This is a genomic window from Pleomorphomonas diazotrophica (genome assembly GCF_002844595.1).
Lineage (GTDB): Bacteria > Pseudomonadota > Alphaproteobacteria > Rhizobiales > Pleomorphomonadaceae > Pleomorphomonas > Pleomorphomonas diazotrophica.
Genome location: NZ_PJNW01000001.1, coordinates 1 through 221,072, shown reverse-complemented (window position 1 = coordinate 221,072; position 221,072 = coordinate 1). Strand labels below are relative to the sequence as shown.

Below are 221,072 nucleotides of genomic sequence, written 5' to 3'. Positions count from 1 at the left end.
CGGCGCCAAGCGCGTGCTGGTGTCCGCTCCGGCCGACGGCGCCGACCTCACGGTCGTCTACGGCGTCAACCACGACAAGATCACCAAGGACCACATCGTCCTGTCGAACGCCTCGTGCACGACCAACTGCCTCAGCCCGGTCGCCAAGGTGCTCAACGATGTCATCGGCATCGAGAAGGGCTTCATGACGACGATCCACAGCTACACGGGCGATCAGCCGACGCTCGACACGCTGCACAAGGATCTCTACCGCGCCCGCGCCGCCGCTCTGTCGATGATCCCGACCTCCACCGGCGCCGCCAAGGCCGTCGGCCTGGTGCTGCCGGAACTCAAGGGCAAGCTCGACGGCGTCGCCATCCGCGTGCCGACCCCCAACGTGTCGGTCGTCGACCTGGTGTTCAACGCCAAGCGCGCCACCTCGGTCGCCGAGATCAACGAGGCCATCAAGGCCGCCGCCACCTCCGGCCCGCTCAAGGGCGTGCTCGGCTACACCGACCAGCCCAACGTGTCGTCCGACTTCAACCACGACCCGCACTCGTCGATCTTCCATCTCGACCAGACCAAGGTCATGGATGGCACCCTCGTCCGTATCCTCTCCTGGTACGACAACGAGTGGGGCTTCTCCAACCGCATGGCCGACACCGCCGTCGCCATCGCAAAGACCCTCTGAGACAATCGATACCTGCACCACAGGACCCCGCCCGCAACGGCGGGGTCTTTTTTCTGACATCAAAGCCTACGCAAGGCTGCGTTGCGGCCGAGCAGCCGAAGCGGCGCTTCCCCTCGCCGCGCCCTTGCGTGTATACGAGGGCAACGCTGGCGAGGGCTTTCCCTTAAGGGTCAAACCCGAAGGGCTTCCGGTCCAGACAACAACGGTCGACAGACGTCAAGGAGCAGACATGAGCGCGCCGGCATCCTCGCCAACGGGCAGCAATCCCAAGATCCGTCGACGTCAGACCAAGGTGGTCGCCACCCTCGGCCCCGCGTCCGGCACCATCGAGGTGATCCGCGATCTGGTGGCGGCCGGCGCCGACGTGTTTCGCCTCAACTTCAGCCACGGCAGCCATGAGGAGCATCGCGCCCGCTTCGACATGCTTCGTCAGGTCGAGACCGAAACCGGTCGGCCGATCGCCGTGATGGCCGATCTGCAGGGTCCGAAGCTGCGTATTTCGACCTTTGCCGAAGGGGCTATCGATCTCGTGGAAGGTCAGACCCTCCGCCTCGATCTCTCCAAGGAGCCGGGCGACACCACGCGCGTCGGCTTGCCCCATCCGGAGATTTTTGCCGCTCTGCAGCCCAATACCGATGTTCTGCTCGATGACGGTCGCGTGCGCTTGCATGTCGTGAGCTGCGCCAAGGATCATGCGGTTACCACCGTGGTGAGCGGCCGCGGCCTCTCCAATCGGAAAGGTGTCAATGTTCCCGACGTCGTGCTGCCCCTCTCGGCGCTGACCGCCAAGGACCGCAAGGACCTCGCCTTCGCACTCGATCTCGGTGTCGACTGGGTGGCGCTATCCTTCGTGCAGCGCCCCGAAGACCTCATCGAGGCGCGCGGGCTGATCGGCGACCGGGCCGGCCTGCTCGCCAAGATCGAGAAACCGCAGGCGATCGACTGCCTGAGCGCCATCATCGAACTTGCCGATGGCGTCATGGTGGCGCGCGGCGATCTCGGCGTCGAGATGCGCCCGGAGGACGTGCCGACGCTGCAGAAGCGCATCGTCCGCGAGGCGCGTCAGGCCGGTAAGCCGGTGATCGTCGCCACGCAGATGCTGGAATCGATGGTCACCAACCCCGCCCCGACCCGCGCCGAGGCTTCCGACGTCGCGACCGCCGTGTTCGATGGCGCCGACGCCGTGATGCTCTCCGCCGAAACGGCCGCTGGCGCCTATCCGGTCGCCGCCGTCGCCATCATGGACAGCATCGCCCAGCGCGTCGAGCACGATCCGCTCTATCGCCAGATCATCGAGGCGCAGCGCCTGCCCTTCGGGCCGGAAACCTCATCGGATGCCATCACCCATGCCGCCAAGCAGGTGGCCGGCGCGCTTGCCGCCAAGGCGATCATCACCTTTACCGCCACCGGATCGACGACGTTGCGCGTCACCCGCGAGCGGCCGGGCGTACCGGTCCTCTGCGTGACGCCGGATCTCATCAAGACGCGCAAGCTGATGCTCGCCTACGGTGTGCTGGTGATCCCAAGCCAGTTGTTCCGCCGCTTCCAGGACAAGGTGAACAGCGGCGTCGCGCTGGCCCGCGAACTTGGAATCGCCACCTTCGGCGACACGCTGGTGGTCACCGCCGGCGAAGGCGTGCCGGGCTCCACCAACCTCCTGCGCATCGTGACCGTCGGCGAGGCCTCCTTCTGAGCGGATCCCGCCGTATTAGGTCATCGCACATAGCCTAGGAACGTCGGCGCCAGGGACGCCGACGCTTGTCGTAGAGCGGCTCTGGACGCTTGCGCACTCGGCCAACCAGGCCGGCTGGCTGTCAGCCGGGCCCCGCCGATCCGGCGAAACCTGCGTAATTCCCTCCTCTTTACATTTGCACGCCAGCCGGTATCGCTGGCGTCGAATTAAGTTGAACCGGAGACACCCCAAATGGCGGACAATGCGCCCGGACAGGCCACCACCATCCTCGGCCTCGATGCCTACGCGCCGGCCGAAATCCAGGACAAGGTCGAGAAGCTCGGCGTCAAGAAGGCCCGGATGCCGGCGTTGGCCAGCGCGGCTTTGGCCGTGGTGGCCGGAGGATCGATCGGCCTCGGCGCGCTGTTCTTCGGCATCGTGCTGGCCGATCCGACGCTCGGCTTTGCCGCGCAGCGCCTCCTAGGCGGCCTCGTCTTCACCCTCGGCCTGGCGCTGGTGATGATCGGCGGGGCGGAACTTTTCACCGGCAACTGCCTGATCGTCATGGCCTGGGCCAACCGCCAGCTCAGCACCGGCGAGGTCCTGCGCAACTGGACGATCATCTGGCTGGGAAACCTTCTGGGCGCGCTCGGTCTGGTGTTTCTCGTCTACATGGCGCACACGGCGGCGCTGAACAACGACGGCTTCGGCAATGGCATGATCAAGCTGGCCGCCGGCAAGGTGGCGCCGGATGCCGTCACCATCTTCTTCAAGGGCGTGCTCTGCAACATCCTGGTCTGCCTCGCCGTCTGGCTCAGCTACGCCGGCCGATCGGTGACCGACAAGCTGTTCGGCATGGTGCTACCGGTCACCGCCTTCATCGCCGCCGGCTTCGAGCACTGCGTCGCCAACATGTTCATCCTCCCCTACGCCTGGGTCCTGGTTCAGACCGGCCATGTCCCCGAAGGGATCGACGTGTCGGTGCTGACCCTTGGCGCAATCGTCCACAACATCGTGCCCGCCACGCTTGGCAACATCGTTGGCGGAGCTGCCTTCGTCGGCGGCATTTACTGGCTGGTCTATCGCAAGGCCCTGGGCGGCCTCACGCCCTTGCCGACGGCAGAACCGCGTCGAGCGCAGGGCAGATCCGCCCGAAACGGATAACCATTTGGAATTATTCGGCGGCTCGGCGCTGCATGGCATGCAACGCAGCTCCGCAGGCCTGCATGGCTCGAAAAGATCGACCGGAACGAACGCGAAGGGCCCTGACGGGCCCTTCTCTTTTTGGTTGTCGTGATCCGTCCGATGAACTGCGCCTGAGAAGCACCGTAGATCCATTGCGAGGCATTCTCACCGACCTAAAATCGGCTGTTTTCCTTCATGTTTTCAAAAGTCGCACTATTTGGCGGTTTTCTAAAAGGGTTCAGTTTCTTGCGCTCTCGTGTCTCTGTCTAGTCACGACGGAAAGCACCAGAGTCTACATGCAATCAAAAAGTGTATGCGACGCATGTAGAGCTGATCTGTCGCCGCTGCAGGACGGCTCAAGAAGCTCGGCAATAGCGCATGATTACTTACTTAACCTTTGAACTCATATATTACATGAAGGATGCGAAGCGCTTGCAAATCACCGGGATTTCGCAGGACTACGTAAGGGATTTATGTTATACGTTCTCGGACGCATAACTTTCCGGCCATCGAGCTGGTGATATAAACTGGAGAGAAAGCCATGAACGTCTATGCGCGCGAACCGTTCGACACCGAAACGGAGCTCTCCACCCAGGCCCCCTGGCGCGGCTTTCTTCCCGGCACCTGGACCCGCGAAGTCGACGTCCGCAGCTTCATCATCGCCAACGTCACGCCTTATGAGGGCGACGCCCGCTTCCTTGCCGGCATCACGCCCCGCACCGCCGACCTCTGGGAGAGGCTGAAGGGTCATCTCAAGGCCGAGCGCGACAAGGGCGGCGTGCTCGACGTCGACGTCTCCACCCCCTCCTCCATCACCTCTCACAAGGCCGGCTACATCGCCGAGGACCTCGAGCAGATCGTCGGCCTGCAGACCGACGCCCCGCTGAAGCGCGCCATCATGCCGTTCGGCGGCTATCGCATGGTCAAGAACGGCCTCGAGGCCTACGGCTTCAAGGCCGACACCTCGCTCGACAAGGTGTTCCCCAAGCTCCGCAAGACCCATAACGACGCGGTCTTCGACGTCTACACCCCGGAAATGCTGGCCTGCCGCAAGTCCGGCGTCATCACCGGCCTGCCGGACGCCTACGGTCGCGGCCGCATCATCGGTGACTATCGCCGCGTCGCCCTCTACGGCGTCAACCGGCTGATCGAGGACAAGCAGACCCAGCTGAAGAGCTTCGAGCTCGCCACCATCGACGAGGAAGTTCTGCGCGCCCGCGAGGAGACCGCCGAGCAGATCAAGGCGCTGAAGGAACTCGTCAAGCTCGGCGAGATCTACGGCTTCGACCTCACCCGTCCGGCCGTCAATGGCCGCGAGGCGGTGCAGTGGACCTATCTTGCCTATCTGGCCGCGGTGAAGGAAGCCAACGGCGCCGCCATGTCGCTCGGCCGCGTCTCCAGCTTCCTCGACATCTACATCCAGCGCGACATCGCCGAGGGCGAACTCAACGAGGCGGAGGCGCAGGAGCTGTTCGACCACTTCGTCATGAAGCTCCGCATCATCCGCTTCCTCAGGACGCCGGAATACGACCAGCTGTTCTCGGGCGATCCGACCTGGGTGACCGAGTCCATCGGCGGCATGGCCATCGACGGCCGCCCGCTGGTCACCAAATCGTCCTTCCGCATGTTGAACACGCTGAACACCCTGGGGCCGGCTCCCGAACCGAACCTCACCGTGCTCTGGTCCGAACAGCTGCCCAAGGGCTTCCGCGACTTCTGTGCCGAGACCTCCATCAAGACCTCGTCGATCCAGTATGAGAACGACGACCTGATGCGTCCCTACTGGGGCGACGACTACGGCATCGCCTGCTGCGTCTCCGCCATGCGCATCGGCAAGCAGATGCAGTTCTTCGGTGCCCGCGCCAATCTCGCCAAGACGCTGCTCTATGCGATCAACGGCGGCCGCGACGAGAAGAGCGGCGCCCAGGTGGGTCCGGCTCTCGCTCCGGTGGTTGGCGACTATCTCGACTACGAGGACGTCAAGGCCAAGCTCCTGCCGATGATGGAGTGGCTGGCCCGCGTCTACGTCAACGCGCTGAACTCCATCCACTACATGCACGACAAGTACATGTACGAGCGGATCGAGATGGCGCTGCATGACCGCGACATCCTCCGGACCATGGCCTGCGGCATCGCCGGCCTGTCGGTCGCCGCCGACAGCCTCAGCGCCATCAAGCATGCCAAGGTGAAGATCGTCCGCGACGAGCGCGGCCTTGCCACCGACTTCGAGATCGAGGGCGACTATCCGGCCTTCGGCAACAACGACGACCGTGTCGACGACATCGCCGTCTGGCTGACCGAGACGTTCATGGGCTGCATCCGCAAGCACAAGACCTATCGCAACGCCATGCCGACGCAGTCGATCCTGACGATCACCTCCAACGTGGTCTACGGCAAGAAGACCGGCAACACCCCCGACGGCCGCAAGGCCGGCGTGCCCTTCGCGCCGGGCGCCAACCCGATGCATGGCCGCGACAAGAACGGTGCCGTCGCCTCCATGGCCTCGGTCGCCAAGCTCCCCTACGCCCATGCGCAGGACGGCATCAGCTACACCTTCTCCATCGTGCCGTCGGCTCTCGGTTCGACCGACGAGGACCGGGTGAACAACCTCGACAGCCTGCTCAGCGGCTACTTCCTGCAGGGCGGCCACCACATCAACGTCAACGTGTTCGACCGCGAGACGCTGGTCGACGCCATGGAGCATCCCGAGCTCTATCCGCAGCTGACCATCCGCGTGTCGGGCTACGCGGTGAACTTCATCAAGCTGACGCGCGAGCAGCAGCTCGATGTCATCAGCCGGACCTTCCATGGCGCATCAAACTAACCTTCTCGATGTCCGGGACGCCCATGGTGGCGCCCCGGGCGTCCACGCCCACGGCGGGCACGCTGCCCGCCGGCCGGTGGCCCATGGCTTCGTCCACTCCAAGGAAGCCGGCGGCGCCGTCGACGGCCCAGGCATCCGCTATGTGCTGTTCGTCTCCGGCTGCCCGCTCCGCTGCCTCTACTGCCACAACCCCGACACCTGGCACATGCGCAAGGGCAAGGAGACCTCGGTCAGCGAGATCGTTGCCGAGATGGCCAGCTATTCGAACTTCCTGAAGCGCGCCAAGGGCGGCATCACCATCACCGGCGGCGAACCGCTGACCCAGGTGGAGTTCACCGCAGAGATCTTCCACGCTGCCAAGAAGATGGGCCTGCACACGGCACTCGACACATCCGGATTCCTCGGCAAGCGCGTGACCGACGAGATGCTCGAAGACATCGACCTCGTCCTCCTCGACATCAAGGCCTTCACCGAAGAGACGTATTTCGAGGTGACCGGCGCCCAGTTGCAGCCGACGCTCGACTTTGCCCGCCGCCTGTCTGCCCTGGGCAAGAAGATCTGGCTGCGCTACGTGCTGGTGCCGGGGCTTACCGACAAGCTCGACGAGATCGAAGCTCTTGCCGCCTTTGCCGCCGACCTCGGCGTGGTCGAACGGGTCGACGTCCTGCCCTTTCACAAGCTCGGCGAGTTCAAGTGGAAGGAATGCGGCCGCGAGTACAAGCTGGCCGACACCGAGCCGCCGTCGCGCGAGCTGGTCGAGCAAGTGCGCTCGATCTTCCGCAGCCATGGCCTGAAGGCGGCTTGAGCTTCGTCTGAGATTGAACTGGGAAAAGATCGGGGGGCGCCGAAGCGCCCCCGTTTCGTTTTCGATGTCGTGTCTCTCTCACGCGGCGGCGAGCTCGCCCTTGCGCTTGTCGACCACCTTCTGGGCCACCGGACCGGTGATTTCCTGTAGGTGATCGAAGGCCGCCTCGAAGGTGCCGACGCCGGCGGTCGCCGACCGCAACTCGACAATCAGCATGCCCATTTCGGCCTGCGGGATCAGTGCCTCCGTCACGTCCCAGCCCTGCCAGCCTTCGCGCCCGTCGAAGCCGAGCAACTGGCCGCGCCGGCCGGTGACGATCTGGTTGATGCGGGCGGTGAACTCGCTCGGGCCGTAGAACTTCACCTTCAGGATCGGCTCCAGCAGCACTGGCGAGCATTGCGGCAGCCCCTCGCGCATGCCGATGCCGGCCGCCGTCTTGAAGGCCATGTCCGAGCTGTCGACCGGGTGGAAGGAACCGTCTGACAGCGTCACCTTGACGTCGACCAGCGGGAAGCCGAGGGCGCCGCGCTTCAGGCTGTCGACGACGCCTTCCTCGATGGCTGGGAAGAAATTCTTCGGCACGGCGCCGCCGGTCACCACCTCGGCGAAGGCAAAGCCCTTGCCGCGCTCCTGCGGCTCGATCGTCAGCACGCAATCGCCGAACTGGCCGTGACCGCCCGACTGCTTCTTGTGACGGCCGCGCACCGTGGTCGACGACTTGATGGTCTCCCGATAGGGAATGATGGGGTCGCGCGTCACCACCGCCACGCCGAACCGGTTCTGAAGCCGCTCAAGCTGGACGCGGAGGTGCATTTCCCCCTGCCCTTCGATGCGCGTCTCCGCCGTGTCGGCGTCCTGAACGACCACCAGCGACGGGTCTTCCTCGGCGAGGCGGCTCAGCGCCGTCGAGAGCTTGACGTCGTCCTTGGCTTCCTTCGGCGCCACGACCATGGAGATGACCGGCGACGGAGGTGCAAGCGGCGCCAGTTCCTTGGGCGGCGCCTTGCCGGAGGACAGCGTCGAGCCGGTCTCGGCCGGATCGACCTTGCCGATGCCGACCACCGCGCCGGCGCCCGCATCCGACATTTTCGCGGGCGTTCCGGTTCCGAGCGCGTAGAGGCCGGAGACGCGGCCGACGCGACCGTCGGCGGCCGTCAGAGCGAGGCCGTCGGTCAGCTTGCCCGAGAGCACGCGAACGATGGACAGCTTGCCGGCATGCGAGGTCTGCACCGTCTTGGCCACCTGGACGATGGTCTCGGCGCCGGCGGCGAGGCCAAGGCGGGCGCGCGTTTCCTCAATGCCGGCAGCGTCGTGCCGCAACGCCTTCAAAAGGCGGGTGATGCCGTTGCCGCGCTCGGCCGAGCCGATGAACACCGGCGTGATCTGACCGGAGCGCATCTCCTTGCGCAGATCCTGGAAGATCTGACTGCGGTCGGGGGCAACGTCGGACAGCAACTCTTCCATCAGCTCGTCGTCATAGTCGGCGAGGCGCTCCAGCATTTCGTAGCGAGCGGCCAGTTCGTCGGCCTGATGATCGGATGGGATGGGAACTTCCTGGCTCTCGGCGTGCTCGCGATAAACCAGCGCCCGCTCAAGGGCGAGCTCGATGGTGCCGATGGCGGCGCCTTCCTTCCAGATGGGGATCTGGCGCAGCACGAGCGGCATGGTCGAGGCCGACTGCATCAGTTTCAGCGTGTCGCGCAGCGTGGCGTCGGCCTTGTCGATCTTGTTGACGAACAGCATGTGTGGAACGCCGGCCACTTCGAGCTGCCGCAGCACGAGCTGCAATGCCGGAATCTTCTTCTCGTCCGCCTCGCAGACCACCACCGCCACGTCGGCGACGGCCAGCACCGGCTGCATCTCGAAGGCAAACTCGACGAAGCCGGGGCAATCGAGGAAGGTATAGCGGTCGCCCAGGAATTCGGCGTCGGCGGCGTTGAGATCGATGCCCATGCCATGGGCACGCGCCTCCTTGGAACGGTCGCCCACGCTGCTGCCTGCCGCCACGTTGCCGGCCTTTGGAATCGCCCCCGTCCGCTCCAGGATCGCCTCGAGAAGCGTCGTCTTGCCGCTGCCGTGTGGCCCCACGATGGCAACGCAACGGGGGCCGGCTGCTCTGCCGCTGGCGGATGTTCCGGTCTGTTCTGACATGGCTGACCTCCAGATATGTTTCCGTTATGTTCTCGCCTGTCCAATTCCGCAGCCCCCGATTCCCGGGACTGCGGACCGTTCATGCTCCGGTCGGATACCCCTCCTCCGGCACCCGACAAGGCGAGAATGTGCCTGTTTTCAAGGCTTGGCAATACGGGCAAACGGCGGCCGGCTCCGAACCCGACTAAGGGATGAAGGTCCTTTCGCCCGAACGACCACGCCGTTCGGGACAGATCAACACGTGCAAGGGCAACGGTGGAAAACCGGACGCGGGGCGGCGACCTGCGTTGTCGCCGCCCCGCGTCGCTGGAGCCGGCGTTCGCCTCGGGAGGATTGGAGCGAACGCCGGGAAGGTGTCCGGAGCGGGCAAGACTCGCGCCGGTTTGCAGAGGACGTCAGCCGAGACGGGCCCACGCCGGCAGCATGTCGCCATGGGCGCGGCAGAGGTCGTCGACCAGCGACCAGATCTGGTCGAGATCGAGCTCGGCCGCCGTGTGCGGATCCATCATCGCCGCGTGGTAGAGGTGTTCGCGGTTCTCCGTCATCAGCGCCGCGACGGTCAACTCCTGGACGTTGACGTTGGTGCGGATCAGCGCGGTGAGCTGCGGCGGCAGATCGCCAATATAGGTCGGCTGAATGCCAGAGGCGTCGACGAGACACGGTACCTCGGCGGCGCAGTAGTCCGGCAGGGAGGTGATGCAGCCGTTGTTGCGGACGTTGCCGTAGATCACCGAGGGCTCGCCGGTCCACACCGAGTTGATGATCTGGGAGGCGTACTCGTGGCTCTCCTTTACCTCGACCGTGTCGGAGGCCTTGAGCTCGGCGAGATCTCTGTCCCAGCGGGCGATCTGCTCGACGCAGCGCTTGGGATACTCATCGAGCGGGATGCCGAACTTCTCGATGAGGTCGTCGCGCCCCTCCTTGATGAACCATGGCGTATACTCGGCGAAATGCTCGGAACTCTCGGTGACGAAATAGCCGAGGCGCGTCAGCATCTCGTAGCGCACCTTGTTGGGGCAGCGCGGGTTCCAGCTCGACGGCTTGGGATAACGGCCTTCGCGGTAGCCGCGGACCAGATCGGGATAGAGGTTGCGGTAGCTGCCGTCGGCCTGCCGGTGCTCGAACTTCAGGTAGAAGGCCATGTGGTTGATGCCGGCCGCCCGATAGCGGATCTCCGAAATCGGGATCTCCAGATCGCGGGCCAGTTCCTCGGCCGTACCCTGCACGGAATGGCAAAGGCCGACCTGGCGGATCTTCGGATACTTGGCCGAGATCGCCCAGGTGTTGATCGCCATCGGGTTGACGTACTGGAGCAGAACCGCGTCCGGGCAGACGTCCATCATGTCGGCGCAGATGGCCCAGAGGTGCGGCACGGTGCGGACGCCGCGCATGATGCCGCCGACGCCCAGCGTGTCGGCGATGGTCTGGCGCAAGCCGTATTTCTTCGGCACCTCGAAATCGGTGACGGTTGCCGGCTTGTAGCCACCGATCTGGAAGGCGACGACGACGAAATCGGCACCCTCCAACGCCTTGCGGCGGTCGGTGTAGGTCTCGACCTTGGCGGGCGCATCGAGCAGCTTGACGAGGCGGCCGACGACCATTTCGCTCTCGGCCAGGCGCTTCTCGTTGATGTCCATCAGGGCGATGGTGGCGCCCTTCAGCGCCGGCCGATGCAGCACGTCGCCGAGGATGTTCTTCATGAACACCGTCGATCCGGCACCGATGAAGGTGATCTTGGGATTGGCCGCCATTTATTGTTTCCTCCGGGCAAACGGGTTTCCCGCACGAGCCGGCGCTGCCGGTCCGCTGTCGGGACAGGTTGGATGTTTTCTCGTTTCGGGAACCCGCCGCTCTCAAGCGTTCGGGCTCCTGTCGGGCACCGTCTTGCTTCCTTTGGAGAGCAAGGCGAGGTCCGGATTTCCGCCGCTTACGCGGCCACCTCGAAGGCCGCCTTCACCAGCTTCTCGGTATAGGCGGTCTTCGGATTGAACAGGACTTCCTCGACCGGGCCTTCCTCGACGATCCGGCCATGCTGCATGACGATGACGCGATGGCAGAGCGCCCGGACGACCTTGAGGTCGTGGGAAATGAAGAGATAGCTGAGGCCCCGCTCGTCCTGCAGCTTGCGCAGGAGATCGATGATCTGGGCTTGCACGGAGAGGTCGAGCGCCGACGTCGGCTCATCGAGCAGGATGAACTCCGGCTCGAGCGCGATGGCGCGGGCGATGGCGATGCGCTGCCTCTGGCCGCCCGAGAACTCGTGCGGGAAGCGCGAGAGGATGTTGGTCGGCAATCCGGCCGCCGTCAGCGCGTCGCGAACCCGGTCGAGCCGCTCGGCGCGGTTGGTGCCGATGCCGTTGACGATCAGCCCTTCCTCGATGATCTGGCAGACCGACATGCGCGGGTTGAGCGAAGAGAACGGGTCCTGGAACACCACCTGCATGCGCGACCTCAACGGCCTGAGCTCTTCCCGGCTCTTGCCGTGGATGGCCTTGCCGTCGAAGTAGATCTCGCCGCCGTCGGGGTCGGACAGGCGGATCAGCGCCTGGCCGAAGGTGGTCTTGCCGGAGCCGCTTTCGCCGACGATGCCCAGCGTCTCATGGCGGCGCAGCGTCAGGCTGAGGTTATCAACGGCGACCAGTTCGTGGAACTCGGCACTGAAGAAGCCGCCTTTCTTGAGCATGAAGGCGACGCGGACATCCTTGCCCTCCATGATCACCGGCGACTCCGCCGGCAGCGGGTTGGCGTGGCCGCGCGGCTCCGACCCCAGGAGGTGACGGGTGTAGGGATGCCGCGGGTTGCCGAACAGCGCCTCGGTGGTGTTGTGCTCCTTCACCTCGCCCTTCTGCATGACGTAGACGTAGTCGGAGAACTTCCGCACCACCGTGAGATCGTGGGTGATCAGGATCACCGCCATGCCATGGCGCTGCTGCAGATCGCGGATGAGTTGGAGGATCTGGGCCTGCACCGTCACGTCGAGCGCCGTCGTCGGCTCGTCGGCGATCAGAACGTCCGGATTGTTGGCGAGCGCCATGGCGATCATCACGCGCTGGCGCTGACCGCCGGACAGCTGATGCGGATACTGGTTGATGCGCGCCTCCGGCTCGGGAATGCGCACCTCGCGCAGAAGGTCGATCGCCTTCTCCCGCGCCTTGGCCTTCGACAGCTTCTGGTGGATGCGGATCGCCTCGATGATCTGGGCGCCGATCGAGTAGACCGGGTTCAGCGAGGAAAGCGGCTCCTGGAAGATCATCGACAGCCGATTGCCGCGCAGCATGCGGCGGCGGTGCGGCGACCATTTCAGGATGTCGTCGCCATCCAGGCGGATGCTGGCGCCAGGCGCCACGCGGGCGCGCTTCGACAACAGGCCCATGATGGTGCGTGCTGTGACCGACTTGCCGGAGCCGCTTTCGCCCACCACGGCGATGGTTTCGCCGCGATAAAGCTGCATCGACACGCCACGCACCGCCTCCACTTCGCCGTCTTCCACCTTGAAGCGGACGGCGACATCGCGGCAGTCGATGATGGGCTCTCCGGTGCGGCTGCCGTGATCGAGCCGCACGTCCGGAGCGAGGTTTTCGTCTCTGTCCATGGTCGGCTACCTCAATAGGGATCGATGGCGTCGCGCAGACCGTCGCCAAGAGCGTTGAAGGCGAAGACGGTCACGAAGACGAAGGCCACGGGCGCCAAAATCCAGGGATAGGAGCCAATGGCCGAATAGTTGGAGGTGTCCTGCAGCATCAAACCCCAGGAGATCAGCGGTGGCTTCACGGCAAAGCCCAGGAAGCCGAGGAAGCTCTCGAGCAGCACCACGTTGGGGATGGCCAGCGTCACGGCGACGATCACGTGGCTCATGACGTTGGGGAAGATGTGCTGGAAGATGATCCGCCGGTCGCGGGCGCCGATGGCAATCGCCGCCCGGACGTAGTCGATGCGGGCGAGTGCCAGCGTCTTGCCGCGCACCTCTCGGGAGAGCTGTGCCCAACCCAGCGCCGACATCACGAAGATGACGAAGGCAAGGAACACCGATGTCGGCGCGGTCACCGGGATCAGCGAGGTGAGCGCGAGGTAGAGCGGCAGTTGCGGGAAGGCCAGCACCAGCTCGACGAAGCGCTGCACCCAGATGTCGAAGCGGCCGCCGAAATAGCCGGAGACCATGCCCACCGTCGTGCCGACGACCGTGACGATGGACACCACCGTGAGGGCGATCATCAGCGAGATGCGCGAGCCGTAGAGGGCGCGCGACAGCACGTCGCGACCGAACTTGTCGGTCCCGAGGAAATGCACCGGCTTGCCGTCGACCGCCCCGAACAGGTGCCGGTCGGCCGGGATCAGCCACAGCAGCTTATAGGGCGAGCCCTTGACGAAGAAGCCGAGGTAGCGCGGGTTGTCATAGTCGGGCCCGATCAGCGGCTGGTAGGTGATCGGGTCGAGCTCCGTTCCTTCCACCATCGGGTAGATGCGAGGGATGAACGTCCAGCCGCCATCCTTGTCGGTAAAGGAGATAGGTTCGGGGCTCGAATAGCCGACATCGGTCAGCTTGGGGTCGACCGGCGACAGGAAGTCGGCAAACAGGGCGATGATGACGAGCAGGATAACCATCACCAGGCCGGCCATGCCGGTCCAGGAGCGCTTGAGGCGCCGCCAGACCAAGGCAATGTAGCTTTCGCTCCCGTGCTTTTCGACGATTTCGGTAGGACCGCTCAGGGTGGATTCGCCAGGAACAAGCATCAGTTGGCTCCTCCACCAAGGCGGATGCGGGGGTCGAGAAGGGCAAGCAGGATATCGGCGATGATGTTGCCGATGATCAGCGTTGCCGACAGGACCAGCATGAAGGTGGCGGTGACATAGACATCGCCGACGACCATCGAGCCGACGATGGCGGGACCGACGGTGGGCAGCGCGAAGATGATCGCCGTCTCGATCTCACCGGTCAGCATGTAGGGCAGCACGACGCCCTGGTACATGACGAGGGGATGCAGCGCGTTGGGCACCGCGTGGCGCAGGATCACCGCGCCCTCGGAGAGGCCCTTGGCGCGCGCCGTCTCGACATATTGCGCGTTGAGCGTGTCCAGGAGGTTGCCGCGCATCACGCGCATGTTGTAGGCGAGGCCGCCGAAGGTGGCGATGGCGACAACCGGCCAGACGTGCTGCACGAGATTGACGAACTTGGCCCAGGACCAGGGCGCGCCGCCGTATTTCGGCGAGAAGAAGCTGTTGATCTCGTTGACGTCGAAATGGAACACCAGGATGTAGACGATGACCAGCGCCATCAGGAAGCGCGGCACCGTCATGCCCAGGAAGGATATGAAGGACAGCAGGCTGTCGATCCAGGAATACTGCTTGGTGGCCGCTATGATGCCGAAGGATATGCCGATGACCGATGCCAGGAGATGGCAGGTCAGCGCCAGCAGCAGCGTTCTCGGCAGACGCTCGGCCACCACATCGGAAACAGGCCGATTGTAGAAGAAGCTGCGGCCGAAGTCGCCCTCGGTGACCATGCCGACCACCCAGTTGACGTACTGGACCGGGATCGGCTTATCGAGGCCGTGCTCATGGGCATAGGCCTTGGCCTGTGCGTCGGCCGCCTCGAAACTGGCGCCGCCCTGGTTGATCAACTGCGAGCGAATGAAGTCGCTGTAATCGCCTGGCGGTGCCTGGATGATGGCGAAGGTGACGACGCTTAGGATGAAGAGCACCGGAATCGCCGAGGCGATGCGGATGAGCAAGAAGCGAAACATCGATCTGAGACTTCCTGACTCTTGTCATGGATGTGAAGGACCCGCCTCTCGCGACACGGGCTGGCTTGGATCGCCGTCACCGACGGCTTGAGATCGTAGGCTCCCTCGGACTCCCGGACAATTCTGCGGAGGTCTCGGAAGAGAAGTCCCGGCGGCGGGGGGCACCGCCGGGACGCTACAGCACCCGCCGATCAGGCTGGAACAACCTGATCGAAAAGCGGCTGCTCAAGCAAAGGACTCCGGGGCATTCGCTTGCCGGCCAGATATGCCATCTGGCCGGCGAATGCTCTGGGCCATTCGAGTGGGAAGATTACTCGACGGGACCCTTTTCACCCGGCTTGCCGGGCAGCGAGTCCTTGGCCAGCTCGTAGTCGCCCTGCTTGTCGGCGGCGACATAGAGGCGTTCACGGAGAACCGAGTCTTCAGCCCAGTTGAACATGAAGATCGGGGTTCCCGGGGGAACGTTGGCGAAGCGCTTGTTGATGATCAGAGCACCGGGGTACTCGGTCAGGCCAACGCTGTTGACGTTGGTCGTCGCGACCTTGTTGTACTCTTTCATCAGGTTGGCGCGTTCGGCGACGTCCTGGGTGGCGATGAACTTGTTGACGATATCGACGAGCTGCTGCTCGAAGGGCATCAGATCAAGTTGTCCGCTCTCCGGGGCGCGGTGGAACCACGAGGTCTTCGGGCCGACAGGCGCGAGCTGCTCGGTGTTCTGCACGACGGCGGTCAGTTCCGGACCATGCCGGTTGATCGTCCAGTCGAACTTGCCGCCGTAGTTGGCGTTGTCGCGCTGCTTGCCGTCGAGGGCGTTCAGGACGACGCGCAGGCCGAGCTTCTCCATCTGACCGATCACGCCTTCGGCGAGGTTCTTGTCGGTGGAGTAGTCGGCGCTGACCAAGAGCGTGATCTCGACGTCCTTGCCCTTCATCGGGCCGTCCGCGTAGTTCACGACGCCGTTGCCGTCGGTGTCCTTGAGGCCGGCAGCTTCAAGCTCCTTCTTGGCACCCTCCAGATCGAAGGGATAGTACATGGTGCTTTCGCGGTCATAGAAGCTGGAACCGGAGGAGATGCCGCCCGGGTAGATGGCCGTGAACGGCCCCTTCACCAGCGCCTCACCGAGCTTCTGCCGGTCGAGACCCATGGTCACCGCCTTGCGGAAATGCTCGTTGCGGTTCAGTTCACGCACCGCCTGGCCGCGTGCATCGGGCTCACCCCAGCCATTGGCCGAGAAGTTCATGTAGAGATTGTAGCCGATGAGACGCGGACCGAACTCGAGGCGGGCCGGCGCGGTCGGCTGAGCAGCACGCTTCAGCGACTCGACGAAGTTTTCCGGCTGCTCCAAATTGGAGATGTCGCCGGAACCGGCCACGGCCTGCACGTCGCGATCGGCCCAGGTCGACAGCTTGAAGTGGACCTCATCGAGGTAAGGCAGCTGGTTGCCCTTCTCGTCGACTTTCCAGTAATAGGGATTGCGACGCAGGACGATGATGTCGTCCGGACGGTAGAGAACCGGCGACCAGGCGCCCATCACCGGCCAGTTCATGAAGTCCGGTGGGAAGAAGTTCTTGTACTGGTCGTAGGTGTTCTTGGAATACTTGGGATGCTGAGGCTTCAGCATGTGAGCCGGGCCGGGGCAGAAGGTGCCATAGGCCATGTTGTAGAGATATTGCTTCGGGAAGGCTTCCTTGAACGTCCACTCGATGGTGTAGTCGTCGATCGCCTTCAGCGTCGTGCCGGCGCCGAAGGTTTCGGCAGTGGCGCCGTTGGTCGGCGAAACGTTGGGATCGAGGACGTTGTCCTCCCAATAGAACATCACGTCTTCGGAGGTGAAGGGCACGCCATCCGACCACTTGGCACCTTCGATGAGATGCATGGTCAGCTTATGACCATCCTCGGACCACTCCCAGCTCTTGGCGAGGTTGGGAAGAGGCTCCATGTCCTCGGCCTTGATCTGGAACAGCTGCGCGGTACGCGTCAGGCATTCGTACATGCCGATGTCGATGCCGCCCCAGCCCTGGACCTGGCCGGCCTGGTAGTTCCAGCCCTCGGGACGACCGCCGATGACATGGCGGAGCGCATCGCCATAGACGCCGACGCCGTCGGGCATGTTACCGGTCTTGAAGACAAGCGGTTCCTTCGGCAGACGGTCCTTGACCGGCGGCAGGCGCCCCTTGTCGACGAAATTCTTGGTGATGTACTCGGGCTCGCTATAAGCGGGCAGCGCCTTGTACTCCCAAAGGTCGCTGCGCCCGACGTAGTTGACCTTGCCCTGCCCCTGGAACACCGGGGCCTCCGGCACGGCCGTCAGCTCAGACGCAAAAGCGGCCGTCGCAAAGAACGACGCGCCGAGCATAAGAGCCGACGTCAGTTTCATCCGATAAGTCATTCCGTCATGTCCTCCCTCGTAAAACCGGCCACCGGCCTTGAGCCGGCGGACGACCAATGCGATGGGCAGCGTCGGAACGCATCCCCCCGCGTCTCTTCCCAAGTCGACCGGTTTTCCTCAAACGCCCGGCCGGCTTCCCCATTTGCGGCAGCCCATGGCGCTTGCCGCGCCCGGCGCGAGAAGTCCGCGCCGGGAAACTCAATGGCGGTCTCGTCAAACCTTGGTGCGTGCCTTCTCTTCGCGAATCTCCTCGATGCCGCGTGCCTCGCGGCGGGCCGCCCCCTGCCAGTCGCGGGTCTTGACGGTCGATTTCGCGACCCTCTCCTTGGCGGCGTCGATGGCGTGGGCATATTGCGGCAGCCAGGGCGCCTGGGCGACCAGCATCTCGTCCACCATGGCCCAAACCTCCTCGGGGGTGCAGATGGCGCCGACCAAGGGGTCGTGCAGCATGGCGAGCTTCAGGAGGTCGACATCGCCGGTGACGGCCGCGTGGACCGACATGCGCTGGACGTTGATCGACGACAGACAGGTTGCCGCGCAGGCTTCCGGCAGCGTGATGCCGGCCACCATGTTGATGCCGAAGCGGTCGACGAAGCCCGGCGACTCGATGATGCAATCATCAGGTAGGTTGGTGATGGCGCCGCGATTCTTCTGGTTGAAGTGCCCGCGATAGACCCGGCCGGTCTCCAGCGCCTCGATGATGTGGCTGGCGTGCTCGCTCGACCGCCGCTTCGGATCGATCTTCTCTTCGGCTTCCTTCAGGAACTCAGGGAACTCCGTCTCGAACCAGTTGCGCTGTTCAGTGGTGAAGCGCAGATAGCCGCCGGTCTCGCCATGGATCCAGTCGGACATGTCGATCCAGTTCATGATCTCGCCCGGCCGCTTGCGGTACCACGGCAGGTATTCCGACAGGTGCCCGTTGCTCTCGGTGGAATAGACGCCGAAGCGCTTCAGGACGTCGATGCGAACCTTCTCCTGCTTGGAATAGACCGGGTGCGCCTCGAAGGCGGCGACGATCTCGTCCTTGCTTACCTTGCGGCCACGGACGCGGACGTCGACATACCAGGTCTGATGGTTGATGCCCGAGCAGATGTAATCCACCTCGTCGTGGCCGACCCCGAAGATGTCGGCGATCTGCTCGCCACCGTGCTGGACGCCGTGGCAGAGGCCGATGGTGTCGACCTTGCCGTATTCGATCGCCGCCCAGGTGTTCATCGCCATGGGATTGGCGTAGTTCATGAACCTGGCGCCGGGTTCGGCCACCTCGCGGATATCCTTGCAGAAATCGAGGATCACCGGGATATTGCGCTGGCCGTAGAGGATGCCGCCGGCGCAGATCGTGTCGCCGACGCACTGGTCGACGCCATATTTGAGGGGGATGCGGATGTCGTCCTGGTAGGCGTCGAGGCCGCCGACACGGACGCAGGAAATGACATAGCGTGCGCCTTCGAGCGCCTTGCGGCGATCGGTGGTGGCGGTGACCTTGGCAGGGAGCTTGTTGACTTCGACGATCTTTCTCAGGATCGTCGCGATCATCGTCAGATTGTGCTCGGAAATGTCGGTCAGAGCGAACTCGACATCGGCAAACTCCGGTACGCACAGAATGTCGGTAAAGAGCTTCTTGGTGAAGCCGACGCTTCCTGCGCCGATGATCGCAACTTTGAAGGCTGCCATGCTGTCCTCGTTCACTCGCCTAAATCAAACGGCAGAAGGATACTTCCAGACAATAAGAAGCTATTGCGCAGCCGACACTATCGGAATGCGCCTGAGATCTTGTCTTGGGAGGAGTCCCTCGTTGCGTCCGTTCCATTCTTCTTGTTGGCTGCATTAAGACGTAATATGGCTGCTGAGGCCAGACGAGGATTGTGCTTCGATGGGTAATTCTGTGCTCGACAAACTCCGGCAAAACGGTCCCGGAATGACCACCATGTCCTTGCCGCGGGGCAGAAATCTGCTGCACACGATGCCAACCAGCACAGGCTATGATATTCAAACTTCAAAGGAATATTCCTGGGACGGGCGGAAACGCGGCCAGACGCCATTCACCGTTCTTCAGCATACAATTTCCGGGCATGGAAATTTGCGCTACGAGGACAAGCATTATCGCATTGGTGAGGGCGAGGCGATGCTGGTGCTGGTTCCGCACAACCATCGTTACTGGCTGGAGGATGGCGGGCGTTGGGAGTTCTTCTGGATTTCCATGAATGGCGAGGAGGCCATCCGGCTGCATCGATCGGTGATGGCGGTGACCGGACCGGTGCTCCACTTGAAGCCGCGCACCGTGGAAACGCTCGCCGACTGCTGCCTGCGGATGATGGAAGGTGAAGGCGAGACGCCGGGTGCCGCCTCGGCTCTCGCCTATCGGGCCGCCATGGCGCTTTATGACGACGTCTTTGCCGGCACCTATTCGGACGCCACGCAGGCGAGCCCGATGGCGCCGGTGATCCGGCATATCCTCAACAACCTGCAAAGCGACCTGTCGGTCGACGAGTTGGCCGGCGTCGCCGGCTTGAGCCGCGCCCACTTCAGCCGCGTCTTCACCGCCACAGAGGGACGGCCGCCGTCGGAATATGTGCTGGCCGAGCGGATGCGCCGCGCCGCCAAGCTCTTGGCCGTCAATACGGAAATATCGGTGAAGGAGGTGGCGACGCTGACCGGCTTCTCCGATCCCAACTATTTCTCGAAGGTATTCCGCCGCTTCTTCGGCGCGAGCCCGACAGAGTTCCGCACCACCGGCATGTATGCCACCCAGAGCATCGGCACCGATCGTTAGCGGGTTGGCGGACTGAGATCAGCCGCCGTTCGCGGCGATCCAGGCGCCCAGTGCGTCGCGCTCCTCGCGCGTCATGCCCGTTTCGTTGCCGAGCGGCATGACCTCCGAATCGACCGCCTGCATCTTGATGAGCGGCGCATAGCGGCGAATGTGGTCGAGATCGGTGAAGACGAGGCCTTTCGGCGGCTCGGTGAAGCCCTCGTGCGTCGGCTTGACCGAATGGCACATGGCGCAGTGGGTCGCGGTGATCCGGAGCACATCGGCATCGGTGACGCCTGAAGCGTCCGCGACCGCCTGCGAGCGCGGCAGCGGCGCTGTGGCGATGATCGCCAGCGCGAGAGCAATGGCGCCGCCGGGCATCGCCCACCAGTATTTCCGGAAAGGATCACCCGCCTCGTGGCGATTGAGGAGGTGGCGCACCATGGCGCCGACCACCAGAATCAGCGCGACCAGCAGCCAGCCATGCGGATGGCCGGTGAGCAGCGGATAGTGATTGGACACCATCATCAGCAGCACCGGCAGCGTCAGATAGTTATTGTGGATGGACCGCTGTCGTCCCTGCAGACCCAAGGCAGGATCCGGCTTGTCGCCCGACATCAGCGCGGCGGCGATCTTCTTCTGGTTGGGGATGATCACCCTGAAGACGTTGGCAGCCATGATCGTGCCGACCAGCGCGCCGACGTGGATGAAGGCGCCGCGCCCGGAAAAGACATTGCTGAACAGTGCGGCGAAGCCGACGATCATCAGGAAGACGCAGAAGACCACGAGCCCGGGGTGGTCGTCGGTCGTATGGCGCATGAGCCCGTCATAGGCCAGCCAGCCGAGAAGTAGCGACAGCACGGAGATGGCGATCGCCTGCCAGGGTGCGAGGTCGGCAACCGAGGGATCGATGAGATAGGCGCGGGCGTTGAAATAATAGACCGTCGTCAAGAGCAGGAAGCCGGAGACAAAGGTGAGATAGGCCTCCCAGCGGTACCAGACGAGGTCTTCCGGCAGCTCTTCTGGCGCAACCGCATATTTCTCGACGTTGTAGAAGCCGCCGCCATGCACCAGCCACGCCGTGCCGTAGACGCCGGGGTTCATCCTGGCGCGCTGGCGGAGGCTGAGGTCGAGGGCGATGAAGAAGAAGCTGGTGCCGATCCAGCCGATGCCGACCACGAGATGGAACCAACGGATCAGGATGTGCAGCCACTCGATGGCGAAGTTCAGCATGTGCGGTCAGCTACCCGGGTGACGAATTACAGCCAGCCCAACAGCGGGGCATGGCGCATCCATACGCATTTAGCCGTAATCTAGACCCGGCGAGCCGATCAAGGCAAGTCGACTGGCGAGCTGAAATGCCAATATTTCCGGCGGGTTGGCGACCACCCCGCCAAAAGGACGGGGCCGCCCTGAGGCGACCCCGAACATACTTCACAACAACGATCGGCAGATGCTCACTGCGGCAGCTTGTCGTCGATGCCCTTGACGTACCAGTTCATGCCCAGGAGGTCGCCGTCCGGAGCGACGACACCGGCCGCATAGCGCTCCTTGCCATCCTGATCGACGATCGGGCCGGTGAAGGGGTTCCAGCCGCCGACGATCTTGGCCTCGGTCTCCTCGGCCAGCTTCTTGGTCTCGTCGGCCATGTTGGTGTAGTCGGCCATGTGGACGGTGCCGTCCTTGATGCCTTCCCACACGTCGCCGGCCTTCCAGGTGCCGTCGAGAACGGCCTTGACCGACTTGATGTAGTGCGGACCCCAATCGTCGACGATGGCGGTCATCTGCGCCTTTGGGGCGAACTTGATCATGTCGGAGGACTGACCGAAGCCCTTGAGGCCGCGCTCCTCGGCCACCTGAATCGCGGCGGTCGAGTCGGTGTGCTGGACGATGATGTCGGCGCCCTGGTCGAACAGCGCCTTGGCGGCGTCGGCTTCCTTGCCGGGGTCGAACCAGGAGTTCACCCAGACGATCTTGATCTTGAAGTCGGGGTTGATGGACTGGGCGCCGAGCATGAAGGCGTTGATGCCCATCACCACTTCCGGAATCGGGAAGGAGACGATGTAGCCGGCGAGGCCCTTCTTCGATTCCTTGGCGGCAATCTGGCCGAGGATGTAGCGGCCCTCATAGAAGCGAGCGTTGTAGAGCCCCATGTTGGGGGCGCTCTTGTAGCCGGTGGCGTGCTCGAATTTCACGTCGGGGAACTTCTTGGCCACCTTCAGTTCGGGATCCATGAAGCCGAAGGAGGTGCCGAAGACGATGCCGCAGCCTTCGCGGGCGAAGCGCTCGAAGACGCGCTCGGCGTCCGGCCCCTCGGCGACGTTCTCGACATAGGCGGTTTCGACCTTGTCGCCGAGTTCCTTCTCGACGGCGAGACGGCCCTGGTCGTGCTGGTAGGAATAGCCGAAGTCGCCGATCGGGCCGGTGTAGACCCAGCAGGCCTTCAGCTTGTCGGCGGCCGAGGCACCGGAAACGGCGCCGATGGCGAGCGCCAGGGCCGTACCGGCAAGAAGCGCGAGTTTCTTCATGTTCATTCTCCCCTGGTGTGGGTTTTCCCACGGTCTGTCACGGTCTTGAATGAGGCGCCGGCCGACCGTACTGCCGGCGCTTGTCGTTGACGTTCCCGGATCAGCGATCGGGCACGAAAGGCTTGCCCAGGCTGCTGGGCGTGTTGAACAGCGTCGCGCGCCGATTGCCGGAGATGGCGACCAGCACGATCACCGTGGCAAGATACGGCAGCATCGCCAGGAATTGCGACGGGAAGCCGATGCCAAGCGCCTGCGTATGCAGTTGCAGCACAGTAACCGCGCCGAACAAGTAGGCACCGATCACCGCCCGCCAAGGCAGCCACGAGGCGAACACCACCAGCGCCAGCGCGATCCAGCCGCGGCCGGCTGTCATGTTCTCCACCCAGAGCGGCGTATAGGCGACCGACAGATAAGCGCCGCCGAGGCCGGCCATGGCGCCGCCGAAGATCACGGCGAGATAGCGGACGCCGATCACCGAGTAACCGAGGGCGTGGGCCGAACTGTGATTGTCGCCGACCGCCCGCAGGATCAGGCCGGCGCGCGTCCGGTTGAGAAACCAGGAGACGGCGAACACCGCCGCAAAAGACAGGTATACGAGGATGTCCTGCCCGAACAGGATCTTTCCGACAAACGGCAGGCTGGTAACGCCGGGAATGTCGAGACTCTGAAGCTTGATGCCCGGCTGGCCCACGAAGCTCTCGCCCATCAGGCCTGAGAGGCCGAGGCCGAACAGCGTCAGCGCGAGACCGGAGGCCACCTGATTGGCGACGAGGGTCAGCGTCACGAAGGCGAAGATCAGGGAGACCAGCACGCCGGCGACGGCGCCTCCGACGATACCGAGCAACGGGCTGCCGGTGGAAACCGTGACGGCGAAGCCGGCGACGGCGCCCATCACCATCATGCCCTCGACGCCGAGGTTGAGAACGCCCGATTTCTCCACCACCAGCTCGCCGATGGCGGCAAGCAGCAGCGGCGTCGCCGCCGTGATGACGGTGAGGATGATGGCCTCAAGCATGGGCGCGCTCCCCCTCGCGACCGGGAACCAGACGCACCTTGTAAAGGATCAGCGTGTCGGCGGCGAGCACGAAGAACAGCAGGACACCCTGAATGACGGTGGCGAGCTTGGAGGACATCTGCAGCGAGGTCTGGATGGCCTCGCCGCCGAGATAGGACGAGGCGATGACGAGACCGGCGATCAGGATGCCCACCGGGTTCAGCCGGCCGAGGAAGGCGACGATGATGGCCGTAAAGCCGTAGCCGGGCGAGATCACCGGCTGCAGCTTGCCGATCTCGCTCATCACTACCATCATGCCGGCCAATCCGGCCAGCGCGCCCGACAGGGCGAAGGCAAAGGCGGTCATGCGGCGGTTGGAAAAGCCGGCGAAGGAACCGGCGCGCGGGCTTTGGCCGAGCACGCGGATCTCGAAGCCCTTCAGCGTCGAGCGCATCACCACCGCCAGGATCGCGACGAGGAGCAGTGCAATCGGCGCGGACAGGTTGAGATAGATGCCGCCGACGTCCACGGCGCTCAGCACCGCCCATTCATGAAAATCGATGGTGATCGGGAAATTGTAGCCCTGCGGGCTGCGCCAGGGGCCGCGCACCATCCAGTCGAGGAACAAGTTGGAGCAATAGACCAGCATCAGGCTGGTCAGAATCTCATTGGTGCCGAAGACGGTCTTGAGCTTGGCGGGGATGAGCGCGAACAGCGCCCCGCCGGCCATCGCCATCAAGAGCATCAGCGGCAGAACCACCGGGCTCACGAAATCCGGAAACAGGATCGGCAGGATCGAGCCGACGATGGCGCCGATGGTGAGCTGCCCCTCGGCGCCGATGTTCCAGTTGTTGGAGAGGTAGCAGACGGACAGGCCGAGGGCGATGATGACGAGCGGCGTCGCCTTGGTGATCAGTTGCTCGACGCCCCACAGCGACGTGATCGGCTCCAGGAAGAAATACCAGATGCCGGTGAAGGGGCTGTGCCCCTGCGCTGCGAAAACGATCCCGGCAAAGACCACCGTCAGCGCCACGGCGACGATCGGTGACAGCACGCTCATCAGCCGGCTTTTCTGGGGCCGCTTGACCAGTTCGAGGCGCATCATGCCGCCGCCGCTCCCTTTTTCTCGGCGCCGCCGGCCATCAGCAGCCCGACCTTTTCCGGCGTCAGCGTATCGGCGTCCTCGGCCTTGGACAGATGGCCGCGCGAAATGACCGCGATGCGGTCGGCGATCTCGAAGATCTCGTCGAGATCCTGCGAGATCACCAGGATGGCGGCGCCCTTGCGCGACAGGTCGATCAACGATTGCCGGATCACCGCCGCGGCGCCGGCATCGACACCCCAGGTCGGTTGGGCGACGATCAGGATCTTCGGCGTGCGCTCGACTTCGCGGCCGACCACGAATTTCTGGAGATTGCCGCCTGACAGCGAGCGCGCCTCGGGATCGACCACGCCCTTTCGGACATCGAACAGGCTGGTCACCGTCTCGACGATGCGACCGGCCTTGCCGAAACGGGTGAAGCCGCGCCGGGCGATGCCCTCGCCGGTGCCGTGACGGGTGAGCACGACGTTTTCCGACAGCTTCAGCGCCGGCACCGCGCCGTGGCCGAGGCGCTCCTCCGGCACGAAGGCGGCGCCGAGCAAACGGCGCTGGTTGATGTTCATCAGGCCCGCCGCCTCACCGGCCAGGATGACCATGTCTTCCTTGTCGAGCGGTTCTTCGCCGGAGAGCGCGTCGAACAGCTCCTTCTGGCCGTTGCCGGCGATGCCGGCAATGGCGACGATCTCGCCGGACCGGACGGAGAGATTGATATCGTGAAGCGACACGCCGAAGGCTTCCTGCGAGACCTGCGTCAAGCCCTTGAGAAGAATGGCTTCCGGCCCGAGCTTGCCCTTTTCGCGGGTGACACGGGTGATCTCGTTGCCGACCATCAACTGGGCAAGAGTGTTCACCGTCTCATTGGCGGGATCGGTTTCGGCCACCACCCTGGCACGACGCATGATGGTGGCGTGGTGGCACAGCGCCCTCACCTCCTCCAGGCGATGCGAGATGTAGAGGATGGCGCAGCCCTCCTCGGCGAGGCGCCGCAACGTCACGAACAACTGGTCGGCTTCCTGCGGTGTCAGCACCGAGGTCGGCTCGTCCATGATGATCAGTTCGGGGTTCTGCAGGAGGCAACGGACGATCTCGACGCGCTGCCGCTCGCCCACCGACAGGTCCGCGACATGGGCGTTCGGATCGAGCGGCAGGCCGTAGTTGGCCGAAACGCGTGCAATCGTCTCGCAAAGCTCGCGCGTCGCCCGGCAGTTCGGCAGGGCCAGCGCGATGTTCTCGGCCACCGTCATCGCCTCGAACAGCGAGAAATGCTGGAACACCATGCCGACGCCGATCGCCCGGGCTTCGGCCGGCGAAGCCACGGTCACCGCCTTGCCCTTCCAGAATATCTCGCCGCTGTTGGGTTGCAGGGACCCGTAGATGATCTTGACCAGCGTCGATTTGCCGGCGCCGTTCTCGCCGAGCAGCGCGTGGATCTCGCCCGGCATGATCTTGAGAGACACATTGTCGTTGGCGGTGAAGCTGCCGAAACGCTTGGTGACGTGACGGACCTCAAGAAGCGGCGTGTCGCCTCCCACCCGGCGGAGCATTTCTCCGGTGCTGTCCCCAGACCCTTCGCCCATCAGAGCCGTTGTCCTCGTTTTACCGCGCTTTGTCTATTTTCTGTGCAGCATACAAGCACGATTTCGCCAACCGGACGCGCCAAAAGATTCAGCCGGAATGTCCGAATAATTGGGCAGTCTGCCCAATTTCTGAGCTGCCGGCCGTTTGCCCGGCGGCGAACTCTCCGACCGGGGTCCTACGAATTTTCTCGTCGACAATCAACAGTTCCGCCACCACGGAAATGGCAATATGCGCCGGTTCCTTCGAGGTTATCCCCGGTACACCGATCGGGCAGGTGAAAGCCCTGATGCGGCTTTCTGAATGTCCCAGCTCGGCGAGCCGATGCTCGAAGCGGGCGCGCTTGGTGCGCGAGCCGATCAGCCCGACATAGGGGAACCGATCCTCCGACAGGGCAGCGTGCAGGATGTCGAGATCGAGGCCGTGATCATGGGTCATGATCAGCACGAAGGCGTCGGAGGGGGCCGTCTTCAGCTCGGACTGGGGCGCGGCAGCAACCACCTGCTCCAACCGAGCCAGAGGCAGATCCGGAAAAGCGCTTGGTCGACTGTCGATCCAACGAATGCGGAAGGGCAGCGGCGCGAGAGCCAGCACCAAAGCGCGGCCGACATGTCCTGCCCCGAACAGCAGCAGGTCTCGCAAGGGCTCACCGAAGCTTTCATCGAGCCGGCCGTTGGCGTCCAATGCGGCGGCCGGCCCCAACCGCTCGACTCCAACGATGCGGCGCTCGATGGGGGCGCCGTCGATAGACACGGCAGCGGTCTGAAACGGCCCCGCCCCCTCCGCCGCGGCAAGCTTCGCCACGGCGTCGAGTCGGGCTGATGTGAAGGTTTCCAGCATCACGCTGACGGCGCCGCCGCAGCACTGGCCGATGGAAGGCCCCAGCGCCAGGTCGAGACGCTCGCTGGCGTCTCGCCTCTCCCGCAGGGCAGCGATGGCGCGTTCCATGGCCTCGAGTTCCAGCCTGCCGCCGCCAATGGTGCCGGATATCGTGCCGCCCACTGACACCACCATGCGGGCGCCCGCCTCGCGCGGCGTCGATCCCTTCGCCCCGACGACCGTTACCAGTGCCGCGACGCCATCGCGGGCAAGGTAACGGTGAAGCGGGGCGAAGACCTCCCTCATGCCTCACTCCGTCGCATGAAGGCTACGGCTCGCATGATCGATTCGGGCGTTGCCGGTGCGTCGAGCGGCGGCACCACACCGGGCTTCAGGCTGGCGACGGCGTCGAAGATCGCCGAGAACACGGAGCAAGCCAGCATCAACGGCGGCTCGCCGACCGCCTTCGAGGAATGGATGGTCTCCTCGCGGTTGTCGCCGTCCCAGAGACGGGTGTTGAAGATGGCCGGAACGTCGCTGGCCGTGGGGATCTTGTAGGTGGACGGAGCATGGGTGGCGAGACGCCCCTTGTCGTCCCAAACCAGTTCCTCGGTGGTCAGCCAGCCCATGCCCTGAACGAAGGCGCCTTCGATCTGGCCGATGTCGATCGCCGGGTTGAGCGAGCGGCCACAGTCGTGGAGGATGTCCACCCGGTCGACCTTCATCTCGCCGGTCATGGTGTCGATGGTCACCTCGGCGCAGGCGGCGCCGTAGGCGAAATAGAGGAAGGGCCGCCCTTCCGCCTTCTGACGGTCCCAGTGGATCTTGGGCGTCGAATAGAAGCCGGCGGCGGACAGCTGCACGCGGCCCTCGTAGCAGGACTTGGCGAGATCGGCAAAGGACAGCGAGCCGCCGGTGTGGCTGACCCGACCATCGGCGAACACCACGCTTTCCGGCGCGGCATTGGTAGTCGAGACGAGATGGGCCACCATCCGCTCCTTGATCTCGTTGCAGGCGGCGAGCGCCGCCATGCCATTGAGATCGGAGCCGGAGGACGCGGCGGTCGCCGAGGTGTTGGGCACCTTGGACGTGTTGGTCGCGGTGATGCGTACCCGTTCGAGCGGCAGGCCGAAGGCGTCGGCCGCCACCTGCGCCACCTTGGTGTTCAGCCCCTGCCCCATCTCAGTGCCACCGTGGTTCAGGTGGACCGAACCGTCGGCATAGACGTGCACCAACGCGCCCGCCTGGTTGAGATGGGTCAGTGTGAAGGCGATGCCGAACTTGATGGGCGTCAGCGCGATGCCCTTGCGGAGAATGCGGTTCTTTGAGTTGAAGGCGCGGCATTCCTGCCGGCGCTTGGCATAGTCGCAGGAGCGTTCGAGGTCGGCGATCAGCTCCGGCAGGATGTTGTCCTCGACCTTCTGGCCGTAGGGCGTCACATCACGGCCCGGGCCGTAGAAGTTGCGTTTCCTGATCTCCAGCGGGTCGATGCCGGTGACGATGGCCAGCGTATCCATGATGCGCTCGGCCGCAAGAATGCCCTGCGGGCCGCCGAAGCCACGGAAGGCGGTGTTGGTCACCGTATTGGTCTTCAGCCGCTCCGACTTCAGGGCGACGTTGGGGTAGAAATAGGCATTGTCGGCATGGAACAGCGTGCGGTCGTTGACGCCGCCCGACAGGTCGGCCGAGTAGCCGCAGCGGGCCATGAAGTCGATGTCGGCAGCGAGAATCTTGCCGGAACTGTCATAGGCGACGGAAAAGGCCGTCGTCATGTCGTGCCGTTTGCCGGTCATCACCATGTCGTCGTCGCGGTCCAGTCGGAGCTTGCAGGGCCGGCCGGTGACGCGGGCGCCCAAGGCAGCGAGGCAGGCCCACTGGCTCGCCTGGCTCTCCTTGCCGCCGAAGCCACCGCCCATGCGTCGCACTTCCACAGTCACCATGGCGTTCGGCACGCCGAGCATATGGGCGACGCAGTGCTGCACCTCGGACGGATGCTGGGTCGACGAGTAGACGTGCATGTCGCCCGTCTCGCCGGGGATGGCCAGAGCGACTTGGCCTTCCAGATAGAAGTGTTCCTGCCCGCCATTGCGGATCACGCCGTCGAACCGGCGCTGGGCACTGGCAAAGGAGCGGGCGACGTCGCCCCGGCCGTAGCCATAGTCGTCGAGCACGCGCAAGCCCTTGGCCTTCGCCTCCTCGGCGGTGAGCACAGGCGGCTCCGCCTCGCCCTCGAAGAGCGCAAGCCGCGTCGCCCTGCGCGCGGCGTCGCGCGTCTCCGCCACGACGCAGAACAGGACTTCGCCCCAGAACTCCACCTCGTTCTCGGCAATGATCGGATCGCCGCCGATGGAGGTCGACCAGTCGTTGCGACCTGGAATATCGGCTGCCGTCAGTACGGCCACGACGCCGGGCGCCTGCCGAACGCGCGATAGGTCGATGTCGCGGATGCGGCCGCGCGCCATGTCGGGGCAGAAGCCCGGCGCAAGATGCAGCGTGCCGGTCGGCTCGACCATGTCGTCGATATAGACGGCGCGGCCGGTGACATGCAGCACGGCGCTGTCGTGTGGGGTGGAGCGATGGACGGCCCGTTCGACGGCGGCCTCGGAGGTTTCGGACTCGGGCGCGTTCATCAGGCCACCTCCGCTTCCGGCGCCTCGCGACGGCCAATGACGCGGGTGCGGCTCGTCGGCGCACCCGCGCATTCCACCAGGGCTTTGGCGAGCAGCGCCTTGGCCGTCTCCATCCGGTATGCCGCCGAAGCGCGCATGTCGGAGATCGGCGCGTAATCCTCGCCAAGCGCCTCGATTGCCGCGCCCCAGCTCGCCGCCCGCCCGGGCTGGGCGCCGACAAGGCGCGCCTCGGCGCTGAGCGCCCGCTTGGGCGTCGCCGCCATGCCGCCGAAGGCGATGCGCGCCTCGGTGATGACGCCGTCGTCGATGGTGAAGCGGAACGCCCCCATCACCGCCGAAATATCCTCGTCGAACCGCTTGGTGATCTTGTAGGCGCGGAACACCTGGTTCGACATGAGCTTGGGCACCAGGAGGCCCGCGACGAACTCACCCGGCTGCCGGTCCTGCTTGCCGTAGGCAATGAAATAGTCTTCAAGCGGCAGCGCCCGTCCGTCCTCGCCGTGAGCAAGCTCCAGCGTGGCGCCAAGTGCGATCAGCGCCGGTGGCATGTCACCGATCGGCGAGCCGTTGGCGATGTTGCCGCCGATGGTACCGACGGCACGCACCTGCCGCGAGCCGAGGCGGCGAATGAGTTCGCCGAGGTCGGGATCGAGATCGGCAAAGGCAGAAGCGGCATCCTCATAGGTGACGCCGGCGCCGAGGATCAAAGCGTCGCCGACATCCTCGATCTGCCGCAACGCCGCCACGCGGCCGACGTGGATCACCTGCGAGATCGGCCGCAGGCCTTTGGTCACCCTGAGACCCACGTCGGTGCCGCCGGCGAGCAGCGTCGCCTCGGGGTATTTCATGACCAGTTGCGCCAGCGCCGACAGGCTGGCCGGCGCGGCGAAGAAGGCGCTGTTGGAGCCGATGAACACATCCTGGCCGTCGGCCAGGAACTGCAGCAAGCCGGCCGTCTGAGGCATGGCCTCGACGAAGCGATCGGCCGGCGGCTCCGCCATGGCGGCGAGCGCGGCGTCGACGATCGGCCGGTATCCGGTGCAGCGGCAGAGGTTGCCGGCCAGCGCCGTGACGATCTCGTCGCGCGGCGGCGGGCCTTCGCGGCCCTCCTGATGATAGAGGGCGAAGAGGCTCATGACGATGCCCGGAGTGCAGAAGCCGCATTGCGCCCCGTGGGCATCGACGATCGCCTGCTGCACCGGATGCAGCCGGCCATCCGGCCAGGCAATATCCTCGACGGTGACGATTTCCTTGCCATCCATGGCGCCGAGGAACTGGATGCAGGAGTTGACCGGGCGATAGGCGACCCGACCGTCCTGCCACTCACCGATCACCACGGTGCAGGCGCCGCAGTCGCCCTCGTTGCAGCCCTCCTTGGTGCCGGTGGCGCGCTCGCGAAGGCGCAGATAGTCGAGCAGCGTCTCGGTCGGCTTGATGTCGTCGATTTCGACGATCCGCCCACGGCGGACGATGCGGATGGAGTCACGCATGGGCTCAGCTCCCGCGATAGGTTGAGTATCCGTAAGGCGAGATCAGCAGCGGCACATGGTAGTGGGCCGAGGCGTCGGCGATACCGAAACGGATGGGAACGATGTCGAGAAAGGCGGGATCGGCAAGGGCGTGGCCGGCCGCGCGCAGATAGTCGCCGGCATGGAACACCAGCTCGTAGGTACCGATGGAAAATGCCGCGCCGGAGAGAAGCGCGCCGTCGATGCGACCATCGTCGTTGGTTGTTGCCTCGCAGAGAAGGTCGCGCGCGCCATCCAGACGAATCGCCCAGAGCTCTATCCTCAGGCCAGCAGCCGGGCGGCCCGCCGCCGTGTCGAGAACATGGGTCGTCAAACGCCCCTCAGCCAACGCTCAGCCCTTCCCTGTTGGCGCCGGCAGAAAGCCGGCTTCTGTCGCAGACGTTTTGTCTGGCACGACTTGCCGCCTTTAGGAAGGCCCATTTCCGGAAACGGGCCGGGCGACCATCGCTTTTCCCGCCGTAACTCGCGTTCGGGTCGGCAGAGAAATAGTATGGAAAGCCAAACCGATCGTGCGGCTTTTGAAAGTAAGAGATCAAGATATGAAACGGGCGCCGAAGCCAAATAGCTGCCGGCGCCCGTCGAGAAAATCAGTGCAGAATCTGGCCGAGGAACAGCTTGGTGCGCTCGTGCTTCGGATTGGAGAAGAACTCCACCGGCTCGTTCTGTTCGACGATCTGGCCCTGGTCCATGAAGATGACGCGATTGGCCACCTGACGGGCGAAGCCCATTTCGTGCGTCACGCAGATCATGGTCATGCCTTCCTCGGCGAGGCCGACCATGGTGTCGAGCACCTCCTTGACCATCTCCGGATCGAGAGCCGAGGTCGGCTCGTCGAACAGCATGATCTTCGGCCGCATGCACAGCGAGCGGGCGATGGCGACGCGCTGCTGCTGGCCGCCGGAGAGCTGGCCTGGATACTTGTGCGCCTGCTCGGGGATCTTGACGCGGGTGAGGAAGTGCATCGCCACCTCCTCGGCTTCCTTCTTCGGCATCTTGCGCACCCAGATGGGCGCCAGCGTGCAGTTCTCCAGGATGGTCAGATGCGGGAACAGGTTGAAGTGCTGGAACACCATGCCCACCTCGCGCCGCACCTCGTCGATGCGCTTGAGATCGTTGGTGAGCTCGATGCCGTCGACGATGATCTTGCCCTTCTGGTGCTCTTCCAGGCGATTGATGCAGCGGATGGTCGTCGACTTGCCCGAACCGGAGGGGCCGCAGATGACGATGCGCTCGCCGCGCTTGACGGAGAGATTGACGTCGCGCAGCACGTGGAACTCGCCGAACCACTTGTTGACGCCGATCATTTCAACGGCGGTTTCGGTTTCGGGCGCGGTGGCTAGGGCAGTATCGGCCATGAATTGGGTCCCTTTGGCGGCAGGCGGGGCGGCGGTGGACGGCCGGTTATCGCTTGCGTCCGGTGTTGAGCTTTCTCTCCATGTACATGGAATAGCGTGACATCGAGAAACAGAAAACCCAGAAAACGGCGGCGGCGAAGATCAGGCCCGTCGGGGCGATGGACGGCGTCGACCAGTTGGCGTCGGAGAAGTTGCGCTGGATGGATCCGAGGAGGTCGTAGAGGCCGATGATCATCACCAGCGACGTATCCTTGAACAGCGAGATGAAGCTGTTGACGATGCCGGGGATGACGATCTTCAGGGCCTGCGGCAGGATGATCAGCCGCATCGACTGCCAGTAGCCGAGGCCGAGCGAGGCGGCCCCTTCAAACTGCCCCTTCGGAATGGCCTGCAGGCCGCCGCGGATGGTTTCGGCCATGTAGGCGCCGGTGAACAGGGCGACGCCGATCAGCGCGCGCAAGAGCTTGTCGAAGTTGACGCCGGTCGGCAGGAACAGCGGCAGCATCACCGAGGCCATGAACAGCACGGTGATGAGCGGAACGCCGCGCCACACCTCGATGAACACCACCGAAACGATCTTGATGAAAGGCAGCTTCGAGCGCCGGCCGAGCGCCAGGAGAATGCCGAGCGGCAAGGACGCGACGATGCCGGTGATCGCCACGACCAGCGTCACCAGCAGACCGCCCCAGTTGGACGTCTCGACGATCGGCAGTCCGAGACCGCCGTAGAGCAGCCAGAAGGTGGCCACCGGGAAGGCGGTCAGCATCAGCCAGACGGCCTGCCGCCGCCAAGGCATCCTGGGGATAGCCACCCAGGCGAGGCCCACGAAGAAGACGATCATCACCAGCGACGGCCGCCAGCGCTGATCGGCCGGATAGGAGCCGAAGGTAAACTGCGCCAGCTTGGCGTTGACGAAGGCCCAGCAGGCCCCCACCGTTTCGCCGTTCTTGGGCAGACAGGCCTCACGGTTGGTGCCGGTCCATACCGCGTCGATGAACAGCCAGCGGATGAGTGGCGGCAGCGCCCAGGCCAGCAGCAGCAGCATCGACAGGCTGATGGCGATGTTGAAGGGTGAGGAGAACAGGTTCTTTCGGACCCAGCCCGGAATGCCGCCCAGCGAGGGCGGCGGCGCCTCGGGCTCCAGGAAGTCACGGCGGACAAAGACGGTATCGGTTTCGATGCGGCTCATAACCGATCCTCAGCGTTCGACCAGCGCCACGCGGGCGTTGAACCAGTTCATCAGCGCAGCGGTGATGAGGCTCAGGGCGAGATAGACCGCCATGGTGATGGCGATGACCTCGATGGCGTGGCCGGTGATGTTGAGCGTGGAGCCGGCAAACACCGCCACCAGATCCGGATAGCCGATGGCCAGCGCCAGCGACGAGTTCTTGGTGAGGTTGAGATACTGGCTGGTGAGCGGCGGAATGATGACCCGCATCGCCTGCGGCACGACGATGAGGCGCATGGTCTGGCTCGGCCGCAGACCGAGCGAGAAGGCGGCCTCGCTCTGCCCAGAGGAAACCGCGAGGATGCCGGCTCGCACCGTTTCGGCAATGAATGTCGCCGTGTAGAGCGAGATACCGAGCAGCATGGCGGTCAGTTCGGGGTGGACGACCATGCCGCCGACGAAATTGAAGCCCTTGAGTTCCGGCAGCTCAAAGGTGAGCGGCGCGCCAAGGATGAGAAAAACCACCAGCGGCAGGCCGATGACGATGCCGAGCGAGGCGCGGATGACGGGGAACGACTGGCCGGTGGCGGCCTGCCGGCGTCTTGCCCAGCGGGCCAGAGCCCATGCGGCCACCACCGCGACCAGCAAAGCCCACATGACCAGGCCGAAGCCTTCGCCGACGATCGGCCGCGGCATGGTCAGGCCGCGATTGGAGAGATTGATCGAGAAAGGCAGCATCAGGCCCTGGCGCGGGCCGGGAAGCACCGACAGCACCGCCTTGTACCAGAACAGGAGTTGCAGCAGCAGCGGGATGTTGCGCAGCGTTTCGACATAGACCGTGGCAGCTCTCGCCAGCAGCCAGTTGCTGGACAGCCTGGATATGCCGACGATGAAACCGATGATCGTCGCCAGGATGATGCCGAGCACCGACACGATGATCGTGTTGAGAAGACCGACCTTGAAGGCCTGGGCGTGCGAGGAATCCAGCGTGTAGTCGATCGGCTTCTGCGAGATGTCGAAGCCGGCCCGCATGTTGAGGAAGTCGAATCCGAACGGGATGTTGGCAGCGCGCAGATTGGCGGCGGTGTTGTGGATGACCCAGAGGGCGAACAGGATAATGAAGAGCAGAACCAGGCCTTGGAATACCCAGCCGCGGATGGTGGCGTCATAGAGGACAGCGCGAAGCCAGGATCGAGGCGTCTCGTCAGCCGTCTTGTCTCGGAGCGTCATGTCAGGCCTCGAGAGAGGGCGCCAAGGGGCGCCGAAAGCACGTTCTGTCACAAGAAGGGAGCGCCGCCGGCGCGGCGCGCCGCACTTGCCGGGTACCGGACCGTTCGGGCATGTCACCATGGCCGGCCGGACGCTCGCCCAGGCCGGATGCGACTGGAGCCGACGCATCCCATCAGGTCCGAAAGACAGGAAGCGCCCGCTCAGAGCGCCTCCCTCGCCTGTTCGATCAGCGGATCGGCGGGGCGTATTGCAGACCGCCCTTCGACCACAGCGCATTGAGACCGCGAGCGATCTTGAGCGGCGAGCCCTCGCCGACGTTACGCTCGAAGGATTCGCCGTAGTTGCCGACGCCCTTGATGACGTTGTAGGCCCAGTCCTTGTTGAGACCGATCGGCGTACCGAAGTCGACGCCCTCGCCAACGCCGAGCAGGCGCTGCACTTCCGGATTCTCGGACTTCTTCATCTCATCGACGTTGGCCTGCGTCACCCCAAACTCCTCGGCGATCAGCATGGCATAGTGGGTCCAGCGGACGATCGACTCCCACTGGTCGTCGCCCTGGCGGACGGCCGGCCCGAGCGGCTCCTTGGAGATGATCTCCGGCAGCACGATGCTGTCATCCGGATTGGTCATCTTCAGGCGGATCGAATAGAGGCCCGAAGCGTCGGTGGTGTAGGCGTCGCAGCGGCCGGCGTCATAGGCGGCATCAGCCTCTTCCTGCTTCTCGAAGACCACGGCATTGAAGGTCATGCCATTGGACTTGAAGTAGTCGGCAAGGTTCAGCTCGGTGGTGGTGCCGGACTGCACGCAAACCGAAGCGCCATTGAGATCCTTGGCCGAGGAAACGCCCAGCGCCTTCTTCACCATGAAGCCCTGACCGTCGTAGTAATTGGTGCCGGTGAAGGTAATGCCGAGCTGCGTGTCGCGGCTCATCGTGTTGGTCGAGTTGCGGGCCAGCATGTCGATTTCCTTCGACTGCAGGGCCGTGAAGCGCTCCTTGGCGGAGAGGCCGGTGAACTTCACCTTGGACGGATCGCCGAAGACGGCAGCGGCGACGGCGCGGCAGGCATCGACATCGAGGCCCGTCCAGTTGCCGGCATCGTCCGGCGCGCCAAAGCCGGCAAGACCGGCGCCGTTGACGCCGCACTGCACGAAGCCCTTGGCCTTGACCTCGTCAAGGGTACCGGCCGAAGCGGCGACAGCGCCGGCTCCCACGAAAGCGGCACCGAGCAGCAAAGTCTTGAGTGTGTTGGAACGCATGAATGTCTCCCCTGATGACCAACGAAACCCGGCGCGTGGGTGCTCTTGTTTGTTGTCGACACCCGCTCCGATCGTCGGAGCGCCGAAGCACCCCAATCCGCCGAGCCTCGATTTTGAAGCAACTTCCACAGCCCAACCCATCGAAACGAGGCCGAAGGATAGAAACCAGTGACAGTCGCTCCACACCCGCCGAACCGGCGGGCTCCTCGGTCACTAGATTACAAATTATGCCGATGGTCAATCGCAAAGCGCCTTGAAATGACCACAAACTACACATGCGCAATTGATAATCGAAACAGCGCCTACGAAATAAGCAAACAGGTTATTTTTTGCTCAAGCCTCAGGTTACTTAAGAAGAACTGACGGACGTATTCGTCCGGGCGCGAAAATTTCGCTCGCGATTTCATGAAAAAGCCGCCCATGGCGCCACGTGTTTCCACGTAGACGCCGATGTTCTTTCATCGCAGTGAAATCATACGCGCCGCACTCTTGCACGACGGGCCGATGATCACCGACGCGGGAACGCCAACCGACCTCGGTGGCGAGCGCCACCGCTCATCACTTGGTCCAATCGGGCTCAGGCCTTGGGCTGGAAGGTGTGTTCAAGGCCGGGGAAGCTGCGCGCCTTGACCTCTTCCGCATAGGCGGCGGCGGCCTTCGAGACTTCGGCGCCGAGGTCGGCGAAGCGCTTTACGTGGCGCGGGATGAACTCGTTGTAAAGGCCGAGCATGTCCTCGCTCACCAGGATCTGGCCGTCGCAGTGAGGCGAGGCGCCGATGCCGATGACCGGAATGGGCGACTCGGCGGTGATCTCGCGGGCGAGCGGCTCCATGGTTCCCTCGAGCACGAAACCGAAGGCACCGGCTTCGGCCACGGCGCGGGCGTCCGCCTTGATCTTGGCAGCCTGGAACTGGTTGCGGCCTTGGGTCTTGTAGCCGCCGTAGACGTTGACCATTTGCGGCGTCAGGCCGATGTGACCGAGCACTGGCACGCCACGCTCGGTGAGGAAGCGGATGGTCTCGCCCATCTCCTCGCCCCCTTCGAGCTTCACCGCCTGGGCGCCGGTCTCCGCGAGGACGCGTGAGGCCGACCGGAAAGCCTGTTCGCGCCCTTCCTGATACGAGCCGAAGGGCATGTCAACGATCACCAGCGAGGTGGTCGACCCGCGTACCACCGCTGCGCCGTGGGCGATCATCAGGTCGAGCGTCACCGGCAGCGTGGTCTCGAACCCGTAGACCACCATGCCGAGCGAGTCTCCGATCAGCAGAAAATCGACATGCGGGTCGAGCAGCGCCGCCATCGGCGCGGTGTAGGCCGTGAGGCTGACGATGGGGCGCACGCCCTTCAGCGCCTTGATGTCGGCGACCGAGGTGCGACGGGAGCGGACGGGAGCACTCATCTCAAAACCTCCGGGACAGGGTCCGGGTTGCAGTCTTCAGGGAACGGCGACGACACGCTGATCAAGAAGGCGCGTGCGGCCGATGCGAACGGCGAGCATCAACGCGATCGACGGCGGCGGGGCCTTCGGGTCGATCGGCTCGAGCGTGTCGGCTGCGGCGACGGCGACGAGATCCGGCGCGGCGAGCGGTTCGTCAGCCAGGACGCCTCGAACGACCGCCTCGATGTCCTGGGGATCGACGGTTCCGCCACCGATCGCATCGGCTGCCGCTGCCAGCGACCGGCTGAGTACCGGCGCCGCGGCGCGCTCGACCGGCGACAGATAGACATTGCGCGAGGACAGTGCGACGCCGTCCACATCGCGCACGGTCGGCACGCCGACGATCTCCAGCGGAAAGGACAGATCCGCGACCATGCGACGGATCACCTGAAGCTGCTGATAGTCCTTCTCGCCGAAATAGGCGCGGTCCGGCAGAGCGATATTGAACAGCTTGCCAACCACCGTGGCAACGCCGCGGAAATGGCCCGGCCGGCGCTCGCCTTCCAGGCGGACCGACAGCTCCTCGACCTCGATATGGGTGGTGATCGGCCGCGGATACATCTCCTCGACCGACGGCGCAAAGACGATGTCGGCGCCGTGCTCGGCGAGCAGCTTGCGATCGGCATCGAGGTCACGCGGGTAACTGGCGAAGTCTTCCTTCGGACCGAACTGCAACGGATTGACGAAAACCGACACCACAACGACGTCGTTCTCGGCCCGAGCCCGATCGACCAGGGCGGCGTGGCCGCGATGCAGATACCCCATGGTCGGTACCAGACCGATGCTCTGCCCCGCCTGCCGCACCGGCCTCAGTCGCTCACGGAGTTCGGCAATCTTTGTCACGGTTTCGAGCGGCAATCTTCCCTCCGGCGGCCTTCGCTTGGTGCGCCCTTTTACTGCCGCAAAAAACGCTTTGTCACCCAAGAATTGGGCAGGCTGCCGAAAAGCCGGCCAGCGAGCCGCAGCCCCACCCGCGCAACGGAGCCGGACGCCACATATTTAGTCGTGATTGTGCAGTTTTTTCAGCTGCATGGCAGTGAATTATTCATCTCGTAACGTTCAAGGTTGCACAAACGGCTTGTCCGCGCGGGTTTAGCCCCGGGACATGCAACGATACTCGCGGGATCGCGACGCCAGAGCACCCGCCGATCAGGTTGACTCAACCTGATCGGCGGGTGCTCCGGCAAATGATCTGGAGCCTTCGCTGGACGACCAAGTGTTTCAATTTGGTCGGCGAAGGCTCTGGGCTTCGCCATCCGGAACGGTATGAGGTAGAATGATGTCTGGCCACCATACGTTCGGGCGCTCTGGTATGCTTCGCGATCTGCGAGGGTTCCTGGCGGATGTTCGCGGCTCGATCGGCGTCGTCATGGCGGTCGCTCTCGTCGCGCTGATTGTGGCCGTTGGTGCCGCCGTCGATCTCGCCCAGGTCTTGCGAGCCCGAGAGATACTTCAAGGGGCTCTCGACCAGGCCACCATCCGCGCGGCCCTGACAACCGGTTCGGGCTATGTCGAGACCGGCCGGGCCACCCTCGCGGCCAACCTCTCCGACACCGGCGTTGCCGAGGAAAACCTCAGCTCCAGCTTCATCCGCAACAGTGACGGCAGCACATCCGGTTCGGCGACCATCACCGTACCGCTGTCCTTCATGGGCATCATTGGCAAGAACGACATGTCCGTCGGCGTCACCGCCAAGGCAACGCCCAAGACCGCGTCCACCACCACGCCTGCCGGCAGCGTGTGCATCCTTCTCGTCTCGAAGAACTCCCAGGCGCTGCTCGTCAACTCGGGCGCCACCGTGAATGCACCGAACTGCGAGATTCACGTGCAGTCGAACGCCGGTAGCGCAGCCATCTTCAACGGCGGCACGACGATCAACTCGAAGAAGATCTGCATCAAGAGCAGTAGCATCATCGACAACGGCGGCACGCATCCCAATCTCGAAAAGGGGTGCTCGCCGGCAAGCGATCCCTACGCCGCGACGCTGCCAGCCGTCACGGCAGGCGCCTGTAACTACAACGGTCGCAACATCGATGCCGCCACCTACACCTTCGAGCCGGGCGTGCATTGCGGCGGCGTCAACTTCAACAGCTCCCAGACCGTCGCAACATTCAATCCGGGCCTCTACATCATCAAGGGGGGCGACTGGAACATCCAGGGGACGCTGAGGGGCACCGGCGTCACCTTCTATTTCGCCGACACCTCGAAGTTCCAGTTCAACTCGGGCGCCGGCACCTACCTCAAGGCACCGACCAGCGGCCCCTATGCCAACGTCCTGATCTACGAGACCACCGCCAACGCCAACGTCACGCAGTGGCCGTGGAACGACAGCCCAGGCCACGAGCTTACCGGGCTCATTCACCTGCCAAGCCGCCAGCTCACCATGAACTCCGGCATGACGGCGTCGCTCGACAAAGTCACCATCGTCGCCGACTCGCTGATCCTCAACCAGACCAGCTGGAACCTCGCCCCCGACGTGACGGCCATTTCCAACGGCTCGACGACGACCACGACCACCACCAGCGGCGTTTTCCTGTCGCACTGACGAAAAGAAGGCCCGGGGGCAGCGACCTGACCCGGGCCTCGTCATCTCAGGGCGCGGAACGCGCCGCCGTCAGGTGATAACGTCCGGCGCCTGCCGGCCGGTGCGCGCCTTGATCTCAGCCAGCGTATCGGCTGCCTCGATCACCTTGGCGAGCGCCACCTGCGCATCCTGGCCATGCTTGGCTACGTCCGGCTCGAAGCTTTCGAGATAGACTCGCAAAGTTGCGCCCTCGGTGCCGGTGCCCGACAGGCGGAACACCACGCGTTCGCCGCCCTTGAACAGAATGCGGATGCCCTGCTTCTTGGTCACCGAACCGTCGACCGGATCGTTGTAGGCAAAGTCGTCGGCGCTTGCGACTTCGAGGTCGGCCACCTTGGTGCCCGGCAGCGTTGGCATCATATCGCGCAGCCTGTTCACCAGCCCCTCGGCCGCCGCCGTGTCCACGGCCTCATAGTCGTGGCGCGTGTAGAAGGTGCGGCCATATTCGGCCCAATGCTTCTCCTGAATGTCCTTCAGGCTCTCGCCGCGCACGGCGAGGATGTTGAGCCAGAGGAGAACCGCCCAGAGGCCGTCTTTCTCGCGCACATGGTCGGAGCCCGTGCCGGCGCTTTCCTCGCCGCAGAGCGTCACCTTGCCGGCATCCAGGAGGTTGCCGAAGAACTTCCAGCCGGTCGGCGTCTCGTAGCAGTCGAGGCCCTTCTTGGCAGCGACGCGGTCAACGGCGCCGGAGGTCGGCATCGAGCGGGCAACGCCGGCAAGCCCCCTGGCGTAGCCCTTGGCGAGGTGGGCGTTGGCGGCAAGCAGCGCAAGACTGTCGGAGGGAGTCACCACGGCGCCGCGGCCGATGACGATGTTGCGGTCGCCGTCGCCGTCAGAGGCGGCGCCGAAATCCGCGCCCCCGGGCGACGCCATGAAGTCGTAGAGTTCCTTGGCGTAGATCGGGTTGGGGTCTGGATGGCCGCCGCCGAAATCGGGCAGCGGCACGGCATTGATGACGCTACCGGGAGCGGCGCCGAGCTTGCCTTCGAGGATCGCCTTGGCGTAAGGGCCGGTGGCGGCGTGCATGGCGTCGAAGCGCAGCGTGAAGCCAGACTTTATCAGCGCGGCGATCTTGTCGAAATCGAACAGCTTCTCCATCAGCTCGACATAGTCGGCGACCGGATCGACCACTTCGATCTCGGTCTCGCCGGCCTTGGAGGCGCCCAGGCGATCGAGGTCGATATCGGCGATGTCGGCGATCCGATACTCGGTGATGGTCTTGGTCGCCGCGAAGATGGCGTCGGTGACGTTCTCGGGCGCCGGCCCGCCATTGGAGCCGTTGAACTTGATGCCGAAATCGCCATCCTCGCCGCCGGGATTGTGGCTCGCCGACAGCACGACGCCACCGAAGGCGCCGAGCTTGCGGATGACGTTCGAGGCGGCAGGCGTCGAGAACAGGCCGCCCTTGCCGATCACCAGCTTCTTGGCGCCATGGGCAACCGCCATCTTGATGATGGTCTGGATGGCCTTGTCATTGAAGAAGCGGCCGTCGCCACCGATCACCAGCACCTTGCCGGTGACGCCGCCGACGCCGGCGAAGATCGCCTCGACGTAATTCTCGAGATAGCCCGGCTGCATGAAGACGCGGGTCTTCTTGCGGAGGCCGGAGGTGCCCGGCTTCTGGCCGTCGATCGGCTTGGTGGCGATTGTCTTGATCTGCATTCCCTGTCACTCCCCGAAAGGCAATCTCACTTTACTCAAGCTCTTACCTCGACGAAAGCGAGGAAGGTGCGGCCCGGCACCTCCACCGCCTGCCAGGCGCGGCGCGGCGTTGCGGCAGCCGGTCGGCCGGTCGGCATGTCGGAGCTTAGAATCGGCTTCCAGCTATGCCCTTCGCGCGTCGGCGGCAGGTGGAAACGGCGGTTCGCTCGGTGGGCGTTCAGCATGAGATAGACGGCGTCGCCGTCCGCCTCGGCATGCGGCAAAGCCGAGTCGCGCAACAGAACGCCGAAGGCCTTGCACTCATGGCTGTTCCAGTCGCTGCCGGTCATCGGCCGGCCGGATACGGCAATCCACTCGACGTCGGACAACTTGTCTTGCGGACGCGGCCTTCCATGCAGGAAACGCGTCTGTCGGAACACCGGGTGGCTTTGTCTCAGCCGAACGACATAGGCGACGAAGTCAGCCAGTTCGGCATCATCGCCCTGGTTCCATCCTACCCAGCCAACCGGATTGTCCTGGCAATAGGCATTGTTGTTGCCGGACTGGCTGTTGGCGAGCTCGTCGCCGGCCAGCAGCATCGGCGTCCCCTGCGCCAGAAGAAGCGTCGCCAGCATGTTGCGCATCTGCCGCTTGCGCGTGGCGATGACGGCCGGATCGGTCGAAGCCCCTTCGGCACCGTAGTTGGCCGAGTGATTGTCGGAGTGGCCGTCGCGGTTGTCCTCCAGATTGGCCTCGTTGTGCTTGGCCGCATAGGAGACGAGATCCTTCAAGGTGAATCCGTCGTGCGCCGTGACGAAGTTGATGGACGCCGAAGGGCGGCGGTTTGAGCGGTCGAAGCGATCGGGCGACCCCAGCAATCTTGCCGCCAGCTCCGGCGCCACCTGCTCGTCGCCGCGCCAGAAGGCACGCACCGTGTCGCGGAAGCGGTCGTTCCACTCAGAAAAGCCCGGAGGAAAGTTGCCGAGCTGGTAGCCACCGGGACCGATATCCCAGGGTTCGGCGATCAGCTTCACCGTCGACAAGAGCGGATCCTGCCGAAGCGCCGTCAGAAAGCGTCCCTCGGGGTCGAAGCCGTGCGGCTCGCGCCCCACCGAGGTCGCAAGGTCGAACCGGAAGCCGTCGACACCGATCGCCTCCACCCAGTAGCGGAGCGAATCGAGGATCATCTGCGTGACGCGCGGGTGGCCGGCGTTCAGTGTGTTGCCGGTGCCGGTGTCGTTGATGTACCAGCGGGGACGATCGGGGTTGAGCCGGTAATAGCTGGCATTGTCGATGCCGCGGAAGCTGAGGGTCGGCCCGAACTGGTCGACCTCGCCGGTGTGGTTGTAGACGACATCGAGCAGAACCTCGATACCCGCCTCGTGTAGCGCCCGCACCATATCGCGTACGCGATCGACCACCGAAACGTCGCGCGCGCCGTGGTCGTAACGCGGTTCGGGCGCGAAATAGCAGAGCGGCGAGTAGCCCCAGTAGTTGACCAACCCCTTGCGGGTGAGAAAGCCATCATCGAGGAAGGCCTGAATGGGCATCAGCTCGATCGCCGTGATGCCCAGCTTCACCAGATGCTCGATGGTCTCCGGCGCTCCGATCCCTTCGTAGGTGCCGGCCTTGGCGCGCGGCAATCGCGGCATCTGCATGGTGAGCCCGCGGACGTGGGCCTCATAGATGATGGTGTCCCGCCAAGGCCGCGCCGGCCGGAAGCTGACGCAGGGCGGCACCTTGGAATCGGTGACCAGAGCCTTCGGTACGACGCGGGCGCTGTCGCGCGTGTCGAAGCTGGCGTCGTCGAGCGTCACCGGCTGGTAGCCGGCCATCAAGTCGTTGGCGCGCAGCCGGCCGGTCAGCACCTTGGCGTAGGGGTCGATGACCAGCTTGTGCGGATTGAAGCGGTGCCCGTGCTCCGGATCGTAGGGACCATGAACGCGGAACCCGTAGGCGGTCCCGATGCCGATACCCGAGACGTAGCCGTGGAACACCTCGTCGGTGCACTCGGGCAGCGTCAGGCGGATATGCTCGAAGCCGGTGAGCGGCTCGAACAGGCAGACGTCGACGCGCGTCGCATTGGCCGAGAAGATGGCGAAATTGACGCCGTCCCCGTCAAACTGGGCACCTAGGGGATACGGCCGCCCGGACCGGATCGACACCGTCATGGAGCTTCAGACACCCTCGGTCGTCAGGTCGCGGTAAAGCGTGACATAATCAGGCGCGGAGTCCTCCCACCCGACCGGATGGGCCATCGCCCGCGCCTGCAACGCCCGCCAGACCTTCTTGTTGTGGAAGAGATCGAACAGGCGCTCGATGGCGAAGCCGAGACCGCCGGCGGAGACCGGAGCGAACTGAATGCCCGTCGCCGTTCCCGCCCGCACCGATGCGTCGTTGGCATCGATCACGGTGTCGGCAAGGCCGCCGGTCCGGGCCACCACGGGGATGGTGCCATAGCGCAATCCATAAAGCTGGGTGAGACCGCAGGGCTCGAAGCGCGAAGGAATGAGGATGGCGTCGGCGCCAGCCTGCATGGCATGGCTGAGCGGCTCGCTATAGCCGATGTGGACGGCGACGGAGCCAGGGTTGGCCGCGGCGGCATCGACGAAGGCCCGCTCCATGCCATGCTCGCCGGCGCCGAGGATGGCGAGCTGCCCGCCACGCTGCAGAATGCCCTCCAGGTTGGGCAGCAGCATGTCCAAGCCCTTCTGACCGGTGAGGCGGCTCACCACGATCATCAGCGGTGCGTCCGGATCGACCCTGAGACCCATGCGGTTTTGCAGCTCGGTCTTGCAGATCGCCTTGCCGGCCATCTTGCGCGCGCTGTAGTTGGACGTGATCAACGGATCGGTCGCCGGATCCCAGGCCCGCGTGTCGATGCCGTTGACGATGCCGCTCAGGACATTGGCGCGCTCGTTGAGCACGCCTTCCATGCCGAAGCCGAACTCCGGCGTGCGCAGCTCGCGCGCATAGGTCGGGCTGACCGTGGTCAGCCGGTCCGAGAAGACGAGCCCCCCCTTCAGGAAGGAGCAGTAGCCGTAATACTCGAGCCCCGCCGGTGTGTAGAAGCTCGACGGCAAACCGAATGTGTCGAAGTCGGCGCGGCCGCAAATGCCTTGGAAGGCGACGTTATGGATGGTGAAGACCGTCTTGGGCCTCCCCTCCGCCGGTCCGGCCAGAAGATAGGGCGCCACCAGGCCGGCCTGCCAGTCGTGGCCATGGACGATAGCCGGCTTCCAATCGCCGACGCCATAGCGGCCAACGGCGGCGCCGATCGCCGACAGTGCGGCGAAGCGGCGGGTGTTGTCCCACCAGTCGTTGCCGTCCGGCCCGAGATAAGGGTTGCCGGGTCGGTCGTAGAGATGACCGACGTCGAGCGCCAACACCTTGAGGCCATCCGCCGTCTCGCCCGCCAGGAGCCGGCCCGGCCCGCCGAACACGTCGGGATAGGCGGCAACCTCCTCAACGTTCTGAAGATGCCCAACCACGCCAGGATAAGCCGGCATCAGAACGCGAACATCGCAGTCGAGATTGGCGAGCGCCAGCGGCAACGCGCCCGCGACGTCGGCGAGACCGCCCGTCTTGATCAGCGGATAGCACTCGGAGGCAACGAATAGGACGCGCACTTGATCACCCCGACTGGTTATACCAACTCGCGAAGATGCTGACGCATCCGCTCGTTGAAGTCACCACGAATGTCTCGTCTCGGCCAAAGGCATGAGAAATTCGTGACCGAACACCAAACGCATCTTCAGCAGCGCTGGTACTGTCCGCGCAGGGCGGAGGAAACTGCGAACGATCCTCACACGGACGCGCCGCCTTCGGCGGTTTGCCGGCAGCGGCGCATGTTCCGGACCGTGTCGGGGCGCGGTATCTGCCACGCCCCGGGGCTATCTTCAATGCCAAAGTCAGAGCTTCAGCCGATCGATCATGTCCTGGGTGATCAGGCAGACGCCCCCCTCGCTGCGGCGGAAGCGGCTGGCGTCCAGCTCGGGATCCTCACCGACCACCAGATTGGCCGGAATCACCACGTCCTTGTCGATGACGCATTTTGTGAGGCGGGCGCCGCGGTTGATGTTGACGTATGGCAGCACCACGCAGTGCTCGACCTCCGAGTAGGAATGAGCGCGCACGCCGGTGAAAAACAGCGACTTGTCGACGCGGGCGCCGGAGATGATGCAGCCGCCAGATACCAGGGAGCTGGTCGCCGCGCCACGCCGGCCATCCTCGTCGTGGATGAACTTGGCGGGCGGCGTCAGCTCGGTGTAGGTCCAGATCGGCCACTTCTTGTCGTAAAGGTCGAGCGCCGGGACGAAGTCGGTGAGGTCGATGTTGGCTTCCCAGAAGGCATCGATCGTTCCCACGTCGCGCCAGTAGGGTTCGGCCTCCGACGAAGAACGGACGCAACTGTCCGAGAATTTGTGGGCGATCGCCTTGCCGCCCTTCACGATGGCCGGAATGATGTCCTTGCCAAAGTCGTGGCTGGAGTTCGGATCGTCCTGGTCCTGCCGCAGCAGATCGATCAGGAAACTGGTCTTGAAGACGTAGATGCCCATCGAGGCGAGCGCCAGATCCGGGCGGCCGGGCATGGCCGGCGGATCGGCAGGTTTCTCGACGAAGTCGATGATGCGGGCGCTTTCGTCGATCGCCATCACACCGAAGCCGGTGGCATCCATGCGCGGGACCTCGATGCAGCCGACGGTGACGTCGGCGCCGGAGGAGACATGCTGGTCGAGCATGATCTCGTAGTCCTGCTTGTAGATGTGATCGCCGGCCAGGATGATGATGTATTCGATGTTGTGGGCTTCGATGATGTCGATGTTCTGCGTCACCGCGTCGGCGGTTCCGACATACCACTTGTCCTCGGCAACGCGTTGCGAGGCGGGAAGGATGTCGAAGCTCTCGTTGCGCTCCTGCCGGAAGAAGTTCCAGCCATACTGCAGATGGCGGATCAGGCTGTGGGCCTTGTACTGGGTCGCCACGGATATGCGGCGGATGCCCGAGTTGAGAGCGTTGGAAAGAGCGAAGTCGATGATGCGGCTCTTGCCGCCGAAATAGACCGCCGGCTTGGCCCTGCGGTCGGTGAGCTCCTTGAGGCGGCTGCCTCGCCCTCCGGCCAGCACGAACGCCATCGCTTCGCGCGCCAACCGCCGGTTATTGTGAGAATTGTCAATCATGCTGTCCTCCCGACTTCTCCCGCCGTCGGCCCGGTTCCATCGATGGCGCAGCCGGCATTGCCAGCCCGGAACGGAACCAGAGACGAACCGGACGGCGCTTCTTCCCCGCCCGTCCGGCCGCCATGTTGGCTCGACGCGAAGGCACTATGGCGCGGCAAGGTTAATTTGTCTTCCCCCTATTTCGGCTGCGAAGGAATTCAAACTCTTGACGAAAACGGCGCGGCGAGGAGAGGCGGACGGCCGTCCCGCGCTCACGGCGGGACGGCGTCGAACTCAGACGGCGGGACCGGCCGGGCGCTCGATGACCTTGACGACGGTGCCGACCGGCACTCGCTCGTAGAGGTCGATCACGTCCTGATTGATCAGACGGATGCAGCCCGAGGAAACGTTGCTGCCGATCGTCCACGGCTCTACCGTGCCGTGAATGCGGTAGAGGGTGTCGACCTTGCCCTGATAGAGGTAATGCGCGCGGGCGCCCAGCGGATTGTCCGGACCACCGGGCATGCCGCGGGCCCACTTGCGAGCCTTGGGGTCGCGGGCCTGCATTTCCACCGGCGGGTGCCAGGACGGCCACTTCGCCTTGCGGCGGATCACCGCGCTGCCGGCCCAGGCAAAGCCCTCGCGTCCGACGCCGATGCCATAGCGCATGGCCCTGCCGTCGCCCAGCACCAGATAGAGATAGCGTGCCGGCGTGTCGACGATGATGGTGCCGGCCGGCTCTTCGGTGGCATAGTCGACTTCCCGGCGCAGGAAGGCCGGGTTGACCTGCGTCAGGTCGACGGCCGGAACGACGAACCCGCCATCGTGCATCTCGCCATACATCGCCACATACTCGGCGGACGGCCGGGGATAACGCTTCGGCTTGGTCGGGTCGATGAGCGGCGGCATCGCCGGCAGTCCGGGGCCGGAAACGCAGGCGGCCAAGGCGAGGGGGAGCGCGGCGAGAAAGGCTCGCCTGGACGGTAGGTTCATAGTCTCCACTTTCTGTCGAGTCGGCGGTGGCACTTCAGGCAACCCGGCAAGGACACCCGGCCGGGCACCAAACTTGTCTTCTGAATATCAGTTTTCCGCTAGCGGATGCTGAATGCGTTCGCCATAGCGCTGATGAAAGACCGTCATCGATTTCTCGGCGATCCGAACGGAGAGATGCAGCATGCCATTCTCACCATCGTGCCGCTCCAGAACCTCGCCATGGTCGTAAAGCCAGGCAAGCCCCGCACCGTCGGATGGATCGAGCGTCAGCTCATGGACCGGCCGGCTGCCGAGCAGCCGTGTCTCGATGGCGGCGAGCAGCTCCGGAAGGCCGTCGCCGGTCACCGCGGACACCACGCGCCGCTCCTGACCGCCGGGCGACTCGGTGGCGGCCTGGGCCAGAAGGGCATCGCGCCGCGTCCCGTCGACAAGATCGATCTTGTTCCAGACTTCGATGATGCGCTCGCGGTCCGCCGGGTCGAGGCCAAGCTGCTTCAGCACGTCGGCCACGTCGCTTGCCTGTGCCTCGGTATCCTTGTGCGAGATATCGCGGACATGCAGGATGATCGACGCCTCGATCACCTCTTCAAGCGTCGCCCGGAAGGCTGCGACGAGGTGGGTCGGCAGGTTGGAGATGAAGCCCACGGTGTCAGACAGGATGGCCTCGGTGCCATGCGGCAGCTTGATGCGGCGCAGCGTCGGATCGAGGGTCGCAAACAGCAAGTCCTTGGCGAAGACATCCGCTTCGGTCAGCCGATTGAACAACGTGGACTTGCCGGCGTTGGTGTAGCCGACCAGCGCCACCACCGGATGCGGCACCTTGCGCCGCTGGCGGCGATGCAGGTCACGGGTGCGCTTGACCTGCTCGAGATCGGCCTCGATGCGAGTGATCTTTTCCTGGAGCTGGCGACGGTCGGCTTCGATCTGGGTTTCACCGGGACCGCCGAGGAAGCCGAAGCCGCCGCGCTGACGCTCGAGGTGGGTCCAGGACCGCACGAGGCGCGACTTCTGATACTTGAGATGGGCGAGCTCCACCTGGAGCCGGCCCTCGCGCGTGCGGGCGCGTTCGCCAAAGATCTCGAGGATGAGGCCGGTCCGATCGATGACCTTGGTCTTCCAGGCCTTCTCGAGATTACGCTGCTGGATGGGGGTGAGGGCATGATCGACAATGGCGAGGTCGATGTCCTCTTCCTTCACCGTCTCGCCGATCTCCTCGACCTTGCCGGCGCCAAACAGGGTTGCCGGCTTGGGCTGGCTGACCGGTACGGGAACGGTGGCGCGCACGTCGAGGTCGATGGCCTGCGCGAGGCCGAAGGCCTCCTCAAGACGCGCGTCGAGATCGCGCTGGGTGGCGATTGCGGCTTCGTCCCTCATGCCCCGCTGACGCACGTCCGGCACGAGGACCAAAGCCCGTGCCGGCTCTTCGATGCGATCAACACCCTTCTTGCGAGGACGGCCGCCCTCTTCAAGATTCTGATCGTCGGTCACTTGGCCTCCCGAAAGCCGCGCCGCAGGCGGTCAACATGCGATGATTCCGGAGCGGTCCGCCCGGGAGAGCCCCTCCGCAGGCGGACAACAACGGAACAAACCGAACTCAGTTCGGTTCCTCGCTGCCCTCAAAAAGGGCCAGCGGCTGGGCCGGCATGATGGTGGAGATGGCGTGCTTGTAGACGAGCTGGGAGTGCCCGTCGCGACGCAGGAGAACGCAGAAATTATCAAACCAGGTAACCACGCCCTGCAGCTTGACGCCGTTAATCAGAAAAATCGTCAGCGAAATCTTGTTCTTACGGACGTGATTGAGGAAAGTGTCCTGAAGGTTCTGGGCTTTGTCCGCCATTTTTTTCGGCCTTTTCGACTTCGTTTTTTTGTGAGGGCAAACGCCACACCGACGCCACGCGCCGCCCGACTTATGGTTACGCCGGGCGCGTCGGGAATTACCAGTCCATTTCGAGCGCGTGTCGCAGTCGGCAGGCTCGTGCTATCCGTGTTTCGACAGGGATGTGACAATTTTGCCAAGCACAGCTTCCGCCGTCAAATCGGCGTCCGCTCGGCAATGTCGTGGAAGCGCCGTCTCAGCCGGGCGGCAATGCTGCCGGGGACGCCGTTCGCCACCGTCTCGCCGTCGATGCTGACCACCGGGCAGAGAATCGCCCCGGCCGAGGTCAGGAAAACCTCGCGCGCCGTCTTCATTTCGGTCACGGTGAAGCGCCGCTCTACAACCGCGACATCTTCGGCGGCCGCCACTTCCATCAGCACGGACCGAGTTATGCCCCGGAGAATGCCGCGATCGGCCGGACGGGTGACGAGCCGCCCTTCCCCGTCGACCAACCAGACATTGGCGGACGAGCCTTCGGTGACATAGCCCTCGGCGTCGACGAACACCGCCTCGAAGGCGCCGGCCTCGCGCGCCGCCTGCTTGGCCAGCGCGTTGGGCAACAGGCCGACGGTCTTGATATCCACGCGCTCCCAGCGGTTGTCGGGAAGCGTGATGATCGGCACGCCCTTCTCGTAGCGCAGCGCGGCGGCGGCAACGTCCAGCGACTTGGCGGTCGCCGTGAAGGTCGGCCTCACGCCGGCCGGAAAGGCATGATCGCGCGGCGCGGCGCCCCGCGAGATCTGCCAGTAGACATAGCCGTTCTCGACCTTGTTACGCCGGGCGACCTCGCGCAGAACGTGGGTCATCGCCGCCCGGCTCATCGGCGTCGCAATCCTCAGCTCGGCCAGCGATCGATCGAGGCGGTCGAGATGGCGGCGAAGGTCGATGATGGCGCCGTCCTTGATCTGGCAGGCCTCGTAGACCGCGTCGGCAAACTGGTTGCCGCGATCCTCGACGCTGACGACGGCCTCCCTGGACGGAACGTAGCGTCCGTTGACATAGGTGATGCGGGAGGTCATGGCCGGCGCTCCAGGATAACGGCGACAGGGCGAATGAGGTTACTCGAGCTCGACGATCCGCCCTTCGTCGAGGGTGATGCGCCGGTCCATACGCTCGGCCAGCGCCATGTTGTGCGTGGCGATGATGGCGGCGAGGCCGGTGGCCCTCACAAGCGCCGCCAAGGCGTCGAACACGTAATGGGAGGTTTTCGGGTCGAGATTGCCGGTCGGCTCGTCGGCCAGCAGCACCTTGGGCGCGTTGGCGACGGCGCGGGCGATGGCGACACGCTGCCGCTCACCGCCGGAGAGCTGCGATGGCAGGTGCGTCCCCCGCTTCTCAAGGCGCATGTAGGCGAGAAGATCGTTGCCCCGCTTGGCCGCTTCCCTCTTGTCGAGACCGGCGATCATCTGCGGGATCATCAGGTTCTCGAGCGCGGAGAACTCCGGCAGAAGATGATGAAACTGATAGACGAAGCCGATCTCGGTGCGGCGAAGGCGGGTGCGGTCGGCATCGTCGAGCTTGCCGCAAGCCTTGCCGCCGATGACGACGTCACCGGCATCGGGCTTTTCCAGGAGGCCGGTGATGTGCAAGAGCGTCGACTTGCCGGCGCCCGATGGCGCCACCAACGCCGTCAGTTCGCCGGAAAACAGGTTGAAGTCGCAGCCGCGCAGGATCGGCAGCGTACCCGAGCCTTCCTTGTAGGACTTCTCGATGCCGACCAGCTTCAGGACCGGATCTTCGACGCCGGTGATGAGGGTTTCGATAGCCGGCATCACTCGTACCTCAGCGCGTCGACGGGATCGAGACGGGCCGCCTTCCAGGCGGGATAGATGGTAGCGGCGAACGACAGCACCAGCGCCATGATCAACACGGTCACCGTCTCGTGCATCTGCATGTCGGCCGGCAACTGGCTGAGATAGTAGAGCTCCGGCGAGAACAGCTCGGTCGAGGTCAGCCAGGACACGAACTGCCGGATCTTCTCGACGTTGAGGCAGACGACGAGGCCGAGAGCGAAGCCGGCGATGGTGCCGGCGACGCCGATCGCCGAACCGGTGATCAGGAAGACGCGCAGGATGGCGCCGCGGCTCGCCCCCATGGTTCTGAGTATGGCGATATCATGGCTCTTGTCCTTCACCAGCATGGTCATGCCGGAGACGATGTTGAGCGCCGCCACCAGCACGATCAGCGTCAGGATCATGAACATGACGTTGCGCTCGACCTCGAGCGCCGAGAAGAAGGTGACGTTGCGCTGCCGCCAGTCGGTGATGAGCACCGGGCGTCCGGCATCGATCGTCAGCCGTTCCTTGATCGGGCCGATATCGTCGGGATTGTTGACGAAGACGTCGATGGCGGTGACCTTGTCCTCCATCATGAAATACTTCTGCGCCTCGGCGATCGGCATGAAGACGAAGGTGCCGTCGTATTCGCTCATGCCGATCTTGAAGATGGCGGCGACCGGGTAGGCCTTGACGCGCGGCGTCGTGCCGAGGGCGGTGACGTTGCCCTTGGGGCTGACCAGCGTGATCTTGTCGCCCACCGTCACGCCCAGGCTCTCGGCGAGGCGCTGACCGATGGCGACGCCGATGCCCTCGTCGAACTTGTCGAAGGATCCGATCTGCACGGTATCGTAGACGAGCGGCAGCTTCTGAAGATCGGCGCTGCGCACGCCGCGAACCAGAACGCCGAAAGCGCCGGACGGCCCGGACGCCAGCACCTGCCCTTCCACGAAGGGCATGGCCAGCCGGACGCCATCGACACCGGCAAGGCGATCGGCGACCGAGGCGTAATCGGTGAGTGGGCTATCGATCGGTTGAACCACGGCGTGGCCGTTGATGCCGAGGATCTTGTCCATCAACTGGCCGCGGAAGCCGTTCATCACCGCCATGACAATGATCAGCGTGGCGACGCCCAGCATGATGCCGACGAAGGAGAAGCCGGCGATCACCGAAATGAACGCCTCCTTGCGACGGGACCTCAGGTAACGGCCGGCCAGTTTCCACTCGAAGGGAGCGAAGGGACGCCCCGCTTTCGCCTCGCTCATCCAAAGACCTCCAAACGCCGGCCAAACCTCAGAGTCCCACGCGATCGCCGCGAAGATCGGTGGCCGACTCGGGCGTCACCGGACGGCAACGCGTGAGACTAGCAAATTCCCTCCGCCGGCAAGCTGCCCTTTCCGGGTTTTCCAGACGGAATCGGACGGTCTCGGGGCGGCACGCGGCCGCCCCTCTTCAGCGACAATCAGGCCTTTTCTGTGACGCGGGCGATGGCCGACTCCAGCGACACCAGCTCCTTGTCGCCGGTGGCGCGGCGCTTCAGCTCGACCACGCCGTCGGCCAGCCCCTTCGGACCGATGATGATCTGCCAGGGCAGACCGATCAGATCCATGGAGGCGAACTTGGCGCCCGGACGGGCGGCGGTGTCGTCGTAGAGCGGGTCCTTGCCGGCGGCGGAGAGCTTCGCGTAGGCGTCCTCGCAAGCGGCGGTGACAGCGGCGTCGTCGGGCCTGAGGCTGATCACGCCGGCGCCGAAGGGCGCGACGCTCTCCGGCCAGATGATGCCGGCGTCGTCATGGCTCGCCTCGATGATGGCGCCGATGAGGCGCGACACGCCGATGCCGTAGGAGCCCATGATCACCGGCTGCTCGCTGCCGTCGGGCATGGCCACCTTGGCACCCATCGGCTCGGAATACTTGGTGCCGAAGGAGAAGATGTGGCCGACCTCGATGCCGCGCGCCGACACGCGCCGCTCCTCGGGCAGCGCGGCGAAGGCGGCCTCGTCGTGCATCTCGTCGGTCGCGGCGTAGCGGCTGGTGAACATGTCGACGACCGGCGACAGATCGCCCTCGAAGTCGACATCCTCGCCCGGAACCGGCAAGTCGAGCAGGTCCTTGTCGCAGAACACCGCGCTCTCGCCCGTCGAGGCAAGAATGATGAACTCGTGGCTGAGCTTGCCGCCGATCGGGCCGGTGTCGGCGCGCATGGGAATGGCGGTGAGGCCCAGCCGCTTGTAGGTCCTGAGATAGGCGACAAACATCTTGTGGTAGGCGCGCAGCGCGCCGGCCTGATCGACGTCGAAGGAATAGGCGTCCTTCATCAGGAACTCGCGGCCGCGCATCACGCCGAAGCGCGGGCGCACCTCGTCGCGGAACTTCCATTGGATATTGTAGAGGTTGAGCGGCAGGTCGCGGTAGGAGCGTACATAAGTGCGGAAGATGTCGGTGACCACTTCCTCGGCCGTCGGACCATAGAGCATCTCGCGCTCGTGGCGGTCGACGATGCGCAGCATCTCCTTGCCATAGGCGTCGTAGCGGCCACTCTCACGCCAGAGGTCGGCCGGCTGGATGGACGGCATCAGAATTTCGACGGCGCCGGACCGATCCTGCTCCTCGCGCACGACGGCCTCGATCTTCTTCAGAACCTTGAGGCCGAGCGGCAGCCAGGAATAGATGCCGGCGTTCTGCTGGCGCATCATGCCGGCGCGCAGCATCAGGCGATGCGAGACGATCTCCGCCTCCTTGGGCGCCTCTTTGAGAATGGGCAGGAAATACCGGCTGAGACGCATGGAATCCTCTCGCGCGTTGGGATGAGCGGGCTACTCAAAGCGCATCGACCCTGAAAAAACAAGACCGATCAGTCCCCGACCGTCGAAAGCAAGGCCATGCCCCGCGAGAAGCTATGACTTTAGTCTATGAGTCAAACCACAGATGAGCCGGCAAATCGGAACGACTCCAGAGGTCCTGCGCAACTCATTGATATGGCGATATTTCCCGATCCCGATCGTAAGGCCGCCGAACAAACCGGCCCATGCTGAACAAGCATGCAGCCTATGCACAAATGGATGACAAACGAAAAATCGCAGTGTATGGTACCCGCCATAAATAAGGACGGCACGGCCAAAAGACGAAAAGCCTCAGTAAATGAGGCCGTCAAAATAGGCAAAAATAGAATGCCTTCCGGTTATCGCGGTCTGAGTCTTGGGAGGGAAAACCCATATAGGCGCGGAAAACGCTGCCGCCGGCGGATGGATTGGGAGGTCTTTCTATCTGTAGGCTTTATGGGCTGACACGCGGAACTAAAAGCAGGGCTTCGGCCCTGCTTTTTTATTTGATCTACTACGAACTCTTGCCTGCTCTCGCGAAACATCGCGTCCATCGCCATGAAAACACCGTTCAACAAACGGCGGCTACCGTTCATCGGGAGAAACACCTAATCTGCCCGACAACAGAAAGGACAGATCATGAGCATTCCCGGCAGGGGCGGCAACGACCGCATCGAGGAAATCATCCTTCCCAACGTTCGCGATCTCGGCGGCTTCAAGGTGCGCCGCGCCCTGCCCTCGGCGCAGCGCCGCATGGTGGGGCCCTTCATTTTCTTCGACCAGATGGGACCGGTGATGTTCGGGGCCGGCGAGGCGGAAGACGTACGGCCACATCCGCACATCGGCCTGTCGACGCTGACCTACCTGTTCGACGGCGAAATGATCCATCGCGACAGCGCCGGCCACAAGGAGACGATCCGCGCCGGCGAGGTCAACTGGATGACCGCCGGCAATGGCATCGTCCATTCCGAGCGCTTCCCGGCGGCCGTGCACACGGCCGGCGGCAGCCTGTTCGGCACGCAGATCTGGGTGGCGTTGCCCAAAGACAGCGAGGAGATCGCTCCGCTGTTCAGCCATCACGACAAGGCGGCCCTGCCCATCTTCTCCGATACCGGCGTGCGCATGACGCTGGTGGCCGGCGACGGCTTCGGCACCCGCTCACCGGTGCCGGTCTACTCCGACCTGATGTATGCCGACGTCCATCTCGAAGCCGGCACGCGCTTCAAGGTGCCGCCGGATCATGTCGAGCGAGCCGCCTATGTGATCAGCGGCGCTGTCGGCATCGAGGGACAAGATGGCGTCTTTCCGCCCAACCAGCTCGTCGTCTTCCGTCCGGGCACCGAGGTGATCCTGATTGCCGCGGAGGCGACGCGCCTCGTGCTGATCGGCGGCGAGCCGTTCCCCGAAAAGCGGCACATCTACTGGAACTTCGTCTCGTCTTCAAAGGAGCGCATAGAGGCGGCCAAGGCCGACTGGCGCGCCCGCCGCTTCCCGGAGATCGCTGGCGAGACGGAGTTCATCCCCCTGCCGCCCGATCCGGTGGGCCTGCGGATCAAGGACTGATGTCAGCAGCTTCCAAGCTGAAAACTCAAAAGGAAAAGGGCGGCGCCATCGGCACCGCCCTTTCCACATTCCAAATCCGAAATCCGGATCAGCGCTTCGAGAACTGGAAGCTCCGGCGCGCCTTGCGCTTGCCGTACTTCTTGCGCTCGACGACGCGGCTGTCGCGGGTCAGGAAGCCGAGCTTCTTGAGCACGCCGCGCAGGCCCGGCTCGTAGTAGGTCAGCGCCTTGGAAATGCCGTGACGCAGAGCGCCGGCCTGGCCCGAAAGACCGCCGCCGGCAACCGTGGCGATGATGTCGAACTGGCCGTCACGGGCAGCGGCGTAGATCGGCTGCTGGACGATCATCTGGAGCACCGGACGCCCGAAGTAGACGTTGAACTCCTTGCCGTTCACGACGATCTTGCCGGAACCCGGCTTGACCCAGACGCGAGCGATGGCGTTCTTGCGCTTGCCAGTGGCATAGGCGCGGCCGAACTTGTCGAGCTTCTGAACGTGCACCGGGGCCTCGGCCACCGGAGCGACGTCGGCAGCGCCGAGTTCAGCGAGGGAGGAGAGCTCAGCCATGGATCAAGGCCTCGTGTTCATCTTGTTCATCGACTTGACGTCGAGGACTTCCGGCTGCTGGGCGGCATGGGGATGCTCGGCACCGGCGTAGACGCGGAGGTTGGAAAGCTGGCGACGGCCGAGCGGACCCTCGGGGATCATGCGCTCAACGGCCTTCTCGAGCACGCGCTCGGGGAAGCGGCCTTCGAGGATCTGGCGCGCCTTGCGCTCCTTGATGCCGCCGATATAGCCGGTGTGCCAGTAATAGGTCTTGTCGGTGTACTTGCGGCCGGTCAGCACCACCTTGTCCGCGTTGATGACGATGACATTGTCGCCGTCGTCCATGTGCGGGGTGTAGGTGGCCTTGTGCTTGCCGCGGAGGCGCATCGCGATCACAGTCGCGAGGCGGCCGACCACGAGGCCTTCGGCGTCGATCAAGACCCACTTCTTCTCGATGTCCGCCGGCTTCGCCGTATAGGTCGTCATGGGCGTTACCGTCTTCCGATTTGGGCCGCCCGGAAAGGCGGCCGGTTCGTCTCATCTTTCGCAGCGTTGCCGATGCGAAATGGCGGCTCCCGTTGCCGGGCGCCGCCGTCGCGCCTTCCAATATGGAAATGCCGCTCGCTTGTCAAGCAGCGCGAGCGGCATCCTATCCATTGGAATCAAACACTTGGCTTATGCGGTATCATGATACCGCATAATTTTGTGCCTCAAGCGAGGCCGAGAAGCGCCTTGACGTCGGCAATATCGCTGGGCTTGCCGAAGTCGATCACGCCTTCAGCGGGCGCGATGCGGCGGATGAGGCCGGACAGCACCTTGCCGGCACCCACTTCCACGAACTTGTCGACGCCGGCGCCGGCCATGGCCGACACGCTCTCGCGCCAGCGGACGGTGCCGGTCACCTGGGCGACGAGCTGCTTGCGGATCGCCTCGGGATCGGAGGTTGGGGCTGCTGTGACGTTGGCGAAGATCGGCACGATCGGCGCGTTGATGGTCGCTGTGGCGAGCGCCTCGGCCATCGCCTCGGCTGCCGGCTGCATCAGCTTGCAGTGGAAGGGGGCGGAGACGTTGAGCAACATGGCACGCTTGGCGCCCTTGGCCTTGGCAATATCGACGGCGCGGATGACGGCGAGCTTGGCGCCGGACACCACCACCTGCCCGGGGGCGTTGTCGTTGGCCGCCTCGCAGACGTCGCCCTGGGCAGCTTCCTTGGCGACGGCTACCGCCGCCTCGAAGTCGAGGCCGAGCAGTGCAGCCATGGCGCCCTCACCCACCGGAACCGCCTTCTGCATGGCGTTGCCGCGCGTGCGCAGCAGACGGGCGGCGTCGGTCACCGACAGCGCGCCGGCGGCGGCCAGTGCCGAGTATTCGCCCAGCGAATGACCCGCCACGAAGGACGCATGCTGCTTGATGGTGATGCCTTCGGCTTCCAGGGCGCGCAGCGCGGCAAGGCTGACCGCCATCAGCGCCGGCTGGGTGTTGGCGGTCAGAGTCAGTTGATCCTCGGGACCGTTGAAGATGATGTCGGACAGCTTCTCGCCGAGGGCGTCGTCCACCTCCTCGAACACCGCCCGCGCGGCGGCATAATGGTCCGCAAGGGCCTGGCCCATACCGATGGCCTGACTGCCCTGACCGGGAAACACGAAGGCGTTGGTCATTGTTGGCTTTCCTCAATGGTTTTCGGGGCGGACACGACCATCTAGCCGCGCAAGAGTCAAGGCCGCGCCGCCGGATTCCGGGGAAAAGCAGCCCTATGGGCGACGTGGCAGCAACGATCCGATGGCCACCGTGAACCAACCGAGGATCAGCGCGATGCCACCCGACGGCGCCGCCATCGGAAACAGGGTCCGCGCCATGGCTGCCTTGAAGATCAGCTCGCCAGAGAACAGGAGGCAACCGGCGACGAACAGCAGGGCCGACAGACCGCGCAGCCGCTGACCATTGGCGTTGGCAAGCGCCAAGAGCGCCACCGCATGAAACAGAAGGATGTTTCCGGCCACGTCAAGATTGGCGCCGGTAACCGCGTGCGCCCCGACGGCGAGCGTCGCCACGCCGACCGCACCGGCAACACCCGCGGACAAACCGATCAGTCGATGTAGAGACATCTCGCAAATCCTTTGGGCATGACCCTCTGCCGTCCGCGCCTCCCAGCCAGGGCTTTTTGTCAAGACGCAACTCCGGACGCAAAACCGGTTCCCACTTTTGCTGGAGTTGCTCTAGTAACGGTGTCCCGTGCCCAGCCGTCAAGCAGCGGAAGACGACGCCATGCTCATTCCGGTCACCGATCCGAAGGATCCGCGCCTTGCGCCCTTCATGAACGTCCGCGACCGCGATCTCCAGCGAAGCCACGGCAACGCGTTCATCGCCGAGGGCGAAAGCGTACTTGCCGTGTTCCTGTCGGAGGGAGCGCGCTTTCGGCCGGAGGCGCTGCTGATCGCCGACAACCGCGTCGAAACCGCGCTGGCCTGGTCGCCTCCCGAGGACCTACCGATCTTCGTGGCCGAGCAGACGCTGATGGATGCCGTCGTCGGCTTTCCCATCCATCGCGGTCTTCTCGGCCTCGGCCGGCGTATGCCTTCCGCTCCCCTTGCCGACCTGCTGGCCGATCGTCCGCGTGTCGTGGTCGGCCTCGTCGGCATCGCCAATCACGACAACATGGGCGGCATCTTCCGCAACACGGCGGCCTTCGGCGCGGGAGCTGTCGTGCTCGATGCGACATCGTGCGATCCGCTTTACCGCAAGGCGATCCGAGTCTCGGTCGGCGGCGTGTTGAGAGTACCCTTCACACGGCTCGACGCGGATAAAGGCGTCACAAATGCCCTGACCGGCCTGGGGTATCGGGTGCTGGCGCTGTCGCCTCGCGGCGCCATGCGCCTTGACGAAGTGCCGACCGATCGGCCGGTGGCGTTGCTGCTCGGAACGGAAGGGCCTGGACTCCCCGACGCGGAAATGGCCGGTGCCGAGACGGTGCGCATCGACATGGCCGGCGGGTTCGACAGCCTCAATGTCGCAACCACCAGCGGCATCGCGCTTTACGAGCTGACGCGCCGGATGATCGCCGGCCACTGAAGGTGGGGTCCGGCTTCTTCGCCCTTCAGCTCGGAACGAGAGAAGCCGGATGCAGTTCAGCCTATTGCCCGCCAGATATGACCGTTGCCGTACTCCGCCAGGAGCGCGCCGCCGTCGGCTCACCCAGAGCCTTCTCGCGGGCGAACAGCGTCGCTTCCCGCTGCGCGATATAGTCGCGGGTGATCGGTACCACATCGTTCCGGTGGGTGAGCTGGAACTGGTAGACCACCACGTCGAGGAAGCGGAACGCCGCCTCGCACATGGCGAGATAGCATTCCCACATGCGACAGAAGCGCTCGTCGTAGAGAGCCAGTGCCTTGTCGCGCCGGGCCATGAAGCGAGCCCGCCATTCGCGCAAGGTGTCGGCATAGTGATGGCGCAGTATTTCCACGTCAGCCATCATCAGCCCGGCCTTCTCGACCGCGGTCGCCACCTCCGACAGGGCCGGCAGATAACCGCCAGGGAAGATATATTTGGTGATCCAGCCGTTGGTAGGCCCGGGCGTCGAGGTATGCCCGATTGTGTGCAGCATGAACACGCCGTCCTCGGCAAGAAGGTCGGCCGCCTTCTGGAAGTAGGTGTCGTAATTCTGACGCCCGACGTGCTCGAACATGCCGACGGATATGATCCGGTCAAAGGTGCCCCGGGTATTGCGGTAATCCTGAAGCTCGAACTTGACGTGATCGAAGCCCTTGTCGGCGGCGCGCCGCCGGGCGACGGCGAGTTGCTCGTCGGACAGGGTCACGCCCTTGACGCTGCGGGCCTCGCCCACTTCGGCAAGATAAAGACCGAGCCCACCCCAACCGGAACCGATGTCGAGAACGCTCATCCCCGGATCGATCAGGAGCTTGGCGGCAAGGTGCCGGCACTTGGCGCGCTGCGCCTCTTCAAGCGTCATCTCCGGTGCGGCGAAATAGGCGCAGGAGTACTGCCGGTCCGTGTCGAGGAACAGCTCGTAAAAGGCGGCGTTCAGATCGTAATGGTGAACGACGTTGCGCCGCGACCGCAACAACGTATTGCGGCCGAATAGCAAACTGCGAAACTTGCGCGCCATCAGAAACAGCTTGCGGCCGGTAAAGCTGCGCATCGCCGTGCCGTGCTGGAGAAGAAGCTCAAGCAGGTCGTACAAGGTACCTTCGACAACGTCGAGACGGCCATCCATGTACAGTTCGCCGAACCGCACTTCGGGATCCTTGATCAGCTCGCCTGCCACCTTGCGGTCAGCGACCCGGACCACGACGCGCTTGCCACTGCCGTCACCGAATACCCATCGCGCGCCATTATAAAGCTCGAGCTCGAGCGAACCGCGCGTCACCAGCTTGTTCAGCAGGCCGCGGAGAATATTTTCCGCCCAGACCATCGCATGGTTCCCCATATAAACGCGACGACATCGGTTTGCGGTGTTCAAATGGGCCAAACTGCCCAGGCCAGATCAGATAAGTCCGATGGCGCCAACCATAATTGCAACTGGGGCCGTAGAGGATCGTCGCAACGACAATAAAGTCCGGTCCGGGCTCGGGGTCCGCAAAGCGGACGGCGGCCCTGTCGGCGGCCCAGTCATAAATATGTCTGAAACGGAAAAAGGTTCCAGGAAAATCACAAGCATCCACGGCAACGGGCGATCACGACTGCGCGACCCATCGTCCGATCAGCCGAAGTCTGACCGGCACGACTTCCGTCCGGCAGGACCACATCAGCCCTCTTCTCGGGTCGCCCCCTTGAGGGCCAGTTGCTCAGGGACTGGAAGGCCGCGCTCCGCGAAGAGGCGGATCACACCGGCCGGCATGGCGCGACAGCCGCAGTGCGCCGCGTGACCGGCATGCCAAGCCATGCGCTGCTCAGGCTTGGGATTCTTCGGCATGGGGTTCGCCTCATGCCATTCGCGATTGAGCCTGCTCATAGTCGAACCTCCCCATCCTATCCTCGGACGTTTCTGCGCCCATTGAGGCGCCAGGACACGTCAGCAGGCGGGGGTTATCCGGGTTTGGGCGTATGGTATGAAAGCAGAACGGCCCCCGTCACCGGGGGCCGTCCGTCATGTCATCAGTGAAGCCGAAAGCTCACCGAAGATCGGTCAGTCCTTGAGGGTCCAGACAGCCGGCGAACGCTCGAGGCGGGCGACCAGCAGCTGACGCTCCAGCTCCATTTCCTTGGGCAGGCGGTCGCCGAACTTGGCGAAGTGCGACACCTGATCCTCGGCCTCGGCCAGACCCTTGTCCTTCTCGACCTTGACGATCTCGTCGTACTTGGCCTTCGGGAAGTCGACACCTTCCATGTTCAGGTCCGAGTAGCGCGGAACGAGACCATAGGGGCTCTCAACAGCGGCGGCCGTACCCTTGACGCGGCCGACGATCCACTCGAGGGCGCGCATGTTCTCGCCGTAGCCCGGCCACATGAACTTGCCGTTCTCGTCCTTGCGGAACCAGTTGACGCGGAAGATGCCCGGAGCTGCCGGCAGCTTGCGGCCGATGTTCAGCCAGTGCGCCCAGTAGTCGGCCATGTTGTAGCCGCAGAACGGCAGCATGGCGAACGGATCGCGGCGCATGGCGGCCTGACCGACGGCGGCGGCGGTCGCTTCCGAACCCATGGTGGCGGCAAGGTAGACACCATGCGACCAGGAGAAGGACTGCATGACCAGCGGGAAGGCCTTGGAGACGCGACCACCGACGATGAAGGCGGAGATCGGAACACCGGCGGGATCTTCCCAAGCGGCGTCGATCGACGGCACCTGCGAGGCGGGAGCGGTGAAGCGGCTGTTGGCGTGAGCGGCCGGACGACCGCAATCCGGGGTCCAGTCCTTGCCGGTCCAGTCGATCAGGTGCTTCGGGGTCTCGCCGTCGAGGCCTTCCCACCACACGTCACCGTCGTCGGTCAGAGCGACGTTGGTGAAGATGCAGTTGGCCTTGAGGGTGGCAAGCGCGTTCGGGTTCGACACTTCGTTGGTGCCGGGGGCAACGCCGAAGAGGCCGTTCTCGGGGTTGATGGCGCGCAGCTCGCCGTTGGCGTCCGGCTTGATCCAGGCGATATCGTCACCGATGGTGGTGACTTCCCAGCCCTTGTAGGCCTTCGGCGGGATCAGCATGGCGAAGTTGGTCTTGCCGCAAGCCGACGGGAAGGCGGCGGCGACATAGGCCTTCTCGCCCTTGGGGTTCTTGACGCCGAGGATGAGCATGTGCTCGGCCAGCCAGCCCTCGTCGCGGGCCATGACCGAAGCGATACGCAGGGCGAGACACTTCTTGCCGAGCAGGGCGTTGCCGCCGTAACCCGAACCGAAGGACATGATCTCGCGGGTTTCGGGGAAGTGGACGATGTACTTGGTGTCGTTGCAGGGCCAGGCGACGTCCTTCTGACCGGGCTCAAGCGGGGCGCCAACCGAGTGGATGCAAGGCACGAAATCGTCGTTACCGAGAACGTCGAGCACCTTCTGGCCCATGCGGGTCATGATGCGCATGTGGACGGCGACGTAGGCGCTGTCGGAGAGCTCAACGCCGATCTGGGCGATCTTCGAGCCGAGCGGGCCCATGGAGAAGGGGATCACGTACATCGTGCGGCCCTTCATGCAGCCCTTGAACAGGCCGTTCATGGTGGCGCGCATCTCGGCCGGATCGGCCCAGTTGTTGGTCGGACCGGCTTCTTCCTTGGTCTTGGAACAGATGTAGGTGCGGTCTTCGACGCGAGCGACGTCCGACGGATTGGAGCGGGCGAGGAAGCTGTTCGGGCGCTTCGCGGGGTTCAGACGGGTGAAGGTGCCGCCGTCGACCAGCTCCTGGCAGAGACGATCATATTCTTCCTGCGAACCATCGCACCAGTAGATGCGGTCCGGGGTCGTCAGCTTGGCGACTTCTTCGACCCAGGCAATCAGCTTGGCATTCTTGGTAGGAGCTTGTGACATCAGCTTTCTCCGATGGACATATCGCCGCCCGTTCCGGTCTCATTCGCGAGAGAGGACTTATGAGACGATGCGCCGACAGGGGTGGGTAAGGTTCGCAGCCTGAAGAAAAAGACGTCCGTCCTGGTGACTACACCATAAAAGAGCAGCGCCGGGAACCTCACGGCCCCCATCAGACAACCCCATGACGGTCAACTCTCCTGCCAGTCTCTCCAACGCTCGGCACCCATAACCGAGCGGCCCGGATTAGCGTTCCTGAAAAAGACAATACCGACTGAAGTATGAGGGATCAATCGTTGTAAGACCGTACAAGCCGAATAATACGGCAACCAAAATAAATGAACATAATAGGAACGAATGTCCCGAAAGCAGACGAGTCAACTGATCATTTCGGCTAATTTCTGGGCTTTTTCCTGCCTCAAACCATCCGGTTACCAGCTTCTCCCAAAGTTCTACGTGCCACTACGTACCGAATACGTAGTTTGTACTAAGAAATTTGAAAAATCGTACCCACTTCGCGAGTTCGACGACAACTTCGGTCCGAAAACGCGCGGATCAGAGGATTCAATCGATTATGATTCCCATACTGCGCCAGCTCGCGCGCCTTCAATCGAGGCGTGTCTCGTCGCTTGCCGAGGCAAGGCTGACGCGCCGCTCGATGCCGATGGCCTCCAGAAAGGCTTCGTCGTGGCTCACAACCAGAAGTGCGCCATCATAGGCGCGAAGCCCCGCCTCGACGGTCTCGATCGACTCGACATCAAGGTGGTTGGTCGGTTCATCGAGAATGAGAAGCTGCGGCGGACGGGCACGGCCCAGCACGCAGGCGAGTCCTGCCCTCAGCCGTTCGCCGCCCGACAGGCTGCCGACCAACCTCAGCGCGGCGTCGGCCCTGAACTTGAACCGGGCAAGGCTGGCCCGGCAGGCCTCCTCGCTGGCGCCGGGGTCGAGGCGTCGGCAGTTGTCGCGGATCGTCTCGGTCTCGTCGAGCAGCGAGACGCGCTGATCGAGAAAAGCGAAACCGACACGGCGGTCGACCGTGCCTGAAAGTTGCGGCAGCTCGCCGGTGATCGCTCGCAGAAGCGTCGTTTTGCCCGATCCGTTCGGCCCGGTGATGGCAACCCGCTCAGGTCCCCGCAACTCCAGCGACAAGTCGCGAACGAGCACCCGGTCGCCATGACCGACCGACATTCGATCAAGGCTGAGAACCAGACGGTCGGCAACGAGGCCGGACGGCGGCAGTTTGACCGAGAAGGGAATGAGAACTTCCAGCTTGCCGCGAGCCTCTTCGACAGCCGACGTTGCCGCGGCCAGGCGGCGTTCGGCCAGCCGGGCATCGGCGGCCCGGGTTTCCTCCGCCTTGCGTTCGAGACCACCGGCCACGATCTTCGGCATGTCGCCCCTCGCCGCCTTCCGTACCCCTGCCCCGGCTCGTCGTGCCTGCTTCTCCGCCTGGGCCTGCGCCGACTGTCGTTCGCCGGAGAGTCGCCGCTCGGCATCGTCGAGGTCGTGGCGGGCAGCGGCGAGTTCGATCGCCTTGCGCGACCGATAGGCGCTCCACCCGCCGCCGTAGCGACTGGCGCCGATCGACGTCAGTTCGACGATGGCGTCCATGGTCTCCAGCAGTTCCCGATCGTGGCTGACCACCACCGCCCCGCCGCGCCAACCGGCCAGGAGTTCGATCACCGCCCGCCGGCCATCGCGATCGAGATTATTGGTCGGCTCGTCGAGCAGCAGCATGTCCGGCTGGTCGAATGTCAGTGCAGCCAGAGCGGCCCTGGTCGTCTCGCCCCCCGACAGCGCGGCAAGCGACGTGTCCGGCCGGATGCCGAGCCCCAGCCTGGACAGTGCCGCCTCCAGGCGAGCCGGCAGGGTCCAGTCGGCCTCGGCCAGTTCGGCGAGGCTTGCCTCGCCCGTCTCGGCGCGGTCGATCAGGGCGAGCCGTTCCGTAACGCCAAAGAGGTCGGCGACGGTCATCTCCGGCGGCGGCGCCACGATCTGCCGCAGCGCGGCAAGGCGCCCGCCGACCGAAACCGTGCCCGAGCGCGGCGACAGGTCGCCGGCAATCAGCCGCAGGAGCGTCGACTTGCCCACGCCGTTGCGTCCGACGAGGCCGGTACGCTCGGCGCCGAAAGCGATACTGAGATTGTCGAGAAGGGGGCGGCCGTCAGGCGTAGAATAGCTGAGACCGGAAAGCGTGATGGAAGCGGGCATGAATGCGAGTCCTGATGGCAGGGAAAACGAGGTCTGCGATCAGGTTGTCAGTCATTGCCGTCATTCCGTCTGGTTCGGGCGCATCTGCCCCGAGCGGGCGCCATATAGGCCGGTCGCCCGCGACGCGCAAGAGGGAAGACCGCAGGGATCCGTTTCTTTTTTACACTTCATCAACCAGACTCGGGCTGTCCCCTACCCGACCCGAGGTGCGATTTCAGCGCCTCTACGAACAAGCGCACCTTGGGCGGGACCAGTCGCGCGCTTGGGTAGACGGCCCAGATCCCCAGGGTCTCCGGCTCTGCGTCCTCGAGCGGCAGCGGCACCAGTCGACCGGCAGTAACATCGTCGGCAGCGTTCCATTCGGCGAGCAGCGCCAGCCCCAGCCCGCGCAGGCACGCTTCGTGAAGGGCTTCGATGGAGTTGCTGGAGCAGCGGCCCGTCACGCGCAGCCGCCGTATCCGTTCGCCAGCGACAAAGGTCCAATGGGTGGCGCCGGAAAACAACAGGCATTGATGGGCGGCGAGGTCGGCAAGTCGGCGAGGAATTCCCGCCGACGCAAGGTAGTCAGGCGAGGCATAGAGCCGGCGGGGACTGTCGGCGAGACGCCGGGCGACCAGAGAACTATCGCGTAACGGCGCGATGCGAATGGCGACGTCGACCCCGGCTGCCACGATATCGACCAGCCCGTCGGTGAGCTGCAAGTCGACGCGAAGGTCGGGATTGGTGGCGAGAAAGCCGGGCAGCATGGCGCTTATCACCTTGCGGCCAAAGGGTTCGGAGGCGGTGACCCGCAGGAGGCCGGCAACCCCGGAAGCCGAGGGCCGAACGGCAGCGCGGGCATTGGCTGCATCTTCGATCATCGCCTCGGCATAAGGCAGAAAGGCTTCGCCTTCGGCGGTCAATGCCAGCGCCCTGGTCGTTCGGTGGACGAGACGGACATCCAGTTCGGCTTCGAGCGCGGCCAGTCGACGCGAGGCGCCCATCGGCACGAGGCCCAGCTTGCGGGCGGCGGCGGCGAGGCTACCCGCCCGCGTGGCCTCGACGAAAACCGCAACGCAGTCAATGTCCATTCCATCAGTTTCCGTTATACGGGCTTACCATTCAGGCACACTATACATGGTCACGATATGGTTTGTAGCATGGCCCCTCAAATGCACCTGATGGACCGCCCAGCGGCATGGAGCCCTTCATGACCTCCTCGACATCCGCGACGGATGCTGCGACATCCAGCTTGTCTCGCGGCCTGACGCTTGCCATGGCCGCGGCCGCCGGTCTGGCCGTCGCCAACATCTACTACAATCAGCCGCTGCTCGGCGTGATAGAAGGTGATCTCAAGAGTTCGCTCACGCCCTATGTTCCAACCGCCACCCAGCTCGGCTATGCGGCCGGCCTGTTCCTGCTGGTGCCGCTTGGTGACATTCTGGAACGGCGAGCATTGATCGTGGCGCAGTTCCTTCTGCTGGCGGCGACGGCGATGGCGCCCGGCGCGGCAACGATGCTCGCCGCGTCCTTTGCGGTCGGTCTGGCCGCCACCGTCGCCCAGCAAGTGGTGCCGCTCGCCGCCCACCTGTCGCCACCGGAGCGACGAGGCGCGACGGTGGGCACGGTGATGGCCGGCCTGTTCGCCGGCATCCTGCTCAGCCGCACGGTGGCCGGCTTCGTCGGCGAACACACCGGATGGCGCGCCATGTTCTGGCTCGGCGTTCCTGTTGCCCTCGGGGCCGCGCTCTGGATGGGACTTCGCCTGCCGAAGAGCCACCCGGACAACGGGCTTGGCTACGGACGGCTGATGGTATCGCTTGTCCAACTGTTCAGAGAGTTTGGCGAGTTACGCCTCGCAGCCGTGACGCAAGCGCTGCTGTTCGCCGCCTTCTCGGCCTTCTGGACCGTACTCGCCCTGCGCCTTCAGGAGCCGCGCTTCGGCCTTGGTGCCGATGTCGCCGGTCTGTTCGGCATCGTCGGGCTGGTCGGCATCCTGGCGGCTCCGCTTGCCGGCCATGTCGCCGATCGCCGCGGGCCGCACGGCGTCATCGCGCTGGGCGCTGCCTTGACACTGGCCGCCTGGGCCATCTTTGGGCTGTGGTCATCGCTTCCAGGCCTCGTGGTCGGCGTCATCGTGCTCGACTTTGCCGTCCAGAGTGCGCTGATTTCCAACCAGCACATCATCTACGCCTTGCGCCCCGAGGCGCGCGCCCGCATCAACACGCTGTTCATGGGGCTGATGTTCCTTGGCGGTGCGTCCGGTTCCGCCCTCGCCGGAGCGGTCTGGCCCGGTGGCGGCTGGCCGGCCGTGGCGGTGCTGGGAGCCACGTGCGCGCTTATCGCCACGCTGCTTCAAGTCGGCAGCCTCGTCCGGCGAAAGGCCGGATGAGGTGCGTCAAAGCCTGGCCACACCGCGCCGGCGCAGGAGATCGATGACCCGCTCGGGCGTCTTGAAGCAGGGAATGCCGATACGCTGCTGCTCGATGATCAGCTCGAGCAGCATGAAGCGGCCCGGCTTGTTCTCCGGTGGCGGCTGCAGGCGGAACGCCCGGACCGACGTCAGGCCGACATAGGTCTTGCGATAGGTGTAATGGGTGAAGAAGCGCCTACGCATCGGCGCATCGCGGTCGACGATGACCAGTTCGTTGCCCGACAGCAGGATCAGCAGACCGGTGGTGACGCGCCGGCGGTTCTGCATGTTGCGGCAAGGCTTGCCGGGCGGCTCGAAGTGGATCGGCAACATGAACTGCCCGCCGTGGCGCTCCTCGGACAGCATGGCGTTGAAGAAGAAGTCCTCGAACTCCTCGGCCTCGTTGGCGATGGCCGAGCCGAACTCGTCCCGCACCATGAGATGCTGCCGAACGAAGGCGGCAACGCGGGTCATGAGATCGAATGAGACGGAATTGTAGGTCACCGTCAGCGCATGCCCCTCTTTCAGGAGCAGCACGAACTCGGCATGCAGAAGGTTGACGACCGCCCGCACGGCGGCCACTTCATCCCAGGCCACGTGCCGGTTGACGAAGCCATCCCCTTTGTCGGTCGCCGTCAGCAACGTGAAACCGTCGGCGTCAAGGGCAAAGACCGTCGCGTAGAGATCGGCGCCAGGATAGGCATCGCGCCGATCTATGGACCGCGGGATCTTGACCAGATACTCGGCGCCCTTCAATCCGGCATAGGCCGATTGGAACCGGCGCGGCATCTCGGCAGCCGACTTGATCGGCAGGAGCCAGGGACCGAAGGCATCATACTCCCGAAGATCCTCGGGATTGGCACCGGTCCGGCTCCAGACCGGGCGTTGCGGCGAACGTCTTCTGAAAAGCCCGAACACCACCGCTCCCCTTTCCGTCAATCGCAAAGGCGCCGTTCGGCGCCACCCGGCCGGTTCGGCACCGTCCCGCCCGGAGCCGGCACTCCCCGGTCTCGAAGGCTCCCCTCGAGCCCCATTTATTACCCGCCGAGATATGGAGTCCAGTTAACGGCACGCGGAAGACGTTCGCTTTGCGATGCGCAGAATACCTGATGCCCTCGCCACAGGGGACGAGCGACATGTCTCGGATGGAGCGGCGTGGTGCCGCCACATCGAGACTATCGATATTTGCTAACGTTTCAAATTCACAAAATGCCGGTGGATGGACGGACAAGCGGCGACGCCGGCCCAAACCAGCGATTGGGCACCCTCGATCGTCTGGAAAAGCGCCTCATTCCAGGCCGCACCCAGCCGGAAAGATGACATTTTCTAAGTACAAACCCAAGGTGAGCTTGCATCCGACCCCGGATTGGGCCTAGACCTTTAGTCGTATCGTTTTCGTTGGCTCAGCCGAAGAACGCCGCGTTTTCAATGAACCGCTGTCCGGAGACCTTCATCCCTGGCGATCGCCCCCTTGGACATAAGTCGACGTTGCGTCTATTGCTCAACGAACTCTCTTGTGCTACCCCATGGAAACGCTTCCACAACATGTTCGCCCACATGCGCCCGACCATCAAGGACATAGCGGAGAGAGCTGGAGTTGGCCTCGGCACCGTATCGCGGGTGCTGAACGACAACCCTCGCGTATCCGAGATGACGCGCGCCAAGGTGATGGGCGCGGTGCGTGACCTCAACTACGTTCCCAATCTGGCAGCCCGTGGCCTGTCGATGGGCAAGACGCAAAGCATTGCGGTCATTGCGCCTTTCTTCACGAGATCGGTTTTCGTGGAGCGTTTGCACGGCATCGAGGAGACAACGTCGGCGAGCGGCTATGACGTCGTCATCTATAATGTCGACGCCGTCGAGAAGCGTGATCGCTACTTCCGCACCGTCCCGGATCCGCGTCGCGTGGATGGCGTCATTGTCATTTCCCTGCCGCCGACGGCGACGGATGTGGCCCGCTTCCAGCGCTCGTCCGTTCCGGTTGTCTTCGTTGATGTCGGCAACCCGCTTTGCCAACCCTTTGATCGTATCGTTATCAACGACGTCGAAGGCGGCCGCATGGCCACCCAACACCTTATCGATCTCGGTCACCGCCGGATCGGCTATATCGGCGACGTCCCGCAGGCCGGTTTCAACTTCACCGCCGGTGAGGATCGTTTCGCGGGATATCGCGAGGCATTGGCCGGGTCGGGGATCGAGATCCGTCCCGAGTATCACCTGGACGGCCGCTTCGGCCGCGAGGTGGCGCGGGAACTGGCCCACCGGATGCTGGGCCTGCCCGAGCGGCCGACGGCGATCTTCGCCTCCAACGACACCCAGGCCTTGGGCGTGCTCGAAGCGGCACGCGACCTGGGGCTCGACGTTCCCGGCGACCTGTCCGTCGTCGGCTACGACGACATCGAGATGACCGATTTCCTGGGGCTGACGACGGTTCGCCAGCTTCTTTTCGAATCCGGGCGCCGCAGCGTCGACGCCCTTCTCCGGCGAATAGAGGAGCCGGAGAGGGAGCCGCTCTGCGATTCATTGCCCGTCGAGCTCATCGTGCGTCGGACGACTGCTCCGCCACGCTGATGACGCCGCCGCTTTCCGTCGAGGGGGAGGCGTCAAGATCGCGCGTGGTGCGCGATTGTTCTTTAGGAAGACCCGATTTGGGAGGTTTGGATGAAACTGAAATCGCTTAATGCCTGCCTGATGGCGTCGGCTTTCGCCGCTTTCGCCGCCGTCACGGCCGCCGCTGCGGCGGACAACGCCCCGTCGGAACTGGCCGACGCCTTCGCCGGCAAGTTCAAGGGCGCCAAGGTCACGGCCTTCGGTCCCTTCACCGCCGGTGACGAAGTCCGCTTCAACGATACCGTCAAGGCCTTTGAGGAAGCCACCGGCATCGACATTCAGTACGAAGGCTCGAAGCAGTTCGAGGCGACGATCGCCACGCGTTCCGACGCCGGCAACCCGCCCGACATCGCCGACTTCCCGCAGCCCGGCCTGCTCGCCAACTTCGCCAAGGCCGGCAAGCTGGTCGACCTTTCGGGCCACAAGGACTTCTTCCTGCAGCAGTACATCCCGAGCTGGGTGGACATGGCGACCAAGGAAGGCAAGGACGGCAAGCCCGGCATCTACGGCGTGTGGGAGCGCGTGAACGTCAAGAGCCTGGTCTGGTACCCGAAGAAGGCATTCGATGACGCCGGCTACAAGGTGCCGACGACGTGGGCGGAGCTCGAAGCCCTGCAGGATCAGATCGTCGCCGACGGCGATACGCCGTGGTGCGTGGGCATCGAGTCCGGCGCGGCCACGGGCTGGCCGGCCACCGACTGGCTCGAGGAGTTCATGCTCCGCACGACCTCGCTCGAGAACTACGATGCCTGGACCGAAGGCAAGCTGCCGTTCTCTTCGCCCGAGGTGAAGAAGGCCGCCGAGACCCTCGGCAAGATCTGGCTCGACGAGAAGTATGTCTACGGCGGCCGCAAGGGCATCGTGTCGACCGGCTTCGGCGACTCGCCGGTCAACATGTTCTCCGACCCGCCGAAGTGCTGGCTGCACAAGCAGGGCAACTTCATCACCGCCTTCTTCCCCGAGAAGGCCAAGGCCGGTGTTGACTACTCGTTCTTCTACCTGCCGGGTATCGATGAAGCCTACGGCAAGCCGGTTCTCGTCGGCGGCGACATCTGGGGCGCCTTCAACGACCGTCCGGAAGTGCGCGCCGTCATGCAGTACTTCGCGAAGGCCGAGCATCTGAAGGCCTGGCTCGCCGTCGGCGGCGCCATCGCCCCGCAGAAGGACGCCGATCTCGCCTGGTACCAGAACGAAGTCGACAAGGGCGTTGCCGCCATTCTGGCCGGTGCGACCTCCGTCCGCTTCGACGGTTCGGACCTGATGCCGGGTGAAGTCGGCGCCGGTTCGTTCTGGAAGCAGATGACCGCCTGGGTGTCCGGCACCGCCGATCTCGACACCGCTCTCAAGGACATCGACGCCTCCTGGCCGAAGTAAGGCCTCGACTTAATCCGACTGGTCAACGAGGTTGACTTTCGGTTAAGACTTACGACAAGCGCGCCCCCGCTTCGGTGGAGTGGGGGCCGCGATCTGAGAAGGCGGGCCGGAACATGATGATGCTTGCAGCAAGCGTCTTCCTCCAGACCGACCTTTCACGCGGATCTTCCGGGGCGAAGCGATGCCTTCTGCCCGACCGGCCTCGACATGATGCTCGATGCCGAATGCGGATCCGCCAATCGGGTCGACACCGGACTGGGAAGGTTCGGTCGGAACACCCGGTTTTTTCAAACGCCGCTGTGCATATGGAAGAGCCGGCCGCCACGGGGTCGCGCTCCGGGGGACAGACATGACGCTTCTCAATCCCGACGCGGACGAGCACTCCGCCGAACTTGCGCGCGCCCGCCGACGGCGAAATCGCGCTATCTTCACCCTTTTGAGCGGCATTGTCGCGGCGCTCGTGCTGTTCGAGGGCTTCTTCGTGCTGCGCGACAGCCAGGCGCCAAAGCTGGTTACCGCCCTGTTCGCCATGATCTGGGGCGGCGGCGGCATGGCGATCCTCTACCTGATCGCCAACCAGCTGGTGGAGTTCACCCCTTCGCAATGGCAGCGGCGCCTGACGCCCGTCGTGTTCGTTCTCCCTGCCATCGCCTTCGTCGTCTATTTCCTGGCCCTGCCGGCAGCGCGCACCTTCATCGCCAGCCTGTTCGATCGCAACGGCACCAATTTCGTCGGTCTCGCCAACTACATCACGGTGTTCACCGAGCCGTTCATGCTGACGACCTTCCGCAACAACGTGCTGTGGATTGTGTTCGGCGCCACCTTCACCATCGCCTTTGGCCTGCTCGTCGCCGCGCTGGCGGACCGAAGCAAGTTCGAGAACCTCGCCAAGGCCATCATCTTCATGCCGATGGCCATCTCGCTCGTCGGTGCCGGCGTCATCTGGAGGTTCATCTACGCCGTGCGCGACCCCAGCGACGTGCAGATCGGCCTGCTCAACGCCATCGTCGTCGCCCTTGGCGGCGAGCCGCAGGCCTGGATCGCCATGCTGCAGCCATGGAACAACCTGTTCCTGATCGTCATCGTGGTCTGGATGCAGACCGGCTACGCCATGGTGCTGTTCTCAGCGGCCATCAAATCGGTGCCGACCGACATCATCGAGGCGGCCCGCGTCGACGGCGCCGGTGAGTTCAAGATCTTCTTCTCGATCATCATACCCTCGATCATGGGCACCATCGTCACGGTGTCGGCCACCGTCATCATCTTCACGCTGAAGATCTTCGACGTGGTCCTGGTGATGACCGGCGGCCAGTATGGCACGGACGTGATCGCCACCCAGTTCTACAACCAGTATTTCGTCAACCGCAATTTCGGCCTCGGCTCGGCGATCGCCATCGTCCTGTTGCTGACCGTCATTCCGGTGATGGTCTACAACCTGCGCCAGTTCAACAAGAGGGAGACCCTGTGATGGCCAAGTCAAAGGGCAACCCCTTCCCGCGCGTCTTCGTCAATGTCACGCTGGCCATCGTCTGCCTGTTGTGGCTGATCCCGACGCTCGGCTTGTTCGTCTCCTCCTTCCGCCCGCGCGACGAGATCATGTCGTCGGGCTGGTGGACAATCCTGCCGCACCGCGTCTGGGTGACCACCGAGCAGATCAAGCCCGACCCGTCCGTCGACCGCAATGGCGTCATGACCTTCGAGGGCGCCACCGGCACCTTCGAGCAGTTCCGCCAGGGCGTTGAGTCGCCCGACGGCAAGCGAGTCGTCTGGATCGGCAACAAGCGCGCCGGCACTGTGCAGGTGCAGGAGCAGCAGTGGAGCGGCCTGCCGGCCACCACGCTGCAAAACTATCACGACGTGCTGGCCGGCAAGAACGTCACCATCGCCGGCAATGCCGAGGAAGCCGCCCGCAAGGGCGAGGACATGTCCGACGCCTTCATCAACTCGATGGCCGTCACCTTCCCGGCCGTGGTCATTCCCATCCTGATGGCCGCCTTCGCTGCCTATGGCTTCGCCTGGATGCGCTTCCCCGGCCGCAAGCTGGTGTTCGCGCTGATGGTGGCGCTCTTGGTGGTGCCATTGCAGATCGCGCTGGTGCCGGTGCTCAGCGACTATGTTCACCTGAGACTCAACGGCACCTACATGTCGGTCTGGCTGGCCCATACCGGCTTCGGTCTGCCGCTCGCGGTATTCCTGCTCTACAACTACATCTCGACGCTGCCGCGCGAGATCATGGAGGCGGCGATCGTCGATGGTGCGTCGCACTTCAAGATCTTCTGGCGGCTGGTGCTGCCGCTGTCGACGCCGGCCCTCGCCTCCTTTGCCATCTTCCAGTTCCTCTGGGTCTGGAACGACTATCTGGTGGCGTTGATCTTCATCGGCAACGTGCCGGGCGTGCAGGTTCTGACCATGCGGCTTGCCGACATGGTGGGCTCGCGTGGCTCCGACTGGCATCTGCTCACCGCCGGCGGCTTCGTGTCGATGGCGCTGCCGCTGATCGTCTTCTTCTCGCTCCAGCGCTACTTCGTCCGCGGCCTGACGGCCGGCTCGGTGAAGTGATCGGCTGAACTCAGCATAGCTACCCGGCGCGCGGTTCCGGCAAGACGGAACCCGCCGGTGTCAAGGAAACAAGGGAGTACCGCATGGCCAGCCTCACGATGCGCGATGTGCGCAAGAGCTTCGGACGGGTGGATATCATCAAGGGCGTCGACATGGACATTGCCGATGGCGAGTTCGTCGTCTTCGTCGGCCCGTCCGGCTGCGGCAAGTCGACGCTGCTCAGAATGGTCGCCGGTCTCGAGGAGATCACCTCCGGCGAGATCCTGATCGACGACGTGGTGTGCAACGACATCGCCCCCAAGGACCGCGGCATCGCCATGGTGTTCCAGTCCTATGCGCTCTATCCGCACAAGTCGGTCTACGCCAACATGGCCTTCGCACTGGAGATCGCCGGCTTCTCCAAGGCCGAGATCGCCGAGAAGGTGGCCAAGGCCGCCAAGATCCTGCACATCGAGCACCTCCTGGACCGCAAGCCCGGCCAGCTCTCCGGCGGCCAGCGCCAGCGCGTCGCCATCGGCCGCGCCATCGTCCGCGAGCCGAAGATCTTCCTGTTCGACGAGCCGCTCTCCAACCTCGACGCCGCCCTGCGCGTCTCGACCCGCGCCGAGATCGCCAAGCTGCACGAGGACCTCGGCTCGACCATGATCTACGTGACGCATGACCAGGTGGAGGCCATGACGCTGGCCGACAAGATCGTCGTGCTGGAGGCCGGCAACGTCCGGCAGGTGGGCGCGCCGCTCGAACTCTACCACCGCCCCCAGAACCTGTTCGTCGCCGGCTTCATCGGCTCGCCGAAGATGAACTTCCTGAAGGTCAAGGCCAGCGCCGTCGACGCCGAGGGCATCACCGTCACCGGCGACGGCGTTCCGACCCTCAAGGTGGCGGTGAACTCCACCGGCGCCGTCGTTGGCGAGGAGCTGACCCTCGGCATCCGCCCCGAGCACATCAAGCTGGGCACCGACGGCGGCCTGCCGGTCACCGTGACCTTCGTCGAGCGCCTCGGACACCAGACCATCGTCCAGGCCCATCGCGGCGACGACGAGACGCCGCTGCTTGCCGTGCTGGACGGCGACGTGCCGGTCAAGGCCGGCGAGCAGCGCCAGTTCCTGTTCTCCGGCGATGACTGCCACCTGTTCAACACCGACGGTAACGCCTACGCCCGCGGCTTCGTGCCCGAGTGACCCTGGCCGGTCGCCATCAACGGCCGCCCTGCCCGCTCCATCACTTCCGGGCCTCCCGGAAGTGATTTTCTTTTCCCGACCAGCATCCGACGGCTGAGCCCATGGGCATCGCCGTTGCCGATGTTCCGCCACGACAACTCGGAGCGCCCGCCCGGTCTGCGATCAACCGGTTGATGGGCGACCGCTCCTCGGGAGACAGCATTGTGAAGAACCAGGTCCAGCTCATCACCTATGTCGACCGGCTGACCGCCGGCGGTTTCGCCGACCTCAAGGCATTGGTCGATGGCCCGCTCAAGGGCGTGATCGGCGGCGTCCACCCCCTGCCCTTCTTCGATCCGATCGACGGCGCCGACGCCGGCTTCGATCCCGCCGATCATACCCTGGTCGACCCGCGCCTCGGCGACTGGAACGACGTTCGGGCGCTGTCGGCCTCCGTCGAGATCATGGCCGACATGATCGTCAACCACGTCTCGGCCGATTCGCCTTCCTTCAAGGACTACCTCGAGAAGGGCGAGGCCTCCGAGTTCGCCGACATGTTCCTGACCTTCGGCAAGGTGTTCCCGAACGGCGCCACCGAGCAGGACCTTCTGGCCATCTACCGGCCACGCCCCGGCTTCCCCTTCAACAAGATGACCTTCGGCGACGGATCGAAGCGCCTCATCTGGACCACCTTCACGCCGAAGCAGATTGACATCGATGTCTTCTCTCGGCACGGCGCCGCCTATCTCGATGCCATTCTCGCCCGCTTCAAGGAAGGCGGCGTCACGGCCATCCGCCTCGACGCCGCCGGCTATGCCGTCAAGAAGCCGGGCACCAGCTCGTTCATGATTCCGGAGACCTATGCCTTCCTCGGCGAGCTCGCCGACAAGGCGCGGGCGCTCGGCATGGAGGTGCTGGTCGAGATCCACAGCTACTATCGCGACCAGATCGAGATCGCCAAGAAGGTCGACCGCGTCTACGACTTCGCGCTGCCGCCCCTGGTGCTGCATTCGCTGTTCACCGGCGAGGCGGGCCCCTTGGCCGAATGGCTGAAGATCTCCCCTCGCAACGCCATCACCGTGCTCGACACCCATGACGGCATCGGCGTCATCGACGTCGGCGCCGCCACCGATGGCCGGCCGGGCCTGCTCGCGCCCGCCGCGCTCGACGCGCTGGTGGAGACCATGCACGACCGCTCCGGCGGCGAGAGCCGGCAGGCAACGGGCGCCGCCGCGTCCAACCTCGACCTCTATCAGGTCAACTGCACCTACTATGATGCGCTCGGCAAACGCGACAACGAGTATCTGATCGCCCGCGCCTTGCAGTTCTTCGCGCCGGGCATTCCGCAGGTCTACTACATCGGCCTTCTGGGCGGCGTGAACGACATGGAGCTTCTCCATCGCACCAAGGTCGGCCGCGACATCAACCGCCATTATTACACGCCCCAGGAAGTGACGGCGGCGCTCGACAAGCCGGTGGTCGGCAAGCTGTTCGACCTCGCCCGCTTTCGCAACAGCCATCCGGCCTTCGAGGGTGACTTTGCCCTGGAACAACCGTCGGCCAGCCGCCTGGTGCTGAGCTGGACGAAGGGTGGCGAGCGCGCGAGCCTCGATGTCGACTTCAAGTCGATGACCGCCACCATCGCCCACCAGGGCACCGGCGGCGACGGGCAGTTCGCCGTCGGCTAAGGCAAATGTCTAGCGCGCAAGTCGGGATGGTCCTCCCGCGCGGGCCATCCCATGTTCGCGTCCTCAGGCCTCGCTCTCGCTCCCGCCGTTCATGCGGTTGAGATAGCGGTAGATCGTCGTCTGGGAACAGCCAAGCTTCTCGGCGACGTATTTGACGGCGCCCTTCATCATGAAGATGCCCTTGGCGTTGAGAATCTCGACAAGCGCCAGCTTGTCGCGATGGCTCAGCCGTTCGCCGTTCGCCTCACGCGTCCGCAACTCCTCATCGAGCAGGTGATCGGTCAGTTCGGTGAGCGAGTTGGGAAAGCTCTCGCTGACCTCGGCCGGCGACGGCGCCGCCCGCACGGCGGCTGCCTCCTCGTTATAGGCGAAGTTGGTCTCGACGAAGATGTCGGGATGGCGCAGCTTCAGAATGCGATCGGACAGCTCGCGATAGCGGCTGTCGTCGAAATTGATGCAGAGCATGCCGACCAGCCGGCCGTCCTCGTCCTTGACGAAGAAGGTGGACGAGCGCAGCAGCTTGGTGCCCGCGACGCCGACATAGTTGAGACGATAGTCCTGCGTCTCGTAGGAATGGTTGATGATCGACTGCAAGGCCACCGAGGTGAGCGGCGCACCGATGGTGCGACCACTGACATGACCGTTGGCGATGGCGATGATCGACTTGTCGGCGTCACCAAGGTCGTGCAGCACCACTTCATAGTCGGGTCCGAGCACGGAGCCCAGGAACTCCGTCAGTTTCATGTAGCGCTGAACCCAACCGCTCGGCATCGGCACGTCTCCCTGCCGGAGATCATCCGGCCTTGTCGCCCGAGTTGCGGCGGTCGCACCCGGTTTGTCAATCCGGGTTCTAGGCCGGGTTGTCGGCCGGGTCAGGGGAACCTGTCCCTCGTACATTTCCCTAGTGCCTCCCATTCACGGCGCAATTGTTGGAAAGGTTAAGAACCAAAAACGCAACAGTATTTCCATCACTCGCGCCAATTGCAAAAATATCCACACATTCGCGGCCCGAAATCCGAGGAAACCCTAGGATAGTGTAAATTTATTGACAGTTCTAAGGCGCGGTGCCACAAATATGAGCACATGAGCCACAGAATCCCTGCTCATGTGGAAAAATGTTTGCAGATTCCTAGAGACGCTGTCCGCCAGTCGCTCGCGACGACCGGGGTGCCCAATGGTCTGTAGGAGGTAACGGACAATGGCTATCAAGTATTTCCCCGAACCGTTCCGGATCAAGGCGGTGGAGCCGCTTCGGATGCTCACGGCGGAGGAGCGCGAGGCGAAGATCGCCGCGGCGCACTACAACGTCTTCTATCTCTCCGGCGAGGATTGCTACATCGATCTCCTGACCGACAGCGGCACCGGCGCCATGAGCCAGGAGCAGTGGGCCGGCGTGATGCGCGGCGATGAGGCCTATGCCGGCGCGTCGAGCTATTACAAGCTGCTCGAAGCGGGCAAGGACATCTTCAACTACGGCTATATCCAGCCGGTGCATCAGGGCCGCGCCGCCGAGAAGGTGCTGTTTCCGATCCTGCTCGGCAAGGGCAAGTTCGCCATCTCCAACATGTTCTTCGACACGACGCGCGCCCACGTCGAACTGACCGGCGCCCGCTGCATCGACTGTGTCGTCGCGGTTGCCAAGGACCCGTCGCATCGCGCGCCCTTCAAGGGCAACATGGACGTCGAGAAGCTGAAGAAGACCATCGCCGAGTTGGGCGCCGAGAACATCGGCCTGATCGTCATGACGATCACCAACAACTCGGCCGGCGGCCAGCCGGTGTCGATGCAGAACATCCGCGAGGTGGCGGAGGTTGCCAAGGCCAACGGCATCCCGTTCAACATCGACGCCGCCCGCTACGCCGAGAATGCCTATTTCGTGCAGCGCGACGAGCCCGGCTATCAGAACAAGTCGATCAAGGACATCATCCGCGAGATGTTCTCCTATGCCGACATGTTCACCATGTCCGCCAAGAAGGACGCCATCGTCAACATGGGCGGTCTCCTCGGCGTCAAGGATGCCAACTCGCCGCTGATCCTCAAGATCAAGGCGAACTGCATCTCCTACGAGGGCTTCTTCACCTATGGCGGCCTCTCCGGCCGCGATCTCGAGGCGCTGGCCATCGGCCTCTACGAAGGCATCGACAACGACTACCTGCGCTATCGCATCGGTCAGGTCGAGTATCTCGCCGCCCGTCTCGACGACGCCGGCATCGGCTACCAGACTCCGGTCGGCGGCCACGGCGTGTTCGTCGACGCCCGCGCGATGTTCCCGCACATCCCCTATAATGAGTATCCCGGCCAGGTGCTGGCCGTCGAGCTCTACAAGGAAGCGGGCATTCGCACCTGCGACATCGGTTCCTACATGCTCGGCAACCACCCGGACACGGGCGAGCAGCTCAAGGCCGATTTCGAGTTCACCCGTCTCGCCATTCCGCGCCGGGTCTACACGCAGGCACACATCGACATCATGGCCGAGGCCCTGATCGAGATCAAGAAGCGCGCCCACACCATCAAGCGCGGCTATCGCATCACCTGGGAGCCGCCGATCCTCAGGCACTTCCAGGCCCACCTCGAGCCGATCGCCAATGAGGCCGGCAAGGTGTTCAAAGAGGAATACACGGTCGCCGCCCAGTAAGGGCGAACCGACCGGACCAAGCAGGCGGGCGCCGTAAACCGAGGAGGGGAAGGCGCCCGCCCCGACGGGGGACCGACCGGATATCGGGCCACCCACACCCGCGTTATCCGGCACAACGGGAGGACATCATGTCTTCAGACACGCAATCGCATCTCGCGCGCGGCCTCAAAAACCGCCACATCCAGATGATCGCCCTCGGCGGGGCGATCGGAACGGGCCTGTTCTATGGCTCCGCCGCCTCGATCCAACTGGTGGGTCCGGGCATCATCGTCTCCTACATCATCGGCGGCTTCGTGATGTATCTCATCATGCGCATGCTCGGTGAGATGTCGACCGAAGAGCCGGTGGCCGGCGCCTTCAGCCACTTCGCCTACAAGTACTGGGGCGAGTTCGCGGGCTTCCTGGCCGGCTGGAACTACTGGTTCCTCTACATTCTCGTTTCCATGGCCGAACTGACGGTGGTGGGCATCTACGTCGCCTACTGGTTCCCGGACTTCCCGGCCTGGCTGACCTCGCTGATCGTTCTGGTGACGATCACCGCCGTCAACCTGATCAACGTCCGGCTCTATGGTGAAGCCGAGTTCTGGTTCGCCATCATCAAGGTGCTGGCGGTGATCGGCATGATCGTGCTCGGCCTGGTGCTGATCGTTTTCGGTCTCGGCGGCGAAGCGACCGGCCTCTCCAATCTCTGGGCACACGGCGGCTTCTTCCCTAACGGCATGTGGGGCCTGCTCCTGTCGCTGGTGGTCGTCATGTTCTCCTTCGGCGGCACCGAGCTGATCGGCATCACCGCCGGCGAAGCCGACGATCCCAAGAAGTCGATCCCGCAGGCCATCCGCCAGGTCATGTGGCGTATCCTGATCTTCTACATCGGCGCCCTCACGGTGATGATGATCATCTTCCCGTGGAACCAGGTCGGCATGGAAGGCAGCCCGTTCGTGACGATCTTCGGCAAGCTCGGCATCGGCTCAGCCGCCCATATCCTGAACTTCGTGGTGCTGACGGCGGCGATCTCGGTCTACAACTCCGGCATCTACTCCAACGGCCGCATGCTCTACAGCCTCGCCGAGCAAGGCAATGCGCCCAAGTTCTTCACCAAGCTCGGCGCCAACAAGGTTCCCTATGTGGCGATCCTGTTCTCGTCGGCCTGCACGCTGGTCGTCGTCGCCATCAACTACCTGATCCCCGAAGGCGCCTTCATGCAGGTGATGGCCGTTGCCACCACTGCCGCCACCATCACCTGGGTGATGATCGTGCTGGTCCACATGAAGTTCCGCAAGGCGCACGCCGCCGATGTCGGCAAGCTGACCTTCCCGGCACCCTTCTACCCGATCGCCAACTACTTCTGCGTTGCCTTCATGGCCGTGATCCTGGTCATGATGACGCAGATGCCGGACATGCGCCTCTCGGTGCTGGTGTTGCCGGTGTGGCTGATCGTCCTCTACGTCGGCTTCCTGTTCCGCGGCAACGCCCGGACGGCCCCTGCCGAGTAACAGACGGCGACCTGACGCGACAAGAAACGGCGCGGTCCTCACGGGCCGCGCCGCTCTGTTTTGGGAAGAGTACGATCAGGCGGCGGCGTTATCGTCGAACTTGATGGAGCGCAGCTTGTCCACGCCGATGATCTGCAAGGCCAGCTTCTCGTAGAAGGGCTCGGACTGGCCGGTCCGGATCTTTCTGAGGAAATACTTCTCGAAGCCGACCTTGGCGACGTGCACCCAATAGCCTGATGATGACCAGTTGACGTTGCGCGGCGGAATCTGCGGCTGGGCAACGAAGGCGACGCCGTTGTCGCCGAAGTCGGCAAGGCAGATGGCGTTCCACGATGCCTCGGCGTTGGGCGCCCTGCCCGCGATCATCCGCCCGATGTTATGGGCGGTTGCCGTCACCATGGACTCGATCATGAAGCCGGTCTTCGGCACGCCCACCGGCACCGCCGTCTTTCCCATTGGCGGTATGGCGACGCAAACGCCGATGGCAAAAATGTTCGGAAACGTCTGATTCTGCTGGTGCCGGTCGATGGTGACGAAGCCGCGCGGATTGACGAGGCCGGCGGCGGTCCGCACCGCGCCAACGCCCCGGAAGGCCGGCAGGATCATCGAGAAGGCGAACGGCAAATCGTGCCGGGCCTTGGGCGCTCCGTCCTCGGTCAGTTCCTCGACATGCATCACGCCGTCGTCGACCGCCTCGATGCGCGCATTGGTGATCCATTTGATGTGATGGCTGCGCAACTGACTTTCGAGCAGCCCCTTGGTGTCGCCGACGCCGTCGAGACCGAGATGGCCAATATAGGGCTCCGGTGTCACGAAGATCATCGGCACGCGATCGCGGACCCTGGCGTCGCGCAAGGCCTTGTCCAGCACGAAGGCAAACTCGTAAGCCGGGCCGAAGCACGAGGCTCCTTGCGCCGCGCCGATGATCACCGGACCCGGATTGGCGATCAGGCGACCGACTGCCGCCTTGGCCTCGACAGCGTGGCCAACCTGGCAGATCGATTGCGTGTGCCCCTCCGGGCCAAGGCCGGGTACCTCGTCAAACGCCAGCTCCGGACCGGTGGCCACGACGAGATAGTCGTAGGAGACGATCTCGCCACCAATCAGTTCGATTCGGCTTTCTTCCGGAATCAAACGCTCGGCGCCCTCCGAACGAAGGGCGATGCCGGCTTTCGTGAAAACCGGCGAGAGGTCCACTTCGACCGAGGCGGGGTCGCGCCAGCCGACCGCGACCCAGGGATTTGAGGGTACGAAGGAGTAGGTCGTCCCCTTGTTGACGACGGTTACCTGATGTTCGCGACCGAGAAGCTTGCGAAGCTCGTAGGCCATGATCGTCCCGCCGAGCCCTGCCCCCAGCACCACCACGTGCGACATGTTCGCTCTCCCATGGGCAAGCGCCCATTCTTTAATTTAGTACTTTCTTATATACCGCTTTGCGTCATGAACGCCGATGCAACTTTGGTCGAGGAACTGTCCCTCCAGACGTACCAAAGGGCCGCCACTCGCGTGACGGCCCTTCGAGATTTCTTGTAGGTCAGGCAGCTCAGATGAACAGGGTGGCCGCTGACTGCTGCGCTTCCCCGAGGAAGGTGGCGACGCCGCCAATCTCGACGCCGTCGATCAGTTCCTCGCGACGGATACCCATGACGTCCATCGACATCTGGCAGGCGACGAGCGTGGCGCCGCCATCGACCAGCGAGGCAAGCAGACTCGCCGGCGTATCCACGTGCTTGTCACCCATTACCTTGCGCATCAGTCGGCCGCCGAGGCCGCCGAAGTTCATATTGGACAAGCGATTGAGCCGGCCGGCGCCCTTCGGCAGCATGACGCCGAAAGCTGCATCGATGATCGGTTTCCGGGGGGCCGGCACATCAGGCTTCCGGAGCACGTTGAGCCCCCAGAAGGTGAAGAACAACGTCACCTTCGAGCCCATGGCGAGCGCACCGTTGGCGATGATCAGCGACGCCATCACCTTGTCGAGGTCGCCGGAGAACACCACCAGAGTCGTGCCGTCGCGGACCGGTATCGCCGTCTGTTCGGCGGGAACCGAAGCCGGCACCGCCTTGCGAATGCGGGCGGTGATCACACCTTTCTCGCTGCCGACGCCAAGCAACTGGTGACCGGTCTTGTCGGCCCAGGCGCGGATGTCGCGGCCAAAGGCCGGGTCCGAGGCCTTCACCTCAAGGAGTTCGCCTACATCCATCGCCTCGATGGCGCGGAATGTCTTGAGGATGGGGCCGGGACACTGCAAGCCCGTGACATCGAGCATCTGGACGTCGCCCGCCACAGCCACACGGCAGCCGCTCTTCTGCGCCTCCATCTCCGAGGGGTCGCGACGGCGGATGTCTTCATAATCGAAGAGATCGGGGCTGGCCTGCTTCTCCGTCGCCCAGGCATAGGTCTTAAAGCCGCCGGTCAGATTGCGCACATCCTTGAAGCCCGCCTGCTTCAGGATGCGATAGGCGAGATAGCCGCGAAGGCCGACCTGACAGAAAATGATCAAGGGTTTTTCCGGGTCGAGCTCGCCAAGCCGTTCGCGCAGGTGGTCGAGCTCGATGTTGCGGGCGCCCGGCAGCGTGCGGATCGAGAACTCCTCGGGCGTCCGCACGTCGACGAGCTGGACGGAGGCGGGATTCTCCGCGAGCAGATCGCGCAACTCGCGCCAGCCGATGATCTCATGGCTGCCGTTCAGCACGTTCTCGGCGACATAGCCGGCGATGTTGACCGGATCCTTGGCCGAGCCGAAGGGCGGAGCGTAGGCGAGTTCCAGTTCGGTGAGATCGGTTACCTTCAGGCCGGCGCGGATCGCCGTGGCGATGACGTCGATGCGCTTGTCGGCCCCATCGATACCCACGGCCTGGGCACCGAGGATGGTGCCGTCGAGACCATAGACCAGCTTCAGGCTGATCTGCTGGCTGCCGGGATAGTAGGAAGCATGCGAGCCGGAATGGGTGATGCTGGCCCGGTAGGGAATGCCCAGCGCCTTGACCGCCGTCTCGTTGAGGCCGGTGCAGGCGGCAGCGAGATCGAACACCTTGAGAATGGCGGTGCCGAGCGTGCCGCCGTAGCTCTTGTAGTCCTTTTGCGTGGCGGACAGCATGTTGTCGGCGACGATGCGCGCCTGCCGATTGGCCGGGCCGGCCAGCGGAATCAGCGCCATGCGGCCGGACACCTTGTTCATTACCTCGATGGCGTCGCCGACCGCGAAAATGTCGGGGTCGGAGGTCGTGAGATGCTCGTCGACCTTGATGCCGCCGATGGTACCGAGGTCCAGACCGGCGTCGCGCGCGAGCTTCACTTCCGGCCGCACGCCGATTGCCAGCACCACGATATCGGCCTGGATGCGCTTGCCGGACGCCAGGAAAACGATGGTGTGATCCGGTCGATCCTCGAAATGCTCGACCTTGTCGTCAAGGTGCAGTTCGATCTGCTTGTCGCGCATGTGGGCGTGGACGATGGCCGCCATCTCATCGTCAAAGGGAGCGAGAACATGCGGGGCGCCCTCGACGACGGTGGTGAACAGCCCGCGCTCGTGGAAATTCTCGGCCACTTCCAGCCCGATGTAGCCGCCGCCGATCACCACCGCCCGGCGTGGCTTGCTCTCGGCAAGCGAGGCCATGATGCGGTCGAGATCGGGGATGTTGCGCAGCGTGAAGATGCGCGGCGAAGTGATGCCGGGAATGGGCGGCTTCAGCACCTCGGCGCCGGGCGACAGCAGCAGGCGGTCATAGCGCTCGACCGTCTCCTCACCGCTGTCGAGGTTGCGAAGGATCACGGTCTTGGCCGCCCGGTCGATGGAGATCGCCTCGGTTCGCGAGCGAACGTCGACATGATAACGCGCCTCGAACCCCGCCTCGGAGGTGACCAGCAGCTTGTTGCGCTCGGGAATGGCGCCGGAAATGTGATAGGGCAGCCCGCAGTTGGCGAAGCTGATGTAGGGACCTCGTTCGACAAGGACGATGTCCGCGCTCTCGTCGAGGCGGCGCAGGCGGGCCGCCGCCGTGGCGCCGCCGGCAACGCCGCCGATGATGATGATCTTCATGTCCCGCTCCATTCCATGTAGCACGTATATACGCATTTACTGAAATAAATACGTCGCAACAAGACGGAGAAATAGCTAGGCAGTGATGAGGGGATGGCGGTTCCGCCGGGTCGCGTTGGTGGAGGCGGGGATCGGGCATGCCGGACGCGGGGAGAATCCCCTCCCCGCGTTCGTTCGTCGTAAAATCAGGCGCGGCTTACCGGGCCGATCGGCCAGACGGTACGGCCATAGACCTCGTTCAGCACCTGAGCCAGGCCGGCGTAAATGGCCGAGGCGCCGCAGAACAGGCCTTCCCAGCCGGCAAGGCGGGTGATGGCCTCGTTGCCGGTGGCATCCCCGATGGCGAGCAGCGCGAACAGCACGGTCAGCGAGCCGAACACCACCTGCAGGGCGCGGTTGAGGCGCAGCGTGCCGATGAACAGAATGGCGGTGAACACGCCCCACATGCCAAGGAAGGCCGGCATGGCGGCGTCGGGCGACGGACCGGCGATGCCGAGCGAGGTCTTCTGCAGAACGATGAGGCCGACCAGCGCCAGCCAGAACATGCCGTAGCTGGTGAAGGCCGTGGCGGCAAAGGTGTTGCCCTTCTTCCATTCCATGATGCCGGCGATCATCTGGGCGATGCCGCCGTAGAAGATGCCCATGGCGAGGATCATCGTATCCATCGGATAGAAGCCGGCATTGTGGAAGTTGAGAAGCATGGTGGTCATGCCGAAGCCCATCAACCCGAGCGGGGCGGGATTGGCGGTGGCGTCGGTCGGGTGAGCGGAACTCATGGCAAACATCCAGTCAGGAGAAGCAACGACCGGCGCGCCGAGGCGTATCAACGCCCGCGGCAAAGCTCCGGCGGCGCCATCCCTAGAGGAGATGCCTGGAAAAACGAGTTGGGAAAGACGCATACCGAGACAGGCCGGCGTCGGGCGCCGTCAGCCGTCGTCGCGCAGGAACATCACGGCGAAGCCCATCTGCACGCTGGAAAAGGTCAGCCCAACCGAGAAGGTCAGGATGGCCAGTGCCAGCACGGCCGAGGACGAGGCGAAGATCAGCGTGGCGATACCGCCGACATCGAAGGCCAGCATCATCCCGACGAACAGCACGGCAATGCCGAAGCCGATCGCCGCGTGGCGTATCAGGAAGCGAACCAGGAGCGGCAGGCTGGAGATGGTCATCGTCGCGCATCCTTCGTCCGGGGCCCCGGCGTCTCATCGGCAGGGGACGATGATAGCGCATATCAGGGGACGCGGGAAAGAAACCTGAAAGCCATCGCCATGTTCCAGCCGGCCCGGATCATATTTCCTCCGATGCCTCCGAACGGAAGCGCGAACGCTCGAACAGCATCACCACGACCAGCGCCATGATGAAGGGAAGAATGAGATAGAACAGGCGGAACACCAGAAGCGCGGCGATCACGTCGGCGTCAGCCATGTCCGGCAGCCCCATGACGAACACCAGTTCGAGCACGCCGAGCCCGCCCGGGACATGCGAGATCAGCGCCGCGGAGAAGGACATCAGGAAGATGCCCAAGACGATGAAATAGCCGGGGTTTCCGGCATCGGGCAGCGCGAAATAGATGATGCCCGCCGCCCCCAACAGCTCGCACACGCCCACGGCAAGCTGCGACAGCGTCACATGAAGCGACGGATAGTCGATGACCAGCGGCCCGAGACGCAGCGGCTTGAACCGCATGACGCTGCCCAGGATGTAGAGCGCTACCAGCAGCAGTAACAAGACGCCAGTCGCCCGCGACGCCGTGATGGGCAGGAGATCGCCGAAACGCAGCATGATGTCGGGATCGAGCACCAGCACCAAGCCAATCAGCGTTATCGTGCCAAGAATGAAGGTGAACGAGCAGAAGGCGACAAGCAGGCCGATTTCGGCCGGCGACAGCCCCTTGGTGGAATAGGCGCGGTAGCGAACCACACCGCCCGACACCACCGAGGCGCCGATGTTGTGCGACAGCGCGTAGGTGGTGAACGAGCAGATGGTGATGAACCACCAGCTGATTCGCTTGCCGAGATGGAGGAGAGCCACGCGGTCGTAGCCGGCGAGCGCCGCGTAGGCCAAGAGCGTGCTGCCGGCCGCGAGCGCCCAGTGCGGCGAAGGGATCGCGGCGAGGCTGTCGCCAACCTTTTCCAGGGAAAGCCCGCGAAGTTCCCGGAGAAGAAGCCAGACGGACAGCACGATCGTCGCCGTCGCCACCATCGGCCAGAAGTAACGCTTCAGCTTCATTCGCTCCGGCCGCTTTGAGGCACCTCATATCGACATGAGGCCCGAAGACCTCGGCGAAGTCGCCAGTCTATGGGGGGCGACGGGACCGGATCAATCCTCAAGATTGACCACCGCAGATGTGCCCCAAGGCTTCGGCTCTAAAGTTGAGTTTGCGGGAAAGCAAAGAAGGCCATACCGTCCCGTGGCAAATTGCGAGCAGTTTGCAACTGGGGCTGGAACGCGCCGTGAGCCGTTGGGTGGTAAAAGCAAGGAGGCTGGTGGCACTGGCGGCGGTTGTCGCCCTGGCGCTTCAGCTCGTCTTGCCGACGCCGCGGCCCGCGGCAGCGGCCGTCGCAAACAGCGGCCTCTGCCATTCCGAGCCGGCAGTTTCACACCATGGCGGCAAGCATGACGTTCCCTCCGGCAAGGCAGGCTGCGACTGGTGCGTGCTGTGCGGCAAGCTCGGTACGGCGGTCGGGCCGCTCGATCGGGTCGCCGGCCTACCGCAGCGAAGTGAAGCGCCGGTGGCGGTCATTGCCGCAATACTAGACCTTGGCCATGGTGCCATCCGCGCGCGGACAGGTCCCGTCGGAGCGAGGGCGCCGCCAGACATCGCGTGATCGGACCGAACCCATCATTCGATTCTGAAGGACCATCACTATGACCATGACCAGACTGGCAGCTCTCGGAGCCGCCGCACTGCTGCTCGCCCCTGTTGCCGCCCATGCCCATGTCACCATGGAGGTGCAGCAAGCCGCCGCAGGCTCCACCTACAAGGCAGTGCTGCGCGTGCCCCATGGCTGCGCCGGAGCCGCGACGCTGAAGGTGCGGGTGCAGATTCCCGAGGGCTTCATCGCCGTAAAACCGATGCCCAAGGCGGGCTGGACGCTCGACATCGTCAAAGGCAAGTACGAAGGCAACTACGACCTTCACGGCAGTAAGATCGCCGAGGGCGCGAAGGAGCTTTCGTGGACCGGCAACCTGCCCGACGACTATTACGACGAGTTCGTGTTCCGGGGCACGCTGACCAAGGCCTTTGCCGCCGGTTCCACCGTGTACTTCCCGGTGGTGCAGGAGTGCGAGGGCGGCACGGCCGAGCGCTGGATCGAGATACCGGCCAACGGCAAGAGCGCCGACGACTACGAAGCGCCGGCGCCCGGCGTCAAGATCATCGCGCCCGTCAAGTGATGGAACGGGCGGCGCGGGCGACTGCGCCGCCCTTTTTTCGGAAATGCCTCGATGCTGCGCTTCGTCACAAAACTCGCCTTGGTGATCATCGGCTGCACCGTGCTGGCCGGGCCGTGCCTGGCGCACGCCACCCTTGTCGGCAGCGAGCCCACCGAGGGCAGCATTACCGCCACCCCACCAGGAAAGATGAGGCTTTCCTTCAACGAGCCCGTCACCTTGCTGGCGCTGAAGTTGTTCACCCCGGACGGCCGGGGCGCCGAGATCACGGCGACAACTGAGGGCAGTGATCTCGTTGCGGAGCTTCCCGCCGCCGGCGATGGCACCTATGCCCTGAGCTGGCGCGTCGCTTCGGCCGATGGGCACCCGATTGGCGGAACAACGACCTTTTCCATCGGCCACGCCAGCCAACGCAGCGCCGCGATCAATCCGTCGCGGTCCCCGGCCGTTGCCTGTCTCATCTGGCTCGCGCGGGTCGGCATCTACATCGGTTGGATAGGTGGCATCGGCGGCGCGTTTTTCCTGACGGTGATCGCAAGGCAACGCCCTCTCCTCGCCGATCGCACAATCCTCGCGCTTATCGTCGTCGGTGCCGCCGCATCCGTTGTCTCCCTCGGCCTGCAGGGGCTCGATGAACTCGGCAGCGGGCTGGCCGGCCTTGCCGGCTCTGCCTCCTGGACGGCCGGTCTGCAATCCCGCTACGGGGGAACGCTCGGCCTTGGCGGTGCGGCGCTTGTTGTCGCGGTTTGCTCTCTCTACAGCCCAAAGCGTCTCATGGCGGCCGGGCTTGCAACGGCGGCGCTTCTCATGGTCGCTGTCGCATTGACGCTGAGTGGCCATACCGGCACCGCCGCACCCGCCTATGTGGCACGCCCTGCCCTCGCCTTGCACGGGATCGCCGCAGCGCTATGGGGCGGCTCGCTCCTGCCGCTGCTGATCATTGTCGCGACGCGCCAGGACAACGCGGGCCGGGTCGCTCTGCGCCTGTCGGCCCTGCTGCTGCCGACCGTCGCCGTGCTGGCGCTGTCCGGCATCACCTTGGCCTTCGTGCAAGGGGTCGGTACGGCCACCTTCATCGGGACAGACTACGGCCGCCTTCTGGCCAGCAAGCTGCTGCTGATACTCGTCATGCTGGGCCTTGGCGCGTTGAACCGCCGCATTCTGGTGCCGGAAGCGGCAACGGGCAGCAGTCTCCAGCTTCGTAATCTGGGCCGTGTGCTCGCGATGGATGTCTGCCTGCTGCTGGCGGTCCTCGCCGTGGTCGCCGGCTGGCGCTTCACGCCACCGCCGCGCAGCATCGCCGCCGCCGAAGCGGCACTCCATCATCGCCAGATGCTGCATATCCATACCGACCGGGGCATGGCGATGATCCAGCCGGTCGATCAGGGTGGCCTCGACATCCGATTGACCAGCGCTCAGGGCCGAGCGCTGGTCGCGCAGGATGTCCAGGTGAGTGTCGCCAATCCCGCCGCCGGCCTGGAGCCCATGCAGCGGCCGGCGACGCGCGTTGCGGACGGACACTGGCGCGTCCACGGTCTGACCTTCCCGGTCAGCGGCACCTGGACCCTAAAAATCGAGGTTCTTATCAGCGACTTCGACAGCCTGTTACTTGAGGGCGCGCTGACGGTCCCTTGATCGGCCGCAACGCGGGCGGAACCGTGCCCCTCCTCCGCTGGTTTCATCCAGCGACCGGAGGACCAGGGAATGGCGTCTCACACATTCTGGAAGGGCTATTTGAAGCTGTCGCTCGTCACCTGTCCGGTGACCATGCGGCCGGCCACCAGCGAGTCCGACAGGGTGCGCTTTCACGTGCTCAACGCCAAGACGGGCAACCGGGTGATCAGCCGCTATGTCGATGCGGACACCGGCAAGCCGGTCGACGAGGATGACGAGGTGAAAGGTTACCCCATCGACGAGGAGGGAAAGCACGTCCTTCTCGAAGACGAGGAGATCGAGGCGGTGGCTCTCGAAAGCACCCATACCCTCGATATCGACATGTTCGTTCCTTCCGACTCGGTGCCTTGGGTCTATTACGACAAGCCGCATTATCTCCTGCCGAGCGATCCGGTCGGCGAGGAGGCCTTCGCGGTGATCCGGGAGGCGATGGCGTCCACCGGGACGGTGGGCATTTCCCGTCTGGTGCTGTATCGCCGCGAACGGGCCGTGCTGCTGGAGCCGCGCGGCAAGGGCATTGTCGTCTGGACGCTCCGCTACGGGGACGAGGTTCGGCCCGAGAAGGACTATTTTCACAAGATCGACAGCGACAAGGTCGAGCCGGGGGCGATGAAGCTCGTCAAGGAGCTGATCGACAAGAAAACCGTGCCATGGGATCCGGACATGGTCTCCGATCCGGTGCAGGACAAGCTTCTGGACATCATCTCGGCCAAGAAGAAAAAGCGGAAAGCCCCGGCGAAAGCCAAGCCGAAGGCCGAGGAGAAGCCCAGCAACGTCATCAACATCATGGACGCGCTCAGAAAAAGCGTGGCGTCGGAGAAAAAGAGCAAATCCCGATAAGCTGCCGCTTCAGGTGCCCTTCCCTCGCCGCTTCTTTCCCTTGCCGAGCGGCACCGCTGCGGCGCGGAAATCCGCCCAGGGATCTGCCCGCATGGCCGCGAGGCGCGCCGGCAGGTTCGAGACCGTGAAATAGGCCGGACCGATGCCGGGCTCCAGTTCCTCCCAGGTGATAGGCGTCGAAACCGCTGCACCCGGCCGAGCCCGCGTCGAATAGGGCGCGACCGCCGTCTGACCCCGCTGATTCCTGAGATAGTCGACCAGGATCTTGCCGTGGCGCTTCGACTTGGTGATCGTCGCCACGAAGCGGTCCGGACTGTCGGCTGCCATCGCCTCGGCCAGCGACTTGGTGAAGGCCTTGATCTCCGGCCATTCTGAGGATGGCTTCAGCGGCGCGACGACATGCAGGCCCTTGCCACCGGACGTTTTCACGAAGGGGTTGAGGCCGGCATCGACAAGGCGCTGGCGCACCTCCTGCGCGGCGTCGATCACTGCCTGCCAGGGCACGTCCTCGCCCGGATCGAGATCCAGAATGATGATGTCGGGCCGCTCCCAATCCGCGACCGTCGAGCCCCAGGGATGGACTTCCAGCGCCGCCGACTGGACCAGCCCCATCATGCCGTCGAGGTCGTTGATGCTGACCCATGGTTCCTCCGACGGGTCTGCCGGGTCGGGGACGGTCACGATATTAGGGTTGAGACCCTTCCAGGCGTGCTTCTGGAAGAAGCGCTCTCCCTTGATGCCACTGGGGCAGCGAAGAAGGGCGAGAGGGCGGCCGACGACATAAGGGGCCATGAGCCGCCATACGTCGGCATAGAAGTCCGCGAGACCCTCCTTGGTGATGCCCTCATCGGGCCAGTAGAGCCGGTCGGGATGGGTGAGCTTGACGGTCCGGCGCTGTGGCTTCGGCGCCTTGGCGTCGGACTTGGGTGTCTCGCGGACAATTTCCTGCGGCGGCTTGTCCTCGCGCAGGCCTCGGAACGAGGCGTGGCGGAGATGGCCGTCGGCCGTCCACGCCCGGAACTCGACCTCCGCCACCAGTTCGGGGCGAACATATCTGACCCCTCGCCGCTCATCGGCCGTCATGGCGTTGTCGAACGGCTTCTCGTCGGTGCGCAGCCGCTCCAGCCGGGTTTGAAGATCCTCGGCCACCTCGACGCCAAAGCCGGTACCGACCCGACCGACGTGCTGGAGTTTGCCCTCCTCAAAGACGCCGAGCGCCAGCGAGCCGATGGCCTTGCGGGAGACCGTCGACGGCACGTAGCCGCCGATGACGAACTCCTGTCGCGCCGAGCATTTCGACTTCACCCAGGTCTTGCCGCGCCCCGGACGATAGGGTGCGTCGCGCCGCTTGCTGACGATGCCTTCAAGGCTGAGGCGGCAGGCGTGCTGCAGCACCATGGCGCCGCTTTCGTCGAGATGGCCGCTGAAACGGAGGATGCCCTCTCCCGGCGGGACGAGCTTTTCGAGAAGGCTTTTTCGTTCGATCAGCGGCAGGCTGCGCAGATCGAAGCCGTCGAGATAGAGAAGATCGAAGACGTAGAAGACGAAGCGGTCGGTTCGGTCGGCGCTCAAGTCAGCCTGAAGCGCCGAGAAATCGGTGGCTCCGGAGGCGGTCTCGACGACAAGTTCACCGTCGATGATGGCGGAACCCATCGGCAAGTCCTGAAGGGCCGCGAGAACGCCCTTTCCGAACTTCTTGGTCCAGTCGAGCCCGCTGCGGGTCAAGAGTTTGACCCGCCCGACCTCGATATGCGCCAGAAGGCGGTAGCCGTCGAACTTGATCTCGTGCAGCCATTTGTCCCCGGTCGGCGCCGAGGGCACCAGCGTTGCCAGCATAGGCTCGACGAAATCGGGCATGGGCGCCTTCTTCGCGCCCTTGATGCCCTGGGGATCCGGAACCTCGCCCTCGGGCGCAGAGGATTCCGCCTTTGAGGCAGAGACGGTCTTTCGGGGTTTGCGCGCCTTGATTTTCTTGGCGGTGGCATTTTCAGCCACCTCCTCAAGGCTCCTCCCGGTCTTCACCGACTCCGGACGTTCCTCCAGAATGTCGGCATCCGCCTCTCCACGGGCGAACTCGTCGCCGCCCTTGATCAGCAGCCAGTTCTCGCGCTTCTCGCCCGGTCTGCCGCGCATGCGCACGAGATGCCAGCGCCCCGTCAGCTTCTCGCCGGAGAGCTCGAATTCAAGATAGCCCTTGGCGTAACCCTTGTGCGCATCGCCGATCGGCGACCAGGTACCCCGATCCCAGAGGACGACCGTGCCGCCGCCATATTCCCCCTTGGGGATCGTGCCCTCGAAGTCGCCGTAATCAAGGGGGTGATCCTCGACATGGACGGCGAGGCGTTTCTCGTCGGGAACGAGGCTCGGGCCTCGCGTCACCGCCCAACTCTTCAGAACGCCGTCCATCTCCAGGCGAAAATCATAGTGCAGGCGGGTGGCGTCGTGCTTCTGGACAACGAAGGCCCTGCCCTTACCAGGGGCCACCTTTCCCTCAGGCTCGGGAGTCGACTTGAAGTTGCGCTTCTGGCGATAGGTTTCGAGGGCCATGGTCAGCCTGCCTTCCTGCGCGAGCCCGACCGCGATGCCGAACCGGCCTTGTCCTTGGACTTGCCGAGCCCGGCGCTCTCGCGGAGCGCCGCCATGAGGTCGATGACCTTCTCCTCCCTGGGCGCCTTGCGCGGCTTGATCTTCCTGCCCTCGATCTTCGCCTTCACCACGTCGGCCAGTGCGGCTTCGTAGCGGTCGTCGAACTTGGTGATGTCGAACTCGCCCATCTTGGTGTCGATGATGTGCTCGGCAAGTTCGAGCATCTCGTCCTTGATCTTGAGGTCGGGGATTTCGCGGAACTCGTCGGCCGCCGCGCGGACTTCGTAGTCAAAGTTGAGCGTCGTGGCGATCAGCCCGTCTTCATGCGGCCGGATCAGCAGGGTGCGGACACGGCGGAACAGCAGCGTGCGGGCGATGGCCGCGACCTTCTTCTCCCTGAGGCCATCGCGGATGATGGCATAGGCTTCCTCGGCCACGCGATCCGAGGGGGCAAGATAGTAGGGCTTGTCGAAATAGACGTCGTCGATGTCGCCGCAGCCGATGAAGGCCGACACCGCCAGCGTCTTGTCGCTTTCCGGCACGGCGGCCTTCACCTCGTCGGGCGTCAGCTCGATGTAGTTGCCCTCGCTCACCTCGTAGCCCTTGACCTGATCCTCGCGATCCACGGGCTTCTCGGTTTCGGCGTCGATATACTGCCGCTCGACGCGGTTTCCGGTCGCGCGGTTGAGGGTGTGGAAGACGATGCGCTCGGAGGTGGAGGCCGCCGTGTAGAGCGACACGGGGCATATGACCTCCGCGATCTTCAGAACGCCCTTCCAGTTCGCCCGTGGTACCATGGGTCTCGTCCCGCTTTCGAGGGACGGCGCTCATCGCCGTCATCCGTGAAAGCAGGAACTCATGGGCAGGAAGTGCGGTTCCGGACGGCAGGCTCGATCAACTGCGAGCCGGCGTTTTGGCGTCCGCCGCACGGGACTTTCGATCCTGCATTTGCGTTTCGACCTTCCCAGCCGATGGATTGCATGAACATGCTTGGTGGTCGACCGTTTCAAAGCCGTAGCCTGGGGATAGTTCATGCAGGAAGCATGGAGGGGACGCGTATTCCACGGCTTCCCATTGGTCTTCCGTTTCACCAGACATAGTAAACCCCTGTCTGTTGCCGCAGTATCGGACTATCAGGCCCCTGATCCTGCGCTGCATGGGGCCATAAAGCAAGAAGCCCCGGATTGGTTGATCCGGGGCCTCGCGCTTACAATCAGCAGATATACACTTCAGCTGCAGCCGCTCGTCGAGCCGCAGGTGTCGCACTTCAGGCAGGTGCCGTTGCGGACCATGGTGAAGTTGCCGCACTCCGAGCAGGATTCGCCTTCGTAGCCCTTCATGCGGGCCTGGGCGACGCGGGTCGCGTAGTCGGGCTGGGCCTGGGTGGAGCCAACCGACGACGGGGCCGGCGCCTCCTCGGCATCGCGGCGGAAGGCGGTGGCGGCCGAGCCGCCGACGCCAGTCACCGCCGCGCTGGCGCGGGCCGTTGCGAAGGCCGAGACGTTGGAGCCGGTCGCCCCGGCACCGGCCGAACCCTTCGGATCGGGGGTGGCGGAGACAAGCTTCAGCTGCTTGCCGCGCACGAGGCCCTTGGAGACCACTGCGTCGCCACCGCGACCGCTGGTGTCCCGACCCTCACCGCCCGACGGCTTCAGATCGTCCGGCACCACATGCGCCAGCTCGTAGCGGCCGAGATAGGACACGGCGAGCTCGCGGAACACGTAGTCGAGGATCGACGTGGCGTTCTTGATCATCTCGTTGCCCTGCACCATGCCCGCCGGCTCGAAGCGGGTGAAGGTGAAGGCATCGACATATTCCTCAAGCGGCACGCCCCACTGCAGGCCGAGCGACACCGAAATGGCGAAGTTGTTGAGGAGGGCCCGGAGCGCCGAACCTTCCTTGTTCATGTCGATGAAGATCTCGCCGAGGCGGCCGTCATCATATTCGCCGGTGCGCAGGAACAGCGTGTGACCGCCGATCTTGGCCTTCTGGGTATAGCCCTTGCGGCGGGTCGGCAGCTTCTCCTGCTCGCGGTCGCGCACGTGCTTCTCGACGATGCGCTCGACGATCTTCTCGGAGATCAGCGCGGCGCGCGCCGCCGCCGGCAGGGCGGCCAGCGCCTCGGCGGCATCCTCGGCCTCGTCGTCGTCATCGGCGAGCAGCTGCGAGTTCAGCGGCTGGCTGAGCTTGGAGCCGTCGCGATAGAGCGCGTTGGCCTTGAGCGCCAGGCGCCAGGACAGCATGTAGGCTTCCTTGCAGTCCTCGACGGTGGCGTCGTTGGGCATGTTGATGGTCTTGGAGATGGCGCCCGAGATGAACGGCTGGGCGGCCGCCATCATGCGGATGTGGCTCTCGACCGACAGGAAGCGCTTGCCGATGCGGCCGCAGGGGTTGGCGCAGTCGAACACCGGCAGGTGCTCGGCCTTCAGGTGCGGTGCGCCTTCCAGCGTCATGGCGCCGCAGACGTGGGTGTTGGCGGCCTCGATGTCGGCCTTGGAGAAGCCGAGGTGAGCGAGCAGCTCGAAGGCCGGATCGTTCATCTGGGCATCGCTGACGCCGAGCTTCTTCATCTCGTCGTCGCCGAGGGTCCAGCGATTGAACACGAACTTGATGTCGAAGGCGCTCTTGAGGCTGCCCTTCACCTTGTCGATGGCGGCGTCCGACATGCCCTTGGCGCGCAACGAGCCGGGGTTGACGGCCGGCGCCTGGTCGATGGAGGCGTGGCCAACGGCGTAGGCCTCGATCTCGGCGATCTGGCTCTCCGAATAGCCGAGCGTGCGCAGGGCCTCCGGCACGGCGCGGTTGATGATCTTGAAGTAGCCGCCGCCGGCCAGCTTCTTGAACTTCACCAGCGCGAAGTCGGGCTCGATGCCGGTGGTGTCGCAGTCCATGACGAGGCCGATGGTGCCCGTCGGGGCGATCACCGAGACCTGCGCATTGCGGTAGCCGTGCTTCTCGCCAAGAGCGAGCGCCGCATCCCAGGAGGCAGTGGCGGCGTCGAGCAGCGGCTTGTCCTTGATCGAGGCGTGGTCGAGCGGCACCGGCAGCGTGTTGAGCTTCTCGTAGCCGGTCGCCTTGCCGTGGGCGGCGAGGCGATGGTTGCGGATGACGCGCAGCATGTCCTGGGCGTTCTTCTTGTAGCCCGGGAATGGACCCAGCTCCTTGGCCATTTCGGCCGAGGTGGCATAGGCGACGCCGGTCATCACAGCGCTGATGGCGCCGCAGATGGCGCGGCCCTCGGCGCTGTCATAGGGAATGCCGGAGGACATCAGCAGGCCGCCGATGTTGGCGTAGCCGAGGCCGAGGGTGCGGAACTCGTAGGACAGCTGGGCGATCTGGCGCGAGGGGAACTGCGCCATGGTCACCGAGGTCTCGAGCACCACCGTCCACAGGCGGCAGACGTGCTTGAAGCCCTCGACGTCGAAGCTCTTGTCGGCATTGAGGAAGGGCAAGAGGTTGACAGAGGCGAGGTTGCAGGCCGTGTCGTCGAGGAACATGTATTCCGAGCACGGATTGGACGCGCGGATCTCGCCCGACTGCGGACAGGTGTGCCAGTCGTTGATGGTGGTGTGATACTGGATGCCCGGATCGGCCGACGCCCAGGCGGCATAGCCGACCTTCTCCCAGAGGTCCGACGCTTCGAGCGCCTTGACGGTGCGGCCATCCTTGCGGGCGGTCAGGTTCCAGTTGCCGCCGGTCTCGACGGCACGCAGGAAGGCATCGGTGACGCGCACCGAGTTGTTGGAGTTCTGGCCGGCGACCGTGAGATAGGCCTCGGAGTCCCAGTCGGTGTCGTAGACGGGGAACTCGATCGAGGTGTAGCCCTGCTTGGCGAACTGGATGACGCGGCGGATGTAGTTCTCTGGCACCAGCGCCTTCTTGGCGGCGCGCAGCTCGCGCTTGAGACCGAGGTTCTTCTGCGGGTCGAAGCGATCGTCGCCCGAGGTTTCCTCGCCGGTGATCGCCGCCATGATGGCGGTCAGGTGCTTGGAGCAGATCTTGGAGCCGGTGACCAGCGCCGCGACCTTCTGCTCTTCCTTGACCTTCCAGTTGATGTACTGCTCGATGTCGGGATGGTCGATGTCGACCACCACCATCTTGGCGGCGCGGCGCGTGGTGCCGCCCGACTTGATGGCGCCGGCGGCGCGATCGCCGATCTTCAGGAAGCTCATCAGGCCCGACGACTTGCCGCCGCCGGCCAGCTTTTCACCCTCGCCGCGCAGCTTGGAGAAGTTGGAGCCGGTGCCGGAACCGTACTTGAAGAGACGCGCCTCGCGAACCCAGAGGTCCATGATGCCGCTCTCGTTGACGAGGTCGTCCTCCACCGACTGGATGAAGCAGGCATGCGGCTGCGGATGCTCGTAGGCCGTCGCCGAGCGGACGAGCTTGCCGGTCTTGAAGTCGACGTAATAGTGGCCCTGGCTCGGGCCATCGATGCCATAGGCCCAGTGGAGGCCGGTGTTGAACCACTGCGGCGAGTTCGGGGCGACGCGCTGGGTGGCGAGCATGTAGCGAAGTTCGTCGTGGAAGGCGTGAGCGGCCTCCTCCGTCGAGAAATGACCGGCCTTCCAGCCCCAATAGGTCCAGGTGCCGGCCAGGCGGTCGAAGACCTGGCGCGCGTCGGTCTCGCCGATCATGCGCTCGCCTTCCGGCAGCTTGGCCAGCGCTTCCTCATCGGGCACCGAGCGCCACAGCCAGGACGGAACGGAGTTCTCCTCAACGCGCTTCAGCGCGGCCGGCACGCCAGCCTTGCGGAAATATTTCTGGGCGAGGATGTCGCTCGCCACCTGGCTCCAGGCGGCGGGCACATGGATGTCGGCGGCGCGGAAGACGACGGACCCGTCGGGATTGCGGATCTCGCTGACCGCCACGCGGAATTCGATCCCGTCGTATGGCGAGTGCCCTTCCTTGGTAAAGCGCCGCTCGAACAACATTGGTTAGCCCCTTGAAATTGCCGGGAACACACCGCTCAGGCGCGCTCCGTTGATCCTATTCGGTCCATTTTACGTCTGCGGACACCATTTGCCGAATGGCGCAGGATTCCGGTCATTCGCCGGCTCCGCACTTCATCTAGTGTCCGCATCCATCAACTGGCCCCTACATGTAGGGTTCCGCCGATTCCGTAAATTAAGTGTTAACGCGTTTTCCCCAAACTTCGGAAGCTTTCAACAGGCTTCGGCAACCAGTCCGGATTTCACGCAAGGATCACTGATTCCGTCTTGACGGAGCTTTGCCGGCCAACCGATTCGCGACCCGGCCGGAGGCTCCGCCTTCGATGCCCGCCACCCCGTGAGGAGACAGACCGTCGGCACTTCTGCCACCGTCAAAGGCAAGACAGACTCACCGTGACCTGAGAAAGATGTTAGGCCACTCACACCGACATGACAACATCATGTAGCGCAAAAGTGATACGCACATACTATATATAGAAAGCTCGGACTTTCCCTAGATTGCAAGCAGGGGTGTTAAGACCGCCGAAACCATATCGATTCAACGGTTCTTGAGGCTTTCGTGGTCTGCTCGGCGCAGTGCCAATCCGGCGCGTCCACGATGAGAACGCGCGCCGACAGTCATGAGTTCCGGAGCCGACGCGTCATGCCACATCATTCCACCTATGCCGTTCCCAACGAACAGCTGGATGTTGTGGTCATCGACGATTCCAAGACCATGCAGGGCATCATCCGCTCGATGCTCAACGCCATGAAGGTACGGCGCATCCGCCTGTTCGACAGCACCGAGGCGGCCCTGCACGCCATGCTGAACGAGCCGCCGAATCTCATCATCTGCGAGTGGAAGGCCGGATTGGTCAGCGGTCACCAGTTGCTGCACATGGTGCGGGCGCGCTTCATGGAGCCGCTCTGCTACGTCCCCGTCATCATCCTGACCGCAACCCCGACCCGCGCCATCATCGACAAGGCGATGGGGGCCGGCGCCAACCTCATCGTCGTCAAGCCGATCTCGCCGGCGGTGCTGCATGAGCGCATCAGCTGGCTGCAGCGCGACCAGCGTCAACTGGTTCTCGGACCGCGTGGATCCTTCGAGATCGAAGGGGTGCGCGAGTCCATGATGGCCCAGAAGGAGCGCGCCGCCGCCGTGCGCAAGGCGGCGACGACCAAGCCGATCCGGAAAACGGAGGATGCGCCGACACCTGCCGCACCGGAGACGGCCGACACCGGCAACCTGGCTGCCGATCAGTGGCAGGCGTTCCTGCGGACCAAGGAACAGCTCGAGCGCAAGGCCGGCCTCAGGCCCGAGGAGGATGCGAGCGGCAAGAAGCCGGCCGTAAAGCCGTCCTGGACCGCGCTCCGCCGCGGGTAATGCCGCCTGCCGTAAAAAGCCCGACCCGGCTCTGGACAAGACCCCAGCGCCTCGCCATAGTCCGCGCAACTACGTGGATGGCGAGACCGTCGGTCGCGCCGGTGCGATGGGTTTGATGATCATGACCTTCAAGGAACTGCTGACCGAGATCTTCACCTGGTGGAACGGGCAGACCCTCGGCACCCGCTTCTACACCTGGAGACTGGGCCAGCGCGTCGGCGAGGACGAGTTCGGCAACGTCTACTACCAGACCAAGGACGGCGCGCGCCGCTGGGTCATCTACAAGGGCGAGGCCGACGCCTCCAAGATCACTCCCGACTGGCATGGCTGGATGCATCACCGCGTCGACTCGCCGCCGACCGCCGAAACCTATCGGCCGCGCGACTGGCAGAAGCCGCATAAGCCCAACATGACCGGTACCGCGGCCGCCTATCGACCCAAGGGATCACTCGCCTCCGCCGAGGGACGTCCGGTGGTCACCGGCGACTACGACGCCTGGACGCCCGGTTCCTGACCCAGGGAACCATCAAAGGGATCGGTAACGGGACGGAACGCTCCGTCCCGTTTTTTCATTGGCGGGAAAAGCCCCCCCGTCATGGTCGGTGCCGTTGGACTCCCTCCGGCGAAGCGGATAGGGTTGCGATTCAAATAGGTTAGTACACCAGCCCGCCGCAGCGGGCGGTGAACGGAGGAGTTGTTCGGATGTCTCCACGCTCGATCATCATTGACACAGATCCCGGTCAGGACGACGCCGTCGCCTTCATGCTGGCGCTCGCCTTTCCGGAGGCGATCGACGTGCTGGGCATCACCACCGTTGCCGGCAACGTCGGCCTCACCAAAACGTCGACCAACGCGCTGAAGCTTCTGGAGCTCATCGGCCGCACCGACGTCCCTGTGTTCGCCGGTGCGTCGGCGCCGTTTGCCGTCAAGCTGGAGACGGCCGAGTATGTTCATGGCGAGACCGGCCTCAACGGCTGGACCTTTCCCGACCCGGTGACGCCACTCCGGCCGGAGTTTGCGCCGGACTTCATCGTCGAGACGGTGATGAGCCGGCCGGAAAAGTCGGTGACGCTAGTGCCCCTCGGCCCGCTCACCAACGTCGCCATGGCCATTGCCCGTGAGCCGCGCATCGCCAGCCGGCTCGACAAGATCGTGCTGATGGGCGGCGCCAACATCGAAGGCGGCAACTCGACGCCGGCCGCCGAGTTCAACATCTGGGTCGATCCGCACGCCGCCCAGCGGGTGTTCCGCTCGGGTGCGGAGATCGTGGTGATGTCGCTCGACGTCACCCACCAGGCGCTGATCCGCAAGTCCTGGCTTGCCGATCTCGGCGCGCTGAAGCGCAAGGCAGCGGAGGCCTTCGTCGGCCTTCTGTCGTTCTACGAGCGCTTCGATGAGCAGAAATATGGCTCCGACGGCGGTCCTCTGCATGACCCGACCACCATCGCCTATCTCCTGAAGCCGGACCTCTTCGAGGGCAAGTTCGTCAACGTCGAGATCGAGACGACGCCCGGCCTGTGCTTCGGCCAGACCGTGGTCGACCGCTGGTCGGTGACCGGACGGGACAAGAACGCCACCTGGATCACCAAAATCGATGCCGACGGCTTCTTCGAGCTGATTCTGGAAGCATTCCGCCGCCTGCCCTGATAAGGGGATGCCCAGAGCTCGCCGCATTTGGCGTGTTGGGTGCCGAAAGGTTCCCGCGCGACGGCGGCGAGCCCCAAGCCACGCAGCAGACGCCACCCATGACGATCAAGTTTCTTCTTCCGCTTGCCGCCCTCGGTCTGACGACCGCCCTCGCCGGCCCGGCCGCGGCCGAGAAGATCGCCAACAAGGTGGCCGTCTTCACCGGGCTCGACAAGATCACCGGCAAGACGATCGACTTCGACGTCTATGTCGACGAGACCGTGCGCTTCGGCACGCTGCGCGTGACGCCGAAGGTCTGCTACAGCCGTCCCACCACCGAAGCCGCCGAGACAGACGGTTTCGTGGAAGTGGAAGAGATTACCCTCGACAACGAGATCAAGCGGATCTTCTCGGGCTGGATGTTCGCCGCGAGCCCCGGCCTCAATGCCGTCGAGCACCCGGTCTACGACGTCTGGCTGATCGGCTGCCGCATGGACAGCGACGTTCCGCCGCCGGTGGCGAGCAATGGCGAGGTGCGTGTCGCGGTATCGAACCAGACCGCCGCCGGTGCCGGCAACGTCGACGATGGCGCGCCGGTGGTGCTGACCTTCGTCGATGGCATTCCCATTCCGCCCGACAAGCCCAGCATGCCCAGCATGATGATGGATGAGGCGCCGGTGGAAGCGCCCGCCGTAGAAGGAACGGACGGCCAGGTTCTCGATTGATTCAGAATCTTAGCCGAATCAATTTTCATTGATAATTTTCAACATGTTGTAGCATCTTTAGAAGATGCTGCGCGAAGTGCGCCGATCAGGCTTTGATCTGCCTTGGCGCCCCTAGGTTTCCTCGCCGGATCCCGCCGCCGGCAGCCAGCGAAGCGCCTCCTCACCCGAAAGGGGCGATGGTAGCGCCTGAAAGTCCCCGGGGGTGGCGAGGGCCGCCGTCAGACGTTGCCCATAGATTCGCTTCGGTATTTCGATCGTGCCGAAGCGGGCGAGATGGTCGGTAACGAACTGCGTGTCGAGCAGCCGATAGCCACCGGCCCTGAGGCGCGCCACGAGATGCACCAAGGCCACCTTCGAGGCATCGGTCACCGTCGAGAACATGCTTTCACCGAAGAATGCGCCACCGACCGACACGCCATAGAGACCGCCAACGAGCCGACCATCCTTCCAGCTTTCGACGGTGTGACAATGCCCACGCTGAAACAGCTCGCCATAGAGCTTGCGGATGGTGGCGTTGATCCAGGTCTTCTCGCGCCCCGGCGCCGGGGTGGCGCAGCCGTCAACCACACCGAAAAAATCGGTGTCGATGCGCACCTCGAACACGCCCTGCCGCACGGTGCGGGCCAAGCGGCGAGGGATCCTGAAACCATCAAGCGGGATGACCCCACGCCATTCCGGCTCGATCCAGAACAGGTTGGGATCGTCGGCGCTCTCGGCCATCGGAAACATGCCGACGGCATAGGCCTTGAGCAAAATATCCGCCGTGAGCGTTGGAACGCTCGAAGTCCGATCCGCCATGTCCGCGCGTTCCTCCATCGCCACAACCGGCAGCGCCTTCCGCGGGTTGTGCCTGACGCGTTTATAAACCCTTTAGTCAGTTGTATAACCTAGTATGTCGTCGATCGCATCGGGTGGCCCATGTCACCGATTGCTTCGGACGGCTTAGTGGGGTCGAGATGAGCGGCTTGTCAGGTTACGAGATCGCAGTGCTCTCCGATCCCGCCGTCATTCCCACCCTTCTCGCCACACCCGGCCTTGAACGGACCCCTTTCCAGTCACCCGCCTGGTTCGATACCTGGTTCGCCGTGCTCCAGCCGTCGGGCATGGACTGCTGCGTCGGCGTCATCCGCAAGGCGGAGGGCGGTCAGCCGCTGTTCCTTCTGCCGCTCGTCCGCGAGCGGTGCTATGGCGTCACCGTGCTGACGCTGCCCGATGGCGGCGTCAGCGACTACCACGCGGCGCTCGTCAGCCCGGAGTTCACGCCGGACAGAGAGACAATGGACCGTCTCTGGGGCGCTCTCGTGGCAATGCTGCCGTCCGCCGACATCCTTTCGATCGAGCGCGTGCTGCCCGAGAGCGCGGCGCGGATGCACCTCGATCATCTCATGCGCCCGTCGCGCTACTCGGCCCATGCGCTACCGATCGACGCAGACTTCCAGGCCGTTCGCGAGTGCCGGTTCGACCCCTCGACCGGCCGCCGACTTGTCAAGAACCGCCGCAAACTGGAACACAAAGGGTCGCTGGTTTTCGATTTCGTCACCGGCCCGGAGGCGCTCCCGGAGCTTGAAACCCTGCTCGATTGGCGGCGTCAACGTTTTCAGGATGTGAACGACGACAAAGACACCGACATCCAAAGCACTTTCTACCGGCGCCTCGTCGAAAAGGGCTCCCTGGCACGGATAGGCCGGTTGCGTCTTGACGGCGAGTTGCTGGGCGGGTGTCTTGGCCTCATCGAGGGCAACCGTATTCTGCTCCTCGCAGTTGCCTACAACAAGACTTTCGCCAACTGGGCGCCGGGCCTCCTGACACTTGAAAGCTGCCTCGCCGCCGCCGCGGAGATGGGTCTCGGCGTCTTCGATCTGACGATCGGCGATGAGACCTACAAGACGTTTTTTGGTGCCGACAGCTACACATTGCTAGAGCTCCGCCAGCCGCTTTCATTGCGGGGCCGTCTGGCGCTCGCCCTTCTCGCCCTCAAGCCGAGGATAAAGCTCATTCTCGAAAAGGCCGGTCTCTTTGACCGCGTCCAGCGCCTCAGGGGGAAGACGCAGGCGAAAAGCTGAGCGCATCAGGATACAAAGATGTCTCCGAAACAAAGGCTTGCGCGAAACGCCTGTCCAGTTGGGAGGTTTTTGGGTCTAGGATCGACCTGAAAGAGGCGAGTCGCGTCCTGCAAGGCGCGCAGCAGGATGCGGGGACATGGCGCCGAAACGGCCAAGAGTTGCCATCTATTTCGCTAGCCACGACGGGCAGACGCGCAAGATCGTCGACCGGCTTGCCGGACATCTCGGCGAACATGGCGTCGGCGCAACCATCGCCGACCTTTCGGTGGGGCCGCCGACGATCGACACGGACGCCGATATCGTGTTGCTTGCCGCCGCCATCCGCTACGGCTTCCACCTCTCGGCCGCGCGACGCTTTCTTGGCCGCCTGCGGACCGAGGTTCCCGATCAGCGCATTGCGGTCATCTCGGTCAACTTGACCGCCCGCAAGCCCGGCCGGCAGACGGCGGAAGGCAACGTCTACCTGCGCAACTGGCTGAAGCGGACCAAGCTTCGCCCTGCCCTGGCGGCCGCCATCGCCGGCCGGCTCGACTATCCTGCTTATCGCTGGTTCGACAGGATGATGATCCAGGCCATCATGACGATTTCCGGCGGCCCCACCGATCCTTCCACGGTGGCCGAGTATACCGACTGGGCGGCGGTCGAGAGGCTGGCCGACGCATTGGCGGCGCTCGCGACGACGAAGCCGTAAAGACTTTCCTTACCATAACTTGCGATCCTGAGCTCGGAACGGAGCTTTTCCGCGCACCGGCGCGCCTCTGACACAGGCAGCCGACCCATCGGATCTTCGTCAGAGTAAGCGTTGAGTGAGTTTTGGCATGGCGACGTTGGCAGCCTATTCAAGCGGTTACGAGCCGGTCCCCTTCAGAGTGTCGTTCCGTTTTGCAGGCCTCCCGGCCGTCGCCGCCTTCGTCGGCGTCACCGCTGCGGTCGCCATGTGGATCGGGCTCAGCCTTACCGCCGTCGGCACCGTGAGCGAGAACCTGTCCGCCGCCCGGCAGTCGATCTACGAGTCCGGCCTCTCGGTACGTCCGTTGCCGGCAACTCTAGCGCCGGCGAAAAAGCCGACCAAGTTCGAGAAGCTGCCGGCCCTCGCCGAGCCCGCATCCCCCGTCCTGTCGTCAGACGCCATCCTGCTGTCGCGCCAGAACAAGGCGACCGCCGCCGTTGCCACGCGCCTCGCCGAAGCGGCTGCCGGCTTGAGGCAGCGGCAGTTCGAGATGAGGTTCCTGTCGAACGCCTCGCCCGCCGCGCGCACCGCGCTGGCCATCCGGCACGACAGCCTTGCCGCCCCCGATGCCGGTGTGCGCCCGCCCCTGGCGATCGCCGAAGCGCCCTTGCCCGTGCCGCGTCCGGCCGTTCCGGCAAGGCCGGTGGAAGCCGTCCCTGAAGCCCCGAAGGTGGCCGCCCTGGCGCCCCCCGCGGCGGCCGCGCCTTCGGTGCCCGAGAAGCGGGAAAAGCCGGTCGTCGCGCTGGTCGAGCCGAAGCCGAGGACGGAGGTAGCCGTTGCCGCGCCGCTTCGGCGGCCGGGTATCGCCGTCTACGACATCACCGCCGGCATCGTGTACATGCCCAACGGCGAGAAGCTCGAGGCCCACTCCGGCCTCGGCGCCTACATGGACGACGTGCGTTACGTCCACGTCAAGATGCGCGGTCCCACGCCGCCGGGCACCTACAAGCTCACCATGCGCGAGAGCCTGTTCCACGGCGTCGAGGCGATCCGCCTCACCCCGATCGACGGCAAGAAGCCTTTCGGGCGCGACGGTCTGCTTGCTCACACCTACATGCTGCGCAAGCCCGGCGAATCCAACGGCTGCGTCTCGTTCCGCGACTATGCGCGCTTCCTCGCCGCCTTCAAGCGGGGCGAGGTCAAGCAGATGGTGGTGGTGCCGCGGCTCGCCAACAAGGCGGAACCCAAGGTGGCCTCGCTGTTCTCGTGGTTCGGCGGGTAAGCGGCGGAAGCTTGCCGGACTTCAGGGAACGAAGACGCGAACAGCGCCCGGCCGCACACTGAACACCGCCGGGGTCTGGGTGACGATCTCACCGTCGGCGTTGACCGGCCTTGCCCGGCGGGTACGGATCTCGAAGCGGGTGCCGCTCATGGTCCGCACCTCATCCCGGAGTCCGTGTCGCCCTTTCCTGAAGGCCAATGCCATGAAGGGCAGCTTCCAGACATCCCTGAACTCGAGGGAGTAAAGGTCGAGGCGACCGTCATCGATCTCGGCCGTCTCCTCGACGATCATACCGCCGCCGTAATGCCGGCCGTTGCCGACGGCGATCTGCAAGGAGCGAACGGTGATTTCCTCGCCATCGTCGGAGCGGATGGTGGCGCCGAAGCGGCGTGCCTCGATCAAAACTTCCGTCGCCGTCAGCGCATAGGCAAGCCGGCCCCAGCGACGCTTGGTCTCCCGGCTCAGGCGATCGGCAAGGCTGGCGCTCATGCCGAGGCTGGCCACGTTGAAGAATGGTTTGCCATTGACCTCACCGACATCGATCGCCTTGGTCCGTCCGGCAGCGATGACCTTCGCGGCGGCGGTCATGTCGAGCGGCAGGCCGAGCGTGCGGGCGAGATCGTTGGCGGTGCCGCCGGGCAGGATGCCGAGGGGCAGACCGCTTTCGATCAGGGCCGGCGCCGCTGCGTTCAGGCTGCCATCGCCACCGGCGATCACCACGAAATCGGCCTTGTCGCCGTGTCGTGCGATGGCCGCCGCAAGTGGCTCGCCTTCGCGCCAGGCTGGACGCAGCACGTCGATGCCGGACCGATGCAGCTCGGCTGCGGCGGCGTCGACACCGGCGCCGGCCGATCGGCTGTGAGGGTTGGCGAGGATGAGAGCGCGTCGATCCATGTGTTTCAAGCAAAGAAGCTGCCGAGATAGGCAGCGATATGGGCGCCGGCGAAGAGCAGAAGGCCCGTCCAGGCAAAGGTCGCCATCGCCAGACCAAGGCCGACCATCAAGGCGAGACCGTCGCGGGCGACCAGCGACAGTCCGATCACCAGAAGGCTGATCACCGGCCCGACATTGCCAAAGGGAATGGGCAACGCCAGTACTACGGCAAGCAGCAGCACCGGAACGCCGACCAGCACGCGGCTTTTCGGCCCCGTCAACGACCGCCAGCGTCCTTCGCTGACCACCGCCTCGAGCCGCTTCACCCAGGGCAGCGCCCGCATGATGATCGCCTTCACGCCATCGGCAGCGAGGTGCCGGTTGGCAACGAAGCGCGGCAGGGTGAGACGCTGCAAGCCGAGCAGCATCTGAAAGGCAATCAGCACCAGACAACTGCCGGTGATCATCCCGAACGGCCCTGGAATGGGGATCATCGCCGGCAGAGCCAAGGCGATCAGCGCGAGGCCGAATCCGCTTTGTCCGAGATGATGCAGGAGATCGCCGAGAGACACCTTCTCGCGCTCAGAAACATCGGCGGCTATGCGATGAAGCACCGAAGAAGCGTAACCGCGGGCTTCGCTGCCGGCCGTCATGGATCGGATCTCCTTCCTGAAAGCGTGTTCGGCTCCGACCGTGACGGACACCGTCCACGCATATTGGGATGCCGATAGGTATATTCAATTATCGATGACGCGATGACGAACCGGGGCGGCGCAGGCATTCGACGTCGGTCTCCCCTCCGGTGCCGAACGTTGGAAAAGCCGTCGGGTTCCAAATGAGACTTTGGGAGCGCCCTTCGAGAAATCTTGCGAAATTGAACCGGGCAAAACGCTTCTAGTTATTTCCCCGATCTTTCTTGACCGGCCGGTAAAGATAATAGCGAGGGCTCCTGGGCTCAGACCCACTTTCCCCGGCATCAGGCCGGAGGACAAGCAAGAACCAAATTTCTGGGGGCTGGATTGAACCTCACGAGAAAGAAAAGCGTCGCCGACGTGATGGCGCAGTCGGGCGGCAAGGCCCTGCCACGTAACCTCGGCGCCTTCGACCTGTTCCTGATGGGCATCGGCGTCATCATCGGCACCGGCATCTTCGTGATGACCGGCGTCGCCGCTGCCACCTACGCAGGCCCTGGCATCATCCTGTCCTTCGCCTTCTCGGCGGTGGCCTGCGCCTTCATCTGCCTGGCCTATTCGGAACTGGCTGCGGCGCTTCCGGCCGCCGGCAGCTCCTATGCCTACAGCTATGCCGCCGCCGGCGAGTTCATGGCCTGGCTGGTCGGATGGAACCTGATCCTCGAATACACGGTGGGCGCCTCGGCCGTGGCCGCCGGCTGGTCGGCCTATTTCGTCGGCATCCTGAAGGCCGGCGGCATCGAACTGCCGCACGCACTGACCGCGGTGCCGCATGACGGCGGCATCGTCAATCTGCCGGCCGTGCTGATCATCGCCTTCCTGACGTTCCTGCTGGTGCTCGGCGTGAGGGAGAGCATGCGTCTGTCGCGCATCCTCGTCTTCATCAAGCTCGGCGCCATCTTCCTGTTCCTCTTGCTGGCGACGCCTCACGTCACCCCGCGGAACTGGGTGCCGTTCCTGCCCTTCGGCATGCAGGGCATCACGGCCGGCGCGGCGATCATCTTCCTCGCCTATATCGGCTTCGACTCACTGGCGACGGCGGCCGAGGAGACCAAGAACCCGCAGCGCAACATGCCGATCGGCATCATCGGCTCGCTGGTTGCCTGCACGGTGCTCTACATGGCCGTGTCGGCCGTGCTCACCGGCGTCGCGCCCTATACCGAGCTCAACAATGCCGAGCCGGTGACCTACGTGCTGCGCAAGATCGGCTACAACTTCGGCTCGGCCGTCGTCGGCGTCGGCGCCATCGCCGGCCTGACCACCGTCTGCCTGGTGCTGATCTACGCCCAGACGCGCGCCTTCTTCGCCATGGCCCGCGACGGACTGATCCCCGAGGGCATCTGCAAGGTGCACCCGAAGTTCGGCACACCGCATGTCGCAACGATCTTCGTCGGCACGGTGATCGCGCTGATCTCCGGCTTCACGCCGATCGGCATCGTCGCCGAAATGTGCAACATCGGCACGCTGTTCGCGTTCATCATCACCTCGGCCTGCGTGCTGATCCTGCGCAAGACCCATCCGGATCTCAAGCGGCCCTTCCGCTGCCCGGCCGCCTGGGTGATCGCGCCGCTCGCCATCATCTGCAGTCTGATCATCATGTTCAGCCTGCCCGGCGCGACCTGGGTGCGCTTCGTGGTGTGGAGCGTGCTCGGTGCCGTCGTCTACCTCGTCTACGGCGCTCGTCACAGCAAGCTCGGGGCGGCTGACGCCGTCGCCGCTCCGGCCGAGTAACAGGCCCATCAGACCAGCCGTCGCCGATCTTCGCTCGCGCGATTGTCATCGGCGGCGGCGTTTCCATCCCTTGATGCGACTGCGAAGCGGCGGCACATAAGAGGTTCCTCGTGAGGAGACCTCCATGCCGCCGCTTTCCATTCTCGAGCTCGTCCGCGTCACCGAAGACACCGACGCGAAAGGCGCGCTCGACAACGCCCGCGACCTCGCCCGCCACGCCGAGCGGCTTGGTTATCGGCGCATATGGGTCGCCGAGCATCACAACATGCGCGGCATCGCCAGCGCCGCCACGTCGGTCGTGATCGCCCATATCGCCGGGGGAACGTCGACCATTCGCGTCGGCGCCGGCGGCATCATGCTGCCGAACCACGCCCCTTACATCATCGCCGAGCAGTTCGGCACGCTCGCCCGCCTCTATGGCGACCGCATCGACCTCGGGCTCGGCCGGGCGCCGGGCACCGACCAGATGACGCTGCGCGCCATCCGCCGCCCGCCGGAAGCGGCGGAGCACTTCCCCGAAGACGTCATCGAGCTGCAGGCTTATTTCGAGCCGGCCGCCGAGGGGCAAAGGCTGGAAGCCGTGCCTGCCACCGGCACGCGCGTGCCGCTCTGGATTCTGGGGTCCAGCCATTTCGGCGCCATGCTGGCCGCCGAGCTCGGCCTGCCCTACGCCTTCGCCTCGCATTTCGCGCCCGACCTGTTGCTGCCGGCGCTCGACATCTACCGCAGCCGCTTCAAGCCGTCGGCGGCGCTCGAACGCCCTTATGCCATGGTCGGCGCTAATGTCATCGCCGCCGACACCGATCAGGAAGCTCGACGGCTGTTCACCACCCAGCAGATGTCCTTCGCCGGCATCCGGCGCGGCGCGCGCTCCCTGGCGAAGCCGCCGATCGACGACATCGACACATTCTGGACGCCCGAGGAGAAGGCCGTGGTCGACCGCATGCTGGCGCGCTCGATCGTCGGTTCGGTCGAAACGGTGCGACGGGGCCTTGCCGACCTCGCCGGCGAGACGGGCGCCGACGAGATCATGCTGGTGTCCGACGTCTACGACCACGCGACGCGGCTGAAATCCATCGCCCTGATCGCCGAGGCGGCCGGCATGACCTCGGATGCGGCCTTGGCGGTCCTCTGACGGCTTAGCTGAATCCCGCCACGGCGTGCGGCACGTAGGGACCTTCGAGCGCCGCGATTTCCTCGGTCGTCAGGCGTATGTCGAGGGCGGCCACGGCGTCGGCGATCTGGTCCGGCTTCGATGCGCCGACGATCGGCGCCGACACCTCGGCCTTGTGAAGCACCCAGGCGAGCGCCACCTGGGCGCGCGGCAACCCGCGCGACGCAGCGATCGCCGCCACCGCTTCGACGACCTGCCGGTCGGAATCCTCGGTGCCGTTGTAGAGCGTCTTGCCGAAGGCGTCGAGCTCCTGGCGGCGGGAGACGCTGTCCCAGTCGCGGGTCAGGCGGCCACGCGCCAGCGGGCTCCAGGGGATGACGCCGATGCCCTCGTCGCGGCAGAGCGGCAGCATCTCCCGCTCCTCCTCGCGATAGAGGAGGTTCAGGTGGTTCTGCATGGTGACGAAGCGCGTCCAGCCGTTCTTCTCGGCGACATGCAGCGCCTTGGCGAACTGCCAGGCAAACATCGAGGACGCGCCGATATAGCGGGCCTTGCCGGCCTTCACCACGTCGTGCAGCGCCTCCATGGTCTCCTCGATCGGCGTGCCATAGTCCCAGCGATGAATCTGATAGAGGTCGACATAGTCGGTGCCGAGCCGCTTGAGGCTGGCGTCGATGCCGGCAAAGATCGCCTTGCGCGACAGGCCCGAGGCGTTCGGCACCTTGCGCGCCTCGTTGAAGGCCAGCGGGAAATAGATCTTGGTCGCCAGCACGATCTCGTCGCGGCGGGCGAAATCCTTGAGTGCCCGACCGACGATCTCTTCCGACGTGCCGTCGGAGTAGCTGTTGGCGGTATCGAAGAAGTTGATGCCCGCCTCGATCGCCTGCTTGATCAACGGACGGCTCTCATCTTCGGGCAGCGTCCAGGGATGGGCGCCGCGCTCGGGCACGCCATAGGTCATGCAGCCGAGACAGATGCGTGAGACGTCGAGACCGGTGCGGCCGAGTTTGGTGTAGTCCATCAGAATCCCCTCGATCCCAGCGATTTTGCCGAGAGCCTAGCAGGTTCGACGAGGGACGGAACAGAGTTCGCGGGCAGGCCAGCCGTGCACCTGAAGCTCATCGGCGGCACAGACCGAAGTCATCGGCAAAGCCGATTTGTCGGCCGGCCCGAGCCGCGATAAAACCGATGCGAAGATCGTTCGAGGGCGCCATGCAGAGCTTCACCTATTGGAACACCACCCGCATTCATTTCGGCAAGGGGCAGATCGCCCGCATCTCCGAGGAGGTGCCGCCTGGCGCTCGCGTGCTCATCGCCTACGGCGGCGGTTCGGTGCTGAAGAACGGCGTGATGGATCAGGTGCGCGCCGCGCTCGCCGGCCGAACGGTATTCGAGTTCGGCGGCATCGAGGCCAATCCGCATTTCGAGACGCTGGTGAAGGTGGCGGACCTGGCTCGTACCGAGAAGGTCGACTTCCTGCTGGCGGTCGGCGGCGGTTCGGTCGCCGACGGCACCAAGTTCGTGGCTGCCGCCGCGCTTTTCGAGGGCGACCCCTGGGATATCCTCCTGGAGCGCGGCACCAACGTCCAAGCGGCCCTGCCGGTCGGCTGCGTCATGACGCTGCCGGCCACCGGCTCGGAGATGAACCGCAACGCCGTCATCACCCGCGCCAGCACGCAGGACAAGCTGCCGATGAACTCGGTGCATGTGATGCCGCGCTTCTCGGTGCTCGACCCGGAGACCACCTATTCGCTGCCGCCGCGCCAGACGGCAAACGGCGTCGTCGACAGCTTCATGCACGTGCTGGAGCAGTATCTCACCTATCCGGTCGGGGCCAAGGTGCAGGACCGCTTCGCCGAGGGACTGCTGCTGACCATCCTGGAAGATGGCCCGGTGGCGCTGCGCGAACCGACCAACTACGCCGTCCGCGCCAACCTGATGTGGGCCTCGACCATGGCGCTCAACGATCTTCTGTCGCGCGGCGTGCCGGGCGACTGGGCGACGCATCGCATCGGCCACGAGCTGACCGGCCTCTATGGGCTTGACCATGCCGCGACGCTGGCGGTGGTGCTGCCGTCGCTCCTGAAAGTGAAGCGGGCGCAGAAGCGGGAGAAGCTGCTGCAATATGCCGAACGCGTCTTCGGCATCACTGCCGGCAGCGAGGACGAGCGCATAGACGCCGCCATCGAGCGGACGCGCGCCTTCTTCGAGGCGATGGGCGTCAAGACGCGGCTCGCCGACTACGGGCTCGACGCCCGCATCATCCCGGAAGTGGCCAACAAGTTGCGCCAGCACTGGCAGGTGCCGCTCGGCGAACACCGCGACGTCACGCCCGAGGTGGCCTCGAACATCCTGGAACTGGCACTCTGACGGGCGCTTTCCTGACGAAAAGCGCAACGAAACAGTGTCGGGCAGAACGGGCGGCCGCCGCGCCGCCCGTCCCTCCCCCGATCACTGCAGTGGACCGATCACCTCGACATGACCGGCGCCGGTGCGGGCCTGCCGTTCCGGCCGATACATGTCCTCGAGTGTCGCGGCCGGCAGGTTGAAGCTGCCGGGAGCGATGGCGCGGGCCATGTAGGCGAACTGGAACTCCGTGGTGTCCTTCAGGTCGAAGGCCACCGTGAAGCGGTCGGTCTGGTATTCGGTGTGGGCGGCGTTGTCGAGCGGCGCCAGCCAGTCGAGCGCCGCCACGTCGCCGGCCCGGACCAGCGACGGGTTGTCGATGGCAAAGCCGGCTGGCAGCGGATCGTTCAGCACGAGGCGCGCCCAACCCGACTGCGTCGAGGTGACGGCGAGCACCACCACCATGCGATCGCCAAGCTTCACCGCCGACGGGTCGATCTCGTTGCCGTCGAGATCATAATAGCTGCGGGTCAGCGCATAGCCGTTACCGCCGGCCGGTTCCGGCGTCTCCGGAGTGCCCATCACCGTCACCCTGGCATCGATCGTGGTCTTGCCGACATTCTTCACCGCGAGCCCTTTCTCGACGTCGTCGATCAAGTACTTCGCCGTGAAGACGCCATCATGCCGATCGCCACCCACGTCGAGTTCCGGCTTCATGCCGTCCTTCAGCATGGCGTGGGCGGCCAGCAGCATCCAGGCCTGCTCCTGCGTCGAGGTATAGGTGCTGGCCTTGTAGAGCTTGCCGACCTCGCGGCTGAGACCCTGATAGTCGAAGGTGGAGAGCTTCGATTCCGAGGCGAGCGCCAGCACGGCGGCGCCGTCGCGGAGGTCGGAGCCATAGTCGGCCCGCCACAGGCGCGCGCCGTCCCGGCCCTCTTCAAGCAGGTCGAGGGACGAGCGGAACGCGCCCGACGCCTTCTGGCTGTCGCCATAGAGGGCAAGCGCCGCGCCGAGCTGGGCCCGCGCCAGCGGCGTGCCGAAGGAGTCCAGCTTGGTTTCGGCGAAGAAGCGCAAGTCGCCGATCGATGCGCGACCATTGCGAGCCAGCACGTAGAGAGCGTAGGCGACATCCTCACCGCCGTCGGTGAAGTCGGAGGCGTAGGCGACGCGGTTCTTGAGGTTGCTCACCGCCATGTCATAGGCGAGCGGCGGCACCGTGTAGCCCTTTTCCTTGGCGCGGGTCAGGAAATCGGTGACATAGGCGTTGAGCCACAGATCCTCCGATCCGGGACCCCAGAGGCCGAAGGAGCCGTCCGAGCCCTGGTTGACCAGGAGCGCGTCGATCGCCTTCTGCACCCGCTCGCGCACCGGCGCCTCGCCGGCCAGACCGGCCGCCAGGATGACGTCGTCGAGATAGACCAGCGGCAACGCGCGGCTGGTGATCTGCTCCGAGCAGCCATAGGGGTACTTGTCGAGCGCATGGACGAGGCCCGGCAGGTCGATGCCGGCCACGGTGCCGACGGTCACCGTCGCAACTCCGGTGACAGGCTTGAGGCCCGAGAACAGGTCGGCGGTGAGCTTCAGCTCGCCGCTTCCCGGTTTCAGCGAGATGTCGCTGACCCGTGTGACCGTCGGCTCGTTGTCGCGCACGCCCAGCGTCAGCGTCTTGGTGAACACCGTGCCATCGGGCGCCGTCAATGCGGCGGTGATCGTTTCATCGCCGACGGCCTTGCCGGTGATGGGGATCAGCACGCGCGCCTTGCCCTTCTCGGGCAGGGAGACCTTGGCCTTGGCGAGCGTCTCGTCGACGGCGACAAGATCGCCGGCCGCCGTCACGTCGAGCGAGAAATCGCCCGTCGGACCTTCCACATGGGTGAAGTCGAGCGCGAGGCGCGACCGGTCGCCCGGAGCGAGGAAGTTCGGCAGCGATGCCTGGATCACCACCGGGTCCCGCACCAGCACATCGCGCGACGCGTGGCCGATCCCGGTCTTCGACCAGGCGACCGCCATGACCTTCACCGTGCCGTTGAAGTCCGGCATCTTGAAGGATGCGCGGGCAAAGCCATCGGCGCCAACCTTGGTCACGCCCTGGAAGAAGGCGACCAGCCGCTCGGTGGGCGGCGGTCCCATCAGCTTGGAAATGCCGCCGCCGTCGCCGCCGGTGCGCACCTCGCCGAGCGCGCCCAGCGTGGTGTCGATCAACTGGCCGTAGAGATCGCGGAACTCGATGCCCAGGCGACGCTGGGCGAAATACCAGTCCCCCGGGGCCGGCGGCTTGAACTCGGTGAGGTTGAGAATGCCGACATCGACGGCGGCAATGGTGACATAAGCCTCCTCGCCGGCCTTCACGCCGTCGACCTTGACAGCGACGGCGAGATCGGTCTGGGGCCGCATGTCCATCGGCGCGTCGATGGCGACGCCGAGCAGCCGCTCGCCGGGGTCGACGCCGGCCCAGGCGAGACCCAGAGCGCGTGAGGGCATCCGCTTCTCGGCGAGATCGAGCGGCCGAAGCAGCGATGCCGTCACATAGGCGCCCGGCCCCCAGTCGGCGGTGACGGGCAGTTCGATGGTCGAACCGCCGGCCGGCACCTCCACCGTCTTCATGGCGATCAGCCGGTCGTCGACCACCGACACCACCGCGACGCCGGCAAAGCGCGGCTCGATATGCGCCTTCAGCGTGTCGCCGATGGCATAGCGCGGCTTGTCCAGGGTGATCTTCAGAAGGTCGGGCGTTTCCTCGGATGTCGTAGGTACATACCAGCCGGCCTCGAAGCTGGTCGAGACGGGAATGAGCGCGCCGTCGGCGCTGGTAATGGTGAGCTGGTACTCACCCCACTCGACACGCGCCTCGATGCGGGCCGGCTGACCAGGATCGACGTCGAGCTTGCCGTCGGCGATGCGGGTCGTCGTCTTGATGGCATGGTAATCCCAGGAGCCATCGCTCTGGTACCACTGATAGTCCGTGTAGACGCGCGACAGCGTCCAGCTAAGGTCCTTGGCTCCGATCTTGGCGTAATCGGCGTCGAGCACCGCGACGTCGAAGGCGGCGTTGCCGCCCTCCTCCACCGAGCCGTCGAACAGCGGCCGGACGCCAATCCGTTCGTGGCCGGTGGAGACCGGCAGCGTCATGCGACGCTCGACCGGCCGACCGTTGGTGTCGAGCACGCGGACATGCACGGCGGCCTGCAGCGGACGGGTGGTGTCGGCGACCTCGGGGGTGGTCAGTGTCACGGCCGCGTCGCCGTTGTCGTCGGTTCCGTCCGACTGGACCTCCTGGACGGCCGAAGTGAACTCGTCGTCGGCAAGGCCGAAGCGGTAGCCCGGCGCCGAGGGAATGTCGGCGGCCGGCGTCACGTAGACCTCGCCTTCGATGGCAAGGCCGACGGCCGGGGCGCCGTAGAGCCAGTCGGCGTGCAGCGTCGCGTCGACGCTCTCGCCGACATGCAGCAGCGTGGCGTCGGTCTTCACCGCGAAATCGATGCGTTCCGGCTGGAAGTCCTCGACCTTGAAAGTTACTTCTTGCAACGCGTCGGCCTTCGGATCGGTATAGGCGGCGGCGCGCCAGACGCCGCGCTGCGCGGCACCGGGCAGATCGAAGGAAAGATCGCGGCCGCCGGCACCTTCGTCAGCGGCGAGGCGGCGGATGAACTCGTTGCCATCGGGGCGGCTCACCACCAGCGTCAGCGGCAGGTCGGGCAGCGCAGCGGCGGCCGGGTCGCGGGCGAGCACCGTGAGGTTGACGGTCTCGCCGGGACGATAGACGCCGCGCTCGGTGGTCATGAACACATCGACCGGCTTCGGCGGGTCGCGTCCCTCGACGCCGCGGTCGGTCAGGTCGAAGGCGGCTTTCTGAAGGTTGAGGAAAGCGAAGTCGCCGTCCTTGGTCGCCAGCAGAAGCTGGGGCGCAGCGCCGCCGGTGCCCTTGACGAGGCCGGCGTCGAAGCGGGCATAGCCCTGGTCGTCGGTGGTCGCCGATCCCAGAATGTCATTGTCGTTGGCGATCAGCTTCAGCTCGACGCCGGCGACGGCCTTGGCGTCGCTCAGCGCCCGGATCACCACATGCAGACCGTCGTTGCCGGTCATGGTGGCGAGGCCGAGATCGGACACGACGAACCATTGCGTGGCGTCGGCCGACCATTGCTCCTTCTTGTTGACGTCGCGGACCACCAGAGCATAGACGCCGGGCTCCAGCGTCTTGACCAGTTCGCTCACCGGAACGGCGGTGGTGACCTCGCGATTGGTGTCGCGCTTGACGGCGATCTGGCCGGACCAGACCTCCCGGCCATCGCGCTCGGCGACGGCGTCGGCGCTCCACTTGTCGAGCTGGCTCAGGAAGCGGTCCTGGCCGATGGCGTTGACGAGGTTGCGGTCGCCGATCTTCAGGACTCGGGCGTCGAGCGTGTCGACGTTGACCGACACCACGGGAATGGTGGCGTTCGGCGTCTTGGGCAGCACGTAGGCCTTGCCGACGAAGCGCACCGACGGGTCGCGATCGCGCACGTAGATGTCGAGTTCGACGGTCTTGTTGAGCGACTCCTCGCCGTCCTTGGCCGGCAGCCCCTTGCGGATGGTGACGTGATAGCGATTGCCATACTCGACGCCAGCGGCGCAGATCTGGTTGTCCTCGGCCTCGATCTCCAGTTGTTCGCCGCCGTCCACCGCAAAATAGCCGGTGATCGACGGGTCGTTACGGGCGATGGGATCGGAGAAGGCGACGCAGATGCGCGGCGTGGAGGACTGGGTGTCCACCGAGTTGTCGGCGACGCGGAAGCCATGCTGGGCGATCCAGTCGTCGAAGGCGGCGCGCCAGTCGGGATCGTCCTGCAGGGCGAGGCGGCGGCGTAGCGTCTTGATGCCCAAGGCCCAGTTCTCGCGCGTCACGAAGGAGTTGGCGAGCGAGTTGAGGGCGGCGACCTGCTGATCGGCATCGGCAGCCCTGAGATAGGCATTGATGGCGGCGGCCGTCGATTCCTGGAGGAAGGTGCTGCGCTGTTCGTTGTCGTCGGGGACCAGGATGGCCTCGTCGGAATAGCGCCACCAGAGGTCGTTGCGATCGGGATCGAGGCGGATGGCCTTGCGCAGGTTCTGAGCTGCCTTGAGGTGGTCGTCGGCGTCGATCGCCTTGTCGCTTGCGGCCAGCAGCTTGTCGAGATTACCCTCCGCCGGCTCGTCGGCTATGGCACCTTCGAGCTGGCGGGCATCATCGATGTAGCTCTGCCCGATGAAGCCGAGTTCCTCGCGGCGGGTATCGGCAAGGGCGGGATCGGTCGCTTCGGAGGTGACGATCCGGCCGGCAACGGCGCCGGCGAAAACCCGGAGATCGCCAACCGTGCCCTTCTTGAAGCACCACTGGGCCTTGGTGTTGTAGGTGAAGGCGACGCAGCGGTCGTCAGCTACGCAGGCCGCTTCGCAGTCACCGAGCTCGACGCCCTTCAGCGTCTCGATGTCCTCGCCGAAATAGTCGCCCCCCTCGGTGATCACCGCCCGCCGCTCGGCCGCCTCGCCCGGCACGGCGAGGGCCAGCCCCGCCGACGAAAGACACACGAGCGCGAGAAGCCGCGCGAAACGCCGAACGGACACCATGGATATCCCCCTCGGAAACCGGCAGACGGCCGGACAATGGCATGAATCAAAGGCAACTGTATGAAAACACCTACCAGCAATAGCTGGAGGCGAGCCGGTCGGCAACTCGGCCAAAGGCGGTGTCTGCCGCCTGGAAGATGATCAGGGACGGGCCTTGGCGGGGTCGGCGGCGTCGACCACGCGGATGCTGACGCGCGGCGCGCCCTGCCACCAATCGAGATCGACATGGCCGGCGATGTGCACAGGACCGCCCCGGTTGGCCGTCAGGAAATCGCCGAGCGGTTGCCCCACCGCGCGGAAGGCCATGGCCTTGACGCGGGTGCCGGACGACGAGGCCAGCGTCAGGCGAAGATGGTTGCGGCCGGCAGTGTCGAGATAGAGCAAGCGATGGGATGGAAAGACGAACAGCGGTTCCGGTTGGGCGGAACCGAAGGGGCCGACCCGGCCGATCGCCTCGACGAGGTCGGGCGTCGCACCGTCGGCGGTCAGCGCCGCGTCGATGTCCAGCGCTTCGGCGGCGCGGGCCATCGCCACGCCATCGGCGACGGCGGCCGAGACGAAGGCGCGGAAGGCGTCGACCCCATCGGCGGGCAGCGAGATGCCAGCCGCCATGGCGTGCCCGCCGCCCTTGGCGATCAGGCCGCGCTCCAGCGCGAGGCGCACCACGGCGCCGAGATCGATGCCGGCGATCGAGCGGCCTGAGCCGACGGCCCCGCCCTCCCCGTCCAGCGCGATGGCGAAGGTCGGGCAGCGGTAGCGTTCCTTGAGCCTGGCGGCAACGAGGCCAACGATGCCGGGGTGCCAGTCGGCCGACGCCTCGACGATCACCGGCGGCGCGGTGCCGCCGAGCCGGGTGGCGACCATGATCTCCGCCGCGTCCAGCGCCTCGGCCTCCAGCGTCTGCCGTTCGCGATTGAGCCGGTCGAGCTCCACCGCAATGCGGCCGGCCGCCACATGATCGTCGGAGGTGAGCAGGCGCGCGCCAAGGCCGCTGTCGCCGATGCGGCCGCCGGCGTTGATGCGCGGCCCCAGCATGAAGGCGAGGTTGTAGGGTGTCGGCGGCCCGTTGAGCTTGACCACGTCGGCGAGTGCCGCGAGGCCGCGATTGCCGCGCGTCCTCAGCACGGACAGTCCCTTGACCACGAAGGCACGGTTGAGGCCGATGAGCGGCACCACGTCGCAGACGGTGCCGAGGGCCACAAGGTCGAGCAAGGCGAGCAGATCGGGCGGCACCGTGCCCTGCCGGTCGAACCAGCCGCGGCGCCGAAGCTCGCGATTGACGGCAACCAGCGTGACGAAGGTGACGCCGACGGCGGCGAGATGACCGTGGCCGGAGAGATCGTCCTGCCGGTTCGGATTGACCAGCGCCAGCGCCGGCGGCAGCTCGACGCCGGCCTGATGGTGGTCGAGGGTGACGACGTCGAGGCTGAGCCGCCGCGCCTCCTCGAAGGCCTCGAAGCTCGACGTGCCGCAGTCGAGCGTCACGAGCAGCGTTGCGCCACCGGCCGCGAGCTCGCCGATGGCGCGTGGATTGGGACCGTAGCCGTCGACGAGACGATCGGGAATATAGACGGCAGGGTCGAGCCCCTGGCTGCGCAGGTAGCGGACGAAGACCGCGACCGAGGTGGCGCCATCGACGTCATAATCGCCGAAGACGGCCACCTTCTCGCCCCGCTCGACGGCGTCGGCGATGCGGCCGGCCGCCGCTTCCATGTCGGTGAACAGCGACGGATCGGGCAGCAGCGTGCGGATCTGCGGGTTGAGGTAGGCCTCCGCCGCGTCTGCCGCCACGTCGCGGGCGGCCAGCAGCCGTGCCACCACGTCGGGCAGGCCGACCTCCTGGGCGATCTGGCGGGCCAGCGCACCGCCCCGCGTGTCCAATCGGTCGCGCCATGGACGATCCATGGCGGACCGGGTCACGCCAAGAACGGCACGGCGCCCGGCCGGCAGGGTCGGTTGAACGGATTCGGCGGAAGCGGTCATCGCTTCTCAATAGAGCAAGCGACGCGCCCGCGCAAAGCCGTAGCCGCGCGTGGCGAGCAGACCTGTCAGGCGGCCCGGTGTTCGGCCGAGATCATGGCCGTGAGTTCGCCGACGACGGGGTGATCCGGCCAGATCAAGCCGAGCAGACCGGTGGCGAAGCTGGCCGGCGCCGAACCCGGCGCGGTCACCAGCCCGCCATCGATCACGGCGCGCGGCGTCTCGACATAGTGCGATCCGTCGTAATCCGGCACGTGGTCGCGCAGATAGTCGGCAGCGTTGCTGGTATGGCGGCGCTCTTTGAGAATACCGGCCCTGGCGGCGGCCAGCGTGCCGCCGCAGATCGCACCGACCGGCCGCTCGGCCAGGAGCGCCGCGCGGAGGATGGGGCCGACGTCCGGCGCGTCGGGAGCTTCCCAACCGGACGATCCGATCACCGCCAAGGCGTCGAAGTCCTCCAGTGTCAAATCCTCCAGCGCCGCCTCCGGCGTGACGCTCAGCCCACCCATCGACCGCACGACGCGCCCGCCGGGCGTGTAGTGGACGATACTGGAACCAAGCCAGGCCCGCGCCGCAGCGGCGAACAGACCAAGCTCCCAATCGGCGAACTCGTCGATCAGCACGATGGCAATGCGCTTGTCGGTCATGGTCGGCGCTCCTCAGGTGACAGGAAGGAAAACTATCGCCCGGTCAGCAACAAAAACATGTCACCAGCGTCGTTCGGCTTTCCGTCGGCGCAGCTCACGGATCCCCCAGCCGAGACGAGAGACGAGATCTTTGGCCTTCCGGAAGGGCCGCCGACACCTCGTCGAAACTATCGAAATGTCCGTCATGCGCACGCAACCGAACCAGTTCCCCGGCCTGATCCTCCGGCAGGTCCAGGACCGCAGCCATCTCGACATCGCTGGCGGTGTTGAGGTCGACCGACAGCGGCACCGTTCTCTCGGTCTGCCATGGCGACGACTGGATCAGAAAGCCGGGATTGGTCACCCAAAGTTCCGGACCGACCTCGGCGTCAAGCGGCACGGCCGTATCGGTCGCAACCTCTACCAACTGTTGGAATGGGTTCTCGCGCCGGAAACCGACGATGTCGCCACGCTGCCCCAACCCGGCATGGCGCACGAAGGCGTCGGCCAGCGAGCGCGAGGTGACGGCTCCCCACGTCGTCGCAATGAAGAGCTTTCGCAGGCGGACCGCTTCTCCGGGGAACTTCGCCGCATAAGCGTTGAGAAAGCGGATGAGCGGCGCCCTGCCCTCGGCTTCGCCCATGCCGACGAAGGCTTCCATGATCTTCAGGTTGATATTGTCGTAGGGCTCGACCGCCTGTTTCGGATCGCCCGCAAAGTCGCCGAGAAATCGCTCGTAGAAAGTTCGCTCCGCATAGCTGTCACGAAGCTCGTCGTCATTGACCATCCTATAGAAAAGAGTGGCGACAACGCCTTCACTCGCCAGCATTTGCTGGGGGTTTAGGAGCTCCGACGTGGAGAAGACGGAAGAGGTCTCCGAGGCGACAAATCGGTCATACAGGTCGCCGCCACCGCGCGACAGCTTCGCATGGATGAAGATGTTGCGTTTGACCCCGTCGGTCCGCAGGTTCGCGTCGGCGTCGCTCAGCCAGAGCTGATTGAGGTCATTGGCGCCTACACCCTGCATCCACCGACGCATCGCGGGGTTTGTCGTCGTGTTGCGCACAATGGGCTGAAAATGCTCGGCATAACCTTCGTCGAATGCAGTGATCCGATCGGTAATGGACATTGATTGGTGGAACTTGGAGGTCCTCCGTCCATCCATTGCGCCGACGAGGTCGCTCAAGACGAGATGGCCGGTCTCATGGACGAAAATCTCCTCGAACAGCCCCGACGCAATACCGCCTTCCTCCGGGACCAGATCGACATACCCAGAAGCCGAGAAGCGTGGCGGTTCGTTGCCTCTGACTATCCAGCAGCCATACCGGGGAAACCCGCCTTCTTGTTGGGTGAGGGCAAGGTGAAACGGCTCGTCGATCGGCGCTTTGCCCGCTCGTTGCCGCGCCCAACGCTCGAAGCGCAGCGCCTTCTGGGCCGGCTCTTGATCGAGTATGTCCCTGACGGCGTCAAAAAGGGGGCTCTGGTCGGCCACGCGATAGACTGGATAACTCAGGCCATCGGGGCCCGACTTGGTCGTGGCAGAACCGGCTTCGTCAACAACCGGAACGATGAGCTCAACCGGGATGGCGTCCTCAGCGGCGGAATGGCCCGGCAGAAAGGTGATGGCGATCCCGACGGACGCCACCAAAGAGCGCAACATCTTTGACATGGTCTGGCAAACCTGGGGCGTGCCAGTAGGTTGAGTTCGGCAGCGCCGCCCGTCCTTTACCACCGCGCCGCCGCAATCAAAAGCTTCAATCCCGTCAATGACGCCACCTCCGAGCGCGAAAAAGAAAAGGCCCGGCGCGGGCCGGGCCTTTCCTCAGATCGTGGCTGCCTTCAGGCGAAGGTCGGCTCAGGCGCCCTTGACGACGCTGCGGCCGGCGTACTTGGCCTGGCTGCCCAGCTCTTCCTCGATGCGGATGAGCTGGTTGTATTTGGCGATTCTGTCCGAACGGGCCAGCGAACCGGTCTTGATCTGACCGCAGTTGGTGGCAACCGCCAGATCGGCGATCGTGTAGTCTTCCGTCTCGCCCGAACGATGGCTCATGACGGCGGTGTAACCGGCCTTGTGAGCGGTCTCGACGGCGTCGAGCGTTTCGGACAGCGAGCCGATCTGGTTGACCTTGACCAGGATCGAGTTGGCCGTGCCGGCCTTGATGCCCTGGACGAGGCGCTTGGTGTTGGTGACGAACAGGTCGTCGCCAACGAGCTGGCACTTGCCGCCGATCTTGTCGGTCAGCTTCTTCCAGCCGGCCCAGTCGTCTTCCGACATGCCGTCTTCGATGGTGATGATCGGATAGTCGGCCACCAGCTTGGCGAGATACTCGACCTGCTCGTCGACCGAACGGACCTTGCCTTCGCCTTCGTAGTGGTACTTGCCGTCCTTGAAGAACTCGGTCGAGGCGCAGTCGAGGCCGAGGTAGACGTCCTGACCGGGCTTGAAGCCGGCCTTCTCGATCGAGGCGACGATGAAGTCGAGCGCTTCGACGGCCGAGCCGAGGTTCGGAGCGAAGCCGCCCTCGTCACCAACGTTGGTGTTGTGGCCGGCCTTCTTGAGGCCCGACTTCAGGGTGTGGAACACCTCGGTGCCGATGCGCACGGCGTCGGCGATGGAGTCGGCACCGACCGGCAGGATCATGAACTCCTGGAAGTCGATCGGGTTGTCGGCATGAACGCCGCCGTTGACGATGTTCATCATCGGCACCGGCAGGATGTGGGCGTTCGGGCCGCCGACGTAGCGGTAGAGCGGCAGACCGGCGGCCTCAGCAGCGGCCTTGGCAACGGCGAGCGACACGCCGAGGATGGCGTTGGCGCCGAGGCGGGCCTTGTTCGGGGTGCCGTCCAGCTCGATCATGGCCTTGTCGATGGCCAGGAGATCCTCGGCATCCATGCCGGCGATCGCCTTGTAGATCTCGTCGTTGACCGAGGCGACGGCCTTGGTCACGCCCTTGCCGAGGTAACGGGAGCCGCCATCGCGCAGCTCGACCGCCTCATGGGCACCGGTGGAGGCGCCCGACGGAACGGCGGCGCGGCCGAAGGAGCCGTCTTCCAGAACGACGTCGACTTCGACGGTGGGGTTGCCGCGGCTGTCGAAAATCTGGCGACCGACGATATCGATGATGGCTGTCATTGTGCGATGCACTCCCAGTTGGATTGGGGTCGAATTCCTTAGAGAACCCGAGCGTTCTATAGACCGTCAGTGTGACGCTGCAAAGATGCGAACTGGCACGGATGTCAAGATTGTAATTGGTTTAGGTGAACCGTTTATCGGCGGCTCGAATCGACTTTTCCGGCCGCTAGCAGAAGACCCTTTTCGGATCGGGATTGGAAGGGGCCACGGCCGGAAATCCGGGCGGTCCGGCCCGATTTGGCGCCTTCGCGTGAACGGCACCTCGGAAGGTCGCCGCGAGCCCTCCGCAGATGCGACTTTGGTCGCAGCAAATCTGAAAAGCTACGTGTCTTGTCGCCCACACGACTGCTTTTCTCGCGTTTTCAGCCGAACTTACAACGGGTTGAAGGCGTTGTTTCTTGACCGCGGACCGCCGGCGGTCATGCTTGGCGCTGCTCGGTCGTCGCTGGACTGCCGACGCCAACGGAATCGGAGAGCTTCATGGCCAATCATCGCGTCGTCGTCGTGGGCAGCGGGTTCGCCGGCCTGCAGCTCGTGCTCGATCTCAAGGGTGCGCCTGCTGACATCACGCTGATCGACCGGCGCAACCATCATCTGTTCCAGCCCCTGCTCTATCAGGTGGCGACCACGCTGCTCGCCACCTCGGAAATCGCCTGGCCGGTCCGGCGGCTGTTCCGAGACCGGCCGGAAGTGAAGACGGTGCTCGGCGACGTCGTCGGCGTCGACCGGGAGACGAAGACGGTGCGGCTCAGGGATGGCGGCGTCATCCCCTATGACACGCTGGTGCTGGCCACCGGCGCCCGCCATGCCTACTTCGGCCACGACGAGTGGGAAGCCTTCGCGCCGGGCCTCAAGACGCTGGAGGATGCCACCACCATTCGCCGGCGGGTGCTGCTGGCCTTCGAGCGGGCCGAGCTCGAAACCGATCCGGAGACGCGGCAGGCCCAGCTCACCTTCGCCATCATCGGCGGCGGCCCGACCGGCGTGGAGCTGGCCGGCATCATCGCCGAGCTGGCCCACCGCACCCTGGTCGACGAGTTCAGGTCGATCGACACCCGCAGCGCCCGCATCCTGCTGATCGAAGCGGGACCGCGCATCCTACCGGTTTTCACGCCGGATATGTCAGACTATGGCGCCAAGGCTCTCACCGAGCTCGGCGTCACCGTGCGAACGGGCGTGCCCGTGACCGATATCTCCGCGGACGGCGTTCGCATCGGCGAGGAGTTCGTTCCGGCCAGAACCGTTCTCTGGGCGGCCGGCGTGCAGGCCTCGCGCGCCGCCGAATGGTTGGGCGCGCCCGCCGACCGCGCCGGCCGGGCCATCGTCGAGCCCGACCTCACGGTAGCAGGCGCGCCGGATGTCTTCGTGATCGGCGATACGGCGTCGGTGACGACGGCCGATGGAAAACCGGTCCCCGGGGTCGCGCCGGCCGCCAAGCAGCAAGGCGCGCATGTCGCCAGGATCATCCGCAACCGCCTGACCGGCAAGCCGGCGCCTGGACCCTTCGTCTATCGCCACCAGGGCAACCTCGCCACCATCGGCCGCAGCCGCGCCGTGGTCGACTTCGGCCGGATCAAGCTCAAGGGGGCCTTGGCGTGGTGGGTGTGGGGCATCGCCCACATCTACTTCCTGATCGGCACGCGCAGCCGCTTCGCCGTGGCCTGGAGCTGGCTGTGGATCTTCATGTCCGGCCAGCACTCGGCGCGTCTCATCACCCAGAAGGAAACGCTGAAGGACTGACCCGCAGCCTTCGTCGGGACAGCCACCGGGAAAAGACAAAGGCGCCCCTTTCGGAGCGCCTTTGCTTTGTTCAGCGTCTTGCGACGTGCTCACTCGCCGGCGATCGCCCATTCCATGGGCTCGCGGCCCTCGCGCGTCTTCTTGATGCGCTCGGCGATCAGGAAGGCCAGTTCCAGCGCCTGATCGGCGTTGAGGCGCGGGTCGCAGTGGCTATGGTAGCGATCCGACAGCTGCTCGCCGGAGATGGCGACGGCGCCGCCGGTGCATTCGGTGACGTCGCGGCCGGTCATTTCCACGTGGATGCCGCCGGGATGGGTGCCCTCTGCGGCATGCACGTCGAAGAAGGCGCCGACTTCCTTCAGGATGCGGTCGAATGGCCGCGTCTTGTAGGAATTGAGCGTGATGGTGTTGCCGTGCATCGGGTCGCAGGACCAGACCACTGACCGCCCTTCGCGCTGCACCGCTCGGATGAGACCCGGCAGGTAGTCGCCCACCTTGTCGGCGCCATAGCGGGTGATCAGCGTCAGGCGCCCCGGCTCGTTGTCCGGGTTGAGCGTGTCGATCAGGCGGATCAACTCGTCGGGCGCCAGCGACGGGCCGCACTTCAGGCCGATCGGGTTCTTGATGCCGCGGCAGTACTCCATGTGGGCATGACCCGGCTGACGGGTGCGGTCGCCGATCCAGATCATGTGGCCGGACGTGCCGTACCAGTCGCCCGTGGTCGAATCGATGCGGGTCAACGCCTGCTCGTAGCCAAGCAGCAGCGCCTCATGGCTGGTGTAGAAGTCGGTCGTCCGCATCTCCGAGACGGTCTCGGGATGAATGCCGCAGGCCCGCATGAAGGCGAGGCTCTCGGTGATGCGATCGGCATATTCCTGATAGCGCGACGACTGGGTGCCTTTGACGAAGCCGAGCGTCCACTTGTGGACGTTGTCGAGGTTGGCGTAGCCGCCCTGAGCGAAGGCGCGCAGGAGGTTCAGCGTCGCCGCCGACTGGCGGTAGGCCATCTCCTGGCGCTGCGGATCGGGAATGCGCGATTCCGGCGTGAAGTCCATGCCATTGATGATGTCGCCCCGGTAGGACGGCAGCTCGACGCCATCGATGGTCTCGGTCGGCTTGGAGCGCGGCTTGGCGAACTGGCCGGCGATGCGGCCGACCTTCACCACCGGCTGGGCGGCGCCATAGGTCAGCACCACCGCCATCTGCAGGAAGACGCGGAAGAAATCGCGGATATTGTCGGCGCCATGCTCGGCGAAGCTCTCGGCGCAATCGCCACCCTGCAACAGGAAGGCTTCGCCGGCCGCCACCTTGGCCAAGGACTTCTTGAGCTTGCGGGCTTCGCCGGCAAAAACCAGCGGCGGATAGCTTGCGAGACGCGCCTCGACGGCGGCGAGCGCCGCCATGTCGGGATAGTCGGGCACCTGCTCGATGGGCAGGGCACGCCAGGAGTCGGGCTTCCAGGTGGTGGGCATGACGCGGCTCTTCTTCTCGATGCGTCGCCCCGCGGAAACCGCGGAGCAGTCCGAATTTGGCACCTTTTACATGAGGCGCCGGTGAGGCACCACCACCAATGCGCGACGCGCAACGGGATGGTGCGGAAGGCGGCGGTTCCGTTTCACCCGTCCGGCACCAGGCCGGAGGCAGGCAGCGACGGAGCCGCAAATACAAAAACCCCGCCTTTCGGCGGGGCTCGTTCTCGCGTTGGGCCTGTCAGTCAGACAGCTGCGGAACCGGCCTCGCCGAAGCGGCACGCCACGCATAAAAGCCCATAAAGCCGTAGAAAGCCGGAACCGCGGCCCGCGAAAGCGGGGCGATCAAGGATGTCCGAATGTGCTGAGCGCGCAACATGGATATCGTCCGACGGAGCGCTTCCGCAGAAACTGCCGAAGCAAGGTTGGCGGACAAGAAACATCGCCCGCCGATTACGTCAAGTAAAATCACGCGGAGCTCTACCAAGGGAGCGTCAAATCAAAGCCAGTTCCCTCAAGGCCCGCCGCATGCCCTCGGGAATATCGCCAAGGATCTCGGACTGGCGGATATCGGCCGGGGCCTCCTTGTCGGGCAGATACCGCCAGCCCTGAAAGGCGCGGCAGGGCTTGTACTCGGTGCGGTGCAGCTCGGGATCGAGCACGATGCCGCAGCGGTCGATGCCGTCGCCGCCTCGCATCGGCCTGAGATCCAGAATGCGCTGGCGCACCTGCACGATGCCCTTGATCACCCAGTAGAGCGACCCGCCATCGAGAACCTCTTCGACGCGTTTCGGAAACATGCGGGTGACGTGGATGCGCTCATAGCTTTCGCCGCGGGCGGCATGGATCAGCACTTCCTCGCGATACCACTGGTCGAGTTCCTCGACCGTCTCGACGCCGACGCAAAGCTTGATGATGTGAAGCGGCATTCCTGATTTCCAAAGGCGGGGATCCGTTCCGCCTATCATGGTGCGCCATCGCAGGCGATACAAGTCATCGAGGGCGAACCGGTGGCCTTCCAGCGTCAATCTTGGACGTCTGCCGAGGTCACGCCGAAAGGTCCCGGTCGGACGAGATCGACAAAGGCGGTGGCGGCTCGGCCGAAATAGCGCTCGCGATGGCGGAGAGCATGGAAAGCGCGACCTGGCAGTGGCGTTTCCACCTGAACCAGCGTGCCGGCGGCAAGCGCCGCACCCGCCGCCATGCGCGACAGCACGGTAATCCCGGCGCCGGCCTCGACGGCGGTGCGTATGGCCTCGTTCGACGGCAGTTCGAGCGCCAGGTCCACATCTTCCGGCAACAGGTCGTAATGCGCGAGCACCTGCTCGAGCGCGACGCGCGTGCCCGATCCTTTCTCACGCAGAACCCAACGAGCCGCCCTGAGCCGCTCTACCATACTGCCGTCCGTGGCGAGCCATGGGTCGGAGGGAGCGGTGACCAGCATGAGCTCGTCGTCGAACAGGCGATCGACGGCAAGGTTCGGCTCGTCGACCGGCCCCTCGACAAAGCCGATGAGCGCGGCACCGTCACGCAGGCGGCTGGCGACGAACTCCGTGTTGCCGAGTTCAAGCGTGACGCGAATGCCGGGATGAGTGGTGGCGAATGCCTGGATGACGCGCGGGATCCAATAGGTGCCGATGGTCTGGCTGGCGGCGATCGCCAGTTCGCCGCGACGAAAGCCGGCCAGATCGGACAGCACCGCTTCGCCGTCGGCGGCGCGCATGAGAATCGCCCTCGCCTCCTCCAGAAAGGTGCGGCCGGCGTCGGTCAATGCGATGCGGCGGCCGATGCGGTCGAATAGCTTGATGGCATAGCGGCCTTCAAGCGCCGTGATTGCGGCACTGACGGCCGACTGCGTCAGATGCAGATCGTGCGCCGCCTGGGTCACGTGCTCACGCTCGGCGACGGCAACGAAGATGCGGAGCTGTTCGAGTGTCATGGCAAGCTGAAGCTCAAGAGGTCAGGTCAGCCTTACCAAGATCAGGCTCAGACTGGCAATGAAAAGGCTGGCCAATGCCCCGGTCAGCGCCGGCTTCATGCCTTTTGCCTTGAGTTTGGCAATGCTTGTCTCGAGCCCCATGGCGGCGAGCGCCATGGTCAGCAGGAAGGTGCTGACCACGCTGGTATCCGCCTTGATGGCCGGCGGTATGGCGACGACGCTGTTGACGGCAACGAGCGCGATGAAGCCGAGCGCGAACCACGGCAGCGGCACCTTTGCCCGCTCCGAAGTTGCGTCTCCCAGCGACGGCAGGAAAGCGGCCATGGCGAACACCATCGGCGCCAAGGTCATGACGCGCGTCAGCTTGGCGACGGTGCCGAAGTCGCCCGCCTCGCGCCCCACTGCAAAGGTTGCTGCCACCACCTGAGCGATCTCATGGATCGAGGCACCGGCCCAGAGGCCATAATCGCGCGGCGCCAGGTCGAGAGCGCCCTGCAGCAGCGGATAGGCGAACATGGCGATGGAGCCGAATACGGTGACGCAGGCGACCGCGTAGGCGACGTCTTCATCGTGGGCGTCGACCACCGAGTTGGCCGCGGCCACCGCCGAAGCGCCGCAGATCGACGTTCCCGCGGCGATCAGGCGGGTGAGACGCGGGTCGGCCCCGATGAGCCTGCCAACGGCCAAGGTGAACAGAAAAGTCGTGCCGACGGCGGCAAGGATGATGGCAACGCCTCGCACGCCCGTCTCGGCAACCTGTCCGAAGGTCAGTTGCACGCCGAGCAAGATGATGGCGAGGCGCAGCAGTCGGCGCATCGAGAAGCCGATGCCGACGGTGAGCGCGGCATGCGTACCGATCGTGTTGCGGATCAGGATGCCCAAGGCGATGGCAATGATCATCGGACTGAAGTCGTGGACGCCCGGCAGCATCCTCAATCCATAGGCGACACCCGCGATAGCGACACAGGCACCGACGCCCGGCAGCGCGCGGGCGATGGCGTCATGCGAGTTGAAGTTGAGAACCGATTTCGACGTTTCGACGGACTGTTGGAACATTTTGCTCTGGCTAAGGCATTCATTGCGATGGATTTCCTATCGCTCAAGCCTTCCGCGCAAACCAACGCATTGTCTTGCACAAACCGTTCGATTCGATCGAACGATTTCGAAAAACGGTCGCTCCGCTCCGATACACTTTCACACAGATTGCGACTGCTTCACTCGAATCCGCCGGTTTTGCCGGGCCTATGCTAGCTTCGTCAGACAGGCCGAACCGGAGAATTCGATCATGAAAGGGTTTCTTGCAGGCGTCGCAGTCACGATCCTGGTGATGGCCGCGTTTCCGTCAGTTGGTCGTTGGGTGACGACGCTGCCCTATCGGGCATGGAGCCCGGCGACCGTCGGCGCTCCAGCCGCATGGTACGGGATGGGACGAGGCGAACGGATGCCCGGGGGCGGCCGACGCGCGGTACTCGCCGGTTATGACGACTGACGACCTCAGGCCGGGCGTTCTGCCTCGCTCTTGCTGCCCTGCCCGAGAATGCCGAGGTCGTCCTCGGCCTTGACGCGGGCGAGCCGCGCCTCCGCCTCGTCGGCCTCGCGCTGGCGGGCCCACATGGTGGCGTAGAGGCCGCCCTTCTCGATCAGTTCGGCATGCGAGCCGCGCTCTGCGATGCGTCCCTTCTCCAGCACGATGATCTCGTCGGCGTTGACCACCGTCGACAAGCGGTGGGCGATGACCATGGTGGTGCGCCCTTCGGCGACGCGGTCAAGCTCGGCCTGGATCTCGCGCTCGGTGTTGGTGTCGAGCGCCGAGGTCGCCTCGTCGAGGATGAGGATGGGCGGCGACTTCAGGATGGTGCGGGCGATGGCGACGCGCTGCTTCTCGCCGCCGGAGAGCTTGAGACCACGTTCGCCGACCGGCGTATCGTAGCCGTTCGGCAGTCCCTCGACGAAATGGGCGATGCGGGCCTGCCGCGCCGCTTCGCGCACTTCGTCGGCGTCGGCGTCGGGGCGACCGTATCGGATATTGTAGAAGATGCTGTCGTTGAACAGCACGGTATCCTGCGGCACCATGCCGATGGCAGAGCGCAGCGACTCCTGCGTCACGTCGCGGATGTCCTGGCCGTCGATGGTGATGCGGCCGGAGGTCACGTCGTAAAAGCGGAACAGGAGGCGCGACAGCGTCGACTTGCCGGCTCCCGACGGGCCGACCACGGCCACCGTCTTGCCGGCGGGAATCTCGAAGCTGATGCCCTTCAGGATCTGGCGGTCGGGATCGTAGGAAAACTGCACGTCCTCGAAACGCACCGAGCCGCCCTGAACGCTCAGCTTGCCGGCATTCGGCGCGTCGACGATCTCCGCCGGCTCGGCGAGAAGATCGAACATCTGCTCGAGGTCGGTGACGCCCTGGCGGATTTCGCGATACATGAAGCCGATGAAGTTGAGGGGTATGCCGAGCTGCATCAAGAGGGTGTTGAGCAGCACGAAGTCGCCGAGCGTCTGGGTGCCGGCCATCACTTCCTGCGCCGACATCACCATGCACAGGGCGACGCCGATGGTGAAGATCAGGGCCTGGCCCATGTTCAGCCAGGACAGCGAATACCAGGTCTCGTTGGCGGCCGCCTCGTAGCGCTCCATGGCGACGTCGAAGCGGGCCGCCTCCATCTTCTCGTTGCCGAAGTACTTGACCGTCTCGAAGTTCAGGAGGCTGTCGACCGACTTGGTGTTGGCGTCGGTGTCGCTGTCGTTCATGCGGCGACGAATGGCGATCCGCTTGTCCGAATAGCGGATCGAGAACCAGACGTAGAGCCAGATGGTGATGCCGATCACCAGAAGGTAGCTGAGGCCGAAGTTCGCCCAGATGACGATGGCCGACAGCGCAAACTCCAGCACCGTCGGCATGGCATTGAGGATGGTGAAGCGAACGATGGACTCGATGCCCTTGACGCCGCGGTCGATGACGCGGGTCAGGCCGCCGGTGCGCCGCTGCAGATGAAAGCGCAGCGACAGGCGATGCATGTGGACGAAGGTGAGATTGGCGAGCCGGCGGACGGCATACTGGCTGACGTCGGAGAACAGCGCGTCACGCAGGTTGTTGAAGCCGTTCAAGAGAATGCGGCCGACGTTGTAGGCCACCACCATGGCCACCGGATAGCTGAGCCACATCAGCGTCGGTTCCGGCACGTTCGCCTTGGGTGCCAGCGCATCGGTGGCAAAGGCGTAGAGGTAAGGCACCAGAACGGTGATCACCTTGGCGAGCACCAGCGCCGCCATCGACAGCACCACGCGCATCCTGAGATCGGCGCGCCCGTCCGGCCACATGTAGGGCCAGAGATGGAAGAGGGTCGTCCACAGCGACTTGTCGCCGCTGATCTTGGCCTTGCCGCTGGCGCGGGGATCAACTTGGCTCATAGCCCACCGGAAATGCGTTGCTCAAAAAACCGCCCGACGCGAACGCGCCGGGCGGCTGCCGTCTTTCAGATAGTCTCTTTTTCCACCGCGTGCCATGGCCTCGGCCCACGATGGCGGGAATGTTACTGCCCGACCGGCTTCCAGGCGGCGTCACCCTCGGGGATCACGAAGACCTGGCCGGGATAGATCAAGTCCGGGTTGCGGATCTGGTCGGTGTTGGCCTGATAGATCGTCGAATAGCGGATGCCCTTGCCGTAGAGGCGCTTGGCAATCATCCAGAGATTGTCGCCACGGCGGATGATCAGGGTTTCCGGCTCCGCCGGCTTGGCTTCGCCGGCCGAACCGGCGCCAGCCTGGGCCGAGCCGACGCCGGACGCCAGGGTCGGAGCCGAAAGACCGTCGTCGGCGATCTGGAACGGCACCTCGGCACGAGCGGCGACCGCGCCGTCGGCACCAACCTGATCGATGCGGACGAGGTGCTTGCCCGGCGCGAGTTCGACCTGGCCCTGATAGAGCCAGCGCCCCTTGTCGGCCTTGGTGTCGCCGATCGCCTTGTCGTCGACGTAGAGACGGATGACCGCGCCATTCGCCGCGGACCCTGCGGCGTAGAAGCGATTGCCGTTCTCGAGCTCGACGGCGTCGATGGTGACGGTCACGGCCGGAGCGGCAGGCTCGACCTTCGGAGCAGCGGCGGGTTCGGCGGCGGGAGCGGCCGGCTCGGCCGCCGGGGCCACGGGCTCAGCGGCCGGGGCCGCAGGAGCGGGTTGGGCAGGCGTCTCAACCGACGGCGTCGCAGCCGCGTCGGGCGCAGGCGTGGCGGGCGTCGCGGGCTTGTCCGCGGCCGGAGCCGGCTCGGCTTGCGCCACGACGGTCGCCGGCGTTGCGGCCTGAGGGGCCGGGGTCAGCGCAGGCGTGGCCGCCGCCGCCGTCATGTCGGCCGGCGGGGCGGGAATCTCCACCGTCGCCGAGGCCGGCGAGGCGGCAACCGGCGTCGCAGCGGGTTCGGCCGTCGTCGCGGGCATGGTCTCGTTGCCGGCTGTAGCCGTCGCCGTGGCGCTGGCCGAGGTCGGCGGCTCGACGGCGGCCGGCGCCGGCGCGGCGGCGGGCGCCTCGGCAACGGCCGGCTCGGCACTGACGGCCTGGGCGGGGTCGACGCCGGCGTCAGCCAGCTTGGCCTGCGCTTCTTCGAGGCCCGGAACCTGCAGCACCGTCGAGGGTGATCCCGGCTGGTTCAGAACCACCAGCACGTCGCCATTGCCGCCCTCGGGCACCGACACCGCCACCGATTGCTCGGAGGAGGCGACCTTGCCGTCCTTGCCGGTGGCGCGCACCGACAGGTCATGGGCACCCGGCTTCAAGGGATTGGCGAGAACGATCGCCCAGGAGCCGGTATCATTGGCCTTGCCGTCGGCGACGACATCCTTGCCCGAGAGGATCTCGACCTTGGCTTCGGGGTCGCTTCGCCCGGCAATGACAGCATCGCCCGTCGGCTCGACACGAACGAGATCGAAAATGGGAACGACCGTTTCAGCGGCGGGCGCGGCCGCCTCGGCGTCGGTTTTGGCGGGTGCCGGCGTCGCGACGACCTCGCTGGAGGCAACCGTCTCGGCCAGCGGCGCGGGGCGACCGGCAATCTCTATGTTGAGCTGGCGCAGCGTGCTGTCGAGCGCACCGGAGAACAGGCCGGCCAGAAGAACCACGATCACGCCGACGGCGCCGATCAGAATAGTGCGAAGTCTCTTGTTCATCACCCGTCCACGCCCCCGTCGGCTCCACCGACAAAAACAACCGCATCGACCAGTTCGCCGAAATGTGCCCGCCGGTCGATCCGTTCACCGCCGACAGTCACGCCGGATGATCCACCGAGTCGCGGCCAATCGAACACAATGAATTGAGCCACCTTCAAGGCGTCTCTTGTGCATCGGCATTGCCAAATCATGGCAGAGCAGATTTTTTCATGCTGTATACTCATATGGTTAGGCTCACAAGTGCGGCTCTTTACAGGTTGGGAGCGCAAAAGGAGCTAATCAGATTTCACAGGCACCGATGCAAGAAAGCCGCACTTTTGCGGGTTTTCGATCATGGAGAGGCGGACCGCAGCCATCATGGCCCGCCGCGTGCTTTTTCAGCAAAGCCAGCCGCTTGACGGCCGCGACAAGGCGATGCGACAAGGAAGACATGACCAAAATCAACAGTATCTGTGTATTCTGCGGCTCGGCCAACGGCCGCAATCCCGCTTATGTGGCCGCCGCCGAGCGGCTTGGCGCCGACATGGCGGCGCATGGCATTCGCCTTGTCTACGGCGGCGGCAACGTCGGCCTGATGGGAACCACCGCCCGCGCCGTGATGGCCGCCGGCGGCAAGGTCACCGGCATCATCCCGGAATTTCTGGTGAGCCGCGAGCGGATGCTGGACGGCGTCGACGAGCTGCACGTCGTTCCCGACATGCATACCCGCAAGCGCATGATGTTCGAGGCGGCCGACGCTTTCGTGACGCTGCCCGGCGGCATCGGCACGCTGGAGGAGGTGGTGGAACAGCTGACCTGGGCGCAGCTTGGCCGGCACAAGAAGCCGATCGTGCTCGCCGACATCGAGGGCTTCTGGCAGCCGCTGGTGGAGGTGATCCACCACATGAATCGCGAGGCCTTCATCCGCGAAGGCTTTGAAATCCGCTACCACGTGGCCCGGACGGCCGCCGACATCCTGCCGACCGTGCTCGCTGCGGCCGGCGATAACGGCGAAGTGGCCGGAGACGCCGAGACCATCGCCAGGATGTAGTCAGGCGCCCGCGTTGCCGTTCTTCAAGAGCTTGTAGGTGATGGAATCGTTGAGCGCCTCGAACGAGGCCTCGACGATGTTGGCCGACACGCCGACCGTCGACCAGCGGCGGCCAGTGGCGCGGTCCAGGCTTTCGATCAGCACGCGCGTCACGGCGCCGGTGCCGCCGTTGAGGATGCGCACCTTGTAGTCCACCAGCTCCAGCGCGGCGATTTCCGCCTGATACTTGCCGATGTCCTTGCGCAGCGCCTGATCGAGGGCGTTGACGGGACCGTTGCCCTCGGCCACCGACATCAGGATCTCCTGGTCCACCTTCACCTTGACCACCGCCTCGGTGACGACCACGCGGTCGCCGATGGCGTTGACGCGGCTTTCCACCATGGTGCGGTAGGAGATGACGTCATAGAAATGCGGGACGTCGCCGAGGTGGCGAAGCGCCAAGAGCTCGAAGGAGGCGTCGGCCGCTTCGTAGGAATAGCCGCGTGCCTCGCGCTCCTTGAGTTCCGAGAGGAGGCCGGTCAGCCGGCGATCGGTCTTGCTGTAGGTGATGCCGAGCCGGTCGAGCTCGGCGAACAGGTTCGAGCGACCGGCCTGATCGGAGACCAGCAGGCGACGGCGGTTGCCGACGCTGTCGGGGCTGACGTGCTCGTAGGTCCGCGGATCCTTCAGGATGGCGGAGGCGTGGATGCCGGCCTTGGTGGCGAAGGCGGAGAGGCCGACATAGGGCGCATGGCGGTTAGGGGCGCGATTGATGATCTCGTCGAACGCCCGCGACAGCTGCGTCAGCGTCTTCAACTGCTCCACCGTCACGCCAGTGTCGTACCGCTGGGCAAACTCGTCCTTCAGCACCAGCGTCGGCAGGATGGTGGTGAGATTGGCGTTGCCGCAGCGCTCGCCGATACCGTTGAGCGTGCCCTGCACCTGCCGGACGCCGGCGCGGATGGCGGCGAGCGAGTTGGCCACCGCCTGCCCGGTGTCGTCATGGGCGTGGATGCCGAGATGATCACCCGGCACCAGTTTTACCACCGCCGTTACGATATCCGTTACCTCGTGCGGCATGGAGCCGCCATTGGTGTCGCACAACACCACCCAGCGGGCACCGGCCTCGAAGGCGGTTCTGGCGCAGTCCAGCGCATAGGCCGGGTTGGCCTTGTAGCCGTCGAAGAAGTGCTCGCAGTCGACGATGGCCTCGCGGCCGGCCTTCACGGCGGCCTCGACGGACTGACGGATGCAGTCGAGATTGTCTTCGAGCGTCGTCTTCAGAGCGACATCGACGTGATAGTCCCAGGACTTGGCAACGAAGGTCACCGCATCCACCGGGGCGGCGAGCAGTGCGGCGACGCCCGGATCATTGGACAGCGACACGCCGGGGCGCTTGGTCATGCCGAAGGCGGCGAAGCGTGCCTTGGTCACCCGCCTCTCGGAGAAGAAGGCGTCGTCGGTCGGGTTGGCGCCGGGGTAGCCGCCCTCGATGTAGGAGAAGCCCAGGTCCTCCAGGAGATGCGCGACGATGATCTTCTCCTCGACGGAGAAGTCGATGCCCGAGGTCTGGGCGCCGTCACGCAGTGTCGTGTCATAGAGATAGAGGCGGGCCTTGTCCGTCATGGTCGCGAACTCGTTTGAGAACTGGCGAGCGGCAACCGCTCGCCATCAGGTTTCATGTCACTCCGCGAAGCGGTCGGTCGCCGAGATCAGTTCGTGCAGCAGGCCAGGCTCGACCAGCGAGTGCCCCGCCCCCTCGACGATGCGAAGATCCGCCTCCGGCCAGGCCTTGTGGAGGTCCCAGGCATTCTGCAGCGGCGTGCACATGTCATAGCGCCCGTGAACGATGACACCCGGAATCCCCTTCAGCTTGCCGGCGTCCTCGAAGAGCTGACCGGGGCGCATCCATCCCTCATGCACGAAATAGTGGTTCTCGATCCGAGCGAAGGCCAGAGCGAACTCGTCATCGACGAAGCCGGAGGTGACCTCGGCATTGGGAAACAGCGTCAGCGTCGAGCCCTCCCAGAGCGACCACACGCGGGCGGCGGCGAGCCGCGTCGCGCGATCCTCGGAGATGAGCCGGCGGCGATAGGCGGCGATCAGATCGTGGCGCTCGTCCTCCGGGATATGCTCGCGGAACGGCTCGAACTTCTCGGGGTGGATCAGCGACGCGCCGTATTGATAGAACCACTTCAGCTCGAAATCGCGCAGACCGAAGATACCGCGCAGCACCAGCTCGGTGACGCGCTCGGGGTGCGTCTCGGCATAGGCGAGCGCCAACGTCGAGCCCCAGGAGCCGCCGAACACCTGCCACTTGTCGACGCCGATCATCTTGCGGAGGCGTTCGATGTCCTCGACGAGATGCCAGGTGGTGTTGGCCTCCAGCGAGGCATGCGGCGTCGAGCGGCCGCAGCCGCGCTGGTCGAACAGGATGACGTCGTATCTGGCAGGGTCGAACACGCGCCTCTGGTTGGGCGAGCAGCCACCGCCCGGACCGCCGTGCAGGAAGACGGCCGGCTTGCCGCCCTTGCGGCCGACGCGTTCCCAGTAGACCTGGTGGCCGTCGCCGACATCAAGCATGCCGGTCTCAAAGGGTTCGATCTCCGGATAGTAGCAGCGCAGTTCGGTCATCATTCAGGCTTTCGGCAACGGCCAGACGGCCGTGTCATGGTCGGGATGCTGGTTGGAAATCACGTCGGCGACGAACTCTGTGCCCTCAAAGCCCTCGTCGGTGCGAACGCGCTTCAGGGAGGGCAGGCTCGCGGTGAAGGGGAGTTCGGCCTCGACACCATATTGGACGGTCGGCGGCAGGGCCGCCGGGTCGTCAAAGGCGCCGCCGGCGATCGACGGCTCGTAGCCGTCGGCTTCGTAGGTCAGTGGCGTGCCGCAATCGGCGCAGAAGGCACGCGAGACATGGTTGGACGAGCGATAGAGCTTGCGGTTGCCGCGCGTCCAGTTGACCCCGCCCACCTCGAAGGCCACGAAGGGGGCGAAGTAGTTACCGACGGCCTTCTGGCACATGCGGCAATGGCAGATCGACACGGAAGAGATCTTGTCGCCGTCGCAGGAAAAGCGGATGGCGCCACACTGGCAGCCGCCGGTCAGAATGGTCATGACGTTTCCTCCCGAAGCGTTGAGAAGCCTACCTCTTCACGTCCCAACTGGTTTCGATCTCGCCAGTGTCCTTGTTCTTTGTATCCTTCAGCACGACGCCCATGGCGGCGAGCTCGTCACGAATGCGATCGCTTTCGGCAAAGTTCTTGGCCTTGCGCGCGTCAAGGCGGGCGGCGATCAGCGCGTTGACCCTGGCCTCGTCGATGTCGGCGGTCGGACGACGCGATGCCCAGTCCGCCGCGCTCTCGCCAAGGAAACCGAGAAGCCGCAACGAGGCCGAGAGCGTCGCAGGATCGCCCTTGACGGCGTGCAGCTCGGCGATGGCCTTGGCGGTGTTGAGGTCGTCGCTGAGCGCCTCGATCAACCCTTCGGCCGGCTGGCCCGGAGCCACGTCAGCGGCGATGGCGTACCATTCGTCGAGCGTCTTCCACCCCTCTTCCAGGCCCTTGACGGTGAAGTCGATGGGCTGGCGATAGTGGGTCTTCAGCATGTTGAAACGCAGCACCTCGCCCGGCCAGTCGTCGAGCAGCTCGCGGATGGTGAAGAAGTTGCCGAGCGACTTCGACATCTTCTCGCCTTCGACCTGCAGGAAGCCGTTGTGCATGAAGACGTTGGCCATCACATCCTTGTGGAAGGCGCACCGCGACTGGGCCACCTCGTTCTCGTGATGGGGGAAGACGAGATCGACGCCGCCGCCGTGGATGTCGAAAGTCTCGCCGAGGTGCTTCCAGCTCATGGCCGAGCACTCGATGTGCCAGCCGGGGCGTCCCCTGCCCCACGGGCTCTGCCAACCGGGTTCGTCGTCCGACGACGGCTTCCACAGGACGAAGTCCATCGGGTCGCGCTTGTAGGGTGCCACCTCGACGCGGGCGCCTGCCATCATGTCATCGAGCGACCGGCGGGCGAGCTTGCCGTAGTCGGGCATGGCCGGCACGTGGAACAGCGCATGCCCCTCGGCGACATAGGCGAAGCCACCGGCGATCAGCCGCTCGATGATGGCGATCATCTCGGCGATATGCTCGGTGGCGCGCGGCGTCACCGTCGGCTTGAGGCAGCCCAGCTCGGTGACGTCCTGCTCGAACTGGGCATAGGTCTTCTCGGTCAGGTCGCGGATCGCCTCAACGGGCGCCACGCCCGGATAGTCGCGGGCGGCGCGAGCGTTGATCTTGTCGTCGACGTCGGTGATGTTGCGCACGTAGGTGACATGCGTCTCGCCATAGAGGTGGCGCAGCAGGCGGTAGAGCACGTCGAAGACGATCACCGGCCGGGCGTTGCCGATGTGAGCGAAGTCGTAGACGGTGGGGCCGCAGACATACATGCGGACGTTGCCTGCGTCGATCGGAACGAAATCGTCCTTGCCACGCGTCAGCGTGTTGTAGAGCCTGAGTGCCAAAAGCCCGTCTCCCCTCGCCATGGAACGCGCAAGAACAGGTTACCGCCGGGCCGGCCGGGGGAAGCCATCATCCGTTCTGGTCTTTGGAAAGATCGTGACGGGGACGTCCGCGGCCGGCGTGAAGCTCAGCCACAAATAATGCTAGCGGTAATGGTGATGCGCGCGTCCCGGAACATGGCCGCCGATATGCCGCGAAACGCGGTTCGCCGTCAAGGGAAGCGGCAAAAAAACGCCGCCTGCGCGAGCGGGCGGCGATGCGAACCAGCCGGACGTTGCGATCTCAGTCCAGCCAATCGCTGCACTTCTGCGCCGGTGTGTCGCCCCAGGGCATGATGGGGACGCTGGAGGTGGAGTTCTTCGGGCTGCCCTCGATCAGCTTGTCCGAATAGACGAGGTAGACCAAGACGTTGCGTTTGGCGTCACAGCCGCGGACGATCTGCATCTTCTTGAAGAACAGCGAGCGGCTCTGGCGATACATGTCGGAGCCCTGCTCGAACTTTTCCTTGAAGCTGATCGGGCCGACCTGCCGGCAGGCCAGCGAAACGTCCGATGTCTCCTCGGCAAGGCCGAGCATGCCCGAAACACCACCCTTCTCCGGCAGCGTGAAATGGCAAGCAACGCCGTCCACCACGGGATCATCGATGGCATAGACGGCAAGCTTGTGATCTGGCGTCAGGAAGTGCCAGACCGTCGACCGCTTGAAGATCAGGTCCGGATCGTCGGACGCCGTCGCGAGCGAGGGAACGACGAGGGCGCAACCAAGGGCGACCAGACCCAAGAACGACTTCACGGCATCACGCATGTCCAGGGCATCCCGACTTTCGGCGAGCCGGATCGGTTCCGGCCGCATGCCGGACATATAAGTGCCTTTCGCAGCCGGCCAACCCCCCTTTAGCGGAGGATGGCTTTGCCAAGTGCTTTACGGGCAGCACCTTGCAACATGCGGCCGAGCTCCACGTAGCCCTTCTGGGTGAAATGCAGATTGTCGTCCGCATAGTTGTCGCAGGAAAGCCGGGGAGCCGCAGCGTTACCAGCGGGACGCGGCTTGCCATATTGCCCGCAGGTGAAGGCGTCGTCGTCGATCGCGACGGCATACACATTGCCCAGACGCCCCGCGAACCCGGCAATCGCCTTGTTCACCTCCAGCCGGCGATCGTCGAGAGAGTGAAAATCGGCGCCGCGCGGCGGAATGGTCAGCACGAGCACGGGGGTCTCCGGCCACAGGGCGCGTAGCTTTTTGGCGACCGTCTCGATTCCCGTCGCTATGGCGCAGGCCGGCGTGCCCGCGGCAAGGTCGTTGGTGCCGATCAGAAGCGCGGCGGCCGAGGGGAGAAGCGAGGAAAGGTCTGTATTTTCAAGGCGCCAGAGCGCATTGGGTATCCTGTCGCCGCCTGCGGAGAAGTCGTAGACGGTGGTGGATGGGAACGTGGTCGGCAGATCGGTGCGCCAGCCCGCGAACAGTGAGTCGCCGATCAGCACGACATCGGCCCGGTCGGGACGGGCCGCCTGCACTTTCACCGTTTCCCTGAGGCCCGAGTAGAGCTGCGTTCGCGCCGGCGTCAGGGTGAGATCGATCGCGAGCGGATCACAGGCCGAATCGTCCGCCCGGGCTTCAGTGAGCGCCAAAAGGCAGAGGACGACAGGCAAGACGAGCCAGCGCCAGATCGTCCCTCTCCCTGCGTGGATCATGTGATGCTCAGCCTCCGATCGCGGCGGAAAGGCGCTCCCTCACCGCCTTGGCCCCGATCAGAGGCAGGAGCGGCGCCAGTTCCGGCCCATGGTCCAGACCGGTGAGCGCCTTGCGCAATGGCAAGAACAGGTCGCGTCCCTTGCGTCCGGTCTTGGTCTTCAGAACCGAAGTCCACTCGCGGAAGCTGTCGTCGGTCCACGGCTCCGGCGGCAGAGCGGCGCTCGCCGCCTCCAGAAAATCTCGGTCGCCCTCGTCGACTAGACCCGATACCGGACCCGTAATCAGCTTCCACCAGTCCGCCGCGTCGGCAATGCGCATGCAGTTGCCCTTCACCGCCTGCCAGAAGGCCGGATGGGCGGGAATGCCGAGATCGGTCAATCGCTTCTGAACGGTGGCGAAGTCGAGACCGTGAACGATGCGGGCGTTCAATGTCTTGAGTTCGTTCAAATCGAAGCGGGCGGACGAGCGCGAAACCGAGGCGAGGTCGAAGTCGGCGGCGAGCTCGGCCAGCGATCCGACCTTTTCGACGGCGTGCGAGGTGCCGACGTTGACGGCGAGCGAGGCCACCGCCTCCGGCTCGTATCCCTCGGCACGCATGGTACGAAGCGACAAGGATCCGGTTCGCTTGGAGAAGCCTTCGCCCGTGGCGTCGGTCAGGAGGTTGTGATGGGCGAAGACCGGCACGGTCCCGCCCAGCGCCTCGAACAGGGCAATCTGAACGCCGGTGTTGGTGATGTGGTCGCTTCCCCGGATGATGTGGGTGACGGAGGTGTCGATGTCGTCGACCACCGAGGTCAGCGTATAGAGATAGGTGCCATCCGCCCGGATCAGCACGGGATCGGACAGCGAGGCGAGATCGACCGTCTCCTCGCCGCGGCAGAGATCGTGCCAATGCACCTCATGGCGGCTCGGCGCCAGCGGATCGCCGTCGAAGTTGGGCAGCAGAAAGCGCCAGTGCGGCTGCCGCCCCTCCGCCTCCAGGCGGGCGCGGTCGGCGTCGGTCAGCCTCAGCGCGGCCCGATCGTAGATGGGCGGCAGGTGGCGGGCCAGCCGGCGCTTGCGCGCATATTCCAGCTCCTCGGCGGTTTCGTAGCAGGGATAGAGCAATCCCTTGGCAATGAGATCAGCCTTGGCGGCCGCGTAACGGTCGAGCCGATCGGACTGCCGGAAGGAGGAATGCGGCCGGATGCCCAGCCAGGAGAGATCGGCGGCGATGTTCGCCGCGTACTCCTCGGTCGAGCGCGCACGGTCGGTATCGTCGAATCGCAGGATGAACCGGCCGCCGGTCTTCAGCGCGAACAGCCAGTTGAACAGGGCCGGGCGGGCATTGCCGATGTGGATGTTGCCGGTGGGGGATGGCGCGAAGCGGACGACGGTGTTCATGATGGTGGTTCTAGCCGAGACCGGGTGGGAATGTGAGAGGTCTTTTTCGGGCGACAAACAGGGTCGCTGGGATATCGGTCCGATTTCATGCCTTGCGCGTCCACCGCCCTTCGCCATCCTGCTGCCAGTAGGTGACGTCAAGCCCACGCTCCTTGAGCGACTTCCAGGCGGCGCGCGCTTCGAGGAGTGCCGCCTCATCGGTGCCGTCGAAGATCAGCACGAGACGCTCGTAACGCTCGGGATCCTCAGGCGGCGGAGCCCGATCGACCAAAAAGCGAACGGTGGCGCCATTGGGCGTTTCCGGGCCGGCGGCGAGATAGACCGGCTGCAACGCGGCGTGACCATCCGTCGCCGTTCCATGCGGAAGAAAGGCGGCGTCGTCGAACGTCCAGAGATGACCGTCGAGGGCGGCGAGCCGCTCCGGCGTCCCCGCCTCGACGACCACGCGCCAGCCACGTTCGACCGACTTCTGCAGGAGCACCGGCAGAACCCGTTCCAGCGGCTGACCGTCCAGGTGATAGAACAGGGCTTCGGTCATCGATCCGTGGCTCGGCAAGGGAGGTGGCCGGCTCCCGGAGGGGCCGGCCGGGTTCGTCAGCTCTCGAAGCGGTTGCGCACCAGACGGTCGAGCAGGCGGACGCCGTAGCCTGACGCCCAGGCTTTATTGATGTCCGTCTCGGGGCTCGACATGGCCGTACCAGCGATATCGAGATGCGCCCAGGGCGTCTCGCCGACGAAGCGCTTCAGGAACTGCGCCGCCGTGATCGAGCCGGCGTTGCGGCCGCCGGAGTTCTTCATGTCGGCGAAGCGGCTGTCGATCAGCTTGTCATACTCGGGGCCCATCGGCATGCGCCACAGACGCTCGCCGCTGTCCTCGCCGGCCTTGAGGAGGTCGCCGGCCAACTGGTCGTCGTTGGAGAACAGGCCGGCCATCTGCCCGCCGAGCGCCACCAGAATGGCACCGGTCAGCGTCGCGAGATTGATCATGAAGGCCGGTTTGAAGCGGTCGGCCGCGTAGGTCAGGATGTCGGCCAGCACGAGACGCCCCTCGGCGTCGGTATTGACCACCTCGATGGTCTGCCCCGACAGCGAGGTCAGGATGTCACCGGGGCGGTAGGAGCCGCCGTCCGGCATGTTCTCGACGATGCCGAGGATGCCGATGGCGTTGACCTTGGCCTTGCGGCCGGCCAGCGCGCGGAACAGGCCGGTGACGGCCGCTGCGCCGCCCATGTCGGCCTTCATGTCCTCCATGCCGGCAGCCGGCTTGATGGAGATGCCGCCCGAATCGAAGACGAGGCCCTTACCGATGAACACGGCCGGGCGATCGTCGCTTTTGCCGCCGTTCCATTTCATGATGACGACGCGCGGCGGCCGGACGGAGCCCTGCGCCACCGCGAGCAGCGCGCCCATGCCAATCTTCCTGAGGTCCTTCTCGCCGAGCACCTCCACGTCGACGCCAAGCTTCTTCAGCTTCTCGGCCTCTGCGGCAAACTCCTGCGGCCCCAGCGCGTTGGGCGCTTCATGGACGAGATCGCGAGCAATCACCACGCCCTCGGCCACCGCCTCTGTCTCTGCCCAGGCCTTCTTGAGCTTGCCGGAATGCTCGGCAACGACAGTGATGGCAACGACGCCGGGCGCATCCTCCTTCTTCACCGTCTTGTACTTGTCGAACTCATAGGCGCGCAGACGCAGACCCAGCAGAAACTCGGCACCGAGTTCAGGCGTGAGCGTCCCGCCGGTCGTCTCGAGAATCACCGACGCCGCCTTGGCCTTGATCTCCTTCAGCTTGCCGTAAACCTGGCCGCCAAGCTTCAAGGCCGCCTTGTCGTCAAACTCGGCCGTGGGTCCGACGCCGACCAGAATCAGTCGCCCGGCCGAAAGACCGGCGGGGGCGAGAATGTCGAGAAAGGAACCGGGCTTGCCCGAGAAGCCGGTCGCCGCCACGGCGCGGTCGAGACCGCCAGCCAACTGCTCAAGCACAGCGCTCCCCATCGGGCCGGCCTTGTTGTCCGGATCAACGAAAACGACCAGCACCGGGGCATCGGCCTCGAGCGTCTTGGAAAAAGAAAGAGTGGGAGCAACCGCCATGATTTCTTCCTGATTACCGGGCACCCATCAGCGGGCGCGGTTCGGGCATGCCGGGCGAATGTGGCGCTTGATGGATGAGAGAGCAAGCCGGGAGTTGCAGTCCGACGCGCTTGCCGTCATCGGCCAGGAGACGGATCTCGAAAATTTACCCTTTTCGGGAAGGAAGAATTCACTATAGGGCTGCTAGCCTGGGCTGTCCTGCCCTCGGCAGGCTCGACATGGGTTAACGATGCGGCGTTTCGGCACCTACCTCTTTTCGCGAACGCTCTACGCCTTCCTAGGCGTGATGCTGACGCTCGCCGGCATCGCATGGGTGACGCAGGCGCTACGCCGCTTCGACCTCGTGACCGCCAAGGGACAGGCCATCGCCGTCTATCTCGGCCTCACCATGCTGTCGATGCCGCGCGTCCTCGGCGTGGTGGCGCCCTTCGCGCTCGTCGTGGCGCTGGTTCTGGTGCTGCAGCGCCTTCAGGCCGACAGCGGCATCGTAGCGATCACGGCGGCCGGCGTGTCGCAGAGGCGCTTCGCCCTGCCCTTCATTGCCGCAGCGCTGGCGGTCTCCGTCTTCGTCGGCATGCTGGCCTTCTGGCTCAACCCCAGTTCGTCGCGCTCCGTCTACGACATGATGCAGACCGTGCGGGCCGATATCGTCGCCAACGTCATCCAGCCCGGCCGGTTCACGGAGGTCGACGCAGGTCTGACCTTCCATATTCGCAATCGCGACGGCGACGGGTCCCTGCTCGACCTGTTCATCCTCGACAATCGCAGCCCCGAGTTCTCCTATACCTATACCGCCAAGCGCGGCCGCGTGGCCGAGGTGACGGGACGATCGATGATCGTGATGGAACAGGGCACCGTCGAGCGGAAAGCCAAAGGCAGCGGCGCCAACACCTTCGTCACCTTCGGCTCCTACGCCTTCGACCTCAGCCAGCTCACCTCCAAGGCCGGCGACGCCAGCTACGGCCTGTCGGAACGGACGCTGGCCGAGCTCATCGAGCTGCGCAAGACCGATGACAATCCGGAGATCACGCCGGAAATCCTCAATCGCATCGCCGAACCGATCTATCCCCTGGCGCAAACGCTCGCCGTGTTCCTGTTCCTCGGTTTTCCGACCAGCAACCGCCGCGGTCAGACGCTCCCGGTGACCATGGCGCTCATCGTCGGCTCGGTGGTCCGCGTGCTCGGATTCGCCGTGATGGGGATTTCCAAGGGAACGCCCGAGATTTCCTTCATGGCCATCGTAGCGCCAACGCTGCTGACCCTCGTCTTCGCCGTGATGATCGCCGTCGGCGTCCATCCGGTCGTCTCCACTGGCTTTGCCGACAAGCTGATCGACCGCCTCCGGCGGGCGATGACCCGCCGGCGGGAGACTGCCTGATGATTGGCCGGTCGCTTGGCACCTATTTCACGCTGCGCTTCGCCGGGTGGATCCTGGGCGTCTTCATCGGCATTTCCGTGCTGGTCTTCCTGATCGACGCCATCGAGGTGCTGCGCTCGACGGGGGGGCGTGACGACATTTCGGTGCCGCTTTCCATCGCCGCCTCGGCCCTGCGCGTACCGGCCCTCATGGAGCAGGTCCTGCCCTTCGCCGTGCTGCTCGGCTCGATCGCCGCCTTCGTGACGCTGTCGCGCGGCTCCGAACTGATGATCGTGCGCGCGGCTGGTCTTTCCGTCTGGCAGTTCATGATGCCGGCTCTCGTTTTCGCACTCGCGCTCGGCATCGTCGCATCGGTGATCTACAACCCGCTCTCAACTCTGGCCCGCAATCTGTCGAGCGAGATTCTCGTCGGATCGCGTGCGAGCGTCATGACCACCCTGCTGTCGGGATCGGCGACACCGAGCTGGACCCGGCAACGCACCGGAGACGGCAACGCCGTACTGCACACGGAGGGCGTTTCGGACGGTGGCCGCACGATCCTTCAGCCCGTGTTCTGGGTGTTCGGCGCGGACGGCATGCTCGCAGAGCGCGTCGAAGCGCGAATCGGGCAGATCGAACCCGGACGCTGGAACCTCTCCGAGGTGACGGTCACCCAAAGCAGCGGCGTTCCGAAGCACCACGATCACTATTTCCTGCCCACGGCGCTGACGGCAGAACAGGTCGCCGGCGGCCTTGGTTCGCCCGACAGCATCTCCTTCTGGCAGTTGCCGGATGCCATCGCCCAGGCGCGCGCCTCGTCGCTGCCGGCAAACAGATTCAGCCTTCAGTATCAATCGCTCCTGGCACGACCGCTGCTGCTCGCGTCGATGGTTCTCATCGCTGCAACAGTGTCTCTGGGATTTGCACGATATGGCGGTGGCGAGAAGATGATTCTCGGTGGCGTCGTCGCTGGCTTCGTGCTTTATGTCGTCATCGAGGTTGCCCGTTCGCTGGGCAGCGAGGGGCTGGTGTCGCCGGTCCTCGCAGCGTGGGCACCCTCGGTTGTGGCGATCTTGCTGGGTTCCACGGTTCTGTTGTTCCGCGAGGATGGGTGAGCGTGCGTAGATCTGTCGTATCGCAGGCATCGGAGCCGACGGCCGCCGCGCGCCTTCTGTGCGGCGTGGCAGTGACGATTCTCGTCTTCCTGCCCGCCGGTGCTCTTGCGCAGTTCCTGACCAGTAACGCCTCGCTGACGGGCATGATCAGCTCGGCCGAGCAGCCCAGCGGCGACGAGAAGATGATGGTCGAGGCCGACACCGTCGCCTACGACATGGATTCCGACTCGGTCACCGCGACCGGTCGCGTGGTCATCTATTATCTCAATCATGTGGTGGTGGCCGACGAGGTGATCGTCGACCGAAAGAGCAAGCGTGTGACGGCGACCGGCAACGTCGAGATCACCGACCCCGCCGGCAATGTCGCTCACGGCGATCGCATCGATCTCGACAACGACCTTGCCACCGGCGTTGCCGAAGGGCTCGAGCTCGTCACATCCGAGCGAATCGCCTTCACGGCGCGCAACGCCACGCGAAGCAACGACAACGTTACGGTCTTCAACGACGGCACGTTTCTGCCCTGCGTCGACTGCAATGGCGTGAAGGGCAAGAAGCCGATCTGGCAGATCAGGGCGAATCGCATTCTGCACAAGCAGAAGGAACAGACGATCGTCTTCGAGAATGCCACCTTCGAGTTCCTGGGCATGCCGCTCGCATGGGTGCCCGTGCTGTCGCAACCCGACCCGTCGGTGAAACAGAAGACCGGTGTCCTGACACCGAGCATCAAGAGCAGCAACACGCTCGGCTATTCGGTCAAGGTTCCCTATTACGTGGCGCTCGATCCGAGCTATGGCCTGACGCTGACCCCCACGGTCTATACCCGTCAGGGCCTGCTGTTTTCGGGTGAATGGCGGCAGCGGCTCAAGGGCGGCGAATACACGATCACCCTGTCGGGCATCCACCAGAACGATCCGGACGCCTTCGCCGGCCGGGCCGGAGATGAGCTCTGGCGAGGTTCGGTGGAATCGGTCGGCAATTTCACCATCAACAAGAACTGGTCATGGGGCTGGGACCTCGCGGTGGCGAGCGACACCACCTTCATGGACAACTACGATCTCGAGCACGGCAACTCCGACGTCGCGGTCAACAAGGTCTATCTGACGGGCGTCCGCGACCGGAACCGCTTCGACATGACGGCCTACGGCCTGTTCGTGCAGCAGGAAGATTCCCAGACCTCGCCGCTCGAGCAGTACCACGACCTGCAGGAAAAGCAGGCCTACGTCTATCCGGTGATCGACCACAAGATCTATGCAAAGGACCCGATCTGGGGCGGTGAGGCGTCGCTGGCGACCAACTTCAGCAACATCACCCGCACCCGGGACGACATCTACCAGATCGACAGCAACGGCAACGGCGTGTTCGATCCCGGCGAGGCGACCCGCGTGCGCGCTGCGGCCGGCACGTTCGACCGTCTCAGCATCGACGCCATGTGGCGCCGTCGCATGGTCGACCAGACCGGCGGCGTAACGACGCCATTCCTCTATTTCCGCGGCGACGCGATCTTCTCAGACCCGCACAACAGCAGCGTTCTGCCGGAAACGTCGAGCGGGCTGATCGTGCGCGGCATGCCGGCGGCCGGCCTCGAATACAGCTATCCGGTGGCAATGACCTCGTCCGTCGGCAATCAGATCATCGAGCCGATTGCCCAGTTGATCGTCCGCCCGAACGAGCTCGAAGCCACCTATATTCCCAACGAGGACGCGCAGAGCCTCGTTTTCGACGCCAACAGCCTGTTCGACTACGACAAGTTCTCCGGCTACGATCGCGTCGAAGGCGGAACCCGCGCCAATGTCGGCTTCCGCTATTCCGGTTCCTTCAAGCACGGTTTCGGCGTCAGCGGCACCTTCGGCCAGTCGTTCCAGCTCGCCGGCGTCAATTCCTTCGCCAAGGCGACCCAATACAGCACCGGTTCATATTCGGGCCTCGAATCCGACGTCTCCGACTATGTCGCCGGGCTCAGCCTCAGTACCAAAACCGGCTTCCTGGCCAGCAGCGGCGTACGCTTCGACAACCAGAATTTCGAGGTCAACCGCTTCGACAGCCAGATTCTCGGCATCGGCGGGCCGCTGACAGCGGCCTTGACCTACGCCTTCATCCGCTCGCAGCCCGACCTCGGGATCGAGGATGACCGTTCGGAACTGCAAGCGGCCGCCAGCCTTCGGCTGTCCGAAAACTGGCGCGTCTTCGGCTCAAGCCGTTACGACCTCATCAGGGACGAGTTTGTCCGGCACGCGCTGGGTCTGGCCTACGACGCGGAAGAGTTCTCGATATCCTTCTCCTACTCGAACGACCTGACCACCAACCCGAGCGATCAGATCTTCTATCTCCGTGCCGGCTTCCGGACGCTCGGCGAGGTCGGGACCTCGTTCGGCATCGACAATTAGTGCATTCGGGCGCTGTCGCTGCCGATTTGGCGGATCATCGACTTGACAAATTCCGCTGCTAGATGCTCCCACGGTTCGGACAGTAACGGGTGGAGAAGGTAGAAATGCTGCATATCGTGACGATCGCGAGGAAAACGCGGGGCGCGCTCCTGGCCGCCACCATTGCCGCGGTGGTCGCGCTGTCGCCGGCAGGCGTCGCCTTCATCGCCCCCGCTCAGGCGGCAAGCACCATCAAGGTGATCGTCAACGATCAGGCCATTACCACGATGGATGTGCAGGCGCGTACGCGTCTGCTGCAGCTCGCCATGCGTCTCCCCGCCGGCGCCGCCGCCAAGACGGCGCAGGAGGAGCTGATCGACGAGCAGCTTCGCCTTCAGGACGGGGCGCGGCGCGGCATCGTGGTCAGCGAGGACGCGGTAATCGCCGCCCTTACCAGCATCGCCACGCGCTCCAAGATGACCCTGCCTCAGTTCGAGCGGGCGCTCAGTTCCGGCGGCGTGCCGATCAAGACCTTCAAGGACCGCATCCGCGCCCAGATGGTCTGGGGGCGCATCGTTCGCGCCAAGATCCAGCAGGATATCAAGACCGAGTCGGCCGACCTCATCCAGCAGATGCGCAATCGCGAGAAGAACGCCAACGCCGTCACCGCCAACGACTACATGCTTCAGCGTGTCGTGTTCGCCGTGCAGCGCAGCGCCTCGCCGGCGGAGGTCGGTCGTCGCAAGGCCGAGGCCGAAGCCCTGCGCGGCAAGTTCCGCAGCTGCAACGAAGGGCTCGCGCTTGCAAAGGGACTTCGGGAAGTGGCCGTCGTCAACGTCGGCCGGAAGCTCGCAAGCGAAGTGCCGCCCGGCCTCAAGGATGAGCTCGAGAAGACCGCCGAGGGCCGCCTGACGTCGCCGCAGCGCTCCGATCTCGGCTTCGAGATGTATGCGATCTGCAGCAAGATCGCGGTGACCGGCGAGGCAGCCATCACGGCCGGCCTCGACGCCGAGGCACTCGACAAGCGTGGCGAGGAGACCTCCAAGAAGCTCACGCAGGAACTGCGGCAGAAAGCCAATATCGTCTACCGCTGACCATGCCAGACACATCCGCTGCCATGCCGCGCCTTCCCCTTGCCCTTTCCATCGGCGAGCCGGCCGGCATTGGCGCGGAGATCATCGCCAAGGCGTGGCTGCTGAGGCGGGAGAAAGAGCTTCCGCCGTTCTACGTCCTGGGTGATCCGACCTTCGTTGAAAGCCGGCTTGGCCGGCTTGGCCTTGATGTGCCGATCGTATCGGTGGTTCCGGAGGTGGTGCTTGGCGCCTTCGCCGAGGCCCTGCCGGTGTTCGATCTCGGCCAGCCGATTGAGGACCGGCCGGGGGAGTTGTCCGGGGCAACGGCGGCGGCGACCATCGCCGCCATCGAGACGGCGGTCCGGCACGTTCGCGACGGGCGCGCGAGCGGCATCGTCACCGCGCCGATCCAGAAATCCAACCTCTATGCCGCCGGCTTCAAGTTTCCCGGCCACACGGAGTTCCTCGGCGAACTAGCCCGTCAGCTCTGGCCCCACGCGCCCCACGAACCGGTGATGATGCTGGCCGGCCCCGAACTTGCCACGGTGCCGGTCACCGTGCACATAGCCTTGAAAGACGTGCCGGAGATGCTCACCGGCGAGATGATCGTCGAGACCGGACGCATCGTCGACCGGGAGATGAAGGCGAAGTTCGGCCTTGCCCGGCCGCGCCTTGCCGTCGCCGGCATCAATCCGCATGCCGGTGAAGGGGGAGCGATGGGGCGAGAGGACATGGACATCGTCGCACCGGCCGTCGCGCGGCTTCGCGCCGAGGGGATCGATGCGCGAGGACCGCTGCCCTCCGACACGCTGTTTCACGCCGCCGCCCGCAAGACCTATGACGTCGTGCTGGCCATGTATCACGATCAGGCGCTGATCCCGGTGAAGACCATTGCCTTCGACGAGACGGTCAACGTGACGCTCGGGCTGCCCTTCGTCCGCACCTCGCCCGACCACGGCACGGCGCTCGACATTGCGTCTGAGGGCAAGGCCGACCCGTCCAGCCTGACCGCCGCCCTCCGCATGGCTGGACGCATGGCAGCGGTCCGGGGGGCGGCATGAGCCAGATCGACGACCTGCCGCCGCTGCGTGAGGTGATCGAACGACACGGGCTGTCGGCGCTGAAAAGCCTCGGCCAGAATTTTCTGCTCGACCTCAACCTGACCGCCCGCATCGCTCGCGCCGCCGGCAACCTCACCGGGCGAACCGTGGTCGAGATCGGGCCCGGCCCGGGAGGTTTGACGCGTGCCATCCTCGCGGCGGGCGCGGCGCAGGTGCATGTCATCGAGCGCGACCGGCGGGCGATCGCCGCGCTGGAGGAGATCGCTGCCCACTATCCCGGCCGGCTCAACATCATCGAGGGCGACGCGCTCGAGGTGGATAGCGCCGCCCTCGGCGACGAGCCACCGGTGATCATGGCCAACCTGCCCTACAACATCGCGACGCCGCTGCTCACAGGCTGGCTTTCGCCTGCGAGCTGGCCACCGCGCTGGACGGCCATGGTCTTGATGTTCCAAAAGGAAGTGGCCGATCGCATCACGGCGGCCGCCGGCGACGACGCCTACGGCCGCCTCGGCGTGCTCTGCGGCTGGCGTGCCTACGCCACGCAGATGTTCGACATCTCTCCCAAGGCCTTCGTTCCGCCGCCCAAGGTGACGTCGACGGTGGTGCATTTCGCGCCGCGGCCGCAGCCCCTTTCCTGCGATCAGGCGGACCTCGAGGCGGTCACGGCGGCGGCCTTCGGCCAGCGCCGCAAGATGCTGCGGCAAAGCCTGAAGGCGCTCGGCGTCGATCCGATCGCCCTGTGTGCCGCCGCCGAGATCGACCCGACGGCGCGCGCCGAGACGATCCCGGTCAAGGGATTCGTCGATATTGCCAACGCCTGGAAGGCGATGCGCTGACCGTTTACGCCAGCAGCGTTCCGACGAAGCCCGCGATGCCCTCCGCCGCGCGCGACCGGCGGCTGCGCTCGGCCCGCAGGATGGCGGTGAGATCGGCGAAGGCGGCGTCGAGATCGTCGTTGACCACCACGTAGTCGAAATTGGACCACTCGGCGATCTCGCGGCGGGCGTTGACCAGCCGCTTCTCGATCACCTCGGGGGCGTCCTCGGCCCGCCGGGTGAGGCGCGAGCGCAGCTCGGCCATGGACGGCGGCAGGATGAAGACGGAAACGACGTCGGACGACATCTTCTCGCGCAACTGGGCGGCGCCCTGCCAGTCGATATCGAACAGCACGTCACGGCCAGAAGCCAGGGCCTCCTCCACGGGCGCCTGCGGCGTGCCGTAATAGTTGCCGTGCACCTCGGCCCATTCCAGGAGCTCGCCGCCGTCACGCATCGACATGAAGCGCTGCTGGGTGATGAAGTGATAATGCACGCCGTTGATCTCGCTGGGACGGCGGTCGCGCGTCGTGACCGAGATCGACAGCGTCATGTCGCGGTCGGTATCGAGGATGTTGCGCGACAATGTCCCCTTGCCGGCACCCGAAGGCGAGGAAATGACGAACATCAACCCACGGCGGGGAAAGCGGACGTGCCTTTGGTCGGGCATGGGATTCACTCGACGTTCTGAACCTGCTCCTTGAACTGGTCGACCACCGCCTTGAGGGCAAGGCCGATCCGGGTCAGGGCCGTATCGTTGGATTTTGAGCAGAGGGTGTTGGATTCCCGGTTGAACTCCTGGGCCAGGAAATCCAGCCGGCGGCCAACGGCGGCGTGGCTCGCCAAGAGTTCGCGAGCCTGGGCGATATGCGCCTTGAGGCGATCGATCTCCTCGCGCACGTCGGCACGGGTGGCCATGAGCGCGGCCTCGACGTGAAGCCGCTGCGGATCGAGGTCTTCCCGCGCCAGCAGCACGGCAAGCTGCTCTTCAAGGCGCTCGCGTATCGCCTCCGGCGTGCGGGCCGGCAACGCCTCCGCCTCGGCCACGAGGCGGGCGATCTCGTCCACCTGCTCCCCGAGGATACGGGCGAGCGCCACTCCTTCGGCGGCGCGCGAGGCCTGGAAGTCGGCGAGCGCCTTGTCGAAAGCGGCGGTCAGCTCGACCTCGAAGGCCTTGGCGCTCTCCTCGTCGGGCGCCGCTTCGACCACCTCGACGACGCCGCGCACGGCGAGCAGGCCGTCGAGCGAGGCGTCGCGAATGCCCGGCGTGCCGGAAAGCCGGCGCGCCGTGTCGATCAGCGCGGCCAGCAGGGTCTCATCGATGCGGAAGGTCTGGGTGGAGACCTCGCGCGCGACGGTCAGGTTGACCGACACGTTGCCGCGCGCCAGCGCTTCCGATGCCTTGCGGCGCACCAGCGCTTCCACAGCGTCGAAGCCGGGCGGCAGACGCAGACGCAGGTCAAGCCCGCGCCCGTTGACGGCGCGCAGCTCCCAGGCAAAACGGTTGCCGGCCGCCGAACCGTCGAAGCGGGCAAATCCGGTCATGCTCTTGAGCGGCATGGTCTTCCCTCCAGTCCAAGTGGGCTTTTACACCAGCCGGACGAAGCGCCAAGCGAAAAAAGCGGCTGCCCGCCAAAAGCAGTCATGACGGTCGTCTCGATGGCGCGGAGGCGTGATAGACTCGCCCCAAAAGCAAGGGAGAAAGCCAATGGAATACCGCCTGCTCGGCCGCTCGGGACTCAAGGTCTCCACCCTCACCATGGGGACCATGACCTTCGGCGGCAAGGGCGCCTTCGCCAAGGTCGGTGCCGTCGGCCTTACGGACGCGGCGCGGCTCGTCGATCTCTGCATCGATGCCGGCGTCAACCTGATCGACACGGCCGACGTCTATTCGGATGGCCTCTCCGAGGAAATCGTCGGCGACCTGATGCAGGAGCGGAAGGGCAAGGGCGTCCTCATTGCCACCAAGGTCCGTTTCCCGATGGGCGCCGGACCCAACGACCGCGGCCTCAGCCGTCACCACATCATAGCTGGCTGCGAGGCCAGCCTCCGCCGTCTCAAGACCGAGACCATCGATCTCTACCAGGTGCATCAGTGGGACGGGCTGACGCCGGTCGAGGAGTTCATGGAGGCGCTCGACAGCCTGGTGCGCGCCGGCAAGGTCCGCTACGTCGGCTGCTCCAACTTCTCCGCCTGGCATGTCATGAAGGCCCTCGGCGTCGCCGCGACCGAGCACCGCCAGCGTTTCGTGTCGCAGCAGATCCACTACACGCTGGAAGCCCGCGAAGCCGAATATGAGCTGGTGCCGCTGTCGCTCGATCAGGGGCTCGGCATCCTGGTCTGGAGCCCACTTGCCGGCGGCCTCCTGTCCGGCAAGCACCGCCGCAACGCCGCGCCGGAGGGCACGCGCCAGCTCGCCGGCTGGACCGAGCCGCCGATTCGCGACGAGAATCGCCTCTGGGCCATCGTCGATGCGCTGGTGGAGATCGCCGATGCGCGCGGCGTCAGCGCGGCCCAGGTGGCGCTCGCCTGGCTGCTCGGCCGGCCGGGAGTGACGTCAGTGGTGATCGGCGGCCGCACCGAGGCGCAGTTCACGGACAACCTCGGGGCGGCCGACCTCCGGCTTTCGGCTGACGATCGCAAGCGGCTCGACGAGGTCAGCGCGCTGCCGCTCCTCTACCCCTATTGGCACCAGCTCCAGACTGCGAGAGATCGCCTGGGACCGGCCGATCTCAGCCTATTCGGATTGGCGTCCTGATCAAACAGAACACCGCCGCCGGTTTGAGGCCGGCGGCGCGATGGAAGGCGTCGGGCAGTTTAGCGCTTGCGCGGCACCGCCGCGGTCGCCCCACGCACCAGTTCGATGGGCAGCTCGACCACCCGGCCGCCGACGCCGTCGGGCTTGTCGCCAAGGATGAGTTCCACCGCCGCCTCGCCCTTGCCGATGGCCGGCTGGTAAATGGTGGTGAGCGGCGGGTTGGAGCTTGCCGCCTCCTCGATGCAGTCGAAGCCCACCACCGAGAAGTCGTCGGGAACCTTGCGGCCCAGCGAGCGCAGGTAGGCGATGACATGAAGCGCCACGCGGTCGGAGGCGCAGACAAAGGCCGTGGTGTCCGGATTGGCGGCGAGCACGGCGTCGACACCGGCGCATACGCCGTCATATTCGGAGCCGGTCTCGAACACCGGCTGCGGCGGCAGACCGGCGGCCCTGAACACGTCGCGATAGCCGGAAAGGCGTCGGCGCACCACCTCGAACGAGGCGCGCTCCGCCCTGTCGTCGTCGACGAAGCCGACACGCACTTCCTTCTCGGTCTCGAAGGTGAAGACAGCGAAGTGACGGTGACCGAGATCGACGAGATGCTGCGCCGCCTCGCGGGCGCCGCGGTAGTCGTCGATCCTGACCACATCGAAGCCGGGTCCCACGGGGAAGTCCACCGCCACGAACGGCAGGCCGCGCTTCTTGGCCAGCTCGACCAGCGTGTTGCCCTCGTTGAGGCAGTTGAGAATGAAGCCGTCGACCAGCGCCGTGCGGATGTTCCAGGCGGCGATCTCGTCGTCCACCGCCGACACCAGCGAGATGCCGGCGCCGCGCGCCTCGCAGGCCTTGGCGACGCCGGACAGGAACAGGCGGGTATACTGATCGTCGAAGAAGCAGTTGAGCGGTCCGACGGTCACGACGCCGATGGCATTGACCCGACCGGCCCGGAGAAGGCGGCCGCGCGGATCAGGCCCCCGATAACCAAGCGAGCGAGCCGCTTCCTCGACTCGCTCGCGCAATTGTTCCGAGACAAGGCCCGGCCGATTGAAGACGTTGGACACCGTTCCCTGGCTGACCCCGGCGGCTCGCGCCACATCGGCAAGTTTTACGGTCTTGGTGTGCGGAATTGAACTTTCACCCATCTGTCCGTCCGATGCACCGGGTATCCGGCAGTACTGACGAGGGACAACGGCGTCTCTCTTCCCGAGATCGCAACCGAAATCCGCGCGACGCCCACCGGTCAGCAACCGGCAAGCGTCGCCCGGAAAGTCAGCCACCCATGCCCCCCGGCGAGCGGCCGACCGATCAGTTCAACTGATGCGACCGATCTCGTTGAAACGATATACGCAAAACCCTTCAGAACAACAAGAAACTTGCGTTTCATAACCTTTCGTCGCACCGGCGCACCGAGGGGATGCCCGTTGTCCGGGTGTTTCGCCGGCCGGCTCCGCCGGGAAAGAGCGCTCGGCTCTCTCCCGGATGCGAGCCTCAGAGGATGAACCGGCTGAGGTCGGTGTTGTGAGCGAGATCGCCGAGCGCCGCCCGGACCGCCGCGCCGTCGACGGTGATCGCCTCGCCCGACCGGTCGGGGGCCGAGAAGGAGATATCGTCGAGAATGCGCTCCAGCACCGTCTGCAGGCGCCGGGCGCCGATGTTCTCGACGGTGGCGTTGACGTGGACGGCGATCTCGGCGATGGCGTCGATCGCATCATCGGTGAAGTTGAGCGTCACCCCCTCCGTCTGCATCAGCGCCACATATTGCTTGATGAGGCTGGCCTGCGGCTCGGTCAGGATGCGACGGAAATCGTCCTTGTCGAGCGGCTTCAGCTCGACGCGGATCGGCAACCGGCCCTGAAGCTCGGGCAACAGGTCCGAGGGCTTGGCGACGTGGAAGGCGCCGGAGGCGATGAACAGGATATGGTCGGTCTTCACCGACCCATGCTTGGTCGACACCGTGGTACCTTCGATCAGCGGCAGAAGATCGCGCTGCACGCCCTCGCGGGATACCGAACCGTCACGGCCGTCCTTGGCGCAGATCTTGTCGATCTCGTCGAGGAAGACGATGCCGTTGTTCTCAACCGCCTCGATCGCCTCGGCGACGATCTTGTCCTGATCGATCAGCTTGTCGGCTTCCTCGGCGGTGAGCAGGTCGTGGCTGTCCTTGACGGAGACGCGGCGCGTCTTCTTCACGCCGCCCATCATCTTCTGCATCATCTCCGAGAGATTGATGACCTGTCCGCCCGGCATGCCGGGGATCTCCATGCCACCAGGACCGCCGGTGGCCGTCAGCTCCACCTCGATTTCCTTGTCATCGAGTTCGCCGGCCCGGAGCTTGCGGCGGAAGGCGTCGCGCGTCGACGGGCTGGCGGATGTTCCGACCAGTGCATCGAGCACCCGCTCTTCGGCGGCGAGATGGGCCTTGGCCTCGACATCCTTGCGCCGCTGCGTGCGGACGAGCGAGATGCCGACTTCGAGAAGATCGCGGACGATCTGCTCGACGTCGCGGCCGACATAGCCGATCTCGGTGAACTTGGTGGCCTCGACCTTGACGAAGGGCGCGTTGGCGAGCCGGGCGAGGCGACGGGAGATCTCCGTCTTGCCGACGCCGGTGGGGCCGATCATCAGGATGTTCTTGGGCAGGACCTCCTCGCGCAACGAGGGATCCAGCTGAAGGCGGCGCCAGCGGTTGCGAAGCGCGATGGCGACGGCCCGCTTGGCGTCCTTCTGGCCGACGATATGACGGTCGAGTTCGGAGACGATTTCGCGGGGCGAGAAATCGGGCATGACTTTATCCTCGGGTGGAGCGACCCGGAGTGGCCTGGGGGCCAGCAATCCGGGTGGATGGAACTCAGGCCTTCGGCAGGCTTTCGACGACGACGTTCTCGTTGGTGTAGACGCAGATGTCGGCGGCGATCTTCATGGCCTTGCGGGCGATGGTCTCGGCGTCGCTGTCGCTGTCGGCGAGCGCACGGGCGGCGGCCAGCGCATAGGTGCCGCCGGAGCCGATGCCGGCGATGCCGCCTTCGGGCTCGAGCACGTCGCCGGTGCCGGTCAGCACCAGCGTCACATTGGCGTCGGCGACGATCATCATCGCCTCGAGACGGCGGAGATAGCGGTCGGTGCGCCAGTCCTTGGCGAGTTCGACGCAGGCGCGCATCAACTGGCCGGGGTACTGTTCGAGCTTGGCTTCCAGCCGCTCGAACAGCGTGAAGGCATCGGCAGTGGCGCCGGCGAAGCCGGCGATCACGTCGCCGCGCCCGAGCGGACGCACCTTGCGCGCCGTGTGCTTGATCACCGTGGCGCCAAGCGTGACCTGCCCGTCCCCGGCGATCACCACCTTGCCGTCCTTGCGGACCGATACGATGGTGGTGCCGTACCAGGTGGACGGGTTCGTGTGTTCCATCATGAGATGCTCCTTGCGGCAACGGCCGTCCGCCCGTGGCGCGGAGGCCGTCCCTGAATGACGTCTTTATGTAGGACAGAAATGCCTCTATGCAACTTGCCTCTGGCAAAGCACGCATCACGGTTCTGACACCGTCCCGACCCCCAAGGAGATCGTCCGATGAAGCTCATGGCACTCGGCCTTGGCTACAGCGCCACGGCGGCGTTGCGCCGCCTCGCCCCCAAGGAGGCAATCGGCACGACACGCTCGGCGGCAAAGGCGGCCGCCCTGGCTCAGCTCGCCGACATGCGCCATTTCGACGGATCGCGGGAGGCGGCCGAGGCCTTGCGGCCGGCGCTCGCCGGCGTCACCCATGTTCTCGTCTCGATCGCACCTGCCGAGGGACAGGACGGCGGCGACCGCGTGCTTCCCGTGCTCGGCGAAGCGCTTGCCGGCGAGAACTCGCTCGTCTCCGTCGCCTATCTCTCGACGGTGGGCGTCTATGGCGACCACGGCGGCGCCTGGGTGGACGAGACGTCGGACTGCCGGCCCAAAAGTGCCCGCTCCGTTGCCCGGGTGAAGGCAGAAAACGAATGGCTGGCCTTTGGCGAACGCACCGGCGTGGCGGTGTCGGTGCTGCGCCTCTCCGGCATCTACGGTCCTGGCCGCAACGCCCTCGTCAACCTCGCCGACGGCAGTGCGCGGCGCCTGATCAAACCCGGGCAGGTGTTCAATCGCATTCATGTGGAAGACATCGCCGCCGCCGTGGAGCGGGCCTTCGCGACGGGCGCCAGCGGCCTTTTCAACATCACGGACGACGAGCCGGCACCGCCGCAGGATGTCGTCGCCTATGCTGCCGAGCTGATGGGCGTGCCCCCGCCGCCTGAGCAGGATTTCGAGACGGCGGAGCTGTCGCCGATGGCCCGCAGCTTCTATGGCGAGAACAAACGGGTGGCCAACGGCCGCAGCAAGTCCGTCCTCGGGCTTGCCTACGCCTACCCGAACTATCGCGCAGCCTTTGCCCGCATGTGGGCCGAGGGAAGCTGGCGCTGACAAGGCAAGCCGCCCCTCGCCGGATGGCGGGAAGCGGTTTGGATGATTGTAGCAAGACCTGTCAGGCGAGTGTCGCCGCCGCCTTCTGCAGCTTGTTGGCCGCTTCGTCGATCGATTGCGTCGAGCGGCTGATATCGGCCAGCGCCTTGGCAATCTCTTCGACGCCGCTCGCCGCCGTATGCATGCTGCCGGACATGTTCTGCGTCACGGAGGTCTGCTGTTCGACGGCCGTGGCGATCGACGACGATATCTCGTTGATGCGATTGATGATTGTGGTGATGCCGTCGATGGACTGCACGGCCTTGGAAGAGATGGTCTGCACCGCCGCGATTTCGCTGGCGATCTCATCGGTGGCGCGCGAGGTCTGGGCGGCGAGCTGCTTCACCTCCGAGGCGACGACCGCAAAGCCCTTGCCCATCTCGCCGGCGCGCGCCGCCTCGATGGTGGCGTTGAGGGCGAGAAGATTGGTCTGTCCGGCGATGGTGTTGATGAGCTCCACCACCTGGTCGATCTTCTGGGCCGCTGTCGCCAGGCCGGAGACCACCTTGGTGGCGGTGTCGGCCTGCGTTACGGCCTCCTGGGAGACCGACAGGGCGATGCTCACCTGCCGGCTGATTTCAGCGACCGAGGACGCGAGCTCCTCCGCCCCAGCCGCTACCGCCTGCACGTTGGAGGCGGTGACGCCCGCCGTGGAGTTGGCGCCGGCCGCCTCGGCATTCGACCGGGCGATCATGCCGGCGACCTCGTCAAGTTCGCGATTGATTTCGGTCTGGGCAGCCTGGCGCTTGCGCCGGCGCTCCATGACGGCGCTGATGTCCGTCGCGAACTTGGTAACCCGAACCAGCTGGCCATCAACGTCGAAGATCGGGTTGTAGGTCGCCTGGAGGAAGACGTCGCGCCCGCCCTTGCCGACGCGGTGGAACTCGTCGGACCTGAACTTTCCGGCCCGAAGGTCATCCCAAAACTGTCTATAGGCCGGACTGGCGCGCTCCTCAGGCGTGACGAACATCGAGTGATGCTTGCCGACGATCTCGTCCAGCCGATAGCCGAGCGCCTTCTGGAAGTTCTCGTTGGCCTCGACGACGGTGCCATCCGGCTGGAAAGAAATGACGGCCTGCGCACGGTTGATGGCGTCGATCTCGCCCTGGATCCGGGCATCCTGGAGCTTGCGCTCGGTGACGTCGGTGGCAAACTTGACGACGCGGTAGACCTTGCCGGCGCGATCCATCAGCGGATTGTAGGTGCCCTGGATCCAGACCGGCCGCCCTCCCTTGGCAATGCGCCGAACTTCGGCCGACGTGAACTGGCCGGCGCGCAAGTTGCCCCAGAAGGCGGTGTAGGCCGGGCTCTTCACTTCCGTGGGATCCACGAAGATCGAGTGATGCTTGCCGACGATATCGGCAAGGTCATAGCCCATGACCTTCAGGAAGTTGGCATTGGCGCTGAGGATCTGCCCGGTTGGATCGAACTCGATGACAGCCAGGGAACGGTCAAGAGCCGCAAGCACCGCGGCTTCGTGACTTGAAAAGGGCCACATGGATCTCAGCTCCTACCTTGTCCACCGACAGCAGCGCCGAGGAACCATCCAGAAACTGGCCCTGTAATATGCAAATCGCATATGTTGAATGCCAGCCGGAAAATATCACGCGCGGCCGAGGCAACCTGCCTGTCATTCTCATTTAGGTCACCATTTATTTACGGAGCGTTTATGCCACCTGGAATACTTGTTTTCGGAGTATCTACTTTCCAGTGTACGCATTTAGACGTATATATCAGACTCATAAACGAGTTCATCTGGATGAAATACTTCAGTTCACAGCAGCCGCGGGCGCGCACCTAGCGTGATTTGCTTCCCGCCCATCGCAGGCCTGTTCGGCGCCATGGGACTGGCATCCGGTCATGGAGCCGTATAAGAAATGGGCGCAATTCAATCGCGGTGACCCCCAATGCTGAAAGCGCGCGTCATCCCCTGTCTCGACGTCAAGGACGGTCGGGTGGTCAAGGGGGTCAACTTCGTCGACCTCGTCGACGCCGGCGATCCGGTCGAGGCCGCCGCTGCCTATGACGCGGCCGGCGCCGACGAACTCTGCTTCCTGGACATCACCGCCAGCCACGAGAATCGGGGCACCATTCTCGACGTGGTGCGTCGCACCGCCGAACGCTGCTTCATGCCCGTCACGGTGGGCGGCGGCGTCCGCTCGGTGGAGGACATCCGCGAGCTGCTGCTGGCCGGAGCCGACAAGGCGTCGATCATGTCGGCGGCCGTCCGCGACCGCGATCTGGTGCGCCGCGCCTCGGAAAAGTTCGGCGACCAGTGCATCGTCGTCGCCATCGACGCCAAGCGCGTCTCCTCCGATGACGGCAAGCCGCGCTGGGAGGTGTTCACCCACGGCGGTCGGCAGGCAACCGGCATCGACGCCGTCGAATACGCCCAGGAAGTGGTGTCACTCGGCGCCGGCGAACTCCTGCTGACCTCGATGGACCGCGACGGCACCAAGATCGGCTTCGATCTCGAACTGACCCGTACCATTGCCGACGCGGTATCGGTGCCGGTGATCGCCTCGGGCGGCGTCGGCACGCTCGACCATCTCGTCGAGGGTATCCGCGACGGCCACGCCGGCGCCGTGCTCGCGGCGTCGATCTTTCATTTCGGTACGTTCACCATCGGCGAGGCCAAGGCGCATCTCGCTGCGGCCGGCGTCCCCGTCCGCCTCCAGGGATGATTGGCATGGCTGACACCACCTTCTCGCTTTCAGATCTCGAAGCGATCGTCGCCGATCGCCTCGTGAATGGCGATGCCACCTCCTATACCCGCAAGCTTGCCGAGAAGGGCGTCGCCAAGGCGGCGCAGAAGCTTGGCGAGGAGGCGGTGGAGACGGTCATCGCCGCGTTGACCGGCGACGCCGATGCGCTGATCTACGAGAGCGCCGACCTCCTCTATCACCTCGTCGTGGTGCTGGCGCTCAAGGGCGTGCCGCTCGATGAGGTGCTGGCCGAACTCAAGCGCCGGACGGCGCAGTCGGGTCTGCAGGAAAAGGCCAGCCGCCCAGCCGACTGACCACAAGACCATGGTGCGCCGGCCGCGGCCGGCGGCCAAGTCCCGCCATGCTTCTGGAACCAGCGGTTCGCCACGCGGCGATCCTGAGACGGTGACGAATGGAACAGTTCGTGCGGAAAGCGCTGTCGCCTTACGAAGTCTACACCCGTGCCGACTGGGCCGAGCTCAGGGCCGGCATGCCCTTGACGCTGTCGCTCGACGACGTCATCCGCCTGCGCGCCCTCAACGACCCGGTGCAGCTCGACGAGGTGTCGGACATTTTCCTGCCGCTTGCCCGGCTGCTGTCCTTCTACGTCGAGTCGGCGCAGTCGCTGCATAACTCGACGCGGCGCTTCTTTGGCCGGACCGACGCCAAGCGGCCGTTCATCATCGGCATCGCCGGCTCGGTGGCGGTCGGCAAATCGACGACGGCGCGCATTCTGAGGGCCATGCTGTCGCGCTGGCCGTCGTCGCCCAAGGTCGATCTCGTCACCACCGATGGCTTCCTGTTTCCGAACGCAGTGCTGCGCGAGGAAGGGCTGATGGAGAAGAAGGGGTTCCCCGAGAGCTACGACCGGGCCGCCCTGCTCTCCTTCCTGACCGACATCAAGGCCGGCAAGCCCAATGTCTGGGCGCCGGTCTATTCGCACCTCGTCTATGACATCGTGCCTGACGAGCGCATCGTCGTCGACCAGCCGGACATCCTGATCCTCGAGGGGCTCAACGTCCTGCAAACCGGCAAGCTGCCGCGCGACGGGCGCGGCATCCCCTTCGTGTCCGACTTCTTCGACTTCTCGATCTTCATCGACGCCGACGAGGCCGACCTGCAGCGCTGGTATGTCGAGCGCTTCATGCGCCTCCGGGAAACCGCCTTCCGCGATCCCCAGTCCTATTTCCGCCGCTATGCGGAAATCTCGGAACAGGAGGCGCTGGAGACCGCCGTCGGCCTCTGGACGCGCATCAACCTCGCCAATCTCCGCGAGAACATCCAGCCGACCCGCCTCAGGGCCGATCTGGTGCTGCGCAAGAGCGCCAGCCACGCCATCGAGCAGGTGATGCTCAGGAAGCTGTGACGGAACGACGGCTCAGGCCTGGTACACCTTGGCGCCGCCGATCCAGGTCGACTTGAGGTCGAGCTCCGGCGTCAGCAGCAGGAAGTCGGCGTCAAATCCAGGGGCGATCCTGCCCTTGCGATTGGCGATGCGCATCGTTTCCGCCGGATAGACCGTGGCCATGCGGATCGCCTCCCCCAGCTCGATCTCGAAATGCTCAGCGGCATAGCGCACCGAAGAGAGCATATCGATATCGGCGCCGGCCAGCGTGCCGTCGGCAAGGGCGAGCCGGCCGTCGCGCCGGAAAATGGTGCGGCCGTTGAGCTCGAAATCCGGCAGATCGGTGCCGATGGTCAGCATGGCGTCGGTGACCAGGAAAATCCGGCCGGGTCCGCGCTTGGCCCTGAGCGCCACCCGCGCCGCCGCCGGATGCACGTGGATTCCGTCGGCGATGAGGCCGGCGGAGATGCCGCTGTCCAGCACCGCGCCGACCATGCCGGGCGTCCGGTGGCCGAGCGGGCTCATGGCGTTGAAGAGATGCGTCGCGGTGGAGGCACCGGCAGCGATATAGGCTTGCGCCGTATCGTAGTCGCAGTCCGTATGGCCGAGGCTGACAATGCCACCGGCCGAGGCAAGACGCCGAACCGCCTCGATCGGCGTCGATTCGGGGGCAACGGTCAACAAGGTCGGGCCGGCTTCGGCGACTGCTTCGACCAGTTCCCGGATGTCGGCCTCCTCCATCGGCCGCACGTAGGCGACGGCATGGACACCCCGCTTGGCGGCGGAGAGGTGAGGCCCCTCGAGGTGCAGCCCGAGGAAGCCCGGCACGCCGGACGCGCGAGCCGCCTTGCCGGCGGCGATCGCCTCGGTGCGGGCCTCGCGGCGATCGGTGATCAAGGTGGGCAAGAGGGCCGTCGTGCCGAAGCGGGCATGGGCGACACAGATGCGCTCGATGGCGGAAACGCTCGGACCGTCGTTGAAGTTGATGCCGCCGCCGCCGTTGACCTGAAGATCGATGAAACCGGGCACGAGAAGAAGGTCGCCGGCGTCAACCACCTCGGCGCCGGCCGGCAGGTCGGCGGCGGCAACGAAGCGGCCGTCCCGCACGGCAATCTCGGCTTCATCGTGCCAGACATCGCCATCGAACAGGCGGGCACCGCGGATGAGAAGGGCGGACATCGAAACGTCTCCTTGGGGATGACGGGTCAGGACTGGGGAAGGGTCAGTTCGGCGACGAAGTCATAGGCGTCGGCCCGATAGAGCGACCGGGTGAATTCCACCACCCGGCCGGATGCGAGATAGGAAATGCGCTCGATGGACAGACCGGCGTCGCCGGCCTGGACGCCGAGCAGCGCCGCATCCTGACCGCGTATGTTGCAGGCGGAGATGCGCTGCACGGCTCGTACCGGCCGATGGCCGCTCAAGGCCAGCGCCTCGTAGAGCGAACCGGCGACGGCGTTGGGGTCGGGCATCACCTCGGCCGACAGCGAGGCCCGTTCGAGGGCGAGGGGCAGGTCGTTGGCGATGCGCAGACGTTCGAGCCGGGCAACCAGACCACCGCCCGCCAGCCCCAGCATCATCGCCTCCTCCGGAGACGGCAGATGAAGCCCCCGGTCGAGCCAGCGGGAGCTGGCCTTGAGACCGCGCCGCGCCATGTCCTCGGTAAAGGAGGTCAACAGCGACAGCGACTGCTCGACGCGCTGCACCGGCTTCACGACGAAGGTGCCGGAGCCGTGGCGACGCACCAGCAGGCCGGCCTCGACGAGATCGTCCACCGCCTTGCGAACCGTGACGCGGCTGATGCCGGCAGAATCAGCGATCTCCCGCTCGGGCGGCAAGGCGTCGCCGTGTTTCAGCCGGCCGCCATTGATCGCCGCCTCGATGGCCTGCCTGAGCTTGAGATAGAGCGGCCCGGTGCCGGCGGCCTGCAACTGCTCCGGGGCCAGGATGCTGGAGATATCGCCGCTCATGCCGCCCCTCTCTCGCTATCGAGGAAATGCCGCACGGCAAGCGCCACCGCGCCGGCCAGGGCATTGCTCAACGGCGCCACAAGACGCGGCCGATGCCGATCGGCAAGATAGGCGGGGTAGAGCGGCGCGAGGCCGCCGAGCAGCGCGACGCGGTCGGCGCCATCGGCAACGATGCGATCAAGGGCCAGATCGACCGAGGCGGCCGCCCTTCCGACGATGTCCAGGCCGACGGGATCGCCGCTTTCCGCGGCCGCGAAGACGGCGGGCGCAAAGCGCCCGAAATCACCGGGCGCCGCCGTCCGCGCGAACTCGACCATCGGGCCGGGGGCGCCGCCGAAATCGGCGATCAGTCGATCGGTGAGCGGCGAGGCGGCGATGATGCGATCATGGGCGAGTAGCGTCGCGGCGAGCGCCGACCGGCCGAGGCTGGCGCCGGAACCGAAGTCGCCGATGACGAAGCCCCAGCCGCCATAGGAGCGAACCATGCCGGCCTGCCGGGCAAAGAAGATCGACCCGGTGCCGAGAATGGCCACCGCGCCGTCGCCGTTGCCAATGGCGCCCTCAAGCGCGATGAGACCGTCGGAGACAACCTCGACTCTTGCGGCCGGCAGTGAGGCGGCGATGAAGGCGGCGGTATCGCCAACGTTGCTGCCGGCAAGGCCGAGCAGCACCGACGAGCGCTGGAGAACGGCCTTGTCGAGCCCGGCGGCGGCAAGGGCCGCATCAATGGCAACGAGGATGTTGGCAAGCGCGCCGGCGCGATCGCTCAACACGTTCGCCGCTCCGCCCGCGCCGGTGGCAATGGTTCGCCCGTCCCGGCCGGCCACAGCCGCCCGGCAACCGGTCCCGCCCCCGTCGACGCCGATCAGGTAATCCACGATGAACGCCCTCCTCCCTCGAAAGTACCAAAAAAATACCATTTGCCAATCGGCATATTGGCTCTGCCCTTAGGATTTTTGATCTAGAAACGACAACCAATTGTTTTAGTTGCGTTTTATGCAGCCTGCTCACACCCACCCAACTCCAGCTGCGGCAAAAATGAACGAAGTATGATTGTCCCTCTAGACAAGTGGTAGCTTTTTGGCATTATTGCCCGAGTGGGGAGTGGCATAATGACGGCACAGCTCGGTACCGAGGATCGCGATGTCCATGCGAAGGGGTTCGACACCCTGCCGCCAGCGCGGATTCTCGGCGCGCTTGCCGCCGCCCAGGTGAATGCTGCGCGCAGCGTTGAAGCGGCCATTCCCGCCATCGCCGAAGCGTCGAGCCGTGCCGCCGCCGCCTTGTCGTCGGGCCATCGCCTCGTCTATGTCGGCGCTGGCAGCTCCGGCCTGATGGCACTCGCCGATTGCCTGGAACTGCCGGGTACCTATGGTATCGGCCTTGACGAGGCCATCGTCATTCTGGCCGGCGGCCGTGACAGTCTGGTCGACATGCTTGGCGCGGGCGAAGACGACGTCGAGGCCGGTGCCGCCGATCTCGCGGCATCCGGCATCGGACAGGGCGACTGCGTCATCGCCGTATCGGCCTCCGGTTCGACGCCCTACACGCTCGCCGCCGCCCGGGCCGCCAAGGAACGCGGCGCCACGGTGATCGGCATCGCCAACAACGACGGCGCGCCGCTTCTCACCGCCGCCGACGTGGCGGTGCTGCTGAAAACGCCGCCGGAGGTCATCTCCGGCTCGACCCGCATGGGAGCGGGTACGGCCCAGAAGATCGCCCTCAACATGCTGTCGACGCTGATGGCCGTCCATCTCGGCCACGTGCTCGACGGCCATATGGTCAATGTCAGGGCCGACAACGACAAGCTCCGGGCGCGCGCCGCCCGCATCGTGACGGACATCACCGGAATTCAGGCCGACGCGGCGACAGGGCTCCTCCGGGAGAGCCGCGGTTCGGTCAAACACGCCATTCTGCTCGCCGCCGGCGCGGGAGATATCGAGACGGCAAATGCCGCTCTCGTCGAGGCCGGCCAAAACCTGCGTCGGGCGATGTCGCTCGTCGCAAAATCATAATCGGGGTTCTCAACGCGCGTCATCAAGACGCGAGCAAAGGGAGACGGACGATGTATCGCACTACGTTGCAGGGTGTCCTGCTGGCATCGAGCATTCTGGCCGGCGTCGGCACGGCCGCCGCGGCCGACGTCACGCTCAACATCGAGAGCTGGCGCAACGACGACCTTCAGATCTGGCAGGAAAAGATCATTCCGGCTTTCGAGGCCAAGCATCCGGGCATCAAGGTCACCTTCTCGCCCAGCGCGCCGACCGAATATAACGCCGCGCTCAACGCCAAGCTCGACGCGGGCTCCGCCGGCGACCTCGTCGCCTGCCGGCCGTTCGACACGTCGCTGCAGCTCTTCGAGAAGGGCAAGCTCGAGGATCTCACCGGCCTTGAGGGCATGAAGAACTTCTCCGACGTCGCCAAGTCCGCCTGGACCACCGACGACGGCTCCAAGACCTTCTGCGTGCCGATGGCCTCCGTCATCCACGGCTTCATCTACAATACGGAAGCCTTCGAGAAGGCCGGCGTCGAGGTTCCCAAGACCGTCGATCAGTTCTTCGCCGCCCTCGACAAGATCAAGGCCGACGGCACCTACATTCCCATGGCCATGGGCACCAAGGACATGTGGGAAGCCGCCACGATGGGCTACCAGAACATCGGTCCGACCTACTGGAAGGGTGAGGAGGGCCGCAAGGCGCTGATCGCCGGCACCCAGAAGCTGACCGACGACGCCTGGGTCGAGCCCTATCGCGTGCTCGCCAAGTGGAAGCCCTATCTCGGCGATGGCTTCGAGGCGCAGACCTACCCCGACAGCCAGAACCTGTTCACGCTCGGCCGTGCCGCCATCTACCCGGCCGGCTCGTGGGAGATCTCGCTGTTCAACACCGCCGGCCTGAAGCTTGGCGCCTTCCCGCCGCCGGTCGCGAAAGACGGGGACACCTGCTACATCTCCGACCATAACGACATCGCCATGGGCCTCAACGCGGCCAGCGCCCACAAGGAGGAAGCCAAGGTGTTCCTCGAGTGGGTGGCCTCGCCCGAGTTCGCCACCATCTACGCCAACGCGCTGCCGGGCTTCTTCAGCCTGAACTCGACGGCCGTGGAGATGAGCGACCCGCTGGCCAAGGAGTTCGTCTCCTGGCGCGAGACCTGCAAGCCGACCATCCGCTCGACCTACCAGATCCTGTCGCGCGGCACGCCCAACCTCGAGAACGAGACCTGGGCGGCTTCGGCCAACGTCATCAACGGCACCGAGACGCCGGAAGCCGCTGCCAAGAAGCTGCAGGACGGCCTCGACAGCTGGTACAAGCCGGCCAAGATGTAAAACGCGGACGACGGCGCGGTCCTCCGCGCCGTCGTCTCCTCCGCCCGTCGGCTATCGCCGACCGGTTGCCGGCGCCACAGAGACTGACATGACCGACCTTGCACCCGACCAGGGCGGGGAAGCTGCGCGGCGGCGACCGCGGCGCTGGCATATTCTCGTCTTCCTTGCTCCCACCGTCATCATCTACACCGCGGTGATGATCCTGCCGCTCATCGAGACGCTGCGGCAGTCCTTCTTCAACGTCGTCGACGGCGAGCATGTCTTCGTCGGCTTCGCGAATTTCGCCACGCTGTTCGGCGACCCGCGCTGGGCGGCCGACTTCTGGAACGCGCTCGGCAACAACTTCATCTTCTTCCTGATCCATATGGCGGTGCAGAACCCGATCGGCATCGCGCTGGCCGCGCTGCTGTCGCTGCCGGGCCTCCGGTTCGCCGCCTTCTACCGCACCGCCTTCTTCCTGCCGACGCTGCTCTCCTTCGTCATCGTCGGCTTCATCTGGAAGCTGATCCTGTCGCCGATCTGGGGCGTCGCCCCCTGGCTGATGGACCTCGTGGGCATGAAGGCGCTGTTCGGTCCCTGGCTCGGCAAGTCCGGCTCGGCGCTGATCGCCGTGTCGCTGGTCTCGGTCTGGCAGTTCATCGGCATACCGATGATGCTGATCTACGCCGCGCTCCTCAACATTCCCGAGGAGGTGATCGAGGCGGCGGAGATCGACGGCGTCACCGGGTGGGGCCAGTTCTTCAAGATCAAGCTGCCGCTGATCCTTCCCGCCATCGGCATCATCTCGATCCTGACCTTCGTCGGCAACTTCAACGCCTTCGACCTCGTCTACACCATGCAGGGCGCGCTGGCCGGGCCGGACAAGACGACCGATATTCTCGGCACCTTCCTCTACCGCACCTTCTTCGGGTTCCAGCTGCAGCTCGGCGACCAGTCGATGGGCGCCACCATCGCCACGATCATGTTCCTGATCATCCTGACGGGTGTCTGCATCTACCTGTTCGGCATCCAGCGGCGCATCCGCCGCTACCAGTTCTGACGGGAGGGGCGGATGTCCAAGGCAAGACAATCGACGCTGCGCACCAGTCTCGTCCATGTGGCGCTGATCGCCTACACGCTGGTGGCGCTGTTCCCGGTGTTCCTCACCATCATCAACTCGTTCAAGAGCAAGCAGGCGATCTTCGGCCAGCCGCTGCGTCTGCCGGGGCCGTCGACCTTCAGCCTGATCGGCTATGAGACGGTTCTGAAGCAGGGCGACTTCGTCACCTATTTTCAGAACAGCACCATCGTCACGGTCGTCTCGATCTTCCTGGTGCTGCTCTTCGGCGCCATGGCCGCCTTCGCGCTCGCCGAATATCGCTTCCGCGGCAACACGCTGATGGGGCTCTATCTTGCCATCGGCATCATGATCCCGATCCGCCTGGGTACGGTGGCGCTGCTGCAGGGCATGGTGGCGACCGGCCTTGTCAACACGCTGACCGCCCTCATCCTGGTCTATACGGCGCAAGGGCTGCCGCTTGCCGTCTTCATCCTGTCGGAGTTCATGCGGACGGTCTCTGACGACCTCAAGAACGCTGGCCGCATCGACGGCCTTTCCGAGTACGCCATCTTCTTCCGCCTGGTGCTGCCGCTGGTGCGGCCGGCCATGGCGACGGTGGCCGTGTTCACCATGATCCCCATCTGGAACGACCTGTGGTTCCCGCTGATCCTCGCCCCGAGCGAGAGCACCAAGACGGTGACGCTCGGCGCGCAGCTGTTCATCGGCCAGTTCGTCACCAACTGGAACGCCGTGCTGGCGGCGCTGTCGCTCGCCATCTTCCCGGTGCTCATCCTCTACGTCATCTTCTCGCGGCAACTGATCCGCGGCATCACCTCGGGAGCGGTCAAATGACGTCGCCCGTTCGCGTCCTCTCGGCCGGCCTCGGCAACATGGGCCGGAGCCATGCCCTCGCCTACCATCGCAATCCGGGCTTTCAGATCGTCGGCCTCGTCAACCGCACCAAGGTGCCGCTGCCGGACGAACTCCAGGGCTACGAGATCTCCCCCTCCTTCCCGGAGGCGCTCAAGGCGCTGAAGCCGGACATGGCGTCGATCAGCACCTATTCGGAAAGCCACGCCGACTATGCTGTAATGGCCATGGAACAGGGCTGCCACGTCTTCGTGGAAAAGCCGCTGGCCACCACGGTGGCCGACGCACGGCGGATCATCGACTGCGCGGTCGCCAACAAGCGGAAGCTGGTCATCGGCTACATCCTGCGCCACCACCCGTCGTGGCAGCGTTTCATCGCCGAGGCGCGGGCGCTCGGCGGCCCCTACGTCTTCCGCATGAACCTCAACCAGCAGTCCTCCGGCAAGACCTGGGAGACGCACAAGGCGCTGATGAACACCACCGCGCCGATCGTCGACTGCGGCGTCCATTATATCGACGTCATGTGTCAGGTGACCGACGCCGAACCTGTTGAAGTGCGCGGCATGGGTCTCCGCCTCTCCAATGAGATCGCGCCGGACATGTACAACTACGGCCACTTGCAGGTGCTGTTCTCCGACGGTTCGGTGGGCTGGTACGAGGCGGGCTGGGGACCGATGATGTCCGAGCAGGCCTTCTTCGTGAAGGATATCATCTCGCCCAACGGTTCGGCCTCCATCGTCATGAGGGAGGGCAAGTCCGACGACGTCGACGCCCACACCCGCACCTCGACCATCCGCGTCCACAAGGCGGCGACCGGTCCTGACGGCGCGTTCCTCTCGCCGGACACCGACCACACCATGGCCGGCGAGCCCGGCCACCAGGAACTCTGCGAGCTGGAACAGGCCTATATGCTCAGGGCGATCGTCGAGGACCTCGACCTCACCCAGCACATGAACGACGCTTTGAAATCGCTTGCCGTCTGCCTCGCCGCCGACGAGAGCGTCCGCACCGGCAAGCCGGTCAAATTGCAAGGATAAGCCCCGTGGGATCGCTTGAACTCAGGAACATCAGGAAGTCCTTCGGCGCGCAGGAGGTGCTGAAAGGCATCGACCTCCAGGTGAAGGACGGCGAGTTCGTCATCTTCGTCGGCCCGTCCGGCTGCGGCAAGTCGACGCTGCTGCGCTCGATCGCCGGCCTTGAGGACGTCACCTCGGGCACCGTGCTGATCAACGGTGAGGACGTGACGGTGGCCCCGCCTGCCAAGCGCGGCATCGCCATGGTCTTTCAGACCTACGCGCTCTATCCGCACCTCAGCGTGCGCGACAACATGGCACTGGGTCTCAAGCAAGCCGGCACGCCGACGGACGAGATCAACACCCGCGTCGCCGCAGCGACGGAGATGCTATCGCTGGAGCCTTATCTCAAGCGCCGGCCAGCCGAGCTCTCCGGCGGCCAGCGGCAGCGCGTCGCCATCGGCCGCGCGCTGGTGCGCGAACCCGAGCTGTTCCTGTTCGACGAGCCGCTCTCCAACCTCGATGCCGCGTTGCGCGTGCAGACACGCGTCGAGATCGCCCGCCTGCACCGCCAGCTCGGCGCCACCATGATCTACGTGACGCACGACCAGGTCGAGGCGATGACGCTGGCCGATCGCATCGTGGTACTGAACGGCGGCGTCATCGAGCAGATCGGTTCGCCGATGGAACTCTACAACCGCCCCGCCAACCTGTTCGTCGCCGGCTTCATCGGCTCGCCGCAGATGAACTTCATCGAGGCGGCACGCATTGGCGAGACAGGCGCCACCATCGGCATCCGGCCGGAGCACCTCAGCGTGTCGCCGACCGAAGGGCGCTTCCGTGGCAAGGTGATCCACGCCGAGCATCTCGGCGCCGATACCAATCTCTATCTCGAAACAGAGACCGCCGGCCTCGTGACCGTGCGGCTGTTCGGCGAGCATCGTTACGCGGCGGACGATATCGTCCATGCGACGCCGGACCCGGCCAAGATCCACCGCTTTGATGAGAGTGGCAGGGCGATTACCGCCTGATCCTTCGGACACTCGCGTTGCAAACGCCGCCTTCGGGCGGCGTTTTCGTTATGGTGGTCGTGGTCAAGCAATTTCGATCAAGCGGAGCTGTCCGGCTTCGATCATCAACGAAGCGCTCTCAACGTCGCGAGGAAGAGATGGGCGTCCTGGAAAAGGCAGTCTGGTACCTGGAGCTGAATATCGGACGGCCGTTTACGCTGGCCGAGCTTGCCGACCTCTGCGGCGCCAGCCCCTGGCACCTCACGCGTCTCTTCCAGACCAACGTCGGCCTCGCACCGATGAGCTACCTGAGAGCCCGGCGGCTCACCATCGCCGCCGAAGCGCTGGCAAAGGGCGACCAGGACATCCTGCCCATCGCCCTCGATGCCGGCTATGGCTCGCACGAAGCCTTCACCCGGGCCTTCGCCGGCTGTTTCGGCATGCTGCCGAGCGCGGTTCGGCTGGCCCGGACGACCTGCAATCTCCCCCTGATGGAGCCCTGGACCATGAACAAGGACATGATCATCGACATCGCCGCGCCGGAGTTTCGCGAGCGTGGTGCGTTCCGGGTGATGGGGCTTTCGACCCGCTGCACCTTTGAAACCAACTCCGTCATTCCAAAGCTGTGGGGCGAGTTCGACCAGCACTGCAACGAGATTCCGTCGCCGGTCGCCGGCGTCTACTACGGGGTCTGCTGCGACATGGAGGCCGACGGCCACTTCCGCTACGTCGCGGGCCAGGCGACGACGGCCACGCACGTACCCGACGGTCTCGACACGGTCGACATTCCGGCGAGCCGATATGCCGTCTTCAAGCACGTCGGCCATATCTCCGACTTCAACAAGACCGTCTACACCATCTGGAACAAGGCCCTGCCCGACGCCGGACTGACGCCCGCCAAGGCGCCGGACTTCGAGCTCTACGATGAGCGCTACGACCCGAAGACCAGCAGCGGCACGGTGGAAATCTGGATCCCTCTCGCCTGACGAACGACGCGGACCAACCCCGCCGTTTGCTACCTGTGGCGCACGGCGGGCGTCCGCAGCGTCACCAGTTCCTCGGCGGCGGTGGGATGGACGGCCATGGTTCGGTCGAAGTCGCGCTTGGTCGCGCCCATGGTCATGGTTATGCCAACGATCTGGATCATCTCGCCGGCCTCCGGTCCCATGATGTGGACGCCGAGCACGCGGTCGGTCACGGCATCGACCACCACCTTCATGAAGGTGCGCTCGTCGCGGCCGGCGAGAATGTTGCGCATGGGGCGGAACTCGGTCTTGTAGACGTCCACCGCCGCATGCGCCGCGCAGGCCGCTTCCTCGGACAGGCCGACCGTGCCGATTTCCGGCGTGGTGAAGATGGCGGTCGGCAGGATCGTGTGGTCGGCGAAGCTCTCCTTGCCACCGAACACCGTGTCGGCGAAGGCGTGGCCTTCGCGGATCGCCACCGGCGTGAGCTGGGCGCGATTGGTCACGTCGCCCACCGCGTAGATCGAGGGCACCGAGGTTTCCGACAGCGCGTTGACGACGACGGCGCCGTCGGCATCGAGCGTCACGCCCAACGCCTCCAGGCCGAGCCCCTCGGTGTTGGGATGGCGCCCGGTGGCGGCGAGAATGAGATCCGTGTCGAGGTTGGCGCCGTCCATCAGCTCGACGTCGAAACCGACCGCCGTCTTGTCGATTCTCTTCACCTGCACGCCGGTCCTGAGGTCGATGCCACGTGCCCGGAGCGCGTCGGCAAGCTTGTCCCTGACCTCGCGATCGAAGCCGCGCAGCACCTGCTCGCCGCGGTAGAGCACCGTGGTGGCGACGCCGAGGCCGTTGAGGATGGAGGCAAACTCGAGGCCGATGTAGCCGCCGCCGATCACGATCGCCTTTTCCGGCAGGGTCGGCAGATCGAACATGTCGGTCGAGGTGACGGCATGCTCGATGCCTGGAATATTCGGCAGCACGGGGCGGTTGCCGGTGGCGATCAGGATGCGGCCGGCCGTGACGGTCCGCTCCTCGGCGACGAGGCGGATCTCGTGAGGACCGGTGATGACGGCGCGGTCGCGAATGACGTCCACGCCCGATCGCTGGAGATTGCCAGCGTAGATGCCTTCGAGCCGGGTGATTTCCCGCTCCTTGGCCGCCCGCAGCGCCGCCCAGTCGAATGCCCGGTCGCCAACCGTCCAGCCGAAGCCGGCCGCGTCATTGAACTCGCCGGCGAATCGCGACGCATAGACCAGAAGCTTCTTCGGCACGCAGCCGCGAATGACGCAGGTGCCGCCGATGCGGGACTCCTCTGCGATGGCGACGCGCGCGCCGTAGCCGCCGGAAATGCGAGCGGCGCGGACCCCGCCGGAGCCCGCGCCGATGACGAAGAGATCATAGTCGAAGGAAGCCATCACCAACCGCCGTATGGAGGAACCGATGTCCTCATATCACGTCGGCGGCCGGTCGTGGCAACTCCGTCCTCAGAAGCTGTAGCCGCGCTTGTTGAGCTCGTCACGCGAGCGCGTGAGAATTTCCGTCGACAGGGCGTCGCGCCAGATACCGGCCGAGCGCATCGAGTCCTGGATGATCACTGGCGCCAGCTGGCCGTATTTCTCGCCGACCGGCGACTTGAAGAAGGTGGTGATCTGCTTCAGTTCGTCCTCGTTGAAGCGGCCGGCCCAGACACGCTCGAGCTCTCGATCGAGATCGGGACGACGCTTGGCGAGATCGAGGGCGACGGCGCTCACCACTTCCTCGATGTCCTTTGCGGCACCGGGGTTGGAACGCTGGAACAGCGCCTTGGTCTGCTCGGCCAGGGCGATCAGAATTCCGTTGAACTGCTCGGACGCATGGGCGGCGGCGATGGTCTCGCGGGCCGCGGCGAGATGGGACTCGGTGAAGTCCTCAGACAATGCCGGAGACGCCAGCGCGGCGATCACCATGGCCGCCGCCAGCGGGCGGCGGAGAAGGTTCAGGGTCCGGTGCATAAACAAAACTCCGATATCGACTGCGTCGTTGGCTTCATGTGGTCCCGAAGGGCAGGTGCTTGTCACGACCGCTCGTCACGCCCAGGCGACTCCGTCGGAATCGCCGGCGGCCCGATCGCGCCAAAGCGCCGTCGCCCAGCCTGTGAAACCGAATTCTGGCGAAATGATGCGCCCGCCGCGATCAAGCCCCATTTCCCCCAGAACGGCCCCCGCTGGTTTGCCGCAATCTGCGAAAAGTCGCAAGTCCGTTGCGCTCGGGCACGACCATTGTTGGCCCTTTCATGCCGGTGGACCGCCGATAGTTCTGGCGACCGGCCACGATCGTGCTAAATCCCTCCCATCGTTGCAAAAGAAAGGCATTGCGGCCGATGCGTCCGGTTGTCGTCTTCGATCTCGATGGAACGCTTCTCGACACAGGTCCAGACCTTCTGAGGGCTCTCAATCGGACACTCGACGGTGAGGGCCTGGCCGCGCTGCAGCGCGCCGACGTCGCCAATCTGTTCGGTCACGGTGCGCGGGCAATGATCGGCGAAGGGTTCCGCCGCGCCGGCCGGGACATCGACACCGCAAGGCTGCCGGAGCTCATCGAACGCTTCATCGCCTTCTACGGAGCCGAGATCGCGGTGGAGACCTGCCCCTACCCCGGCGTTACCGGCGCGCTTGACCGCCTGTCCCGACGCGGTTTCGGCCTTGCGGTCTGCACCAACAAGCGGGAAGCGCTCGGCCGTGCCGTGCTCGAGGGTACCGGCCTCGCCCATCTGTTCGCGGCCGTCATTGGCGGCGACAGCCTGCCCGAACAGAAGCCGCATCCGCGCCCGCTGCTTGAGGCGATCAACCGGGCCGGCGGCACGCCGGACGCCGCGGTGATGGTCGGCGACAGCGAAACCGACATCGCCACCGCCCGCGCCGCCGGCGTGCCGGTGATCGCCGTCGAGTTCGGCTATGGCGGACGGCCGGCAATCGAGTTCGGCGCCGATGCCGTCATAGGCCATTATGACCAGCTTGACCGGACAATAGACGCGCTTCTCCCCGGCTGAGGGGACTACGCGCCCGTCTCGGCATTGGTGGCGCCAACCGGCTTCGATTCCGGCGAGCCCTTGTGGCGTAGGAAGATCGACAGCACCACCAGCACCGCCGTCGACAGAAACTCCGACTGCCAGTTCTGGAAGGACTCGAACCAGAGCTGGGCATCGAGGAGATAGGCACCGAGGGACTGAAGCTCGCCGCCGTGCCGCGCCGCCTCGTCGTTGGCGGCGACGAAGCTCGACCACCAGTGCAGGCAGAAGGACGCGACGAACAGGGCGGCGAGCGCGAGGCCGAGCGCATTGGAATAGAGCCAGGACAGAACTGGATGACGCCGGCGAAGGTCGGCCGGCAACTCGTCCTTCGGCCGGTCAGGATCGTCGGGATCGCGCGACTCTGCCGAGCCGCGCTGGAACAGCATGGCCGTCAGGATGACGTAGACCGACATTTGCAGGAACTCGCTTTCCCAGTTCTCGAACAGTGCCGACAGGAAACTGCCGCTGCCGAGATAGGCAAGAAGCCCGACGGCCGGCACGCTGTGCTCGGTGAGCTCCTCATTGTAACTGGCGTGGCCGGCCAGGATCATGCCGATCACGCTGACCAGGAACATCGCCATCAAGGCGATCGTCAGCCCATTGTCCCGGAAAAAGGTTCTCACAGTTACTCTCCCTCTCCAGTGCAGCGTGAGGGCTGCCGGGAGAAAACGCCCCCACGCCCGTTTCGTTCCGGCCGCGGATCAGGAGATGTTCACTTACCGTCGGCGGAAGGATCTCCATCCTTGAGGCCGGTCTTGTACTGCACGTGGCGCAGCACCCAGAGGATGACGACACCGGCAAAACTGGCCAGCAAGGCGACCGACCAGAGACCAAGACCGCAAGCGAGGCCGATGGCGCCGGAAAGCCACATGCTGGCGCCCGTCGTCAGGCCCTTCACGTCGCCCTTGGTGAAGACGATGACGCCGGCGGCCAGAAAGGTGATGCCGGCGGTCACGGCCTCCACCAGGCGGATCGGGTCAAACTGCATGGCATTGTTGCCGGCTGTCATGGTCTCCATCATGTAGAAGGTGATCATGCAGAAGGTGGAGACGGCGAGGCCTACCAGCATGTTGGTTCTGAGGCCCGCCGGGTTGTTGTGCACCCCGCGTTCCAGACCGATCACACCGCACAAGACGGCGGCGCCGATCGTCCTGAGCAGCAGGATCTCGATCGGCAAGGGAAACTCGAAGGTGAACTCGTCGATAAGGCTTTGAGGCATAGACCGTCTCCTGCTTCTCCGACAAACAAGTTTCGGAGACCGGAAAGGTTCCATCCCAGCATTTCCAGGACCAAGTAGTAATACTCAGCTCATTCAATAGAGATGCTCGACATGACCTAGATTACGACGTCCTGCATCACCTTTTCCGCGTTCAGGCCAAGATTGCACCGGATTTAAATCAAGCGACGGAAATATCTAGCATAACTCGTATATTGGGAGCAGCGATCACAACGCCTGCGCGAAGAATCCGCCGCGACGCCCTGTAAACAATACGAAGTTTAATTCTCCAGTCGAACTTATGCTGCGTTGAGGGCAAGCTTACGACGATGGTCGGAAGGTCCAGTATTGGCGCTCATTGCTTGGCGAATATTTTTTCGTTGTTAACGGGTGCCAGCTAGACCGGTGTTGCTGCCACGCAGACAGCACTGTCAATGCTGGGGGATCCGGTGAACATTCAATCGATTAAAGTCAAAATCGTCGCGCTCTCCGTCGTCTGTCTGGTAACGACCGTCGCGGCCGTGGTCGGTTATGGCGTGTTCGCCAGCCAGACCGTGAACGAGCAGACCAGCGCAAGCGTCGCGCAACTGCTGGACGCCAAGTCGCGCGAGGCCCTTCTGGGCATTGCCACGACGCAGGCTGGCGACATCCGCGCCGAAGTGGATTCGGCCTTCGCGGCGGCCCGCAACATGGCGCGCTCCCTGGAGACCATGGTCGACGACGGCCCGACGGCGACGCCGCCGGACCTGCGCAGGGCTCAGCTCAACGGCACGCTGCTCAACGTCCTCAAGGACAATCCCCGCTTCAACGGCACCTATAGCGCCTGGATTCCCGACGGCCTCGACGGCAACGACACGGCCTTCAAAGGCAAAGCGAACATCGGTTCGGACGCAACGGGGCGCGCCCTGCCCTACTGGACGCGTGACAGCGCCGGCAAGATCGCTCTCCAGCCGCTGGTCGAGTATGACAGCCGCGAGAGCCACGGCAACGGCCTCATGAAGGGCGGCTGGTTCATCGGGCCGCAGGAAACCGGCAAGGAAAGCATCCTTGCGCCCCTACCCTATATCGTGCAGGGCAAGGCCGTGCATCTCGCCACCATGTCGGTGCCGATCAGCGTGAAGGGCAAGTTCCTGGGCGTCGCCGGCGCCGACTTCGACCTGTCGGCGATCCAGAAGCTCGCCGAGGCCGTCGACGGACAGATCTATGGCGGCGAAGGCTCGGTCACCATCGTGACCGACAAGGGCCTGATCGTCGCCTCCAGCCTCGACCCGACGGCCATCGGCGGGCCGCTGTCGAAGATCGACACCTCCTGGCAACAGGACATGGAGACGATTACCGCCGGCAAGCAGACGGTCACCCACGACGAATCCAACGATCGCCTGCGCGTGTTCGCCCCGGTGCCGCTCGGCCGCACCGGCACCAACTGGTCGGTGATCATCGGCGTTCCCAGGGCGGTGGTGATGGCCGACGTCACCAAGCTGGCGACCGAGACCGCCGCCGCGCAGAGTGACAGCACCAGCAACCAGATCCTGGTCTCCATGGTCGTCTCCTTCGCCGGCATTATCGTCATGTGGCTGGTGTCGCTGTCGGTCAGCAAGCCCATCCAGCGTCTGACCGCCGCGATGGAAGGCCTGGCGGCCCGCAAGACCGGCATCGTCGTGCCCGGCACCAACCGCAAGGACGAGATCGGCGCCATGGCGCGGACCGTCGGCATCATCCAGGACAACGCCGTTGTCGACGCCAGGGCGGCAAGCGAACAGGCAGCTGCCAACGACGCCCGCATCGCCGCCGAACGGAAGGTCGCCATGGCCCGCATGGCCGACGAGTTCGAGCAGTCGGTCGGCGCCATCGTCGGCTCGGTCTCCTCGGCGTCGAGCCAGCTCCAGTCGGCCGCCGAGACCCTGACCAACACCGCGGAGGATACGTCGGTGCGTTCCTCCGAGGTTGCCCATGCCTCCGAGGAGGCCTCCGCCAACGTCAACACGGTCGCGTCGGCATCCGAGGAGATGGCGGTCTCGGTTCAGGAGATCAGCCGGCAGGTCGCCGAAAGCGCCCGCATGGCAGCCAGCGCCGTGCAGGAAGCCATCGGCACCGCCCGGACGGTGAAGGATCTGTCCGATGCCGCCCAGCGTATCGGCGAGATCATCGATCTGATCGGCAACGTCGCCGGCCAGACCAACCTTCTGGCGCTCAACGCGACGATCGAGGCCGCCCGGGCCGGCGAGGCCGGAAAGGGCTTTGCCGTGGTGGCCTCCGAAGTCAAGAACCTCGCCGACCAGACGGCGAAGGCGACGGCGCAGATCAGTGCCCAGATCTCGGGCATCCAGTCGTCCACCGAGACGGCGGTCACAGCGATCGACAGCATCTCGAAGACCATCGAGAAGATGGACCAGATCGCGGCTCTGATCGCTTCGGCGGTCGAGGAACAGGCCGCCACGACGCAGGACATCGCCCAGAACGTCCAGAGCGCGTCGACCGGTACGGCCGGCGTCTCCCGCAACATCGCCCTGGTGACCCAGGCGGCCTCGGCCACCAGCGCCGCTGCCGAGCAGGTGCTGAGCTCCTCAGCAGAGCTTTCGCAGCAGTCGGACATGCTGAAGGATCAGGTCAGAACCTTCCTGGCGACCGTCAGAGCCGCCTGAGACGCGCTGAAGATCGATGGGCCTGCGAGACGCCGCAAGGTTTCCCGCAGGCCTTGTTTTTGCCGGCGTCGCCGGTGCCGCCTATGATGGAGCTGGAAAGGCCGAGGCCGATACGCGATGATCGGCATCAACTTTGCCAAAACCGGCATACCAAGGAAACGCCGCATGACCTCCGCCCTCAGCCAAGACGAAGTCCGCCGCTACTCGCGCCACCTGCTGCTGCGGGACGTCGGCGGCCCCGGCCAGCAGAAGCTGAAAGCGGCGAAGGTTCTCTGCGTCGGCGCCGGCGGGCTCGGCTCCCCCATCATCGAATATCTCGCCGCGGCCGGCGTCGGGACGCTCGGTCTTGTCGATGACGACGTGGTGTCGCTGTCCAACCTGCAGCGGCAGGTCGTTCACTCGACGGACAACGTCGGCAAGCCCAAGGTGGAGAGCGCGGCCGAGCGCGTGGCGGCCCTGAACCCGCATGTGACGACGGAGCTCTTGCCGGTTCGCCTCGACGCCGACAATGTCGCCGGCATCATCGACCGCTTCGACATCGTCGTCGATGGAACGGACAACTTCCCGACGCGCTTTCTGGTGGCCGATACCGCCTATGCGCTGCAGAAACCGCTGGTCACCGCCGCGGTGCAGGAGTTCTACGGTTCGGTGACGACGCTTCTGCCCTATGTGGCCGACGCCGACGGCCAGCTCCAGCCGAGCTGGCGCTGCCTGATGCCGCACGAGCCTGACGGTAACGTGCCGACCTGCTCGCAGGTCGGCATTCTCGGCGCCGTGGTCGGCGTGCTGGGCACGCTGGCCGCCTGCGAAGTGCTGAAGCTGATCACCGGCGTCGGCACGCCGCTGATCGGACGCCTCCTGATGGTCGACATCCGCGACATGCGCATCGACACCATCGGCTACAAGCGCCGCCCGGACACCGTGGCGCCGGTGATCAAGGCGAAAGCCGATCAGCCCGCGTGATTCAGGTCGGCTGACTCAGGCCTCGGCCAACCAATGGCCGGACTTGCCGCCGCTCTTCTCCACGAGGTGGATGGCCTCGATGCGCACGCCCTTCTCGACCGCCTTGACCATGTCGTAGATGGTCAGGCAGGCGACCGAGACGGCCGTGAGCGCTTCCATTTCCACCCCGGTCTTGCCGGTGCAGCGGACCGTCGCCGACACGAGGACGCCGGGCAGCGCCGGATCGGGCTCGAGCTCCAGCACGACGCCCGAGAGCGCCAGCGGGTGGCAGAGCGGGATGAGGTCGGCCGTCTTCTTGGCGGCCATGATGCCGGCAAGGCGTGCCGTGGCGATGACGTCGCCCTTCGGCACCCTACCGTCGACGATCAGCGCCAGCGTCTCCGCTTTCATGATCACCCGGCCGCTGGCCGTCGCCGCCCTTTGGGTGACGTCCTTCTCGCCCACATCGACCATATGGGCAGCGCCCTTGTCGTCCAGATGACTGAGACCGTCCTTCATGACGTGCTTTTCTCCCTGAAGAATGGCGCTTGGGCCACCTGCGATACCGGTCCGGTGCCGATCGTCCTTTTCAGCCGCCAAGATACCCGTGGGCGCCAGACATGCACCTGGTTTCTGCCATCCCGCCCCAAGGGCCGTCCGCGGAAGACGGCAGCGGGTCGTTCGTCTGCAAGGCCATTGCCGTCGACTACGATGGCACCATAGCCGAACAGGGCCGGGTGAGCGCTGTCACCGAGGCGACACTTCGCGCCCTGCGGGACGCCGGCTTTCGCCTGATCCTGGTGTCTGGCCGCAGGCTTGAGAACATCCGACGCGCCTGCGACGTGCTCGACCTCTTCGAGGCGGTGATCCTGGAAAACGGCGCCGTCTCCTTCCGTCCGCGAACGGGAACCGAAGACATGCTCGCGCCGACCGTCGACGAGAGGTTTCTCGCCGATCTCAAGCGGGAGCTTCCCGGCGGATCCCTGTTCGTCGGCCGGTCGATGGTGGCGGCCGACGCTGGCCATGCGGGGCGCATCGAGATGGTCATCGCGCGCGGCGGCTACGATCTTCACATCACCGCCTGCGGCGAACGGGTGCTGGTCCTGCCCGTGGGAATCGACAAGGGCAGCGGCCTTTCCCATGCCCTCGCCGCCCTTGGACTGCACCATTGCGACGTGGCGGCGGTGGGCGACGAGGCCAACGACATCGCGCTTCTTGAAGGCTGCGGCTTGAAAGCAGCCGTCGGCAACGCCGCGCCGGAGCTCAAGGCTGCCGCCGATATCGTCCTGCCGGGGAACGCAAGCGAGGGCTTCCGGAATCTCGCCGACAGGCTGCTCGCCGATCACCGATCGCTCGGCTGAGCCCCCTCAACGCAAGATCCGCAGCTCCTCCTTGAGGCTTTCGATATTGGGAATGACGAAGGTCCGCGGCGCCGGCCGCTGAACGTCGCCCGCCCGGATGAGCTCGGCCAGCACCGTCGACACCGACTGGCGCGCCGCGCCGATGGCCATGGCGAGGTCGTCGCCATGCGGCGCGGACTCAATCACCACCCCATTCGGCGTCTGGCGACCGTCATGCTCGGCCATTTCGCAGAGGTAACGGATCAGCCGATAGCGCACGCTGCGGAAGGCCATCTCGCCGACCATGGTCAGCGACCGGTTCAGCATCTTCTCGACGGCCGGCAGAATGCACATGCCGAACTCGGGATGATCGCGGGTCAGCCGCCGGAAGGCCGCGCGAGCGATCACCGCCGCCTCGCCCTCCTTGCGCACCTCGACCACCATCTCCGGCTGGAGCGGCACGGCATCGCCAGGCCCCAGCGTGAAGAGCGTCAGCTCCTTGCCCTCATGCGAGGCAAAGCAGCGATAGCGGCCCGAGGCGACCACCAGGATGGCCTCCCCGGTCTCATCCATCAGGTTGGCGCCATAGACCAGTTGGCCGACCTTCATCTTGCGCAGCTTGGGGCCGCCCTCGCCCTGCAGTGCCTCGAGCACCACATGCGGCAGCGCGTCTCTGCCGGTGGCCGGCTCGGCAAGCGCCGGCCGCGCCGGCTCGCGGTCGATGGTCTTCGCCGCGTCGGCGACGCCGTGCGATTTCGTCGGCATCTGCATGCGGGCGAAGAAGGTCGACCCCTGCGCGGATTGCACTACGCATTCGTCGGCGGAGGCCTGCCGCGTGACGCTGGCGTGCTGAACCGAGAACAGTTGGCGGAAATGCATGACGCCGATCGCCGACCAGCTCAGGCCGATCAGCTCGACGGCCGTGCGGTTGGCGCCGATCAGGCGGTCGCTGTCGAAGGCAAGCAGTCCCTCGTTGGGGCCGCCGAGAAGGCGCGGGTTCGAGTGCAGGTGCATCTGCTCGAAGCGGCCATAGCGCCGCTCGAACAGGCGCCGCTCGATTTCGTTGGCCGCCCGCTTCAACAGCGGCAGCGAATAGTCATGCGCCACCGTGACCGATGTCGACAGATCGATGATGCCGGCCAGGGCACCGCAAGGGTCGATGATCGGCACCGCCGAGCAACTGATGTCGGTGTTGCCGTTGCAGAAATGCTCGGCACCTATGACCGAGAGGGCAAAGCGCTCGGACAGGGCCGTCCCGATGGCATTGGTGCCCTTGGCTTGTTCCGACCAGTCGCCGCCTGGGCACAGGCCAAGCCGCTCCGCTTCGTCGCTGAAACTACTGTCGCCAAGGCGGACCAGCACCACTCCGTTGGGGTCGGTCAGCACCACCACACCGCCGAGCGGCTGCGTTTCCCGGCAGAGCGAGACGATCTCGCCCCAAGCGGATATCAGCAGTTCCTCGTTCCGCTCCCTCAGTTCCTTCAGCGCGGTTTCAGTGAGGCGGGTTTCGCTGCGGCGCGGCGTTCCGTTGGAAAGGCCGTGCAGGCTGCTGCGCTCCCACGAACGAAGGATCGGCAGCGGAATGCCCTCGGGGACAATGCCGTCGGACATGAACTTCGAGCGGACGGCCAGGAGCTTGCCCTGGTCCGGAATCGGGCCGGGGCGCGCGTTGCGCTCATGTCGTCCCGAGGTGCTCCTGCACGTTCCGCAGGCGGCCGGTCCGCCGGAGGGAATTGCGCATGTTTCGGTATCGAGCCGCTGGGGCAGGACCATTCCAGCACCTCCCGGGTGCGTCCATTGCTGAGGTCCGAAGACGTTCGTTGCGCGTCCGCGACGGGTTTACTTCGGATGAGCCACGCGGCCTTAGGCCGAACGTCAGGCAAAAGCGGGCTTTCCTTTCATGAGTTCGATCATAAGCTCGGCTGAGCTAAATCGTTATGATCCTTCAGTCTATGTCGCCCGTTCCGGTATAACCGTCAGGTTTGTCTTTCATCTTCAACCATTTACCCCTCCCCTTGAGCCTCCAACACCTTGCGCTTTCGGCAGAGGGTGAGTTTTGAATCGGATGTTATTTCGACAGCGATGTCAACTTCGGGTGATTGCAGCACCGGACCAAGTAAAGGATGGTGCAGAAGGGCCGCCCGTACATTGTCCGCCACCTCAGGGTGATCCGCTACCAAACCGATGGCGAGGCGGGGATGCCCCGCGGATCGCAGTGCGACCGAGAAGTCGATGACGCCGTCCACCGCGAAGATGGCATCATCGAGGATCTCGCGCGGCAGATGTCTTTCCCGGCCCAACACAATCGGCTCTCCGATCCGCCCGCCGAGGCGCAACCGGCGGAGCAGGGACCCGCATCGGCATGGGCTCTCGGCGATGCTGCCCCGGTCCCCGGTGCGGTAGCGGATGAGGGGCAGCCCCCGTCGTCGCAGGGTGGTAATGACGATTTCTCCCTCGTCCCCGGCCGGCAGCAGACCGCCGGTGTCGGCGTCGACGATCTCGACGTAAAGATCGGTTTCGCGGATGTGCAGGCCGTCATGGGCATGGCAGGCGAGCGCACCGCCATATCCGGTTTCTGTCATGCCCCAGTGCTCGAAAACCTCCGTTCCCCAGATGGCGGCCAGCGCCGCCTTGAAGCTCGGCGACACGCTGTCGGCGCTGACCAGTGCCGTCTCGATCGCAAGCGGAGGGCCGCCGTCGGTCGCCATGCGCCGGGCGGCTGCCCCCAGCGTCACCGGCATGCCGGCGATCGCCGCCGGTTGCATGTCCCGCAAGGCGCCGACAAGCGCATCCACCGAACCGCTGACCGGCAGCGTCATGGGGACGGCGCCGAGGCGTGTGAGCCCCCGCATCAGGAGATCGCCGACGCTGTCCGGCCGCTCGGCGGGAAAGGCGATGGCCACGTGGCCGCCGGGGCGGGTGATGGTTGCCATGCCGTGCTCGAAGTAGGCAATGGTCGCCTCGATGTCCGCTTCGGTGAAGAACAGGCGCTTCTGGGGCCCTGACGTGCCGGATGTCGGAATGGTCACCAGGCGCGCCGCGTCGCGAAGCGGCAGGGCGATGAGCGACGGATCGCCGCGCGACAGATTGGCGGGCGTCGTCAACGGAAATCGGACGAGGTCTTTGATATCGGCGAGATGGTCCCGCCCCGGCCAGCCGGCTTGCGACCGATAGAAGAGGCTTGCGGCCCGCGCGTGGGCGAGCGTCTCGTTGAGGCACCGGAGTTGATAGGCATCGAGATCGTCGCGGCTCGGCAGCCGTCCGACGCCGATCGTCCGTCCCACCCAGGCGTCCAGCGTCCCGCTCATACCTTGGGCTCGCGATAGAGCGACCGTCCCCTGAGGTCGGTCAGGTTGTAGGCGCAGAAGGGTATGACGCTGCCATCGGGCTTCGCCACATGGATGTGGCATTGGCGCAGGCGATCGAGGTCGAGCGTCCAGGCGTCCTGGAAGGCCATGCCGGACAGCGACAGATGACGGCTCCTTTGTTGGAGAAAGGCGTCGAAGGCCTCGAGGCCGGGTGCCGAAGAGGCTTCCACCGTGGCGCCCGTCCACTGGCCGGCCACATAGCGTTGGGCGCGCACAACCTCCGGCGACCGCCTCGGCGCCGGGCCGCAGCAGGCCGCCGCCGTTGCCGCTTCGGCGGCGGGGCCGCAGCAGCCGGGCGCCATCTCCGGATCGGAGCGAAGCTGACCCGCCGGGTCGACGGCGAAGCGGCCGCTGAAGGAGCAGAACGGGTTTTCGGCCGAACCGGGGCGGAAATCCTCCAGTCGGATGGATCCGCCGGCATGCCTTATCAGCGCCTCCATCACCTCCGGTAGAGTCACGCGATCCTCGTCGCGCGGCGCACCGGGATTGCGCCCGAAATAGGAGATCGGCTGGAAGTGCACGGCCCGCACGGTCGGCATCTCCCTCTTGGCGAAATCGACGATGGCACCGATCTCGCCGGCGTTGACGCCGGGCACCAGCGTCGGCACCAGAACCACGCCGACCCCGGAGGCGCGCGCGCTTTCGATGGCGAGCCGCTTTGCCGCGAGCAGGTCGCGGCCGCGCAACTGCCGATAGACGGCATCGCTGACGCCGTCGAACTGCAGGAAGACACAGTCGAGGCCGGCATTGGCCAGCGCGGCGAGATAATCGGGCTCGCACCCGATCCTGATGCCGTTGGTATTGAGCTGAATGAAGTCGAAGCCCTTGGCCCGCACCAGGGCGACGATCTCAGGCAGATCGTCGCGCACCGTCGGCTCGCCGCCCGACAACTGGATGTGCACCTGACCGCTGCTCGCCCGCAGCTCTTCGAGGGCAACGGCGATGTCATCGATCGGCATGTCGGCACCGTGACGTCCGGCCGAGGCAAAACAGACCGGGCAGACCAGATCGCAGCGCGATGTCACCTCGATCAGCACGCAGCAGCCTTGCTGCCGGTGATCGACGCAAAGACCGCAATCCCTCGGGCACCCCTCGGCGATATCGGTCGCCACGCTCACCGGCGCCGAGGTGGCACTGCGGCTCCTCGCCCAAATCTCGTAGCTCAGGAGCCCCCGCCAGACCGGCGTCACGACACGGCCATGCTCCGGGCAGGTCTTGTCGAGATAGACAGTGTCGCCGATGGCAAAGCGCTCGGCCGGAATGGTCTTGAGACAGTCGGGGCAGACGCTGCGGGTGCGCCCGAAGGACAAGCGAACCGGTGCGGTCATCGCCCATTTCCCAAGGGCGAGGCGGGGTCACCGAGCGGACCGGTCAGGGCCTCCACCGCCGCCAGCACGGCGGCGACGGCGGCGTGGCGGCGCCGGACGCTGGCCAGGGCGGCAGGGTCGTCGGCGAAGGCGGTAAACGCCGGCGCGAAACGCTCCTCAAGGCCGACGCGGCGCTCTTCCTTGATCAGCTTGTCGGCAAGAAACACCACGTGGCGGGCGTCGATCGGTTGCCCCGGCGCGTAGGCGATCTCCATGTGGGCCGCGACGATATCGGCGACCTCTGCAAATCCGTAGGCCGCGACGCGCCGGGCACCGACCGCCGCGTGGTCGGGCTCGCCCTTGGCGATGTCGTGCAGTAGCGCGCCGGCCCTGACCGCTCCAAGGTCGAGAGAGAGCCCCTTGGCGATCAGCCGGGCGGCGAGATCCACCGCAAGGCGCGCGACGGCGCGGCTGTGACGACACGTCGGCTCCGGCGTGCCGGCCGCCTCCAGCATCGCTTCGCATTCCGCCTCGTCGGGGTGGCGACGCTCGGCCAGCGACGCGGCAAGGCGGCGATAGTCGTCAGGATAGTCCATGTCGCGCAATATGCCGCTGTCGATGACGGGGAGAGCCCGCGGCTCATGTCGCTCCAGAACGTCGCGCAGTGTCGCGTCGGGCGGCGCGGCCAGGATTTCCGCAAACAGCGAGCGGCTGATGAGCGGCGGATGTCCGGGCCGCCCGCGAAAGGTCGGACGAAGCACCGCTGCGTCGCTCGACCCGGCGCTTTGGGCAAGCCGGCGCAGCGTTTCCGCCCTGACGAGCGGCACGTCGGCCGGCAGGATCATCACCGCGTCCACGCTGGCGGGCAGCACGGAGATCCCGGCCTTGACGCTGGACATCATGCCCTCCGCGAAGGCGGCATTCTCGACCACCGCCGCACCGTGATCCTCGGCCACCGGCGCCACGCGCCCCGCCTCGTTGCCGACGACGACATAGGCCGGCCCGACGGCCGCGTCGGCTATCGTCGAGAGCACGTGTCCGAGGACGGTATGGTCGCCGAAGGGCAGCAGCGGTTTCAGGCCGCCCATCCGCGACGACCAGCCGGCCGCCAGGATCACGACCGCAATGCGTGTCGATGAGAGCTCGACCGAAGCGTTCACGAGGCCTCCTCCGGTGGGACGGCGATGTCGATGCCGTGGGCGGCGAGCGCTTCCTTGACCTTCTCCCAGGTGGCGACGATCAGCTCCGGACAGCGCTGGCGCTTCAGCCCCTCGTCGAACTGCATGATATCGGAACAATCGATCCCGCCATACTGACCTGTCGCTGAGGCGTTGAACCAGCCGGTGAAATCGTCGAGCATGGCGCCCAGTTCGGGATGTTCGCGCTCGCCATCGCCGCCACGCCCGGCATAGTAGCCGATGACGCAGCAACCGGCCGACAGCGCGCCGCAGTTGAAGCCCTGGCCCATGCCGAGGGCGAGGCCGGACATGGCGCGGACGAGATCGGGGTCGTCGCGGCCCTGGGCATCGAGGGCGAGCCGCATCAGGACGTGGCTGCATTTGAAATCGTCGAGCAGCAGTTCGGCGACGCGGAAGGCGTCCTCGCTCATGGACGTTCACTCCCTGTCGGCGGTGTCGGTTCGGCGACGATCAGCCGATAGCCCGGCCGGCCTTCCGCCGGCGGCGCGCAGTCATGATCGCCCCACAGTGGATCGAGCGAGCCATAATGGAAGATGAAGCGGGCGACAAAGCGGGCAAGCACGTCCGACCGATCCTCGTCGTGGAGGATGCGGAAGCCGGCCGACGCGATGTCCTCGGCAAGACCGTCGCGTCCATCCGAACCCGGCCAGTCAACGTCGGCGAGCAACAGCCGGCCGCCGGCCTTCAGCACGCGCCGCCATTCGGCGAGCGCCGCGCGCCGGTCCGGCATCTGCGACAAGCTGCACTCGGACAGCACGGCGTCCAGGCAGGTGTCGGTGAACGGCAGGTGAGCGCCGTCGCCGTGGAACAGCGGCGAGGCGACGCGTGAGGCGGCGAGCGCCAGCGTCCGCTCGTCGCGGTCGATGCCGATGCCGGAGAAACCGCGCCGTTCAAGCCAGGCGAGGCTCTCGCCGGCGCCGCAGCCGACATCCAGCACCTTGGCGCCGAGACGCAGGCCGGACCGCTCGAACAGCACCTTGACGATCGCCCCGTCTCCCGGCCGCAGCCATTCGCCCGGGGCACCCTCGACGCAACCGCAACCGAACAGGCCGTGGACGGAGGCGAGCTTGTCCATCACTTGTCCTCCAGCGCCTGCTCGACTTTCAGCATTCGGCCGTAAGCCAGCTCTTCTGAGATGTAGACGAAGCCGCAAGACGGGCAGCAGGGCAGTTCGACCGGAAAGGTCTGGCCGAGATAGCTCGCCTCGACCTTCCGCATCTCCAGCGGCTTGTCGCAGCGGGCGCAGACGAGATCGGGAACGCCGGACGTCGCTGTCATGGCTTCACCTCGACCTGCATGCGGTGGCCATAGGCGCGATGCACGACATAGCCGACCTCGGTCGGCTCGTACTCGACCCAGGTCGTCACCGTGCCAATGCGGCCGGAGGCGGTGAGATGGCCGGTCGTCCTATCCTTCAGCATGCGCCCGGTTCGCTCTGCCTCGGCGATCACCTCGGCGATGTCGTCAACCAGCAGCAGCTTGCGCTCGATGTCGGCGCGGACGGCGTCGGCAATCACCAGGACCACGGGCGGAACGGGATCGCTCATGCTTTCTCCCCAGAGGTCGCACCGCATGCGCCGGCTCAGCCGCAACCGGTTGTCGCGGCGTCCGGAAAAGCCGGGATCCGGACGCGCCGCCGGATCGTCGTCACAGGGAAACACAAGGTCAATGAGATGAAGGGCGCGTTTGCCGCGCCGGGCGAAATTGTCGCGGCACATGGCGCAATAGGCGAGGAAGTCGTCGTCGCTTTCCTCGATCCGCCGGTCGACGAAGGCGTTGCCGACTTCGGGGTTGGCAAAGGAGGCAAGGCCACCATAGCCGCAGCAGGTGGTCTTTTCGGCGCCGGTCAGCTCGCGCACCTCGGCTCCCAGTGATGCGGCGATCGACCGCACCGCCGCCTGAACGTCGACGGCATGTCGGCTGGTGCAGGGATCGTGGATGGCGAGCGGTCCGACAGGTCTCGGCACGGCGGCTTCCGGCAGGCCGATGGCGGCGAGCTCCGTCCAGAGGGAGGAAACCGGTATGTCCGGCAGGAACTCACCGATCTCCTTCAGGCAGGTGGAGCAGGCCGTCACGAGGCGCGGCCGCCCCTGCCCTTCCCAGACAGCGCTGAGATGATCGAGCACCTCCCCGTGCAGCGCCTTGCGCCCCGACCAATGGGCGGGCGCACCGCAGCAGTCGAGCAGGAAGCCGACCCCGCCGGGAATGCGATCGCAGAGATGGCGGTAGATCGCCTCGACCTGACGCGGCGCCGAGGCCGGAAGCTGGCAGCCGGGGAAGAACAGCACGGCGCTTCGATCATGTCCCGGCTGATGGCGGACGAAGGCAACCTCGTCCGAGCGGCTGAAGGCCATGTCGCGTAGCGCGAAGTCGTGGTGCGACGCCGGCATGTGGCCGCGCTCGACCATGCTCTGGCGCGCGTCGAGGCAGACGTCTCCCATGGCGAGGTCGTTGGGACAGAGCGCCTCGCACAGACCGCACAGGGCGCAACTGTCGATCATCCGGTTGGACTTGCGGTTGCCCATGACGATCGAGTCGTTGTTGTAGATCTCGCGCACCGCTCGCTTGGGATAGGTCTTGTAGTGGGCGAGATAGGCGCAGGCCCTGACGCATTCGAGGCAGTGGCAGGGGAAGCAGCGCGCCGCTTCCTCCATGGCCTCGGCATGGCAATAGCCGGCAATGGGGTCGGAGGGCGGAACGGGCGGCACTGCGGCGTGACGCGCGGTGTCGACATAAAGGCAGGTGCCGGTGGCGCTGTCGTCGACGCGGCTCGCCGTCAGCGAGGCGCCCTGAAGGAAGCGATCGATGGAAACCGCGGCCCGCCGGCCGTCGCGGACGGAGAGAATGGCCGAATAGGGTTCGTCGTCGCCGCCGTGACGGCTGCTGCCGAACACCGCCGGTCGCGAGCTCGCCAGCGTCTGCGGATCGAGGTCGAGCCGACCAGCGGTCGTAAGCCGCAGCGTTCCTGCGAACTGGCTGGCCGGGCCGGGACCGATGGCCAGGAGGACGGCATCGTGGCCGGCGATCAGGTCGTCGAGCGACGACGGGCCGGCGCCGCCGGTCACCCGTTGCCGGCAGCGGATGTCGACGCCGAGCGCCGTGAGCGCGCCGAGATCAGCCTCGATCGCCGAAGGCGGCAGCACGGTTGGGTCGATGTCGTGGCGGAGACGTTCGAGTGGCCGGGCTTCCGCCTCGAGGACGGTGACGGCGTGCCCCTTCATGGCGAGATCGGCTGCCGCCGTGAGGCCGGCCAGCCCGGCGCCGACGATGGCAATGGTCTTCGGTCTGCGCGCCCGCTGGGCGGTGCGGCGTATGGTCGGGTAGGCCTCCTCGACGAGCGCCCGCTCCAGAGCGCCGATACGAACGGCGCCGCCGGCCTCGGCCCGGCGGCAGGCGCTCTCACACGGATGCTCGCAGATGTGGGCGATGATGGCGGGGAAGGGAACGACGCGGGCATAAAGGCCCATGGCGCCGGTGAAATCTCCGGCGGCCATCTTCTCGGCCATGGCGCGCGCATCGACGCGCAAGGGACAGGCGGCGCTGCAGGCCGGCGGCTGTTCCTCGATGCAGAGCGCTTCCCAGGCCTTGACCTGATCGCCGTCCATGATGGTCTCGATGCGTGATTGCTGACCGATGAGGTGCGGGCGGCCCGGGAGAGGACGGGCCGCCCGCGTTTTCGAGGAGCGGGCGGGACGCTCCTCGACTGTCGGAACTCAGTTGTGCTGGAGTTCAGACTTGGTGGCGGACTTTCCGGCCTTCGCCTCAAGCCCCATCCTGATCACCTCCGGCAGGGCGGGAACGCGGAACACGCGCACGCCGCAGGCATTGTTGATGGCGTTGAGGATGGCCGGATGCGGCGCGGTGAGCGGCGCTTCGCCAACGCCGGCGGCTCCGAACGGTCCGAGGTCGCGCGGCGTTTCGAGATAGAGGATCTCGATGTCGTCGGGCACGTCCTTCGGATAGGGGATGCCGCAGTCCTTGAGGTTGGTGTGCAGCTCCAGGTCCTCGAAGTCCTCGGTCAGGGCAAGACCGATGCCCTGCGCGAGACCACCGTAGATCTGGCCGTCCACCGTCGCCTTGTTGATGATGGTGCCGACATCGACCGACGTGGTGAACTTGACCACCTTGGTCTCGCCGGTTTCGAGATCGACCTCCACTTCCGGCAGGAACACCTCGTACATGTAGATCGGGAACGGGTTGCCCTGGGCGGTTTCGGGCGAGCAGTCGGTGCAGGCCGCCGCCACCCACTTGCCGTCATAGGAGAGCGGAATGTTCTCGGCCACCATCTCCTTGTAGGTGCGATAGCCGCCGCCCGGTTTCTTCATGGCGTTGAGCATCATCTCGGCTGCGACGCGGATGGCGTTGCCGGAGAAGACATTGGAGCGGCTGCCGCCGGCCGGACCGGAGTTCGGACCGAAGGTGTCGGCCATGACGAGACCGATCTCTTCCGGCTTGACGCCGGCAGCGCGCAGCACCTCATGTGCCATCGTCTGGGCGGAAAGGTCGGCGCCCTGGCCGTGGTCTTCCCAACCGGAGTGGACGATGAAGCCGCTCGGCGTCATCTCGACGCGGGCTTCCGAGCTGTCGGGCCCATCGAGACCGCAGCCATAGATGCCGAGCGACACGCCGACTCCACGCTTCTTGTCGCTGTGGGCCTTGTTGAACTCGGCGCAGCGCTTCTTGGCTTCCTGGTACTTCGGCCGGATCATGTCGAACAGCTTGGGCAGCACCAGCACCTCCGGCTTCTGGCCGGTCGGCGTCGTCGAGGTCTCGTTGTAGAGGTTCTTGTAGCGGAACTCGAAGGGGTCTTCGCCCATCTTCTCGGCCAGCATATCGATGGCGATTTCCGAAGCGAGGAAGGACTGCGGCGAGCCATAGGCGCGGAAGGCCGAGCCCCAGGCATGGTTGGTCGCCACCGTACGGCCCTTGCCACGGATGTTCTCGAGGTGGTAGCCGGCGCCGGTGAACTGGGCCTGACGCAGGGTCACGAGATCGCCGAACTCCGAATAGGGGCCGTGATCCAGCCACCAATCGGTTTCCATGGCGGTGAGCTTGCCGTTCTTGTCGCAGGCGAGGCGGATGTTGATGTTCGCCGGGCTGCGCTTACCGGTGTAGGTGATGTTCTGATACTGGTCGTAGACCAGCGATACCGGCTTCTTGGTGACCAGCGCGGCGACGCCGAGCAAGGCTTCCATGGTCGGCGAGAACTTGTAGCCGAAGGTGCCACCGGTGGGGTTCTGGATCAGCCGCAGCTTCTCGGGAGGAATGCCGAGGCCGGGGCAGATCATGGCGTGGTGCAGGTGCACGCCGATCGACTTCGACAGGATCGTCAGCACGCCGTCGTCATCGACGAAGGCCTCGCCGCAGTCCGGCTCCAGGTGCAGATGCGGCTGGCGCGAGCAATAGGTGGTGATGTCCACCATGGCGGCGGCGCTGGTCATCAGCGGCTTGGTGTCGGCGCCCTTGACCACGCCCTGCTCATAGTAGGCGTTGGGAACGCCGGGGTGGATTTCCATGGCGTCGGGCGCGAGAGCCGCGAAACCGGACATGTAGGCCGGCAGCACTTCGACCTCGACCTTGACCTTCTTGGCGGCCGCGCGAGCATGTTCCTCGGTGTCGGCGGCGACGATGGCGATGGCGTCGCCAAACTGGAAGATCTTCTCCTTGCAGAGGATCGGACGATCCCAGCCGTCGCCCTTGTTGGTCGGGAAGGTGATGAGGCCGGTGATGGCGTTCTTGCCGCCCACGTCCTTCCAGGTGATGATCCGCTCGACGCCGACCATCTTCTCGGCTTCCGCCGTATCGATGTTCTTGATGAGCGCGTGGCTGACCTCGGCCTGCACCAGCGCGAGGCGCAGCGTGCCGGCCGGCATCTTCAGCGCCACGTCGGCACCGAAGTCCCAGGTGCCGGTGACCTTGGCGACCGCCGACGGACGGATGTACTCGGTGCCGAGGATGGAGCCGTCTTCCTTGGCCTTGGGCATCACGTCGTAAATGGTCTTGTCGCCCCGCATGATGGCGGCGGCGTCCATCACCGAATCGATCAGCGGCTTGTAGCCGGTGCAGCGGCAGAGGTTGCGGTTGCGGTGGAACCAGGCGCGGACTTCCTCACGGGTCGGGGTGAGGGTCTTGTCCAGCAAGGCTTTGGCCGACATGATGAAACCGGGCGAGCAGACGCCGCACTGGGCGCTGCCGTGGGCCATCCAGGCGATCTGCAGCGGATGCAGGTTCTCGGGCGTGCCGATGCCCTCGATGGTGACGATCTTCGCGCCGGCGGCGAGCTTTTCCATCGGCGTCACGCAGGCGCGGATGGGCTTGCCATCGATCAGCACGGTGCAGGAGCCGCACTGGCCGTCAGCGCAGCAGACCTTGCAGCCGGTGAGCATCATCTGCTCGCGCAGCACGTCGGCGAGCGAACGCTTGGGGTCGGCAACGACCCAGCGCTCCACGCCGTTCACATTCACGGAAATGCGTTTCATGTCTTCCTCCTAGGGTTATTCCATCCGTCGCAGCATCCCCAATCAGCTGGCGGCGGAGAGAGGCTTTCCTTCCTGGGCAGTCCCGCACCAATCCATGGTCCGCGTCAGCGGGCAGGCCTTGTCGGCACCTCGGATGTGAGCGATCATTTCGGCGGTGACGGAGACCGCGATTTCCTCCGGCCCCTCGGCGCCGATCTCCAGACCGACCGGGGCGCGGACGCGGGCGAAGGCTTCCGGAGCGAAACCGGCCGCGATGAGATTCTGGTAGACGGTGAGCACCTTGCGCTTGGAACCGATCATGCCGATGTAGCCGGCCGGCGTGCCAAGCGCCCAGGCGAGCGCCTCCTGATCAAGGGCGTGGCCGCGCATGGCGATGAACACCAGCGACGAGGCATTGGGTGCCAGCTCGGCCGTGGCCTCGGCAAGCGGGCCGGCGTGGGTGCTCGCGGCCGCCGGGAAGCGGGCGGCATTGGCGAACTCGGCCCGGTCGTCGATGACCACCGTCTCAAGGCCCAACGTCCGGCAGATCGTCTCGGTCATCAGGCCGACGTGCCCGCCGCCGAAGATGTAGACGGTGCGGTTGGGCATGATCGCCTCGATGTAGAACTGCAGGTTGCCGCCGCAGATCATGCCGAGGTCGAGCGTCGGGTTCTTGTGCAGGTCGATGGCCAGCATCTGCGACTGGCCCGTTGCGATCACATCGCGGGCGACCATGATCGCCCTGCCCTCAGCCGCACCACCACCCACCGTGCCGGCGATGGTTCCGTCGGCGCGCACCAGCATCTTGGCCGCCGTCGCCGAGGGCGTCGATCCCGACTGCGTGACGATGGACACCAGCGCAGCCCGACGGCCGGCATCCCGCTCGCGGATGAGTTCCTTGTAGATATCCATGTCGTCCTCCGGCGGCCTGCGGCACGCAGCGCTCCCGGACGGTCGGCCGTCTCCATGCCTTCTTGCCGGTCCCGATCTTCCTCCCCGGGGCGGCGCCGAGCGGCGACCTGTCCATGCTGGCAAGACTCGACCTTCGCGAGGGCGAAATCTGTCCGGTGCAGGACTCGCGACGTGGAAATCGCTGTCGCCCATGCGACGGATTTGGACGATAGAGATGGATGAGAGGAGCCTGGTTGGCGGAAAACCGCCATTTCCTGGCATTCCGGCTGAAGCCGGTCGCTCCATGCGTATGACCACGCATGGGGAGGCGCGCCGGGCCCGATGACCGGCGCGACAAGGTCAGCCGCCGGTCATCGGCGGGAACAGGGCGATCTCCCGCGCGTCGCCGAGCGGCTCGTCCTGTTCGATATGCAACTGATCGACGGCGACGCGAATGGTCGACGGCGATTCCAGCGCATAGGCGTAGTTGTCGCCGCGCTCCGCCAGCCAGGCGATCATCTCGCCGGCCGTGCGGACGCTGGCGGGCAGGCTCAGCCGCTCGTCGGAGAGGCCGACGCGCTCGCGCACCCAGGCGAAATAGATGAGATGCACGTCCCTCGCCGACGCTTCCATCGCGTTCTCCATGGTCAGGCCGCCACCGGCGCGGCGGCATGGGCGGCGGCGATGTCGTCGGCGAGCCGGTCGAGCTCGGCGAAGGCGGCTTCGCGCGGCAGGCCCTTGACCATCACCGGCTCGAAGAAGGTAGCGCCGAGCTTCGGCAGCATCGACTGGACGATCTCCGGCAGGTTGCCCTCCCAGCCGAAGGAGCCGATCACCGCCGCATACTTGGCCTTGAGCCCCAGCACGTTGGCAAGCAGCGCCGCATAGGCGACGCCGGGGTGCGGCCCCGACAGCACGGTCGGCGAAGCGAACACCACGGTCGACGCCTCGACGAGGCTCATGGCGAACTCGCCTGTGTCGAGATCCACCACGTTGATCGGCTTGACGCCGATGCCCCGCTCGATGAGCCGGTCGGTGAGATAGGCGACCATCTGCGCCGTGCTCTCGTACATCGACACATAGGGGATGACGACGAAGGGCTTGGGCGCGTCCGAGGTCCAGCTCCGGTAGAGGTCGAGGATGAAGGGCGGGCGGGCATAGACCGGACCGTGGCTGGGCGCGATGAAGTCGAGTGCCAGCGCGCCGACCTTGTCGACCGCCTCCTTGGAGAAGGCCCGGTAGGGCATCATGATCTCGGCATAATAGCGCTTGGCCGCCGTTTCGACCCGCGCCTCGTCGTCGGCGTAGAGGTCGGTGGTTGCGAGATGGGCGCCCAGGAAGTCGCAGGTGAAGGCGATGCGGGATTCCGGCACATAGGTGCACATGGTATCGGGCCAATGCACCCAGGGCGTCATCAGGAACTGCAGCGTCTTGTTGCCGAGCGACAGAGTATGACCGTCGCCGACGGTGATGAAGGCGTCACGGTCGACCGGCAGCGTATCCATGATGAACCGCTTGCACTTGGCGTTGGTCACCACCTTGGCCTCGGGGAAGAGCTCGAGGATGGCGGGGATGGAGCCGGAGTGGTCCTGCTCTGCGTGGTTGGCGACGATATAGTCGATCCGTTCGACGCCCGACTTCTTGATGGCGGCGATGAACTCGGCCGTCTTCGGCGGGTAGATGGTGTCGATCAGCGCCGTCTTCTCGCTGCCTTTGATGAGATAAGCGTTGTAGGTCGTGCCCTCCGGCAGCGGCACCAACTCATCGAACAGCTCGCGGTCCCAATCGATGGCGCGAAACGAGTGGATGCCATCCGTAACCTTTTGCGGGATCATCTCCGGCTACCTTTCACTTGAAGACAGAAAAAACGGGAACGGGCTCAGCAGCATGCCGACGCCGGGGCCGCATCGATCGCGGCGCGGCTCTCCGAGGGGGAACAGTCGAACCGCCCAAAATGGACGCTGCGGTCGCCATCGACGCGGAAATGCCGCCGGAAGCGGCTTTCGCCGATCATGGCGGCCGTGTTGCCGCAAACCAGCATCGGCTTGCCGGCAATGAAGCGATGATGATCGTCGAGAAGGAAGGCGGTGGGCGAGTCGGGCATAGTGCCTAGGTAGGTCGCGACTTGACCGTAATCCTCGCAGCAGTCCTCGAGGCCATCGAGCTTGAAGGCGCGCACTGTCATCGACCAGAAGGTGGTCGGGCCGACCAAGAGCTCAGCATAGGGATGACCGATGGCGATCGTCCGCTTGGCGAGCAAGCGATAGTCCGCCCAGCCGGTCGCCGCCATCAGCCGGCGGAAATCCTCGACGTAGAGCGCCCCGCCCAGGCATTCCGCCACCAGGAGCGGGTCGGACGCCACGTCGGCCGGCAGTCGGCGGCTGGCAAAAACATCGGAGAACAGAAGCTCGCCACCGGGCTTCAGCACCCTGCGGATCTCGGCGAACACCCTCGCCTTGTCCTCGGACAGGTTGAGGGCGCAGTTGGAGATCACCACGTCGATCGAAGCGTCGGCGATGCCGAGGGACGACAGATTCTCGAACCGCCCTTCGAGGAAGCTGACGTTGGACGTCCGGTGGCCGAAGACGCGCGCCTGCTCCGCCTGATGGGCGCGGCCGATTGCGAGCTGTTCCGGCGTCATGTCGACGCCGATCGACCGGCCGTTTTCCCCGACCAGCGCCGACAGCATGAACACGTCGCGCCCGCTGCCGCAGCCAAGGTCCAGCACGGTCAGGCCGTCGACATCGTCCGGCATGGGCGAACCGCAGCCATAGAAGCGGTTCAGCACGTCCGGGTGGATCGTCGCGACGATCGACCGCAGGCGCGGCGTCAGCGGCTCGGAGGAGCAGCAGGCGCCGGTCTTGAGATCGCCCTGCCCCGTGAGCCGAGCCCCATAATAATCGCGAACGACCGCCGCCACCTGATCCGCCACGATCCCACTCCCCGAGCAATCGCGTCCGTCGGACGCTGGAGGCCCGGCCGCGATCATCGCGCCGAAAGGTGATCGGGTCTGTCAGGTAGAAGACAAAGGGCGAAAATGGCCGGTCGGCAGCGCGACGCGGCCTCGCGCCGAGGTCTTGGAAAAAACAAAAGGCCCCGCTGTCGCCAGCAGGGCCTTTTGTTGGATGGTGGTCGCTGTAGGGATTGAACCTACGACCCCCGCAGTGTGAATGCGATGCTCTCCCGCTGAGCTAAGCGACCTTGAACCAACCTACTACAGCGCAGGAACACGTTTTTCAAGGAAGAGTACACCCGTGTGAACGAAGTGGTCTTCCGTTGAGCGACGCGCCCGAACCGTCATGCGGTGGCGCGATATAATGGCCCTCGGCGGGGCAAGTCAAGGCGTCAGGCGGACGAAAATTTGCTGGCTGGGAAGAGTGCAGACGAGCCTGAAGCGCCCCCGGCGCAGATGATTGGCGCTCGGCCAAAGGGGCGCTGGTTCCAAAAAAATCCGCGGCGCCCGGGGGGATCTCCGGGCGCCGCGCGCAGGGCGCTGCGTAGGGGAAGCGCTCTTCACCGGGTCAGGCAGCGGTGTCGAGCAGAGTACGCAGCGAAGGATGAATGTCCGGGCTTTCCTCGGACAGGAACTTTAAGAGCGCCCTTTCGTTGGCGTGGATGACACCGTCGCGGCCGATGCGGTCGGCCAGCCATTTCACTTCCTCGGATGTGACCGCTTCCGCCTCGCGGATGCGCGCCTCGTCGGCCTCGATCGGCTTCGAGCTTGCGTCGTCTGGCTGGCTCCAGGCTGACCAGACGCCGCGCAGGCCGTTGGACAGCATGTTCGACAGCATGTCGCCGAACAGGGCGGTGACGCCGCCGGACGGCGCGTCGAGCCAGGCGTCGCGGCTCAGCGTCTCCTCGCGCGACATCAGCGTGTAGCCCCGCGCGGCCATCAGGAAGGAGGCGATCGCCTTGACGAACAGGTCGGACCAGGAGGGATCGTTCTCGGCCTCGCGGCTGCGATCGTTGAGGTCGAACAGCACCTCCGCCTCCTCGCGGCTGATGCCGACGGAGCGCTCGTTGCCGAAGGCGTAGAGAATGGACCGCATGCGCTCGACGTCGGCGGCTGAGATGACGCCGCCCTCGCCGTCCTCGGCGCCGTTCAGCACGGAGCGCGACACCTCTGCAAGCGCGAAGGCGGACAGCTCGACCGGCACCGAATCGGTGCGGCGCATGATGTTGACCAGGAGGTCGACCTCGAGGTCGGTGGTGATGCCATCGGCCGAGAGAACGCCGATCAGCCAGCGGGCCATCTCCTCGCTGACGTGGCCGCTCGGGGCCGTCTGCAAGGCGACATAGTCGGTGAGGGCCTCGATGTAGAGCTGACGGCCGGCCGCCGTTGGGAAGCCTTCCTCGGCGGCGAGGCGGCAAAGCTGACGAACTTCCTCGGCGTTGATGCCGCCGTCGGCATAGACGGCCGCCCGCAAACGGGCGATCGCGTCGAGCGGTGCGGCGCCGGGCGCTGTCGTCTTTCCGCTGTCGCTCATCATCCCCCGCTCCCGTGGTTTGCCGTCAAGGATGACGCTACACCACAATTCCGACTTCGAGCTTAAGGGAACGGGTTAAAAAACTATTGAAGACAGATGGTTAACGGGTGAATTCCGGGCTTTCCGCGGCCTCCCTGGGGTCTCAGCGGGCCGGGTCGCTCCGAACTGATGAGGAATCAAGGCCACCGGCGGAAAATGCTCGTCCCAAGACGGCGAGAGACGTTAACCTCAGCTCTCGCCCTGCCGCTCGCGGCGCAGGCGCGCCCAATAGTCGAGGCGCTTCCTGAGCTCCCGCTCGAAACCGCGCTCCACCGGGTGATAGAAGGCGCGGCGGCCCATCTTCTCAGGGAAGTAATCCTGGCCGGAGAAGGCGTCCGGCTCGTCGTGGTCGTAGCGGTAGCCGGACCCGTAGCCTTCGCCCTTCATCAGCTTGGTGGGGGCGTTGAGGATATGGCGCGGAGGCACCAGGCTGCCGAACTCCTTGGCCGCCGCCATCGCCGTCTTGAATGCGGTATAGACGGCGTTGGATTTGGGCGCCGTCGCCACATAGACGACCGCCTCGGCGATGGCGAGTTCGCCCTCCGGCGAGCCGAGCATCTCATAGGCGCCCTGGGCGGCGATGCAGACGGACAGCGCCTGGGGGTCGGCGAGGCCGATGTCTTCCGCTGCCATACGGATCACACGACGGATGACGTAGAGCGGGTCCTCGCCGGCATCGATCATGCGGCAGAAGTAATAGAGCGCCGCGTCGGGGTCGGAGCCGCGCACCGACTTGTGCAGCGCCGAAATCAGATTGTAGTGGCCGTCCTGCGCCTTGTCGTAGACGGGGGCCCGCCGCTGAACGATCTCCTGCAGCGTCTTGGCGTCGAACACCTCACCTTCGCCGGCGGCGCGCCAGACGTCCTCGGCGAGCGTCAGCGCGGCGCGGCCGTCGCCGTCGGCCATGCGGACGAGCGCCGCCCTCGCCTCCTCGTCGAGCGGCAGCGGCTTGCCGGTCACCTCCTCGGCGCGGTCGAGCAACTGGCCGATCGACACCTCGTCATGCGGCTTGAATACCAGCACGTGGGCGCGCGACAGAAGCGCCGCGTTGAGCTCGAAGGACGGGTTCTCGGTGGTGGCGCCGATCAGTGTCACCGTGCCGTCTTCCATCACCGGCAGGAAACTGTCCTGCTGGGCGCGGTTGAAGCGGTGGATCTCGTCGATGAACAACAGCGTGCCGCGGCCGAGCGCCCGTCGCTGACGCGCCGCCTCGAACAGCTTCTTGAGGTCGGCGACGCCGGTGAAGATGGCCGAGGCCTGCTCGAAGGCGAGGTTGGTCTCGTGCGCCAGGAGACGGGCGACGGTGGTCTTGCCCGAGCCGGGCGGCCCCCAGAGGATCAGCGAGCCGAGCGAACCCGACGCCAGCATGCGCGTAATGGTGCCGCTGGGCCCGACCAGATGGTCCTGGCCGACCACCTCCGAGAGGCTGGCCGGGCGCAGGCGATCGGCCAGGGGCCGGCCGGCGCGGTTCTCCGCGGTGCTGACGCCGAACAGGTCGCTCATCGGAAGGCCATGCGCAGGATCTGGCCGTTGCGGTCGATGGCGACGCGCCAGAACAGCGGATCGGCCCCGGCCGCAGCGGCCAGCACCTTGGTGGCGGTAATGTCGTTGCCATTGACCGACAGGATGATGTCACCTTTCTGCAGGCCGATGCGATCGGCCGGCGAGCCGGGTGCGACGGCGGTGATCACCACGCCGGTCTGGCCCCGATAGGTGAGCCCGATCTCGGCGGCGACGGCCGGCGACATGTTGGCGACGGTCGCGCCCATGAAGGGCGAGCGCGTGTCGATGGTCAGCGCCTCGCGGGGCGTCGTCTCGGGCGCCGCCGTCAGCTTGACAGGCACCTCGATCAGCTTGCCGGCCCGGTTGACCGTGAGCCTGGCGACGTTGCCGACGCCCTTGGTGGCGAGGCGGTAGTTGAAGACGCGCGGATCGCTGACCTCGATGCCATCGACGGCGACGACGAGATCACCGGCATCAAGGCCGGCCGCCTCGGCCGGGCTCTTCCTCAGAATGGAGGTGATCAGCACGCCTGAGGGCCGGTCGAGGCCCAGGCTTTCGGCGATGTCGTTGGTCACCGGCTGCAGCTCGGCGCCGATCCACGGCAGCTCGACGGCCGAGCCGCCGCGCCGGGCCGAGTCGACGAAGACCTTGACCATGTTGGAGGGGATGGCGAAGCCGATGCCGTTGGAGCCACCACCCCGGCTGAAGATCGCCGTGTTGATGCCGACGAGCTTGCCATCCATGTCGACCAGCGCGCCACCGGAGTTGCCCGGGTTGATGGCGGCGTCGGTCTGGATGAAGAACTGGTAGTCGGAGATGCCGACCTGGCTGCGGGCGAGCGCCGAGACGATTCCCTGCGTCACCGTCTGGCCGACGCCGAAGGGGTTGCCGATGGCCAGAACCAGGTCGCCGACCTGCAGCTGGTCGGAATCGGCAAGCGGCAAGGTCGGCAGCGCCTCCTTGGGATTGCGCACCTTCAGCACGGCGAGGTCGAGCTGCTCGTCCTTCAGCACCACGTCGCAGTCGAGCTCGCGCCGGTCGGCCAGCGCCACCTTCACCTCGTCGCCGTCCTCTATGACGTGGTTGTTGGTGACGATGAGGCCGGAGGGGTCGACGATGACGCCGGAGCCGAGCGACTGCTGGTGCCGCTCGCGCTGCCGGCCGATGCCGGGCATGTCGCCGCCGAAGAACTGGCGGAAGAAGGGGTCGTCCATCAGCGGCGAGGAAGCCACCTTGATGGTCTTGCTCGAGTAGACGTTGACCACGGCCGGGCCGGCCACCTTGGCGACGGGCGCGAAGGACAGCTTGACCTGAGCCTGAGACGCCGGCACCGCCCGCTCCTCGGCCACGGCGGCGCCGAGGGATGCGCCGGCGACAAGGCCGAAGGCCAGGATGAGGCGGGACAATCCGTTGGGTCGCATCGCGTGTCTCCGGAAGCGCAGCATCGACATGCCGTCTTGTACGCCGCCGAATATGGCAACGGAAGGACGCCCAAACAACAAGGGGCGACCCGATGGGCCGCCCCTTGCGCAACTTTTAGCGAAGATCGCCTATCAGGCGGCGGCCGTCTCGGCCTCGGCCGGCTGGGCAGCCTGGCGGGCCTTGTCGGCGGCACCCTTGGCGGCGACGTCGCGATCAACGAACTCGATCACCGCGACCGCGGCCGAGTCGCCATGGCGGAAGCCGGCCTTCAGCACGCGGGTGTAGCCACCGGCGCGGGCCTTGTAGCGGGGGCCGAGCACGTCGAACAGCTTCTTGGCGGCGATCTCGTTGTTCTGCAGCTCGGAAGCGAGCTGACGACGAGCGGCGAGGTCGCCCTTCTTGGCGATGGTCACCAGCTTCTCGACGATCGGACGCAGGTCCTTCGCCTTCGGCAGGGTGGTGACGATCTGCTCATGCTCGACGAGCGAGATGGCGAGGTTGGCGAGCATCGCCTTGCGATGGCTCTGAGTGCGGTTGAACCGACGGCCCGCATTACCGTGACGCATGGCCTACTCCTATTTGTCTTTCGCGCGGCTCACGCCGGGCATGTTGTTTTGGACGAGCCGGAGAGCCACGCCCTCCGGCGAGCGTGATGCTCAGTAGTTGTGGTCTTCGTAGCGCTTGGCCAGGTCTTCGATGTTCTCGGGCGGCCAGTTCGGGACTTCCATACCGAGATGCAACCCCATCTGCGCCAGCACTTCCTTGATCTCGTTGAGCGACTTGCGGCCGAAATTCGGCGTGCGGAGCATTTCCGCCTCGCTCTTCTGGATCAGATCGCCGATGTAGACGATGTTGTCGTTCTTCAGGCAGTTGGCCGAACGGACCGACAGCTCGAGCTCGTCGACCTTCTTGAGCAGCGCCGGATTGAAGGCGAGCTCCGGAACGGTCTCGACCTTGGTATCCTTCTGCGGCTCTTCGAAGTTGACGAAGATCGCCAGCTGGTCCTGGAGAATGCGGGCGGCGTAGGCGACGGCATCCTCGGGCTTCACCGAGCCGTCGGTCTCGACGGTCAGCGTCAGCTTGTCGAGGTCGAGATCCTGGCCCTCGCGGGTGTTCTCGACCTTGTAGGACACCTTGCGCACCGGCGAGTAGAGGCTGTCGACCGGAATGAGACCGATCGGAGCGTCCTCGGGACGGTTGCGGTCGGCCGGGACATAGCCCTTGCCGGTGTCGACCGTGAACTCCATGCGGATCTCGGCGCCCTCGTCGAGGGTGCAGAGGACCAGCTCAGGGTTCAGGATCTCGATGTCGCCAACGGTCTGGATGTCACCGGCGGTGACGACGCCCGGACCCTGCTTGCGCACGACCATCCGCTTCGGGCCCTGGCCCTGCATGCGGACGGCGATTTCCTTGATGTTGAGGATGATGTCGGTGACGTCCTCACGCACGCCGGCGATCGAGGAGAACTCGTGCAACACGCCGTCGATCTGAACCGCCGTCACCGCCGCACCCTGCAGCGAGGACAAGAGGACACGACGGAGCGCGTTGCCGAGCGTCAGGCCGAAGCCACGCTCGAGCGGCGAGGCGACGACGGTCGCAAAGCGCTTCGGATCGCGGCTCGGAATGACCTCGAGCTTGTTCGGCTTCTTGAGCTCTTGCCAGTTCTTCTGGATGCTCACGTTGATACCCTTTCATATGAAGCGGTTCGCTGCGGGCCGCATCCCCCGCAGGGACAACCGCCTTGACGGGCCAAGCCCGGCGCCACACCGGTGGTCGCCGGACGTTCGCGGATGAGCGTCAGACGCGGCGACGCTTGCGCGGACGGCAGCCGTTGTGCGGGATCGGGGTAACGTCGCGGATGGAGCTCACCAGGAAGCCGGCGGCCTGCAGGGCACGCAACGCCGACTCACGGCCGGAGCCCGGACCGCAGACTTCGACTTCCAGGGTCTTGACGCCATGCTCGGACGCCTTGCGAGCGGCATCCTCGGCGGCCATCTGGGCGGCATAGGGGGTCGACTTGCGCGAACCCTTGAAGCCCATCGTGCCGGCAGACGACCAGGAGATGGTGTTGCCCTGCGCGTCGGTGATGGTGATCATCGTGTTGTTGAAGGTGGAGTTCACGTGGGCGATGCCGGACGTGATGTTCTTGCGTTCGCGACGGCGGACGCGGCCTGCGGCTTCCTTGGCCATGCTCTTAACTCTCTCGTTTTCGATCTCGTCACCGCCGTAATGCCAGCGGCTACACCGGAGCGCACGCCTCTACAGAAACCCCGCGCACCGGAACGAATGAGGACGGGCACCCTTGCCCTTCCCCGGAACGGCGAACGATCCTCTCGGACCTTCCACCATGGACAAAGCGCCGACCGCGATTGCTCGCGGAACCGGCGCCATGTCCGAGCCTTTTCGCCGGACCGACGCATGGCCGGACCGGCGAAAGGGAATTACTTCTTCTTGCCGGCGATCGCCTTCGCCGGACCCTTGCGGGTGCGGGCGTTGGTGTGCGTGCGCTGGCCGCGGACCGGCAGGCCCTTGCGGTGACGCAGGCCACGGTAGCAGCCGAGGTCCATGAGGCGCTTGATGTTCATCGCGGTCTCACGGCGCAGATCGCCCTCGACGACGTAGTCGCGGTCGATCACTTCGCGGATCTGCAGCACTTCGGCGTCCGAAAGCTCGTTGACGCGCTTGGCCTGATCGATGCCGACCTTCTCCAGGATCTCCTCGGCGAACTTCGGGCCGATGCCATGGATATACTGCAGCGCGATCAGGGCGCGCTTGGCGGTGGGAATATTGACGCCAGCGATACGGGCCACTTCACTTCACTCCTGTCGTCGCGATCCTCTGGATCGCTCCCTCCCCCGATCGAGCCGTGGAGGTCGGTGTCTTGACGGCGGCCCCATGACGTGGCGCCGGCCGGGTTATCTTTCGCGAGAGCCAGAGCACCCCATCCAACATGGACAAGCGCATACGGGCCATCGCACGAAGAACCCGTGGATAGGTGGCGGTTCATAGCCGGAACCGGCCTCTCCGTCAACCTTTCGGACACGGGTTTATCGCCGAAATCGCCGCCGGAACGCCCGGTCGGCGACCGATCGCCCGGCAAGTGGAACGCTGGGTTCCTCGCCGGGCGTCCGTCTCACTCGAGGGCCGCGCGAATCGCGCCGGCAACCTCTTCAATGGGGGCCATGCCATCGACCGGCTTCAAAAGGCCGCTCTTGGCATAGAAGGGGGTCAGCGCCGCCGTCAGCGCCCGGAACTCTTCCAGACGCTTGCGGAACACTTCCGGATTGTCGTCCTTGCGCACCGGCTGACCGGCCGCCTTGGCCTCTTCGGCGCGGCGGACGATGCGGTCGACGAGCTTCTCCTCGTCAACCTTGAACTCGATGACTGCGTCGAGCTTGAGCTTCTTCTCGGCGAGCAGCTTGTCGAGCGCCTCGGCCTGGGCCACGGTGCGCGGGAAGCCGTCCAGCACGAAGCCGCTCTTGGCGTCCGGCTCCTCGATGCGATCGGAGACGATGCCGATGACGATCTCGTCGGACACGAGCTGGCCGGCGTCCATGACGGCCTTGGCCTTCTTGCCGATCTCGGTGCCGGCGGCAACGGCGGCGCGCAGCATGTCACCTGTCGACAGCTGAACGATGCCGTAGCGGTCCACCAGCTTCTGCGCCTGCGTCCCCTTGCCGGCGCCCGGCGGCCCGAGAAGAATCAGCCTCATCTACGCTTCCCCCGAAGTTTGCTCTTCTTGATCAGCCCCTCGTACTGATGGGCGAGGAGGTGTCCCTGGATCTGGGACACGGTATCCATGGTGACCGAGACAACGATCAGCAGCGACGTGCCGCCGAAGTAGAACGGAACACCCGTGGTGGAGATCAGGAACTCAGGCAGCAGGCAGACCACGACGAGGTAGATGGCACCGAGGACGTTGATGCGGGTCAGGACATAGTCAATGTAGGAGGCGGTCCGCTCGCCCGGCCGGATGCCGGGGATGAAGCCGCCCTGCTTCTTGAGGTTCTCGGCCGTGTCGGTCGGGTTGAACACGATGGCCGTATAGAAGAAGGCGAAGAAGACGATCATCGCCGCATAGGACAGCATGTAGAGCGGCTGTCCGTGCGCCATCAGCGTGCCGAAGGTCTGCAGCCAGCCGCCGGCGGCATCGGTTCCGGCAAAGCCGGTGATGGTGCCGGGGATCAGCAGGATCGACGAGGCGAAGATCGGCGGGATGACGCCCGACGTGTTGAGCTTCAGCGGCAGATGGCTCGATTCGCCCTGGAACATCTTGTTGCCGACCTGGCGCTTCGGATACTGGATCAGCAGCCGGCGCTGGGCGCGCTCGAAGAAGACGATGCCGCCGATGACGACCACGGCCAGCACCAGCACGGCCAGGATGATCGGCGTGGCGAGAGCGCCCTGGCGGCCGAGTTCCAGCATGCCGACGAGGGCGTGCGGCAGGTTGGCGATGATGCCGGCGAAGATGATCAGCGACGTGCCCTGGCCGATGCCGCGGGAGGTGATCTGCTCGCCGAGCCATAGAAGGAACATCGTGCCGCCCATCAGCGACAGCACGGTGGAAATGATGAAGGTCGGGCCGGGGTTGAGAACGATCGAGCCCTGCCCCTGCAGACCGACGGCAATGCCGTAGGACTGGACGGCGGCCAGCACCACCGTGAGATAGCGGGTGTACTGGTTGATCTTCTTGCGGCCGGACTCGCCTTCCTTCTTGATCGCTTCCAGCGCCGGGATGACCGAGGTCAGGAGCTGGATGATGATCGAGGCGGAGATGTAGGGCATGATGCCCAGGGCGAAGATGGCCATGCGGCCGACGGCGCCGCCGGAGAACATGTTGAACAGGCCGAGGATGCCCTGGCTCTGCTGCTTGAAGGCATCGGCGAGCGCCTGCAGATTGATGCCCGGCAGCGGGATGTAGGTGCCGAGGCGATACACCAGAAGTGCGCCAAGGGTGAACCAAATCCGCTTCTTGAGCTCTTCCGCCTTGGCGAGCGCGCCGAAATTCAGATTTGCAGCGAGTTGTTCTGCCGCAGAGGCCATGTCTCACTCCGCCCGAATGGGGAACCTCGGGGCGCACCGCCCCGCCCTGAGCGAGACCGTTCCACCCGTCATATCGCCGGCCTTAGCGCCTTCGAGCGATTCGATGAAGCGCCTTGTTCCGGCCTCGGACCGCCACAGCGCGGAAACCCGCGCGCCAGCCAATCCGCACCGTCCGCTATATAGACCCAAGTCGCGGACGAAATAAGCCCCCGGGAGATGCCGACCCCCACGCGCCGCGCAAACGATCACGTGAAGACGGCGTCACCCCGAGGGCCTTGTCTTTACGCCTTGGCGGCCACCGAAACGGTGACCTTGCCGCCGGCAGCCTCGACCGCGGCGATCGCGGGCGCCGAAGCACCGACGACCTCGAAGGTCAGGGCCGTCTTGATCTCGCCGCCCAGGACGCGGACGCCATCCAGCGGACGGCGCAGCAGGCCGGCCGCCACCAGCGCCTCGACGGTCACCGGCGCCTTGGGGTCGAGCTTCTTGGCATCGACGGCGGCCTGGACCTTGGTCAGGCTGATCTCGTTGAGATCGAGCGCGAAGATGTTCTTGAAGCCGCGCTTCGGCAGGCGGCGATGCAGCGGCATCTGGCCGCCCTCGAAACCGGCGATGGCAACGCCCGACCGGGAGGTCTGGCCCTTGACGCCGCGACCCGAGGTCTTGCCCTTGCCCGAGCCGATACCGCGACCGACGCGCATGCGCGGCTTGGTCGCGCCTTCGTTATCCTTGAGCTCGTTGAGCTTCATTTCATCGATCCTTTCGACCGGCGGTATCTCAGGCCTCGTCCACGACGCGGACGAGGTGCTGGACCTTCGCGATCATGCCGCGAACGGCCGGAGTGTCTTCCAGCGTGGCGGTGCGATGCAGCTTGTTGAGACCGAGACCGACCAGCGTGGCGCGCTGATCGGCGGGCCGGCGGGCGGGGCTGTAGATCTGCTCGACCGTGACGGTCTTGCTCGACTTCTTTTTGGCCGACATGATGTTCACCTTACGAAAGCCAGTTTACGAATGAGGAGGGAGGCTGCCCTCCCCCCGTTCGATCCATCAGCCTTCGGCCGACGCCGCAGCTTCCGGGTCGATGTCGCGACGACGGGACTGCAAGGTCGAGACCTTGAGACCGCGGCGGGCGGCAACCGACCGCGGGCTATCTTCGTTCGCCAGGGCGGAGAAGGTAGCGCGGATCATGTTGTAGGGGTTGGAGGAGCCGAGCGACTTCGCCACCACGTCCTGGACGCCGAGCGTCTCGAACACGGCGCGCATCGGGCCACCGGCGATGATGCCGGTACCGGCCGGCGCGGCACGCACGTAGACGCGGCCAGCGCCCCAGCGGCCGGCGACGTCATGATGCAGCGTCCGGCCTTCCTTGAGCGGCACGCGCACGAGGGCACGCTTGGCGGCTTCCGTCGCCTTGCGGATGGCCTCGGGCACTTCGCGCGCCTTGCCGTGGCCGTAGCCGACCCGGCCCTTCTGGTCGCCAACGACGACGAGCGCGGCGAAGCCGAAGCGACGACCACCCTTCACCACCTTGGCGACGCGGTTGATATGGACCAGGCGATCGACGAACTCGCTGTCGCGCTCTTCGTTGCGATCCCGGTCCCGGTTATTGCGTTCACGTTCAGCCATTGTCTTTATCTCTCTCGATCGGGACCGGCCTTAGAAGTCGAGTCCGCCCTCGCGGGCGGCATCCGCGAGCGCCTTGATGCGGCCGTGGTACAGGAACTGTCCACGATCGAAGATGACCGAGGTCACCCCCGCCGCCTTGGCGCGTTCTGCGATGAGCTTGCCGACCACGGCGGCCGCGGCCACGTTGGCCCCGGTCTTCAGAGTGTCGCGGACGTCCTTGTCGAGGGTCGACGCGGACGCCAGGGTGCGACCCTGAACGTCATCGATAACCTGTGCGTAGATGTGCAGCGACGAGCGATGCACGGAAAGCCGGAGGCGACCGTTGGCCGCCGCCTTGATCGCGCGGCGCACGCGGGCGCGGCGGCGATCGTTGCCGGTGAGGTGAGCCATGATCGTCCCCTTACTTCTTCTTGCCTTCCTTGCGGACGATGAACTCGCCCGCGTACTTCACACCCTTGCCCTTGTAGGGCTCCGGCGGACGGTACTTGCGGATTTCGGCGGCGACTTGACCGACACGCTGGGCGTCGATGCCGGAGACGACGATTTCCGTCGGCTTCGGAACGGCGATCGCGATGCCTTCCGGCACCGGATAGGCGATGTCGTGGCTATAGCCCAGCGAGAGCTGCAGGGTCTTGCCCTGGAGAGCCGCCTTGTAGCCAACGCCGGAGATTTCCAGCTTCTTCTCGAAGCCGACCGTCACACCCTTGATCAGGTTGGCGATCTGGGTGCGGGACATGCCCCAGCTGGCGCGGGCCAGCTTGGTCTCGTCCTTCGGCTCGACCTGGATCGAACCGTCGTCCGTCTTGGCGACGTTGACGTGCTCGTTCAGATCGAATTTGAGCGTACCCTTCGGTCCCTTGACCGAAACGGTCTGCCCAGCGATGTCGGCCGTGACCCCCGAGGGGACCGGAACAGCCTTCTTGCCAATGCGCGACATGGTTTTTAACCCGTTTCCAGTCGAAGGTTAGAAGACGCGGCAGAGAACTTCGCCACCGACATTCTGCTCGCGGGCGTCGTGGTCGGCCATCACACCGCGGGGGGTGCTGAGGATCGACACGCCGAGGCCGTTGGCAACTCGGGGGAGGTTCTTCACCGAAGCGTAGACGCGGCGGCCCGGCTTGGAGACGCGCTCGATGGTACGGATGACGCCAAGGCCATCATAGTACTTGAGCTCGATCTCGAACTCGGCACGGCCGTCGGCATCAACCTCGGCGTAGCCACGCAGAAAGCCCTCGGCGACCAGGACATCGAGGACGTTCTTGCGCAGCTTGGAAGCCGGCGTCGACACCTTCGACATCTTGCGCATCTGGGCATTACGAATGCGGGTGAGCATATCACCCAAAGGATCGGTCATCGGCATGGGACCGTTCTCCTTACCAGCTCGACTTCACAAGGCCCGGGATGAGACCGAGCGACCCCAGCTCACGCAGGGCGATACGGCTCATCTTGAGCTTGCGATAATAAGACCGCGGACGGCCGGTGACTTCGCAACGGTTGCGGACACGCACCGCGGACGAATTGCGAGGAAGCTCGGCGAGCTTCAGGCGAGCAGCGAACTGCTCCTCGATCGTCAGCGACTTGTCGCTTGCGATAGCCTTGAGGGCCTCACGCTTGGCGGAGAACTGCTTCACCAGCTTCTGGCGACGCTTGTTCTTCTCGATGGCGCTCTTCTTTGCCATTTAAATCCGAACCCTTCTCGTCACTGCCGGAACGGGAAATTGAAGCCCTTGAGAAGCGCGCGCGCTTCGTCGTCGGTCCTCGCCGTGGTGCAGACGATGATGTCCATGCCCCAGACCTGCTCGACCTTGTCGTACTCGATCTCGGGGAAAACGATGTGTTCCTTGATACCCATGGCGAAGTTGCCACGGCCATCGAAGGACTTCGGGTTCAGACCACGGAAGTCACGCACGCGCGGGAGCGCGATGGTGATGAGGCGGTCGAGGAACTCGTACATGCGCTGGCGGCGAAGCGTCACCTTGGCACCGATGTTCATTCCCTCGCGCAGCTTGAAGGTGGCGATGGAATTGCGGGCCTTGGTGATCACCGGCTTCTGGCCGGCGATGAGGGTCAGGTCGCCAACGGCAGAGTTGATCTTCTTGCCGTCCGCAACGGTCTCGCCGACGCCCATGTTCAGGACGATCTTGTCGAGGACCGGGACTTCCATCGCGTTCTTGTAGCCGAACTGTTCGATGAGAGCCTTGCGGATGGTCTCGTCATAGGTGCGCTTGAGGCGCGGAATGTAGACCGCATCAGCCATCGATCACATCTCCGGAACGCTTGGCGAAGCGGACCTTGCGGCCGTCGTCGAGCAGCTTGAAACCAACGCGAGTCGGCTTGCCGTCCTTGGGGTCGGCAATGGCGAGGTTCGAGATCTGGAGCGCCGCTTCCTTGGCGACGATACCACCCTCGGACTTGGCCGACTGCTTCTGATGATGGCGAGCGATGTTGACGCCGCGGACAACGGCGCGATTCTCGGACGGACGGACCTCGATGACCTCACCGGTCTTGCCCTTGTCCTTGCCAACGAGAACCACGACCTTGTCGCCCTTCTTGATCTTGGCGGCCATGGTTACAGAACCTCCGGGGCGAGCGAGATGATCTTCATGTGGTTCTTGGCGCGAAGTTCGCGCGGAACCGGCCCGAAGATGCGGGTCCCGATCGGCTCTTTCTGGTTGTTGATGAGAACGGCGGCATTCTTGTCGAAACGAATGACCGAACCGTCCGTGCGCCGGATGTCCTTGGCCGTGCGGACCACGACCGCCTTCATCACGTCGCCCTTCTTCACGCGACCACGAGGGATGGCTTCCTTGATGGAGACGACAATGATGTCGCCCACCGAGGCGTACCGCCGCTTCGCGCCGCCGAGCACTTTGATGCACATAACACGACGCGCGCCGGAATTATCCGCCACGTCGAGGTTGGTTTGCATCTGAATCATGACTTGGCCGCCTTATCTTTGATGCATGCACCCACCGGCGCCGGATGGCGCAGGCGGGCAGCGACTTTGTTTTGGAACTCGGAAAATAGGGGTACGGCGTGCCGGACCCTTCGTTTCGAGTTCATCCCAGTCCCCGGCCGTATCCGCAGCCCGGGAGGCCCGACCCCTACCCTGCCGCCTCGTGAGGCGGCCGGAACCAAGGCCGGATGTCTCGCTTTCGCCGTCAAGTCGCGGCGCCCTCAGGCAGCCTCGACGAAACAATCCGAAACGGAACGGCAGAAGCTGCCATTCCGTTCTGAAACCAGCGTCTGCCGCATAAGCCTCTCCGGGTCGGAAGTCAATGACCCGGGGACGCTATTTCGGAGCAAACCGCCAATGGCAGCATCCCCGACACGACTTTCTGCTTTGCCCGGCCCCATACGGCGCCGGGAGCAAGCCTCGCCCGCTCAGCTCGCGCTGGCGGTGGAGAGCACAACCCAGCGCTTGGTCTTGGAAATGGGCTTGCTTTCCTCGATGGAAACCACGTCCCCGACCTTGTACTGGTTCGTCTCGTCATGCGCCTGGTAGTTCTTGGTCCGGCGCACGGTCTTCTTGAGCACCGGATGGGTGAAGCGACGCTCCACCTTCACTACGACCGTCTTGTCGGTCTTGTCGCTGACGACGACGCCTTGCAGGATGCGCTTCGGCAACTCGTCTCTCCTTAAGCGTTCGCAGTCGCGCGCTTGTCGCGCAGAACCGTCTGGATGCGGGCGATGTCGCGACGCACGACCCGCACGCGGGACGTATTCTCAAGCTGGCCGGTCGCCTTCTGGAAGCGCAGGTTGAACTGCTCTTTCTTCAGCTTGGCCAGCTCGTCCTCGAGCTGGTCGGGCGTCATGGCCCGAACGTCGTTCGCCTTCATCGTTTTATCGTCCTAACAGTAGGGCCGGCTTCCGATCGGCACCCGCTGGCCGGAAGGTCATGAACCTTCCGGGCAGGTGCCCTTCCGGATCACTCGGCGATGCGCTGAATGAAGCGCGTCTTGATCGGAAGTTTGGCCGCACCGAGACGGAGCGCCTCGCGGGCGACCTCCTCGGGCACGCCGTCGAGCTCGAACATGATCCGGCCGGGCTTGATGCGAACGCACCAGAACTCGGGGGAACCCTTGCCCTTACCCATGCGGACTTCGGTCGGCTTGGCGGTGACCGGAACGTCCGGGAACACGCGGATCCAGACGCGGCCGATACGCTTCATCTGACGGGTGATCGCGCGGCGGGCCGCCTCGATCTGCCGCGCGGTGACGCGCTCGGGCTCCATGGCCTTGAGACCATAGGCGCCGAAGTTCAGCTCGGTGCCGCCCTTGGACACGCCATGGATGCGGCCCTTGAACTGCTTACGGAACTTGGTGCGCTTCGGTTGAAGCATCTTCCTTCTCCCAAAACTCTAGTTAGCGCGCACCATCGGCGTCGCGGTCGCGACGGCCACGGCCCCGACCTTCACGGTCGCCACGCGGATCGCGCTCACGACGGCGGTCGCCGCCCGAACGCTCGCCGTCATTGCCGCCCTCAAGCGCGCGACGCTCGGAAGCGAGCGGGTCGTGCTCCAGGATCTCGCCCTTGAACACCCAGACCTTGAGGCCGTTGGTGCCATAGGCGGTGTGGGCGGTGGCAATGCCGTAATCGATATCCGCGCGGAGGGTGTGCAGGGGCACGCGGCCCTCGCGGTACCACTCCAGGCGGGCGATTTCGGCGCCGCCGAGACGGCCGCCGGCATTGATGCGGATACCCTCGGCACCGAGACGCATCGCCGACTGCACCGAACGCTTCATCGCACGGCGGAAGGCCACGCGGCGCTCGAGCTGCTGGGCGATCGACGAGGCGATCAGCGTCGCGTCGGTCTCGGGCTTGCGCACTTCAACGATGTTGAGGTGCACTTCCGAGGAGGTGAACTTGGCGATCTGCTTGCGCAGCTTCTCGATGTCGGCACCCTTCTTGCCGATCACCACGCCCGGACGAGCCGAGTGGATGGTGACGCGGCACTTCTTGTGCGGACGTTCGATGACGATCTTGGACACCGCCGCCGCCTTCAGTTCCTCGAAAAGGAACTTACGGATGGCGAGATCCTCGTGCAGCAGCGCGCCGTACTCGGTCTTGCCGGCGAACCAGCGCGAGTCCCAGGTCCGGTTGATGCCGAGACGCAGACCGATCGGATTGACTTTGTGACCCATCAGGCGGTCTCCTCGACTTCGCGAACCACGATCGTGAGGTTCGCAAACGGCTTCTGGATTTGACCGACGCGACCACGAGCCCGCGGCGAGAAGCGCTTCATGACGAGGCCCTTGCTCACGAAAGCTTCCTTGACGACGAGCGCGTCGACGTCGAGGTCGTGGTTGTTCTCGGCGTTGGCAATCGCCGACTCCAGCGTCTTCTTCACGTCGCCGGCGATACGCTTGCGCGAGAAGGCGAGATCGGCCAGGGCCGTGTTGACCTTCTTGCCGCGGATCATGGCCGCGACAAGGTTGAGCTTCTGCGGCGAGACGCGAAGGTTGCGGGTCACCGCCTGCGCCTCGGTGTCGGCGAGCGTGCGTTCACGCTTCGGCTTGCCCATTTTACTTCCTCTTCGCCTTCTTGTCCGCGCCATGGCCATAGTAGGTACGGGTCGGCGCGAACTCGCCGAACTTGTGACCCACCATGTCCTCGTTCACGGACACCGGGATGTGCTTCTGGCCGTTGTAGACGCCGAACGTGAGTCCGACGAAATTCGGCAGGATCGTGGAGCGACGGCTCCAGATCTTGATGACTTCATTGCGGCCGCTGGCGCGACTGACTTCCGCCTTCTTGAGGAGGTAGCCGTCAACGAACGGGCCTTTCCAAACCGAACGAGTCACGGTCGTTCCTCTCTCTTACTGCGACTTCTTGCGCGCGTGGCGGCTACGGACGATGAACTTGTCCGTGGACTTGTTCGACCTCGTCTTCTTGCCCTTGGTCGGCTTGCCCCACGGGGTGACCGGATGACGGCCACCGGAGGTGCGGCCTTCACCACCGCCGTGCGGATGGTCGATCGGGTTCATGGCGACGCCGCGGTTGACCGGGCGCTTGCCCAGCCAGCGGTTGCGGCCGGCCTTGCCGATCGACACGTTGGCGTGGTCGGGGTTCGACACGGCGCCGATGGTGGCAAAGCAGGTGCCGAGCACCTTGCGCTGCTCACCGGAGTTGAGGCGAACCACGGTGTAACCCTGGTCGCGACCAACGATCTGCGCGTAGGAACCCGCCGAACGGGCAATCTGGCCACCCTTGCCGGGCTTCAGCTCGACATTGTGAACCAGCGTGCCGACCGGAATGGCCGACAGCTGCATCGCATTGCCGGGCTTCACGTCGGCGGCGGCAGCGGCGACGACGGTGTCGCCAACGGCCAGGCGCTGCGGGGCCAGGATGTAGCTCAGCTCGCCGTCCTCATACTTGATGAGGGCGATGAAGCCGGTGCGGTTGGGATCGTACTCCAGACGCTCAACCACGGCGTTGATGCCGAGCTTGCGACGCTTGAAGTCGATGAGACGGTAAGAGCGCTTGTGACCGCCGCCACGATGGTAGGCGGTGATGCGGCCGAGGTTGTTGCGACCGCCGGTCTTGTTGAGACCTTCGGTCAGCGCCTTCACCGGCGCGCCCTTATGAAGCTCGGAGCGATCGACGAGGACCAGCTGGCGCTGGCCCGGGGTCGTCGGCTTGTAATATTTGAGTGCCATAATCGTCCTGCCGCTCGGATCAGAGGCCCGTCGTGATGTCGATCGAATGGCCCTCTTCGAGAGTCACGATCGCTTTCTTCACGTTGGACTGGGTGCCGATGATGCCCCGGAAGCGCTTCGTCTTGCCCTTGCGCACGAGCGTATTCACGCTCTTGACCTTGACCGAGAAGAGCTGCTCGACGGCAGCCTTGATCTCGGGCTTGGTTGCGGTCTTGGCAACGTCGAAGACCACCTTGTTGTTCTCAGCCTGAATGGTCGCCTTCTCGGTGACCACCGGCGTGCGGATGATGTCGTAGTGCTTCAGATTGGTCATTTGAACCGCTCCTCGAGCGCCGACACGGCCGCCTTGGTGAGAACCAGCGTGTCACGACGCAGAATGTCGTAGACGTTGATGCCCTGCACGGGCAGCACGTCGATCTGCGGGATGGCACGGGCCGCCAGGCGGAACTGATCCTGCGGATTGGCTCCGTCGATGATCAGCGCGTTGGTGAGGCCGAGCGCGGCGAGCTTCGTCTTCAGGGCCTTCGTCTTGGCTTCGGCGGCGACCGCCTCGTCCAGGACGACGATGTTGGCACCCTTGGCCTTGGCCGACAGGGCGAGCTTCAGGCCGAGGGCCCGAACCTTCTTGGGCAGGTCGTGCTCATGGCTGCGCACCACCGGACCGAAGGCCTTGCCACCACCACGGAACTGGGGGGCCGCCTTGTTGCCGTGACGGGCGCCGCCGGTGCCCTTCTGCCGGTACATCTTCTTACCGGTCTTGGTGACCTCGGTACGGGTCAGGGCCTTGTGCGTGCCGGCCTGGCGCTTGGCAAGCTGCCAGCGCACGACGCGCTGCAGGATGTCGGCGCGCGGGTCGAGACCGAAGATCTCGTCCGAAAGCGCGACCGTTCCGGCAACGGCGCCATCGAGGGTCTTGACTTCGAGTTCCATCACTCACCTGCCTCCGCGGTCGCAGCGGGCGCCGCCTTGCGGAACTTGCCCGGGGTGGGAACACCTTCCGGAAGCTTCTTCTTGACCGCGTCGCGGACGAGGATCCAGCCGCCCTTGGCACCGGGGACAGCGCCCTCGACCAGGATCAGACCGCGATCGGCGTCGGTGCGCACGATCTTGAGGTTCTGAGTGGTCACGCGCTCGTCGCCGAGGTGGCCAGGCATCTTCTTGTTCTTGAAGACCTTGCCCGGATCCTGACGCTGACCGGTCGAACCCAGCACGCGGTGCGAGACCGAGTTACCGTGGGTGGCACGACCGCCGCCGAAGTTCCAGCGCTTCATGGCGCCAGCGAAGCCCTTACCGATCGAGGTGCCGGTAACGTCGACGAACTGGCCGGCAACGAAATGGTCGGCCGTCAGTTCGGCGCCCACCTCGATGAGGTTCTCGGGGGAAACCCGGAACTCGGCAAGCTCGCGCTTGGGCTCGACCTGCGCCACGGCAAAGTGGCCGCGCATCGCCTTCGAGACATTCTTGACCTTGACCGTACCGGCGCCCAACTGGACCGCGGTATAGCCGTTCTTTTCTTCGGTACGGTGAGCAACCACCTGGCAGTTCTCAAGCTTGAGAACCGTCACGGGAACATGCTCGCCTGCGTCGTTGTAGACGCGGGTCATGCCGACCTTCTGTGCAATGACACCTGAGCGCATAGCGTTCTCTCTCAACCCGGCTCTTGTTCTCAGAGCTTGATCTCGACGTCCACGCCGGCCGCGAGGTCGAGCTTCATCAGCGCGTCCACGGTCTGCGGGGTCGGATCGATGATGTCCAGGAGGCGCTTGTGGGTGCGCATCTCGAACTGTTCGCGGCTCTTCTTATCGATATGGGGCGAGCGGTTGACCGTGAACTTCTCGATTCGCGTCGGAAGCGGAACCGGGCCCCGGACCTGCGCGCCCGTGCGCTTGGCCGTGTTGACGATCTCGCGCGTCGAGGCATCGAGGATACGATGATCGAACGCTTTGAGACGGATACGGATATTCTGACCGTTCATTTCTCTACCTCTAGAGGAGACGTGGGCGGAGCGAACTCCGCCCCGTATCACCTCGAAACGATCAATTACTCGACGATCGAAGCGACGACGCCGGCGCCGACGGTACGACCGCCTTCACGGATGGCGAAGCGGAGCTTCTCTTCCATGGCGATCGGAACGATCAGCTGGACGTTCATCGTCACGTTGTCGCCCGGCATCACCATCTCGACGCCTTCGTTCAGCGTCACCACGCCGGTCACGTCCGTCGTGCGGAAGTAGAACTGCGGGCGGTAGTTGGTGAAGAACGGCGTGTGACGGCCACCCTCTTCCTTGGTCAGGATGTAGGCTTCCGCCTTGAACTTGGTGTGCGGGTTCACCGAAGCCGGCTTGCACAGCACCTGGCCGCGCTCGACGTCTTCACGCTTGGTGCCGCGCAGCAGCGCGCCGATGTTGTCGCCGGCCTGGCCCTGATCGAGCAGCTTGCGGAACATCTCGACGCCGGTCACCGTCGTCTTGACGGTCGGACGG

188 protein-coding genes, 1 tRNA gene and 1 pseudogene are annotated in these 221,072 nt (G+C 65.0%); 55 read left to right on the top strand and 135 right to left on the bottom strand.

What is annotated here, in order from left to right:
• The 5 genes from CXZ10_RS00955 to pflA form a co-directional block, all read left to right on the top strand.
• Window positions 1-670, top strand: a 670-nt coding sequence (locus CXZ10_RS00955; protein ID WP_101287077.1) for a type I glyceraldehyde-3-phosphate dehydrogenase, incomplete at its 5' end; no start/stop codon positions are given.
• Window positions 671-899: 229 nt separating this feature from the next.
• Window positions 900-2,363: a pyruvate kinase gene (gene pyk, locus CXZ10_RS00950; RefSeq protein WP_101287076.1), complete on the top strand. Its 1,464-nt coding sequence runs from the start codon at window positions 900-902 to the stop codon at window positions 2,361-2,363.
• A gap of 231 nt (window positions 2,364-2,594) precedes the next feature.
• The gene (locus CXZ10_RS00945) at window positions 2,595-3,506 is read left to right on the top strand and encodes a formate/nitrite transporter family protein (RefSeq protein WP_101287075.1); all 912 of its coding nucleotides are present in this window, start codon (window positions 2,595-2,597) and stop codon (window positions 3,504-3,506) included.
• 562 nt (window positions 3,507-4,068) lie between these two features.
• Window positions 4,069-6,351 carry a formate C-acetyltransferase gene (gene pflB, locus CXZ10_RS00940; protein WP_101287074.1) on the top strand — a complete coding sequence of 761 codons (2,283 nt, stop codon included), beginning with the start codon at window positions 4,069-4,071 and terminating at the stop codon, window positions 6,349-6,351.
• Window positions 6,335-7,156 (top strand): pyruvate formate-lyase-activating protein, encoded by an 822-nt coding sequence (gene pflA, locus CXZ10_RS00935; RefSeq protein WP_101287073.1) that lies wholly within the window; start codon window positions 6,335-6,337, stop codon window positions 7,154-7,156. The genes pflB and pflA overlap by 17 nt, the downstream gene beginning before the upstream one ends.
• A 78-nt stretch (window positions 7,157-7,234) precedes the next feature.
• On the opposite strand, the gene CXZ10_RS00930 is transcribed toward pflA, so the two are convergent.
• The 7 genes from CXZ10_RS00930 to melA (CXZ10_RS00900) form a co-directional block, all read right to left on the bottom strand.
• Entirely contained in the window at window positions 7,235-9,307 is a 2,073-nt protein-coding gene (locus CXZ10_RS00930) for an elongation factor G (RefSeq protein ID WP_101287072.1), read from the bottom strand.
• Between the two features lie 395 nt (window positions 9,308-9,702).
• Window positions 9,703-11,058 carry an alpha-glucosidase/alpha-galactosidase gene (melA, locus tag CXZ10_RS00925; RefSeq protein WP_101287071.1) on the bottom strand — a complete coding sequence of 452 codons (1,356 nt, stop codon included), beginning with the start codon at window positions 11,056-11,058 and terminating at the stop codon, window positions 9,703-9,705.
• Window positions 11,059-11,234: 176 nt separating this feature from the next.
• On the bottom strand, window positions 11,235-12,899 hold the full coding sequence (locus CXZ10_RS00920; RefSeq protein WP_101287070.1) for an ABC transporter ATP-binding protein: 1,665 nt from the start codon (window positions 12,897-12,899) through the stop codon (window positions 11,235-11,237).
• Between the two features lie 11 nt (window positions 12,900-12,910).
• The gene (locus CXZ10_RS00915; RefSeq protein WP_101287069.1) at window positions 12,911-14,038 is read right to left on the bottom strand and encodes an ABC transporter permease; all 1,128 of its coding nucleotides are present in this window, start codon (window positions 14,036-14,038) and stop codon (window positions 12,911-12,913) included.
• Window positions 14,038-15,048 (bottom strand): ABC transporter permease, encoded by a 1,011-nt coding sequence (locus CXZ10_RS00910; RefSeq protein ID WP_101287068.1) that lies wholly within the window; start codon window positions 15,046-15,048, stop codon window positions 14,038-14,040. The genes CXZ10_RS00915 and CXZ10_RS00910 overlap by 1 nt, the downstream gene beginning before the upstream one ends.
• Before the next feature lie 310 nt (window positions 15,049-15,358).
• Window positions 15,359-17,425: an ABC transporter substrate-binding protein gene (locus tag CXZ10_RS00905; protein ID WP_425298942.1), complete on the bottom strand. Its 2,067-nt coding sequence runs from the start codon at window positions 17,423-17,425 to the stop codon at window positions 15,359-15,361.
• Window positions 17,426-17,650: 225 nt separating this feature from the next.
• Entirely contained in the window at window positions 17,651-19,111 is a 1,461-nt protein-coding gene (melA, locus tag CXZ10_RS00900; RefSeq protein WP_101287066.1) for an alpha-glucosidase/alpha-galactosidase, read from the bottom strand.
• A gap of 199 nt (window positions 19,112-19,310) precedes the next feature.
• Between melA (CXZ10_RS00900) and CXZ10_RS00895 the strand changes: the two genes are divergently transcribed.
• Window positions 19,311-20,210 (top strand): AraC family transcriptional regulator, encoded by a 900-nt coding sequence (locus CXZ10_RS00895; RefSeq protein WP_101287065.1) that lies wholly within the window; start codon window positions 19,311-19,313, stop codon window positions 20,208-20,210.
• A gap of 18 nt (window positions 20,211-20,228) precedes the next feature.
• Here CXZ10_RS00895 and CXZ10_RS00890 read toward each other — a convergent pair whose 3' ends face one another.
• From CXZ10_RS00890 to panC, 15 genes are all read right to left on the bottom strand, one after another.
• Window positions 20,229-21,422, bottom strand: coding sequence for a urate hydroxylase PuuD (locus CXZ10_RS00890; protein ID WP_101287064.1), 1,194 nt, complete (start codon window positions 21,420-21,422; stop codon window positions 20,229-20,231).
• 224 nt (window positions 21,423-21,646) lie between these two features.
• The gene (locus tag CXZ10_RS00885; protein WP_101287063.1) at window positions 21,647-22,717 is read right to left on the bottom strand and encodes a BMP family ABC transporter substrate-binding protein; all 1,071 of its coding nucleotides are present in this window, start codon (window positions 22,715-22,717) and stop codon (window positions 21,647-21,649) included.
• Window positions 22,718-22,817: 100 nt separating this feature from the next.
• The gene (locus tag CXZ10_RS00880) at window positions 22,818-23,732 is read right to left on the bottom strand and encodes an ABC transporter permease (protein WP_101287062.1); all 915 of its coding nucleotides are present in this window, start codon (window positions 23,730-23,732) and stop codon (window positions 22,818-22,820) included.
• On the bottom strand, window positions 23,725-24,813 hold the full coding sequence (locus tag CXZ10_RS00875) for an ABC transporter permease (protein ID WP_101287091.1): 1,089 nt from the start codon (window positions 24,811-24,813) through the stop codon (window positions 23,725-23,727). Before CXZ10_RS00875 ends, CXZ10_RS00880 begins: the two co-directional genes overlap by 8 nt.
• Window positions 24,813-26,390 carry an ABC transporter ATP-binding protein gene (locus CXZ10_RS00870; RefSeq protein WP_425298941.1) on the bottom strand — a complete coding sequence of 526 codons (1,578 nt, stop codon included), beginning with the start codon at window positions 26,388-26,390 and terminating at the stop codon, window positions 24,813-24,815. The genes CXZ10_RS00875 and CXZ10_RS00870 overlap by 1 nt, the downstream gene beginning before the upstream one ends.
• An 88-nt stretch (window positions 26,391-26,478) precedes the next feature.
• A complete protein-coding gene (gene xdhC, locus CXZ10_RS00865) occupies window positions 26,479-27,513 on the bottom strand; it encodes a xanthine dehydrogenase accessory protein XdhC (RefSeq protein WP_101287060.1) in 1,035 nt (344 codons plus the stop codon).
• On the bottom strand, window positions 27,510-29,837 hold the full coding sequence (xdhB, locus tag CXZ10_RS00860; protein ID WP_101287059.1) for a xanthine dehydrogenase molybdopterin binding subunit: 2,328 nt from the start codon (window positions 29,835-29,837) through the stop codon (window positions 27,510-27,512). Before xdhB ends, xdhC begins: the two co-directional genes overlap by 4 nt.
• The gene (xdhA, locus tag CXZ10_RS00855) at window positions 29,837-31,327 is read right to left on the bottom strand and encodes a xanthine dehydrogenase small subunit (protein ID WP_101287058.1); all 1,491 of its coding nucleotides are present in this window, start codon (window positions 31,325-31,327) and stop codon (window positions 29,837-29,839) included. Before xdhA ends, xdhB begins: the two co-directional genes overlap by 1 nt.
• A gap of 4 nt (window positions 31,328-31,331) precedes the next feature.
• Window positions 31,332-31,694 (bottom strand): hydroxyisourate hydrolase, encoded by a 363-nt coding sequence (uraH, locus tag CXZ10_RS00850; protein ID WP_101287057.1) that lies wholly within the window; start codon window positions 31,692-31,694, stop codon window positions 31,332-31,334.
• 259 nt (window positions 31,695-31,953) lie between these two features.
• A complete protein-coding gene (locus tag CXZ10_RS00845) occupies window positions 31,954-32,721 on the bottom strand; it encodes an amino acid ABC transporter ATP-binding protein (RefSeq protein ID WP_101287056.1) in 768 nt (255 codons plus the stop codon).
• A gap of 46 nt (window positions 32,722-32,767) precedes the next feature.
• Window positions 32,768-33,910, bottom strand: a complete 1,143-nt coding sequence (locus CXZ10_RS00840) for an amino acid ABC transporter permease (RefSeq protein ID WP_101287055.1) — start codon at window positions 33,908-33,910, stop codon at window positions 32,768-32,770.
• 9 nt (window positions 33,911-33,919) lie between these two features.
• A complete protein-coding gene (locus CXZ10_RS00835) occupies window positions 33,920-35,119 on the bottom strand; it encodes an amino acid ABC transporter permease (RefSeq protein ID WP_101287054.1) in 1,200 nt (399 codons plus the stop codon).
• Between the two features lie 226 nt (window positions 35,120-35,345).
• Window positions 35,346-36,377 (bottom strand): amino acid ABC transporter substrate-binding protein, encoded by a 1,032-nt coding sequence (locus CXZ10_RS00830; protein WP_101287053.1) that lies wholly within the window; start codon window positions 36,375-36,377, stop codon window positions 35,346-35,348.
• A gap of 577 nt (window positions 36,378-36,954) precedes the next feature.
• Entirely contained in the window at window positions 36,955-37,776 is an 822-nt protein-coding gene (panB, locus tag CXZ10_RS00825) for a 3-methyl-2-oxobutanoate hydroxymethyltransferase (RefSeq protein ID WP_101287052.1), read from the bottom strand.
• 36 nt (window positions 37,777-37,812) lie between these two features.
• Complete coding sequence (gene panC, locus CXZ10_RS00820) at window positions 37,813-38,673, bottom strand: pantoate--beta-alanine ligase (protein WP_101287051.1); 861 nt, start codon at window positions 38,671-38,673, stop codon at window positions 37,813-37,815.
• 454 nt (window positions 38,674-39,127) lie between these two features.
• Here panC and CXZ10_RS00815 point away from each other — a divergent pair, with 454 nt between their 5' ends.
• On the top strand, window positions 39,128-40,360 hold the full coding sequence (locus CXZ10_RS00815; RefSeq protein WP_180335813.1) for a TadE/TadG family type IV pilus assembly protein: 1,233 nt from the start codon (window positions 39,128-39,130) through the stop codon (window positions 40,358-40,360).
• Window positions 40,361-40,429: 69 nt separating this feature from the next.
• On the opposite strand, the gene CXZ10_RS00810 is transcribed toward CXZ10_RS00815, so the two are convergent.
• From CXZ10_RS00810 to proS, 11 genes are all read right to left on the bottom strand, one after another.
• A complete protein-coding gene (locus tag CXZ10_RS00810) occupies window positions 40,430-42,061 on the bottom strand; it encodes an alpha-D-glucose phosphate-specific phosphoglucomutase (RefSeq protein ID WP_101287049.1) in 1,632 nt (543 codons plus the stop codon).
• A 35-nt stretch (window positions 42,062-42,096) separates the two neighbouring features.
• Window positions 42,097-44,211: a glycogen debranching protein GlgX gene (gene glgX / locus CXZ10_RS00805; RefSeq protein ID WP_101287048.1), complete on the bottom strand. Its 2,115-nt coding sequence runs from the start codon at window positions 44,209-44,211 to the stop codon at window positions 42,097-42,099.
• A 6-nt stretch (window positions 44,212-44,217) separates the two neighbouring features.
• Complete coding sequence (gene glgA, locus CXZ10_RS00800; protein WP_101287047.1) at window positions 44,218-45,669, bottom strand: glycogen synthase GlgA; 1,452 nt, start codon at window positions 45,667-45,669, stop codon at window positions 44,218-44,220.
• Window positions 45,670-45,951: 282 nt separating this feature from the next.
• Entirely contained in the window at window positions 45,952-47,220 is a 1,269-nt protein-coding gene (gene glgC / locus CXZ10_RS00795; RefSeq protein ID WP_101287046.1) for a glucose-1-phosphate adenylyltransferase, read from the bottom strand.
• Between the two features lie 273 nt (window positions 47,221-47,493).
• Entirely contained in the window at window positions 47,494-48,192 is a 699-nt protein-coding gene (locus CXZ10_RS00790) for a L,D-transpeptidase (RefSeq protein ID WP_101287045.1), read from the bottom strand.
• An 87-nt stretch (window positions 48,193-48,279) separates the two neighbouring features.
• On the bottom strand, window positions 48,280-49,620 hold the full coding sequence (hflX, locus tag CXZ10_RS00785) for a GTPase HflX (protein ID WP_425298943.1): 1,341 nt from the start codon (window positions 49,618-49,620) through the stop codon (window positions 48,280-48,282).
• 166 nt (window positions 49,621-49,786) lie between these two features.
• On the bottom strand, window positions 49,787-50,029 hold the full coding sequence (hfq, locus tag CXZ10_RS00780; RefSeq protein ID WP_026791804.1) for an RNA chaperone Hfq: 243 nt from the start codon (window positions 50,027-50,029) through the stop codon (window positions 49,787-49,789).
• Between the two features lie 194 nt (window positions 50,030-50,223).
• The gene (locus tag CXZ10_RS00775; protein WP_101287044.1) at window positions 50,224-51,087 is read right to left on the bottom strand and encodes a D-amino-acid transaminase; all 864 of its coding nucleotides are present in this window, start codon (window positions 51,085-51,087) and stop codon (window positions 50,224-50,226) included.
• A gap of 39 nt (window positions 51,088-51,126) precedes the next feature.
• Complete coding sequence (locus CXZ10_RS00770; RefSeq protein WP_101287043.1) at window positions 51,127-51,840, bottom strand: ABC transporter ATP-binding protein; 714 nt, start codon at window positions 51,838-51,840, stop codon at window positions 51,127-51,129.
• Entirely contained in the window at window positions 51,840-53,108 is a 1,269-nt protein-coding gene (locus CXZ10_RS00765) for a lipoprotein-releasing ABC transporter permease subunit (protein WP_101287042.1), read from the bottom strand. The genes CXZ10_RS00770 and CXZ10_RS00765 overlap by 1 nt, the downstream gene beginning before the upstream one ends.
• 197 nt (window positions 53,109-53,305) lie before the next feature.
• Complete coding sequence (proS, locus tag CXZ10_RS00760) at window positions 53,306-54,628, bottom strand: proline--tRNA ligase (protein WP_101287041.1); 1,323 nt, start codon at window positions 54,626-54,628, stop codon at window positions 53,306-53,308.
• A 675-nt stretch (window positions 54,629-55,303) separates the two neighbouring features.
• Here proS and CXZ10_RS00755 point away from each other — a divergent pair.
• Entirely contained in the window at window positions 55,304-56,227 is a 924-nt protein-coding gene (locus CXZ10_RS00755) for a pirin family protein (protein ID WP_101287040.1), read from the top strand.
• A gap of 88 nt (window positions 56,228-56,315) precedes the next feature.
• On the opposite strand, the gene rpsI is transcribed toward CXZ10_RS00755, so the two are convergent.
• From rpsI to CXZ10_RS00735, 4 genes are all read right to left on the bottom strand, one after another.
• A complete protein-coding gene (rpsI, locus tag CXZ10_RS00750) occupies window positions 56,316-56,792 on the bottom strand; it encodes a 30S ribosomal protein S9 (RefSeq protein WP_101287039.1) in 477 nt (158 codons plus the stop codon).
• Window positions 56,793-56,795: 3 nt separating this feature from the next.
• Entirely contained in the window at window positions 56,796-57,257 is a 462-nt protein-coding gene (gene rplM, locus CXZ10_RS00745; RefSeq protein WP_101287038.1) for a 50S ribosomal protein L13, read from the bottom strand.
• Window positions 57,258-57,481: 224 nt separating this feature from the next.
• Entirely contained in the window at window positions 57,482-58,429 is a 948-nt protein-coding gene (gene fabD, locus CXZ10_RS00740) for an ACP S-malonyltransferase (RefSeq protein WP_101287037.1), read from the bottom strand.
• Between the two features lie 93 nt (window positions 58,430-58,522).
• A complete protein-coding gene (locus tag CXZ10_RS00735; protein ID WP_101287036.1) occupies window positions 58,523-58,876 on the bottom strand; it encodes a DUF423 domain-containing protein in 354 nt (117 codons plus the stop codon).
• A 160-nt stretch (window positions 58,877-59,036) separates the two neighbouring features.
• On the opposite strand from CXZ10_RS00735, the gene CXZ10_RS00730 reads away from it, so the two are divergent.
• A complete protein-coding gene (locus CXZ10_RS00730) occupies window positions 59,037-59,840 on the top strand; it encodes a TrmH family RNA methyltransferase (protein ID WP_101287035.1) in 804 nt (267 codons plus the stop codon).
• A 61-nt stretch (window positions 59,841-59,901) separates the two neighbouring features.
• Here CXZ10_RS00730 and CXZ10_RS00725 read toward each other — a convergent pair whose 3' ends face one another.
• The 5 genes and pseudogenes from CXZ10_RS00725 to CXZ10_RS00705 all read right to left on the bottom strand — a co-directional run bounded on the left by CXZ10_RS00725 (window position 59,902) and on the right by CXZ10_RS00705 (window position 67,010).
• Window positions 59,902-61,200, bottom strand: coding sequence for an SAM-dependent methyltransferase (locus CXZ10_RS00725; RefSeq protein ID WP_101287034.1), 1,299 nt, complete (start codon window positions 61,198-61,200; stop codon window positions 59,902-59,904).
• A 333-nt stretch (window positions 61,201-61,533) separates the two neighbouring features.
• Window positions 61,534-61,740 carry a hypothetical protein gene (locus tag CXZ10_RS00720; RefSeq protein WP_101287033.1) on the bottom strand — a complete coding sequence of 69 codons (207 nt, stop codon included), beginning with the start codon at window positions 61,738-61,740 and terminating at the stop codon, window positions 61,534-61,536.
• A gap of 174 nt (window positions 61,741-61,914) precedes the next feature.
• A pseudogene (locus CXZ10_RS00715) lies at window positions 61,915-63,741 on the bottom strand (phosphoenolpyruvate carboxykinase (GTP)); the annotation flags it as partial.
• A 594-nt stretch (window positions 63,742-64,335) separates the two neighbouring features.
• Window positions 64,336-65,940, bottom strand: a complete 1,605-nt coding sequence (locus CXZ10_RS00710; protein ID WP_101287031.1) for an ABC-F family ATP-binding cassette domain-containing protein — start codon at window positions 65,938-65,940, stop codon at window positions 64,336-64,338.
• A gap of 170 nt (window positions 65,941-66,110) precedes the next feature.
• Complete coding sequence (locus tag CXZ10_RS00705; protein WP_101287030.1) at window positions 66,111-67,010, bottom strand: LysR family transcriptional regulator; 900 nt, start codon at window positions 67,008-67,010, stop codon at window positions 66,111-66,113.
• 119 nt (window positions 67,011-67,129) lie between these two features.
• On the opposite strand from CXZ10_RS00705, the gene CXZ10_RS00700 reads away from it, so the two are divergent.
• Window positions 67,130-68,311, top strand: coding sequence for an MFS transporter (locus tag CXZ10_RS00700; RefSeq protein WP_101287089.1), 1,182 nt, complete (start codon window positions 67,130-67,132; stop codon window positions 68,309-68,311).
• A gap of 6 nt (window positions 68,312-68,317) precedes the next feature.
• On the opposite strand, the gene CXZ10_RS00695 is transcribed toward CXZ10_RS00700, so the two are convergent.
• Entirely contained in the window at window positions 68,318-69,250 is a 933-nt protein-coding gene (locus CXZ10_RS00695; protein ID WP_143741446.1) for a hypothetical protein, read from the bottom strand.
• A gap of 627 nt (window positions 69,251-69,877) precedes the next feature.
• On the opposite strand from CXZ10_RS00695, the gene CXZ10_RS00690 reads away from it, so the two are divergent.
• From CXZ10_RS00690 to gtfA, 6 genes are all read left to right on the top strand, one after another.
• Window positions 69,878-70,903, top strand: a complete 1,026-nt coding sequence (locus CXZ10_RS00690; protein ID WP_180335812.1) for a LacI family DNA-binding transcriptional regulator — start codon at window positions 69,878-69,880, stop codon at window positions 70,901-70,903.
• Window positions 70,904-70,993: 90 nt separating this feature from the next.
• Complete coding sequence (locus tag CXZ10_RS00685; protein WP_101287027.1) at window positions 70,994-72,316, top strand: ABC transporter substrate-binding protein; 1,323 nt, start codon at window positions 70,994-70,996, stop codon at window positions 72,314-72,316.
• A 349-nt stretch (window positions 72,317-72,665) separates the two neighbouring features.
• Window positions 72,666-73,784 carry a carbohydrate ABC transporter permease gene (locus CXZ10_RS00680; RefSeq protein ID WP_101287026.1) on the top strand — a complete coding sequence of 373 codons (1,119 nt, stop codon included), beginning with the start codon at window positions 72,666-72,668 and terminating at the stop codon, window positions 73,782-73,784.
• Entirely contained in the window at window positions 73,784-74,875 is a 1,092-nt protein-coding gene (locus CXZ10_RS00675) for a carbohydrate ABC transporter permease (RefSeq protein ID WP_101287025.1), read from the top strand. Before CXZ10_RS00680 ends, CXZ10_RS00675 begins: the two co-directional genes overlap by 1 nt.
• An 83-nt stretch (window positions 74,876-74,958) precedes the next feature.
• The gene (locus CXZ10_RS00670) at window positions 74,959-76,056 is read left to right on the top strand and encodes an ABC transporter ATP-binding protein (protein WP_101287024.1); all 1,098 of its coding nucleotides are present in this window, start codon (window positions 74,959-74,961) and stop codon (window positions 76,054-76,056) included.
• A gap of 203 nt (window positions 76,057-76,259) precedes the next feature.
• Window positions 76,260-77,723 (top strand): sucrose phosphorylase, encoded by a 1,464-nt coding sequence (gene gtfA, locus CXZ10_RS00665; RefSeq protein ID WP_101287088.1) that lies wholly within the window; start codon window positions 76,260-76,262, stop codon window positions 77,721-77,723.
• A gap of 63 nt (window positions 77,724-77,786) precedes the next feature.
• On the opposite strand, the gene CXZ10_RS00660 is transcribed toward gtfA, so the two are convergent.
• Window positions 77,787-78,494, bottom strand: a complete 708-nt coding sequence (locus CXZ10_RS00660) for a helix-turn-helix transcriptional regulator (protein WP_101287023.1) — start codon at window positions 78,492-78,494, stop codon at window positions 77,787-77,789.
• Window positions 78,495-78,921: 427 nt separating this feature from the next.
• Between CXZ10_RS00660 and CXZ10_RS00655 the strand changes: the two genes are divergently transcribed.
• Entirely contained in the window at window positions 78,922-80,358 is a 1,437-nt protein-coding gene (locus tag CXZ10_RS00655) for a tryptophanase (RefSeq protein WP_101287022.1), read from the top strand.
• 128 nt (window positions 80,359-80,486) lie between these two features.
• Window positions 80,487-81,851, top strand: a complete 1,365-nt coding sequence (locus CXZ10_RS00650) for an amino acid permease (protein WP_101287021.1) — start codon at window positions 80,487-80,489, stop codon at window positions 81,849-81,851.
• Window positions 81,852-81,926: 75 nt separating this feature from the next.
• Here CXZ10_RS00650 and CXZ10_RS00645 read toward each other — a convergent pair whose 3' ends face one another.
• The 5 genes from CXZ10_RS00645 to CXZ10_RS00625 all read right to left on the bottom strand — a co-directional run bounded on the left by CXZ10_RS00645 (window position 81,927) and on the right by CXZ10_RS00625 (window position 88,122).
• Window positions 81,927-83,225 carry an NAD(P)/FAD-dependent oxidoreductase gene (locus CXZ10_RS00645; protein ID WP_101287020.1) on the bottom strand — a complete coding sequence of 433 codons (1,299 nt, stop codon included), beginning with the start codon at window positions 83,223-83,225 and terminating at the stop codon, window positions 81,927-81,929.
• A gap of 169 nt (window positions 83,226-83,394) precedes the next feature.
• Window positions 83,395-85,893 (bottom strand): FAD-dependent oxidoreductase, encoded by a 2,499-nt coding sequence (locus CXZ10_RS00640; protein WP_101287019.1) that lies wholly within the window; start codon window positions 85,891-85,893, stop codon window positions 83,395-83,397.
• A 185-nt stretch (window positions 85,894-86,078) separates the two neighbouring features.
• The gene (locus CXZ10_RS00635; RefSeq protein ID WP_210199815.1) at window positions 86,079-86,669 is read right to left on the bottom strand and encodes an acetate uptake transporter; all 591 of its coding nucleotides are present in this window, start codon (window positions 86,667-86,669) and stop codon (window positions 86,079-86,081) included.
• Window positions 86,670-86,819: 150 nt separating this feature from the next.
• Window positions 86,820-87,062 carry a hypothetical protein gene (locus CXZ10_RS00630; protein WP_101287018.1) on the bottom strand — a complete coding sequence of 81 codons (243 nt, stop codon included), beginning with the start codon at window positions 87,060-87,062 and terminating at the stop codon, window positions 86,820-86,822.
• 118 nt (window positions 87,063-87,180) lie between these two features.
• On the bottom strand, window positions 87,181-88,122 hold the full coding sequence (locus CXZ10_RS00625) for a lysylphosphatidylglycerol synthase domain-containing protein (protein WP_101287017.1): 942 nt from the start codon (window positions 88,120-88,122) through the stop codon (window positions 87,181-87,183).
• A gap of 645 nt (window positions 88,123-88,767) precedes the next feature.
• Between CXZ10_RS00625 and CXZ10_RS00615 the strand changes: the two genes are divergently transcribed.
• The 3 genes from CXZ10_RS00615 to ku (CXZ10_RS00605) all read left to right on the top strand — a co-directional run bounded on the left by CXZ10_RS00615 (window position 88,768) and on the right by ku (CXZ10_RS00605) (window position 91,800).
• Window positions 88,768-89,289: a YcnI family copper-binding membrane protein gene (locus CXZ10_RS00615; RefSeq protein ID WP_180335816.1), complete on the top strand. Its 522-nt coding sequence runs from the start codon at window positions 88,768-88,770 to the stop codon at window positions 89,287-89,289.
• A gap of 51 nt (window positions 89,290-89,340) precedes the next feature.
• Window positions 89,341-90,921: a copper resistance CopC/CopD family protein gene (locus tag CXZ10_RS00610; RefSeq protein ID WP_101287014.1), complete on the top strand. Its 1,581-nt coding sequence runs from the start codon at window positions 89,341-89,343 to the stop codon at window positions 90,919-90,921.
• A gap of 69 nt (window positions 90,922-90,990) precedes the next feature.
• Window positions 90,991-91,800, top strand: coding sequence for a non-homologous end joining protein Ku (gene ku, locus CXZ10_RS00605; protein ID WP_101287013.1), 810 nt, complete (start codon window positions 90,991-90,993; stop codon window positions 91,798-91,800).
• Between the two features lie 9 nt (window positions 91,801-91,809).
• Here the strand turns inward: ku (CXZ10_RS00605) and ligD are convergent, their stop codons facing one another.
• The 3 genes from ligD to CXZ10_RS00590 all read right to left on the bottom strand — a co-directional run bounded on the left by ligD (window position 91,810) and on the right by CXZ10_RS00590 (window position 99,320).
• A complete protein-coding gene (gene ligD, locus CXZ10_RS00600) occupies window positions 91,810-94,347 on the bottom strand; it encodes a DNA ligase D (protein ID WP_101287012.1) in 2,538 nt (845 codons plus the stop codon).
• A gap of 2 nt (window positions 94,348-94,349) precedes the next feature.
• Window positions 94,350-95,183 carry a non-homologous end joining protein Ku gene (gene ku, locus CXZ10_RS00595; RefSeq protein ID WP_101287011.1) on the bottom strand — a complete coding sequence of 278 codons (834 nt, stop codon included), beginning with the start codon at window positions 95,181-95,183 and terminating at the stop codon, window positions 94,350-94,352.
• Between the two features lie 432 nt (window positions 95,184-95,615).
• On the bottom strand, window positions 95,616-99,320 hold the full coding sequence (locus CXZ10_RS00590) for a vitamin B12-dependent ribonucleotide reductase (protein ID WP_101287010.1): 3,705 nt from the start codon (window positions 99,318-99,320) through the stop codon (window positions 95,616-95,618).
• 661 nt (window positions 99,321-99,981) lie between these two features.
• On the opposite strand from CXZ10_RS00590, the gene CXZ10_RS00585 reads away from it, so the two are divergent.
• The 4 genes from CXZ10_RS00585 (at window position 99,982) to CXZ10_RS00570 (ending at window position 103,055) form a co-directional block, all read left to right on the top strand.
• Window positions 99,982-100,704 (top strand): response regulator, encoded by a 723-nt coding sequence (locus CXZ10_RS00585; RefSeq protein WP_180335811.1) that lies wholly within the window; start codon window positions 99,982-99,984, stop codon window positions 100,702-100,704.
• A gap of 121 nt (window positions 100,705-100,825) precedes the next feature.
• The gene (locus CXZ10_RS00580; protein ID WP_101287086.1) at window positions 100,826-101,218 is read left to right on the top strand and encodes an NADH:ubiquinone oxidoreductase subunit NDUFA12; all 393 of its coding nucleotides are present in this window, start codon (window positions 100,826-100,828) and stop codon (window positions 101,216-101,218) included.
• A 188-nt stretch (window positions 101,219-101,406) separates the two neighbouring features.
• Window positions 101,407-102,351 (top strand): nucleoside hydrolase, encoded by a 945-nt coding sequence (locus tag CXZ10_RS00575; RefSeq protein WP_101287008.1) that lies wholly within the window; start codon window positions 101,407-101,409, stop codon window positions 102,349-102,351.
• A 98-nt stretch (window positions 102,352-102,449) separates the two neighbouring features.
• Entirely contained in the window at window positions 102,450-103,055 is a 606-nt protein-coding gene (locus CXZ10_RS00570; RefSeq protein WP_101287085.1) for a DUF2155 domain-containing protein, read from the top strand.
• Window positions 103,056-103,166: 111 nt separating this feature from the next.
• Here the strand turns inward: CXZ10_RS00570 and aat are convergent, their stop codons facing one another.
• A complete protein-coding gene (gene aat / locus CXZ10_RS00565; protein ID WP_101287084.1) occupies window positions 103,167-103,853 on the bottom strand; it encodes a leucyl/phenylalanyl-tRNA--protein transferase in 687 nt (228 codons plus the stop codon).
• A 158-nt stretch (window positions 103,854-104,011) separates the two neighbouring features.
• Between aat and CXZ10_RS00560 the strand changes: the two genes are divergently transcribed.
• The 3 genes from CXZ10_RS00560 to CXZ10_RS00550 all read left to right on the top strand — a co-directional run bounded on the left by CXZ10_RS00560 (window position 104,012) and on the right by CXZ10_RS00550 (window position 107,070).
• Window positions 104,012-105,118: a GNAT family N-acetyltransferase gene (locus CXZ10_RS00560; RefSeq protein WP_101287007.1), complete on the top strand. Its 1,107-nt coding sequence runs from the start codon at window positions 104,012-104,014 to the stop codon at window positions 105,116-105,118.
• Between the two features lie 136 nt (window positions 105,119-105,254).
• Window positions 105,255-105,809, top strand: a complete 555-nt coding sequence (gene hemG, locus CXZ10_RS00555) for a menaquinone-dependent protoporphyrinogen IX dehydrogenase (RefSeq protein ID WP_101287006.1) — start codon at window positions 105,255-105,257, stop codon at window positions 105,807-105,809.
• A gap of 127 nt (window positions 105,810-105,936) precedes the next feature.
• Entirely contained in the window at window positions 105,937-107,070 is a 1,134-nt protein-coding gene (locus tag CXZ10_RS00550; protein ID WP_101287005.1) for a DUF2778 domain-containing protein, read from the top strand.
• A 21-nt stretch (window positions 107,071-107,091) separates the two neighbouring features.
• Here CXZ10_RS00550 and CXZ10_RS00545 read toward each other — a convergent pair whose 3' ends face one another.
• Both CXZ10_RS00545 and CXZ10_RS00540 read right to left on the bottom strand, forming a co-directional pair.
• Entirely contained in the window at window positions 107,092-107,964 is an 873-nt protein-coding gene (locus CXZ10_RS00545) for a lipid kinase (RefSeq protein ID WP_101287004.1), read from the bottom strand.
• A 5-nt stretch (window positions 107,965-107,969) separates the two neighbouring features.
• Window positions 107,970-108,596: an exopolysaccharide biosynthesis protein gene (locus CXZ10_RS00540; RefSeq protein WP_101287003.1), complete on the bottom strand. Its 627-nt coding sequence runs from the start codon at window positions 108,594-108,596 to the stop codon at window positions 107,970-107,972.
• Window positions 108,597-108,962: 366 nt separating this feature from the next.
• On the opposite strand from CXZ10_RS00540, the gene CXZ10_RS00535 reads away from it, so the two are divergent.
• Together CXZ10_RS00535 and CXZ10_RS00530 are read left to right on the top strand one after the other, a co-directional pair.
• A complete protein-coding gene (locus CXZ10_RS00535; RefSeq protein ID WP_101287002.1) occupies window positions 108,963-110,366 on the top strand; it encodes an amino acid permease in 1,404 nt (467 codons plus the stop codon).
• A 124-nt stretch (window positions 110,367-110,490) separates the two neighbouring features.
• Window positions 110,491-111,501 (top strand): LLM class flavin-dependent oxidoreductase, encoded by a 1,011-nt coding sequence (locus CXZ10_RS00530; protein WP_101287001.1) that lies wholly within the window; start codon window positions 110,491-110,493, stop codon window positions 111,499-111,501.
• 4 nt (window positions 111,502-111,505) lie between these two features.
• Here CXZ10_RS00530 and CXZ10_RS00525 read toward each other — a convergent pair whose 3' ends face one another.
• Window positions 111,506-112,501: an aldo/keto reductase gene (locus CXZ10_RS00525; protein ID WP_101287000.1), complete on the bottom strand. Its 996-nt coding sequence runs from the start codon at window positions 112,499-112,501 to the stop codon at window positions 111,506-111,508.
• Window positions 112,502-112,668: 167 nt separating this feature from the next.
• On the opposite strand from CXZ10_RS00525, the gene CXZ10_RS00520 reads away from it, so the two are divergent.
• On the top strand, window positions 112,669-113,850 hold the full coding sequence (locus CXZ10_RS00520) for an iron-containing alcohol dehydrogenase (protein ID WP_210199814.1): 1,182 nt from the start codon (window positions 112,669-112,671) through the stop codon (window positions 113,848-113,850).
• Between the two features lie 81 nt (window positions 113,851-113,931).
• Here the strand turns inward: CXZ10_RS00520 and CXZ10_RS00515 are convergent, their stop codons facing one another.
• From CXZ10_RS00515 to eno, 5 genes are all read right to left on the bottom strand, one after another.
• A complete protein-coding gene (locus tag CXZ10_RS00515) occupies window positions 113,932-119,409 on the bottom strand; it encodes an alpha-2-macroglobulin family protein (protein ID WP_101286998.1) in 5,478 nt (1,825 codons plus the stop codon).
• Window positions 119,410-119,550: 141 nt separating this feature from the next.
• Entirely contained in the window at window positions 119,551-121,392 is a 1,842-nt protein-coding gene (gene recJ / locus CXZ10_RS00510) for a single-stranded-DNA-specific exonuclease RecJ (RefSeq protein WP_101286997.1), read from the bottom strand.
• 65 nt (window positions 121,393-121,457) lie between these two features.
• Window positions 121,458-122,036, bottom strand: coding sequence for a DJ-1/PfpI family protein (locus CXZ10_RS00505; protein WP_101286996.1), 579 nt, complete (start codon window positions 122,034-122,036; stop codon window positions 121,458-121,460).
• Between the two features lie 94 nt (window positions 122,037-122,130).
• Window positions 122,131-123,684, bottom strand: coding sequence for a hypothetical protein (locus tag CXZ10_RS00500; RefSeq protein ID WP_101286995.1), 1,554 nt, complete (start codon window positions 123,682-123,684; stop codon window positions 122,131-122,133).
• Window positions 123,685-123,870: 186 nt separating this feature from the next.
• Window positions 123,871-125,148, bottom strand: coding sequence for a phosphopyruvate hydratase (gene eno / locus CXZ10_RS00495; protein WP_101286994.1), 1,278 nt, complete (start codon window positions 125,146-125,148; stop codon window positions 123,871-123,873).
• A gap of 480 nt (window positions 125,149-125,628) precedes the next feature.
• Here eno and CXZ10_RS00490 point away from each other — a divergent pair, with 480 nt between their 5' ends.
• The gene (locus CXZ10_RS00490) at window positions 125,629-126,888 is read left to right on the top strand and encodes an NAD(P)/FAD-dependent oxidoreductase (RefSeq protein ID WP_101286993.1); all 1,260 of its coding nucleotides are present in this window, start codon (window positions 125,629-125,631) and stop codon (window positions 126,886-126,888) included.
• An 89-nt stretch (window positions 126,889-126,977) separates the two neighbouring features.
• On the opposite strand, the gene CXZ10_RS00485 is transcribed toward CXZ10_RS00490, so the two are convergent.
• The 6 genes from CXZ10_RS00485 to CXZ10_RS00460 form a co-directional block, all read right to left on the bottom strand.
• Window positions 126,978-128,360: a class II 3-deoxy-7-phosphoheptulonate synthase gene (locus tag CXZ10_RS00485; protein WP_101286992.1), complete on the bottom strand. Its 1,383-nt coding sequence runs from the start codon at window positions 128,358-128,360 to the stop codon at window positions 126,978-126,980.
• 491 nt (window positions 128,361-128,851) lie between these two features.
• Complete coding sequence (locus CXZ10_RS00480) at window positions 128,852-129,286, bottom strand: DUF1489 family protein (protein WP_101286991.1); 435 nt, start codon at window positions 129,284-129,286, stop codon at window positions 128,852-128,854.
• Between the two features lie 95 nt (window positions 129,287-129,381).
• Window positions 129,382-130,296, bottom strand: a complete 915-nt coding sequence (locus CXZ10_RS00475) for a LysR family transcriptional regulator (RefSeq protein WP_101286990.1) — start codon at window positions 130,294-130,296, stop codon at window positions 129,382-129,384.
• A 21-nt stretch (window positions 130,297-130,317) separates the two neighbouring features.
• A complete protein-coding gene (locus tag CXZ10_RS00470) occupies window positions 130,318-131,352 on the bottom strand; it encodes a YeiH family protein (RefSeq protein ID WP_101286989.1) in 1,035 nt (344 codons plus the stop codon).
• 438 nt (window positions 131,353-131,790) lie between these two features.
• The gene (locus CXZ10_RS00465; RefSeq protein ID WP_101286988.1) at window positions 131,791-133,707 is read right to left on the bottom strand and encodes an ABCB family ABC transporter ATP-binding protein/permease; all 1,917 of its coding nucleotides are present in this window, start codon (window positions 133,705-133,707) and stop codon (window positions 131,791-131,793) included.
• Window positions 133,708-133,829: 122 nt separating this feature from the next.
• The gene (locus CXZ10_RS00460) at window positions 133,830-135,455 is read right to left on the bottom strand and encodes a LysM peptidoglycan-binding domain-containing protein (RefSeq protein ID WP_101286987.1); all 1,626 of its coding nucleotides are present in this window, start codon (window positions 135,453-135,455) and stop codon (window positions 133,830-133,832) included.
• Between the two features lie 430 nt (window positions 135,456-135,885).
• Between CXZ10_RS00460 and CXZ10_RS00455 the strand changes: the two genes are divergently transcribed.
• The gene (locus CXZ10_RS00455; protein WP_101286986.1) at window positions 135,886-136,485 is read left to right on the top strand and encodes an LOG family protein; all 600 of its coding nucleotides are present in this window, start codon (window positions 135,886-135,888) and stop codon (window positions 136,483-136,485) included.
• Here the strand turns inward: CXZ10_RS00455 and cimA are convergent, their stop codons facing one another.
• The 9 genes from cimA to CXZ10_RS00410 form a co-directional block, all read right to left on the bottom strand.
• Complete coding sequence (gene cimA, locus CXZ10_RS00450; RefSeq protein ID WP_101286985.1) at window positions 136,486-138,090, bottom strand: citramalate synthase; 1,605 nt, start codon at window positions 138,088-138,090, stop codon at window positions 136,486-136,488.
• Window positions 138,091-138,147: 57 nt separating this feature from the next.
• Window positions 138,148-139,101: a prolyl aminopeptidase gene (gene pip, locus CXZ10_RS00445; protein WP_101286984.1), complete on the bottom strand. Its 954-nt coding sequence runs from the start codon at window positions 139,099-139,101 to the stop codon at window positions 138,148-138,150.
• On the bottom strand, window positions 139,102-139,581 hold the full coding sequence (locus CXZ10_RS00440; protein WP_101286983.1) for a GFA family protein: 480 nt from the start codon (window positions 139,579-139,581) through the stop codon (window positions 139,102-139,104).
• Between the two features lie 28 nt (window positions 139,582-139,609).
• The gene (gene cysS / locus CXZ10_RS00435; protein ID WP_101286982.1) at window positions 139,610-140,974 is read right to left on the bottom strand and encodes a cysteine--tRNA ligase; all 1,365 of its coding nucleotides are present in this window, start codon (window positions 140,972-140,974) and stop codon (window positions 139,610-139,612) included.
• 280 nt (window positions 140,975-141,254) lie between these two features.
• A complete protein-coding gene (locus CXZ10_RS00430) occupies window positions 141,255-141,776 on the bottom strand; it encodes a CreA family protein (RefSeq protein ID WP_101287083.1) in 522 nt (173 codons plus the stop codon).
• 89 nt (window positions 141,777-141,865) lie between these two features.
• Complete coding sequence (locus CXZ10_RS00425; RefSeq protein ID WP_101286981.1) at window positions 141,866-142,663, bottom strand: GDSL-type esterase/lipase family protein; 798 nt, start codon at window positions 142,661-142,663, stop codon at window positions 141,866-141,868.
• A 7-nt stretch (window positions 142,664-142,670) separates the two neighbouring features.
• A complete protein-coding gene (gltX, locus tag CXZ10_RS00420) occupies window positions 142,671-144,047 on the bottom strand; it encodes a glutamate--tRNA ligase (protein ID WP_101286980.1) in 1,377 nt (458 codons plus the stop codon).
• An 85-nt stretch (window positions 144,048-144,132) separates the two neighbouring features.
• A complete protein-coding gene (locus tag CXZ10_RS00415) occupies window positions 144,133-144,585 on the bottom strand; it encodes a DNA polymerase III subunit chi (protein WP_101286979.1) in 453 nt (150 codons plus the stop codon).
• Between the two features lie 56 nt (window positions 144,586-144,641).
• Window positions 144,642-146,135 carry a leucyl aminopeptidase gene (locus CXZ10_RS00410; RefSeq protein WP_101286978.1) on the bottom strand — a complete coding sequence of 498 codons (1,494 nt, stop codon included), beginning with the start codon at window positions 146,133-146,135 and terminating at the stop codon, window positions 144,642-144,644.
• 229 nt (window positions 146,136-146,364) lie between these two features.
• On the opposite strand from CXZ10_RS00410, the gene CXZ10_RS00405 reads away from it, so the two are divergent.
• The 6 genes from CXZ10_RS00405 (at window position 146,365) to rsmA (ending at window position 153,943) form a co-directional block, all read left to right on the top strand.
• Entirely contained in the window at window positions 146,365-147,513 is a 1,149-nt protein-coding gene (locus CXZ10_RS00405) for an LptF/LptG family permease (protein WP_101286977.1), read from the top strand.
• Window positions 147,513-148,607, top strand: coding sequence for an LPS export ABC transporter permease LptG (gene lptG, locus CXZ10_RS00400; RefSeq protein WP_101286976.1), 1,095 nt, complete (start codon window positions 147,513-147,515; stop codon window positions 148,605-148,607). Before CXZ10_RS00405 ends, lptG begins: the two co-directional genes overlap by 1 nt.
• A gap of 2 nt (window positions 148,608-148,609) precedes the next feature.
• Window positions 148,610-150,991 (top strand): LPS-assembly protein LptD, encoded by a 2,382-nt coding sequence (locus tag CXZ10_RS00395; protein ID WP_101286975.1) that lies wholly within the window; start codon window positions 148,610-148,612, stop codon window positions 150,989-150,991.
• Window positions 150,992-151,095: 104 nt separating this feature from the next.
• A complete protein-coding gene (locus CXZ10_RS00390) occupies window positions 151,096-152,064 on the top strand; it encodes a SurA N-terminal domain-containing protein (protein WP_101286974.1) in 969 nt (322 codons plus the stop codon).
• A gap of 23 nt (window positions 152,065-152,087) precedes the next feature.
• Window positions 152,088-153,104: a 4-hydroxythreonine-4-phosphate dehydrogenase PdxA gene (pdxA, locus tag CXZ10_RS00385; RefSeq protein ID WP_101287082.1), complete on the top strand. Its 1,017-nt coding sequence runs from the start codon at window positions 152,088-152,090 to the stop codon at window positions 153,102-153,104.
• Window positions 153,101-153,943: a 16S rRNA (adenine(1518)-N(6)/adenine(1519)-N(6))-dimethyltransferase RsmA gene (gene rsmA, locus CXZ10_RS00380; protein ID WP_101286973.1), complete on the top strand. Its 843-nt coding sequence runs from the start codon at window positions 153,101-153,103 to the stop codon at window positions 153,941-153,943. The genes pdxA and rsmA overlap by 4 nt, the downstream gene beginning before the upstream one ends.
• Window positions 153,944-153,947: 4 nt before the next feature.
• Here the strand turns inward: rsmA and gmk are convergent, their stop codons facing one another.
• Window positions 153,948-154,592, bottom strand: a complete 645-nt coding sequence (gene gmk / locus CXZ10_RS00375) for a guanylate kinase (RefSeq protein ID WP_101286972.1) — start codon at window positions 154,590-154,592, stop codon at window positions 153,948-153,950.
• A 5-nt stretch (window positions 154,593-154,597) separates the two neighbouring features.
• On the bottom strand, window positions 154,598-155,482 hold the full coding sequence (locus tag CXZ10_RS00370) for a YicC/YloC family endoribonuclease (RefSeq protein ID WP_101286971.1): 885 nt from the start codon (window positions 155,480-155,482) through the stop codon (window positions 154,598-154,600).
• A gap of 148 nt (window positions 155,483-155,630) precedes the next feature.
• Here CXZ10_RS00370 and CXZ10_RS00365 point away from each other — a divergent pair, with 148 nt between their 5' ends.
• A complete protein-coding gene (locus tag CXZ10_RS00365) occupies window positions 155,631-156,680 on the top strand; it encodes an aldo/keto reductase (RefSeq protein ID WP_101286970.1) in 1,050 nt (349 codons plus the stop codon).
• 59 nt (window positions 156,681-156,739) lie between these two features.
• Here the strand turns inward: CXZ10_RS00365 and CXZ10_RS00360 are convergent, their stop codons facing one another.
• From CXZ10_RS00360 to hslV, 3 genes are all read right to left on the bottom strand, one after another.
• Window positions 156,740-157,822: a LacI family DNA-binding transcriptional regulator gene (locus CXZ10_RS00360; RefSeq protein ID WP_101286969.1), complete on the bottom strand. Its 1,083-nt coding sequence runs from the start codon at window positions 157,820-157,822 to the stop codon at window positions 156,740-156,742.
• A gap of 346 nt (window positions 157,823-158,168) precedes the next feature.
• Window positions 158,169-159,464: an ATP-dependent protease ATPase subunit HslU gene (gene hslU / locus CXZ10_RS00355; RefSeq protein WP_101286968.1), complete on the bottom strand. Its 1,296-nt coding sequence runs from the start codon at window positions 159,462-159,464 to the stop codon at window positions 158,169-158,171.
• Window positions 159,465-159,528: 64 nt separating this feature from the next.
• Complete coding sequence (gene hslV, locus CXZ10_RS00350; RefSeq protein ID WP_101287081.1) at window positions 159,529-160,083, bottom strand: ATP-dependent protease subunit HslV; 555 nt, start codon at window positions 160,081-160,083, stop codon at window positions 159,529-159,531.
• Between the two features lie 159 nt (window positions 160,084-160,242).
• Between hslV and CXZ10_RS00345 the strand changes: the two genes are divergently transcribed.
• Window positions 160,243-161,115 (top strand): SDR family oxidoreductase, encoded by an 873-nt coding sequence (locus tag CXZ10_RS00345; RefSeq protein WP_101286967.1) that lies wholly within the window; start codon window positions 160,243-160,245, stop codon window positions 161,113-161,115.
• Between the two features lie 61 nt (window positions 161,116-161,176).
• On the opposite strand, the gene CXZ10_RS00340 is transcribed toward CXZ10_RS00345, so the two are convergent.
• On the bottom strand, window positions 161,177-162,652 hold the full coding sequence (locus tag CXZ10_RS00340; protein WP_101286966.1) for a methyl-accepting chemotaxis protein: 1,476 nt from the start codon (window positions 162,650-162,652) through the stop codon (window positions 161,177-161,179).
• 409 nt (window positions 162,653-163,061) lie between these two features.
• Here CXZ10_RS00340 and hisF point away from each other — a divergent pair, with 409 nt between their 5' ends.
• The 3 genes from hisF to coaA all read left to right on the top strand — a co-directional run bounded on the left by hisF (window position 163,062) and on the right by coaA (window position 165,225).
• Window positions 163,062-163,838, top strand: coding sequence for an imidazole glycerol phosphate synthase subunit HisF (hisF, locus tag CXZ10_RS00335; protein WP_101286965.1), 777 nt, complete (start codon window positions 163,062-163,064; stop codon window positions 163,836-163,838).
• A 5-nt stretch (window positions 163,839-163,843) separates the two neighbouring features.
• Window positions 163,844-164,173 carry a phosphoribosyl-ATP diphosphatase gene (locus CXZ10_RS00330; RefSeq protein WP_101286964.1) on the top strand — a complete coding sequence of 110 codons (330 nt, stop codon included), beginning with the start codon at window positions 163,844-163,846 and terminating at the stop codon, window positions 164,171-164,173.
• A 98-nt stretch (window positions 164,174-164,271) separates the two neighbouring features.
• Window positions 164,272-165,225, top strand: a complete 954-nt coding sequence (gene coaA / locus CXZ10_RS00325) for a type I pantothenate kinase (protein ID WP_101286963.1) — start codon at window positions 164,272-164,274, stop codon at window positions 165,223-165,225.
• Between the two features lie 12 nt (window positions 165,226-165,237).
• Here the strand turns inward: coaA and nagA are convergent, their stop codons facing one another.
• Genes nagA through CXZ10_RS00310 form a run of 3 tightly spaced genes read right to left on the bottom strand, consistent with a single transcriptional unit; the run spans window position 165,238 to window position 168,055 of the window.
• Window positions 165,238-166,383, bottom strand: coding sequence for an N-acetylglucosamine-6-phosphate deacetylase (gene nagA, locus CXZ10_RS00320; protein WP_101286962.1), 1,146 nt, complete (start codon window positions 166,381-166,383; stop codon window positions 165,238-165,240).
• 26 nt (window positions 166,384-166,409) lie between these two features.
• Window positions 166,410-167,174 (bottom strand): GntR family transcriptional regulator, encoded by a 765-nt coding sequence (locus tag CXZ10_RS00315; RefSeq protein WP_101286961.1) that lies wholly within the window; start codon window positions 167,172-167,174, stop codon window positions 166,410-166,412.
• Window positions 167,171-168,055 carry a glucosamine kinase nucleotide-binding domain-containing protein gene (locus CXZ10_RS00310; RefSeq protein WP_101287080.1) on the bottom strand — a complete coding sequence of 295 codons (885 nt, stop codon included), beginning with the start codon at window positions 168,053-168,055 and terminating at the stop codon, window positions 167,171-167,173. Before CXZ10_RS00310 ends, CXZ10_RS00315 begins: the two co-directional genes overlap by 4 nt.
• A 231-nt stretch (window positions 168,056-168,286) precedes the next feature.
• Between CXZ10_RS00310 and CXZ10_RS00305 the strand changes: the two genes are divergently transcribed.
• The 7 genes from CXZ10_RS00305 (at window position 168,287) to CXZ10_RS00275 (ending at window position 175,417) form a co-directional block, all read left to right on the top strand.
• Window positions 168,287-169,189 (top strand): N-acetylmuramic acid 6-phosphate etherase, encoded by a 903-nt coding sequence (locus CXZ10_RS00305; protein WP_101286960.1) that lies wholly within the window; start codon window positions 168,287-168,289, stop codon window positions 169,187-169,189.
• A gap of 50 nt (window positions 169,190-169,239) precedes the next feature.
• Entirely contained in the window at window positions 169,240-170,499 is a 1,260-nt protein-coding gene (locus CXZ10_RS00300; protein ID WP_101286959.1) for an ABC transporter substrate-binding protein, read from the top strand.
• Window positions 170,500-170,587: 88 nt separating this feature from the next.
• Window positions 170,588-171,538 carry a carbohydrate ABC transporter permease gene (locus CXZ10_RS00295; protein ID WP_101286958.1) on the top strand — a complete coding sequence of 317 codons (951 nt, stop codon included), beginning with the start codon at window positions 170,588-170,590 and terminating at the stop codon, window positions 171,536-171,538.
• Window positions 171,539-171,550: 12 nt separating this feature from the next.
• Window positions 171,551-172,390 carry a carbohydrate ABC transporter permease gene (locus CXZ10_RS00290; RefSeq protein WP_101286957.1) on the top strand — a complete coding sequence of 280 codons (840 nt, stop codon included), beginning with the start codon at window positions 171,551-171,553 and terminating at the stop codon, window positions 172,388-172,390.
• Window positions 172,387-173,445 (top strand): Gfo/Idh/MocA family protein, encoded by a 1,059-nt coding sequence (locus CXZ10_RS00285; RefSeq protein ID WP_101286956.1) that lies wholly within the window; start codon window positions 172,387-172,389, stop codon window positions 173,443-173,445. Before CXZ10_RS00290 ends, CXZ10_RS00285 begins: the two co-directional genes overlap by 4 nt.
• Before the next feature lie 5 nt (window positions 173,446-173,450).
• Entirely contained in the window at window positions 173,451-174,452 is a 1,002-nt protein-coding gene (locus CXZ10_RS00280) for an ABC transporter ATP-binding protein (RefSeq protein WP_101286955.1), read from the top strand.
• Window positions 174,453-174,589: 137 nt separating this feature from the next.
• On the top strand, window positions 174,590-175,417 hold the full coding sequence (locus tag CXZ10_RS00275; RefSeq protein ID WP_101286954.1) for an AraC family transcriptional regulator: 828 nt from the start codon (window positions 174,590-174,592) through the stop codon (window positions 175,415-175,417).
• Between the two features lie 29 nt (window positions 175,418-175,446).
• Here the strand turns inward: CXZ10_RS00275 and gor are convergent, their stop codons facing one another.
• Both gor and CXZ10_RS00265 read right to left on the bottom strand, forming a co-directional pair.
• Window positions 175,447-176,814, bottom strand: a complete 1,368-nt coding sequence (gor, locus tag CXZ10_RS00270; protein WP_101286953.1) for a glutathione-disulfide reductase — start codon at window positions 176,812-176,814, stop codon at window positions 175,447-175,449.
• A 69-nt stretch (window positions 176,815-176,883) separates the two neighbouring features.
• Entirely contained in the window at window positions 176,884-177,390 is a 507-nt protein-coding gene (locus CXZ10_RS00265) for a DUF2059 domain-containing protein (protein ID WP_101286952.1), read from the bottom strand.
• Between the two features lie 368 nt (window positions 177,391-177,758).
• Between CXZ10_RS00265 and gph the strand changes: the two genes are divergently transcribed.
• Window positions 177,759-178,427, top strand: coding sequence for a phosphoglycolate phosphatase (gene gph / locus CXZ10_RS00260; RefSeq protein ID WP_101286951.1), 669 nt, complete (start codon window positions 177,759-177,761; stop codon window positions 178,425-178,427).
• A gap of 5 nt (window positions 178,428-178,432) precedes the next feature.
• Here the strand turns inward: gph and CXZ10_RS00255 are convergent, their stop codons facing one another.
• Window positions 178,433-179,071, bottom strand: a complete 639-nt coding sequence (locus CXZ10_RS00255; protein WP_101286950.1) for a DUF6766 family protein — start codon at window positions 179,069-179,071, stop codon at window positions 178,433-178,435.
• 89 nt (window positions 179,072-179,160) lie between these two features.
• Window positions 179,161-179,667 carry an MgtC/SapB family protein gene (locus CXZ10_RS00250; protein WP_101286949.1) on the bottom strand — a complete coding sequence of 169 codons (507 nt, stop codon included), beginning with the start codon at window positions 179,665-179,667 and terminating at the stop codon, window positions 179,161-179,163.
• Between the two features lie 446 nt (window positions 179,668-180,113).
• Here CXZ10_RS00250 and CXZ10_RS00245 point away from each other — a divergent pair, with 446 nt between their 5' ends.
• Together CXZ10_RS00245 and CXZ10_RS00240 are read left to right on the top strand one after the other, a co-directional pair.
• Window positions 180,114-182,306 carry a methyl-accepting chemotaxis protein gene (locus tag CXZ10_RS00245; protein ID WP_101287079.1) on the top strand — a complete coding sequence of 731 codons (2,193 nt, stop codon included), beginning with the start codon at window positions 180,114-180,116 and terminating at the stop codon, window positions 182,304-182,306.
• 165 nt (window positions 182,307-182,471) lie between these two features.
• A complete protein-coding gene (locus CXZ10_RS00240; protein WP_101287078.1) occupies window positions 182,472-183,269 on the top strand; it encodes a HesA/MoeB/ThiF family protein in 798 nt (265 codons plus the stop codon).
• A gap of 15 nt (window positions 183,270-183,284) precedes the next feature.
• Here the strand turns inward: CXZ10_RS00240 and moaC are convergent, their stop codons facing one another.
• Window positions 183,285-183,767, bottom strand: coding sequence for a cyclic pyranopterin monophosphate synthase MoaC (gene moaC / locus CXZ10_RS00235; RefSeq protein ID WP_101286948.1), 483 nt, complete (start codon window positions 183,765-183,767; stop codon window positions 183,285-183,287).
• A gap of 101 nt (window positions 183,768-183,868) precedes the next feature.
• Between moaC and CXZ10_RS00230 the strand changes: the two genes are divergently transcribed.
• Window positions 183,869-184,609 (top strand): HAD family hydrolase, encoded by a 741-nt coding sequence (locus CXZ10_RS00230; protein ID WP_101286947.1) that lies wholly within the window; start codon window positions 183,869-183,871, stop codon window positions 184,607-184,609.
• 6 nt (window positions 184,610-184,615) lie between these two features.
• Here CXZ10_RS00230 and CXZ10_RS00225 read toward each other — a convergent pair whose 3' ends face one another.
• The 45 genes from CXZ10_RS00225 to CXZ10_RS00005 all read right to left on the bottom strand — a co-directional run.
• Window positions 184,616-186,199, bottom strand: a complete 1,584-nt coding sequence (locus tag CXZ10_RS00225) for a helix-turn-helix domain-containing protein (protein WP_180335810.1) — start codon at window positions 186,197-186,199, stop codon at window positions 184,616-184,618.
• A gap of 392 nt (window positions 186,200-186,591) precedes the next feature.
• Complete coding sequence (locus CXZ10_RS00220; RefSeq protein ID WP_101286945.1) at window positions 186,592-187,896, bottom strand: DVU_1553 family AMP-dependent CoA ligase; 1,305 nt, start codon at window positions 187,894-187,896, stop codon at window positions 186,592-186,594.
• Window positions 187,893-189,284, bottom strand: a complete 1,392-nt coding sequence (trsS, locus tag CXZ10_RS00215; RefSeq protein WP_101286944.1) for a radical SAM (seleno)protein TrsS — start codon at window positions 189,282-189,284, stop codon at window positions 187,893-187,895. Before trsS ends, CXZ10_RS00220 begins: the two co-directional genes overlap by 4 nt.
• Window positions 189,281-190,423 (bottom strand): DVU_1551 family NTP transferase, encoded by a 1,143-nt coding sequence (locus CXZ10_RS00210; protein WP_101286943.1) that lies wholly within the window; start codon window positions 190,421-190,423, stop codon window positions 189,281-189,283. The genes trsS and CXZ10_RS00210 overlap by 4 nt, the downstream gene beginning before the upstream one ends.
• A complete protein-coding gene (locus tag CXZ10_RS00205; RefSeq protein WP_101286942.1) occupies window positions 190,420-190,872 on the bottom strand; it encodes a DVU_1555 family C-GCAxxG-C-C protein in 453 nt (150 codons plus the stop codon). Before CXZ10_RS00205 ends, CXZ10_RS00210 begins: the two co-directional genes overlap by 4 nt.
• Window positions 190,869-191,537 (bottom strand): DVU_1556 family methyltransferase, encoded by a 669-nt coding sequence (gene trsM / locus CXZ10_RS00200; RefSeq protein ID WP_101286941.1) that lies wholly within the window; start codon window positions 191,535-191,537, stop codon window positions 190,869-190,871. The genes CXZ10_RS00205 and trsM overlap by 4 nt, the downstream gene beginning before the upstream one ends.
• Window positions 191,537-191,740 (bottom strand): DVU_1557 family redox protein, encoded by a 204-nt coding sequence (locus CXZ10_RS00195; protein WP_101286940.1) that lies wholly within the window; start codon window positions 191,738-191,740, stop codon window positions 191,537-191,539. The genes trsM and CXZ10_RS00195 overlap by 1 nt, the downstream gene beginning before the upstream one ends.
• Window positions 191,737-194,067 carry a pyridine nucleotide-disulfide oxidoreductase/dicluster-binding protein gene (locus CXZ10_RS00190; RefSeq protein WP_101286939.1) on the bottom strand — a complete coding sequence of 777 codons (2,331 nt, stop codon included), beginning with the start codon at window positions 194,065-194,067 and terminating at the stop codon, window positions 191,737-191,739. Before CXZ10_RS00190 ends, CXZ10_RS00195 begins: the two co-directional genes overlap by 4 nt.
• A gap of 108 nt (window positions 194,068-194,175) precedes the next feature.
• The gene (locus tag CXZ10_RS00185; protein WP_101286938.1) at window positions 194,176-196,941 is read right to left on the bottom strand and encodes a molybdopterin-dependent aldehyde oxidoreductase; all 2,766 of its coding nucleotides are present in this window, start codon (window positions 196,939-196,941) and stop codon (window positions 194,176-194,178) included.
• Between the two features lie 42 nt (window positions 196,942-196,983).
• The gene (locus CXZ10_RS00180; protein WP_180335809.1) at window positions 196,984-197,832 is read right to left on the bottom strand and encodes an XdhC family protein; all 849 of its coding nucleotides are present in this window, start codon (window positions 197,830-197,832) and stop codon (window positions 196,984-196,986) included.
• Between the two features lie 339 nt (window positions 197,833-198,171).
• Window positions 198,172-198,444: a molybdopterin converting factor subunit 1 gene (moaD, locus tag CXZ10_RS00175; RefSeq protein WP_101286936.1), complete on the bottom strand. Its 273-nt coding sequence runs from the start codon at window positions 198,442-198,444 to the stop codon at window positions 198,172-198,174.
• A gap of 14 nt (window positions 198,445-198,458) precedes the next feature.
• A complete protein-coding gene (locus CXZ10_RS00170; protein ID WP_101286935.1) occupies window positions 198,459-199,646 on the bottom strand; it encodes an FprA family A-type flavoprotein in 1,188 nt (395 codons plus the stop codon).
• A gap of 44 nt (window positions 199,647-199,690) precedes the next feature.
• Complete coding sequence (locus CXZ10_RS00165) at window positions 199,691-200,743, bottom strand: methyltransferase domain-containing protein (protein ID WP_244617208.1); 1,053 nt, start codon at window positions 200,741-200,743, stop codon at window positions 199,691-199,693.
• Between the two features lie 194 nt (window positions 200,744-200,937).
• A tRNA-Val gene (locus CXZ10_RS00160) sits at window positions 200,938-201,012 on the bottom strand.
• A gap of 320 nt (window positions 201,013-201,332) precedes the next feature.
• Window positions 201,333-202,301, bottom strand: coding sequence for a hypothetical protein (locus tag CXZ10_RS00155; protein WP_101286933.1), 969 nt, complete (start codon window positions 202,299-202,301; stop codon window positions 201,333-201,335).
• Window positions 202,302-202,526: 225 nt separating this feature from the next.
• Complete coding sequence (locus CXZ10_RS00150) at window positions 202,527-203,840, bottom strand: replication-associated recombination protein A (RefSeq protein WP_101286932.1); 1,314 nt, start codon at window positions 203,838-203,840, stop codon at window positions 202,527-202,529.
• The gene (locus CXZ10_RS00145; protein ID WP_101286931.1) at window positions 203,837-205,261 is read right to left on the bottom strand and encodes a DegQ family serine endoprotease; all 1,425 of its coding nucleotides are present in this window, start codon (window positions 205,259-205,261) and stop codon (window positions 203,837-203,839) included. The genes CXZ10_RS00150 and CXZ10_RS00145 overlap by 4 nt, the downstream gene beginning before the upstream one ends.
• Window positions 205,262-205,393: 132 nt before the next feature.
• Window positions 205,394-205,828 carry a 50S ribosomal protein L17 gene (gene rplQ, locus CXZ10_RS00140; protein WP_101286930.1) on the bottom strand — a complete coding sequence of 145 codons (435 nt, stop codon included), beginning with the start codon at window positions 205,826-205,828 and terminating at the stop codon, window positions 205,394-205,396.
• A gap of 90 nt (window positions 205,829-205,918) precedes the next feature.
• The gene (locus tag CXZ10_RS00135; RefSeq protein ID WP_026782400.1) at window positions 205,919-206,941 is read right to left on the bottom strand and encodes a DNA-directed RNA polymerase subunit alpha; all 1,023 of its coding nucleotides are present in this window, start codon (window positions 206,939-206,941) and stop codon (window positions 205,919-205,921) included.
• 118 nt (window positions 206,942-207,059) lie between these two features.
• Window positions 207,060-207,452 carry a 30S ribosomal protein S11 gene (gene rpsK / locus CXZ10_RS00130; protein WP_026782401.1) on the bottom strand — a complete coding sequence of 131 codons (393 nt, stop codon included), beginning with the start codon at window positions 207,450-207,452 and terminating at the stop codon, window positions 207,060-207,062.
• Between the two features lie 251 nt (window positions 207,453-207,703).
• Entirely contained in the window at window positions 207,704-208,072 is a 369-nt protein-coding gene (rpsM, locus tag CXZ10_RS00125) for a 30S ribosomal protein S13 (RefSeq protein WP_101286929.1), read from the bottom strand.
• Between the two features lie 323 nt (window positions 208,073-208,395).
• Window positions 208,396-208,974 (bottom strand): adenylate kinase, encoded by a 579-nt coding sequence (locus CXZ10_RS00120; protein ID WP_101286928.1) that lies wholly within the window; start codon window positions 208,972-208,974, stop codon window positions 208,396-208,398.
• Window positions 208,971-210,305 carry a preprotein translocase subunit SecY gene (secY, locus tag CXZ10_RS00115; protein ID WP_101286927.1) on the bottom strand — a complete coding sequence of 445 codons (1,335 nt, stop codon included), beginning with the start codon at window positions 210,303-210,305 and terminating at the stop codon, window positions 208,971-208,973. The genes CXZ10_RS00120 and secY overlap by 4 nt, the downstream gene beginning before the upstream one ends.
• Window positions 210,306-210,586: 281 nt before the next feature.
• On the bottom strand, window positions 210,587-211,054 hold the full coding sequence (gene rplO, locus CXZ10_RS00110; RefSeq protein WP_101286926.1) for a 50S ribosomal protein L15: 468 nt from the start codon (window positions 211,052-211,054) through the stop codon (window positions 210,587-210,589).
• A 28-nt stretch (window positions 211,055-211,082) separates the two neighbouring features.
• Complete coding sequence (rpmD, locus tag CXZ10_RS00105) at window positions 211,083-211,286, bottom strand: 50S ribosomal protein L30 (protein ID WP_101286925.1); 204 nt, start codon at window positions 211,284-211,286, stop codon at window positions 211,083-211,085.
• A gap of 66 nt (window positions 211,287-211,352) precedes the next feature.
• A complete protein-coding gene (gene rpsE / locus CXZ10_RS00100; RefSeq protein WP_101286924.1) occupies window positions 211,353-211,931 on the bottom strand; it encodes a 30S ribosomal protein S5 in 579 nt (192 codons plus the stop codon).
• Window positions 211,932-211,961: 30 nt separating this feature from the next.
• Entirely contained in the window at window positions 211,962-212,321 is a 360-nt protein-coding gene (gene rplR / locus CXZ10_RS00095) for a 50S ribosomal protein L18 (RefSeq protein ID WP_026782408.1), read from the bottom strand.
• A gap of 10 nt (window positions 212,322-212,331) precedes the next feature.
• Complete coding sequence (gene rplF / locus CXZ10_RS00090; RefSeq protein ID WP_101286923.1) at window positions 212,332-212,868, bottom strand: 50S ribosomal protein L6; 537 nt, start codon at window positions 212,866-212,868, stop codon at window positions 212,332-212,334.
• Between the two features lie 27 nt (window positions 212,869-212,895).
• Entirely contained in the window at window positions 212,896-213,291 is a 396-nt protein-coding gene (gene rpsH, locus CXZ10_RS00085) for a 30S ribosomal protein S8 (RefSeq protein ID WP_101286922.1), read from the bottom strand.
• Between the two features lie 13 nt (window positions 213,292-213,304).
• Window positions 213,305-213,610 carry a 30S ribosomal protein S14 gene (rpsN, locus tag CXZ10_RS00080; RefSeq protein WP_101286921.1) on the bottom strand — a complete coding sequence of 102 codons (306 nt, stop codon included), beginning with the start codon at window positions 213,608-213,610 and terminating at the stop codon, window positions 213,305-213,307.
• A gap of 20 nt (window positions 213,611-213,630) precedes the next feature.
• Window positions 213,631-214,188, bottom strand: coding sequence for a 50S ribosomal protein L5 (rplE, locus tag CXZ10_RS00075; protein WP_101286920.1), 558 nt, complete (start codon window positions 214,186-214,188; stop codon window positions 213,631-213,633).
• Window positions 214,181-214,498, bottom strand: a complete 318-nt coding sequence (gene rplX / locus CXZ10_RS00070) for a 50S ribosomal protein L24 (protein ID WP_101286919.1) — start codon at window positions 214,496-214,498, stop codon at window positions 214,181-214,183. The genes rplE and rplX overlap by 8 nt, the downstream gene beginning before the upstream one ends.
• A 2-nt stretch (window positions 214,499-214,500) precedes the next feature.
• A complete protein-coding gene (gene rplN, locus CXZ10_RS00065; protein WP_026782414.1) occupies window positions 214,501-214,869 on the bottom strand; it encodes a 50S ribosomal protein L14 in 369 nt (122 codons plus the stop codon).
• A gap of 446 nt (window positions 214,870-215,315) precedes the next feature.
• Window positions 215,316-215,558: a 30S ribosomal protein S17 gene (rpsQ, locus tag CXZ10_RS00060; protein WP_026791940.1), complete on the bottom strand. Its 243-nt coding sequence runs from the start codon at window positions 215,556-215,558 to the stop codon at window positions 215,316-215,318.
• 11 nt (window positions 215,559-215,569) lie between these two features.
• Window positions 215,570-215,770, bottom strand: coding sequence for a 50S ribosomal protein L29 (gene rpmC / locus CXZ10_RS00055; RefSeq protein ID WP_026791941.1), 201 nt, complete (start codon window positions 215,768-215,770; stop codon window positions 215,570-215,572).
• 89 nt (window positions 215,771-215,859) lie between these two features.
• On the bottom strand, window positions 215,860-216,273 hold the full coding sequence (rplP, locus tag CXZ10_RS00050; RefSeq protein ID WP_101286918.1) for a 50S ribosomal protein L16: 414 nt from the start codon (window positions 216,271-216,273) through the stop codon (window positions 215,860-215,862).
• 22 nt (window positions 216,274-216,295) lie between these two features.
• Window positions 216,296-217,075, bottom strand: a complete 780-nt coding sequence (gene rpsC, locus CXZ10_RS00045; RefSeq protein ID WP_101286917.1) for a 30S ribosomal protein S3 — start codon at window positions 217,073-217,075, stop codon at window positions 216,296-216,298.
• On the bottom strand, window positions 217,075-217,455 hold the full coding sequence (gene rplV, locus CXZ10_RS00040; protein ID WP_101286916.1) for a 50S ribosomal protein L22: 381 nt from the start codon (window positions 217,453-217,455) through the stop codon (window positions 217,075-217,077). Before rplV ends, rpsC begins: the two co-directional genes overlap by 1 nt.
• Before the next feature lies 1 nt (window position 217,456).
• Complete coding sequence (rpsS, locus tag CXZ10_RS00035; protein ID WP_026782420.1) at window positions 217,457-217,735, bottom strand: 30S ribosomal protein S19; 279 nt, start codon at window positions 217,733-217,735, stop codon at window positions 217,457-217,459.
• 15 nt (window positions 217,736-217,750) lie between these two features.
• Entirely contained in the window at window positions 217,751-218,590 is an 840-nt protein-coding gene (rplB, locus tag CXZ10_RS00030; protein ID WP_101286915.1) for a 50S ribosomal protein L2, read from the bottom strand.
• A gap of 19 nt (window positions 218,591-218,609) precedes the next feature.
• Window positions 218,610-218,903, bottom strand: a complete 294-nt coding sequence (locus tag CXZ10_RS00025; RefSeq protein WP_101286914.1) for a 50S ribosomal protein L23 — start codon at window positions 218,901-218,903, stop codon at window positions 218,610-218,612.
• Window positions 218,900-219,520 carry a 50S ribosomal protein L4 gene (gene rplD, locus CXZ10_RS00020; RefSeq protein WP_101286913.1) on the bottom strand — a complete coding sequence of 207 codons (621 nt, stop codon included), beginning with the start codon at window positions 219,518-219,520 and terminating at the stop codon, window positions 218,900-218,902. The genes CXZ10_RS00025 and rplD overlap by 4 nt, the downstream gene beginning before the upstream one ends.
• Window positions 219,520-220,227 (bottom strand): 50S ribosomal protein L3, encoded by a 708-nt coding sequence (gene rplC / locus CXZ10_RS00015; RefSeq protein WP_101286912.1) that lies wholly within the window; start codon window positions 220,225-220,227, stop codon window positions 219,520-219,522. The genes rplD and rplC overlap by 1 nt, the downstream gene beginning before the upstream one ends.
• Window positions 220,228-220,256: 29 nt before the next feature.
• Window positions 220,257-220,565 carry a 30S ribosomal protein S10 gene (rpsJ, locus tag CXZ10_RS00010; protein WP_026782425.1) on the bottom strand — a complete coding sequence of 103 codons (309 nt, stop codon included), beginning with the start codon at window positions 220,563-220,565 and terminating at the stop codon, window positions 220,257-220,259.
• Between the two features lie 65 nt (window positions 220,566-220,630).
• Window positions 220,631-221,072, bottom strand: a 442-nt coding sequence (locus CXZ10_RS00005; RefSeq protein ID WP_245412971.1) for an EF-Tu C-terminal domain-related protein, incomplete at its 5' end; no start/stop codon positions are given.

Coding starts and splice junctions, on each gene's coding strand:
- CXZ10_RS00520 (WP_210199814.1), top strand. CDS start 112,669: ATGCGAAGATCGTTCGAGGGCGCCATGCAGAGCTTCACCTATTGGAAC.
- CXZ10_RS00725 (WP_101287034.1), bottom strand. CDS start 61,200: ATGGTCTGGGCGGAAAATATTCTCCGCGGCCTGCTGAACAAGCTGGTG.
- rsmA (WP_101286973.1), top strand. CDS start 153,101: ATGAGCCAGATCGACGACCTGCCGCCGCTGCGTGAGGTGATCGAACGA.
- CXZ10_RS00810 (WP_101287049.1), bottom strand. CDS start 42,061: ATGCAGATCAAGACAATCGCCACCAAGCCGATCGACGGCCAGAAGCCG.
- CXZ10_RS00155 (WP_101286933.1), bottom strand. CDS start 202,301: ATGATGAGCGACAGCGGAAAGACGACAGCGCCCGGCGCCGCACCGCTC.
- rpsH (WP_101286922.1), bottom strand. CDS start 213,291: ATGCCGATGACCGATCCTTTGGGTGATATGCTCACCCGCATTCGTAAT.
- CXZ10_RS00775 (WP_101287044.1), bottom strand. CDS start 51,087: ATGACCTCCCGCATCACCTATGTCAACGGACGCTACGTTCCGTCCAGG.
- CXZ10_RS00660 (WP_101287023.1), bottom strand. CDS start 78,494: ATGCCGAGCGGTTGGGTTCAGCGCTACATGAAACTGACGGAGTTCCTG.
- CXZ10_RS00220 (WP_101286945.1), bottom strand. CDS start 187,896: ATGAGCGGGACGCTGGACGCCTGGGTGGGACGGACGATCGGCGTCGGA.
- CXZ10_RS00190 (WP_101286939.1), bottom strand. CDS start 194,067: ATGGACGGCGATCAGGTCAAGGCCTGGGAAGCGCTCTGCATCGAGGAA.
- CXZ10_RS00390 (WP_101286974.1), top strand. CDS start 151,096: ATGCTGCATATCGTGACGATCGCGAGGAAAACGCGGGGCGCGCTCCTG.
- CXZ10_RS00905 (WP_425298942.1), bottom strand. CDS start 17,425: ATGAAACTGACGTCGGCTCTTATGCTCGGCGCGTCGTTCTTTGCGACG.
- CXZ10_RS00645 (WP_101287020.1), bottom strand. CDS start 83,225: ATGTCGCACGTGGTGGTGCTGGGGGCAGGGCTCGGCGGGACGATCATG.
- recJ (WP_101286997.1), bottom strand. CDS start 121,392: ATGACCGCTTCCGCCGAATCCGTTCAACCGACCCTGCCGGCCGGGCGC.
- rplR (WP_026782408.1), bottom strand. CDS start 212,321: ATGGCTCACCTCACCGGCAACGATCGCCGCCGCGCCCGCGTGCGCCGC.
- CXZ10_RS00295 (WP_101286958.1), top strand. CDS start 170,588: ATGACCGACCTTGCACCCGACCAGGGCGGGGAAGCTGCGCGGCGGCGA.
- gltX (WP_101286980.1), bottom strand. CDS start 144,047: ATGAACACCGTCGTCCGCTTCGCGCCATCCCCCACCGGCAACATCCAC.
- CXZ10_RS00425 (WP_101286981.1), bottom strand. CDS start 142,663: ATGATCCACGCAGGGAGAGGGACGATCTGGCGCTGGCTCGTCTTGCCT.
- eno (WP_101286994.1), bottom strand. CDS start 125,148: ATGACAGCCATCATCGATATCGTCGGTCGCCAGATTTTCGACAGCCGC.
- rplO (WP_101286926.1), bottom strand. CDS start 211,054: ATGAAGCTCAACGAGCTCAAGGATAACGAAGGCGCGACCAAGCCGCGC.
- CXZ10_RS00610 (WP_101287014.1), top strand. CDS start 89,341: ATGCTGCGCTTCGTCACAAAACTCGCCTTGGTGATCATCGGCTGCACC.
- CXZ10_RS00845 (WP_101287056.1), bottom strand. CDS start 32,721: ATGGCCGATACTGCCCTAGCCACCGCGCCCGAAACCGAAACCGCCGTT.
- rplV (WP_101286916.1), bottom strand. CDS start 217,455: ATGGGCAAGCCGAAGCGTGAACGCACGCTCGCCGACACCGAGGCGCAG.
- rplD (WP_101286913.1), bottom strand. CDS start 219,520: ATGGAACTCGAAGTCAAGACCCTCGATGGCGCCGTTGCCGGAACGGTC.
- CXZ10_RS00290 (WP_101286957.1), top strand. CDS start 171,551: ATGTCCAAGGCAAGACAATCGACGCTGCGCACCAGTCTCGTCCATGTG.
- CXZ10_RS00540 (WP_101287003.1), bottom strand. CDS start 108,596: ATGACGGCCGGCAGCGAAGCCCGCGGTTACGCTTCTTCGGTGCTTCAT.
- CXZ10_RS00915 (WP_101287069.1), bottom strand. CDS start 14,038: ATGCTTGTTCCTGGCGAATCCACCCTGAGCGGTCCTACCGAAATCGTC.
- nagA (WP_101286962.1), bottom strand. CDS start 166,383: ATGTCCGCCCTTCTCATCCGCGGTGCCCGCCTGTTCGATGGCGATGTC.
- CXZ10_RS00885 (WP_101287063.1), bottom strand. CDS start 22,717: ATGAAGAAACTCGCGCTTCTTGCCGGTACGGCCCTGGCGCTCGCCATC.
- CXZ10_RS00930 (WP_101287072.1), bottom strand. CDS start 9,307: ATGTCAGAACAGACCGGAACATCCGCCAGCGGCAGAGCAGCCGGCCCC.
- hisF (WP_101286965.1), top strand. CDS start 163,062: ATGCTGAAAGCGCGCGTCATCCCCTGTCTCGACGTCAAGGACGGTCGG.
- CXZ10_RS00685 (WP_101287027.1), top strand. CDS start 70,994: ATGAAACTGAAATCGCTTAATGCCTGCCTGATGGCGTCGGCTTTCGCC.
- CXZ10_RS00345 (WP_101286967.1), top strand. CDS start 160,243: ATGAAGCTCATGGCACTCGGCCTTGGCTACAGCGCCACGGCGGCGTTG.
- xdhC (WP_101287060.1), bottom strand. CDS start 27,513: ATGAGGGAGGTCTTCGCCCCGCTTCACCGTTACCTTGCCCGCGATGGC.
- CXZ10_RS00205 (WP_101286942.1), bottom strand. CDS start 190,872: ATGAGCGAGGACGCCTTCCGCGTCGCCGAACTGCTGCTCGACGATTTC.
- CXZ10_RS00250 (WP_101286949.1), bottom strand. CDS start 179,667: ATGCCTCAAAGCCTTATCGACGAGTTCACCTTCGAGTTTCCCTTGCCG.
- panB (WP_101287052.1), bottom strand. CDS start 37,776: ATGAGTGCTCCCGTCCGCTCCCGTCGCACCTCGGTCGCCGACATCAAG.
- hemG (WP_101287006.1), top strand. CDS start 105,255: ATGGCGCCGAAACGGCCAAGAGTTGCCATCTATTTCGCTAGCCACGAC.
- CXZ10_RS00735 (WP_101287036.1), bottom strand. CDS start 58,876: ATGTCTCTACATCGACTGATCGGTTTGTCCGCGGGTGTTGCCGGTGCG.
- xdhB (WP_101287059.1), bottom strand. CDS start 29,837: ATGAACGCGCCCGAGTCCGAAACCTCCGAGGCCGCCGTCGAACGGGCC.
- CXZ10_RS00550 (WP_101287005.1), top strand. CDS start 105,937: ATGGCGACGTTGGCAGCCTATTCAAGCGGTTACGAGCCGGTCCCCTTC.
- CXZ10_RS00835 (WP_101287054.1), bottom strand. CDS start 35,119: ATGACGCTCCGAGACAAGACGGCTGACGAGACGCCTCGATCCTGGCTT.
- CXZ10_RS00575 (WP_101287008.1), top strand. CDS start 101,407: ATGTCTCCACGCTCGATCATCATTGACACAGATCCCGGTCAGGACGAC.
- CXZ10_RS00755 (WP_101287040.1), top strand. CDS start 55,304: ATGAGCATTCCCGGCAGGGGCGGCAACGACCGCATCGAGGAAATCATC.
- CXZ10_RS00590 (WP_101287010.1), bottom strand. CDS start 99,320: ATGTTGTTCGAGCGGCGCTTTACCAAGGAAGGGCACTCGCCATACGAC.
- CXZ10_RS00880 (WP_101287062.1), bottom strand. CDS start 23,732: ATGCTTGAGGCCATCATCCTCACCGTCATCACGGCGGCGACGCCGCTG.
- pflB (WP_101287074.1), top strand. CDS start 4,069: ATGAACGTCTATGCGCGCGAACCGTTCGACACCGAAACGGAGCTCTCC.
- pdxA (WP_101287082.1), top strand. CDS start 152,088: ATGCCGCGCCTTCCCCTTGCCCTTTCCATCGGCGAGCCGGCCGGCATT.
- CXZ10_RS00145 (WP_101286931.1), bottom strand. CDS start 205,261: ATGCGACCCAACGGATTGTCCCGCCTCATCCTGGCCTTCGGCCTTGTC.
- CXZ10_RS00405 (WP_101286977.1), top strand. CDS start 146,365: ATGCGGCGTTTCGGCACCTACCTCTTTTCGCGAACGCTCTACGCCTTC.
- CXZ10_RS00470 (WP_101286989.1), bottom strand. CDS start 131,352: ATGTTCCAACAGTCCGTCGAAACGTCGAAATCGGTTCTCAACTTCAAC.
- CXZ10_RS00585 (WP_180335811.1), top strand. CDS start 99,982: ATGCCACATCATTCCACCTATGCCGTTCCCAACGAACAGCTGGATGTT.
- CXZ10_RS00265 (WP_101286952.1), bottom strand. CDS start 177,390: ATGCACCGGACCCTGAACCTTCTCCGCCGCCCGCTGGCGGCGGCCATG.
- CXZ10_RS00525 (WP_101287000.1), bottom strand. CDS start 112,501: ATGGACTACACCAAACTCGGCCGCACCGGTCTCGACGTCTCACGCATC.
- CXZ10_RS00485 (WP_101286992.1), bottom strand. CDS start 128,360: ATGCCCACCACCTGGAAGCCCGACTCCTGGCGTGCCCTGCCCATCGAG.
- pflA (WP_101287073.1), top strand. CDS start 6,335: ATGGCGCATCAAACTAACCTTCTCGATGTCCGGGACGCCCATGGTGGC.
- secY (WP_101286927.1), bottom strand. CDS start 210,305: ATGGCCTCTGCGGCAGAACAACTCGCTGCAAATCTGAATTTCGGCGCG.
- rplX (WP_101286919.1), bottom strand. CDS start 214,498: ATGGCCGCCAAGATCAAGAAGGGCGACAAGGTCGTGGTTCTCGTTGGC.
- CXZ10_RS00680 (WP_101287026.1), top strand. CDS start 72,666: ATGACGCTTCTCAATCCCGACGCGGACGAGCACTCCGCCGAACTTGCG.
- CXZ10_RS00895 (WP_101287065.1), top strand. CDS start 19,311: ATGGGTAATTCTGTGCTCGACAAACTCCGGCAAAACGGTCCCGGAATG.
- ku (WP_101287011.1), bottom strand. CDS start 95,183: ATGGTACCACGGGCGAACTGGAAGGGCGTTCTGAAGATCGCGGAGGTC.
- rpsE (WP_101286924.1), bottom strand. CDS start 211,931: ATGGCTGAACGTGAACGCAATAACCGGGACCGGGATCGCAACGAAGAG.
- CXZ10_RS00440 (WP_101286983.1), bottom strand. CDS start 139,581: ATGACCATTCTGACCGGCGGCTGCCAGTGTGGCGCCATCCGCTTTTCC.
- CXZ10_RS00225 (WP_180335810.1), bottom strand. CDS start 186,199: ATGTCCGACGGCATTGTCCCCGAGGGCATTCCGCTGCCGATCCTTCGT.
- ku (WP_101287013.1), top strand. CDS start 90,991: ATGGCGTCTCACACATTCTGGAAGGGCTATTTGAAGCTGTCGCTCGTC.
- CXZ10_RS00615 (WP_180335816.1), top strand. CDS start 88,768: ATGACCAGACTGGCAGCTCTCGGAGCCGCCGCACTGCTGCTCGCCCCT.
- lptG (WP_101286976.1), top strand. CDS start 147,513: ATGATTGGCCGGTCGCTTGGCACCTATTTCACGCTGCGCTTCGCCGGG.
- pip (WP_101286984.1), bottom strand. CDS start 139,101: ATGATGACCGAACTGCGCTGCTACTATCCGGAGATCGAACCCTTTGAG.
- CXZ10_RS00490 (WP_101286993.1), top strand. CDS start 125,629: ATGGCCAATCATCGCGTCGTCGTCGTGGGCAGCGGGTTCGCCGGCCTG.
- CXZ10_RS00710 (WP_101287031.1), bottom strand. CDS start 65,940: ATGCCCGCTTCCATCACGCTTTCCGGTCTCAGCTATTCTACGCCTGAC.
- CXZ10_RS00480 (WP_101286991.1), bottom strand. CDS start 129,286: ATGCCGCTTCACATCATCAAGCTTTGCGTCGGCGTCGAGACGGTCGAG.
- CXZ10_RS00640 (WP_101287019.1), bottom strand. CDS start 85,893: ATGAAGATCATCATCATCGGCGGCGTTGCCGGCGGCGCCACGGCGGCG.
- CXZ10_RS00670 (WP_101287024.1), top strand. CDS start 74,959: ATGGCCAGCCTCACGATGCGCGATGTGCGCAAGAGCTTCGGACGGGTG.
- CXZ10_RS00330 (WP_101286964.1), top strand. CDS start 163,844: ATGGCTGACACCACCTTCTCGCTTTCAGATCTCGAAGCGATCGTCGCC.
- ligD (WP_101287012.1), bottom strand. CDS start 94,347: ATGGCCCTCGAAACCTATCGCCAGAAGCGCAACTTCAAGTCGACTCCC.
- CXZ10_RS00120 (WP_101286928.1), bottom strand. CDS start 208,974: ATGAGGCTGATTCTTCTCGGGCCGCCGGGCGCCGGCAAGGGGACGCAG.
- rpsN (WP_101286921.1), bottom strand. CDS start 213,610: ATGGCAAAGAAGAGCGCCATCGAGAAGAACAAGCGTCGCCAGAAGCTG.
- CXZ10_RS00300 (WP_101286959.1), top strand. CDS start 169,240: ATGTATCGCACTACGTTGCAGGGTGTCCTGCTGGCATCGAGCATTCTG.
- CXZ10_RS00790 (WP_101287045.1), bottom strand. CDS start 48,192: ATGAACCTACCGTCCAGGCGAGCCTTTCTCGCCGCGCTCCCCCTCGCC.
- rpmC (WP_026791941.1), bottom strand. CDS start 215,770: ATGAAGGCGAACGACGTTCGGGCCATGACGCCCGACCAGCTCGAGGAC.
- glgX (WP_101287048.1), bottom strand. CDS start 44,211: ATGACGGTGTCGATCCGGTCCGGGCGGCCGTATCCCCTAGGTGCCCAG.
- rplC (WP_101286912.1), bottom strand. CDS start 220,227: ATGCGCTCAGGTGTCATTGCACAGAAGGTCGGCATGACCCGCGTCTAC.
- CXZ10_RS00765 (WP_101287042.1), bottom strand. CDS start 53,108: ATGAGCGAGGCGAAAGCGGGGCGTCCCTTCGCTCCCTTCGAGTGGAAA.
- CXZ10_RS00870 (WP_425298941.1), bottom strand. CDS start 26,390: ATGGGCGAAGGGTCTGGGGACAGCACCGGAGAAATGCTCCGCCGGGTG.
- CXZ10_RS00415 (WP_101286979.1), bottom strand. CDS start 144,585: ATGACCGAAGCCCTGTTCTATCACCTGGACGGTCAGCCGCTGGAACGG.
- CXZ10_RS00285 (WP_101286956.1), top strand. CDS start 172,387: ATGACGTCGCCCGTTCGCGTCCTCTCGGCCGGCCTCGGCAACATGGGC.
- CXZ10_RS00630 (WP_101287018.1), bottom strand. CDS start 87,062: ATGACCATCTCCAGCCTGCCGCTCCTGGTTCGCTTCCTGATACGCCAC.
- CXZ10_RS00365 (WP_101286970.1), top strand. CDS start 155,631: ATGGAATACCGCCTGCTCGGCCGCTCGGGACTCAAGGTCTCCACCCTC.
- CXZ10_RS00340 (WP_101286966.1), bottom strand. CDS start 162,652: ATGTGGCCCTTTTCAAGTCACGAAGCCGCGGTGCTTGCGGCTCTTGAC.
- CXZ10_RS00455 (WP_101286986.1), top strand. CDS start 135,886: ATGACCAAAATCAACAGTATCTGTGTATTCTGCGGCTCGGCCAACGGC.
- CXZ10_RS00475 (WP_101286990.1), bottom strand. CDS start 130,296: ATGACACTCGAACAGCTCCGCATCTTCGTTGCCGTCGCCGAGCGTGAG.
- CXZ10_RS00720 (WP_101287033.1), bottom strand. CDS start 61,740: ATGAGCAGGCTCAATCGCGAATGGCATGAGGCGAACCCCATGCCGAAG.
- CXZ10_RS00875 (WP_101287091.1), bottom strand. CDS start 24,813: ATGCGCCTCGAACTGGTCAAGCGGCCCCAGAAAAGCCGGCTGATGAGC.
- CXZ10_RS00240 (WP_101287078.1), top strand. CDS start 182,472: ATGACCTCCGCCCTCAGCCAAGACGAAGTCCGCCGCTACTCGCGCCAC.
- CXZ10_RS00315 (WP_101286961.1), bottom strand. CDS start 167,174: ATGAGCGGCGATATCTCCAGCATCCTGGCCCCGGAGCAGTTGCAGGCC.
- CXZ10_RS00305 (WP_101286960.1), top strand. CDS start 168,287: ATGACGGCACAGCTCGGTACCGAGGATCGCGATGTCCATGCGAAGGGG.
- moaD (WP_101286936.1), bottom strand. CDS start 198,444: ATGGAAGCGTCGGCGAGGGACGTGCATCTCATCTATTTCGCCTGGGTG.
- CXZ10_RS00460 (WP_101286987.1), bottom strand. CDS start 135,455: ATGAACAAGAGACTTCGCACTATTCTGATCGGCGCCGTCGGCGTGATC.
- CXZ10_RS00515 (WP_101286998.1), bottom strand. CDS start 119,409: ATGGTGTCCGTTCGGCGTTTCGCGCGGCTTCTCGCGCTCGTGTGTCTT.
- CXZ10_RS00465 (WP_101286988.1), bottom strand. CDS start 133,707: ATGAGCCAAGTTGATCCCCGCGCCAGCGGCAAGGCCAAGATCAGCGGC.
- melA (WP_101287066.1), bottom strand. CDS start 19,111: ATGGCAGCCTTCAAAGTTGCGATCATCGGCGCAGGAAGCGTCGGCTTC.
- hslU (WP_101286968.1), bottom strand. CDS start 159,464: ATGCCCGATTTCTCGCCCCGCGAAATCGTCTCCGAACTCGACCGTCAT.
- melA (WP_101287071.1), bottom strand. CDS start 11,058: ATGGCGGCCAATCCCAAGATCACCTTCATCGGTGCCGGATCGACGGTG.
- CXZ10_RS00545 (WP_101287004.1), bottom strand. CDS start 107,964: ATGGATCGACGCGCTCTCATCCTCGCCAACCCTCACAGCCGATCGGCC.
- CXZ10_RS00830 (WP_101287053.1), bottom strand. CDS start 36,377: ATGCGTTCCAACACACTCAAGACTTTGCTGCTCGGTGCCGCTTTCGTG.
- rplQ (WP_101286930.1), bottom strand. CDS start 205,828: ATGCGTCACGGTAATGCGGGCCGTCGGTTCAACCGCACTCAGAGCCAT.
- CXZ10_RS00815 (WP_180335813.1), top strand. CDS start 39,128: ATGCTTCGCGATCTGCGAGGGTTCCTGGCGGATGTTCGCGGCTCGATC.
- CXZ10_RS00655 (WP_101287022.1), top strand. CDS start 78,922: ATGGCTATCAAGTATTTCCCCGAACCGTTCCGGATCAAGGCGGTGGAG.
- CXZ10_RS00890 (WP_101287064.1), bottom strand. CDS start 21,422: ATGCTGAACTTCGCCATCGAGTGGCTGCACATCCTGATCCGTTGGTTC.
- trsM (WP_101286941.1), bottom strand. CDS start 191,537: ATGGACAAGCTCGCCTCCGTCCACGGCCTGTTCGGTTGCGGTTGCGTC.
- rplM (WP_101287038.1), bottom strand. CDS start 57,257: ATGACGACCTATACGGCGAAGCCGGCGGACATCGAGAAGAAGTGGGTC.
- CXZ10_RS00185 (WP_101286938.1), bottom strand. CDS start 196,941: ATGAAACGCATTTCCGTGAATGTGAACGGCGTGGAGCGCTGGGTCGTT.
- CXZ10_RS00920 (WP_101287070.1), bottom strand. CDS start 12,899: ATGGACAGAGACGAAAACCTCGCTCCGGACGTGCGGCTCGATCACGGC.
- CXZ10_RS00700 (WP_101287089.1), top strand. CDS start 67,130: ATGACCTCCTCGACATCCGCGACGGATGCTGCGACATCCAGCTTGTCT.
- glgC (WP_101287046.1), bottom strand. CDS start 47,220: ATGATTGACAATTCTCACAATAACCGGCGGTTGGCGCGCGAAGCGATG.
- rpsC (WP_101286917.1), bottom strand. CDS start 217,075: ATGGGTCACAAAGTCAATCCGATCGGTCTGCGTCTCGGCATCAACCGG.
- CXZ10_RS00650 (WP_101287021.1), top strand. CDS start 80,487: ATGTCTTCAGACACGCAATCGCATCTCGCGCGCGGCCTCAAAAACCGC.
- CXZ10_RS00530 (WP_101287001.1), top strand. CDS start 110,491: ATGCCGCCGCTTTCCATTCTCGAGCTCGTCCGCGTCACCGAAGACACC.
- CXZ10_RS00730 (WP_101287035.1), top strand. CDS start 59,037: ATGCTCATTCCGGTCACCGATCCGAAGGATCCGCGCCTTGCGCCCTTC.
- trsS (WP_101286944.1), bottom strand. CDS start 189,284: ATGACCGCACCGGTTCGCTTGTCCTTCGGGCGCACCCGCAGCGTCTGC.
- CXZ10_RS00150 (WP_101286932.1), bottom strand. CDS start 203,840: ATGAGCGACCTGTTCGGCGTCAGCACCGCGGAGAACCGCGCCGGCCGG.
- CXZ10_RS00505 (WP_101286996.1), bottom strand. CDS start 122,036: ATGACCGACAAGCGCATTGCCATCGTGCTGATCGACGAGTTCGCCGAT.
- CXZ10_RS00570 (WP_101287085.1), top strand. CDS start 102,450: ATGACGATCAAGTTTCTTCTTCCGCTTGCCGCCCTCGGTCTGACGACC.
- rpsK (WP_026782401.1), bottom strand. CDS start 207,452: ATGGCCAAGGAAGCCGCAGGCCGCGTCCGCCGTCGCGAACGCAAGAAC.
- CXZ10_RS00410 (WP_101286978.1), bottom strand. CDS start 146,135: ATGGCGGTTGCTCCCACTCTTTCTTTTTCCAAGACGCTCGAGGCCGAT.
- CXZ10_RS00430 (WP_101287083.1), bottom strand. CDS start 141,776: ATGCGTGATGCCGTGAAGTCGTTCTTGGGTCTGGTCGCCCTTGGTTGC.
- rplP (WP_101286918.1), bottom strand. CDS start 216,273: ATGCTTCAACCGAAGCGCACCAAGTTCCGTAAGCAGTTCAAGGGCCGC.
- CXZ10_RS00370 (WP_101286971.1), bottom strand. CDS start 155,482: ATGCCGCTCAAGAGCATGACCGGATTTGCCCGCTTCGACGGTTCGGCG.
- rplB (WP_101286915.1), bottom strand. CDS start 218,590: ATGGCACTCAAATATTACAAGCCGACGACCCCGGGCCAGCGCCAGCTG.
- CXZ10_RS00275 (WP_101286954.1), top strand. CDS start 174,590: ATGGGCGTCCTGGAAAAGGCAGTCTGGTACCTGGAGCTGAATATCGGA.
- coaA (WP_101286963.1), top strand. CDS start 164,272: ATGGAACAGTTCGTGCGGAAAGCGCTGTCGCCTTACGAAGTCTACACC.
- proS (WP_101287041.1), bottom strand. CDS start 54,628: ATGCGTCTCAGCCGGTATTTCCTGCCCATTCTCAAAGAGGCGCCCAAG.
- CXZ10_RS00840 (WP_101287055.1), bottom strand. CDS start 33,910: ATGAGCCGCATCGAAACCGATACCGTCTTTGTCCGCCGTGACTTCCTG.
- cimA (WP_101286985.1), bottom strand. CDS start 138,090: ATGACGGACAAGGCCCGCCTCTATCTCTATGACACGACACTGCGTGAC.
- rpsJ (WP_026782425.1), bottom strand. CDS start 220,565: ATGAACGGTCAGAATATCCGTATCCGTCTCAAAGCGTTCGATCATCGT.
- rplF (WP_101286923.1), bottom strand. CDS start 212,868: ATGTCGCGCATTGGCAAGAAGGCTGTTCCGGTCCCCTCGGGGGTCACG.
- gmk (WP_101286972.1), bottom strand. CDS start 154,592: ATGCCCGACCAAAGGCACGTCCGCTTTCCCCGCCGTGGGTTGATGTTC.
- CXZ10_RS00360 (WP_101286969.1), bottom strand. CDS start 157,822: ATGGGTGAAAGTTCAATTCCGCACACCAAGACCGTAAAACTTGCCGAT.
- CXZ10_RS00580 (WP_101287086.1), top strand. CDS start 100,826: ATGACCTTCAAGGAACTGCTGACCGAGATCTTCACCTGGTGGAACGGG.
- CXZ10_RS00195 (WP_101286940.1), bottom strand. CDS start 191,740: ATGACAGCGACGTCCGGCGTTCCCGATCTCGTCTGCGCCCGCTGCGAC.
- CXZ10_RS00500 (WP_101286995.1), bottom strand. CDS start 123,684: ATGTCAAAGATGTTGCGCTCTTTGGTGGCGTCCGTCGGGATCGCCATC.
- gph (WP_101286951.1), top strand. CDS start 177,759: ATGCGTCCGGTTGTCGTCTTCGATCTCGATGGAACGCTTCTCGACACA.
- CXZ10_RS00180 (WP_180335809.1), bottom strand. CDS start 197,832: ATGGATATCTACAAGGAACTCATCCGCGAGCGGGATGCCGGCCGTCGG.
- rpsI (WP_101287039.1), bottom strand. CDS start 56,792: ATGGCTGAGCTCTCCTCCCTCGCTGAACTCGGCGCTGCCGACGTCGCT.
- fabD (WP_101287037.1), bottom strand. CDS start 58,429: ATGACCAACGCCTTCGTGTTTCCCGGTCAGGGCAGTCAGGCCATCGGT.
- CXZ10_RS00770 (WP_101287043.1), bottom strand. CDS start 51,840: ATGCCGGCTATCGAAACCCTCATCACCGGCGTCGAAGATCCGGTCCTG.
- CXZ10_RS00690 (WP_180335812.1), top strand. CDS start 69,878: ATGTTCGCCCACATGCGCCCGACCATCAAGGACATAGCGGAGAGAGCT.
- CXZ10_RS00625 (WP_101287017.1), bottom strand. CDS start 88,122: ATGAAGCTGAAGCGTTACTTCTGGCCGATGGTGGCGACGGCGACGATC.
- rplE (WP_101286920.1), bottom strand. CDS start 214,188: ATGGCTGATGCGGTCTACATTCCGCGCCTCAAGCGCACCTATGACGAG.
- moaC (WP_101286948.1), bottom strand. CDS start 183,767: ATGAAGGACGGTCTCAGTCATCTGGACGACAAGGGCGCTGCCCATATG.
- CXZ10_RS00675 (WP_101287025.1), top strand. CDS start 73,784: ATGGCCAAGTCAAAGGGCAACCCCTTCCCGCGCGTCTTCGTCAATGTC.
- rpmD (WP_101286925.1), bottom strand. CDS start 211,286: ATGTCGGCCAAAAAGAAGTCGAGCAAGACCGTCACGGTCGAGCAGATC.
- CXZ10_RS00230 (WP_101286947.1), top strand. CDS start 183,869: ATGCACCTGGTTTCTGCCATCCCGCCCCAAGGGCCGTCCGCGGAAGAC.
- CXZ10_RS00170 (WP_101286935.1), bottom strand. CDS start 199,646: ATGATCCCGCAAAAGGTTACGGATGGCATCCACTCGTTTCGCGCCATC.
- hfq (WP_026791804.1), bottom strand. CDS start 50,029: ATGGCGGACAAAGCCCAGAACCTTCAGGACACTTTCCTCAATCACGTC.
- CXZ10_RS00705 (WP_101287030.1), bottom strand. CDS start 67,010: ATGGACATTGACTGCGTTGCGGTTTTCGTCGAGGCCACGCGGGCGGGT.
- CXZ10_RS00945 (WP_101287075.1), top strand. CDS start 2,595: ATGGCGGACAATGCGCCCGGACAGGCCACCACCATCCTCGGCCTCGAT.
- CXZ10_RS00560 (WP_101287007.1), top strand. CDS start 104,012: ATGAGCGGCTTGTCAGGTTACGAGATCGCAGTGCTCTCCGATCCCGCC.
- CXZ10_RS00025 (WP_101286914.1), bottom strand. CDS start 218,903: ATGACCAATCTGAAGCACTACGACATCATCCGCACGCCGGTGGTCACC.
- gor (WP_101286953.1), bottom strand. CDS start 176,814: ATGGCTTCCTTCGACTATGATCTCTTCGTCATCGGCGCGGGCTCCGGC.
- CXZ10_RS00910 (WP_101287068.1), bottom strand. CDS start 15,048: ATGTTTCGCTTCTTGCTCATCCGCATCGCCTCGGCGATTCCGGTGCTC.
- aat (WP_101287084.1), bottom strand. CDS start 103,853: ATGGCGGATCGGACTTCGAGCGTTCCAACGCTCACGGCGGATATTTTG.
- hslV (WP_101287081.1), bottom strand. CDS start 160,083: ATGGAACACACGAACCCGTCCACCTGGTACGGCACCACCATCGTATCG.
- rplN (WP_026782414.1), bottom strand. CDS start 214,869: ATGATTCAGATGCAAACCAACCTCGACGTGGCGGATAATTCCGGCGCG.
- xdhA (WP_101287058.1), bottom strand. CDS start 31,327: ATGCGTGACTCCATCCGCATCGTCCGCCGTGGGCGGATCGTCGAAATC.
- CXZ10_RS00635 (WP_210199815.1), bottom strand. CDS start 86,669: ATGAGTTCCGCTCACCCGACCGACGCCACCGCCAATCCCGCCCCGCTC.
- pyk (WP_101287076.1), top strand. CDS start 900: ATGAGCGCGCCGGCATCCTCGCCAACGGGCAGCAATCCCAAGATCCGT.